General features: G+C 72.1%; 175 protein-coding genes, 1 tRNA gene and 2 pseudogenes (1 of these 178 cut by a window edge). 91 read left to right on the forward strand and 87 right to left on the reverse strand.

Going from position 1 to position 230,686, the window contains the following annotated elements:
- Positions 1-79: 79 nt before the first annotated feature.
- On the reverse strand, positions 80-511 hold the full coding sequence (locus ABZZ20_RS06050) for a hypothetical protein (protein WP_356867250.1): 432 nt from the start codon (positions 509-511) through the stop codon (positions 80-82).
- A gap of 259 nt (positions 512-770) precedes the next feature.
- Entirely contained in the window at positions 771-2,114 is a 1,344-nt protein-coding gene (locus ABZZ20_RS06055) for an endonuclease domain-containing protein (RefSeq protein ID WP_356867252.1), read from the reverse strand.
- 376 nt (positions 2,115-2,490) lie between these two features.
- Between ABZZ20_RS06055 and ABZZ20_RS06060 the strand changes: the two genes are divergently transcribed.
- The 3 genes from ABZZ20_RS06060 to ABZZ20_RS06070 all read left to right on the forward strand — a co-directional run bounded on the left by ABZZ20_RS06060 (position 2,491) and on the right by ABZZ20_RS06070 (position 7,210).
- Positions 2,491-2,928: a hypothetical protein gene (locus ABZZ20_RS06060; RefSeq protein WP_356867254.1), complete on the forward strand. Its 438-nt coding sequence runs from the start codon at positions 2,491-2,493 to the stop codon at positions 2,926-2,928.
- On the forward strand, positions 2,925-3,674 hold the full coding sequence (locus ABZZ20_RS06065) for a hypothetical protein (RefSeq protein WP_356867256.1): 750 nt from the start codon (positions 2,925-2,927) through the stop codon (positions 3,672-3,674). The genes ABZZ20_RS06060 and ABZZ20_RS06065 overlap by 4 nt, the downstream gene beginning before the upstream one ends.
- A gap of 134 nt (positions 3,675-3,808) precedes the next feature.
- Positions 3,809-7,210 carry a hypothetical protein gene (locus tag ABZZ20_RS06070; protein WP_356867258.1) on the forward strand — a complete coding sequence of 1,134 codons (3,402 nt, stop codon included), beginning with the start codon at positions 3,809-3,811 and terminating at the stop codon, positions 7,208-7,210.
- 31 nt (positions 7,211-7,241) lie between these two features.
- Here the strand turns inward: ABZZ20_RS06070 and ABZZ20_RS06075 are convergent, their stop codons facing one another.
- From ABZZ20_RS06075 to ABZZ20_RS06090, 4 genes are all read right to left on the reverse strand, one after another.
- Positions 7,242-7,514, reverse strand: a complete 273-nt coding sequence (locus ABZZ20_RS06075) for a winged helix-turn-helix domain-containing protein (protein ID WP_356867260.1) — start codon at positions 7,512-7,514, stop codon at positions 7,242-7,244.
- A 561-nt stretch (positions 7,515-8,075) separates the two neighbouring features.
- Positions 8,076-13,544 carry an Ig-like domain-containing protein gene (locus tag ABZZ20_RS06080; protein ID WP_356867262.1) on the reverse strand — a complete coding sequence of 1,823 codons (5,469 nt, stop codon included), beginning with the start codon at positions 13,542-13,544 and terminating at the stop codon, positions 8,076-8,078.
- Between the two features lie 714 nt (positions 13,545-14,258).
- Entirely contained in the window at positions 14,259-14,414 is a 156-nt protein-coding gene (locus ABZZ20_RS06085) for a hypothetical protein (protein WP_356867264.1), read from the reverse strand.
- Positions 14,415-14,603: 189 nt separating this feature from the next.
- Entirely contained in the window at positions 14,604-14,891 is a 288-nt protein-coding gene (locus ABZZ20_RS06090) for a hypothetical protein (RefSeq protein ID WP_356867266.1), read from the reverse strand.
- Between the two features lie 210 nt (positions 14,892-15,101).
- Here ABZZ20_RS06090 and ABZZ20_RS06095 point away from each other — a divergent pair, with 210 nt between their 5' ends.
- The 4 genes from ABZZ20_RS06095 to ABZZ20_RS06110 are packed head-to-tail and all read left to right on the forward strand — an operon-like array spanning position 15,102 to position 23,255.
- Positions 15,102-16,664: a TIGR02677 family protein gene (locus ABZZ20_RS06095; protein ID WP_356867268.1), complete on the forward strand. Its 1,563-nt coding sequence runs from the start codon at positions 15,102-15,104 to the stop codon at positions 16,662-16,664.
- The gene (locus ABZZ20_RS06100) at positions 16,661-17,899 is read left to right on the forward strand and encodes a TIGR02678 family protein (RefSeq protein ID WP_356867270.1); all 1,239 of its coding nucleotides are present in this window, start codon (positions 16,661-16,663) and stop codon (positions 17,897-17,899) included. The genes ABZZ20_RS06095 and ABZZ20_RS06100 overlap by 4 nt, the downstream gene beginning before the upstream one ends.
- Positions 17,896-22,023 (forward strand): TIGR02680 family protein, encoded by a 4,128-nt coding sequence (locus ABZZ20_RS06105; protein ID WP_356867272.1) that lies wholly within the window; start codon positions 17,896-17,898, stop codon positions 22,021-22,023. Before ABZZ20_RS06100 ends, ABZZ20_RS06105 begins: the two co-directional genes overlap by 4 nt.
- Positions 22,014-23,255: a TIGR02679 family protein gene (locus ABZZ20_RS06110; protein WP_356867274.1), complete on the forward strand. Its 1,242-nt coding sequence runs from the start codon at positions 22,014-22,016 to the stop codon at positions 23,253-23,255. The genes ABZZ20_RS06105 and ABZZ20_RS06110 overlap by 10 nt, the downstream gene beginning before the upstream one ends.
- A 36-nt stretch (positions 23,256-23,291) precedes the next feature.
- Here the strand turns inward: ABZZ20_RS06110 and ABZZ20_RS06115 are convergent, their stop codons facing one another.
- A complete protein-coding gene (locus ABZZ20_RS06115) occupies positions 23,292-24,974 on the reverse strand; it encodes an SWIM zinc finger family protein (protein WP_356867276.1) in 1,683 nt (560 codons plus the stop codon).
- A gap of 145 nt (positions 24,975-25,119) precedes the next feature.
- On the opposite strand from ABZZ20_RS06115, the gene ABZZ20_RS06120 reads away from it, so the two are divergent.
- Entirely contained in the window at positions 25,120-25,950 is an 831-nt protein-coding gene (locus ABZZ20_RS06120) for a ZIP family metal transporter (RefSeq protein ID WP_356867278.1), read from the forward strand.
- 20 nt (positions 25,951-25,970) lie between these two features.
- On the opposite strand, the gene ABZZ20_RS06125 is transcribed toward ABZZ20_RS06120, so the two are convergent.
- Both ABZZ20_RS06125 and ABZZ20_RS06130 read right to left on the reverse strand, forming a co-directional pair.
- Positions 25,971-26,909, reverse strand: coding sequence for a M56 family metallopeptidase (locus tag ABZZ20_RS06125; RefSeq protein ID WP_356867280.1), 939 nt, complete (start codon positions 26,907-26,909; stop codon positions 25,971-25,973).
- Complete coding sequence (locus tag ABZZ20_RS06130; protein ID WP_356867282.1) at positions 26,906-27,277, reverse strand: BlaI/MecI/CopY family transcriptional regulator; 372 nt, start codon at positions 27,275-27,277, stop codon at positions 26,906-26,908. Before ABZZ20_RS06130 ends, ABZZ20_RS06125 begins: the two co-directional genes overlap by 4 nt.
- A 127-nt stretch (positions 27,278-27,404) precedes the next feature.
- On the opposite strand from ABZZ20_RS06130, the gene ABZZ20_RS06135 reads away from it, so the two are divergent.
- From ABZZ20_RS06135 to ABZZ20_RS06145, 3 genes are read left to right on the forward strand one after another with little or no spacing between them, the layout of a single operon-like run.
- Positions 27,405-28,082, forward strand: a complete 678-nt coding sequence (locus tag ABZZ20_RS06135) for a DedA family protein (protein WP_356867284.1) — start codon at positions 27,405-27,407, stop codon at positions 28,080-28,082.
- Positions 28,079-28,684 carry a phosphatase PAP2 family protein gene (locus ABZZ20_RS06140; RefSeq protein WP_356867286.1) on the forward strand — a complete coding sequence of 202 codons (606 nt, stop codon included), beginning with the start codon at positions 28,079-28,081 and terminating at the stop codon, positions 28,682-28,684. The genes ABZZ20_RS06135 and ABZZ20_RS06140 overlap by 4 nt, the downstream gene beginning before the upstream one ends.
- Positions 28,681-29,355 carry a phosphatase PAP2 family protein gene (locus tag ABZZ20_RS06145; RefSeq protein WP_356867288.1) on the forward strand — a complete coding sequence of 225 codons (675 nt, stop codon included), beginning with the start codon at positions 28,681-28,683 and terminating at the stop codon, positions 29,353-29,355. The genes ABZZ20_RS06140 and ABZZ20_RS06145 overlap by 4 nt, the downstream gene beginning before the upstream one ends.
- Before the next feature lie 196 nt (positions 29,356-29,551).
- On the opposite strand, the gene ABZZ20_RS06150 is transcribed toward ABZZ20_RS06145, so the two are convergent.
- Positions 29,552-30,001, reverse strand: coding sequence for an Lrp/AsnC family transcriptional regulator (locus tag ABZZ20_RS06150; RefSeq protein WP_356867290.1), 450 nt, complete (start codon positions 29,999-30,001; stop codon positions 29,552-29,554).
- Between the two features lie 138 nt (positions 30,002-30,139).
- Here ABZZ20_RS06150 and ABZZ20_RS06155 point away from each other — a divergent pair, with 138 nt between their 5' ends.
- Complete coding sequence (locus ABZZ20_RS06155; RefSeq protein WP_356867292.1) at positions 30,140-31,141, forward strand: asparaginase; 1,002 nt, start codon at positions 30,140-30,142, stop codon at positions 31,139-31,141.
- Positions 31,142-31,250: 109 nt separating this feature from the next.
- Here ABZZ20_RS06155 and meaB read toward each other — a convergent pair whose 3' ends face one another.
- The 3 genes from meaB to ABZZ20_RS06170 are packed head-to-tail and all read right to left on the reverse strand — an operon-like array spanning position 31,251 to position 36,306.
- The gene (meaB, locus tag ABZZ20_RS06160) at positions 31,251-32,234 is read right to left on the reverse strand and encodes a methylmalonyl Co-A mutase-associated GTPase MeaB (RefSeq protein ID WP_356867294.1); all 984 of its coding nucleotides are present in this window, start codon (positions 32,232-32,234) and stop codon (positions 31,251-31,253) included.
- Between the two features lie 14 nt (positions 32,235-32,248).
- Positions 32,249-34,447 (reverse strand): methylmalonyl-CoA mutase, encoded by a 2,199-nt coding sequence (gene scpA / locus ABZZ20_RS06165; RefSeq protein WP_356867296.1) that lies wholly within the window; start codon positions 34,445-34,447, stop codon positions 32,249-32,251.
- Positions 34,444-36,306: a methylmalonyl-CoA mutase family protein gene (locus ABZZ20_RS06170; RefSeq protein ID WP_356867298.1), complete on the reverse strand. Its 1,863-nt coding sequence runs from the start codon at positions 36,304-36,306 to the stop codon at positions 34,444-34,446. The genes scpA and ABZZ20_RS06170 overlap by 4 nt, the downstream gene beginning before the upstream one ends.
- 856 nt (positions 36,307-37,162) lie before the next feature.
- On the opposite strand from ABZZ20_RS06170, the gene ssuE reads away from it, so the two are divergent.
- Positions 37,163-37,741 (forward strand): NADPH-dependent FMN reductase, encoded by a 579-nt coding sequence (gene ssuE, locus ABZZ20_RS06175; RefSeq protein ID WP_356867300.1) that lies wholly within the window; start codon positions 37,163-37,165, stop codon positions 37,739-37,741.
- A gap of 93 nt (positions 37,742-37,834) precedes the next feature.
- Here ssuE and ABZZ20_RS06180 read toward each other — a convergent pair whose 3' ends face one another.
- Positions 37,835-38,575, reverse strand: coding sequence for a DUF2470 domain-containing protein (locus ABZZ20_RS06180; protein ID WP_356867302.1), 741 nt, complete (start codon positions 38,573-38,575; stop codon positions 37,835-37,837).
- Between the two features lie 163 nt (positions 38,576-38,738).
- Here ABZZ20_RS06180 and ABZZ20_RS06185 point away from each other — a divergent pair, with 163 nt between their 5' ends.
- From ABZZ20_RS06185 to ABZZ20_RS06200, 4 genes are all read left to right on the forward strand, one after another.
- On the forward strand, positions 38,739-39,134 hold the full coding sequence (locus tag ABZZ20_RS06185) for a cell division protein SepF (RefSeq protein WP_356867304.1): 396 nt from the start codon (positions 38,739-38,741) through the stop codon (positions 39,132-39,134).
- 67 nt (positions 39,135-39,201) lie between these two features.
- Entirely contained in the window at positions 39,202-40,488 is a 1,287-nt protein-coding gene (locus tag ABZZ20_RS06190) for an ATP-binding protein (RefSeq protein ID WP_356867306.1), read from the forward strand.
- Entirely contained in the window at positions 40,481-40,903 is a 423-nt protein-coding gene (locus tag ABZZ20_RS06195) for a nucleotide pyrophosphohydrolase (RefSeq protein WP_356867308.1), read from the forward strand. The genes ABZZ20_RS06190 and ABZZ20_RS06195 overlap by 8 nt, the downstream gene beginning before the upstream one ends.
- Before the next feature lie 124 nt (positions 40,904-41,027).
- Positions 41,028-41,513, forward strand: a complete 486-nt coding sequence (locus tag ABZZ20_RS06200) for a DUF6099 family protein (RefSeq protein ID WP_356867310.1) — start codon at positions 41,028-41,030, stop codon at positions 41,511-41,513.
- Between the two features lie 74 nt (positions 41,514-41,587).
- Here ABZZ20_RS06200 and ABZZ20_RS06205 read toward each other — a convergent pair whose 3' ends face one another.
- Positions 41,588-41,836, reverse strand: coding sequence for a hypothetical protein (locus ABZZ20_RS06205; RefSeq protein ID WP_356868005.1), 249 nt, complete (start codon positions 41,834-41,836; stop codon positions 41,588-41,590).
- A 256-nt stretch (positions 41,837-42,092) separates the two neighbouring features.
- Between ABZZ20_RS06205 and ABZZ20_RS06210 the strand changes: the two genes are divergently transcribed.
- The 9 genes from ABZZ20_RS06210 (at position 42,093) to ABZZ20_RS06250 (ending at position 54,414) form a co-directional block, all read left to right on the forward strand.
- Entirely contained in the window at positions 42,093-43,016 is a 924-nt protein-coding gene (locus ABZZ20_RS06210; RefSeq protein WP_356867312.1) for an LLM class F420-dependent oxidoreductase, read from the forward strand.
- A gap of 14 nt (positions 43,017-43,030) precedes the next feature.
- Positions 43,031-43,930 (forward strand): homocysteine S-methyltransferase, encoded by a 900-nt coding sequence (gene mmuM / locus ABZZ20_RS06215; protein WP_356867314.1) that lies wholly within the window; start codon positions 43,031-43,033, stop codon positions 43,928-43,930.
- A gap of 38 nt (positions 43,931-43,968) precedes the next feature.
- Entirely contained in the window at positions 43,969-45,453 is a 1,485-nt protein-coding gene (locus ABZZ20_RS06220) for a 3' terminal RNA ribose 2'-O-methyltransferase Hen1 (RefSeq protein ID WP_356867316.1), read from the forward strand.
- Positions 45,450-48,047, forward strand: a complete 2,598-nt coding sequence (locus ABZZ20_RS06225; RefSeq protein WP_356867318.1) for a polynucleotide kinase-phosphatase — start codon at positions 45,450-45,452, stop codon at positions 48,045-48,047. Before ABZZ20_RS06220 ends, ABZZ20_RS06225 begins: the two co-directional genes overlap by 4 nt.
- Before the next feature lie 194 nt (positions 48,048-48,241).
- On the forward strand, positions 48,242-48,709 hold the full coding sequence (locus ABZZ20_RS06230) for a hypothetical protein (RefSeq protein WP_356867320.1): 468 nt from the start codon (positions 48,242-48,244) through the stop codon (positions 48,707-48,709).
- 72 nt (positions 48,710-48,781) lie between these two features.
- Positions 48,782-50,008 carry an arginine deiminase gene (locus ABZZ20_RS06235; RefSeq protein WP_356867322.1) on the forward strand — a complete coding sequence of 409 codons (1,227 nt, stop codon included), beginning with the start codon at positions 48,782-48,784 and terminating at the stop codon, positions 50,006-50,008.
- Positions 50,009-50,111: 103 nt separating this feature from the next.
- The gene (gene argF / locus ABZZ20_RS06240) at positions 50,112-51,131 is read left to right on the forward strand and encodes an ornithine carbamoyltransferase (RefSeq protein WP_356867324.1); all 1,020 of its coding nucleotides are present in this window, start codon (positions 50,112-50,114) and stop codon (positions 51,129-51,131) included.
- Positions 51,132-51,299: 168 nt separating this feature from the next.
- Positions 51,300-52,127 carry an enoyl-CoA hydratase family protein gene (locus tag ABZZ20_RS06245; protein WP_356867326.1) on the forward strand — a complete coding sequence of 276 codons (828 nt, stop codon included), beginning with the start codon at positions 51,300-51,302 and terminating at the stop codon, positions 52,125-52,127.
- A 4-nt stretch (positions 52,128-52,131) separates the two neighbouring features.
- The gene (locus ABZZ20_RS06250) at positions 52,132-54,414 is read left to right on the forward strand and encodes a bifunctional salicylyl-CoA 5-hydroxylase/oxidoreductase (RefSeq protein ID WP_356867328.1); all 2,283 of its coding nucleotides are present in this window, start codon (positions 52,132-52,134) and stop codon (positions 54,412-54,414) included.
- A 115-nt stretch (positions 54,415-54,529) separates the two neighbouring features.
- On the opposite strand, the gene ABZZ20_RS06255 is transcribed toward ABZZ20_RS06250, so the two are convergent.
- The 3 genes from ABZZ20_RS06255 to ABZZ20_RS06265 all read right to left on the reverse strand — a co-directional run bounded on the left by ABZZ20_RS06255 (position 54,530) and on the right by ABZZ20_RS06265 (position 57,961).
- Positions 54,530-55,369 (reverse strand): GNAT family N-acetyltransferase, encoded by an 840-nt coding sequence (locus ABZZ20_RS06255; protein ID WP_356867330.1) that lies wholly within the window; start codon positions 55,367-55,369, stop codon positions 54,530-54,532.
- A gap of 161 nt (positions 55,370-55,530) precedes the next feature.
- A complete protein-coding gene (locus ABZZ20_RS06260) occupies positions 55,531-56,337 on the reverse strand; it encodes a PaaX family transcriptional regulator C-terminal domain-containing protein (protein WP_356867332.1) in 807 nt (268 codons plus the stop codon).
- Between the two features lie 4 nt (positions 56,338-56,341).
- On the reverse strand, positions 56,342-57,961 hold the full coding sequence (locus ABZZ20_RS06265; RefSeq protein WP_356867334.1) for an AMP-binding protein: 1,620 nt from the start codon (positions 57,959-57,961) through the stop codon (positions 56,342-56,344).
- A 163-nt stretch (positions 57,962-58,124) separates the two neighbouring features.
- Here ABZZ20_RS06265 and ABZZ20_RS06270 point away from each other — a divergent pair, with 163 nt between their 5' ends.
- The 3 genes from ABZZ20_RS06270 to ABZZ20_RS06280 all read left to right on the forward strand — a co-directional run bounded on the left by ABZZ20_RS06270 (position 58,125) and on the right by ABZZ20_RS06280 (position 60,383).
- A complete protein-coding gene (locus tag ABZZ20_RS06270; RefSeq protein WP_356867336.1) occupies positions 58,125-59,234 on the forward strand; it encodes an acyl-CoA dehydrogenase family protein in 1,110 nt (369 codons plus the stop codon).
- On the forward strand, positions 59,231-59,641 hold the full coding sequence (locus ABZZ20_RS06275) for a RidA family protein (protein ID WP_356867338.1): 411 nt from the start codon (positions 59,231-59,233) through the stop codon (positions 59,639-59,641). Before ABZZ20_RS06270 ends, ABZZ20_RS06275 begins: the two co-directional genes overlap by 4 nt.
- Before the next feature lie 214 nt (positions 59,642-59,855).
- Complete coding sequence (locus tag ABZZ20_RS06280; protein ID WP_356867340.1) at positions 59,856-60,383, forward strand: hypothetical protein; 528 nt, start codon at positions 59,856-59,858, stop codon at positions 60,381-60,383.
- Between the two features lie 77 nt (positions 60,384-60,460).
- Here the strand turns inward: ABZZ20_RS06280 and ABZZ20_RS06285 are convergent, their stop codons facing one another.
- The gene (locus tag ABZZ20_RS06285; RefSeq protein WP_356867342.1) at positions 60,461-61,831 is read right to left on the reverse strand and encodes an aminopeptidase P family protein; all 1,371 of its coding nucleotides are present in this window, start codon (positions 61,829-61,831) and stop codon (positions 60,461-60,463) included.
- 186 nt (positions 61,832-62,017) lie between these two features.
- Between ABZZ20_RS06285 and ABZZ20_RS06290 the strand changes: the two genes are divergently transcribed.
- From ABZZ20_RS06290 to ABZZ20_RS06365, 16 genes are all read left to right on the forward strand, one after another.
- On the forward strand, positions 62,018-64,411 hold the full coding sequence (locus tag ABZZ20_RS06290; RefSeq protein ID WP_356867344.1) for a collagenase: 2,394 nt from the start codon (positions 62,018-62,020) through the stop codon (positions 64,409-64,411).
- A 93-nt stretch (positions 64,412-64,504) separates the two neighbouring features.
- Positions 64,505-65,794: an FAD-binding oxidoreductase gene (locus ABZZ20_RS06295; RefSeq protein ID WP_356867346.1), complete on the forward strand. Its 1,290-nt coding sequence runs from the start codon at positions 64,505-64,507 to the stop codon at positions 65,792-65,794.
- Entirely contained in the window at positions 65,791-66,138 is a 348-nt protein-coding gene (locus ABZZ20_RS06300; protein WP_356867348.1) for a (2Fe-2S)-binding protein, read from the forward strand. The genes ABZZ20_RS06295 and ABZZ20_RS06300 overlap by 4 nt, the downstream gene beginning before the upstream one ends.
- Positions 66,119-67,549 carry an NAD(P)/FAD-dependent oxidoreductase gene (locus ABZZ20_RS06305; RefSeq protein ID WP_356867350.1) on the forward strand — a complete coding sequence of 477 codons (1,431 nt, stop codon included), beginning with the start codon at positions 66,119-66,121 and terminating at the stop codon, positions 67,547-67,549. The genes ABZZ20_RS06300 and ABZZ20_RS06305 overlap by 20 nt, the downstream gene beginning before the upstream one ends.
- Positions 67,550-67,624: 75 nt before the next feature.
- Positions 67,625-68,551, forward strand: coding sequence for a dihydrodipicolinate synthase family protein (locus tag ABZZ20_RS06310; protein WP_356867352.1), 927 nt, complete (start codon positions 67,625-67,627; stop codon positions 68,549-68,551).
- 16 nt (positions 68,552-68,567) lie between these two features.
- Positions 68,568-69,572: a proline racemase family protein gene (locus tag ABZZ20_RS06315; protein ID WP_356867354.1), complete on the forward strand. Its 1,005-nt coding sequence runs from the start codon at positions 68,568-68,570 to the stop codon at positions 69,570-69,572.
- A 32-nt stretch (positions 69,573-69,604) separates the two neighbouring features.
- Positions 69,605-70,675 carry a proline racemase family protein gene (locus ABZZ20_RS06320; protein WP_356867356.1) on the forward strand — a complete coding sequence of 357 codons (1,071 nt, stop codon included), beginning with the start codon at positions 69,605-69,607 and terminating at the stop codon, positions 70,673-70,675.
- Positions 70,675-71,616: an ornithine cyclodeaminase family protein gene (locus ABZZ20_RS06325; protein WP_356867956.1), complete on the forward strand. Its 942-nt coding sequence runs from the start codon at positions 70,675-70,677 to the stop codon at positions 71,614-71,616. The genes ABZZ20_RS06320 and ABZZ20_RS06325 overlap by 1 nt, the downstream gene beginning before the upstream one ends.
- A gap of 55 nt (positions 71,617-71,671) precedes the next feature.
- Entirely contained in the window at positions 71,672-72,385 is a 714-nt protein-coding gene (locus ABZZ20_RS06330) for a GntR family transcriptional regulator (RefSeq protein ID WP_356867358.1), read from the forward strand.
- Positions 72,386-72,464: 79 nt separating this feature from the next.
- Positions 72,465-73,109 (forward strand): dihydrofolate reductase family protein, encoded by a 645-nt coding sequence (locus ABZZ20_RS06335; protein ID WP_356867360.1) that lies wholly within the window; start codon positions 72,465-72,467, stop codon positions 73,107-73,109.
- Between the two features lie 213 nt (positions 73,110-73,322).
- Complete coding sequence (locus ABZZ20_RS06340; protein WP_356867362.1) at positions 73,323-74,039, forward strand: hypothetical protein; 717 nt, start codon at positions 73,323-73,325, stop codon at positions 74,037-74,039.
- Positions 74,040-74,216: 177 nt separating this feature from the next.
- Positions 74,217-75,959, forward strand: coding sequence for an ABC transporter substrate-binding protein (locus ABZZ20_RS06345; RefSeq protein WP_356867364.1), 1,743 nt, complete (start codon positions 74,217-74,219; stop codon positions 75,957-75,959).
- 22 nt (positions 75,960-75,981) lie between these two features.
- On the forward strand, positions 75,982-76,932 hold the full coding sequence (locus ABZZ20_RS06350; RefSeq protein ID WP_356867366.1) for an ABC transporter permease: 951 nt from the start codon (positions 75,982-75,984) through the stop codon (positions 76,930-76,932).
- Positions 76,929-77,915: an ABC transporter permease gene (locus ABZZ20_RS06355; protein WP_356867368.1), complete on the forward strand. Its 987-nt coding sequence runs from the start codon at positions 76,929-76,931 to the stop codon at positions 77,913-77,915. The genes ABZZ20_RS06350 and ABZZ20_RS06355 overlap by 4 nt, the downstream gene beginning before the upstream one ends.
- A complete protein-coding gene (locus ABZZ20_RS06360; protein WP_356867370.1) occupies positions 77,915-78,973 on the forward strand; it encodes an ABC transporter ATP-binding protein in 1,059 nt (352 codons plus the stop codon). Before ABZZ20_RS06355 ends, ABZZ20_RS06360 begins: the two co-directional genes overlap by 1 nt.
- A gap of 98 nt (positions 78,974-79,071) precedes the next feature.
- Positions 79,072-80,007, forward strand: coding sequence for an oligopeptide/dipeptide ABC transporter ATP-binding protein (locus ABZZ20_RS06365; protein WP_356867958.1), 936 nt, complete (start codon positions 79,072-79,074; stop codon positions 80,005-80,007).
- 74 nt (positions 80,008-80,081) lie between these two features.
- On the opposite strand, the gene ABZZ20_RS06370 is transcribed toward ABZZ20_RS06365, so the two are convergent.
- Positions 80,082-82,214 carry a prolyl oligopeptidase family serine peptidase gene (locus tag ABZZ20_RS06370; RefSeq protein WP_356867372.1) on the reverse strand — a complete coding sequence of 711 codons (2,133 nt, stop codon included), beginning with the start codon at positions 82,212-82,214 and terminating at the stop codon, positions 80,082-80,084.
- A gap of 96 nt (positions 82,215-82,310) precedes the next feature.
- Here ABZZ20_RS06370 and ABZZ20_RS06375 point away from each other — a divergent pair, with 96 nt between their 5' ends.
- Positions 82,311-83,858 (forward strand): MFS transporter, encoded by a 1,548-nt coding sequence (locus ABZZ20_RS06375; protein WP_356867374.1) that lies wholly within the window; start codon positions 82,311-82,313, stop codon positions 83,856-83,858.
- An 80-nt stretch (positions 83,859-83,938) separates the two neighbouring features.
- Here ABZZ20_RS06375 and ABZZ20_RS06380 read toward each other — a convergent pair whose 3' ends face one another.
- The 5 genes from ABZZ20_RS06380 to ABZZ20_RS06400 form a co-directional block, all read right to left on the reverse strand.
- The gene (locus ABZZ20_RS06380; RefSeq protein ID WP_356867376.1) at positions 83,939-85,318 is read right to left on the reverse strand and encodes a cytochrome P450; all 1,380 of its coding nucleotides are present in this window, start codon (positions 85,316-85,318) and stop codon (positions 83,939-83,941) included.
- Positions 85,319-85,436: 118 nt separating this feature from the next.
- Complete coding sequence (locus ABZZ20_RS06385; protein WP_356867378.1) at positions 85,437-86,048, reverse strand: excalibur calcium-binding domain-containing protein; 612 nt, start codon at positions 86,046-86,048, stop codon at positions 85,437-85,439.
- 162 nt (positions 86,049-86,210) lie between these two features.
- Positions 86,211-86,345 carry a hypothetical protein gene (locus ABZZ20_RS06390; RefSeq protein WP_356867380.1) on the reverse strand — a complete coding sequence of 45 codons (135 nt, stop codon included), beginning with the start codon at positions 86,343-86,345 and terminating at the stop codon, positions 86,211-86,213.
- 150 nt (positions 86,346-86,495) lie between these two features.
- Positions 86,496-88,025 (reverse strand): UDP-N-acetylglucosamine 1-carboxyvinyltransferase, encoded by a 1,530-nt coding sequence (locus ABZZ20_RS06395; protein ID WP_356867382.1) that lies wholly within the window; start codon positions 88,023-88,025, stop codon positions 86,496-86,498.
- Between the two features lie 57 nt (positions 88,026-88,082).
- Positions 88,083-88,586 (reverse strand): MarR family winged helix-turn-helix transcriptional regulator, encoded by a 504-nt coding sequence (locus tag ABZZ20_RS06400; protein WP_356867384.1) that lies wholly within the window; start codon positions 88,584-88,586, stop codon positions 88,083-88,085.
- 79 nt (positions 88,587-88,665) lie between these two features.
- Here ABZZ20_RS06400 and ABZZ20_RS06405 point away from each other — a divergent pair, with 79 nt between their 5' ends.
- The 3 genes from ABZZ20_RS06405 to ABZZ20_RS06415 all read left to right on the forward strand — a co-directional run bounded on the left by ABZZ20_RS06405 (position 88,666) and on the right by ABZZ20_RS06415 (position 90,439).
- Positions 88,666-89,676: a haloalkane dehalogenase gene (locus tag ABZZ20_RS06405; protein ID WP_356867959.1), complete on the forward strand. Its 1,011-nt coding sequence runs from the start codon at positions 88,666-88,668 to the stop codon at positions 89,674-89,676.
- A gap of 107 nt (positions 89,677-89,783) precedes the next feature.
- Positions 89,784-90,023, forward strand: a complete 240-nt coding sequence (locus ABZZ20_RS06410; RefSeq protein WP_356867386.1) for a hypothetical protein — start codon at positions 89,784-89,786, stop codon at positions 90,021-90,023.
- Positions 90,020-90,439, forward strand: a complete 420-nt coding sequence (locus ABZZ20_RS06415) for a substrate-binding domain-containing protein (RefSeq protein WP_356867388.1) — start codon at positions 90,020-90,022, stop codon at positions 90,437-90,439. The genes ABZZ20_RS06410 and ABZZ20_RS06415 overlap by 4 nt, the downstream gene beginning before the upstream one ends.
- Before the next feature lie 199 nt (positions 90,440-90,638).
- Here the strand turns inward: ABZZ20_RS06415 and ABZZ20_RS06420 are convergent, their stop codons facing one another.
- On the reverse strand, positions 90,639-91,919 hold the full coding sequence (locus tag ABZZ20_RS06420; RefSeq protein ID WP_356867390.1) for an MFS transporter: 1,281 nt from the start codon (positions 91,917-91,919) through the stop codon (positions 90,639-90,641).
- 599 nt (positions 91,920-92,518) lie between these two features.
- On the opposite strand from ABZZ20_RS06420, the gene ABZZ20_RS06425 reads away from it, so the two are divergent.
- Positions 92,519-93,097 (forward strand): dienelactone hydrolase family protein, encoded by a 579-nt coding sequence (locus ABZZ20_RS06425; protein ID WP_356867392.1) that lies wholly within the window; start codon positions 92,519-92,521, stop codon positions 93,095-93,097.
- 119 nt (positions 93,098-93,216) lie between these two features.
- Here the strand turns inward: ABZZ20_RS06425 and ABZZ20_RS06430 are convergent.
- The 4 genes and pseudogenes from ABZZ20_RS06430 to ABZZ20_RS06445 all read right to left on the reverse strand — a co-directional run.
- Positions 93,217-93,501 (reverse strand): annotated as a pseudogene (locus ABZZ20_RS06430) (hypothetical protein); the annotation flags it as partial.
- A gap of 270 nt (positions 93,502-93,771) precedes the next feature.
- On the reverse strand, positions 93,772-94,803 hold the full coding sequence (locus ABZZ20_RS06435) for a hypothetical protein (protein WP_356867394.1): 1,032 nt from the start codon (positions 94,801-94,803) through the stop codon (positions 93,772-93,774).
- Positions 94,804-95,425: 622 nt separating this feature from the next.
- Positions 95,426-96,175, reverse strand: coding sequence for a TnsA-like heteromeric transposase endonuclease subunit (locus ABZZ20_RS06440; RefSeq protein ID WP_356867396.1), 750 nt, complete (start codon positions 96,173-96,175; stop codon positions 95,426-95,428).
- A 192-nt stretch (positions 96,176-96,367) separates the two neighbouring features.
- Entirely contained in the window at positions 96,368-96,856 is a 489-nt protein-coding gene (locus tag ABZZ20_RS06445; protein WP_356867398.1) for a DUF4265 domain-containing protein, read from the reverse strand.
- Positions 96,857-96,983: 127 nt separating this feature from the next.
- On the opposite strand from ABZZ20_RS06445, the gene ABZZ20_RS06450 reads away from it, so the two are divergent.
- The 11 genes from ABZZ20_RS06450 (at position 96,984) to ABZZ20_RS06500 (ending at position 113,377) form a co-directional block, all read left to right on the forward strand.
- Positions 96,984-97,733, forward strand: coding sequence for a hypothetical protein (locus ABZZ20_RS06450; RefSeq protein ID WP_356867400.1), 750 nt, complete (start codon positions 96,984-96,986; stop codon positions 97,731-97,733).
- A gap of 330 nt (positions 97,734-98,063) precedes the next feature.
- Positions 98,064-100,778: an aconitate hydratase AcnA gene (gene acnA, locus ABZZ20_RS06455; RefSeq protein WP_356867402.1), complete on the forward strand. Its 2,715-nt coding sequence runs from the start codon at positions 98,064-98,066 to the stop codon at positions 100,776-100,778.
- Between the two features lie 322 nt (positions 100,779-101,100).
- Positions 101,101-102,549: an N-acetylglucosamine/diacetylchitobiose ABC transporter substrate-binding protein gene (ngcE, locus tag ABZZ20_RS06460; RefSeq protein ID WP_356867404.1), complete on the forward strand. Its 1,449-nt coding sequence runs from the start codon at positions 101,101-101,103 to the stop codon at positions 102,547-102,549.
- A 23-nt stretch (positions 102,550-102,572) separates the two neighbouring features.
- Positions 102,573-103,517, forward strand: a complete 945-nt coding sequence (locus tag ABZZ20_RS06465; RefSeq protein WP_356867406.1) for a sugar ABC transporter permease — start codon at positions 102,573-102,575, stop codon at positions 103,515-103,517.
- 13 nt (positions 103,518-103,530) lie between these two features.
- Entirely contained in the window at positions 103,531-104,457 is a 927-nt protein-coding gene (locus ABZZ20_RS06470) for a carbohydrate ABC transporter permease (protein WP_356867407.1), read from the forward strand.
- Positions 104,458-104,784: 327 nt separating this feature from the next.
- Positions 104,785-105,987 (forward strand): ROK family transcriptional regulator, encoded by a 1,203-nt coding sequence (locus ABZZ20_RS06475; protein WP_356867409.1) that lies wholly within the window; start codon positions 104,785-104,787, stop codon positions 105,985-105,987.
- A gap of 117 nt (positions 105,988-106,104) precedes the next feature.
- Positions 106,105-107,223, forward strand: coding sequence for a substrate-binding domain-containing protein (locus tag ABZZ20_RS06480; RefSeq protein ID WP_356867411.1), 1,119 nt, complete (start codon positions 106,105-106,107; stop codon positions 107,221-107,223).
- A gap of 280 nt (positions 107,224-107,503) precedes the next feature.
- The gene (locus tag ABZZ20_RS06485) at positions 107,504-108,292 is read left to right on the forward strand and encodes an ATP-binding cassette domain-containing protein (protein ID WP_356867413.1); all 789 of its coding nucleotides are present in this window, start codon (positions 107,504-107,506) and stop codon (positions 108,290-108,292) included.
- Between the two features lie 29 nt (positions 108,293-108,321).
- Positions 108,322-109,581 (forward strand): sugar ABC transporter permease, encoded by a 1,260-nt coding sequence (locus ABZZ20_RS06490; protein WP_356867961.1) that lies wholly within the window; start codon positions 108,322-108,324, stop codon positions 109,579-109,581.
- A 241-nt stretch (positions 109,582-109,822) separates the two neighbouring features.
- Positions 109,823-111,766 carry a 1-deoxy-D-xylulose-5-phosphate synthase gene (gene dxs / locus ABZZ20_RS06495; RefSeq protein ID WP_356867415.1) on the forward strand — a complete coding sequence of 648 codons (1,944 nt, stop codon included), beginning with the start codon at positions 109,823-109,825 and terminating at the stop codon, positions 111,764-111,766.
- Between the two features lie 87 nt (positions 111,767-111,853).
- Positions 111,854-113,377 (forward strand): amino acid permease, encoded by a 1,524-nt coding sequence (locus ABZZ20_RS06500; RefSeq protein ID WP_356867417.1) that lies wholly within the window; start codon positions 111,854-111,856, stop codon positions 113,375-113,377.
- Between the two features lie 86 nt (positions 113,378-113,463).
- Here ABZZ20_RS06500 and ABZZ20_RS06505 read toward each other — a convergent pair whose 3' ends face one another.
- Positions 113,464-114,561: an LCP family protein gene (locus ABZZ20_RS06505; RefSeq protein ID WP_356867419.1), complete on the reverse strand. Its 1,098-nt coding sequence runs from the start codon at positions 114,559-114,561 to the stop codon at positions 113,464-113,466.
- A gap of 226 nt (positions 114,562-114,787) precedes the next feature.
- Here ABZZ20_RS06505 and ABZZ20_RS06510 point away from each other — a divergent pair, with 226 nt between their 5' ends.
- The 5 genes from ABZZ20_RS06510 (at position 114,788) to ABZZ20_RS06530 (ending at position 123,118) form a co-directional block, all read left to right on the forward strand.
- Entirely contained in the window at positions 114,788-115,834 is a 1,047-nt protein-coding gene (locus ABZZ20_RS06510; RefSeq protein ID WP_356867421.1) for a hypothetical protein, read from the forward strand.
- Positions 115,835-116,152: 318 nt separating this feature from the next.
- Complete coding sequence (locus tag ABZZ20_RS06515) at positions 116,153-117,826, forward strand: stealth family protein (protein ID WP_356867423.1); 1,674 nt, start codon at positions 116,153-116,155, stop codon at positions 117,824-117,826.
- Between the two features lie 86 nt (positions 117,827-117,912).
- The gene (locus ABZZ20_RS06520; protein ID WP_356867963.1) at positions 117,913-118,788 is read left to right on the forward strand and encodes a hypothetical protein; all 876 of its coding nucleotides are present in this window, start codon (positions 117,913-117,915) and stop codon (positions 118,786-118,788) included.
- Positions 118,788-121,661, forward strand: a complete 2,874-nt coding sequence (locus ABZZ20_RS06525; RefSeq protein ID WP_356867425.1) for a stealth conserved region 3 domain-containing protein — start codon at positions 118,788-118,790, stop codon at positions 121,659-121,661. The genes ABZZ20_RS06520 and ABZZ20_RS06525 overlap by 1 nt, the downstream gene beginning before the upstream one ends.
- Before the next feature lie 56 nt (positions 121,662-121,717).
- Positions 121,718-123,118 carry a GDSL-type esterase/lipase family protein gene (locus ABZZ20_RS06530; RefSeq protein WP_356867427.1) on the forward strand — a complete coding sequence of 467 codons (1,401 nt, stop codon included), beginning with the start codon at positions 121,718-121,720 and terminating at the stop codon, positions 123,116-123,118.
- Between the two features lie 138 nt (positions 123,119-123,256).
- Here the strand turns inward: ABZZ20_RS06530 and ABZZ20_RS06535 are convergent, their stop codons facing one another.
- The 6 genes from ABZZ20_RS06535 to ABZZ20_RS06560 all read right to left on the reverse strand — a co-directional run bounded on the left by ABZZ20_RS06535 (position 123,257) and on the right by ABZZ20_RS06560 (position 131,200).
- Positions 123,257-124,255, reverse strand: a complete 999-nt coding sequence (locus ABZZ20_RS06535) for an endonuclease/exonuclease/phosphatase family protein (protein WP_356867429.1) — start codon at positions 124,253-124,255, stop codon at positions 123,257-123,259.
- Between the two features lie 125 nt (positions 124,256-124,380).
- On the reverse strand, positions 124,381-126,510 hold the full coding sequence (locus ABZZ20_RS06540; RefSeq protein WP_356867431.1) for a 3-hydroxyacyl-CoA dehydrogenase NAD-binding domain-containing protein: 2,130 nt from the start codon (positions 126,508-126,510) through the stop codon (positions 124,381-124,383).
- A complete protein-coding gene (locus ABZZ20_RS06545; RefSeq protein WP_356867433.1) occupies positions 126,507-127,733 on the reverse strand; it encodes an acetyl-CoA C-acyltransferase in 1,227 nt (408 codons plus the stop codon). The genes ABZZ20_RS06540 and ABZZ20_RS06545 overlap by 4 nt, the downstream gene beginning before the upstream one ends.
- 421 nt (positions 127,734-128,154) lie before the next feature.
- The gene (locus tag ABZZ20_RS06550; RefSeq protein WP_356867435.1) at positions 128,155-129,426 is read right to left on the reverse strand and encodes a ribonuclease D; all 1,272 of its coding nucleotides are present in this window, start codon (positions 129,424-129,426) and stop codon (positions 128,155-128,157) included.
- Positions 129,427-129,584: 158 nt separating this feature from the next.
- Positions 129,585-130,247, reverse strand: a complete 663-nt coding sequence (locus ABZZ20_RS06555) for a response regulator transcription factor (protein ID WP_069922445.1) — start codon at positions 130,245-130,247, stop codon at positions 129,585-129,587.
- 296 nt (positions 130,248-130,543) lie between these two features.
- Positions 130,544-131,200: a DUF3000 domain-containing protein gene (locus ABZZ20_RS06560; RefSeq protein WP_356867437.1), complete on the reverse strand. Its 657-nt coding sequence runs from the start codon at positions 131,198-131,200 to the stop codon at positions 130,544-130,546.
- Positions 131,201-131,291: 91 nt separating this feature from the next.
- Here ABZZ20_RS06560 and hemE point away from each other — a divergent pair, with 91 nt between their 5' ends.
- On the forward strand, positions 131,292-132,356 hold the full coding sequence (hemE, locus tag ABZZ20_RS06565; protein ID WP_356867439.1) for a uroporphyrinogen decarboxylase: 1,065 nt from the start codon (positions 131,292-131,294) through the stop codon (positions 132,354-132,356).
- Between the two features lie 187 nt (positions 132,357-132,543).
- Here hemE and ABZZ20_RS06570 read toward each other — a convergent pair whose 3' ends face one another.
- Positions 132,544-133,926, reverse strand: a complete 1,383-nt coding sequence (locus ABZZ20_RS06570; protein WP_356867441.1) for an FAD-dependent oxidoreductase — start codon at positions 133,924-133,926, stop codon at positions 132,544-132,546.
- A gap of 61 nt (positions 133,927-133,987) precedes the next feature.
- Positions 133,988-134,983 (reverse strand): DUF4349 domain-containing protein, encoded by a 996-nt coding sequence (locus ABZZ20_RS06575; protein WP_356867443.1) that lies wholly within the window; start codon positions 134,981-134,983, stop codon positions 133,988-133,990.
- A gap of 165 nt (positions 134,984-135,148) precedes the next feature.
- Between ABZZ20_RS06575 and hemG the strand changes: the two genes are divergently transcribed.
- Positions 135,149-136,612, forward strand: coding sequence for a protoporphyrinogen oxidase (gene hemG / locus ABZZ20_RS06580; RefSeq protein WP_356867965.1), 1,464 nt, complete (start codon positions 135,149-135,151; stop codon positions 136,610-136,612).
- Between the two features lie 23 nt (positions 136,613-136,635).
- Positions 136,636-137,349 carry a hydrogen peroxide-dependent heme synthase gene (gene hemQ / locus ABZZ20_RS06585; RefSeq protein ID WP_356867445.1) on the forward strand — a complete coding sequence of 238 codons (714 nt, stop codon included), beginning with the start codon at positions 136,636-136,638 and terminating at the stop codon, positions 137,347-137,349.
- A gap of 99 nt (positions 137,350-137,448) precedes the next feature.
- Here hemQ and ABZZ20_RS06590 read toward each other — a convergent pair whose 3' ends face one another.
- The 5 genes from ABZZ20_RS06590 to ABZZ20_RS06610 form a co-directional block, all read right to left on the reverse strand.
- A complete protein-coding gene (locus tag ABZZ20_RS06590) occupies positions 137,449-139,242 on the reverse strand; it encodes an alpha/beta hydrolase (RefSeq protein WP_356867447.1) in 1,794 nt (597 codons plus the stop codon).
- A gap of 96 nt (positions 139,243-139,338) precedes the next feature.
- Positions 139,339-140,115: a TIGR04222 domain-containing membrane protein gene (locus ABZZ20_RS06595; RefSeq protein ID WP_356867449.1), complete on the reverse strand. Its 777-nt coding sequence runs from the start codon at positions 140,113-140,115 to the stop codon at positions 139,339-139,341.
- Between the two features lie 19 nt (positions 140,116-140,134).
- Positions 140,135-141,175 carry a TIGR04222 domain-containing membrane protein gene (locus tag ABZZ20_RS06600; RefSeq protein WP_356867451.1) on the reverse strand — a complete coding sequence of 347 codons (1,041 nt, stop codon included), beginning with the start codon at positions 141,173-141,175 and terminating at the stop codon, positions 140,135-140,137.
- Positions 141,172-142,527: a DUF692 domain-containing protein gene (locus tag ABZZ20_RS06605; RefSeq protein ID WP_356867453.1), complete on the reverse strand. Its 1,356-nt coding sequence runs from the start codon at positions 142,525-142,527 to the stop codon at positions 141,172-141,174. The genes ABZZ20_RS06600 and ABZZ20_RS06605 overlap by 4 nt, the downstream gene beginning before the upstream one ends.
- A gap of 104 nt (positions 142,528-142,631) precedes the next feature.
- Positions 142,632-143,399, reverse strand: a complete 768-nt coding sequence (locus tag ABZZ20_RS06610) for an aminoacyl-tRNA hydrolase (protein ID WP_356867455.1) — start codon at positions 143,397-143,399, stop codon at positions 142,632-142,634.
- A gap of 71 nt (positions 143,400-143,470) precedes the next feature.
- On the opposite strand from ABZZ20_RS06610, the gene ABZZ20_RS06615 reads away from it, so the two are divergent.
- The 4 genes from ABZZ20_RS06615 to ABZZ20_RS06630 are packed head-to-tail and all read left to right on the forward strand — an operon-like array spanning position 143,471 to position 145,810.
- Entirely contained in the window at positions 143,471-144,145 is a 675-nt protein-coding gene (locus tag ABZZ20_RS06615; RefSeq protein ID WP_356867457.1) for an AIM24 family protein, read from the forward strand.
- On the forward strand, positions 144,142-144,957 hold the full coding sequence (locus tag ABZZ20_RS06620) for an ATP-binding cassette domain-containing protein (protein ID WP_356867966.1): 816 nt from the start codon (positions 144,142-144,144) through the stop codon (positions 144,955-144,957). Before ABZZ20_RS06615 ends, ABZZ20_RS06620 begins: the two co-directional genes overlap by 4 nt.
- Positions 144,954-145,589, forward strand: coding sequence for an ABC transporter (locus tag ABZZ20_RS06625; RefSeq protein ID WP_356867459.1), 636 nt, complete (start codon positions 144,954-144,956; stop codon positions 145,587-145,589). Before ABZZ20_RS06620 ends, ABZZ20_RS06625 begins: the two co-directional genes overlap by 4 nt.
- Positions 145,590-145,618: 29 nt before the next feature.
- On the forward strand, positions 145,619-145,810 hold the full coding sequence (locus tag ABZZ20_RS06630; protein WP_356867461.1) for a hypothetical protein: 192 nt from the start codon (positions 145,619-145,621) through the stop codon (positions 145,808-145,810).
- 13 nt (positions 145,811-145,823) lie between these two features.
- Here ABZZ20_RS06630 and ABZZ20_RS06635 read toward each other — a convergent pair whose 3' ends face one another.
- The 5 genes from ABZZ20_RS06635 to zapE all read right to left on the reverse strand — a co-directional run bounded on the left by ABZZ20_RS06635 (position 145,824) and on the right by zapE (position 151,005).
- Entirely contained in the window at positions 145,824-146,615 is a 792-nt protein-coding gene (locus ABZZ20_RS06635; protein WP_356867968.1) for a polysaccharide deacetylase family protein, read from the reverse strand.
- Between the two features lie 257 nt (positions 146,616-146,872).
- Complete coding sequence (locus ABZZ20_RS06640; protein ID WP_356867970.1) at positions 146,873-147,703, reverse strand: PPK2 family polyphosphate kinase; 831 nt, start codon at positions 147,701-147,703, stop codon at positions 146,873-146,875.
- Positions 147,704-147,914: 211 nt separating this feature from the next.
- Complete coding sequence (locus tag ABZZ20_RS06645; RefSeq protein ID WP_356867463.1) at positions 147,915-149,261, reverse strand: alkaline phosphatase PhoX; 1,347 nt, start codon at positions 149,259-149,261, stop codon at positions 147,915-147,917.
- A 184-nt stretch (positions 149,262-149,445) separates the two neighbouring features.
- Positions 149,446-149,871 (reverse strand): OsmC family protein, encoded by a 426-nt coding sequence (locus ABZZ20_RS06650; protein WP_356867465.1) that lies wholly within the window; start codon positions 149,869-149,871, stop codon positions 149,446-149,448.
- 69 nt (positions 149,872-149,940) lie between these two features.
- Positions 149,941-151,005, reverse strand: a complete 1,065-nt coding sequence (gene zapE / locus ABZZ20_RS06655; RefSeq protein WP_356867972.1) for a cell division protein ZapE — start codon at positions 151,003-151,005, stop codon at positions 149,941-149,943.
- Between the two features lie 84 nt (positions 151,006-151,089).
- Here zapE and ABZZ20_RS06660 point away from each other — a divergent pair, with 84 nt between their 5' ends.
- From ABZZ20_RS06660 to msrB, 4 genes are all read left to right on the forward strand, one after another.
- On the forward strand, positions 151,090-151,869 hold the full coding sequence (locus tag ABZZ20_RS06660) for a pyrimidine reductase family protein (protein WP_356867467.1): 780 nt from the start codon (positions 151,090-151,092) through the stop codon (positions 151,867-151,869).
- 134 nt (positions 151,870-152,003) lie between these two features.
- Positions 152,004-152,471, forward strand: a complete 468-nt coding sequence (locus ABZZ20_RS06665; RefSeq protein WP_356867469.1) for an indole-3-glycerol phosphate synthase — start codon at positions 152,004-152,006, stop codon at positions 152,469-152,471.
- A gap of 82 nt (positions 152,472-152,553) precedes the next feature.
- A complete protein-coding gene (gene murC / locus ABZZ20_RS06670; RefSeq protein ID WP_356867471.1) occupies positions 152,554-153,981 on the forward strand; it encodes a UDP-N-acetylmuramate--L-alanine ligase in 1,428 nt (475 codons plus the stop codon).
- A 22-nt stretch (positions 153,982-154,003) separates the two neighbouring features.
- Positions 154,004-154,411, forward strand: a complete 408-nt coding sequence (msrB, locus tag ABZZ20_RS06675; protein ID WP_356867473.1) for a peptide-methionine (R)-S-oxide reductase MsrB — start codon at positions 154,004-154,006, stop codon at positions 154,409-154,411.
- Between the two features lie 35 nt (positions 154,412-154,446).
- Here the strand turns inward: msrB and ABZZ20_RS06680 are convergent, their stop codons facing one another.
- From ABZZ20_RS06680 to ABZZ20_RS06695, 4 genes are all read right to left on the reverse strand, one after another.
- On the reverse strand, positions 154,447-155,181 hold the full coding sequence (locus ABZZ20_RS06680; protein WP_356867475.1) for a hypothetical protein: 735 nt from the start codon (positions 155,179-155,181) through the stop codon (positions 154,447-154,449).
- Between the two features lie 19 nt (positions 155,182-155,200).
- Positions 155,201-156,076 (reverse strand): hypothetical protein, encoded by an 876-nt coding sequence (locus ABZZ20_RS06685; protein ID WP_356867477.1) that lies wholly within the window; start codon positions 156,074-156,076, stop codon positions 155,201-155,203.
- Positions 156,077-156,164: 88 nt separating this feature from the next.
- Positions 156,165-156,599, reverse strand: a complete 435-nt coding sequence (locus ABZZ20_RS06690) for a LuxR C-terminal-related transcriptional regulator (protein WP_356867479.1) — start codon at positions 156,597-156,599, stop codon at positions 156,165-156,167.
- Entirely contained in the window at positions 156,596-157,222 is a 627-nt protein-coding gene (locus tag ABZZ20_RS06695; RefSeq protein WP_356867481.1) for a response regulator transcription factor, read from the reverse strand. The genes ABZZ20_RS06690 and ABZZ20_RS06695 overlap by 4 nt, the downstream gene beginning before the upstream one ends.
- A gap of 323 nt (positions 157,223-157,545) precedes the next feature.
- Here ABZZ20_RS06695 and ABZZ20_RS06700 point away from each other — a divergent pair, with 323 nt between their 5' ends.
- The 3 genes from ABZZ20_RS06700 to ABZZ20_RS06710 all read left to right on the forward strand — a co-directional run bounded on the left by ABZZ20_RS06700 (position 157,546) and on the right by ABZZ20_RS06710 (position 164,115).
- Positions 157,546-160,827 carry a type 2 lanthipeptide synthetase LanM family protein gene (locus ABZZ20_RS06700; RefSeq protein ID WP_356867483.1) on the forward strand — a complete coding sequence of 1,094 codons (3,282 nt, stop codon included), beginning with the start codon at positions 157,546-157,548 and terminating at the stop codon, positions 160,825-160,827.
- A 68-nt stretch (positions 160,828-160,895) separates the two neighbouring features.
- Positions 160,896-161,126, forward strand: coding sequence for a hypothetical protein (locus ABZZ20_RS06705; protein ID WP_356867485.1), 231 nt, complete (start codon positions 160,896-160,898; stop codon positions 161,124-161,126).
- A 70-nt stretch (positions 161,127-161,196) separates the two neighbouring features.
- Positions 161,197-164,115, forward strand: coding sequence for an AAA family ATPase (locus ABZZ20_RS06710; protein WP_356867487.1), 2,919 nt, complete (start codon positions 161,197-161,199; stop codon positions 164,113-164,115).
- Positions 164,116-164,228: 113 nt separating this feature from the next.
- Here ABZZ20_RS06710 and ABZZ20_RS06715 read toward each other — a convergent pair whose 3' ends face one another.
- From ABZZ20_RS06715 to ABZZ20_RS06755, 9 genes are all read right to left on the reverse strand, one after another.
- Positions 164,229-165,515 (reverse strand): MFS transporter, encoded by a 1,287-nt coding sequence (locus ABZZ20_RS06715; protein ID WP_356867489.1) that lies wholly within the window; start codon positions 165,513-165,515, stop codon positions 164,229-164,231.
- 52 nt (positions 165,516-165,567) lie between these two features.
- Positions 165,568-166,926 carry a cytochrome P450 gene (locus ABZZ20_RS06720; protein WP_356867491.1) on the reverse strand — a complete coding sequence of 453 codons (1,359 nt, stop codon included), beginning with the start codon at positions 166,924-166,926 and terminating at the stop codon, positions 165,568-165,570.
- Positions 166,923-174,278, reverse strand: coding sequence for an amino acid adenylation domain-containing protein (locus ABZZ20_RS06725; protein WP_356867493.1), 7,356 nt, complete (start codon positions 174,276-174,278; stop codon positions 166,923-166,925). Before ABZZ20_RS06725 ends, ABZZ20_RS06720 begins: the two co-directional genes overlap by 4 nt.
- Positions 174,279-174,318: 40 nt before the next feature.
- Complete coding sequence (locus tag ABZZ20_RS06730; RefSeq protein ID WP_356867495.1) at positions 174,319-180,717, reverse strand: amino acid adenylation domain-containing protein; 6,399 nt, start codon at positions 180,715-180,717, stop codon at positions 174,319-174,321.
- Positions 180,718-180,901: 184 nt separating this feature from the next.
- Positions 180,902-183,184, reverse strand: a complete 2,283-nt coding sequence (locus ABZZ20_RS06735) for a lantibiotic dehydratase (protein WP_356867497.1) — start codon at positions 183,182-183,184, stop codon at positions 180,902-180,904.
- A 10-nt stretch (positions 183,185-183,194) separates the two neighbouring features.
- Positions 183,195-183,488 carry an acyl carrier protein gene (locus ABZZ20_RS06740; protein ID WP_356867499.1) on the reverse strand — a complete coding sequence of 98 codons (294 nt, stop codon included), beginning with the start codon at positions 183,486-183,488 and terminating at the stop codon, positions 183,195-183,197.
- Positions 183,485-184,522: a pyridoxal-phosphate dependent enzyme gene (locus tag ABZZ20_RS06745; RefSeq protein WP_356867501.1), complete on the reverse strand. Its 1,038-nt coding sequence runs from the start codon at positions 184,520-184,522 to the stop codon at positions 183,485-183,487. Before ABZZ20_RS06745 ends, ABZZ20_RS06740 begins: the two co-directional genes overlap by 4 nt.
- Positions 184,519-186,030: an amino acid adenylation domain-containing protein gene (locus ABZZ20_RS06750; RefSeq protein ID WP_356867503.1), complete on the reverse strand. Its 1,512-nt coding sequence runs from the start codon at positions 186,028-186,030 to the stop codon at positions 184,519-184,521. The genes ABZZ20_RS06745 and ABZZ20_RS06750 overlap by 4 nt, the downstream gene beginning before the upstream one ends.
- On the reverse strand, positions 186,030-188,387 hold the full coding sequence (locus tag ABZZ20_RS06755; RefSeq protein ID WP_356867505.1) for a lantibiotic dehydratase: 2,358 nt from the start codon (positions 188,385-188,387) through the stop codon (positions 186,030-186,032). Before ABZZ20_RS06755 ends, ABZZ20_RS06750 begins: the two co-directional genes overlap by 1 nt.
- Positions 188,388-188,627: 240 nt before the next feature.
- Here ABZZ20_RS06755 and ABZZ20_RS06760 point away from each other — a divergent pair, with 240 nt between their 5' ends.
- Entirely contained in the window at positions 188,628-188,837 is a 210-nt protein-coding gene (locus ABZZ20_RS06760; protein ID WP_356867507.1) for an MbtH family NRPS accessory protein, read from the forward strand.
- Positions 188,838-188,956: 119 nt separating this feature from the next.
- Here the strand turns inward: ABZZ20_RS06760 and ABZZ20_RS06765 are convergent, their stop codons facing one another.
- Genes ABZZ20_RS06765 through ABZZ20_RS06785 form a run of 5 tightly spaced genes read right to left on the reverse strand, consistent with a single transcriptional unit; the run spans position 188,957 to position 194,529 of the window.
- Positions 188,957-190,048, reverse strand: coding sequence for an NAD(P)-dependent oxidoreductase (locus ABZZ20_RS06765; RefSeq protein ID WP_356867509.1), 1,092 nt, complete (start codon positions 190,046-190,048; stop codon positions 188,957-188,959).
- Positions 190,045-191,265, reverse strand: a complete 1,221-nt coding sequence (locus tag ABZZ20_RS06770; RefSeq protein ID WP_356867511.1) for a cytochrome P450 — start codon at positions 191,263-191,265, stop codon at positions 190,045-190,047. Before ABZZ20_RS06770 ends, ABZZ20_RS06765 begins: the two co-directional genes overlap by 4 nt.
- Positions 191,262-192,764: a class I adenylate-forming enzyme family protein gene (locus ABZZ20_RS06775; RefSeq protein WP_356867513.1), complete on the reverse strand. Its 1,503-nt coding sequence runs from the start codon at positions 192,762-192,764 to the stop codon at positions 191,262-191,264. The genes ABZZ20_RS06770 and ABZZ20_RS06775 overlap by 4 nt, the downstream gene beginning before the upstream one ends.
- On the reverse strand, positions 192,764-193,510 hold the full coding sequence (locus tag ABZZ20_RS06780; RefSeq protein WP_356867515.1) for a glycosyltransferase family A protein: 747 nt from the start codon (positions 193,508-193,510) through the stop codon (positions 192,764-192,766). Before ABZZ20_RS06780 ends, ABZZ20_RS06775 begins: the two co-directional genes overlap by 1 nt.
- The gene (locus ABZZ20_RS06785) at positions 193,507-194,529 is read right to left on the reverse strand and encodes a 3-oxoacyl-[acyl-carrier-protein] synthase III C-terminal domain-containing protein (RefSeq protein ID WP_356867517.1); all 1,023 of its coding nucleotides are present in this window, start codon (positions 194,527-194,529) and stop codon (positions 193,507-193,509) included. Before ABZZ20_RS06785 ends, ABZZ20_RS06780 begins: the two co-directional genes overlap by 4 nt.
- Before the next feature lie 222 nt (positions 194,530-194,751).
- On the opposite strand from ABZZ20_RS06785, the gene ABZZ20_RS06790 reads away from it, so the two are divergent.
- The gene (locus ABZZ20_RS06790) at positions 194,752-196,245 is read left to right on the forward strand and encodes a hypothetical protein (RefSeq protein ID WP_356867519.1); all 1,494 of its coding nucleotides are present in this window, start codon (positions 194,752-194,754) and stop codon (positions 196,243-196,245) included.
- Between the two features lie 36 nt (positions 196,246-196,281).
- Positions 196,282-196,608: a hypothetical protein gene (locus tag ABZZ20_RS06795; protein ID WP_356867521.1), complete on the forward strand. Its 327-nt coding sequence runs from the start codon at positions 196,282-196,284 to the stop codon at positions 196,606-196,608.
- Between the two features lie 29 nt (positions 196,609-196,637).
- Here ABZZ20_RS06795 and ABZZ20_RS06800 read toward each other — a convergent pair whose 3' ends face one another.
- The 8 genes from ABZZ20_RS06800 to ABZZ20_RS06835 form a co-directional block, all read right to left on the reverse strand.
- Positions 196,638-197,969, reverse strand: coding sequence for a protein kinase (locus ABZZ20_RS06800; RefSeq protein ID WP_356867523.1), 1,332 nt, complete (start codon positions 197,967-197,969; stop codon positions 196,638-196,640).
- Positions 197,966-198,979, reverse strand: coding sequence for a PP2C family serine/threonine-protein phosphatase (locus ABZZ20_RS06805; RefSeq protein WP_356867525.1), 1,014 nt, complete (start codon positions 198,977-198,979; stop codon positions 197,966-197,968). Before ABZZ20_RS06805 ends, ABZZ20_RS06800 begins: the two co-directional genes overlap by 4 nt.
- 119 nt (positions 198,980-199,098) lie before the next feature.
- Positions 199,099-199,761, reverse strand: coding sequence for a tellurium resistance protein (locus ABZZ20_RS06810; RefSeq protein WP_356867974.1), 663 nt, complete (start codon positions 199,759-199,761; stop codon positions 199,099-199,101).
- 36 nt (positions 199,762-199,797) lie between these two features.
- Positions 199,798-199,926: a hypothetical protein gene (locus ABZZ20_RS06815; RefSeq protein WP_356867527.1), complete on the reverse strand. Its 129-nt coding sequence runs from the start codon at positions 199,924-199,926 to the stop codon at positions 199,798-199,800.
- Between the two features lie 46 nt (positions 199,927-199,972).
- On the reverse strand, positions 199,973-201,685 hold the full coding sequence (locus tag ABZZ20_RS06820) for a hypothetical protein (protein ID WP_356867529.1): 1,713 nt from the start codon (positions 201,683-201,685) through the stop codon (positions 199,973-199,975).
- Positions 201,682-204,174, reverse strand: a complete 2,493-nt coding sequence (locus ABZZ20_RS06825) for a GTPase-associated protein 1-related protein (protein ID WP_356867531.1) — start codon at positions 204,172-204,174, stop codon at positions 201,682-201,684. The genes ABZZ20_RS06820 and ABZZ20_RS06825 overlap by 4 nt, the downstream gene beginning before the upstream one ends.
- On the reverse strand, positions 204,171-205,493 hold the full coding sequence (locus ABZZ20_RS06830) for a hypothetical protein (RefSeq protein ID WP_356867533.1): 1,323 nt from the start codon (positions 205,491-205,493) through the stop codon (positions 204,171-204,173). The genes ABZZ20_RS06825 and ABZZ20_RS06830 overlap by 4 nt, the downstream gene beginning before the upstream one ends.
- A 1-nt stretch (position 205,494) precedes the next feature.
- Positions 205,495-207,741 (reverse strand): hypothetical protein, encoded by a 2,247-nt coding sequence (locus tag ABZZ20_RS06835; RefSeq protein WP_356867535.1) that lies wholly within the window; start codon positions 207,739-207,741, stop codon positions 205,495-205,497.
- Positions 207,742-207,927: 186 nt separating this feature from the next.
- Between ABZZ20_RS06835 and ABZZ20_RS06840 the strand changes: the two genes are divergently transcribed.
- Complete coding sequence (locus tag ABZZ20_RS06840; protein ID WP_356867537.1) at positions 207,928-209,988, forward strand: phosphocholine-specific phospholipase C; 2,061 nt, start codon at positions 207,928-207,930, stop codon at positions 209,986-209,988.
- On the opposite strand, the gene ABZZ20_RS06845 is transcribed toward ABZZ20_RS06840, so the two are convergent.
- Complete coding sequence (locus tag ABZZ20_RS06845) at positions 209,975-210,142, reverse strand: hypothetical protein (RefSeq protein WP_356867539.1); 168 nt, start codon at positions 210,140-210,142, stop codon at positions 209,975-209,977. The genes ABZZ20_RS06840 and ABZZ20_RS06845 overlap by 14 nt on opposite strands.
- Between ABZZ20_RS06845 and ABZZ20_RS06850 the strand changes: the two genes are divergently transcribed.
- Complete coding sequence (locus tag ABZZ20_RS06850) at positions 210,128-210,883, forward strand: alpha/beta hydrolase (RefSeq protein ID WP_356867541.1); 756 nt, start codon at positions 210,128-210,130, stop codon at positions 210,881-210,883. The genes ABZZ20_RS06845 and ABZZ20_RS06850 overlap by 15 nt on opposite strands.
- 73 nt (positions 210,884-210,956) lie before the next feature.
- Here the strand turns inward: ABZZ20_RS06850 and ABZZ20_RS06855 are convergent.
- From ABZZ20_RS06855 to ABZZ20_RS06865, 3 genes are all read right to left on the reverse strand, one after another.
- A tRNA-His gene (locus tag ABZZ20_RS06855) sits at positions 210,957-211,029 on the reverse strand.
- 74 nt (positions 211,030-211,103) lie between these two features.
- Entirely contained in the window at positions 211,104-211,838 is a 735-nt protein-coding gene (locus ABZZ20_RS06860) for a hypothetical protein (protein ID WP_356867543.1), read from the reverse strand.
- A gap of 96 nt (positions 211,839-211,934) precedes the next feature.
- Complete coding sequence (locus ABZZ20_RS06865) at positions 211,935-212,453, reverse strand: hypothetical protein (protein ID WP_356867545.1); 519 nt, start codon at positions 212,451-212,453, stop codon at positions 211,935-211,937.
- A 192-nt stretch (positions 212,454-212,645) separates the two neighbouring features.
- Between ABZZ20_RS06865 and ABZZ20_RS06870 the strand changes: the two genes are divergently transcribed.
- Complete coding sequence (locus ABZZ20_RS06870) at positions 212,646-213,491, forward strand: LysR family transcriptional regulator (RefSeq protein ID WP_356867547.1); 846 nt, start codon at positions 212,646-212,648, stop codon at positions 213,489-213,491.
- A gap of 39 nt (positions 213,492-213,530) precedes the next feature.
- Entirely contained in the window at positions 213,531-214,652 is a 1,122-nt protein-coding gene (locus ABZZ20_RS06875; protein ID WP_356867549.1) for a M24 family metallopeptidase, read from the forward strand.
- A 19-nt stretch (positions 214,653-214,671) separates the two neighbouring features.
- On the opposite strand, the gene ABZZ20_RS06880 is transcribed toward ABZZ20_RS06875, so the two are convergent.
- Both ABZZ20_RS06880 and treZ read right to left on the reverse strand, forming a co-directional pair.
- Positions 214,672-215,433 (reverse strand): methyltransferase domain-containing protein, encoded by a 762-nt coding sequence (locus ABZZ20_RS06880; RefSeq protein ID WP_356867551.1) that lies wholly within the window; start codon positions 215,431-215,433, stop codon positions 214,672-214,674.
- Positions 215,434-215,494: 61 nt separating this feature from the next.
- A complete protein-coding gene (gene treZ / locus ABZZ20_RS06885; RefSeq protein WP_356867976.1) occupies positions 215,495-217,237 on the reverse strand; it encodes a malto-oligosyltrehalose trehalohydrolase in 1,743 nt (580 codons plus the stop codon).
- 123 nt (positions 217,238-217,360) lie between these two features.
- On the opposite strand from treZ, the gene ABZZ20_RS06890 reads away from it, so the two are divergent.
- Positions 217,361-217,924, forward strand: a complete 564-nt coding sequence (locus ABZZ20_RS06890) for a DUF1707 and FHA domain-containing protein (protein WP_356867553.1) — start codon at positions 217,361-217,363, stop codon at positions 217,922-217,924.
- A 118-nt stretch (positions 217,925-218,042) separates the two neighbouring features.
- Here ABZZ20_RS06890 and ABZZ20_RS06895 read toward each other — a convergent pair whose 3' ends face one another.
- The 3 genes from ABZZ20_RS06895 to glgX all read right to left on the reverse strand — a co-directional run bounded on the left by ABZZ20_RS06895 (position 218,043) and on the right by glgX (position 224,192).
- Complete coding sequence (locus tag ABZZ20_RS06895) at positions 218,043-219,353, reverse strand: M14 family zinc carboxypeptidase (protein ID WP_356867555.1); 1,311 nt, start codon at positions 219,351-219,353, stop codon at positions 218,043-218,045.
- 156 nt (positions 219,354-219,509) lie between these two features.
- Positions 219,510-221,828 carry a malto-oligosyltrehalose synthase gene (gene treY / locus ABZZ20_RS06900; protein WP_356867557.1) on the reverse strand — a complete coding sequence of 773 codons (2,319 nt, stop codon included), beginning with the start codon at positions 221,826-221,828 and terminating at the stop codon, positions 219,510-219,512.
- Positions 221,829-222,077: 249 nt separating this feature from the next.
- Positions 222,078-224,192 carry a glycogen debranching protein GlgX gene (glgX, locus tag ABZZ20_RS06905; protein ID WP_356867559.1) on the reverse strand — a complete coding sequence of 705 codons (2,115 nt, stop codon included), beginning with the start codon at positions 224,190-224,192 and terminating at the stop codon, positions 222,078-222,080.
- Positions 224,193-224,479: 287 nt separating this feature from the next.
- Between glgX and ABZZ20_RS06910 the strand changes: the two genes are divergently transcribed.
- From ABZZ20_RS06910 to ABZZ20_RS06920, 3 genes and pseudogenes are all read left to right on the forward strand, one after another.
- Positions 224,480-225,766, forward strand: coding sequence for an SAV2148 family HEPN domain-containing protein (locus tag ABZZ20_RS06910; protein WP_356867561.1), 1,287 nt, complete (start codon positions 224,480-224,482; stop codon positions 225,764-225,766).
- 81 nt (positions 225,767-225,847) lie between these two features.
- A pseudogene (locus ABZZ20_RS06915) lies at positions 225,848-226,156 on the forward strand (exonuclease domain-containing protein); the annotation flags it as partial.
- Positions 226,157-226,242: 86 nt separating this feature from the next.
- On the forward strand, positions 226,243-226,956 hold the full coding sequence (locus ABZZ20_RS06920; protein WP_356867563.1) for a 3'-5' exonuclease: 714 nt from the start codon (positions 226,243-226,245) through the stop codon (positions 226,954-226,956).
- A 9-nt stretch (positions 226,957-226,965) separates the two neighbouring features.
- Here the strand turns inward: ABZZ20_RS06920 and ABZZ20_RS06925 are convergent, their stop codons facing one another.
- The 3 genes from ABZZ20_RS06925 to ABZZ20_RS06935 all read right to left on the reverse strand — a co-directional run.
- Entirely contained in the window at positions 226,966-228,465 is a 1,500-nt protein-coding gene (locus ABZZ20_RS06925; protein WP_356867565.1) for a S1 RNA-binding domain-containing protein, read from the reverse strand.
- A gap of 150 nt (positions 228,466-228,615) precedes the next feature.
- Positions 228,616-228,930 (reverse strand): hypothetical protein, encoded by a 315-nt coding sequence (locus ABZZ20_RS06930; protein WP_356867567.1) that lies wholly within the window; start codon positions 228,928-228,930, stop codon positions 228,616-228,618.
- Positions 228,931-229,009: 79 nt separating this feature from the next.
- Positions 229,010-230,686, reverse strand: partial view of a hypothetical protein gene (locus tag ABZZ20_RS06935; RefSeq protein WP_356867569.1) — the 3' portion only. The gene runs 258 nt beyond the window's last position; only the last 1,677 of its 1,935 coding nucleotides appear in the window; its start codon lies off the right edge, out of view; the stop codon is at positions 229,010-229,012.

Genomic DNA, 230,686 nt, shown 5'->3' on the forward strand with positions numbered 1-230,686 from the left:
AACAAGGACCTCGACAATCCTCATTCTTGCTGGTCAGAGGCACTTTTCGCTTACCTGATCACCTGTCGGACACCGTGCTTCATGAAAGCACGAGGTTAGCGATCACCGTGAAGTCCCAGGTTGCTGCGCCGGGGACGTCCGAGCCGGCATCCAGGCGCCGCAGGACGAACGTCGGCTGTCGCAGCAGTACTCCGCACTGCGCCCGGATCGCCATCGTCTTCTGTCCCACGATCCGCCATGGTGGCTCCGGGCGCGTGTGGTGAACGTCGGAAAAGAGTTGGTCCCGCAGCTCCGAGTACTCAGCGGCCGTCTGAGCCAAGGCTCTTGTGTCCTCGGCCAGCTGACGTCTGGTGTCGCAACTGTCGAGCAGACCGGCCAGTGAGTGCAGTCTGCCCCGGATCCATGGCTTGAGGAAGCGGTCAAGGGCACCCAGCTGGTAGGCGTCCTCGGCAGTCTCGGCAACCAACAGCGCACCACGCGCCAAAGCCTGATGTCTGTCCGCGAGATCCATCAGCTCCCCTACCCGAGACGACAATCACCTCTCACCGTATCGATCAACAAATCGACAGCGAAGGCTGATCGGACAGAACGCGACGGTCCGTTGCAGTGACCCGTGCCCGGCACCCTTGGTGACGAGCAGCGCGCCGATCTTGTGACGCACACTGCGCCGCGGGACTCTGCTCTGCATTTCGCCGGGCGTGCGGGGGTGACCGTGTCGGGGGCTAGCAGCCGCGAGGTGACGGTGGGGTGTCAGGTCTGTCGGTGCCCGCTCAAAACAGTTCCAGGTCCTCGCCGCTGGTGTCCGCGATGACTGGCCGGAACTGGGCAGGGAGGCCGTCCAGGCGGTCAGGACCGGCCGCGGCGGCCACGGCAGGGGCCGTCTCGGCCAGCCAGGCACGAAACCGCTCGGCGGCTTCGCGGTAGGGGACTCGCGCAAGGACACGGTGCTCGCCGGAGGGGCAGAATTCGACGGCGACAGTGAGCAGGCAGGAACGGGGCGCGTTCTGACTGCCCGTCCAGGACACGCGCAGGACACCGCAGGGCTTGCGTCCACGGGGGGCGCGGTGGGTCGGGCGCAGCGATCGGCAGGCTATGTGGGCGGTCCATGCGGCGAGGTGCGGCAGAGGCAGAGTGGTGCGTGCGCGGCAGCCGGGGCAGCGGTGCCAGTGGCGGAGCCAGTCGTCGGTGTCGGTGTGGAAGAGGCGGGTGTAGCGGTTCGCCACGCGGATGTCGTTGCTGTACAGGTGGTCGGGGCGTTCCTGTGTGTTGCAGGACTGGCAGACTGGCGCGCGGACGTAGCCGTGTTCGTGGCAGTGATCGAGCACGGTGGCGGGCGCAGTGCGGCAGACGGCGCACGCCCACCCAGCCACCCTGCGGGAGGTACCGGGCTTCCTGCTGAGCACCGAATACAGCTGGCCTTCCAGCTCTTTGTCATACGGACGCAGTGAGGCGGTGGGGCCCTCGGGGCTCGGCGTCTGCCGACCGCCGACGTGCCGGGCCTGCCGGGGGTGGGAGGGCGGCTCGGTGACGGCTGCGCTTGCCTGGCGGGCCCGCGCGGCTCGCACCCACTGCGTTTCGGCGTGCTCGGCCGCGTCCAGCAGCCTGACCACGGCGCGCGGCAGCCACCACGTCCGCTGCGTCCCGTCGCGGGTCTGCTCCACGAGCATCTGTCGCCACTCGATCCCCGCCAGATGGTACGGCCGGCCGACTTCACCTCGTGCTGCCCGCTCAGGTCCGCCCAGCTCCTGAAGTTCCCCCGTGATGCGCTGGCGCCAACGCAGCGGCGTTTCGTCGTTGCGCTCCTGCCTCGGCGCCCCACGAAACGGACCGATGCGGACCAGGTCCTGCCGATCCATCCCCACCGCGTTCAGTTCCGCGGCCGCCCGGCGCACCTCAACCTCCGGAACACTCCACTGACCGCCGCTCGCCCTCACCGTCGCCACCACATGGCCGCCGAGCAGGACGTACCCCACCTGGGCACGGGCAGGAGAGCAGGTGAACGCCTCAGAAGCCGTCGGCACAGCACTGTCGGCCGTCAAGTCGACCCACAGAGCGTCCGCGGCAACCAGGCTGATCAGGCCGTCCGTGCGACCGGGCATGACACGCTCTGACATACCGACAGGCTACTGAGGTTTTCAGGGTGGCGTCGGTGGGGTGATAGCCAGGCCTGTGGACCCGGCGACGCCGTATCGAGCTGACCGACGCACGCACCGACCGCCGCCCGCCCGTACCCGGCACCCTTCCGCCGGCTTCCCCCAAGACGAGCCCGGGCGCGCGGTCTGCTCCTCGTCGAAGCGCTGGCCAGTCACTGGGGGACGACGTGCGCGGGCCCCTAAATCAAGACGGTCTGGTACGAGGTCGTCCCTCCGGTGACTGTCAGCGCCATCTGGCACGCTGCCGTGCATGACGTGGACGGCATTCAAGGAGCCTTTGCGCCCTCGGAGCGGGGAGGTCGAAGGCGTACGCTAACTCCCCGTCAGGAACTGCGACATGAGGTCGACTAGGGGCGGATTGATGCTGACGTGGATCGAGGCCGTGGCATCCGGGGCGGGCGGTGGACTGATCGCCGAAGCGGTCGTCACCTACGGACGTTTACGCGGCTGGCAAGAGGCGCGACATGCGGCGCGAGCTTCGGACACACCGCTCCCACCGCTCGGCAGGTTCATTGACCCGCTTGCCGACTCGCTCGCCGCACTCGTGCGCGTGGCGCTGGGAGGCGCGGCCGGGTGGCTGCTCCACACCGAGGTCACCGGAATCTACGCAGCGGTGACCGTGGGCGCCTCCGCCCCGGCCCTGCTGGCCCAGATCGGCCGTGCGACCACACCGGCCGAGGCGCTCCGCGCCCCCGGCGAAGCACCGCCGCAGACACCTTCGACCTCGGCGGATCACGGGGGAACGCCTCCCGTCCCGATGGAGGCGTCGTCATGACGTTCGGCTCGGTCGCCCGGCGCTCCTGGCGCTCGTTCACCGGCACCACGTACGCCCACCGCCCCCCGACAGGGGTTCGCGCCCGCGCGGGGTACACACTGTGGCAGCGGCTGTGGGCCTCGTTCATCGGCGCGGACCTGCCCTCCGCACCGCTCGCCACCGCGCCCGTCCTCCCGGGCGGCTACGCCGAGAAGCCCACCGGGAACCGGCATCCGGTTTCCGGGGCCGCACGCGATCGGTCACGCCCGCAGCCGCTTGCTGCGGGTTGGTTTCGTCTCCCACAGCTTCCGAAGACGGGCGGCTTGGCCGCCGCAGGAGGCGACACCGTGCTGCTGGAGGCGTCGTCCCCGGACGGCAGCGCCCGGTTTCTCGTGCGCAGGCACGGGGGCTCCGTCCCCGGGTACAGCCTGGAACTCGTCGTGCACGGCGTCGAGGGCGCCGCGCCACTGATGACGGCGGTCAGGTACGCGGACGGGACCGGTTCCGAGCGCGTGCTGCTCGTGCCTGTGGTGCGGGCGCGTTATGGCCCTGCTGCCTCGTACGTCCGGCTCCCGGGCTACGTCGGGCAGGGGTGGACGGCCTCCGTGACGGTACCCGTGGGTCCGGACAGTACGTGGGACGTCGCGGCGGTCACGTTGTCGGTCGGCGCTTCGCTCAATGACGCGACCCGTGATGCCTGGCGCGAGGTGCGGGCGCTGATTTCGGAGCCCGGTCTTCGTCGCGCCATTGACCAGGAGCTGCGGTGACGGGGGCAGCGGGACCCGGGCACCGCGCGGGTTCTCAGGAAGCAGCCCCCTCACAGGCTGTGGCGACGCGCCGGACGGGCCTGCGCCGGCGGACAACCCGTGGCGGCCCCGCGGCTCGGGCAACGGTCGAGAACGTGCTGGAGCGGGCATCGGGCCCGCAGGCCGCAGTCCGGGAGCTGTTGGGCGAGTCGGCGCTGTGGTGGAGCTGCTGCAGCGAGGCGGTTCGCGACGATCCGGCGTGGCTCGCCGGCCGCAGCTGCGAGGAACTGCGCGCCTGGCTCGGGGCGACCGCGCCGGACCAGGAGCGCGCGGCTGTGTTGCGAGCCGATCACGCCCTCCTGCTGGCCAGAGCGCTCGTCGCACCGAAGTGCGATGCCGAGGAACACGACGGCGCACTCCTACGACTGCTCGAAGCGTGGGAGAGCAGCGGACTGCTGTGCTCCGAGGCCGCTTCCGGGCCCGCGGAGCCCTCCGGCAAGGGACTCGCCGAACTCTCGCCCCGTCTCGCCGGCGGAATCGACACGCTCCTCCAACGGAGCCGGCAGCTGGGTCATGCCGCTGCTCCCGACGGGCCGTCGCCGGCTGCCAAGGGACTGCTGGTGGTCGCCGCGCTCATGATGGCGGGCGTCGCACCGCGCAGACGCCCTGTCGTGCGGGTCCCCGTGGTCTTCGGCCGCTCACCCGGACAGAGCGGGGAGGCCCCGGCCGCCAAGGGCGCCACCGGCATTCTGGAACTGCGCGAGTTCACCCCGGGACCGGCAGGGCTGTATCCCGACCCGCGGACGATGGACGGGGTGCGCAGCCCGAACGCCCAGTTCTCCTCCGCGCTGGCCACGGCCTGGCACCTGGCCGGTGCGCCGGCCGCGGGCCGCTGCGTGGTGTGGCGGATCATCCTGTCCGACGAACCCTCGGCCCCGGAACGGATCGAGGGGCCCTCCCTCGGCGTTGCCTTCGCGCTCGGGCTTCGCACCCTGCTGCGGAGCCGGTCCGGTGCGGGCCGGCTCCGCGACGTCTTCCGCGGACAGCGCCCGCGCACCGTGGTGACCGGCGCCCTCGACACGGACGGTCGCCTGCTCAGGGTCGCGGGCTTGGACGCGAAGCTGCTTGCCGCGCGTCGCAAAGGCTTCCGACTGGTGGCACCCGAGCCGAACCGGCTCGAAGTCTCCGCAACTGCTCCCCGTCCCGGTGACGTGAGGTTCGCCGCCACCCTGCGCGAGGCCGATCGGTACGCCCGACAGTTCCGCAGGGGCCGCATCGCCGTCACAGCGCTCGTCCTCGCCGCCGTGACGACGGGGGCGTTCGCCCTCCACCAGCGCGACCTCGCGCGGACCCAACAGCAGACCGCACTGATCAGCCAGGTCACCGCACGAGCGGACCAGCTACACGCCACCGACCCCTCACTCGCAGCCAGGGTCGACATCGAGGCGTATCGACTGCATCCCACCGGAGACCGCTACACACGCCTGGTCGAAGACGCGAACAAGCCGCTGTCCACCGTCCTGGGCGGTTTCTCCTCCAGCGTCCACAAGGTGGCATTCAGCCCTGACGGCCGTACGCTCGCCGCCGCCGGCCACGACGACGCCAAAGACACGGGCGTAGTGCGGTTCTGGGACATGACGAACCCGGCACAGCCCGTCCCGCTCGGCGAGCCCCTCCGGGTTTCCGGCATCGCCTGGATGGTGTTCAGCCCCGATGGGGGCACACTCGCCACATCCTCCGGCCCGCTCCCCGGCAACGCCGGAGTACGGCTGTGGAACGTCACGGACCCGGCCCGTCCCCGCCCGCTCGGCACCGCCCTCGCGCACACCGCCGGCGGCAGACCACTGGCGTTCAGCCCTGACGGGCACACACTGGCCACCGGCACCGACAGCTACACCGAGGAACAGCTGTGGGACGTGAGGGACTCCGCCCACCCGGTCCCGCTGAGTCAGCCCCTCAAGCACGCCTCCGCAGTCAACGTTGTCACCTTCAGCCCTGACGGTCGGTCCCTCGTCACCTCCTCCGTGGAAGGCGGAGCACGGATGTGGAACGTCACGGACCCCGCCCACCCTGTCCCGCTCGGCACGATCTGGACCGCTCTCGGCGCCGCGATGTTCACTCCGGACGGCCGCACCCTCGCCATCGGCCACGGCGGCGCCGTACAGCTGCTGAACGTGACGGACCCGACGCACGTGGTCGCGTGGGGCGGCCCGGTGACGAGTTACCTCGGCAACATCAGCGCGATGGCGTTGAGCGCGGACGGCCGCACACTCGCCACCCCCGGCGGAGAGCAGACGTTCCGGCTGTGGAACATCGCCGACCCCGCCCATCCGACGTCGATCGCCCCGCCTCTGGCCGGCCGCAACATGGCCGCCATGTCGTTCGCCCGCGACGGCCGCACGGTCGCCACCACCAGCGGTGACCGCACGGTGCAGCTGTGGCACCTGCCCACCGCCCTGCTCACCGGCCACACCAAAGTCGTCACCTCGACCGTGCCCGCTCCCAGCGGCCGCGTCCTCGCCTCTGCCTCCGGCGACAACACCGTGCGACTTTGGAACACCTCGGATCCAGCGCACCCCACCCCCCTCAGCATGATCAAGGACTTCAGCGACACCGTCATATCCCTGGCTTTCAGCCCCGACAGCCGCACCCTCGCCACCCTCGCCAACGGCGAGAGGCGCGTGATCCTCTGGAACCTCGAAGAGCCGACCAAGCCTGCCGTCCTCTCACAGATCAACTTCTCCGTGGGCTCTGGAACCGGCGTCTCGTCAGTGGGGTTCAGCCCCGACGGACGGACCCTCGCCACCGCCACCGGCACCGTCGTCGTCGGCGTCGGCGGCGAACACAGCGTGAGCCTCTGGGACGTGTCCGACCCGGTCCATCCCCGGCTACGCGGCAAACCGATCACCACTGACGGTGACGGCACCAGCAGCTGGATGCAGACCAGCTTCGTCTTCAGCTCCGACGGGCGCACCCTCGCCGTAGCCGGTCGCTATACGTCCGACACGGTGCAGTTGTGGGACGTGACCGATCCGGACCGTCCGACCCGCTCCGGGCCGCCCATCACCGGCGGCGCACGGTGGATGGCACTCAGCCCGGACGGGGACACCCTGGCCACGGTCAGCTCAACCCTGGTCAGTGGCGGCCCAGGAGACGGCGACGTCAAGTTGTGGAACATCTCCGACCACAACCACCCCACGCTCCTCGGGCCGCCGTTGAGCGGCTACACCAGCCGTGTCACCGCCCTGACCTTCAGCCCCGACGGGCACACTCTGGCCACCAGCGGAGACGGTGTGCGCCTGTGGAACGTCACGGACCCGGCCCACCCTGCGGCGATCGGCCAACGCCTCGCGATCAGCACTGCCGAACTCACCTCACTGGCATACGTCCCCCACAGCGCGACCCTGGCCACCGGCGGATGGGACAACACGGTTCGACTGTGGCCGCTGGCCTCGGACGAGAGCGTCCGACAGATCTGCGCCAACACCGATACCCCGACCCGCCCGCAGTGGCAGCAGTACCTGCCCATGCTCCCTTACCACTCCACATGCGGCTGAGTGGCTGCTGCCCCACTGCTTGGGCACAAGGTCACGTGGTCATGGTGGTGTTGAGGAGGGCGAGACCTGCTGAGCTGATGCTGTGCCGAACGTGCTTGTGATCGCGGGTGACGGCGGTGAGGCCGGCATGGCGGAGGATCGTTGCGTGCTCGCTCGCACTGGCGAGAGAGATCTTCGTATGCGCGGCGAGCTGGGTGGTCGTACAGAGTGCGTTGTCGGCGATCACGGTCAGGACGGTGGCTCTGGTACGGCCCAGCAGGGCGATCAGTCCATTGATCAGGCCACAACTGGGCGCCCAGTTCATGCTGTTGCAGGGTAGCGGCGAGGAGCTGCTGTGCGACGAGATGCCGCGGCTCGGGTGGAGTGAGGACCGGTTCGACCCAGCCGCGGCCCCGGAGCAGGAGCAGCCGCGCGGTCAGCAGGAGGGCTTCCTTCCGCGTGTACAGGACCGGCGTCCCCGTCCAGCCGTGGTACTCCGACCCTCGCCGGCACTACCGGCTCACGGTGACGCGCCTCATCTACCAGCTGACGCGGGAGGGAGAGGCCGCTGAGAGGCCCTGACCGCGTACGACGAGGCGCTGGGGCGGGTCCCGGTATCGCGGTCCACGCCGGGCAGCTCAGTTCCCGGAGCCCTCGACGAGTGCCTGGAGTTGGGCCGGGTCGGCACCATGACTTCCCCGTCGGTGCGGAGTCCGGCGACCACCGCAGCCGACCGGGGCGGCACCGAGTTCCTCGTCGGCGCCGCCCCGGCCATCTCTGGTACCACGCGTGTTCACGGTGGCCGCTGACCGGGGTGGCGGCTGCCGCCCCGGTCAGCCGGCCCCGCTCCGGCCCGTGGCTTCCCGGAGCGGTGACCGGCGTGCGGTCAGGGAAGGAGAGGGAAGAGGACGAGTGACAGCGGCGCCGACACGGAGGACGAGGCGTAGCAGCCCGTCCCTGCGAAGGACGCGGTGTAGTTCGACGCTGTGATCACCGTGCTGGGAACCGGCAGCGTCGGCGGGGCCAGTGTCGCCACCCCGCTAGCGTTGGTGAGCGCGGTCCCGAGGACGATGGGGCCGAGCACCGTGTTCGCCTTGAAGGTGACCAGTTGTCCCGCGAGTGGGGCGGCGCTGGAGGTGACCTTGAGCGTGGCGCTCATCGACGGGATGACGAACGTGCCGTTCACCCGCAGACGGATCTGCGCTGGGGCCGCAGTCAGCGTCGTGGGAACGGGGTTCACGGTCAGGTTCGCCGTCGCGGCGGAGGGGCTGTGGCAGGTGCCTCCGTTGTATACGGCGGTCACCGTGCCGCTGGCGCCCGCGGTGGTGGTGACGCAGGCCGTGCCGCTCCCGCCGAGCGTGACGGTCTGACTGAAGCCACCGGGACCGCTGAAGGTCACCGTCCCGGTGGGAGTGCCGCTGCCCGGCGCGATGGTCGTGACGGTGGCACAGAACGTCACCAGCTGGCCGCAGACCGCGGGGCTGGGGGTGACGGTGAGCGCGGTCGTGGTCTGGGCGTTGTTCACGGTCACCGGCGCGGTGCCGGTCGACGGGGTGAAGCATCCGTCGCCGTTGTAGACGGCGGTGATCGTGCCGCTGGTGAGGCTGCTGGTGGTGACGCAGGCGGTGCCGTCGGCGTCGAGGGCCACTGTCACGTTCAGTCCGCCGGGGCCGGTGAAGGTGATCGTTCCGGTGGGGGTGCCGCTGCCTGGTGCCACTGCTGTGACCGTGGCGCACACCGTCACGGACTGGCCACATACCGAGGGGCTCGGGTTCACCGACACGGTGGTGGAGCTGGCTGCTTGGTTGACGGTCACCGCCGCGGTGCCGGTCGACGGGGTGAAGCATCCGTCGCCGTTGTAGACGGCCGTGACCGTGCCGGTTCCCAGCGTGGTGGTGGTGACGCAGGCGGTGCCGTCGGTGTCGAGGGCCACTGTCACGTTCAGTGCGCCGGGGCCGGTGAAGGTGACCGTTCCGGTGGGGGTCCCGCTGCCGGGTGCCACTCCTGTGACCGTGGCACACACCGTCACGGACTGGCCGCAAACCGAGGGGTTCGGGTCGACCGACACCGATACCGCGCTCGACGCCGGGTTCACGGTCACCGACGCGGTGCCCGTCGACGGGGTGAAGCATCCGTCGCCGTTGTAGACGGCCGTGACCGTGCCGGTTCCCAGCGTGGTGGTGGTGACGCAGGCCGTGCCGTCGATGTCGAGGGCCACTGTCGTGTTCAGCCCGGGGCCGGTGAAGGTGACCGTTCCAGTGGGGGTGCCGCTGGCCGCCGCCGTCACCGTGGCGCACACCGTCACGCTCTCGCCGCATACCGACGGGTTGGGGTCCACCGACACGGTGGTGGAGCTGACCGCCTGGTTGACCGTCACGTCGAAGGTCCCGGCCGACCCCGCGAAGCAGGAGTCGCCGTTGTAGGTGGCCGAGTACGTGCCGCTGGTGAGGATGGTGGTGGTGGCGCAGGCGGTGCCGTCGGCGTCGAGGGTCACCGTTTCGTTCAGTCCGGGGCCGGTGAAGCTGAGGGTTCCGGTGGGGGTGCCGCTGCCGGGTGCCACTGCTGTGACCGTGGCGCACACCGTCACGGTCTCACCGCATACCGAGGGGTTCGGGGTCACCGACACGGCGGTGGTGCTGGCTGCTTGGTTGACGATCACCGGCACGGTGCCGGTCGACGGAGTGAAGCATCCGTCGCCGTTGTAGACGGCGGTGATCGTGCCGCTGGTGAGGCTGCTGGTGGTGACGCAGGCCGTGCCGTCGGCGTCGAGGGCCACTGTCGTGTTCAGTCCACCGGGGCCGGTGAAGGTGATCGTTCCAGTGGGGGTGCCGCTGCCTGGTGCCACTGCTGTGACCGTGGCGCACACCGTCACGGTCTCACCGCATACCGAGGGGCTCGGGTCCACCGACACGGTGGTGGAGCTGGCTGCTTGGTTGACGATCACCGGCACGGTGCCGGTCGACGGCAAGAAGCACCCGTCGCCGTTGTAGACGGCGGTGACCGTGCCGCTGGTGAGGCTGGTGGTGGTGACGCAGGCGGTGCCGTCGGCGTCGAGGGTCACCGTCTCGTTCAGCCCGGCCCCGGTGAAGGTGATCGTTCCAGTGGGGGTGCCGCTGCCGGGTGCCACTGCTGTGACCGTGGCGCACACCGTCACCGGCTCACCGCATACCGAGGGATTGGGGTTCACCGACACGGCGGTGGAGCTGGCCGCCTGGTTGACCGTCACGTCGAAGGTCCCGACCGAACCCGTGAAACAGGTGTCCCCGCTGTAGACGGCCGTGACCGTGCCGCTGGTGAGGCTGCTGGTGGTGACGCAGGCGGTGCCGTCGGTGTCGAGGGTCACCGTCTCGTTCAGTCCGGGGCCGGTGAAGGTGATCGTTCCGGTGGGGATGCCGCTGCCGGGTGCCACTGCCGTGACCGCGGCGCACACCGTGACGGTCTCACCGCATACCGACGGGTTGGGGACGACCAGCACCGACACCGTGCTCGACGCCTGGTTGACCGTCACGTCGAAGAGGCCGTCCGAGCCCGCGAAGCAGGAGTCGCCGTCGTAGGTGGCCGTGACCGTGCCGCTGGTGAGGCTGCTGGTGGTGACGCAGGCGGTGCCGTCGGTGTCGAGGGTCACCGTTTCGTTCAGTCCGGGGCCGGTGAAGGTGATCGTTCCGGTGGGGGTGCCGCTGCCGGGTGCCACTGCTGTGACCGTGGCGCAGATCGTGACGGTCTCGCCGCATACCGACGGGTTGGGGACGACCAGCACCGACACCGTGCTCGACGCCGGGTTGACCGTCACGTCCAGCGAGCCCGTCGACGGCAAGAAGCATCCGTCGCCGCTGTAGACCGCAGTGACCGTGCCGCTGGTGAGAGTACTGGTGGTCAGGCACGCCGTGCCGCCGGCGTCCAGCCCGACGACCTGAGTGCTGCCGTCGGGCAGCAGGAAGCTGAGGGTTCCGGTGGGGGTGCCGCTGCCGGGTGCCACTGCTGTGACCGTGGCGCAGATCGTGACGGTCTCGCCGCATACCGACGGGTTGGGGTCGACCGACACCGATACCGCGCTCAACGCCGGGATGACCGCCACGTCCAGCGAGCCCGTCGACGGAGTGAAGCATCCGTCGCCGTTGTAGACGGCGGTGATCGTGCCGCTGGTGAGGCTGGTGGTGGTGATGCAGGCGGTGCCGTCGGCGTCGAGGGCCACTGTCACGTTCAGTCCGCCGGGGCCGGTGAAGGTGATCGTTCCGGTGGGGGTGCCGCTGCCGGGTGCCACTGCCGTGACCGTGGCGCAGACCGTGACGGTCTCGCCGCATACCGAGGGGTTCGGGTCGACCGACACCGATACCGCGCTCAACGCCGGATTGACCGCCACATCCGCGGTGGCGGTCGACGGCAAGAAGCATCCGTCGCCGTTGTAGACGGCGGTGATCGTGCCGCTGGTGAGGCTGGTGGTGGTGATGCAGGCGGTGCCGTCGGCGTCGAGGGCCACTGTCACGTTCAGTCCGCCGGGGCCGGTGAAGGTGATCGTTCCGGTGGGGGTGCCGCTGCCGGGTGCCACTGCCGTGACCGTGGCGCAGACCATCACGGACTCGCCGCATACCGAGGGGTTGGGGGTCACCGACACGGTGGTGGTGCTGGCTGCTTGGTTGACGATCACCGGCACGGTGCCGGTCGACGGCAAGAAGCATCCGTCACCGTAGTAGACGGCGGTGATCGTGCCGCTGGTGAGGCTGGTGGTGGTGATGCAGGCGGTGCCGTCGGCGTCGAGGGTCACCGTCTCGTTCAGCCCGGGGCCGGTGAAGGTGATCGTTCCGGTGGGGGTGCCGCTGCCGGGTGCCACTGCTGTGACCGTGGCGCACACCGTCACGGTCTCACCGCATACCGAGGGGTTCGGGTCGACCGACACCGATACCGCGCTCGACGCCTGGTTGACCGTCACCTCGGAGGTGCCGGTCGACGGCAAGAAGCAGGTGTCGCCCGTGTAGAGGGCGGTGACCGTGCCGGCTTCCAGTGTGTTGGTGGTGACGCATGCCGTGCCGTCGGTGTCGAGGGTCACCGTTTCGTTCAGCCCGGGCCCGGTGAAGGTGATCGTTCCGGTGGGGATGCCGCTGCCGGGTGCCACTGCTGTGACCGTGGCGCAGACCGTGACGGTCTCGCCGCATACCGACGGGCTCGGGTCGACCGACACCGATACCGCGCTCAACGCCGGGATGACCGCCACGTCCAGCGAGCCCGTCGTCGGCAAGAAGCATCCGTCGCCGTTGTAGACGGCGGTGATCGTGCCGCTGGTGAGGCTGCTGGTGGTGACGCAGGCGGTGCCGTCGGCGTCGAGGGCCACTGTCACGTTCAGTCCGCCGGGGCCGGTGAAGGTGACCGTTCCAGTGGGGGTGCCGCTGCCGGGTGCCACTGCTGTGACCGTGGCGCAGACCGTGACGGTCTCGCCGCATACCGAGGGGCTGGGGTCCACCGACACCGATACCGCGCTCGACGCCTGGTTGACCGCCACATCCGTGGTGCCGGTCGCGCTGGCGTAACACTCGTCGCCGCCGTACGAGACGGTGACCGTGCCGGTCTCCAGCACGGTCGTGGTGACGCACGCCTCGCCGCCCGCGTCCAGGGTCACCGTCTCGTTGAGCCCGCCGGGACCGGTGAAGGTCACCGAGCCCGACGGGTTGCCGACGCCCGAGGAGACCGGCGCCACGGTGGTACAGAGCGTCACCGTCTCGCCGCACACCGACGGGTTGGGGACGGCTGAGACGGCGACCGAGACGGGCGCCTGGTTGACGACGTGGACTATCAGGGCGGAGTTCGACCCGTTGAAGTGCGTGTCGCCGGCGTAGAAGACGGCTACCTGGTGGAAGCCGACGCCCAGGTCGCTGACGCTGACCTGTGCCTGCCCGTTCACGTCTACCGGGGCGGTCAGCACCGGACCGTCGTCGCTGATGATGAAGGACACCAGCCCGGTGGGGGTTCCCGCGCCCGGCGGTACGGGGGTCACCTGTGCGGTGAAGGTCACCGTCTCGCCGCAGACCGAGGGTTCGGGGTCGATGGCCAGCGTGGTGGTGGTCTGCGCGAGGGTGACCTCCTGGGTGTCCGCACCCGTGGACGGGGTGTACTCGGCGTCGCCCGAGTAGTTGGCCAGCACCCCGTGGAGACCGACCTCCAGATCGCTGGTCGTGTACTGTGCCTGGCCGCTCAGGTCGAGCGGCACCGTCGTGACGGACACGCCGTCGACGACGAATTCGACGCTGCCGGTCAGGGTGGGGCCGCCAGCGACTTCCGGTTGGACGGTCGCGGTGAAGACGACCGACTCGCCGAAGACGGATGGATCCGGTGCTGAGGTCACGGTGGTGTTCGAACTGGCCATGGTATGGCTCCCTTTCGGATGGCCCACGAAAGCAGGGTGATTTCCTTCTCCCGTATGGCGTGGGGACCGAGCGCGGAACGTACGCGAACACGCTCGTGCGGCGTTCCGGTAAGAGCCCTTATCCAGGCGGAGTCGGGAACATCACCTGCTGATATCAGCAGTAGGCATTCCGAATGGGGCCTTGGGCTAGATGGGCGAACGGAATGCCACCCGTTCAGCTCAGCGCACTCAGGCGCGTGAGAGGCGGTAAACCCGGATCGCCCGGCGCCCTGGCGCACCCTTCTCGCCGTGCTGCTCCGTGGTAGATGAAAAGGCTTCCCTTTCCGCCGTCTTTGCCGGGCGCACAACCGGGCAAGTTCGGGGCGTACTTGCGCGCCCGCGACAGTCCGGCGGACTCGTGGACGGAAAGTGGAGGACTTCACGCTGAGACGAACCGCGGTATTGCTGCGCGGTATCCGGAATTCCGGGGTTGCCACGGCACGCCGCAGCCCCTCGGTACACCGGCTGTCCGGTGTGCCGAGGGGCTGCTGATGAGGGTGTCGCCCTTCCGGCGGTCCGCCGAGGTGGGAGCGGGGTGCATACCGGGTCCGCGCCGCGTCATCGGCGCGGTGGTGCGGTGGTGCGGTGCGGCCTACGGTCCTTTGTACGTCCGTCGCGCCCCTGCGGGGGGCGCGTCCACGTGGGCCGGGCCGCTGCCCGGGGCTGACGGCGGTACTACTGGCGGACCGCCGTGATGGAGCCGCGCCCGCCCGCCCTCCTGTTGGCGGCGTCCGCCTCCTGTCGCGTGGGGTACTGGCGTGTGACCCCGTTGGGGAGGACCAGCCGGTAGACGATCGTGGACCGGCCGGCGCGTCCGCAGTTGCATGCCATGGTCTTCCTCCTTCTGTTCGGCCGCTCCGGCGGCCGGTCAAAGGGGCGGGCCGGGGGAGTTCCGGGGCAGGGTCGAGCCCCCGGCTCGTTCCCTATACCCTTTATCCCCGGGCATCGCAAGCCGACACTCGCCGCCACATAGTCATATATATGCGCGGCGGCGATGGTGAGGATTTCCCGACGCAGCCGTCAGTCAAGCCAGTTGGCTGCCAGGCCGGTGAGGTAGGAAAGGGTAAGCGTCATGGCGCCCGCCTGGAACCACGTTTCCTCACCGGCCCAGTGGGCGAGCGTGGTGACGGCGCCCGCGACCCAGATGCTGACGCACCATCCGCAGGTGACCAGATACGCCGGGTGGGAGTCTTCGCCGAAACGGTCGGCGACCCGGGAGCGGAACCCCGCAGCGAGGGCGTCCTTGGTGAGGAATCGTGTGACGCGACAGACCGTTCCGAGCGACAGGAGGAAGACCAGTGCACTCATGGAATTCATCGTAGGGTTTCCGCTCCCCGCTCCTCTCGCGTTTCCTCGAATCAGGCCGGAAGGCCGGAGCGGCGGTGAATGCCGGGAAGCGCCGGCGTGCCGCACGAGCCGGGAATGCGCGCCCCGCGGGGGTCGGCGGCGCGGGTGTGAATCAGCCAAGTGGCTTCGTCTTCGTCTGCGGCTTCGGTGGCTGAGGGACAATGGCCGGCGATGACCGTTACCACCAGCGCCCCGGGACCACGACCGGACGGCTACAGCCCCTTCGCCCATCTCACCGTGCAGAACACAGCGTTCTACCGTCAGGTGATGCGGGTGTTCGTCATCGCCAAGGAGCGGTTCGCCGTGCACCTGCGGCCGGAGGACGTGCACGCCGCGCTGCCGGCCGAAGCGCGAGCCGTTGAGTTGGACGTCGTGGTCAAAGCGCTGGACAGTCTCGTCGGCTGGGGGAACCTGCGCGCGGATCCCGATACCGCGCGCGTGACCGCCGTCGAGGACTTTTACCGCAAGCGGTTCATCTACCAGCTCACCTGGGCCGGAGAAGCAGCCGAGGAGGCGCTGGGCGTCTACGACGAGGCGCTCGGGCGGCGCGGCGCGCTGCAGGCCGTCGCCCTGCACGACATCGTCACCCAGCTGAGGGCCCTGCTCGTGCTGGCGGCCGAGGAACAGCCGGATCAGGCCAAAACTCACCTTGCGCTTGACACGCTGGCGAGTCGGTTCGCCGCTCTCGCCGACAACGCCCGTGCCTTCATGGGGTCCTTGCAGCGGACCATCGACCTCCACGACGTCGAAGAAGAGGTCTTCCTCGCCTACAAGGACCGGCTCATCCAGTACCTGGAGCGGTTCATCCAGGACCTGATCACCCTCGGCGGGCGCATCGTTCGGCTGATCCTGGAGCTGGAGGACGCCGGGAGCATCGAGCCGCTGCTGCGGGCCGCCGCCGCCCGTGAGGCGGCCGACGCCTCGCCGGAGGAGACCGAGCACGCCGAGCGGGAGGCGTACGAGCGGTGGGCCGGGCGCTGGGCCGGGCTCGCAGCGTGGTTCATCAGCCGGGAGGGGCGCGAGTCACAGGCCAGGCTGCTGCGCGGCCGGGCCCTCGGCGCGATCCCCCAACTGCTGTCCGTCGTACGGTCGCTGAACGAGCGCAGGGCCGGGCGATCGGACCGGTCCGCCGACTTCCGTACCCTAGCCCGCTGGTTCGCCGAGGCCCCCGACGACGACGCGCGGCACCGACTGTGGCGCACCGCCTTCGGGCTGTACCCCGCCCGACACCTCACGGTCGACGCCGACACCCTCGCCGCCCGTGCGGCGCTGCCGGTCCCCGCCGCCACGCCGTGGGCCGACGCCGAGCCGCTGCAGATCAGCCCCCAGCTGCGCCGTACCGGCAGCTACGAGAGGCGCGGCAAGCCCCGCAAGGTCGAGGACCGGCAGGAGTCGCGCCGCCTGCTCGCCGAGGTGGCAGCCAAGCAGACCGCCGAGATCGCGGCGGCACGCGCCAGGCTCGTCACCGACGGCATCACCCGGCTCTCCGGACTCGGCGAACTCGACCCCGTGTCCTTCGGGCTCTTCCTCCAGCTGCTCGGTGACGCGCTGGCCACCTGGCGGCCCGGAATGCGGCACACCGTGGCCACCAGCAACGACGGTTCGATGGAGATCCGGCTCAGCGCCCTCGCCGACGGCGGCACCGCAGAGATCCGGACCCCCGGTGGGGCGTTCCGCGGTCCCGACCACCTCATCGAGATCATCGATCTCACGGACGGAGACGGCGCCCGATGAGCAGTACCCCCCTCGCCGAGGTACTCGACGGGCAGCACGCCGCCGACCTGCGCAAGGCGGCCCGCGCGCTGCTCAAGCAGCCCCTCCTCCTCGCCCGGGGCCGCTACGCGGACGAGTTCCGTCTTGTCCGCCGACACGCCTCCGAGCTCCGCGAATGGTTCGACCGGAACACCGGCTGGTCCCTCCAGACGGATGCCGAGGCCGCCCGCCTGCGCAAGATCCCCGGCGTCCTCACCGATCCCACCCACCCCGCGCGCGAGGTGACCCGTGCAGCCGCCCCCTTCACCCGCCGCCGCTACGTCCTGCTCTGCCTCGCCCTCGCCGCCCTCGAACGCGGCGAGGCCCAGATCGCCCTCGGCCGCCTCGCGCATCAGGTCGTCCTCGACGCCGCCGACCCGCAGCTCGCCCGGGCGGGCATCCAGTTCACCCTGGACCGCCGCGACGAACGCCTCGACCTCGCCGCCGTCGTAAGGCTCCTGCTCGACCTCGGGGTGCTGCGGCGCGTCGCCGGCGACGAGGAGGCGTACGTCAGCGGTGCCGGCGACGTCCTGTACGACGTGGAACGGCGGGTGCTGGCCGGCCTGCTCGCCGCACGCCGCGGCCCCTCCACCGTGCACGCCGACACCCTCCCGGACCGCCTGACCGAACTCGTCGCCGAGACCGCCCTGGACAGCGACGAACTGCGCTTCCGTGCGATACGGCGCTCGCTGACCCGCAGGCTCCTGGACGACCCGGTCCTCTACTACGACGAGCTGAGCGATGCCGAGCTCGGCTACCTCACCCGGCAGCGGGGCTTTCTCACCGCGCGCATCACCGAGCTGACCGGACTGGTCCCCGAAGTGCGCGCCGAAGGCATCGCGATGGTCGACCCCGACGACGACCTCACCGATCTCCGGATGCCCGAGCAGGGCACCCACGGTCACATCACGCTGCTGCTCGCCGAGCACCTGGCCGCGGCGGGCGGCCCCGTCAGCGCCGACCAGTTGGCGCTCCGGGTCCGGGAACTCGCCGCCGAGCACGGCGGATTCTGGGCCAAGTCCGCAAGGGAGCCGGGCATGGAAGCCGAACTCGTGGCACAGGCGGTCGCCCGGCTCGCCGCCCTCGGGCTGGTCTCCCGTACGGCCCACGGCGTGGCGCCGCGCCCGGCCCTCGCCCGGTACGCGATCGGCGAGACCCTCGTCATCGGACCGGGCACCGCACGTATGCCCGCGCAGCGAAAGGCCAGCAAGCCGTGACCCGCCTCCCCGAACCCCTGCGATCCCGCTGGCAGCCCCTGCGCATCGGACTCGTCGACCTCTTCCACTACGACGTGGAGGAATTCCACTTCCGGGACGGGCGCCTGCTCCTGCGCGGCAACAACGGCACCGGCAAGTCCAAGGTGCTCGCCCTGACCCTGCCCTTCCTGCTCGACGGGGACCTCGGCTCGCGCCGCGTCGAACCCGACGGCGACCCGGGCAAGCGGATGGAGTGGAACCTGCTCCTCGGCGGCGAGCACCCGCACCCCGAACGGCTCGGTTACACCTGGATCGAGTTCGGCAGACTCGACGACAACAGCGGCGAGCGGCACTTCCGTACGCTGCTCTGCGGACTCAAGGCCGTCAGCGGCCGGGGCATCGCACGCCACTGGTACGCGCTCACCAGCCAGCGCGTCGACCACGGCCCGGGAACACCCGCGGCGGAGTCCATCAGCCTGCTCGACGGCACCGGCACGGCCCTCTCCCGGGACCGGCTCGCCGAGGCCGTCGCCGGCCACGGCATGGTGTACGACCAGGCCAAGGCCTACCGCAGGGCCGTCGACGAGGCACTCTTCGGACTCGGCGAACAGCGGTACGGCGCCCTGGTCGACCTGCTCATCCAACTGCGCCAACCGCAGCTGTCCAAGCGCCCCAACGAGGCGGCCCTGTCCCGGGCCCTCACCGAAGCCCTGCCGCCCATGGACCAAGCGGTGATCGCCGACGTGGCCGAGGCCTTCCGCTCCCTGGACGAGGAGAAGGAGGAACTGGCTGCGGCCTCCGCCGCCGAGCGGGCCGCCACGGCCTTCCTGGACCACTACCGGCGTTACGCCCGGATCGCCACCCGCCGGCGCGCCCGCCTCCCGCGCGGGGAACACTCCCGCTACGAGCACCTTCAACGCGACCTCACCGAGGCGCAGTCCCAGCAGACCCGCGCCCAGGAGGCGAGGGCGGCGGCCGAGGAGCGGATCGCCGCCCTGGAAGAGACACTGGCGCGCCTACGGGCCCAGGACGCGGCCCTGCGCGAGGGCCCCGAGATGCGCAGCGCCCGGGAGCTGGAGCAGGCAGCCCGGACGGTGGAGCGGACCACCCGCGCCCTGGAGCGGGCCCGCGACGACAGGGACCAGGCCGCAGGTCTGCACACCCGAGTCCTCGGGCGGCTCGGCGCAGCCGAGAACCGGCTGCGCACCGCGGGTCGGATGGCCGAGGACACCTTCCGCCAGGCACACGAGGCGGCTGCCGCCGCACGGATCGAGCTGCCCGGGGACGACGGACTGCCCGAGTCCGAACTGCGGCGCTCGGCCGAGGAATCGACGGACCGCGGGCATCGTGCGCTCGCCCACGTGGAGGACCTCGCGGAGACGGCCGAGCGCGCGGCCGACGGGCAGCGCCGGGCATCCGTCCGCCTCGACGAGGCCGATACCGACCTCGACCAGGCCACCACGGCGCAGGTCCAGGCGGAGGAAGGCGCCGCACGGGCGGGGCAGGCCCTCCTGGACGACGTACGGGAACACGCCCGCGCCTGGACCGAGCTGGACCGCGCCGACCTGGCCGGCCTGCTCGACGAACTCCAGGAGTGGACACGGCACCTCGACGGCCCCTATCCGGCTCGTGCGCACGCAACCCGGGCCCACGGCGCCGCCTCGGCACGACTGGCCGACCAGGCGGCCGAAGCAGCACGCCGGGCCGCGGAGCTCATGGCACGCACCGGCCGGGTCCGCGAGGAGATCACCGCGCTGGAGGCCGGCGGCCAGCGGGGCCCTCAGCCCCCGCCCACCCGCACGCCCGGCCTGCGGGAGCGGCTTTCCGGTGCACCGCTGTGGCGGCTGGTGGACTTCCGCGACGGCCTCCCGGAACAGGAGCGCGCCGGACTGGAGGCGGCGTTGGAAGCCTCCGGACTGCTGGACGCCTGGGTGCTCCCCGACGGCTCCGCCCTCGCCGCGGACGGGCACGACGTACTCCTCTCCCCGACGACCGGACCGGTCACCGGACCCTCGCTCGCCGCCCTGCTGTGCCCGGCCGTGGACGGCGGCGACGCGCAGGCCGCAGCGGTCGGCGAGAACACGGTGGCACGGCTGCTCGCCGCCATCGGCGCGGGAAGGGACGGCGGAGCAGGCACCTGGGCGGGGACGGACGGGCGCTTCCGCATCGGCACGCTGACCGGCCGCTGGACCAAGCCCGCCGCCGAGTACGTCGGCGAGGGCGCCCGGGAGGCGGCGCGACGGGCCCGCATCACCACCCTGCGTAGTGAACTCGACCTGCTCCAGCTGGAGTCGGAGTCGGTCGTGGCGCAGATCGAGGAGCTGGCCGTGCGCCGCCGCACCCTCGATGCCGAGCTCGCCGGCGTACCCGACGAGAGCCCCCTCACCCGGGCGCACGCCCAGGTGACCGCCACCGCCGAGTCGGTGCGCCGGGCCCGCCTGCGGCGCGAGGAGCGTGCCGCCGACCTCCTAGAGGCCGCCGGGCGGGCCGAACGGGCCGCCACCGAACTCGCCGAGACCGCCGGCGCACTGGGCCTGCCCGCCGACCGGGCCGGTCTTGCCGAGGTACGCCGGGCCCACGGCTCCCTCGCCGTGGCCTTGGCCGCACTGTGGCCGACCCTGCGCGAACGCGGCGAGGCGGCCCGCCGGGCGGAGGAGGAGCGCGCCGAGGCCGCGCGGGCGGGGGAGCGGACCGCCGAACTCACGCTGCGCGCCGAGGAGGCCGGGCGCGAGGCGGCGGCAGCGGACGAGCGCCAGACCACGCTGCGCTCCACCGTCGGCGCGGCCGTCGCCGAACTCGAACGCCGGCTCACCGAGACCGCCGAAGCCCTGCGCGCCTGCGACGTGGACCAGCGGCTCACCCGCAAGCTCCATGCCGAGGCGGACCGGGAGGCGAGCAGGGCCGAAGGCCGCATCGAGCAGTTGGAAAAGGGTCTCGCGGAAGCCGCCGAGGCGCGCGCGGAAGCCATCGCGGGACTCCAACGGTTCACCGCCACCGGCCTGATCGCGGTCGCCCTGCCGGACCTCGCGGTGCCGCCCGCGGGCGACGGCCCCTGGGCGGCCTCCCCGGCGATCGCGCTCGCCCGCGCCATCGAGTCCGGGCTGGCATCGGCCGACGACTCGGACGGCGCGTGGGAACGCGTACAGCGCCGGCTGAGCGAGGAACTCAAGACCTTGCAGGACACCCTCTCCCGGCACGGGCACACCGCCTCCGCCCGGATGGTGGAGGATGGCATGGTCGTCGACATCGTCTACCAGGGCCGCGAGCGTGCCGTACCCGAACTCGCCGAGGCACTCACCGCCGAGGTCGGCGAACTCACCCGCATCCTGTCCGCCCACGAACGGGAGATCCTCGAAACCCACCTGATCACCGAGGTGGCGGGCACCCTCCAGGAACTCATCGGAGCCGCTGAACGACAGGTGCGCGACATGAACGCCGAGCTGGAGAACCGCCCCACGTCCACCGGAATGAAACTGCGCCTGGTCTGGCGGGCCTCCCGCAAGGCCCCGTCCGGCCTCGCCCCGGCCCGTGAACGGCTGCGCCAGTCCGCCGACGCCTGGACGCCGGAGGACCGGACGGCGGTGGGCGAGTTCCTCCAGGCACAGATCGCCCGGCAGCAGAGCGACGACACCTCCGGCAGCTGGCTCGAACACCTCACCGCCGCGCTCGACTACCGTGCCTGGCACGAATTCGGGGTCGAGCGGCACCAGCACGGCCGCTGGGTCCCCGCCACCGGCCCGGCCTCGGGCGGCGAGCGGGTCCTCGCCGTGTCCGTACCGCTGTTCGCCGCCGCCTCCTCGCACTACGCGAGTGCGGGTAGCCCGTACGCTCCGCGCCTGGTCACCCTCGACGAGGCGTTCGCGGGCGTGGACGACGACTCGCGCGCCAAGTGCCTGGGCCTGCTGCACGCGTTCGACCTGGACGTGGTGATGACGAGCGAACGGGAGTGGGCCTGCTATCCGCAGGTACCCGGCGTCGCCATCGCCCAACTCTCGCGGATCGACGAGGTGGCTGCGGTACTCGTGACCCGCTGGGAATGGGACGGCACCCGGCGGCTGCGCCGCGAGGACCCGGTGCGGTCGCAGCGTACGCGTCCGGAAGCGCCCGCCGAGGCGACGGCCGCAACGGAACCGCTGTGGACCTGACTTCCGCCACCGCCCCGGTCGACGATGCCCGACTGCGCCGCCTGCTGGGCGACCCCGGCCTCGACTGGCTGGTCGAGCGGGCGCGCCGGCGCTTGGAGCGCGGACAGCCCCTCACCGGTCCGGTTTCACTCGGCGCGCCCACTGCGGCCCAGCGGGCATCGGCGGAGCGGCTGCTGGGCCGCTCCCCCGGGAGCGGACGCTCCCTGACCGTCCGGCTCGACGAGGTGGACGCCGTCCTGCGCCGCTCCGGGATCAGCCCCGACGGCCTGTCCGCCGCCGTGGCCGCGCTCACCGGGCCGATCGTCCTGCTCGGCCCGGCCCGTGCGGCCGAGGCACGGGCCTGGCAGGAGGCGTACGCCGTGCTCGACGCCCTCGCGGAGGAGGTTCCGGCCCTTGCCGGCTGGGCCGACCGGATACGGGGCGACGGCCTGGTACGACGCCTCGCCGGTACGCCTGCCGCGGCCCGGGACCTCCTCGGCGGAGTCGCCACTGCCCTCCGCGCCCTCCCCGTGGACCCGCCGGTATCGCTTCCCGCCTTCTCGGCCCGGCTGTTCGGCCATGCCCACGCCCTGGACGACGGCACGCCCCTGGCCACCCTCACGCTGGCCGGAATCCGCGCGCTGACCGGCTTCCCCGACGGCACGGGCGCCGAACGGCGCCGGGAGGCATGGGCATCGGCGGGCCTGCTCCGCGACGAGCTGTCCTCGACGGTCCTGACCCTGAACCTGCGGGGCACGCCCGCCCTGGACTGGATGGCCGACGCGGGCGAGCCGTCCGTCCTGACCCTGCGCCAGCTCGTCCGCTGCTCCCCGCGCGTGCCCGCAGCGGCGCTCCGCATCTGCGAGAACCCGGCGGTGCTCGCGGCGGCAGCCGATGTGCACGGCCCGCACTCCGCGCCGCTGGTCTGCCTCCAGGGCCAGCCGTCGGCCGCCGCCCTCGCCCTCCTGCGCCACCTGCACGAGGGCGGAGCGGCACTCCTCTACCACGGGGACTTCGACTGGGGCGGCCTGCGCATCGCCTCCGCGCTCCTGCGCCGCGTCCCTTGGCGGCCATGGCGCTACACGGCCGCCGACTACCGGGCGGCGGCGCTCGCCCGACCGGGGGGCCCGCCCCTCACCGGTCGGTCGGTCGAGGCTCCCTGGGACCCCGAGCTGCCCCGAGCACTGGAGGAACGGGGCGTCCGCGTCGAGGAGGAGACGCTCCTCGACGTCCTCCTGTCCGACCTGGCGTGATGTCGGGGCCGGGAGGCGGCCACCCCCACCGTCGGGCTACAGGCCGTGCTGGTCGAGCAGGGCCGTCAGTTTGCGCTTGCGTTTCTGGCCGGCGCGCAGAGTGGTCATGTAGGCGGTGAACGCGTCCTGCGTGTCCAGTGCGCGGTGGCAGGCCCGGGTGGAGAGCAGCAGCTCGGTCAGGTGCTCGTACGTGGCATCGCCGGTTCGGGTGAGGAGGGGGTCGATCAGGCGCAGGTACACGCGCAGGGCGTCGGCCGGGCGGCGGTCCCGGACGTGGTCGGCGAGCGCGAGCCACTGACGGTCGTCGGCGAAGCCTTCGGCGGCTGCCGCCCAGGCGGCGTCGTGGTCGCCGTCGTCCATCAGGGCGTCGACCAGGACCGATCCGGGGTGGCCGAGGCTCTTGCGGGGCCGGGTGTCGGCGCGGAGCGCGTCCAGGGCCCGGGCCCGTTCGGTCTCGTCCCAGCAGCCGGCCGTGCGGGCTGCCGTACGCAGGCCCTGGTACGCGGCGAGGGTGCGGCGGCGCAGCAGCACGTCGCGGTGGACGGCCACCACGTCGGCCGGTCGGCCGGCCCGGGTGTAGCGCTCGCAGACGAACTCCACCAGACGGCTGTCCGGGCCGCGGTCGGGCTCGGCTTCCCGCAGGCCGCGTTCGGCCCAGTCCAGGGCTTCGGCCGCCCGGTTCGCCCGTTCCAACTCCTGGGCGATCACCAGGTGCGTGGCGCCCGTCGGAGACAGGTCCGCCGCGTGGACGGCGATCAGCGCGTCCACACCGCCCTGCGTCTTCAGTAGCTGCTCCATGAGGTACTTCTCCGACCAGCCCTTGGGGTTGTTCCGCCAGGCCGCGGTCGCCAGCTCGTGCGCCCTGGCCAGGCCCGCCTCGCCCAGGACGTCCGCATAGTCGGACACGACGATGTCGGTGGCGTGGTTCAGGTCCCCCAGGAGGTGGTCCACCAGCCAGTCGGCGGTTCGTACCGGGTCGGGGCGGGCTGCCGCACAGGCGTTCAGGTGCACCTCGGCCAGCCCGCTCGCCACGTCGCCGAGCACGCCGTCCGAGTCGTCGATCTCCCCGTAGGTCCGGCCGAGGGCGACGATGGCCTCCCGGGCCACCTCCACCGCGTCCGCCGCCCTGCCGGTCTCCGTCAGGGTGCGCAGCGCGGAAACCGCCTCGGCGGCCTGGAGTCCGTAGGCGCGGGTGTCCGCGTACTCGACGTAGCCGTAACGGGCAAAGGGCCGGGTGTCGAGGAGGCCCCTGATGCGCTCGCGCACCGAGTCGAGGTCGTCCCCGCTGGTGGCCGCCCGTAGTTCCAGCCGGCGGCGCAGGGTGCGGTCGCCCGCGAGGTGTTCCCGTACCAGGGAGAGGAGTTCTTCCCGGCTCCTCGACTCCAGCCAGGTGTCCAGCTGTTGGGTCCTGGATGCGGCGGCGGCCCGTTGCCGGGGCACCGACTCCGCCTGCGCCAGTACGGTCAGGCCCACCGCCACGCAGTGCTTGCAGAAGTTGCCTTCCTGTCCGTACGGGCAGTCGCACCAGCCGGTGAGCCCGTCCTCGTGGTTCGTCAGCTCGACCTCGTAGGCGTCGGTGCCGTCGACGGTCGCCGCGATCGTCCCGTCCCCGATCTCCAGCGCGGACACGGCGGACAGGTAGCCGAGGCCACGGTCGAACGAGCGTGATCCGGCGAGCCGGCGCAGGTCGTCCTCGCCGAAGCCCGGTGCGTTTCCCATGGCGGCCATTCAACCGGATCGGGCCGAAGGCCCGCAGGCGCTGCCGAACATGTACCGGCTCGCGAGCACGCGACGGGACAGGGGTTTACGATTAGGTAAGGCTTACCTAAGTCATTGGTTCGTCGACCTCTGCTGTGGAGCTGACATGTCCGCTTCCCAGATCGCGCTCCTCGGGGCCATCGCGGGTCTGACCATCTTCCTCGGGCTGCCGCTCGGGCGGCTGCGTACTGCGTCGCCCCGGCTGAAGGCCGGGCTCAATGCCGTGGCGATCGGCATTCTGGTCTTCCTCCTGTGGGACATCCTCGCCCACGCCTGGGAGCCGGTCGACGAGGCGCTCGCCGACGGGGACCCGGGTGCCTCGGTCCGGGGAGGGCTGGTGTTGTCCGTAGGGCTCGCGGTGGGACTCCTCGGGCTCGTGTACTACGCCCGGTGGGCCGGGCGGCGGCGGGCCGGGGCGGGTCCGCACGCAGGGCCCGGCGCCGCGACGGCCTCGGAGCTCGCTCCCGGCGTGCGCTCCCAGGCCGGCCGGCTCGCGCTGATGATCGCCACCGGGATCGGCCTGCACAACTTCGCCGAGGGTCTGGCCATCGGGAACTCCGCCGCGCAGGGCGAGATCTCGCTCGCCGTCCTGCTCGTGATCGGCTTCGGCCTGCACAACGCCACCGAGGGCTTCGGTATCGTCGCCCCGTTCAACGCCGCGGGGGAGCGGCCACCCTGGGGCACCCTCCTGTTGCTGGGCCTCATCGGCGGCGGACCCACCTTCCTCGGGACCCTGCTCGGGCAGCGCGTGGTCAACGACCTGCTGTCGATCGCCTTCCTCGGTCTCGCCGCCGGATCGATCCTGTACGTCGTCATCGAGCTGCTCGCCGTGGCCCGGCGCAGCGCGGCGACCAAGGAGCTGACGTCCTGGTGCATCCTGCTCGGCCTGCTGCTCGGCTTCGCGACCGACGCGGTGATCACCGCCGCGGGGGTGTGATCGCCGCCGCCGGCAGGAGTTCAGGGTTCGGGGCGCTCGCCCTGGGCGACTTCGATGCTCGTGTGCAGGTCGCCGGCGGCCTCCAGGGCCGACGCGGTCGACAGGGCGAGGCAGGCCAGCAGGGCCGAGGCGATCACGGCGCCGGCCGTCCGCCCGCTCCCTGCCACCTCGGCCCGCTCTTCGAGGAGGGCCGCGACCCGTCGCGGGACGGGGCCCGCAGTCGCGGCCAGGGCCGGGCCGGGCCGCCGCCCGGCGTGGCGGGCCGCCAGTGCCGCCTTGCCGATCGCCCGGGCCGTCAGCCGCCGGTCGCCGACGGCGCGGGCGGCGTCCTCGTCGGCGCAGCGCTCCAGGGCGTACGCGAGCGGCTCGCGCAGCGTGCCCAGCGCGGGATGGCACAGGGCGGACAGCTCCATCACCGCCGTGAACCGGTGGTGGCGACCCCGCAGATGGGCGCGTTCGTGGGCGAGCAACGCCTCGCGTTCCGCGGCCGACAGCGCACGGAGCATTCCGGCGGTCACCACGATCCGGCCCGGGCGCCCGGGCAGCGCGTAGGCGTCGGCGGTCTCGTCCGGCAGTACGAGGAGCTCCCCGGCAGTGCGGCCGGCCAGCCGCTTCGCCCGCGCCGACTGGGCCCAGCGCCGGTGCAGCCCTCGTACGAGCAGCGCGGTGCACAGCAGGAGGAGGGTCAGGGCCATGACGGCGGCGACCGTCACCACCGTGTCGGGCGACCCCGTCGCGAGCGGGGTGAGCAGTCGGCCCAAGGCGGCGACGGCGTGCAGATGGGTGGCCCCGGGCACGACGAGCAGCGCGAGGGCGGTGGTACTGGCGGCGGCGAGGCCCGCCGCCGTGACGGTCAGCAGCCATGCGGCCTGCCGCGGGGGCAGGCGGGAGACGAGTCGGGGGCCCACCGGCCCGGCCAGGAAGGGGAGGAGTAGCGGCAGCCACACCGCGGCGATCACTCGGGTCCGCCTTCGAGGAGGGAGCGCAGGATCCGCTCGTCCTCGTCGCTCAGCTGGGAGACGAAGCGGGAGAGCACGGCGCCCCGGTCCTCGTTCCGCACCAGTTCCGAGTGCATGCGCCGGGCAGTCAGACCGGACGCGTCCTCGGTCGGGAGGTAGGCGTACCCGCGGCCGGCTCGCGTCCGGGTGACGGTGCCCTTCTCGTACAGGCGGGACAGGATCGTGGTGACGGTCGTCCGGGCGTGGGAGGTGTTCAGCGCCTCCTGCACCTGCCCGGGGGTCAGCGGACCGTCGGCGGCCCACAGCGCCGCCAGCACGCTCGCTTCCAGCTCGCCGGAAGCGAGCCGCTCGGCGTTCGCGTCACCCATGAGGACGTTCCTCCGCATGTCGTCGATCATCGTCTACAGTGAGTAGACCGTCTACACGACTGTAGTCGATCGTGCGTTTGACCTGCCCACCACTCCATCCTGCCCACCCACCTGATGGGAGCAGTACATGACGGCCACTTCCGCCTTCGCGGCCGCGCCGCAGGCCGTGAACCTCCTGGACGCGGGCTCGCTCCTGTCCACCTTCGGCGCCCTCGGCATCGCCGTCGTCCTGTTCGCCGAGACCGGGCTCCTCGTCGGCTTCTTCCTGCCCGGAGATTCCCTGCTCTTCACAGCGGGGCTGCTGTCCGTACCCGGCGCGCACGGGCCGGTGCACCTCTCCCTCCCGCAGGTGCTGGCCGCCGCCGTCGGCGGCGCCCTGCTGGGGGCGCAGGTCGGTTACCTGCTGGGCCGGCGCGGAGGCCGGGCGCTCCTGTCCCGCAGCCGCAGCCGCAAACTCCACGAGGGCGCCGGGCGCGCGGAGGACATGCTGGGTCGGTACGGCCACGCCAAGGCCATCGTGCTGGCCCGGTTCGTGCCCATCGTGCGGACCGTTCTCAACCCGCTCGCCGGGGCCCTGAACGTACCTGCCCGCGTCTTCACCCTCTGGCAGGTCCTGGGCGGGCTGGTCTGGACCGTCGGCCTCGTGCTCGCCGGATACGGGCTCGGCTCCTCGGTGCCGAACGTCGACCGCTACCTGCTGCCGATCGTCGCCCTGCTCCTGGTCGTTTCCCTCGCCCCCCTGGCCGTGGAGCTGGTCCGCTCGCGCTCCCGCCAGCCGCGCACCCCGAACGGGAGCTCTCGTTGAGCCTGCTCGCCCTGGACGGCCCGTCCGTCGACGGACCCGTCTACACCCGGATCACCGATCTCGCCGGGCGGGCTCCGCACTGGCTGGACGGGCTGGTGTCGCTCTGGACGACCTACGGTCTGGGGCTCTTCGCGGTGCTGATGCTGGTGGCCTGGTGGCGGGCCCGGCCGGCCGGCCCGCAGCGGACGGCCACGGCGCTGGCCGCGCCCGCCGTCGTGGTGGCGGCCTTCCTCACGGACACCCTGCTCAAATCGCTGATCCGGGAGCAGCGGCCCTGCCGGACCCTGCACACCCTCACGCTGGAGGTCTGCCCGCCCCCGGGCGACTGGTCCTTCCCCAGCAACCACGCCGCCATCGCCGCCGCGGCGGCGACGGCCCTGTGGCTCACCGACCGGCGCATCGGCGCGCTCGCGGTTCCGGCAGCCCTGCTGATGGCCTTCTCGCGGGTGTGGGTGGGCGTCCACTACCCCCACGACGTCGTCTTCGGCGTGCTGGTCGGTGCGACGGTCGCCTGGCCCCTGACCCTGCTGGCCCGACGCTGCGCCCCGGTCGTCGAGAGGCTACGCGCCACGCCGCTGCGCCCGCTGGTGGCGCAGCGGTGAGCCAGAGCCCGGCGCCGGCGAGCCGGCCCGGAGCGCTCCCGCTCGCCGCGGGCGCGTGCGCCGTCCTGTTCGCCGTGCTGTTGGCCGTGCTGACCGTCCTCGTGTGCGCCCGGCACGGCCGGCCCTTCGCCGTGGACCGCAGCCTGCACCTGTGGTCCGTACACCACCGCCCCGCCGGCGCGCTCGTGGTCGCGCGCGCCGTCACCGCCACCGGCTCGGGTGCCTTCCCGTACGTGTGCGCAGTGGCGGCCGGTCTCATCGCGGGACGCGATGCGCGTGGACGCTGGTGGCTGGCGGCGAGCACGCTGGGGCTCCTGCTGCTCGCACAGGCCACCCGCTACGGGCTGATCCGCCTCGTCGGACGCGCGCGGCCCGACGAAGCGGACTGGGCCGCTCCGGCCTCGAACTTCGCCTTCCCGTCCGGCCACACCGTCACCTCCGCGCTGGTGGCCGGCATGCTGGTCTGGGCCCTCGCCCGCCGGTACGGCCCCGCCGTAGCGGGCATCGGCGGCGTGCTCGTGGTGTGCTGGGCGCTCGCCGTCGGGCTGAGCCGGATCTACCTCGGAATGCACTGGCCGAGCGACGTCCTGGGGGGCTGGCTGTACGCCGCCACCTGGCTCGGCATCGGCGCCGTACTGGCGCGGACGCGCCCTCTCAGCCGTTGGAGTTGAGGAAGCCGATCACGACCGCGCCCCACCAACACACCTGCGACACGAGCGCGGTGGCCCGCCCCAGGCCAGCATCCCGCGACCGATCGGCCCGGCGGCGGTCGCGAGGCTGCGGCCGAGGAACCCGGCCTGGAGGCCGTTGAACGTCAGCACGAGCACGAGCCCGACCTTGATCAGCGTCAGCGGACGGGCCGGTCGGTCAGACGGGCAGGCCGGTCGGTTCCTTGATCCGCTTCATGATGATCTGCGAGTTGACCTCGGTGACCCCGGAGAGCGCGGTCAGTTTTTCGATCCAGAGGCGCTCGTACGCGCGCAGGTCCGCGACGGCGATCCGCAGCAGGCAGCCGGGGCTTCCGAAGAGCCGGTACGCCTCGATGACGTCGGGAATGTCCTGCAAGGCCGCCTCGAAGGCCTCGACGGCCGCGCGGTCGCGGCGCACCTCGACCGAGACCAGCACCTCGAAGCCGCGGCCGACCGCCTCCGGGGCGATCACGGCGCGATAGCCCTGGATCACCCCGTCCTGTTCCAGCTGGCGCACCCGGCGCATGCAGGGGGAAGGGGTCAGGCCGACGCGCTGGGCCAGCTCCTGGTTGCTGAGACGGCCGTCGGCCTGGAGCTGACGCAAGATTTCACGGTCGATGGCATCCACTGGGCAATTGTCACCCGCTGTGCTTCGCGAAGCAGCTGAAACTGGCAATCGCATTGCGCGTAGACCTCACTATCATTGCGGTCTTCAGTCATTTGCACATCTGTACGAGGTATCACCCGTACGTGGGAAAGGGTGGCCATGGGACGGATCGTCGTCATCAGCACCGGCGGCACGATAGCCAGCCGCTGGCAGGGCTCCGGCTTCGCGGCCGACGCCGACGGACGCGAGGTCATGGCCACCGCGCCGCTGCCCGAGGACATCACCGTCGAGGTGGTGGACCTGTTCAGCGTCAACAGCCCCCGGCTCACCACCGCCCACCAGCTCACCCTGCTGCGCACCGTGCACGAGGTGCTCGCCGACCCCGACGTGGACGGCATCGTCATCACGCACGGCACCGACACCCTGGAGGAGTCGGCCTTCCTGGTCGACCTTCACCACCACGACCCGCGGACCGTGGTGTTCACCGGCTCGCAGCGCCCCATGGGCACCGCGGACGGAGACGGCCCGGGCAACCTGTACGACGCACTGCTCACCGCGGCGAGCACCCGGGGCCTCGGTGTGCTGATCGCCTTCGCGGGCCGGGTGCATGCGGCGCGCGGCACGGTCAAGACCCAGGCGGTGGAGCTCGACGCGTTCGCCGACCCCTCGAAGGAACTGCTCGGGAAGATCGGCTTCGGCAAGGTCACGATGCTGCGCACCCCGCAGCGCCCGCAGCCGCTGCGGCTGCCGGCGCTGCCGCAGCTCGCGCCGCGGGTGGACATGGTGATGCACCACGCGGACGGCGACCCGGTGCTGCTGAACGCCGCCGTCGCAGCAGGGGCGCGGGGCATCGTGCTGATCGGCACCGGGGCCGGCAACGCCACCCCGGAGATCGTGGACGCGGTGAAGGCGGCCGTCGCCCGCGGCGTCCTGGTCGCGCTGACCACTCGTGTCGCCGCAGGCCCGGTCACCGAGATCTACACGCACGGCGGCGCCGTGGACCTGGTGGCGGCGGGGGCCGTCGCGACGGGCACCCTGCGCGCCCCGCAGGCCCGCATCGCCGTCCTCTCGGCGCTCCTGGCCTCGGACGACCCCGAGATCCAGCTCCGCACCCTCCGTCAGGCCCTGACCCCGACCGTCTCCGCCCTGGTCGAGGCCTGACCCCGACCGACTCCGCCCTGGTGGTCTGACTCCGACCGTCTACGCCCTGGTCGAGGCCTGACCTCGACCGCGCCTGCGTCCCGGTCGAGGTCCGGCCTCGGTGCAGCCGCTACGGGCGGCCGAAGGCCGCGAGGATGCGGTCCGCCGCCAGCGTCGGGGTCAGGGAGCCCTCCCTGACCGCGGCTTCGAGGGCCGGGGCCAGGTCGCGCACCGCCGGGTCGGCCCTGAGCTGCTCCAGCAGTTCGTCGCGGACCATCGACCAGGTCCACTCCACCTGCTGAGCGGCCCGCTTCGCGGCCAGCCGGCCACCCGCCTCCAGGAGCTTGCGGTGCTGCTCCAGGCGGTTCCACACCTCGTCCAGCCCCGCGGACTCCCGCGCACTACACGTCAGGACCGGCGGGGTCCAGGCCGCGTCGGCGGGATGCATCAGCCGTAGCGCGCCGGACAGTTCGCGCGCCGCCGCCTTCGCGTCCCGCTCGTGCGGGCCGTCCGCCTTGTTCACGGCCAGGACGTCCGCAAGCTCCAGGACGCCCTTCTTGATGCCCTGCAGCTGGTCGCCCGTACGGGCCAGGGAGAGCAGCAGGAAGGAGTCCACCATTCCCGCGACCGTGGTCTCCGACTGGCCCACGCCGACCGTTTCGACGAGGACCACGTCGTAGCCCGCCGCCTCCATCACGATCATCGACTCGCGGGTCGCCTTCGCGACCCCGCCCAGGGTCCCGGCCGAGGGCGACGGGCGGACGAACGCCGCCGGATCGACCGCCAGCCGCTCCATCCGCGTCTTGTCGCCGAGGATGGAGCCGCCCGTACGGGTGGACGAGGGATCGACGGCCAGGACCGCCACCCGGTGCCCCAGCGACGTCAGCATCGTCCCGAACGCGTCGATGAACGTGGACTTGCCCACGCCCGGCACACCGCTGATCCCGATCCGCCGGGCCCGCCCCGCATGCGGCAGCAGCTCCGTCAACAAACCCTGCGCCAGGGCCCGGTGCGCAGGCAGGGTGGACTCGACGAGAGTGATCGCGCGCGCGATGAACGCACGCTTCCCATCGAGCACCCCCTTCGCGTACGCCTCGATGTCGATCTTCGGCATCGTCCCGCGCCCGCCTACAGCTCGTGGCCCAGATCCGCGGCCAGCCGCGTCACCAGGTCGTGCGCCGCGTCCGGAATGACCGTGCCGGGCGGGAACACCGCCGTCGCACCCATCTCCAGCAGCGTCGGCACGTCGGCCGGCGGAATCACCCCGCCCACCACGATCATGATGTCTTCGCGCCCCTCCTCCGCCAACTGCTCGCGCAGCGCCGGTACGAGGGTCAGGTGGCCGGCCGCCAGCGACGAGACGCCCACCACGTGGACGTCCGCCTCGACGGCCTGGCGGGCCACCTCCGCGGGGGTCTGGAACAGCGGGCCGACGTCCACGTCGAAGCCCAGGTCGGCGAAGGCCGTCGCGATCACCTTCTGGCCGCGGTCGTGCCCGTCCTGGCCCATCTTGGCGACCAGGATGCGCGGACGGCGTCCCTCCGCCTCCTCGAACCGGTCGACGAGCCCACGGGTGCGCTCCACGGACGGGGACTCGCCTGCTTCGGTGCGGTACACACCCGAGATCGTACGGATCTGGCTCGCGTGCCGCCCGTACACCTTCTCCAGTGCGTCGGAGATCTCACCCACGGTGGCCTTCGCGCGGGCCGCGTCCACCGCCAGCGCGAGGAGGTTCCCCTCCAGCCCCTGGCCGGCGCCCCGCTCCGCCGCGTTCGTCAGCGCCCGCAGCGCGTCCTGCGTGACCGCCTCGTCGCGCTCCTCGCGCAGCCGCCGCAGCTTCTCGATCTGCTGCGAGCGCACCGAGGAGTTGTCGACCTTGAGCACGTCGATCTGTTCGTCGTTCTCCACCCGGTACTTGTTCACGCCGATCACCGGCTGCCGCCCGGAGTCGATGCGCGCCTGGGTGCGGGCCGCAGCCTCCTCCACGCGCAGCTTCGGGATGCCCGCGTCGATGGCCTGCGCCATGCCGCCGGCCGCCTCGACCTCCTGGATGTGCTGCCAGGCCCGGCGCGCCAGGTCGTACGTCAGCTTCTCCACGTACGCACTGCCGCCCCACGGGTCGATCGACCGGCAGGTCCCCGACTCCTGTTGGAGCAGCAGCTGGGTGTTGCGGGCGATGCGCGCCGAGAAGTCGGTCGGCAGCGCGAGCGCCTCGTCGAGGGCGTTGGTGTGCAGCGACTGGGTGTGGCCCTGGGTGGCCGCCATCGCCTCGATGCACGTGCGCGTCACGTTGTTGAACACGTCCTGCGCGGTCAGCGACCAACCGGAGGTCTGCGAGTGGGTGCGCAGCGACAGCGACTTGGCGTTCTGCGGGTCGAACTGCTTGACCAGCCGCGCCCACAACAGCCGGGCGGCGCGCAGCTTCGCGACCTCCATGAAGAAGTTCATGCCTATCGCCCAGAAGAACGACAGCCGCGGCGCGAAGGCGTCCACGTTCAGCCCGACGGCCTGCCCGGCGCGCAGGTACTCCACGCCGTCCGCGAGCGTGTACGCGAGCTCCAGGTCGGCGGTGGCCCCAGCCTCCTGGATGTGGTACCCGGAGATCGAGATGGAGTTGTACCGCGGCATCTTCTGCGAGGTGAACGAGAAGATGTCGGAGATGATCCGCATCGAGGGCTTGGGCGGATAGATGTAGGTGTTGCGGACCATGAACTCTTTGAGGATGTCGTTCTGGATGGTCCCGGCGAGCTTGTCGGGGGAGACGCCCTGCTCCTCCGCCGCCACGATGTAGAGCGCGAGGACCGGCAGCACCGCGCCGTTCATCGTCATCGACACCGTCATCTTGTCCAGCGGGATGCCGTCGAAGAGCTGCCGCATGTCGTAGATCGAGTCGATCGCCACGCCCGCCATGCCGACGTCGCCCGTGACGCGCGGGTGGTCGCTGTCGTAGCCGCGGTGCGTCGGCAGGTCAAAGGCGATGGACAGGCCCTTCTGGCCGGCCGCGAGGTTGCGCCGGTAGAAGGCGTTCGACTCCTCGGCCGTGGAGAAGCCCGCGTACTGGCGGATCGTCCAGGGCTGGTTGACGTACATGGTCGGGTACGGGCCGCGCAGGTACGGGGCCACGCCCGGGTAGGTCTGCAGGAAGTCCAGGCCCTCCAGGTCCCGCCCCGTGTACAGCGGCTTCACCCCGATGCCCTCGGGGGTTTCCCACAGCAGGTCGCCGGCGGCGGTCCCAGTGGACTCCTTCACTGCCGCACGCCACTGGTCCTCGGACCCCGCGGCGGCGGAGCCGCCCAGCGCGAGCCCGGAGAAATCGGGGATGCTCAAGACGCGACTCCCATCCGGTCGAGAACGGAGGACAGCACGGCGACGGCGTCACAGCCGGCGAAGACGTACTCGTCCACGGCTGCGGCCGACGTGCCGGGCTTGCCCGCGAGGAACACGGTCGTCGCGCCGGCCGCGCGCAGGGCCTCGGCCACCGCCTCGGCCTGCTCTTCGTACAGCGTGTCGCTGGAGCACAGCACGGCCATGCCGTCCGCACCGCTCGCGGTGTAGGCCCCGGCAGCCGTCGCCGGGTCCACCGACACCGGGTTGTGCACCGCCTCGACGCCGCCCGCCTGGAACAGGTTCGCGGCGAAGGTGGCGCGCGCGGTGTGCGCCGCTGCCGGACCCAGGGCGGCCAGGAAGATCCTCGGCCGGGACCCGGTCGCGGCCAGATGCGCGTCGCTGCGGGCGCGCAGCGCCTCGTACGCCTCGTCGCGCCGTACCCGGGGCAGGCCGCCGGTGGGACCCGCCGGGGCGGGTTCGCGGTCGAGGGGCTTCTCCGAGAGCAGCGGGAACTCGCTGACGCCGGTGATGGGTTCGCGGCGCTTGGCGAGCTTCTTGGAACGCTCGGCCCAGGTACCGGCGAGCCGGTCGGCCACCAGCCCGGAGCGCAGGGCCGCGGCCAGACCGCCGGCCTTCTCGACCGTCTGGAAGAACTCCCACGCAGCGTGCGCGAGTTCGTCGGTGAGCTGCTCCACGTAGTACGAGCCGCCGGCCGGGTCGATGACGCGCGCCAGGTGCGACTCCTCCAACAGGATGGTGGAGGTGTTGCGGGCGATACGGCGCGCGAAGGCGTCCGGCAGGCCCAGTTCGTGGTCGAAGGGGAGCACGGTGACCGAGTCCGCCCCGCCCACGCCCGCAGCCATGCAGGCGACGGTCGTGCGCAGCATGTTCACCCAGGGGTCGCGACGGGTCATCATCACCGGCGAGGTGACGGCGTGCTGGCGCTGCGCGCCCGCCTCTGGGGTCCCACAGGCCTCGGCGACCCTGGCCCACAGGCGGCGTGCGGCCCGGAACTTCGCGATCGTCAGGAACTGGTCGGCCGTCGCGGCGTAGCGGAACTCCAGCTGGCCGAGAGCGGCCTCGATGCCGAGCCCGCCGTCCGTGAGGGCACGCAGGTACGCGACTCCGGTGGCCAGTGACAGGCCCAGTTCCTCGGCGGCCGAGCCGCCCGCCTCGTGGTAGGGCAGGGCATCGACGGCGAGGGTGCGGATTCCGGGCCAGTGGGCGGCGGCCTCCCGGGCGAGCTCGACGGCGCCGGCGAGGTCCAGGACGTCACCCGTACGGGCCTCGTGACCCAGCGGGTCGGCGCCGAGGCAGGCACGGGCGACCTCGGGAGCGATCTCGCGTTCGGCGTACAGGCCCAGCAACGCGCGTGCGGCGTCGGCGTATTCGGCGCCGGCGTCGAGGGAGACGGGTGCGAGGTCGAGGTAGACCCCGTCAAGGGCGCGGGGGAGCGCGTCGACCGGGAGTCCGCCCCGACCGCCCACGGACAACCAGAGGGAGCTGACCCCGTTCTCCAGATCGGCGAGGACGGCCTCGTTCACCCGTACGGGGTCGTGGCCGAGGTGCCGCTGCCGTACGTCCCAACCACCGGCGGCACCGCCCGCAGGGCTGCCTCCGCGGACGAAGGGGGCGAACCCGGGGAATCCGGTGTCTGCCGCCACTTCGGGCGCCGTGTACAGCGGGCGAGTGGTGAGCCCGTCTTCGAGTTTCGTGGACAACGCGTCTTCAGCAGCTGCGCCGGATACGTCCTTGCCGGACTTGCGTAGAACGCCCTCTACCAGGCGCTGCCACTGCTCATGCGTCGCGTCAGGGAACTCGGCGGCCAAGGAGAGCCCGTCATCAGGCAGGACCGTCATGGCTCGAATGCTAGGGGGGTCACCTTGCGAACGACTATAACCACCAGATGTGATCTCGCCCTCTCATGTGAGACGGCATGGGGCGCGGACGAGCGGGCAAGCCGGGGTGGCGGGTCCGCTGTACGGTGCGCCGGTCCCGGTCCTGGTTGCGGTCCTGGTTGCGGTGCTGGTCCCGGTTCCGGTTTCCGGTCCCGGTCCTGGTCGCGGTGTGTTGCTTCTCCGGCTGCCGGTTTCGCGGCCCCGGGGACCGCACGGTGCAGCCGTACGGGGAGGGGCCCGGTACGGCGGACGCGTGCCGTCGCATTGCAGGAGTGTGAAATCCGGCCACGAGTTTCGGCCGTTCCAGGGTGTGGGGTGGCGCCCATGAGGCCGGGGAAAGGCCAGGTCACGGCGGTGTGATGGGGTGTGCGGTGGGTTCGGGCATGGCCCGATCCGCGCGTTGGACATGGCTTGACCCCGTACCGGGGGCGCTGACAGGCTCCGAGCCATGACCGCGTTCGAGCTCCTCGTCCCGCGGCTCCACACCTCCGGCCCCTGTACCGCGCCGCGTTCGTGTCCGGGCCGCTGTCCGGCCCCGCACCGCCCCTGAGCCGCACCCCGGCCAGCCGCCTCCAGGCCACCTGATACCCAGCCAGCCGGCCCGCGGCCTGCCCGCCGCTCGGCCACCCGGCGTCGATCCACCGGCTTGTGGTCCCGATCGTCCGGCTTCGGGTCACCAGCTCCCAGCTCTCCGGCTTCGGGGCACTTGGCCTGGACCCGGTGGTCCGCGTCCCGCCTGATCAGCCCCGAGACCGTCCCGGACCCGGCTTCGGTATCCCGCCCGCACCTTCCCCCGTACGACGCCCGAGGAGCCCCCGTGCCCACCTTGCTCGCCCTCTCCGGCAGCCCCTCCCCCCACTCCCGCACCGCCGTTGTGGCCGATCACGTGCTCCGCCGCCTCTCCCATGCCGGCTTCGACACCGCGCACCTCGCCGTCCGTGGGCTCCCCGCCGCCGACCTCCTCGCCGCCCGCCGCGGTGAGCCGGAGATCCGCCGGGCCCTCGAAGCCGTTGCGGAGGCCGACGGGATCATCGTTGCGACCCCGGTCTACAAGGCGTCGTACACCGGCCTGCTCAAGGCCTTCCTCGATCTGCTCCCGCAGGACGGGCTGGCCGGCAAAACGGTTCTGCCGCTCGCCACCGGCGGCAGCCTCGCCCACGTCCTGACCCTCGACTACGCCCTGCGCCCGGTGCTCGCTGCCCTGGGCGCCCGGCACGTCACTGCCGGCCGCTTCGTCCTGGACTCCTCCGTGGAGCGCGGGGCCGGCCCCGACCGGCTGCGGCCCGAGGCGGAGCTGGACCTCTTCCAGGCCGTTGACGAGTTCGCCGAGGCCTTGCGCGCCGCCGCCCCCGCCGTCCCCACCGCACACCGCGCCGCCCTCGCGACCGCCCCGTAACGAGACCGGCACCGACACCTGCGCCAGTTCGCGCATCGGACACGGAATCGGCATGCCCGCAGGCTTTCCATAGGAGTGCCCGGGGCCTATTCCTCACGCGGGCAGGCTGTTGCGGTGCGAGCGCCGCCGGGCCGCGCTGAACAGGGCCTGGATCTGCACCCCGGACTGTTCGACGTCGTCGAGCGGCGAGGGGAAGGGCAGCCGCGCGTCTCGGTGGCCGTCCCGCTCCTCCAGGCGCAGGGTGATCCCGTAGCGGTCCATGGCGAGCGGCAGCACGCGCACGATCGGGGTCGCGGGCAGCGGCTGGACCAGGCGCAGCAGCAGGGTGACGAGTTCGGCGTGCTCGTCGAGGAGGTGCGTGAGCATGCCGGCCTCGTACGGGGCGAGGGGGTCGGGGCGGGCCGCTTCGAGCTCTTCGAGGCCGACGTACGAGCGGCCGTCCGTGGTTTCCAGAACGGCGTGGACGAACTCGACGCAGGTGGAACCGCCCCCTTCCGCCCCTTTCGTTCCACCCGTCGCGTCCGGGACGTACGGCGTGAGCAGGCGGCCCAGGATCGTGACGCGGGATCGCACCCGCTCCCGTACGGGGGTGGGTGCGACGTCGGTGAACTCCATCCGGATCGCGGGCCGGTGCTCCGATCCGCTACCGGGCTCGGCGGGATGCAGGTGTAGGCGGCCCATGGGGTCCGTTCCGTCGAGGTGGCGGACCTCGCTGCACAGCCCGTCGGTGACGACGGTCATCGAGTGGGCGGCGACCAGGACCGACCGGACCCGCTCGGCGTCGGTGGGCCGGCCGGCGGCCGGGGAGGCGGGGGCAGCACCGGACATGCGCATGCGGATCTCTCCATCGTCCTGAGCGAGTGACTTAGGTATGCCTAACCTAACTTATTTGCTTCTGGGGGTGTACCCCGCGTCCCTTCGTGTCGTTGTTGGGCTGAACGGGTGAAACACGAGAGGATGGGGGGATGCACATGAAGCGCACGGCCGAGGCGGCCCGGTGAGCAGGTACGACGTCACGGACGAACAGTGGGAGGGGCTCGCGCAGGTGGTCCCCCTGCGCAGTCGCAACGAGTGGCCCTCCCGGGTCGACCACCGCACGATTCCCGCGACGCCGGGAGCGTCTGCAGCGGAACAGCGGCGCTTCGTCGTGATCCGGGTCCAGATCTTCGCCGATGCCCGGGAGGTGGCCGAGTACCTGATCGCACAGATCCCGGTGCTGCTCGACCTCACCGGCGCGGACAGCGAAGTGGCCAAGCGGATCCTTGACTTCAGCAGTGGTGTGGTCTTCGGGCTGGGGAGCGGAATGCACCGGGTCGACCGGAACGTCTTCCTGCTGGCGCCCGTCGGGACCGAGGTCGAGGGGATCGCGGCCGCCGCCGTCCCCCGATCGTAGGAAGGTGGCCGCGACGGAACGGTTCGCCGCGTCCACCGGGGGGCCGGCGGCCCGTACCGTCCGGCGCATGGACGCCACCCTGGACGCGGCGGGGGTCTCGGACCCCGGCGCGTTAGCCGATGTCGCTGTAGCTGCGGATGCGGATGCCGATGCCGTTGCCGGGTCGCCCGATGCCTCTGCCGCGCCAGCTGGTGCGCCCGCGGCGTCGACCGGCGCCCGGCCCCTCGTGCACCACCGGCCCGCCGTCACCGAGTTGCGGCTGTCCGCCTTCGGCGCGCACCGTGCGGCCGCCTTCCCGCTCGGGCCCGTCAGCTTCCTCACCGGACCGAGCGGTAGCGGCAAGTCGCAGGTCCTGGCCGCTTACGAGGCCCTCGCCGGCCTCGGGTCCGGCGCCACCCTGGAGGAGGCCTTCCCCGACCCGCACGCCCGCATCCCAGAGCGGGCCCTGCCCGACGAGCAGCGGCGGCGCGGATTCCGCATCGGCTGCACAGTGGACGGCCCCGCCGGGCCGGTCCGCCTCGACCTCGCCGTGCAGGTCGAGCCGGCGCTGCGGATCGTCGGTGAACGGCTCTCGGCGGACGGGCAGGTGCTGCTCAGCACCGCGCTGCGCGACCCCGGCCGGCCTTCCGTGCAGGCCTCCTGGCTGACCGGCGGGGCCGTCGGCGTCACTCGGGCCCCACTGCCCGACGACCGGCTCGGCACCGCGCTGCTCCCGTTGCGCGTGGCCGGATCCACGGCCGGCCAGCGACAGGTCCTCGCCGCCGCCGAACAGGTGGTCGTGGCACTGCGCTCGGTGTTCCCCTGTGACCCACGCCCCGACCGGATGCGCGCTCCCGTCCTACCGGGCGAGGGCAGGCTGGCGGGGGACTGTGCCAACCTGGCCGACGTCCTGCGCAGGACCCGCCACGAATGCGGCACCCGGCACGCCCTGTTGGCCGCTGCGGCGGGGGCCGGCTGTGCGGGCCCGGTACGCGGCCTGGACGTACGGGCTCCCGGAGGCGGCCCGGTCACCGCGCTGCTGGACCGCGGCGCGGCCCGGCCCGCCACGGAACTGGGCCGGCTCGGCTCGGGCGAGCTGCGCTTCCTCGCGCTGGCGCTGGTCCTGCTGACCGGCCCGGGGGTGCTGGCCATGGACCCGGCGGCCGAACTACTCTCCGCCCGGCAGGCGCTGACCGTCCTCGCCGACGGCTTCGACCGCGGTCTGGACCGGCGGCAGAACGCCGAGCTGCTGCGCCTGGCCCTGCTGTCCTGCGGTCGTGGCCACGTCCGCCTGTTCGCGGCGGTGGGGGAGGAAGCGGCCACGGCCGCCCGCGGGACCCCGGGAGTCGCGGTGGTAGACCTGACCCATGAGTGACACGCGCGACACGCACGAAGCGGACGAGCCCCGGCGGGATGGGCCGCAGTCGGACGAGCCCACGGGTGAGCGGCTGCACCGACTCCAGAGGAGGTTGGCCGAGTTCGCCGCGGCGCGGGGCTGGGGGCCTTACCACACGCCCAAGAACCTGGCCGTGGCGCTGAGCGTGGAGGCGGCCGAACTGGTCGAAATCTTCCAATGGTTGACTCCGGAGCAGTCGGCGAAGGTCATGGAGAAGCCGGAAACCGCGCACCGCGTGGCCGATGAAGTGGCCGACGTGCTCGCGTATCTGCTGCAGTTCTGTGAGGTTCTCGGGGTGGATGTGTTGGATGCGCTCGCCGCGAAGATCGAGAGGAACGAACTCCGCTTCCCGGTGACGGGTCCTCCGACATCAAATTGTCACTCTTCGGAGTGATGGCGTCGTCCACAACCATGTTTGTGTCCACAGATTTCCGAATACCCCTGGCTTTACTGGCCCCTTGCCTTCACTCTGGGTAGTGGCGAGAACGGCGGGATGTCGTGCGGACGGGGGACGGCATATGGATGCGGTACGGCTCATCGCGGCTGGCCGGCACGCGCTGGCACAGAGCGGGGCGGCGATGGACATCGTGGGCGAGGCCTGGCAGGCCCAGGCGCTCACGCAGGGGATAGGGAGCTGGCTGGCGGTCACCGGGCCGCCGGAGCTGAGATCGGAGGCACGGGGGCTGGGTGAAGCAGGGGGCAGGGGCTGCGGGGTGCTCGATAGAGCCGCCCTACACGGAGAGGGCAGCGCGCCCGACTATCCGCCGAGAGCGGCACAACTGACCCAGGTGGCGGACGTCCGCCAAGCCCTGCTCGGGTTGCAGGCGCTGCTCGGCGAAGTGGGGATAGCCCTGGTCGGGGTGGCCTGCGCGACGGACGACGAAGGCCTCTACTGGCAGTGCATAGAGTCCATCGACGCGGCCGACGAATCGAGCGACCGGGTCCGGGCCGTCCTGCGCCGGCTGACGGTTCGCGAGCGGGGGTCCGCCTCTGGCGTGGCCTGACGGGGAGATCGAGGTCGTGGGTCCCGCGTGCACGACGGGACCCGCACGGTCAGAACGACCGGTAGGACGGGCGCTCACCGTCGAGGGTGTGGCTGCCCGGGGTCCAGCGGGGTGCCGGAGGTGCGGTCCGTGGAGGGCTGGAGGTCCGCGTCGAGCTGCGACAGGTCAGCGTTCAGGGCCCCCATCAACTCTTCCAGCTGCTGCAGCAGACCCTTCGGCGCGCCTGCCGCGGGCTCCTGACGCGCATGGTCGTGTGCTGCCTGTCCGGTCTGTCCGGTCTGTTCGCTGTGTCGGGGAGTCTCCGGCGCGGCCTCGTGGGACATGGCGGCCTCCTCGGGCCCTGGCCCTTCCAAGCCGGAAGGGGGCGGTGGGCGCACTGGCGGAAGGCCGCCTGCGCGCGGGCCGGGCGGTCCGGCTCCGTCCGAGCCAACGATCCCCATCCTGGCCGGTCACTGACCGGCCAGGGGTGGAGCATCCGGTTGACGCAGATTCACCCTGCCGGGGTGGGGGCGGGGCACCTCCGTGGGCGTCCTCCCGGACGGAGCCCGGGAGAGGTGGCGGCGAGGCAGGATGGGAGTCATGGATCTGCGTATTTTCACCGAGCCTCAGCAGGGCGCGAGCTACGACACCCTCCTGGCCGTCGCCAAGGCCACCGAGGACCTGGGATTCGATGCGTTCTTCCGGTCCGACCACTACCTGCGGATGGGCGCGGCGGACGGTCTGCCCGGGCCCACCGACGCCTGGATCACCCTCGCGGGACTGGCCCGCGAGACGCGGCGGATCCGGCTGGGCACGCTGATGACGGCCGGTACCTTCCGGCTGCCCGGCGTACTCGCCATCCAGGTGGCCCAGGTCGACCAGATGTCCGGAGGTCGCGTCGAACTGGGCCTGGGCGCAGGCTGGTTCGAGGAGGAGCACAAGGCGTACGGGATCCCCTTCCCGGGGGAGCGGATGGCCCGGCTGGAGGAGCAGCTGGCCATCGTCACCGGGCTGTGGGCGACCCCACCGGGCGGCACCTTCGACTACGCGGGCACCCACTACCAGCTGGAGAACTCCCCGGCGCTGCCCAAGCCGGCCCAGGCCAAGGTGCCGGTGCTCATCGGCGGCCACGGCGCGAAGCGCACCCCGCGCCTCGCCGCCCGGTACGCCGACGAGTTCAACATGCCGTTCGCGTCGATCGAGGACAGCGAGCGGCAGTTCGGCCGGGTGCGCCGGGCCGTCGAGGAGGCCGGCCGCAAGGCCGACGAGCTCGTCTACTCCAACGCCCTCGTGGTGTGCGTCGGCAAGGACGACGCGGAAGTCGCCCGCCGTGCCGCCGCGATCGGCCGCGACGTGGACGAGCTCAAGGCCAACGGGCTGGCCGGCTCACCGGCCGAGGTCGTCGAGAAGATCGGCGCCTACGGGGCCATCGGATGCTCCCGCGTCTACCTCCAGCTCCTCGACCTCGACGACCTGGACCACCTGGAGCTGATCTCCGGCCAGGTGCTGTCCCAGCTCGGCTGAGAAGGGCGGACCCGATGCCCCGCGCGACCAGCCCGCTCGCCGAAGCCCTGGCCCGCAGGACCGTGATCCTGGACGGCGGGCTGAGCAACCAGCTCGCCGACCAGGGTTGCGACCTGTCCGGCGGGCTCTGGTCGGGCCGGGTGCTCGCCGAGCGGCCGGACCAGGTGGAGGCTGCCCACCGGGCGTACGCGCGGGCCGGCGCCGAGGTGCTGATCACCGCGAGCTACCAGGTGGGGTACGAGGCGTTCGCCGGCCACGGGTACGACCGCGCCGAGACCACCGCGCTGCTGCACCGCAGCGTCTCGCTCGCCGCCCGGGCGGCCGAGGCGGCGGACCACGAGGTCTGGGTCGCCGCCTCGGTCGGGCCGTACGGGGCGGTGCTCGCGGACGGCTCCGAGTACCGGGGGCGGTACGGCCTGAGCGTGCGCGAGCTCGCCGCCTTCCACCGCCCCCGCATCGAAGCCCTGCTCGCCGCGGGCCCCGACGTCCTGGCCCTGGAGACCGTCCCGGACCCCGACGAGGCCGAGGCCCTCCTCACCGTCCTCGCCGAGACCGGAGCAGCCGCCTGGCTGAGCTACACCGTTGCCGACGCCCGCACGCGCGCCGGCCGGCCCCTCCCCGAGGCCTTCGCCCTCGCGGCCGGGGCTGCGGAGGTCATCGCCCTCGGCGTCAACTGCTGCGACCCGGTCGAGGTGCAGCCCGCCCTGGAAGCGGCGGCCTCCGTCACCGACAAGCCGCTCCTGGCCTACCCCAACGACGGCTCGGTCTGGGACGCGGCCACCCGCAGCTGGCACGCCCCCGAGACCCCCACCCCCTGGCCCACCGAGAGCTGGCAGCGCACAGGAGCCCGTCTCATCGGCGGCTGCTGCCGCATCGGCCCGGACCGCATCGCGCGGCTGGCCGCCGGAAAATAGGGGGCAGAACAGAAGGGTGACCAGCAAGAATCGGTCGTGTGTTCCTGACGATCTCCACCACCGGTTCCCCCGAGCGACCCGCCACGGACCTGGGCTTCCTGCTGCACAAGCATCCCGGCAAGGCGCAGGCGTTCTCCACCTCCCACGGCACCGCCCACGTGTTCTACCCCGAGGCCACGGCCGAGCGGTGCACGGCGGCCCTGCTGCTGGAGGTGGATCCCGTCGCACTCGTGCGGCGCGGTCAGGGCAAGGGTCGGGGTGGTGCTCCCGATGCCGCGCTCGCGCAGTACGTCAACGACCGTCCGTACGCCGCCTCCTCGCTGCTCGCCGTCGCGCTCAGCGGGGTCTTCCGCAGCGCCCTGAAGGGCCAGTGCGCCGCCCGCCCGGAGCTGCCGGAGCAGGCCCGCCCGCTGCGGATCGAGATCCCGGCGCTGCCGGCGCGCGGTGGTGCGGCCCTGGTACACCGGTTGTTCGATCCGCTCGGCTGGGACCTGGTCCAGGCCGAACCCGTGCCGCTCGACGAGCAGTTCCCCGAGTGGGGGGACTCCCGGTACGTGCGGCTCGTCCTGGAAGGCGAGCTGCGCCTCGCGGACGCGCTGAGGCAGGTCTACGTCCTACTGCCCGTGCTCGACGACGCCAAGCACTACTGGATCGCCCCCGACGAGGTGGACAAACTGCTGCGCGCCGGGGACGGCTGGCTCGCCGCGCACCCCGAGAACGCCCTGATCACCTCCCGCTACCTGGCCCGCCACAAGCGGCTGACCCAGGACGCCCTGGAGCGTCTGGAGCTGGTCCGGCTGGCCGAGGTCGACGGCAGCGAGATCGAGGAACTCGACAACGCCGTCGACGAGAACAGCGACACCGAGGACAGGCCCGTACCGCTCGCGGTGCAGCGGCGTGAGGCGATCCTCGCCGCGCTGCGCGCCGCGGGCGCTGCCCGGGTCCTCGACCTCGGTTGCGGACAGGGCCAGCTGGTGCAGGCCCTCCTCAAGGACGTGTCCTTCACCGAGATCGTCGGCGTCGACGTGTCGATGCGGGCCCTTGGGACGGCTGCCAAGCGACTGCGGCTGGAACGGATGGGGGAGCGGCAGAGCAGCCGCGTGCAGGTGCTCCAGGGCTCGCTGGCGTACACCGACAAACGGCTGGCCGGCTACGACGCGGCCGTGCTCAGCGAGGTCATCGAACACGTGGATCTCCCGAGGCTGCCGGCCCTGGAGTACGCGGTGTTCGGCGCGGCCCGGCCCCGCACGGTCCTCATCACCACCCCCAACGTGGAGTACAACGTCCGCTGGGAGACCCTGCCCGCCGGGCACGTGCGGCACGGCGACCACCGCTTCGAATGGACCCGTGCGCAGTTCCGCACCTGGGCCGCCGGGGTCGCCGACCGGCACGGGTACTCCGTGGAGTTCACGCCCGTCGGGGACGACGATCCCGAGGTGGGCCCGCCGACCCAGATGGCCGTCTTCACCCAGTCCGTTCCGCGGACCCCCGCCGAGACCCCGAAGGAGGGCGAGGCAGCATGACCAACGAGACCGAGACCGAGACCGAGACCGAGACCGAGACCCGGACGCACCGCGTGCTTCCTGTCACCGACCTGTCCCTCGTCGTCCTGATCGGGGCCACCGGATCGGGGAAGTCCACCTTCGCGCGCCGGCACTTCAAGCCCACCGAGGTCATCTCCTCCGACTACTGCCGGGGCCTCGTCGCCGACGACGAGAACGACCAGAGCGCGAGCAAGGACGCCTTCGACGTCCTGCACTACATCGCGGGCAAGCGCTTGGCCGCCGGCCGCCTCACGGTCGTGGACGCCACCAGCGTCCAGCAGGAGGCGCGCCGCCAGCTGGTCCAGCTCGCCCGTGCCCACGACGTGCTGCCCATCGCGATCGTCCTCGACATGCCGGAGGCGGTCTGCGCCGAGCGCAACGCCGCCCGCCCCGACCGGGCCGGTCTGCCCCGCGCCGTCATCCAGCGGCACCGTCGCGACCTGCGCCGTTCGCTGCGCGGTCTGGAGCGCGAAGGCTTCCGCAAGGTGCACGTGCTGCGCTCCGTCGAGGAGGTCGAGACCGCAGAAGTCGTCCTGGAGAAGCGCTTCAACGACCTCACTCACCTCACCGGCCCGTTCGACATCATCGGTGACGTCCACGGCTGTTCCTCCGAGCTGGAGAGCCTGCTCGCCAAACTCGGGTACGAGGACGGCGTCCACCCCGAGGGCCGCACCGCCGTCTTCGTGGGCGACCTCGTCGACCGGGGCCCGGACAGCCCCGGCGTGCTGCGCCGGGTCATGGGCATGGTCGGCTCGGGCAACGCCCTGTGCGTGCCCGGGAACCACGAGAACAAGCTCGGCCGCTACCTCAAGGGCTCCAAGGTCCAGCAGACGCACGGCCTCGCCGAGACGATCGAACAGCTGGGCCGGGAACCGGAGGAGTTCGTCCAGGAAGTCCGGACGTTCATCGCCGGCCTCGTCAGCCACTACGTCCTCGACGGTGGCAAGCTGGTCGTCTGCCACGCCGGCCTGCCCGAGAAGTACCACGGCCGCACCTCCGGCCGGGTCCGCTCGCACGCCCTGTACGGGGAGACCACCGGTGAGACCGACGAGTTCGGCCTGCCCGTGCGCTACCCGTGGGCCGAGGACTACCGCGGCAAGGCGGTCGTGGTCTACGGCCACACCCCGGTCCCGAACACCACCTGGATCAACAACACCATCTGCCTCGACACGGGCGCCGTGTTCGGCGGGAGGATGACCGCCCTGCGCTGGCCCGAGCGCGAGCTGGTCGACGTACCGGCCGAGAAGGTCTGGTACGAACCGGTCAAGCCGCTCGCCGCCGACCTGCCCGCGGAGGCCGCGGGGGAGTCCGGGGCGGGCCGCCCGCTCGATCTGGGCGACGTGTACGGGCGCCGGATCGTCGAGACCCGGCACCTGGGCAACGTCACCGTCCGCGAGGAGAACGCGGCGGCGGCCCTGGAGGTCATGAGCCGCTTCGCGGTGGACCCGCGGCTGGTCCCGTACCTGCCGCCCACCATGGCGCCCACGGCCACCTCGGACATGGACGGCTATCTGGAGCACCCGGCCGAGGCCTTCGCCCAGTACCGCAAGGACGGGGTCGCCCAGGTCGTGTGCGAGGAGAAGCACATGGGCTCCCGCGCCACCGTCCTGGTGTGCAAGGACGCCGAGCGGGCCCGCGAGCACTTCGGCGTGGAGGGCCCGACCGGTTCCGTCTACACCCGCACCGGCCGACCGTTCTTCCATGATCCGCAGGTCACCGAGGAGGTCCTCACGCGGCTGCGCGGCGCCGTCACCGACGCGGGCCTGTGGGAGGAGCTGGGCACGGACTGGCTGCTGCTCGACGGAGAGCTGCTGCCCTGGTCGCTGAAGTCCGCCGGCCTGCTGCGCAATCAGTACGCCGCCGTGGGCGCGGCCTCCCGGGCCGTCTTCCCCGACGCCCTCGCCGCCCTGGCCGCGGCTGCCGAACGGGGCGTCGACACCGGCGATCTGGCGGCCCGCCAGCGGGAACGGGCGGCCGACGCAGAGAAGTTCACGGACGCCTACCGCCGCTACTGCTGGACCACCGACGGGCTGGACGGCGTACGGTTCGCGCCCTTCCAGCTCCTGGCGGCAGCCGGGCGCTCCCTGGCGGCCGTTCCGCACGACGAGCAGCTGTTCTGGCTCGACCGCCTGGTCGCCGCCGACGAGGCGGCCGGCACCGGCCTGTTGCGCCGCACCGGCCGGATCCTCGTCGACACCGCCGACGAGGAATCCGTACGGGCGGGCACCGACTGGTGGCTGCGGCTCACGGCCGCGGGCGGCGAGGGCATGGTCGTCAAGCCGCTCCAGGCGTACGTCCGGGACGGCAAGGGCCGCTTGGTCCAGCCCGGGGTCAAGGTGCGCGGACGCGAGTACCTGCGGATCATCTACGGTCCGGAGTACACGCGTCCGGAGCAGCTGGAGAAGCTGCGCCAGCGCTTCCTGGGGCACAAGCGCTCGCTGGCGCTGCGCGAGTACGCGCTGGGGCTGGAGGCGCTGGACCGGCTGGTGGGAGGGGAGCCGCTGTGGCGGGTGCACGAGGCGGTCTTCGCCGTCCTCGCCCTGGAGTCCGAGCCGGTCGACCCCCGGTTGTGACGCCGCGCGGCGGGGTCTCGTAAATCTGGCGCCCCCGTACGGCCTCGAATTCGGTCGTACGGGGGAACTTTCCCCGAGAACTCCGGGAAAGCCACCAGCGGGATCGTTCATCCAGGGCAGCGGAATGTCCGCGAACCCGGAAGGACGGAACGTCACCTATGAAGATGACCGCGCGCGGAAGTACTGCGGCACTCATGACCTGTATGGCCGCGGTCGGCGCGGCCACCCCGGCCGTGGCCGCCGCGGTGCCGGTGGATGTCCCCCTGGGCGCCGCGAGGACCACGCTGGGCGTGGACGCTCCGCGTGTGGCCACCGCGGTGCCGGTGCCGGTCGTCGGCGCGCCGGAGGCCCCCCGCCACCACACGGGCGACCTGCTCCCGGCGTCGCTCCTTCCGGTGCTGCCGGTCGGCGCCGAATCGGGCAGCACCCTGGTGAGCTCTCCGGTACCGAACCTGCTCGGCGACCCGAAGACAGACGGCGAGGGCTCGCTGGAGGCCCCGGCCACCGATCTGTTCGCCCGTACCCCCGGTGTGGTGGTCGGCGCCCCCCTGACGGGGCCGAACGGCAGCAACTACGGGATCCCGAACCTGACCGCCCCCACGTTGGGCCTGACCGCCCCGGAACTGATCGGCGCTCCGACGGCGCTCATCGGGCTGCGCTGACGCGACAGGTCTGCGCGATCTTCTCGGTCAACGCCACGTCAAAGAGCCGTCCGGTCTGCCACCGTGTACGGCATGGGATTCCATGTCGATTCCGAGACCGGGCGGCTTCGCCGCGTCATCCTCCACCGGCCCGACCTGGAGCTGAAGCGGCTCACACCGAGCAACAAGGACGCGTTGCTCTTCGACGACGTGCTGTGGGTGCGCCGGGCCCGCCAGGAGCACGACGGCTTCGCCGACGTACTGCGCGACCGGGGCGTGGAGGTGTACCTCTTCGGTGACCTGCTGTGCGAGGCCCTGGACATCCCGGAGGCGAGACACCTCGTACTGGACCGGGTGTTCGACGAGAAGGAGTACGGGCCGCTCGCCGCCGACCACCTGCGCGCCGTCTTCGACGGACTGCCGTCGGCGGTCCTGGCCGAGGCACTGATCGGCGGGATGACCAAGCGGGAGTTCCTGGAGCGGCACGTCGAGCCGGTGTCGGTCCGCTTCCACGCCATGGAGCTGGACGACTTCCTGCTGGGGCCGCTGCCCAACCACCTGTTCACCCGGGACACCTCCGCCTGGATCTACGACGGGGTGTCCATCAACGCCATGCGCTGGCCGGCCCGGCAGCGCGAGACCGTGCACTTCGAGGCGATCTACAAGCACCACCCGCTCTTCACCGCCTCCGAGCCCTTCCACTACTGGTCGCAGGGGCAGGCGGACTACCCCTCGACCATCGAGGGCGGGGACGTGCTCGTCATCGGCAACGGTGCGGTGCTGATCGGGATGAGCGAGCGGACCACCCCGCAGGCGGTGGAGATGTTGGCGCGGGGCCTGTTCGCGGCCGGGTCGGCGACCAGCATCGTCGCGCTCGACATGCCGAAGCGGCGGGCGTTCATGCACCTGGACACGGTGATGACCATGGTCGATGGAGATACGTTCACTCAGTACGCGGGCCTGGGCATGCTGCGGTCCTACACGATCGAGCCGGGCGCGGGACTCCAGGAGCTGAAGGTGACCGACCACCCACCGGAGCACATGCACCGGGCGATCGCCGCGTCCCTCGGGCTGGACTCGATCCGGGTGCTGACCCCCACGCAGGACGTGCGCGCGGCGGAGCGCGAGCAGTGGGACGACGGCTGCAACGTGCTCGCGGTCGAACCGGGCGTGGTGGTGGCGTACGAGCGGAACGTGACGACCAACACGCACCTGCGGAAGATGGGCATCGAGGTGATCGAGATCCCGGGCAGTGAGCTCGGCCGGGGCCGGGGCGGGCCGCGCTGCATGAGCTGCCCGGTGCAGCGGGACGCCGTCTGACCGGGGAGGATCCGCGGGAGGGGAAACGAAGGGGCTGTATAGCAATGCAGTCCATCGTATAGAGTTCCATCATCCCCTGTCAGCGTCCCCCTGGAGCGTCCCCATGGCCACCGACCTCGTCGGCCGCAGTTTCCTCAAGGAGCTCGACTTCACTGCCGCCGAGTTCCGCGGCCTGATCGAGCTCGCCGCCGACCTCAAGGCGGCCAAGAAGGCCGGGGCCGAGCAGCGGCGCCTCCAGGGCAGGAACATCGCGCTGATCTTCGAGAAGACCTCGACCCGCACCCGCTGCGCGTTCGAGGTCGCCGCCGCGGACCAGGGCGCCCGCACCACCTACCTCGACCCGGCCGGCTCCCAGATGGGCCACAAGGAGTCCGTCAAGGACACCGCGCGGGTGCTCGGCAGGATGTTCGACGGGATCGAGTACCGCGGCGACAGTCAAGAGGCGGTCGAGGAGCTCGCCGCCCACTCCGGCGTGCCCGTCTTCAACGGACTCACCGACGACTGGCACCCCACCCAGATGCTGGCCGACGTGCTCACCATGACCGAGCACTGCGCCAAGCCGCTGGACCGCATCGCCTTCGCCTACCTCGGCGACGCCCGCTTCAACATGGGCAACTCCTACCTGGTGACCGGCGCCCTGCTCGGCATGGACGTACGCATCGTCGCGCCGAAGGCCTACTGGCCGGCCGAAGCCGTGGTGGCCCAGGCGCGCGAGCTCGCGGATGCCAGCGGGGCCCGGATCACGCTGACGGAGCAGGTGGCCGAGGGCGTGGCCGGGGCGGACTTCGTCGCCACCGACGTATGGGTCTCCATGGGCGAGCCCAAGGAGGTCTGGGACGAGCGGATCGCCGCCCTGGCGCCGTACGCCGTGACCATGGAGGTGCTGCGCGCGACCGGAAACCCGGACGTGAAGTTCCTGCACTGCCTGCCGGCCTTCCATGACCTGGGCACCGCGGTCGGCCGGGAGATCCACGAGCGGCACGGGCTGGACTCGCTGGAGGTGACGGACGAGGTGTTCGAATCCGCACACTCCGTCGTCTTCGACGAGGCCGAGAACCGGCTGCACACGATCAAGGCCGTACTCGTCGCGACGCTCGCCCGCCCGACCGTCCAACCCGCATAGTCATGCGGATCGCGCCGCCCCGGTGAACCACGCGGCCTCGCCGCGCCCGGTGCGGCGGGTCAGGGGCGGGGGCGGGGCCCTTCGGTGGAGCGGGCGCACCCGCGCCCTCTTCACTCGACTGTCGCGTCTTCGTGACGGTGGTCACGATGCGGTGATACCGTCGATCGGGTGAGCCCCTTCATCGGTTCCACAGCAGCGACCGAACGGTGGCGCCACCTGCGGGTGGCCCGGCAGGACGGCGTGGCCACCGTCACCCTCGACCGCCCCGAAAAACTCAACGCCCTCACCTTCGGCGCCTACGCCGACCTGCGCGACCTGCTCGCCGAGCTCTCCCGGGAGCGGTCCGTACGCGCCCTCGTGCTCGGCGGCGAGGGGCGCGGCTTCTGTTCCGGCGGAGACGTGGACGAGATCATCGGCGCCACCCTCGCCATGGACACCGCCCAGCTCCTCGACTTCAACCGGATGACCGGCCAGGTGGTGCGGGCGCTGCGCGAATGCCCCTTCCCGGTGATCGCCGCGGTCCACGGCGTCGCCGCCGGCGCCGGCGCCGTCCTCGCCCTCGCCGCCGACTTCCGGATCGCCGACCCCACCGCCCGCTTCGCCTTCCTGTTCACCCGCGTCGGCCTCTCCGGAGGCGACATGGGCGCCGCGTACCTGCTGCCCCGCGTCGTCGGCCTCGGCCACGCCACCCGGCTACTGATGCTCGGAGAACCCGTCCGTGCTCCGGAGGCCGAGCGCATCGGCCTGCTCAGCGAACTCACCGAGGAGGGCCAGGCCGACGCACGGGCCGCCGAACTCGCCGCCCACCTGGCCGCCGGGCCCGCCCTCGCCTTCGCCCAGACCAAGGCGCTGCTGACGGCAGAGCTCGACATGCCGCTGGCCGCTTCGGTCGAGCTGGACGCCAACACCCAGGCCCTGCTGATGAACGGCCGGGACTACGCCGAGTTCCACGCCGCCTTCACCGCGAAGCGGCCCCCGGAGTGGAAGGGCAGGTAGCCGCATGTCCGCTCGCGCCATGCCGGTCGAGGCCCCCCGGCGCGTCCTGCGGGTCGCCGTCGTGGGCGGCGGGCCGGGAGGACTGTACGCCGCCGCACTCCTGGCCCGGCAGGGCCACACGGTCGAGGTGTGGGAGCGGGGCACCCCCGAGGACACCTTCGGCTTCGGCGTGGTGCTCTCCGACGAGACCCTCGGTGGCATCGAGCAGGCCGACACCGCGGTCTACGCCGCCCTCAGCGCGGAGTTCGTGCGCTGGGACGACATCCAGATCGTGCACCGGGGACGGTTGCTCACCTCCGGCGGCCACGGCTTCGCGGCCCTGGGCCGGCGCAGACTGCTGGAGATCCTGTACGAGCGCTGCGCCGGACTCGGGGTGAAGCTCCACTTCCGCGCCGCGGCGCCCGCCGCCGAACTACTGGCGGCCTGCTACGACCTGGTCGTCGCGGCCGACGGAGTGCACAGCGCGACCCGGCAGAGCGGGGCCGCTCACTTCCGGCCGACGCTGACGAGCGGGCGCTGCCGCTACATCTGGCTGGCCGCCGACTTCGCCTTCGACGCCTTCCGCTTCGAGATCGCGGAGACCGAGCACGGCGTGGTGCAACTGCACGCGTACCCGTACTCCGCGGACGCCTCCACCGTGATCGTGGAGATGCGGGAGGAGGTGTGGCGGGCCGCCGCCTTCGACCGGTGCGACGAGAACGAGTCGGCCGCCCGCTGCGCCAAGCTCTTCGGCGAGGCCCTGCGCGGCCGACCGCTGCACGGCAACCGCTCGGCGTGGACGCAGTTCCGCACCGTCGTCAACGAGCGCTGGTCACACGGCAACGTGGTGCTGCTCGGCGACGCCGCACACACCGCGCACTTCTCCATCGGCTCCGGCACCAAGCTGGCCGTGGAGGACGCGCTCGCGCTCGCCGAAGCCGTGGGCGCGCGGTCGGACGTGCCCGCCGCCCTGGCCGCGTACGAGGCCGCCCGGCGACCGGCGGTGGCCTCGACCCAGCGCGCCGCCGCCGCCAGCATGCGGTGGTTCGAGGAGCTCTCCGGATACGTCGAGCAGCCGGCCCGGCAGTTCGCCTTCAACCTGCTCACCCGCAGCCGCCGGGTGACCCACGACAACCTGCGGCTGCGCGACGAACGCTTCACCCGGGCCGTGGAACGGGACTTCGGCTGCCCGGACGAGGCGACCCCGCCGATGTTCACCCCGATGCGGCTACGCGGGCTGACCCTGCGCAACCGGGTCGTGGTCTCCCCGATGGACATGTACTCGGCGCAGCACGAGGACGGGGTGCCCGGAGACTTCCACCTGGTGCACCTGGGCGCGCGGGCCCTCGGCGGAGCCGCCCTGGTGATGACCGAGATGGTGTGCGTGTCCGCGGAGGGCCGGATCACCCCCGGCTGCACCGGGCTGTACACGGCGGAGCAGGCGGCAGCCTGGACCCGGATCACGGACTTCGTCCACACCTCGGCGCCCGGTACCGCGCTCGGGGTCCAACTCGGGCACTCCGGCCGCAAGGGCTCCACGCGGCTGATGTGGGAAGGGATGGACGATCCCCTCCCGGAGGGAAACTGGCCCGTGGCCGCCGCTTCGGAACTGCCCTACCGGCCGGGCGTCTCGGCGATCCCCCGCGCGCTCACGGCGGCCGACCTCGCGTCGATCCGCTCCCAGTTCGCGGCAGCCGCCGTACGGGCCGCGGGCTGCGGATTCGACCTGCTGGAACTGCACTGCGCCCACGGCTACCTGCTGTCCGGCTTTCTGTCCCCGTTGACCAACCACCGCGGCGACGCCTACGGGGGGACGCTGGAGAACCGGCTCCGCTTCCCGCTGGAGGTCTTCGACGCGGTCCGTGCCGTCTGGCCCGACGACCGTCCGATGACCGTCCGCATCTCGGCGACCGACTGGGCGCCGGGCGGCACCCGTGCCGAGGACGCGGTCCACATCGCCGACGCCTTCGCCGCCCACGGCGCCGACGCCATCGACGTGTCGACCGGCCAGGTGGTGGCGGACGAGGCCCCCGAATACGGGCGCTCGTACCAGACCCCCTACGCGGACCGGATCCGCAACGCACTCGGCGTTCCGGTCATCGCCGTGGGCGCCATCTCCTCCTGGGACGACGTGAACTCCCTGCTGCTGGCCGGCCGCGCCGACCTCTGCGCGATCGGCCGCCCCCACCTGTACGACCCGCACTGGACCCTGCACGCCGCCGCCGACCAGTCCTACGAAGGCCCGGCCGCCCCCTGGCCGGCCCCGTACCGGGCCGGCAGCCGCAAACCGCCGACCGGCCGCGGCTGAGGCGGGATCGCCCGCCGCCGAGCGCCAGGCACTCGTGGCACAGCGCCGCCATTGCACGACGTTCGCGGCCGTACCCGCAGGAGTTCTGGGGGTGCGCCGGATTCCGGCGGGGCGCTCACACGGCGGCCACCACGACGCGGTCCTCGACCGGGGTGTAGCCCAGGCGCTGGTAGATGGCGTTGCTGGTCGGGTTGGCCAGGTCCGTGAAGAGCAGCACCTCCGAGGCGCCGGCCGCGTACGCCGCTTCGCTCACCGCGTGCGTGACCCCGGCGGCGTACCCGCGACCGCGCAGCTCCGGCGGGGTGTACACCGGGCCGACGCGGGAGACCGCGCCGATCGCGCGGAAGAACCCGGCCATCGACACCGGAGTCCCGGCGTCCTCCCAGAGCAGCATGCCCCCGTACGAGAGCCGGTCGCGCAGGAAGGCTTCGGAGGGGCCTCCCGGCTCCCCGGTCTCCCGCTTGAAGGCGCCGGCCCAGTCCATCAGCAGCGGCAGGTCGGCCGGGGTGGCGGCCCGGGCCTGCCCGGCCGGCGCGGGATCCGGGGCGAGGAGTCCGGCGAGCCGGTACAGCCGGTTCTCCTCGGTGACCTCGCTCCGCTTCCCCCAGGCCGCGGCCAGCGCCTGCACATCGTGGCGGCGGGCGTTCAGCGCGTCGACCCCGGCGAGCAGCGGCTCGGCGGCGAGCGCGGTCCCCAGCGCGCGGACGGCCTTCTGCGGCAGCGCCCCGATCAGCAGCGGATGCGGCGGGGTGCACAGCAGGGCGCCGCTGACGTTCCCGTCGGCGGCGGTCCACCAGCCGAAGAACGGCTCGACGGACCCGTAGGCGTTCGGGCCGCGCCGCTCCAGCGCGTCCGTCACGGTCAGCAGGGTGGTGTTGGCGACGGGCTCGCCGGCCACGGCCGGGCCCGCCGCGGCCAGATAGGCCGCCAGGTCATGGGTGAAGGTCCACGTCATGGCTCATGATGGCGCCGGATCGGCTCCCCCGCACATGAGTATGACGCAGGCGGCCAGGCCGGCCACCACGGGAACGCAGGCCGCCGCGGGGACGGGAGCGGCGGTGGGGGCGGAGGACGATCAGGAGGCGTCACACCCCCTCGTGGCGCCGCCCCCGGCGGCTAGGGTTCCACGAACTCCGCGCCGACGTCCCGCAGCCGGGAGTGCAGTTCGGCGAAGACGGCCGCCGCCCGGTCGCCCGGCCAGTCCGCGGGCAGCAGCTCGCTCGGCAGGCCCGGGTCGGCGTACGGGAGGCGGCGCCAGCTGTCCAGGGCGAGGAGGTAGCTGCGGTAGGCCTCCTCGGGGGTGGGGGCCGGACCCGTCTGGAGGGCGCGCAGCACCGGTTCGTGCAGGTCGAGGAACTCCTCGTGCTGCTTGGCCAGGGAGGCCAGGTCCCACCAGCGGGCCACCGCCTCGACGGTCGGGGCGAAGCCGAGGTGGCCGCCGCGGAAGAGCTCCACGTACGCCGTCAGGTGCAGCCGGTCCAGGGTGTGCCCGGTCTCCTCGTACAGGTGGGCGGGGGCGATCCACACCCCCGGCGCCACCGCGCCGAAGCCGAGCCGGGCGAGCCGCGAGCGCAGCAGGTGCCGCTTGTGCCGCTCCTGCTCCGGTACGGAGAACACCGCCAGCAGCCATTCCCCCGACGGGTGCGCGTCGCGCTGCCCGTAGATCCGCCGGTCGCCGTCGTCCAGCAGCTGCCGGGCCTCCGGGGACAGCTCGTAGCCCGCCGAGCCGTCCCCGGCGCGCGCGGGCAGCAGGAAGCCGCGCCGCTTCAGTCGGGACACCGACGAGCGGACCGACGGAGCGTCCACGCCGGCCACGCCCAGCAGGCGGATCAGCGCGGACACCGGGACCGGGCCTTCGAAGGCCCGCCCGTAGGCTCCGTAGAACGTGACGATCAGGGATCGCGGGGTGTGCTGCTCGACCACGGGTTCACTCTAGATCGCGCAGCCGGAACCGTTGCAGTTTCCCCGTCGCGGTCCTGGGCAGCGATTGCAGGAAGACGAAGGCGCGGGGGCACTTGTGCGGTGCCAGTTCGGCCCGCATGAACGCGCGCAGGGCCTCCTCCGTCAGTGCCGAACCGACCCGCGTGACGGTGTAGGCCACCACGATCTGCCCGCGTCGCTCGTCCGGGCGGCCCACCACCGCGGCCTCCACCACGTCCGGGTGGCGCATCAGGGCTTCCTCCACCTCCGGGCCTGCGATGTTGTAGCCCGCCGAGACGATCATGTCGTCGGCGCGGGCGACGTAGCGGAAATAGCCCTCCGGGTCGCGGACGTAGGTGTCCCCGGTGAGGTTCCAGCCGTTGCGCACGTACTCCGCCTGCCGCGGATCCGCCAGATATCGGCAGCCCACCGGGCCGCGGACGGCCAGCAGCCCCGGCACGTTGTCCGCGACCGGGCGTCCGGAGCCGTCGACCACCTGCGCCTGCCAGCCCGGGACCACCCGGCCGGTCGCACCCGGACGGATGTCCGCGTCGGCCGCGGAGATGAAGATGTGCAGGAGCTCGGTGGCCCCGATGCCGTTGATGATCCGCAGGCCGGTGCGTTCGAACCAGGCCCGCCAGGTGGCGGCCGGGAGGTTCTCGCCCGCCGAGACGCAGCGGCGCAGGGCGGACAGGTCGTACGCACCCACGTCGTACGGGCCCAGGTCGTCCAGCATCGCCCGGTACGCGGTGGGTGCGGTGAACAGCACCGTGACCCGGTGCTCGGCGAGGGCGGGCAGCAACCTGCGCGGGACCGCCTGGTCCAGCAGCAGTGCACAGGCCCCGGCGCGCAGCGGGAAGACGAGCAGGCCGCCGAGGCCGAAGGTGAAGCCGAGCGGGGGACTGCCCGCGAAGACGTCGTCGGGGCGGGGGCGCAGGACGTTGCGGGAGAAGGTGTCGGCGATGGAGAGCAGGTCGCGGTGGAAGTGCATGCAGCCCTTGGGGCGGCCGGTGGTGCCCGAGGTGAACGCGATCAGGGCCACGTCGTCGGCGGAGGTCTCGACGGCGGCGAAGGCCCCTTCGTGCCGCTCGGCCAGGTGGACCAGGTCGTCGGGGGTCGCACCGCCGTACGGGGTGATCCGCAGGCCCGGCACCTCGGCCTTGGCCAGATCGTCCAGCACGCTCACGTGGCACAGGGCGTACTGCACCCGGGCCATTGCGCAGACCGTGGCCAGCTCGTGCGCCCGCTGCTGCGGCAGGACGGTCACGGCCACCGCACCCGCCTTCACCACCGCCAGCCAGCAGGCTGCGAGCCAGGGGCCGGTGGGGCCGCGCAGGAGCACCCGGTTGCCGGGGACCACGCCGAGATCGACCGTGAGGACACGGGCGAGGCGGTCCACGCGCTCGCGCAGCTCCCCGTACGTCCACACCTCGCCGGCGCCGCTGCGGAAGGCCGGGCGGTCGGGCCCGAACCGGGCGATGGTGGCGTCGAGCAGTTCGGCGCCGCAGTTGAGCCGGTCCGGATAGGCCAGCTCGGGGAGCTCGAAGAGGAGTTCCGGCCAGGCGTGGGCCGGCGGAAGGTGGTCGCGCGCGAAGGTGTCGGCGTGGGCGGATGGCTTGAGCTCCAAGGCGGGTTCGCCCCCCTTGCAACGGCAGCGGCCCCGGGCGGGGGACCGAAGTGGTGGAGCAGGCCGTGCGGTTGGTCTCCCGGCCACGGCTGGGAGGCGCCCCATGAGCGTATCGTGATGGTGACGGCAGTCAATGGGACGCGATAGAAGCGGGGATATTCGGATGACCGGATTCGCGCTCGGGGCGGAACAAGAAGAGTGGTGCGGGCAACTGCGCGCGCTGGCGGTCGATCGGCTGCGGCCGCTCGCCGAGAAGGGCGAGCCGGGACGGGTCAACCGCCCGTTGCTCGCGGCACTGGGCGAGCTGGGCCTGCTGGAGCGGGTCTTCACCTCGGGGGCGTTGGAACTGTGCCTGCTGCGCGAATCCCTCGCGTACGGGTGCACGGAGGCGGAGACGGCCCTCGCCCTCCAAGGATTGGGGGCGTACCCGGTGCTCCGCTCGGGGACGTCGGAGCAGCGGACGCGCTGGCTGGCACGGGTGCGCACGGGCCGCGCGGTGGCGGCCTTCGCGCTGAGCGAGCCGGGGGCGGGCTCGGACGCGGCGGCGCTGGCCCTGGTGGCCGCCCCCGCGGGGGAGGGGTGGCGGCTCAGCGGCGAGAAGTGCTGGATCTCCAATGCCCCGGAGGCGGATTTCTACACCGTGTTCGCCCGAACGGGTGAAGGGCCGGGTGCAAAGGGCGTCACCGCCTTCCTGGTCCCGGCCGATCGTCCCGGAGTGTCGGGGGAGTCCCTGGACATGCTCTCCCCCCACCCGATCGGCCGGCTCTCGTTCGACGGGGTCCCGGTCGGTGCGCAGGACCTGCTGGGCGAGCCCGGCCGGGGTTTCCGGGTGGCGATGGACACCCTGAACCTCTTCCGGCCGAGCGTGGGCGCCTTCGCGGTCGGTATGGCCCGGGCCGCACTGGACGCGACGCTGGCGTACACGGCGGCGCGGCCCGCCTTCGGGGGTGTGCTGGGCGACCTCCAGGCGGTGGGCCACCGGGTCGCCGAGATGGCCACCCGTACCGAGGCCGCCCGGCTCCTGGTCTATGCGGCGGCGGGCGCGTACGACGCCGGCTCTGCGGACGTTCCGCGCCGGGCCGCGATGGCGAAGCTCCTCGCGACGGAGACCGCACAGTACGTGGTGGACCACGCCGTGCAGTTGCACGGGGCCGTCGCCCTGCAGCGCGGCCACCTGTTGGAGCACCTGTACCGGGAGGTGCGGGCTCCGCGGATCTACGAGGGTGCGAGCGAGGTCCAACGCACGATCATCGCGAAGGAGCTCTACCGGTGAGTATCGAGAGGATCAATCCGGCGGAGCTCTCCCCGCCGGCGGGCTTCTCCCACGCAGTGGCCGCGAGCGGCTCCCGGCTGGTCTTCCTGGCCGGCCAGACCGCGCTCGACGCTTCGGGCAAAGTGGTGGGGGACACCCTGCCCGAGCAGTTCGAACGCGCCCTGGGCAACCTCCTCGCGGCGCTCGTCGCCGCCGGCGGCACCCCGGCGGACCTGGCCCGGGTGACGGTCTATGCGGTGGACGTGGACGCGTACCGCACCCACGCGCCCGAACTCGGCCGCATCTGGCGGCGGATGGCCGGCCGCCAGTATCCGGCCATGGCCGTCATCGGTGTGGTCCGGCTCTGGGACGACACTGCCCTGGTCGAACTGGATGGTATCGCCGTGCTCGACGCACCGCCGCCCTGACTGCCGCACCGTCGCCCCGTTCAGGTCCAGGTGCTGTTGCCGGCATCACGGTGCGGGGCGGCGGCTCCGGCTTTTGACACGGGTGGGGATCAGAGGGAGGGTGGAAATGACCCTTTTTGTAAGGAACGTCATCAATGCTCGGAGGTGCATCACCATGCGCCGTGGGATCATCACAGCAGCTGTTGCCGGGGCAGCCGGCATCACGCTGGGTTTGATGCCCGTTAGCGGGGCCTTCGCGGCAGGCCCTTCGCAGGCCCCGCAGACCTCGCAGACCTCGCAGAACAACCAGTGGTGCCGCGACCACTGGCGCGACAACGACAGCTGGCGTTACCGCTACTGCTGCGACCCCCACCGCTGGAACAACCGGCACGACAGGCCGTACTGGTGCTGGGACCTGGACTCGTGGTACGACGGCCGCCACCACAACTATTGGAATGACAACGGCCGGTACAACAACCATTGGAATGACGACGGCCGATACAACAACAATTGGAATGACGGCCGGCACGACTCCAACGGCGGCCGCGACAACGGTGGCCGGGGCGGCGACGGCGGCTACGACAACGGCGGCGGCGGTGGCGGTAACGGCGGCCACGACAGCGGTGGCAACGGCGGTGGCAACGGCGGCGGTGACGGCGGCGGTGGCGGCGGTAACGGCGGCGGCGGTGACGGCGGCGGCGGTGGCGGCGGTAACGGCGGTAACGGCGGCGGCGGTGGCGGTAACGGCGGTAACGGCCGCTAGTACAACCCCTCCGTGAGCGGGCCCGGGGCCTCCGTGAGGCGGTAGCACCGGTGCCCGCCGGTCGGTGGGGCGGACGCTCAGCCGGCCATGAGAGTCCCCATCCACTCTTCGATGCCCGCCACCGTGCGCGGCAAGGCGCCCGACATCAGTCGGGCGCCCTTTGCTGTGATGACCAGGTCGTCCTCGATGCGCACGCCGATGCCGCGCAGCTCCGCGGGCAGGGTTTCGTCGTCCGGCTGGAGGTACAGGCCGGGCTCGACCGTCAACACCTGACCCTCTTCCAGGACCCCGTCCAGGTAAGTCCGTGCCCGCGCCTTCGCGCAGTCGTGGACGTCCAGTCCCAGCATGTGACCGCTGCTGCACAGCGTGTACCGCCGGTGCAGATCGCCCTCCGCGTGCTTCAGGACCCCCCATTCCGCCAGGCCCTCCGCGATCACCCGCATTCCGGCCCGGTGGAAGTCCCTGAAGCTCGCCCCGGGGCGCAGCGCTGCCATGCCCGCCTCCTGGGCGGCCAGCACCAGTTCGTACACCTGCCGCTGCACCGGGGAGAAGCGCCCCGACAGCGGGACGGTGCGCGTGATGTCCGCCGTGTAGAGCGTGTCGGTCTCCACGCCCGCGTCCAGTAGGAGGAGCTCGTCCCGGTCGAGCCGGCCGTCGTTGCGGATCCAGTGCAGGACGCACGCGTGCGCGCCCGACGCCGCGATCGTGTCGTACCCGGTGCCGTTGCCCTCCGCCCGGGCGCGCAGGCCGAAGACCCCCTCGATCCACCGCTCGCCGCGCGGGTGCGCCAGGGCGCGCGGCAGCGCCCGTACGACGTCCTCGAAGCCGGCCGCCGTGTGGTCGACGGCGAGTTGGAGCTGTTCGACTTCCCAGGCGTCCTTCACCAGGCGCAGTTCGGAGAGCGCTGCGGCCAGTTCCGGGTCCGTCGCGGCGTTGCGGCCCACCGGGGAGCCGAGGGAATCCAGGTGGGCGCAGCGCAGGCCCGTCAGGCGCTCCGCCTCCGCCAGGTCGGGGCGGCGGCCGACCCAGAACTCCCCGTACCGGCGGTCGCGGTAGAACTCTTCGTTCCCGTCCGCGCGCGGGGAGCGGGGGCGCAGGTACAGGACGGCTTCGTGGCCGTGCGGCCCCGAGGGTTCCAGTACGAGGACGTGGCCCACCTGGTCCTCACCCGTCAGTCCGGTCAGCCAGGCGTACGCGCTGTGCGGGCGGAAGCGGTGGTCGCAGTCGTTGGAGCGGACCTTGAGCTCGCCGGCCGGGACGATCAGTCGCTCGCCCGGGAAGCGCGCCGAGAGCCGGGTGCGGCGGGCCGGGGTGACGGCGTACGCGGGCACGCGTGCGGCGTCGGGGAGGGGTGTCGCGGCCCAGTCGGCAGCCATGAAGCGGGACAACTCTGCTGATACCGGCAGGTCGTGGCTGCCGATGTTGAGGCGGGAGGGGGTGTCGGCCATGAGGGCTCCCTCAAGAAGATGTGAACTGGTGGGCGCACAGGTCTTGTCAGTGCAATTTCACATTACTATGTTACAGCTCACACCGCGGCACGTTAATACCCGTCAAACGCCGTGTGACACAAGGCGGTTCACGCATCACGCCTAGCGCGCCATGTCCCCCACCTCCCTTCCCCACAGGAGTCCTTGGTGTCCCAGCACAGAGCTGTGCGTACGTCCCTCCTCTCCGCCGCCGTGGCGGTCACCCTCCTCGCCACTGCAGGCCAGGCCGTGACCCAGGCCGCCGAGCGGGCTCCCGCGGTCGCCCCCGCCCCGGCCGCCGCGCCCGGAACCTTCACCTCCGGCGCCCCCGGAGCGAACCCGTTCGACGAGGTCGACCACCTCGCGTCGCCCAAGGAGGCCGTCGCGGCGCCCTCCCAGGCTCCCGGCGGGATCGCCCTCGACGGCCGCACCCCCGGGGCCCACCCTGCCGCCGCTGCGACCGCCGCCCGCACCGAGAAGGGCGGCAAACCCGCGGCCTCCCAGGCCGCGCCCACCGGGAAGACCCTCGCCGCCGGCGTCCCCTGCACCCTCGACGGGATCACGAACCTCACCCCGGAGCAGCTCGCCGACTTCCTCGGAGACCAGGCCGTCACCGCCGAAGGTTGTCTGCGCGGCCTGATCTGGACCTGGGACGCCCGCCTGGCCCCGGTCATGTCCGACGCGCACGTGCAGGCCGTCTCCCGGCGGATATCCGCCCTGTCCGCCGCCCACGACGGCCGCAACTCCTCCCGCCTGGAGGAGATGTTCACGTACCTGCACGCCGTCGTCTACCACGACTACTCGCGTTCCGAGATCGACGTCACCGATGCCCCGACGGTGGACGCCATGCGACAGGCCGTCGCCGACTTCGGGAACGCGGCCCACACCTTCGACGTCACCGCCTCGAACGCCCGGACCCTGCGCGAGGCCCTCTACGCCGCCAGCGCACCCGGCCTGCGCCAGCACCAACTGGGGCTCATCAAGAAGGTCCTGGCCACCATGGACCCGGCCCACACCGCCACCAACCAGGACGGTTCCTGGGCGGGCGCGGCCCTCGCCGCCCTGTCCGTCAACTACCTGGGCGTCTACCCGGGCAACCGCGACTCCGCGTTCCACGCGGCGGTGGCCGCCGACGCCTCGTACCGCGCAGCCTTCAAGGCCTTCGCCACGTACACCCACCTCAAGGGGACGAACAACGCCTGGGTGGCCCGCGACGCCCTCGGCGAGTACGGCCGCTTCGGCCAGGTGGAGGGCCTCAGGGACCCGATCGTCGCGGACCTCGGCGTCCTGCTGTCGCAGGTCAAGTCCACCTTCGGTGACGGCAGCGAGCCGTGGGCCAAGATCGTCTCGTGGCTCAACACCTACGACGCCTGCAAGCAGTACGGGGTGTGCAAGGAGGACATCGAGAAGCAGCTCTTCCCGAACACCTTCACCTACGACAACGGCGCCATCAAGGTCCGCACCGCGCTCGACCGGGCGGCAGTCGACCAGCTGTACTACGCGAGCAAGCAGGTCAAGACGCAGTTCCACCGCGTCCTGGGCACCGACCAGCCGCTGGCCGGCGACCCCAACGCCACGCTGAACATCGTGCTGTACGCCTCCCGTGCCGACTACGTGAACTACCAGCCGATCCTGACCGGTTACGGCACCAACAACGGCGGCATGTACATCGAGAACGGCGCCACCTTCTACACGTACCAGCGGCGCGTCCCGCAGGACTCCAGCCTCACCCTCGAAGAGCTCTTCCGCCACGAGTACACGCACTACCTCAACGGCCGCTTCGCCGTCCCCGGCTTCTTCGGGGAGGGTCCCTGGTACGAGGGCGACCGGACCACCGCCATGGACGAGGGCACGGCCGAGTTCTTCGACGGCGCCACCCGCGACAACGGCATCGCCGTCCGCAAGTCCCTGGTCAAGAGCATCATCAGCGACACGTCCGGCGGTGGGCCCCGGATGACCGTCGAGCAACTGCTCAACGCGACGTACGACGGCGACGGCTTCCGCTTCTACAGCTACGCGGGCACCTTCTTCGAGTTCCTGTGGACCGAGAAGCCCTCGCTGCTGCGGGAGATGTACACCCACCTGCGCAACAACGACGTCGCGGCGTACGACGCCTGGCGCCACCGGATGGGCTCGGACACCTACCTCCAGCGCGACTACGACCGCTTCCTGGACGCGCAGATCGCCAAGGTGGACCAGCTCTACGTGCCGAACACCTCGTTCACGCCCAACGGCCAGCTGCGCGACTCCGCGCTGGCGGACGTGAAGTCCACCTTCGCGACGGCCACGTACAACACCCCCGACTGCGTGGAGAACGGGGACCCGGGCAAGCGCCGGTTCACCTGCACCGGCCGGATCAGCGCCAACCTGAAGAACTGGCGCAGCGACGACCAGAACTTCAAGGACATGTCGGAGACGGTGGACTACTTCATCCTCGACCGGGCGGGCGCGGCCTCCAACAACCTGGCCGACATGAACTGCTCCTTCGGGCCGGTGGAGATCTGGTCCAACCACGTTGCGGGAACGTCGAGCTACAGCTGTGAAGGTCCGCTGCGCAGCTGATCCCGCGGCCGGGTCGGTCCCTCACCTGAACGGGGGGAGGGACCGACCCGGCCGACCCTAGGCACCCAATAAAGAATGTGACATATTACTGCCGTGCCCAAGAGACATCCCCTGGACGTCGTGATCATCGGCGCCGGCGTCGTCGGAGCCGCGTGCGCCTACTACGCGGCCCGCTCCGGACTCTCCGTGGCCGTCGTCGACCGCGGCCCCGTCGCAGGCGGCACGACCGGTGCCGGGGAGGGCAACCTCCTCGTCTCCGACAAGGAGGCCGGCCCGGAACTCGACCTGGCCCTGCTGTCGGCCGGGCTGTGGCGCGAACTCGCGGCGCTCCTCCCGCCGGAGATCGAGTACGAGGCCAAGGGCGGGCTCGTCGTCGCCCCGGACGGGGCCACCCTGAAGGCGTTGCGCGGCTTCGCCGACGGCCAGCGCGCCGCCGGGGTCGATGCGATCGAGGCGGGCCCCGCCGACCTGCGCGAGCTGGAGCCGCACCTCGCCCCGGGCCGGGCGGGCGGCTTCCTCTACCCGCAGGACGCCCAGGTCCAGCCGGCCCAGGCGGCGGCCAGGCTGCTCGCCGCCTCGGGGGCACAGGTCCACCTCGGTGAGGAGGTCACCGGGATCGTGCTGGCGCACGGCGTCGTACGGGGGGTCCGCACCTCGCGCCGTCAGCTTTCGGCCCCCGCGGTGGTGAACGCGGCCGGCACCTGGGGCGGTCGCATCGCAGAACTGGCCGGGGTGTCCCTCCCTGTGCTCCCGCGCCGCGGGTTCGTCCTGGTGACGGAGCCCCTGCCGAGGGTGGTCCGGCACAAGGTCTACGCAGCCGACTACATCGCGGACGTGGCCAGCGGATCGGCGGCCCTGCAGTCCTCGGCCGTGGTCGAGGGCACCCCCTCGGGCCCGGTGCTGATCGGCGCGACCCGGGAGCGGGTCGGCTTCGACCGGTCCCTGTCGACGGAGGCCTTGCGGCGCCTCGCCGCCCAAGCGGCCGAGCTGTTCCCGGTCCTGGCCGACGTCCGGGTGCTGCGGACCTACCACGGCTTCCGCCCGTACCTCCCCGACCACCTCCCGGCCATCGGCCCGGACCCCCGGGTCCCGGGCCTGCTGCACGCCTGCGGCCACGAGGGCGCGGGCATCGGCCTCGCCCCCGCAACGGGCCTGCTGATCGCTTCCGCCCTGACCGGTTCCGAACCCCCACTGGATCCCGGGCCGTTCCGCCCCGACCGCTTCCCGACGGAGGCGGAGGCGGGCACGGAAGAGACAGGAGCGCAGACGGCCCCGAAGCCGGCGGCCGGACCCCGCTGCGCCCCGGCCCCGGAGCGCCACCGCCCCGACGGCCCCGACGCTCCCGCCGCCCGTGCCCGCACACCGAAGGAGAACGGACGATGACCCACCCCGCCGGAGCCGGCGTGCCGCAGCGGCGCCGCTCGCCCCGCGACCTCGTCGGGGGCGCCGCGCAGGCCACGTACGTCCTCCGCTTCGACGGCCGTGAGCTGACCGCGCAGGCCGGTCAGAGCATCGCCGCCGTGCTCTGGGGCGCGGGGATCCTCGCCTGGCGGACCACGCGCGAGGGCGGCGCCCCGCGGGGGGCGTTCTGCGGGATCGGCAGCTGCTACGACTGCCTCGTCACCGTCAACGGCCGCCCGAACCAGCGCGCCTGCCTCGTCCCCGCGTGTCCCGGGGACACCGTCACCACCCAGGAGGGAACCGGCCGTGCCGACCTCGCAGTCTGACCCCGACGCGACCGGCCGCGCGACGACCGACCTCGCGATCGTCGGCGCCGGCCCCGCCGGGCTCGCCGCCGCCGTCACGGCCGCCGACCTCGGCCTGCGGGTCACCGTCCTGGACGCGGGGGAGCGCCCCGGCGGCCAGTTCTACCGCCACCCGGCCCCCGGACTCGGCGCCGCCCACCCCGAGGCCCTGCACCACGGCTGGGCCGCCTTCGCCTCCCGCGAAGCCGCCCTGCGCGCCCACGCGTCGGCCGGCCGGATCACGTACCTGCCCGGACACCACGTCTGGACCGTCGTCCCGGACGCCACCGCCTGGCAGCTGCACGCCGTCGCCGACCGCGAGGAGAGGGCGGCGACCGTCCGCGCCCGGGCCGTACTCCTGGCCACCGGAGCCTACGAACGACAACTCCCCTTCCCCGGCTGGACCCTGCCGGGGGTCGTCGGGGCCGGCGGAGCGCAGGCCATGCTCAAGAGCGGACTCGTGCTCCCCGGCCGGCGGGTGGTCGTCGCGGGGAGCGGGCCGCTGCTGCTCGCCGTCGCCGGCTCGCTCGCCGCCGCCGGGGCCCGGGTGCCGGCCGTCGTCGAGGCCGCGGCCTACACCGGCTACGTCGGCCACGTGCCCGCGCTGCTGCGCAACCCCGGCAAGTTCGTCGAGGCCGCCACGTACGGCAGCGCCCTGCTCCGGCGGCACGTCCGTCTGCTCACCCGGCACGCGGTGACCGAGGCCCACGGCACCGACCGGGTCGAGGCCGTGACCGTGGCCCGGCTGGACGACACCTGGCGGCCCCTGCCCGGTACTGCCCGCCGGATCCCCTGCGACGCCCTCGCCGTCGGCCACGGGCTCGTGCCCCAGCTGGAGCTGGCCACCGGGCTCGGCTGCGCCACCCGCCGCAGTAGCGACGGCACCTTCGCCCTGGAGTTGGACGAAGGGCAGCGCACCTCGGTGCCCGGCATTTGGTCGGCCGGGGAGACCGGTGGCATCGGCGGCGCCCAACTGGCCCTGACGGAAGGGGAGATCGCTGCCCACGCGGTCGCCGGGCGACCCGCTCCCGCTGCACTCGCCCGCCGCCGTGCGCGGCTCCGCGCCTTCGCCGACGCGATGGGCTGCGCCCACCGTCCGGGCGCGGGTTGGACCGGATGGTTGCGGGACGACACCGACGTGTGCCGCTGCGAGGAGGTCCCGGCCGGCCGGATCCGCGAGGCGGTCGCCGACCTCGGCGCACGGGACGCCCGTACGGTCAAACTCCTCACCCGCTCCGGCATGGGGTGGTGCCAGGGCCGCATGTGCGGACCGGCCGTCGCCGCTCTGGCCGGGGAGGGGTCCTCCTCCGACGGCGACGCGCCCGACCGCAGGCCCCTGTCCTGCCCGGTTCCGCTGCGCCACCTTGCCGAACTGCCCCCGGCGGACGACTGATCCGGCGGTCCGGGCCCTTGTGGCCGACTCGTACCCACTAGTAAAATGTCACACATCACTCTAGGGAGCTCTCTCATGACCCACGCGCACACCCACGTGCCCACCCCGCCCCGCACCCGCCCCTGGCACGGCATCATGGTCGCCACCGCACTGCCCCTGCGCGAGGACCTGACCGTCGACTACGACGCCTACGCCGAGCACGTGGCCTGGCTGATCGCCAACGGCTGCGACGGCGTGGTCCCCAACGGCTCCCTCGGGGAGTACCAGACCCTCACCGACGAGGAGCGGGCGCGCGTCGTGCGGACCGCCGTCGAAGCGGCCGGCGGAGACGGGGACCGCGTCATGCCCGGCGTCGCCGCCTACGGCAGCGCCGAGGCCCGCCGCTGGGCCGAGCAGGCCGCCGAAGCCGGGGCCGGCTCCGTCCTGCTGTTGCCGCCCAACGCCTTCAGGGCCGACGAGGAGGTCGTACGCGCCCACTACGCCGAGGTCGCCCGCGTCGGGCTGCCCGTCGTCGCGTACAACAACCCCATCGACACCAAGGTGGACCTGACCCCCGCCCTGCTCGCCCGCCTGCACGGCGACGGCAGCATCGTCGCGGTCAAGGAGTTCAGCGGGGACGTCCGGCGCGCCTACGAGATCGCCGAACTCGCACCGGGACTCGACCTCCTCGTCGGCGCCGACGACGTCCTGCTCGAACTCGCCCTCGCCGGCGCGGTCGGCTGGATCGCCGGCTACCCCAACGCGCTGCCCCGGGCCTGCGCCGACCTCTACCGGGCCGCCGTCCGCGCCGACCTCGCCACCGCGCTGCCGCTGTACAAGTCCCTGCACCCCCTGCTCCGCTGGGACTCCAAGACCGAGTTCGTCCAGGCCATCAAGCTCTCCATGGATCTCGCGGGACGCCCGGGCGGCGCCACCCGTCCGCCGCGCTTCCCGCTGACCGGGGAGACCGAGGCGGCCGTCCGCGCCGCCACCGAGAAGGCCCTCGCCGAGGGCCTCGTCTAACTACCCGGGAGACCCCATGCGCACGCGCCACATCTACCACGCGGTGGACTCGCACACCGAGGGCATGCCGACCCGGGTGATCACCGGGGGCGTCGGGGTGATCCCCGGCGCCACCATGGCCGAGAAGCGGCTCCACTTCATCGAGCACACGGACCACGTCCGGACCCTGCTCATGTACGAGCCGCGCGGCCACTCCGCGATGAGCGGCGCGATCCTTCAGCCTCCCACGCGGCCCGACGCCGACTTCGGCGTGCTCTACATCGAGGTGTCGGGCCTGCTCCCCATGTGCGGGCACGGGACCATCGGGGTCGCCACCGTCCTGGTCGAGACGGGCATGGTGGAGGTCGTCGAGCCGGTCACCACCGTCCGGCTCGACACCCCGGCCGGACTGGTGAGCGTCGACGTCCGCGTCGAGGACGGGGCGGCCACCGCCGTCACCCTCACCAACGTCCCCTCCTACTGCGTCGGGCTCGACCTGAAGGCCGAGGTCCCCGGATACGGCACGGTCACCTACGACCTCGCCTACGGCGGGAACTTCTACGCCTTCGTCGAACTCGACTCCCTCGGGCTCCCCTTCGACCGGGACCGCAAGGACGACCTGCTGGCCGCCGGACTCGCCGTCATGGACGCGATCAACGCCTCCGACGACCGGCCCGTCCACCCCGAGAACCCCTCCATCGCCGGGGTCAAGCACGTCTACCTCGCCGCCCCCGGCTCCGACGCCCACCGCTCCCGGCACGCCATGGCCATCCACCCGGGCTGGTTCGACCGCTCGCCCTGCGGTACGGGAACCAGCGCGCGCATGGCCCAGCTGCATGCCCGCGGCCTCCTCGGGATCGGCGCCGACTTCGTCAACGAGTCGTTCATCGGCACCGAGTTCACCGGGCGACTGGTCGGCCAGACCACGGTCGGCGGGTTGCCGGCCGTCGTGCCCACCGTGACCGGGCGGGCCTGGATCACCGGTACCGCCCAGTACTTCCTCGACCCGTCCGACCCCTTCCCCGGAGGATTCCTCCTGTGACCGGTGAGACTCATGCAACCGGTGTGACCCGCGTGGCCAGCGTTCGGACCGCCGACTACCACACGGCCGGCGAGCCGTTCCGCATCGTCGACGTCGCCTCCACGGGCCTGGCGCCACTGCCGGGGGACACCGTCGCCGAGCGCTGCGCCACCGCCATCGGCCCCGGCGGCTCCGGGACGGCCCCCCGCCGGGGCCTGCTGGACGACGTGCGCCGGCTCCTCGTCCAGGAGCCGCGCGGGCACGCCGGAATGTACGGCGGCTTCATCGTGCCCCCCGACGACGACGGGGCCCACTTCGGAGTGCTGTTCTGGCACAAGGACGGCTACTCCACCGCCTGCGGCCACGGCACCATGGCGCTCGGCGCCTGGGCCGTGGACACCGGCAGGGTCGCCGCACCGGACGACGGGGACGCGCAGGTGAGGATCGACGTGCCGTCCGGGCGGGTCGCCGCCACCGTGCACCGCACCGGCGGCCGCACCACCGGCGTCACCTTCCGCAACGTCCCCGCCCGGGTCAGCGCCCGCAAGGTGCCGGTGGCGACCACCCTCGGCATGGCCGAGGTGGACATCGCGCACGCCGGCGCCTGCTACGCGTCGGTCCGCGCCCGGGACCTCGGCCTGGAGGTGTCCCGGGCCGCGCTGCCCGAGCTCGTACGGGCGGGGCAGGAGGTACGGGCCGCACTGGCCACCCACCCCGGGACCTGGCACCCCGGCGGACCGCTGCTCTCCGGGGTGTACGGGGTGATCCTCTACGAGGAACTGCCCGACACTCCCCGAGCTTCCGCCGGGGGGACCCCCACCCTTGGGCTGCACCAGCGCAACGTCACCGTCTTCGCCGACGGCCAGATCGACCGCTCGCCCTGCGGGTCCGGGACCTCGGCGCGGCTCGCGCTGCTGGCGGAGGACGGGCGGCTCGGGGCGGGCGAGGACCTGCTCCACGAGTCGGTGGTGGGCACGGTGTTCACCGGCCGGGTGGTCCCCGGCGGCTCCGGCGGACCGGGCGACGGCCTGGTCACGGAGGTCACCGGCACGGCCTACCGCACCGGCGAGCACACCTTCGTACTGGATCCGCAGGACGCCCTCGGCGCGGGGTTCCTGCTGTGATCCCCCAGTTCGGGGCGGACGAGACGGCCGGACTGCTGACCCCGGCCGCAGCCGCCGACGCGCTGGCCGACGCACTGCGCAACGGGCTCGACCCGGAGACCTGCCCGCAGCGCACCGCCCTGCCCGTACCCGGCGGTGAACTGTTGCTCATGCCGGCCGCGTCGGGGGCGTACGCCGGAGTGAAGATCGCCGGTGTGGCGCCCGGCAACCCGGCCCTCGGACTGCCCCGCATCACCGGCTCCTACCTGCTGCTGGACGGGCCGACGCTGCGCCCGCTGGCCCTGTTCGACGGGGCGGCGCTGACCACCGTGCGCACCCCAGCGGTCTCGGCGCTCGCGCTGCGGTACCTGGCGCCGGCCGGGCGGGCCCTGCGGCTGGTGCTCTTCGGTGCCGGTCCCCAGGCGTACGGACATCTCGAAGCGGTGCGGGGCGTACGGGAGGTGGCGGGGGTGACGGTCGTCGCCCGCAACCCGGCCGCCGCGGAGAAACTCGTGGTGCACGCCCGCACCCTCGGGGTCCCGGCCCGCGCGGGCACCCCGACGGATGTGGCGGAGGCGGACCTGGTGGTCTGCTGCACCACGGCCCGCGAACCCCTCTTCGACGGGCGGTTGGTGGCGCCGGGGGCAACGGTGGTGGCCGTCGGCTCCCACGAGCCGAACGCCCGGGAGACGGACACCTCCCTGGTGCGGCGGGCCGCCGTGTACGTGGAGTCGCGCGCGGCGGCCCTGCGGGAGGCGGGGGACCTGCTGGTGCCGGAGGCCGAGGGCGCCATCGGAGCCGGTCATATCAGCGGCACCCTGGCTGACCTGGTGTCGGGTCGGATGCCGGCGGGTGCACCGTCGAGTTGTCCACAGCTCTTCAAGAGCGTGGGCATGGCCTGGGAAGATCTTGCGGTGGCGGTGGCGATGTACCGCGCCACAGGAGAGTACAGCGAAACGTGACATTGTACGCTGTCCTCTGCGTGTCGACGGTGTGCGGTGTCTCGGAGGAAAAGCAATGGGTGACCTGAAGCAGCACAGTCTCATCAAGGCCCAGGAACGGCTCCGCGACCAGGTCGGCCACGCCCTTCGAGCAGCTCTGATAGCGGGTGAACTGCGCCCGGGCAGCGTCTACTCGGCGCCGGGACTGGCCGCCGAACTCGGCGTCTCGGCCACACCGGTCCGCGAGGCGATGCTCGACCTCGCCCGGGAAGGCCTCGTGGAGCCGGTCCGCAACAAGGGCTTCCGGATCACCGAGGTCAGCGAACGGGACCTGGACCAGTACACCGAACTGCGCACGATGATCGAGGTCCCGACCATCGGCCGGATCACGAAGATCGCCACGGCGGAGCAGCTGGAGGCCCTGCGCCCCATCGCCGAGGAGATCGTCACCAGCGCGCGCGAGCACAACCTCATCGGCTACCTGGAGGCGGACCGCCGCTTCCACCTCACCCTGCTCGGCCTCGCGGGCAACGATCGCCTGGTCGAGACGGTCGGTGACCTGCGCAAGCGGTCCCGGCTGTACGGGCTGACGGGCCTGGACGAGGCCGGAAAGCTGGTCTCCTCCGCCCAGGAGCACGTCGAGCTGCTGGACCTGATGCTCAGCGGGGACGCGGAGGCGGCTCAGGCCTGCATGGTCCGCCACCTCGGCCACGTCCGCTCCCTGTGGGCTCAGGGCCGCGACGAACCGGTCGGCCGTACCCCGGGAGGCCTCGGCTCCGGCGTCTCGTGATCAGACCGGGAAGGTTCGGGCCGATGAGTTCGGCCTTCCCGGGCAGTCTCCACGTCATCGACGACGCAGGAGGCAACACGTGCAGCAGCTGCTGAGGGTCCAGAACTTCAACGTCTCATGTGACGGATTCGGTGCCGGTGAGCACCAGAGCTTGGAGAGGCCGTTCGGTCACGCCGACCCCGGGGACCTGTTCTCCTGGGCCGGAGCCACGGCGAGCTGGCCCATGCGGACCGACCCCGGGGGCAGCCGCGGCCTCGACGACTACTTCACGCGGGACTTCGCACGCAACATCGGTGCCGAGATCATGGGACGCAACAAGTTCGGACCCCAGCGCGGGCCCTGGCGCGACCACGACTGGCGCGGATGGTGGGGTGCCGAGCCCCCGTTCCACACTCCGGTGTTCGTCATGACCCACCACGAGCGTCCTTCGTTCACGCTCTCCGACACCACGTTCCACTTCGTCGCCGGCGACCCAACGACGGTTCTCGAACAAGCGCGCGAGGCGGCCCGGGGCAAGGACGTCCGACTCGGCGGCGGGGCCACCACCATCCGGCAGTTCCTCGACGCCGACCTCGTCGACACCCTGCACGTGGCGGTCTCGCCGGTGCGGCTCGGCTCCGGGGTGCGACTTTGGGAGTCCCCCGACGAGCTGCTCGACCGGTTCCACCTGGAGGTCGTGCCCAGCCCGAGCGGTGTGACGCACCATCTGTTCTGGCGCAGGTGATGCGCGTCCTGATCCGCCGGCCCGCCGACCCGACCGGCTCTGCCCGCACCGACCCGAGGGTGCGCCGGCAGGGCGGGCGGGGGCGGTGGGTCCTGCGCCGGGCGGGTGGACCTCGTGGCGCCCGAGGGTGACTGTTGCGGACAACGGTGGGTTCCACCCGGATTCCGTCTACGAACACTGGGTCATGTGCGTCGAGTGATGGGTTGTCCGACCATGTTGAAGAATGCGTTTCGGATCGCTTCCGCCACGGCCCTGGTCACCGTTTCGTTGGCGTTCGGCTCACCCGCCGGTGCCGCGACGGACCCGTACCCGGGCACCCCGGAGCAGATCCGTGATACCGGCCCCTGCGGCCCGACCGGCGCCTACCGCGCGTCGGAGTGGGCGCAGACCACGACGGACCGCGGGCTGCGACCGCAGGTGGACCTCGCCGCACTGCGCGAGGACTGGTACTGGCGGCACGACGGGAACACATTGTGGCGGGGGGACACCCGGCCGGACCCGGAGGTCATCTTCCGCAGCGGCTTCACCCCGCTGGGTACGGATCTCACCCCGCTGGCGAAGTGGATCACCGGCGGCGGTGGGCAGAACACTGCGCACGTGAGCACCAGTTGTGAGCGGTGGGTGGCGCAGGGGTTCGCCACGTCGGGCGGGAACGACGGCTGGGTCTACGCGATCCAGGCGCCCGGCGGGATCGACGTGAACGCCACCGCGCGGCAGACCGGCATCGAGTCGCCCTACCTGTGGAACAAGGAGATCGACTTCCCCGGCGGCGTCCAGGGGAGGTACATCCAGGGGGCCTGCCGGTACCACTGGGCCGGCCAGGACCCGCAGACGAACGCCAACATCTACCAGAACCTCGGCTGTGTGACGAACAGTCACTTCCGCCCGGTCCGGAACACGCAGGAGGACATGGTCGGTTCGCCGCACTGACCTGATCTCCCGCCGGGCAGTCGCCGCACCGCGACTGCCCGGCAGCCTCGACTCGCCTTCGTGGGAACGGATTTGGGCACGGCTGGATAACGACGCCACCAACCTCTTGTCAGTGCAATTTCACATTACTATGTTACCGGTCACATCATAGAGCGCGGCCCTTCACTGGAGTGACCCATGACCAAGCGCACCCAACTCGCCCTCGCCACCGCCCTGGTGGCGGCACTCGCACTCGGTGCCTCGGGCTGCTCCGACCCCAAGAAGGGCTCCACCGGCGGCGGCGCGGCCAACCCCGCCGCCGCCAACGACGGAAAGGTCCTCGGCGGCACCCCGGTCAAGGGCGGCACCCTCACGGTCCTTTCCAACCAGGACTTCGCCCACCTCGACCCCGCCCGCAACTGGGTCATGCCGACCATGGACTTCGGCACCCGGCTCCTCTACCGCACGCTCGTCACCTTCAAGGCCGAGCCCGGCAAGGCCGGCAGCGAGCTCGTCCCCGACCTCGCCACCGATCTCGGCACCCCCTCCAACGGCGGGAAGACCTGGACCTTCACCCTCAAAGAGGGCGTGAAGTACGAGGACGGATCGCCGATCAAGGCCCAGGACATCAAGTACAACGTCGAGCGCTCCTTCGCCCCCGACCTCACCGGCGGCCCCGACTACGCCGCCCAGTACCTGGCCGGCACCGAGGGCTACAAGGGCCCCCTCCAGGGCCAGCACCTCGACTCCGTCAAGACCCCGGACGACCGCACCATCGTCTTCGAACTCAAGCGGCCCGTCGCCGAGTTCTCCGCGACGGCCACCCTCCCCACCTTCGCGCCCGTCCCGCAGTCCCAGGAGAAGGGCACCCAGTACGACGCCCGCCCGTTCTCCTCCGGCCCGTACAAGATCGAGTCGTACGACCGGGACAAGAAGCTGGTGCTCGTCCGCAACGAGCACTGGGACCCGAAGACGGACACCGTGCGCAAGGCCTATCCGGACAAGTTCGTCGTAGTCATGGGCCTCAAGGGCGGCCAGATCGACGACCGGATCATCGCCGGGGAGGGCGCCGACGCCTCCGCCGTCGAATACGCCGACATGCGCCCCGAGAGCGCCCCCAAGGTGCTGCCGAAGCCGGAGATCAAGGCACGGCTCCTCGCCGAGTCCCAGGGGTGCACCGAGATGCTCCACCTGAACAACTCCCGCGCCCCCTTCAACGACCCCAAGGTCCGCGAGGCCCTCCAGTACGCCGTCGACAAGGAAGCCGTGGTCACCGCGGGCGGCGGCCCCGCCCTCAACGAGGTCGCCACCGCCTACCTGCCCCCGGCCCTCTCCGGCGGCAAGCAGGCCGACACCCTGAAGATCGCCCCGGCCGGTGACCCCGCCAAGGCCAAGGAACTCCTCAAGGCGGCGGGCAAGGAGACCCTGAAGGTCTCCCTCGCCGTCTCCACCGGAGACAAGGGCAAGGCCGAAGCCATCCAGCAGGGGCTGTCCCGTGTCGGCATCGAGGTCGTCATCGACACCATCGACCCCGGCGCGTACTACGACGTCATCGGTGACCTGTCCACCACCCCCGACATGACGCTCGCCGGTTGGTGCCCGGACTACCCCTCCGGTTCCACCTGGATCCCCTTCGTCTTCGACGGGCGCACCATCAAGGACAAGGGCAACCAGGGCAACTACGCCCAGTTCCGCGACGAGGCCACCACGAAGCGGATCGACGAGATCAACGCCATGGCCGACGCGAAGCAGGCCAACCAGGCCTGGATCGACCTGGACGCCGACATCATGAAGAAGTCCCCCTCCGTCCCGATCCTGCTGGAGCGCAAGCCGCTGCTCGTCGGCCCCAACATCGCCGGCGCCTTCGGCCACCCCGTGTGGACCGGCACCATCGACTACGGGACCGTGGGACTCAAGGACCCGTCGAAGAGCCAGGGCTGAGGAACCCCGAGGCCCCGCACCCATGACCACCACCACCGCACCCGCAGCAGGCGCACCGGTCAAGGAAGGCCCCCCGGGCAGCAGCCCCTGGCAGCTCGCCCGGCGGGAGCTCCGCCGCCGCCCCGCCGTCCGCATCAGCCTCTGCGTCGTCCTCCTCTTCGTCCTGATGGCCGTCTGCGCCCCCTGGCTGGGCGCACTCGGCGGATGGTCCCCCGAGGATTTCGACAAGGCAGCCATCGACCCCTACCTCGGCGGCCAGCCGCTCGGCTCCCTGGGCGGGATCAGCCCCGAGCACTGGCTCGGAGTCGAACCCGTCACCGGCCGCGACCTGTTCGCCCGCGTCATCCACGGCGCCCAGGTCTCCCTGCTCATCGCCTTCGCCGCCACCGCCATCGTGGTGGTCACCGGCACCACCGCCGGGATCGTGGCCGGCTACTTCGGTGGCCGCATCGACGCGGTCCTGTCCCGCGTGATGGACCTGACGATGTCCTTCCCCTCCCTCATCTTCATGATCGCGATGCTGTCGGTGGCCAAGGACGTCAACCGGATCGTGCTCATGACCGCCGTCATCGGCGTGTTCGGCTGGCCCGGCGTCGCCCGCGTGGTCCGCGGCCAGACGCTCTCCCTCAAGCACCGCGAGTACGTCGACGCCGCACGCGTCGCCGGATCGAGCTCCTGGCGGATCCTGACCCGCGACATCCTCCCGGGCGTCTCGGGGCCGGTCATCGCCTACACCACCCTCCTCATACCCGGCATGATCAGCACCGAGGCCGCCCTCAGCTACCTCGGTGTCGGCGTGCGCCCGCCCACCCCGTCCTGGGGCCAGATGATCGCCGAGTCCGTGGCCTTCTACGAGACCGACCCCATGTACTTCGTCATCCCGAGCACCTTCCTCTTCCTCGCGGTACTCGCCTTCACCCTGCTCGGCGACGCCCTGCGCGACATCCTCGACCCGAGGGGCGGCCGCACGTGATCCTCTACCTCGCGCGCCGACTGCTCGCCCTGGTCGGTGTCCTGCTCGCCATCGCCGCCGTCACCTTCCTCATCTTCTACGTCCTGCCCTCCGACCCGGCCGCAGCCGCCTGCGGCAAGACCTGCAGCGCCGAACGCGTGGCCGACGTACGGGAGTACCTGGGCCTGGACCAGCCGCTGTGGCGGCAGTTCGCCGACTTCCTCACCGGCATCTTCACCGGCCGCACCCTGGGCACCGGCCAGTACGCCGTCCAGTGCGACTTCCCCTGCCTGGGCTACTCGTACGAGAACTCCCTGCCCGTGTGGGACCTCTTGATGGACCGGCTCCCGGTCTCCGCCTCCCTCGCCGTCGGTGCCGCCGCGCTCTGGCTCGTCCTCGGCCTCGGCGCCGGGGTCACCGCCGCCCTGCGCAAGGACACCGTCACCGACAAGGCCCTGATGGTCGGCGCGGTCGCCGCAGCCTCGCTGCCGGTGTACTTCACCTCCGTCATGCTCATCTACGGGGTCATCCGCATCGCCGGCATCCTGCCCTACCCCAGCTACCAGGCCTTCGGCGACGACCCGCTCGGCTGGGCCACGAACCTGCTGCTGCCCTGGACCGCGCTCGCCCTGCTGTACGCGGCCATGTACGCACGCCAGAGCCGGGGCTCGATGATCGAAGCCATGGCCGAGCCGTACATCCGCACCGCCCGAGCCAAGGGAATGCCCGAGCGTACGGTCGTCGTCAAACACGGCCTGCGCTCCGGGATGACCCCGATCCTCACCATCTTCGGCATGGACCTCGGCGGGCTGCTCGCCGGCGCCGTCATCACCGAGTCCATCTTCGGACTCCCGGGCATCGGAAGACTGTTCTACGGGGCCCTGGTCAGCTCGGACCAGCCGGTCGTCCTCGGGGTCACGCTGCTCGCCGCCTTCTTCATCGTCGTCGCCAATCTCGCGGTCGACCTCCTGTACGCCGTCATCGACCCGAGGGTGAGGTACTGATGGCCGCCGCACCACCGCCACTGCTCGACGTGCGCGATCTGTCCGTCACGTTCACCACCCCGCGCGGCTCCGTACGCGCCGTCGACCAACTCGGGTTCACCGTGGAAGCCGGACGGACCCTCGGCATCGTCGGGGAGTCCGGGTCCGGCAAGTCGGTCACCTCGCTCGCCGTCATGGGCCTGCACCGGGGCGCCGAGGTCGGCGGCTCCATCGCCCTCGCCGGGCAGGAGCTCACCGCGATGTCCGAGCGCGAGCTGTCCCGGTTGCGCGGCCGGAAGATGGCCATGATCTTCCAGGACCCGCTCTCCAGCCTGCACCCGTACTACACGGTCGGGGAGCAGATCGCCGAGCACGTCCGCGTGCACTTCAAGGCGGGCCGGGCGACCGCGCGCAGACGTGCGGTCGAGATGCTCGGCGAGGTCGGCATCCCGGAACCGGCCCGCCGGGCGGGGGAGTACCCGCACCAGTTCTCCGGCGGCATGCGCCAGCGCGCGATGATCGCCATGGCGCTGGCCTGCGAGCCGGACCTGCTGATCGCCGACGAGCCCACCACCGCCCTCGACGTGACCGTGCAGGCCCAGATCCTGGAACTCCTCGCGCGCCTCCAGCAGGAGCGCGGCCTGGGCATCGTGATGATCACCCATGACCTGGGCGTGGTCGCCCGCGTCGCCCATGAGGTGCTGGTCATGTACGGGGGGCGGGCGGTGGAACGGGCCCTCGTCGACGAGCTGTTCGCCGACCCCGCCCACCCGTACACCCGGGGACTGCTCGACTCGCTGCCGCGGCTCGACGACAACGACGACGAGCCCCTGCGGGCCATTCCCGGCTCCCCACCCTCCCTGCTCGCGCCCGCTCCGGGCTGTGCGTTCGCCCCGCGCTGCCACCTCGCCGCCGCGGGCACTCCGGAGCAGCGGAGCCGCTGTGTCACCGAGCGCCCCCAGCTCCGGCCCCAAGGGAGCGCCCGGCGCACCGCCGCATGCCACCTCGCGGGGGCCGGCGCCGTGCCGGGCGCTGCGTCCGCCCCGTCCGCTGCGTCCGCCCCGGAGGCGTCCCGATGACCGTAGAGGCCCGCCCCCCGGACACCACCGCAGAGCCGGCCGGGGCCGGTACGCAGCCGGCCCCGCCCGCGCCGCTGCTGTCCGTACGCGATCTCTCGATGGCCTTCCCGGGCAGGCGCTCCGCGTCCGGGCGCCGGGGGGCGCCCGTGCGCGCCGTCGACGGGATCTCCTTCGAACTCGCGGCGGGCGAAACCCTCGGCCTGGTGGGCGAGTCGGGCTGTGGGAAGTCCACCACCGGCCGGATGCTGGTGAGGCTGCTGGAGCCCACCTCCGGCAGCGTCTCCTTCGACGGACGGGACATCACCAGGCTGTCCCAAGGCGCACTCCGCCCGCTCCGGCGGCACCTCCAGATGGTCTTCCAGGACCCGCACTCCTCCCTCAACCCCCGCCAGACGGTGGCCCGGATTATCTCCGACCCCTTGCTGGTGCAGGGTTGGTCGGCTTCCGACGCGCGCCGTCGGGCGGCCGAGCTGATGGAGCTGGTCGGGCTGATCCCCGAGCACATCGACCGTTACCCGCACGAGTTCTCCGGCGGCCAGGCCCAGCGCATCGGGATCGCCCGCTCGCTGGCCACCAGTCCCCGGCTGATCGTCGCCGACGAACCCGTTTCCGCCCTCGACGTCTCCGTACAGGCCCAGATCGTCAACCTGATGGAACGGCTGCGCGCCGAACTGGGCCTGGCCTACGTGTTCATCGCGCACGACCTGTCCGTGGTCAAACGGGTCAGTGACCGGGTCGCGGTGATGTACCTCGGCCGGATCGTCGAGATCGGTGACCGGCAGGCCCTCTACGGGAACCCGCAACACCCGTACACCCGGGCGCTGCTGTCCGCCGTGCCGTTGCCGGACCCGGCGGCCGAGCGGCGGCGCGAGCGGATCGTGCTGCTCGGTGACCCGCCGAGCCCGGCTGCCCCGCCCCCGGGCTGCACCTTCCATCCGCGCTGCCCCAAGGCGCAGGAGGTGTGCCGTACGGAAAGGCCGCTGTTGAGGACCGCCGCCTCGCGCGAGGTGGCCTGTCACTTCCCGGGGGACTGACGGGAACCCCGGGAAAGAAGGGACCCCGGAGCCGACACGATCGGCTCCGGGGTCCTTCCCTTGCGGGGCGTCCGTCAGGCGAGCTCCTTGCGGAAGAACTCCAGTTCCAGCGCCATGAGCTTCTCCCTCGTCCCGTTCGGGGTCATGTGGGTGACCCCGGGCAGGGCCAGGAGTTGGTGCGGGCGGCCCGCGTCGGTCAGGGCCTGGGACAGGCGCAGGGTGTGCGAGGGGTGGACGTTGTCGTCGGCCAGGCCAGTGATCAGCAGCAGCGGTCGGATCAGTTGCGGGGCGTCCGGGATCAGCGAGTCCTGCTCGTACACCTCGGGGTGTTCCTGGGGCAGCCCGAGATAGCGCTCGGTGTACGCCGTGTCGTAGTACCGGAAGTCGGTCGGGGCGGCCCCGGCGGCGGCTGCGTGGAAGACGTCGGGGCGGCGCAGCACCGCCATGGCGGACAGGTAGCCGCCGTACGACCAGCCGCGTACGCCGACTCGGTCCAGGTCGAGGTCCGGGTGGCGTTCGCCGAGCGCGTGCAGGGCCGCGACCTGGTCTTCGAGGGTGACCTCGGAGAACCCGCGGTACACGGCGTGGGTGAAGGCGGGCGAGACGTACGGGGTCCCGCGGTTGTCGACGGTCACCACCGCGAAGCCCCGGTCGGCCCACCACTGCCGGTGTTGCCAGCGGCGCGGTTCGGCGGACACGTCCTGGAAGCCGGGCCCGCCGTAACTGTCCATGAGGACGGGCAGCCGCCGGCCGGGGACGTGGCCGCGGGGGAAGACCACCGAGGTGGGGACGGCGTGCTCGGTGACCCGTTCGAGCACCGGCACCACCCGGTACGGCAGCGGCTCGGAGAGGTCGAGCGGGACGAACTCCCTTCCGTCGGCGGTGCGCACGATCCTACGCACCCCGTCGGCATCGGCGGAGGTCAGCAGCAGAGCCCCGGCGGAGGCCTGGACGCTGTGTACCCCGGGGCCGTCCGCCAGCGGGGTCAACTCCCCGGTGGTGGGGTCGAGGAGCAGGACCTGCTGCTCGGAGGGGTCGCGCTGCCCGGCCTCGATGAGCAGCTGGGCCCCGTGGGTACCGGCCACCCGGCGGACCTGGATCGAGTCCCCGGTGATCAGGCGCCCGTCGACGGCTAGGGCGCGCGCGGCGCCGCAGGTGAGGGCGCCCCCGACGGTGGCGGGGGGAGTCTCGGCGGCGGTCAGCATCCGCCCGTCGGGCAGCCGGGCCGGGGTGCCGGGCAGCATCGGGTCGACCCACTGGGGGTGCGTGGTGCGGGACAGTTCACGGGTCCGGCCGGTGGTCGGGTCGGCGGAGAGCAGCAGGACGCGTTGCTGGAGCCGGTCCTGCACGGTCAGCAGGATCTCTTCGGTCGACTCCCAGTCGGCGTCGCTGACGTAGGGGTACGTTTCGGCATCCCAGTCGAGGCGCGTCCGGGCGCCGTTCGGGCCGAGCACCCACAGCTGCACCTCGGCGTTGGGCCCGCCGGCCTCGGGATAGGCGAAGTCCTCGGCCGGCAGTTCGGGGTGTGCGGGGTCGGCGAAGTGGCGACGCTGGAGGGCGGATTCGCAGACGCGGGCGGCCAGCAGGGTTTCCCCGTCGGGGGACCACCAGTGGCCCCGGGCCCGCCCGAGTTCCTCGGCGGCGACGAACTCCGCCACGCCCCAACGGGCCCCGTCGGCGGGGCTGACCCGGCCGCCCGGGGCGGTGTGGAGGGCGTCGTCGGCCACGTACGCGGTACGGGTGCCGTCGGCGTTGAGGCGGGGGTCCAGGACGGGCCCGGCGGTGGGGGTCTCCTCGGGCCGTCCGCCCGGCTGTCCGCCCGGCTGTCCGGTCGGCTGCCCGGTCGCGTCGGGTGCGCCCTCGTACGTGACCCGGTACAGCCGCCCGAACAGCGGGAAGACCGCGCTCCGGCCGTCGCCGGAGAGTGCGTACGAGCCGATCCCCGCGGCGACGAGCCGGATCCGCTCGCGCAGCCGGCGCTCGCCGGTCGGCAGGACGCCCGGCTCGGGGGACAGTTCGCGGGGATCGGCGAGGCGGGTCTCGGTGCCGGTGGCGGTGTCCAGGACCCAGAGGCTGTCGAAGGGGTCGGTGGGGCCGGTGGAGCGGAGGAACCAGAGCAGCCGGCCGTCGTCCCCGAAGGAGAACGCGCGCGGGGCGCCGTGCGTGAAGCGGGCCGTGCTCGCGGAGAGCCTGAGGAAGTCATCCATGATCGGAGTGTGTCATGTGAAATGGCACACTGTATATGTCATGCAGCCTAGGCCATTCGAGTGGTGTGCCCCCGGGTGCAGGTTTAGCGTCGAAAGGTGGACCGGAACGCATCGCCGACCAGCACCGGGACCGACGGCAAGGTCCGAGGAAGCGGAAACGGGCTCGCCCTGTTCGTCATCGCCTCTTGCCAGCTCATGGTCGTTCTCGACATCACCATCGTGAACATCGCGCTGCCGCACATCCAGACCGCCCTCGGCTTCTCCACCGAGAGCCTGTCCTGGGTCGTCAACGCCTACACCCTCACCTTCGGTGGACTGCTGCTCCTCGGTGGACGCGCCGGTGACATCCTCGGCCGCAAGCGCGTCTTCATCTCCGGCGTCCTGCTCTTCGGCCTGGCCTCGCTCCTGGGCGGGTTCGCGCAGAGCGAGGGCCAGTTGATGGGCGCTCGGGCCCTACAGGGTGTCGGCGGTGCCATCGCCTCCCCGACTGCACTGGCACTGATCACCACCACCTTCCGCGAAGGCCCGGCGCGCAACCGGGCGTTCGGCGTGTTCGCCGCGGTCTCGGCCGGCGGCGGCGCGATCGGGCTGCTGGCCGGCGGCATCCTGGTCGAATGGCTCGACTGGCGCTGGGTGTTCTTCGTCAACGTCCCGATCGCCCTGGCCATCGCACTGACGGCCACACGGGTCATCCGCGAGTCCGCACGCCATCCCGGACACTTCGACCTCGCGGGCGCACTGCTGTCCACCCTGGGCATGGTTTCGCTCGTCTACGGCTTCATCCGCGCGTCCCAGGAGGGTTGGCGCGACCCCTTCACGCTCGCCTCCTTCGGCGTCGCCGTGGTCCTGCTGCTGCTCTTCTTCCTCAACGAACGGCGCTCGCCGCAGCCGATCACCCCGCTGCACATGTTCGCCGACCGCAACCGGGCCGGCACGTACGGGATCATGCTCTTCCTCGCCTGCGCGATGTTCGGCATGTTCTTCTTCCTGACCCTGTTCGTGCAGAACGTACTGGGCTTCAGTCCGCTCCAGGCGGGCTTCGCCTTCCTGCCGGTGAGCGCCGTCATCGGCGTCGGCGCGGGCGTCACCTCCCAGCTCCTGCCCAAGTTCGGACCGAAGCCCTTCATGGTGACGGGCGCCCTGCTCTCGGCTGCCGGGCTGGCCTGGCTGACGCAGACCGACGTCGACTCGACGTACCTGGGCAGCATCCTGGGCCCCATGCTCGTCTTCAGCCTCGGCATGGGCATGCAGTTCGTGTCGCTGACCCTCATGGCCCTGTCCAACGTCCCCGACCGCGAATCCGGTGCGGCGTCCGGGCTGCTCAACACGACCCAGCAGGTGGGCGGTTCGCTGGGCCTGTCCATCCTGGTCACGGTCTTCGGCACGGCCAGCCGCAACGAGGCCCACCAGCAGGTCCCGGCCTTCTTGAGTTCGGCCAACCCCGAACAGAAGGCCGTCTTCCTGCGCACCGGCCAGCTTCCGGACCCCTGGGGCGACCAGGTGCTGACCTCGGGCGTGAGCGCTGCGTTCATCGTCGCGGCGCTCTTCGCCCTGGTCGCGGCGACCATCGCGCTGTTCGCGATCCAGGTCCGCCCGTCGGACCTCCAGCGACTCCAGGGCAACCACACGCCGACGGCCGTCTGACCATCCCGTCCGCAGCGGAGCCGTCCGTCCCGGAGCGGGTCCGTCGCGGGTGGGCGCCCGCCCCAACGGACCTGGACCCGTCAGTCGGCCAGGGCGCGGATCCGGCAGCGCATCGGGCCGTCCACCCGCAACGTGATCCCGGCGCTGACCGGTACCTCGGTGTCCACGGCCTCGAACGCGTACGAGCGCAGGATCATCGCCAACGCGACCACCGACTCCAGCATCGAGAAGTGCTGCCCTATGCAGGCGCGGGGGCCGCCGCCGAAGGGGAACCAGGCGTAGCGGGGGCGGCCGGCCTCCGCCTCCGGCGTGAAACGGTCCGGATCGAAGCGGTCCGGGTCGGGCCAGTACCGGGGATGGCGGTGCGTCACCCACGGGGCCAGGATCACGTTCGCGCCCGCCGGGACGGTGTGGCCCCCGACCTCGGTGGCGGCGACGGCGCTGCGGCCGATGACCGGGGCCGCCGGGTAGAGCCGCATCGCCTCCTTGAGGACCTGCATGAGGTAGGGAAGCCGGTCCAGATCGGCGGCCTCGGGCGGACGGCCGCCCAGGACCCGGGAGACCTCCTCGCGGGCCCGCGCCTGCTGCTCGGGGTGGCGGGCCAGCAGGTGCAAGGAGAAGGCGAGCGAGGTGGCGGTCGTCTCGTGCCCGGCGAGCAGGAAGATCAGCACCTGGTCGCGCAGCTCTGCCGCGTCGAACTCGAGGTCGTCTGCGCTCGTGGCGGCGGCGAGCAGGCTCAACAGGTCATCGCCCCGGGCCGCGGCCCCGCCCCGCCGCTCGCTGATGATCCCGTCGCACACCGCGTACAGCTCGTCCATGGCGGTGGCGGCCCGCTTGTTGCCCGGTGTGGGCCAGGTCCGAGGAATGTTGGCGGGGGAGTAGCCGCGGCGCAGCACGTAATCCGTGATGACCGGAAAACACCGGTCGACGACGTCGACGGTAGCGTCCACGTCGATGCCGAACAGGATGCGGGTGACCGCGCGCAGGGCGAGCTGCATCATCTCCTCCCCGACGTCGATCACGCTGCCCGGGGCCTGCTCCCAGGCCGCGACGACGGCCCGGGTCTCGGTGGCGACGGCGCTGGCGTAGCCGTCCACCCGGCGTTTGGTGAACAGCGGCTGCACCAGCCGTCGCTGGCGCAGGTAGTCCTCGTCCTGGCTGGTCAGCAGGCCGTTGCCGAAGGAGTCCCGGACCTCCTGGTAGAAGGCGTTGTCCTTGCGGAAGTTGGCCGACTCCGAGGCCAGGACCTGCTGCGCGCCCTCCGCGGAGAAGATGCAGTGGAGCACGGTCCGCAGCCCCGGCGGGCCGGCGGTGATCCGTACGACGTCGCCGTGGCGCTGCTGGGCGCGCAGATAGGTGCCGAGCGAGTCCGCTTTCAGGTCGAACAGCGAACCGAGCAGCGGCATCCCCTCCAGTGCCGGGGCCTGCGTACCGGTTCCCGTTCGTGTTTCCACAGCCATGGCCGCCCCCTCGACACCGTACCGACGGGCCGATTCTGCACGGCGCGGGCCGGTACCGCCGAGGACCGCTGCGCCAACAGGCCGAAAATCGCCGTTCGGCCCGTGCCTGCCCCGTCTGTTACTTGTCGCAGGCGACGCCGTCCTTGTCGCGGTCGAGGGCGTCCCGGTAGCCGGGCTGGCCTCGGCGCATGGGCGCCGCCCCGGCTGCCCTGGCCTGGGCGCAGTTCTTGTAGTAGACGCTGCCGGCACCACTGCCGCCGCCGTCTCCGCCGGTGGAGCCGCCGTCGGTCGGGGGCGAGGTCTTCGGCTTCGGCGGCGCGGCGGTCGGGCTGGCCTCCGGGGTCCTGGACGGTGCCGAGGTGGCGCCCGCCGTGTCCGGGCAGGCCCGGCCGGGGGGTACGAGCGAGAGCTCGACGGCGGTGGCCGGCGCCACCGGACTCCCGGCAGCCGGGGTCTGGAAGCAGACCGGCCACTGGCCGTGGTCCGCGGCCAACGGGATGTCGCCGAAGCTGCTGCGGGCCTCGACGGGTCTGCTGACCAGCGGCTTGACGGCGGCCTCGGCCTCGCCGAACTTCTGCCCGATCAGCGAGGGCATCGCCGGCGTACTGGGTGAGGGCGAGGGCGCGGCGGCGCCGGCCGTGGTGGCGGCCGGCTTGTCCGCGCCCCGGCCGGACGCGGAATCCTCACAGCTGCTGCCCAGCAGGACGACCGCCCCGACGACCGCAGCCACGGCAAATCCCCGACGGTGGAACATGGATGACCCCCCAAGATCAACGTTATGCAGAACCGCCGCAGCGTACGCGGGTCGATCCACCGCATGTGACGTCGTTTCACGCCACTCTCACCCGACACGAACCGTACGGCCGCACCCGGCCGACCGGTCCCGTAGGACCTACGGCTGCGCCTCCGCCGTGGAGACGACGGACCCCGCCGTGCGGCCCGCGTCGATCGCCTCCGGGCACTCCCGTACGGCGTCGCACTGCCGCGGGGTGCCCCGGGATCCGTGCTCCCGCCGGGGCAGTGCCACGCCTCGCTGGCGTAGGTGGCCCATGCACCGGCCGCCCGAGGGGATCGCCGAAGCCCCGCCGCTCCGGGGAAGGAGGGACGGGGCTGCGGGGCGCGCGGCCGGGCCGCGACCGCTTAGTGCTGTGGCCGGAAGGGTTCACCGGCCACAGCACTAGATGTCGCGGAAGATCTCGATCTGGGCACCCACCGAGTTGAGGCGTTCCGCCAGTTCCTCGTAGCCGCGGTTGATGACGTAGACGTTGCGCAGCACCGAGGTGCCCTCCGCCGCCATCATCGCCAGGAGGACGACCACCGCCGGGCGCAGGGCCGGCGGGCACATCATTTCCGCGGCGCGCCAGCGGGTGGGGCCTTCGACCAGGACGCGGTGCGGGTCGAGGAGTTGGAGGCGGCCACCGAGGCGGTTCAGGTCCGTCAGGTAGATGGCCCGGTTGTCGTACACCCAGTCGTGGATCAGGGTCTGGCCCTGGGCGACGGCGGCGATGGCCGCGAAGAAGGGGACGTTGTCGATGTTCAGCCCGGGGAAGGGCATCGGGTGGATCTTGTCGATCGGGGCTTCGAGCTTCGAGGGGCGGACCGTGAGGTCGACCAGGCGGGTGCGGCCGTTGTCCGCCGTGTACTCCGCCGAGCGGTCGTGGTCGAGGCCCATCTCCTCCAGGACCGCGAGCTCGATCTCCATGAACTCGATCGGGACCCGGCGGATCGTCAGCTCCGACTCCGTGACCACCGCGGCGGCGAGCAGGCTCATCGCCTCGACCGGGTCTTCGGAGGGGGAGTAGTCCACGTCCACGTCGATGTTCGGGACGCCGTGGACGGTCAGGGTGGTCGTGCCGATGCCCTCGACCTTGACGCCGAGCGCTTCGAGGAAGAAGCACAGGTCCTGGACCATGTAGTTGGAGGAGGCGTTGCGGATGACGGTGACGCCGGCATGCCGGGCGGCGGCCAGCAGTGCGTTCTCGGTGACGGTGTCCCCGCGCTCGGTCAGCACGATCGGGCGGCTCGGGGAGACCCCCGGCTCGACCTTCGCGTGGTAGATGCCCTCGGTCGCGGTGATGTCCAGGCCGAAGCGGCGCAGGGCGATCATGTGGGGCTCGATGGTGCGGGTGCCGAGGTCGCAGCCGCCCGCGTACGGCAGGCGGAACTGGTCCATCCGGTGTAGCAGGGGGCCCAGGAACATGATGATGCTCCGGGTCCGGCGGGCCGCGTCCGCGTCCATGGCGTCCATGTCGAGGGCGACCGGCGGGACGATTTCCAGGTCCACGCCGTCGTTGATCCAGCGGGTGCGGACACCGATGGAGTTCAGGACCTCCAGGAGCCGGTAGACCTCCTCGATGCGGGCGACCCGGCGCAGTACCGTACGGCCCCTGTTCAGCAGGGAGGCGCACAGCAGGGCCACGCACGCGTTCTTGCTCGTCTTGACGTCGATGGCGCCGGACAGTCGGCGGCCCCCGACGACGCGCAGGTGCATCGGACCGGCGTAGCCCAGAGAGACGATCTCGCTGTCGAGAGCTTCACCGATTCGGGCGATCATCTCAAGGCTGATGTTCTGGTTGCCGCGCTCGATCCGGTTCACTGCGCTCTGGCTGGTGCCGAGCGCATCCGCGAGCTGACTCTGTGTCCAGCCCCGGTGCTGACGGGCGTCACGGATGAGCTTGCCGATGCGTACGAGGTAGTCGTCTGCCATGGGTGCACCGTATCTCAGATATGAGATGACCCCTGCGTCGGGTGTGGCAGACGGGTGTTATCGACCGTCAGTTCCGGCGTGTCCCGTCCGTGGACCGACGGGTGTGTGGTGCGCGACGACCCGGCCGAGGAGGTGGGTGAGCTGCTCCCGCTCCTGTGTGGACAAAGGGGACAGAAGCTCTTCCTGGGCCGCGTCGAGGAGTTGTTCCAGCTTGCGCAGCCAGCGCCGGCCGGGTGGGGTGATGGTGACGACGTTGCGCCTGCGGTCGGCGGGATCGGGGGCCCGTTCGACCAGGTCGCGCTCGGCGAGTTCGTTGATGACGGCGACCAGGTCGCTGCGGTGGATGCCGGTGCGGTCGCTCAGGGCCGCCTGGCTCGCGGGTCCGTACTCCTCCAGTGCGACCAGGACGGCGTAATGCCATTTGTGGGCATCCGCCCCGTTCAGCCCCTCGGTCACCAGTCGCTGGGCGTGCGTGGAGGCCTGCGCCAGTAGTCGGCTGGGCAGTTTCCGCAGTCGCTCCGGGACCATTGCGTCCCCGCCCGACCCCTCGTCCGTGTTCATGGTGGCGATCCTACCCGTTGCGTTAGTGGCACCAACGATATAGCTTCGTTAGTGTCACGAACGTTAGTGACGCCAATGAATAGGTCAATGCGCGGCGAAGGGGACTGCCATGCCCACGATCGACGTACTCGACTCGACCGTGCACTACGAGGAGCGGGGCCGGGAGGGCGAGGGCATCCCCTTCGTCTTCCTGCACGGCAACCCCACCTCCTCCCACCTCTGGCGGGGCGTGCTGCCCCGCATCGAGGGCGTGGAGGCGGGCCGGGTCCGGGTGCTCGCCCCCGACCTCATCGGCATGGGCCGCTCCGGCAAGCCCGGCGGTGCGTACCGCTTCGCCGACCACGCCCGTTACCTGGACGCCTGGTTCGACGCGCTCGGACTCTCCGAGGTGGTCCTCGTCGGCCAGGATTGGGGCGGGGCGCTCGCCTTCGACTGGGCGGCCCGGCATCCGGGGCGGGTCCGCGGGATGGTCTTCATGGAGACGATCCTGCGGCCGATGGGTTGGGACGAGTTCCCGCCCGCGGCCCGCTCCCGGTTCGAGGAACTGCGCACCCCGGGCACGGGGGAGGAGATGGTCCTGGACCGGAACCTCTTCATCGAGGACGGCATCGGCAAGACCGTGCTCCGGCCGATGGCTGAGGCCGACCGCGCCGTCTACGCCGCGCCGTACCCCACCCCGGCGAGTCGGCTCCCCATGCTCCAGTGGGCCCGGTCCATGCCGCTGGACGGCGAACCGGCCGACGTCGTCGCCCGCGTCGAGGAGTACGACGCCTGGCTGGCCGCCGCGCAGGTGCCCAAACTGCTGCTGACCTTCGATGGTTCGCCCACCCTGATGGTCGGTCCGGCCCTCATCGCCTGGTGCGAGGAGAACATCGCGGGGCTGGAGACCGCGTACTGCGGCCCCGCCGCCCATCTCTGTCCGGAGGACCGGCCCGAGGAGATCGCCGCTGCCGTGAACGCCTGGGCCGCCCGCCACGACCTCGGGTGCTCGGGCCGGAGCCCCCTCGCGCACTCGCGCCGGAGCCCTGGCGCCCGCCCCCTCGCGCGCCCTGCCCCGCGCTCCTCCGCGCGCCCCCCGGCGGGCAGCTGAGGTCGTCGCCGCGTCAGTGCCCGTTGCCGCACCCGCAGTCTGGGCCTGGCCGTCACCACCTTCGCCGGGTCCGCCTGGAACTTCCTCGCGGTCTCCTACTTCTCGCAGTGGACAGCATGTTGTTGCTCGACAGCCCGAAGGGCGATCCGGTGCTGCGGGCATTGCGCGCCCGCGGCATCCCCGTGGTCTTCGACGGCCGGCCCGTCGATCCGCACCCCGGGGACATCTGGGTGGACAACGACCACGCGGCGACCACCCGCGAGGTGCTCGACCACCTCGCCGCGGCCGGGGCCGGCGCATCGCACTGCACTGCGGCTTCGGGTCCGAGCACTACACGTACGCAGTGACCGAGGCGTACGAACAGTGGTGCGCGGAACGCGGCGTGCCACCGCTGCCGGCCGGTCCCCTTCCTGCCGGACGACGCCCCCGGCACGCGTTCGACCGGTTCTCCCCGGGGCGAACCGTCGATGCCGTCTACTCCCTCTACGATCCGGGCGGCCGTCCGGTGTTGGCCGCTGCTGCGCGGCACGGCCTGCGGGTGCCGGACGACCTGCTCCTCGTCTGTGCGAGCGAGGATCCGGCGTACGGTCGGGGCGATCCGCCAGTCAGTACGGTGACCCTGCGGCCCGGTGTCATCGGCGAGGCCGCCGTCGCCGCGCTGGTCGGGTTGCTGGAGTTCCCGCAGTGCGCGCTGCCGGGCCAGCTCACGGTGCCCGCCGCCCTGACCGTACGCAGGTCCTCGGGCGCCTCCCCGCGGGGGTGAGGAGTCGGGGCAGGCAGCGACCAGCAACGTGTCCGGCCCGTCCACGCCGCTCGCGGCGACGCGGCCCATTGCCTCGTCTCCCGGCACCGCACTTCCCGGCTTCCGTTGAGGCCCTTGCCGAGACACCGCCCGCCGACACCGACACCGAGCACGACGCGCACCTGCCCGCGAACCGATTCTCCACGTCACTCCCTTGCGGCTACGTTTCCACACCGGCTCCGTTCGAGGGGCCATTTTCGACCTCGGTGGTCACCCGTGCCCCTCGGAAGAGCACCGGGAGCCACACGAGACATGCCAGCAGGGGGACCGCGGCATAGGTGGCCATGCCCACACTGGAGCCCAACCCGTCCATGAGCGCGCCGAGGACGAGATAGCCGATGCCGATGAGCGCCGACTCCACGAACGCGATCATCGACAGCAGGCTCGCCCGGTGGCGCGACGGCACCGCCTCGTTGAAAACGTTGTCCACGATCACGGCGGTGATCTCGGGAATTCCGACCAGGACCAGGAACGCGGCGATGGTGACCCGGACAAGGCCGAGGCCGCTCAGGCCGAGCGCCACGGCGAGCGTCAGGAGAGACACCGGGACGATGACCCGATACCCGATGCGCCGGTCCGCGCGGTCCGACAGCAAGGGAGTGAGCCCGCCGGCGAAGAATCCCGCCGATATGACCACGCTGACCAATGCGGTTCCCGCTCCCTGATCGGAGAGGGTCTTCTGCGTAAAAATGATGTACGGCGTCAAAGTCGCATGCATCAATCCGGACACCACGACAAGCGTCACGAGCGCCGGCGTGGCGACCCGAAGCATCGCCCGCCACGCTGTGGCGTCGCCGTGCCCCTCCTCGGTTCCGTCCTGCTCGTCCACCGCGTCCGCGCCGCGGATCTCGGGCACCCGTGACATCAGCACCACCACGGCCAGGACGAGGCACGCCGCCGAACCGACGTAGACGACTCCCCAGGAAATCTGCTGCAGTTGGCCGCCGAAGACGATGGCGGCTCCCGAGGTGACCGTCCCGAGCATGGTGAACCGGGACTTGATCTTGACGTAGCTGGCCGTTGCACCACGACGCACGAGCAGGTCGTACAGCAGGGCGGTGTCCGAACCGGACACACATGCCATGCCCACGCCCTGCCCGATGAACAGCGCCAGGAACACCCAGTAGTCGGAGAACGCCACCTGACCGAGCAGACATCCAGCTACCAGCACCTGGCCGATCACGATGCTGGCACGCCTGCCGATTCGGTCGGCGATGATTCCCGTCGGCAACTCCGCAAGTCCGCCGACCAGGTAGAGCAGTGTCTGCAGTAGAGCCACTTGCCCGGCGGAGAAGCCTCGCTGATAGAGGAAGAGGACGAATACGCCGCGCTGGAACAGCGTGTTGGCGAGTACGGCGTATACGTAGAACGGGCGCGTGACGCTTCGTGCTGCATCGTCGACTGCAGCCGACCCGTCAAGGGCCTCCGTGGTGCCGGTCATGCTGCGGGCTCCCCCTGGTGACTCTGGTGATCATTAGTGTTGGACCTCCGCCGCCGAGATGACGATGCGTCGGCGGGAACCAAGACGCGTGTCGTCGACGGAGTTGAACGCCGGACCGCGCCGTGCGAGGAGCTGCGCATCAGCTCGCTCGAACGCCTCGCCCGCCCGAGGAGCCGTGACCAGCGCTGATCGCCGTGACGACGCGCGCGCCCCCCGAAGGCGACCCCATCACTCTCGTGCACAGCCGACGGCGACACCCCCGAACAGGAAGTTGCATGAACACCGCCACCGTTCCCGAGCCCCGCACCGCGGCGTCCCCTGTAGCGGGTCCACCAGGCCATCGCCCGACTCCGACGCGAGAACCCTCAAGGCCGCCCAGGCCGAGATCCTCTCCCAGCGCATCCGAATCGGCGAACTCCGCGGCCAGATCCGCGACTTGTAGGCCCAGTGGACCGAGGAAGCCATCCAGCGGATCACCACCGAGAACATCACCCTCGAACAAAATCTGATCCTGTCGACAGGGGACCCGCGGGTGTCAGTGCCACGGGTCATACTCGTGCTGCGGTGCCGCGCGGGCACTGCAGCACGAGGGGAGCGACATGGCTGAGGTGCTGGTTTTCCACCACGGGCACGGGCTGACCGCCGGCGTGCGCGAGTTCGCCGAGCAGCTGCGACGGGCCGGACACACCGTCCACGTCCCGGACCTCTTCGAGGGACAGGCATTCGACAGCCTCGAGGAGGGCATCGGCTACGCCGAGAACATCGGGTTCGGCACGGTCATCGCACGCGGAACCGCCGCCGCCGGAAAGCTGCCTGCGGAGCTCGTCTACCTCGGGTTCTCGCTCGGCGTCCTGCCGGCGCAGAAACTGGCCCAGACCCGCCCCGGCGCAAAGGGCGCGCTGCTGCTCGAGGCATGCCTCCCGGTCTCGGAGTTCGGCGGCGCCTGGCCCCAGGACGTCCCAGTCCAGGTCCACGGCATGGACGCAGATCCGTTCTTCGCCGGGGAAGGCGATGTGGACGCGGCCCGCGCTCTCGTCGAGACGGCGGAGGACGCCGAGTTGTTCCTCTATCCCGGCGACAGGCACCTGTTCACCGACAGCAGCCTGCCGTCGCACGACGAGCACGCTGCAACGCAGACCACCCATCGGGTGCTCGGCTTCCTCGACCGCATCAAATAGCCCGGCACCCTCGCAGCTCAGGGGGGACACTTCGTCGCGACTCCAGCGAAGACAGCCCAGGCCATAGGCTGCCAACCTTCGCTCCAGGACCGACATGTCACCGCCGGCAAAAGCCCGCCCTGCGAGGCGATCCCCGCCACCTGCGGGTCGAAGTCCATGAGCAGAAGGCGGTCCCGCTCCAGCCAGGACTCGAAACCGACGCGCTGCCCGGTCGTCGCCGCCCAGTACCAGCCGGCAAAGTGACGTTCACCACGAGACCACCGGAAGGGCCGTACCGGTGCCGCGTCCTCGAACCGGGCGGTCACACAGTCCAGCAGCGGACGCCGCTGCCGCTGACATACGGCGTCCACGTACGACAGCTCGACGTAGGGCTCCGTGAGATCCACCTCAGCCGGTACGGCCACCAGCACCCCCAGCGCGTTTGGCCCGTACGGCTAGTTTCACCGAGAGCTGAGTAAACGCCTCGATTGGATGAGAGCGGTCACTGTCCCGTCTCACTGAACCTTGACCGATCTCACCGAACCTTGACCGGTCCCGCTAGCAGGCTGCTGGCGCCCTGAGGTGGTCAAGGTTCGTTGAGATGCCGGTCAAAGCTCAGTGGACGGGACAGTCCCCGATCGCGAGTGCCTGAGTCCGTACCGCGCAACACCACAGATCCCATCAGGCGGCAGCCCCTACAGCAGCTCTTCCCAGTCCGCCGAACGGTCTGAACACGCCACGCACAGCGATTGCTTCTCCGGGCCCCGATACGGCAGCTCGCAGCGGGCACAGCTGAAGAGGTCCGGTACAACCGCACCACAGGCGAAGCAGAAGTTCACTGGCTGCTCTGGATCGGCGGCGGTGAACACCCCCATGATCAGCGCGGGGGATTCGCAGTCCGGGCACCACTTGACGGGACGCCGACCAAGTTCCAGGTCCTGCAGGCCCACCCGCAAGACCGCCAGGGCGTACTCAGTGGCAGCCGTTTGCGGGTCCGCGATGAAGGCACAGAAGGCGCAGCGCATGCCGTCGAATCCCGGTTCGTCGTGGATGGGCTGGAAGGCCCATTGCTCACACTGTGGACACCGCAGGGTCTTGTACTCCTGGCCGGTCAGGACGCTGCTCAGCCGCTGCATCCTCTTTTTCACGAACCCCTGGATCCGGTGGCAGCCGAATCTGATTCGGTTGAACTCCTCCTCAAACGTCTCGTACTCGTCCTCGGACAGGGCAGACAACACCTCGCGGGCGAGGAACGGGACCATGAACTCAAGGACCTCACCCGCCAAGCTCTCCAGTGCGCGGGCGTTCGCAGCCGGCCCGATCAGTCCATAGTGCTGGAGGGCGTTGCGGTGCCGAGCCAGACGCTCCAGGGCCTTCGCGTCCTTATCGCTGACCGCAACGCCGGCGATGTCCCTCAACCGCTGGACCGCCTCGCTCGGCGAGCAGCTGTTGAGCGTGCCGTCTTCCAGCTCGGACCGTTTCGCGCGTGCGGGGTCCTTGAAGACGAGAGCCCAGTGCTCCATCTGCAGGCGAGCCTTGAGCAGCACTTCCACCCCGGCTGCGAGATGAAGCACGGCGTACTTCAAGTCACGGGCACTAACCCGCTCGGTGCCAGCCTCCAGCAGTTCAACGACGCTGAGGACGTAGTCCAAGCCGTTGGCCAGAGGAGGGAAATGGACTTCGCTGCCCGGATGCTCGACAGTCCGCCCTGGATCGTACGTCCGCATCCGCTCACCAGGGAGTCGCAGACTCCCCGGAGCCGGCACGTGTGCGCCCCAGTCGTCGACCCATACGGACGGGTTGTCCGGCGAGGGGGTGCCTTCCTGGAAGGTGCACGGCCCGCCGTGAACATCGTCTGAAGCTGACGTCACCGGGCCCTCCGTACTACCGAAGCGACACCCCGCCGTGCCGACGGTGGCAGTACTACCGGCACCAAGCGGAACAGCAGGACTGGCCACAAGATCAGCAGGACCACCATGCTATGGAGGCGAGTCTCCAACTCCCACAGGTCCACCTGCACCCGCCTGTTACTCGCTGACCGGGACTTCGCCACGGATACGGCAACGACCGACATGACCAGCCAGTTGGCCAGCCACAGCGTGATCAGGGGGGTAGGTGGCATGAGGTGAACCTACCCCCAGCCGCCAGCAGCCCGCTGACCAGTAGCGGGACCGGTCAAAGATGGGACACCCATGTCCTGTCTCATTGAACCTTGAGTGCGTCTCATCGAAGTTTGAGTGATCCGGATCAGGCTGCCTCCGGGCTGTCGAGCGAGAGCCGCGGTGGATGCCTCTGGGCCGTGCGGCGTTGCTTGGTGGCCATGATCTGCAGGTTCGCGAAAATGACCCATCACTGCCCGCTCGCGGTGTGCACCATGCTGTCCGATGCCAGCAGCTGCGAGGCCACATCCGTCACCAGCACGCGGGACCACAGCAGATGCAACAGCACCGGCAGCACCAGGAGCGGATCACCGGCCTCCGCTGCCCCAGCCAGCAGCGGAGCCGGCTCGGCGAAGACGCTGACCAGCAGGTCGGCAACGTCATGACGGCGACGACACCGGCTCCTGCGATAGCGCGAAAGCCACCGCATGTTCGCCATGAGTACCGGATCCGGGACACCGACATGTAGGAACCCCCAGCCCACGGCCCGGCAGGCCCGCTCCGTCGCCTCGAAGGCACCCACGGCCGCCTCGTCGATCTGGTCATCGGCACGGACGCCGACGACCTGGCCACGGCCGTCCGCGAGCCGCACGAAGAAATCCGGGGCGTGACGACGCTTGCGTGAGCCGTCATGCCAGTGCAGCCAGAAGGGCTGCGAGGCGATCCCCGTCACACCCGGATCGGCGTCGAGAAGGATCAGCCGGTCTCGCTCTAGCCACGACTCATACCCGACGTGGCCACCAGTCGTCGCCGACCAGTGCCAACCCGCGAAGCCCGCCCCACCCTTCACCCAGCGAAACGAACGCACCGGGTCCACCTGCTCGAAGCGCGTGTTCCAGCTCACCCCCAGCGGACTGCGAACCCGCGTGCCACCCTCGTAGAAGTCCAGGTCAAACGACCCCAGTGCCGGATCCGCGTACGCACCCGCCAGTTCTCCCATCGTTCACCCCTGCCGGCCCCATACCCACCCGCCCCACCAAGACAACTGTCCGGGTCCGGCGAGGCTCCATCAGGCCCAAATAGGGTGAAACCCCTCGCGTGGGTGAAGTCTTCGTCCTCGTGTTCCCGTGACAGCGAACATTGGGCGCGTGCCATCGAAGGTTGGCCGCGAAGGCCCGAGGTCCCGTTGAGGTCAGGCGTTCCACCACTCGTCGGCGCCGCAGCCGACTTCGTAGTGCCACCACCCTTCCTCCTGCCCCTGAGTCAGGAGTGCCTTGATCCCGGCGAAGTCCGCGTCAGCCGATGCGGTGAAGGCCACCATCGGGAAGTCCTCACTGAAGACCTCGCCTCCGAGCCCGAACGCTGCAAGGCGCTGATGCACTGCCATGGGGCTCCGTCCCAGGGGGCCGGTAGGGACGGGCACAACGCGAATCGTGCAGTTGCCGGAAGAACTGACACGCCCGACAGCCCAGTGGAGCCCGTCGGAGTCGGTCTGGAACCGCACAACGTCACCCTCAACCACCCCGTTCTGAAGAAAGGCGGCGTTCTGCACTCTGGCTGTGTCGTCGCTGAGCTTCGTCGCCCAAAGGCCTTCGGTGTCCTGCGGGAACCAGCCCTCGCGGGGGACGAACCGGAACCAGACCTTGATCTTCTCGACCGCGTTCTCCATGACGGCCATCATGCGCCGACCGTCAACAGCACCTTGCACCGGGTCTGAGCTGGGCGATCAATCAGTTCAGCCGCCCAGCTCGCGCGGTAACCACGGGTGCGCTTGGCGTGTCGATTCACTGACCTGGTTGGATCCCGGCATGACGGATTGGTCGCAACTCAGCCATGCTTATGGCTCCGCGGAAGACATACCGGCGCTGCTGGACCAGATCGCATCGGAGCCGAACGCCGAGCGTTGGAACGATCTGTGGTCGGCGCTGTGTCATCAAGGCAGTGTCTACTCGGCCAGCTTCGCGGCCCTGCCATGGCTCGCCGACGTAGCCGGCAGCGATGACCGAGAGCAGGCGGTCAGTGCCCTGAATCTGGCGGGCGCGATCATGGCGGGATCCGACCAGCCGCACGGGGCCGGCGACGTCCGCGCGCAGCACGTGGCGGAGGTCGAGACCCTGCTGGCGGTGGTGAACCAACACCTCCGGACGGCGTCCGATCGCACCGAGTACGCCTACCTCCTGGAAGCCATGCTGAGCTTCGAAGGTGTCGTGAGCTGGAGCGAAGACCTGGCCTCGGGCCTTGTGAACGAGGAGTACGAGGTCTCCTGCCCCAGCTGCCAAGCCAACCTGTTCGTCGTCATCGGGGAGCGCGGATTCTTCTCCACGAGCGGCGACTACGCGCTGTCGGAGGATGACGTCGAGACGACGCCCCTGCGTCCCGCGAACCCCGCAGACATGGACGGCATCGGACGACGGCTCCACGACATCGCGCTCACCGACGGTCACCAAGGAGTCGCTAACGCGATGACCTACGTCTTCGGCGATGCGACGTGCCCGGACTGCGAAACAGGCTTCTCCGTAGCGGACCAGGTCAGCGCCGATTGGTCCGCCACACACTGAGCGCAGGTCCAGCGAAACGCAGGCGCCTTCGCCGGAACGGGCGCTGGCACCCCACGCCACTCAAACTTCGGTGAGACGAAACTGCCAGTCATCAATCTTCGGTGACATCGATCAGCCTTCGATGAGACAGCACACACCCATGCCGTGCATGACCGCGGGGCGGCAATGCACTAGAGTTATCTCGACATCGAGATATCTGCCGAAGGCGCACCGCAGCCGCCCCTGCTGGTAAGGGTTACCTAACTTAGCCTTACCTTAGCGGATTGGCCATAGGGCGTGGCGGCAGGATTGCGGTAAAACGCGCGAATTTCATGCATGAAGGAGACTGTCGTGTCGGCGAACAGCTTCGACGCCCGCAGCACGCTGCAGGTGGGCGACGAGTCGTACGAGATCTTCCGGCTGGACAAGGTTGAGGGCTCCGCCCGCCTTCCCTACAGCCTGAAGGTGCTGCTGGAGAACCTGCTCCGCACCGAGGACGGCGCGAACATCACCGCCGACCACATCCGGTCGCTCGGCAACTGGGACTCCCAGGCCCAGCCCAGCGAGGAGATCCAGTTCACGCCGGCCCGCGTGATCATGCAGGACTTCACCGGCGTTCCCTGCGTCGTGGACCTCGCCACCATGCGCGAGGCCGTGAAGGCCCTCGGCGGCGACCCGTCCAAGATCAACCCGCTGGCCCCGGCCGAGCTGGTCATCGACCACTCGGTCATCGCCGACAAGTTCGGCACCGCCGACGCGTTCGCCCAGAACGTGGAGCTGGAGTACGGCCGCAACAAGGAGCGTTACCAGTTCCTGCGCTGGGGCCAGACCGCCTTCGACGAGTTCAAGGTCGTCCCCCCGGGCACCGGCATCGTCCACCAGGTCAACATCGAGCACCTGGCCCGCACGGTCATGGTCCGAAACGGCCAGGCGTACCCCGACACCCTCGTCGGCACCGACTCGCACACCACCATGGTCAACGGCCTGGGCGTGCTGGGCTGGGGCGTCGGCGGCATCGAGGCCGAGGCCGCGATGCTCGGCCAGCCGGTCTCCATGCTGATCCCGCGCGTCGTCGGCTTCAAGCTGACCGGCGAGCTGCCCGCCGGCACCACCGCCACCGACCTGGTGCTGACCATCACCGAGATGCTGCGCAAGCACGGTGTCGTCGGCAAGTTCGTCGAGTTCTACGGTGAGGGCGTCTCCGCCACCTCCCTCGCGAACCGCGCCACCATCGGCAACATGTCGCCGGAGTTCGGCTCCACCGCCGCGATCTTCCCGATCGACGACGAGACCCTGAAGTACCTGCGCCTGACCGGCCGCGACGCCCAGCAGGTCGCGCTCGTCGAGGCGTACGCCAAGGAGCAGGGTCTGTGGCTGGACCCGGCCGCCGAGCCGGACTTCTCCGAGAAGCTGGAGCTCGACCTCTCCACGGTCGTCCCCTCCATCGCCGGCCCGAAGCGCCCGCAGGACCGCATCGTCCTGGCCAACGCCGCCGAGCAGTTCGCGCAGGACGTGCGCAACTACGTCGTCGAGGACGAGGAGGCCGGCAAGGAGTCCTTCCCGGCGTCCGACGCCCCGGCCACGTCCAACGGCGTGCCGACCCGTCCGACGCCGGTCACCCTGGCCGACGGTTCCTCCTTCGAGATCGACCACGGCGCCGTCACCGTCGCCGCGATCACCTCCTGCACCAACACCTCGAACCCGTACGTCATGGTCGCCGCGGCGCTCGTGGCGAAGAAGGCGGTCGAGAAGGGCCTGACCCGCAAGCCGTGGGTCAAGACCACCCTGGCCCCGGGCTCGAAGGTCGTCACCGACTACTTCGACAAGGCCGGCCTGACCCCGTACCTCGACAAGATGGGCTTCAACCTGGTCGGGTACGGCTGCACCACCTGCATCGGCAACTCCGGTCCGCTGGACGAGGAGATCTCGAAGGCGATCAACGAGCACGACCTCGCGGTCACCTCGGTGCTCTCCGGCAACCGCAACTTCGAGGGCCGGATCAACCCCGACGTCAAGATGAACTACCTGGCCTCCCCGCCGCTGGTCGTCGCGTACGCCATCGCGGGCTCCATGAAGGTGGACATCACCAAGGACGCCATCGGCGTCGACACCGAGGGCAAGCCGGTCTTCCTCCAGGACATCTGGCCGTCCGAGGCCGAGGTCAACGACGTCGTGGCGAACGCCATCGGCGAGGACATGTTCAACAAGTCCTACCAGGACGTCTTCGCGGGCGACGCCCAGTGGCAGGCGCTGTCGATCCCGACCGGCAACACCTTCGAGTGGGACCCGCAGTCCACCTACGTCCGCAAGCCCCCCTACTTCGAGGGCATGACGATGGAGACCACCCCGGTCTCCGACATCGCCGGTGCGCGCGTGCTGGCGAAGCTGGGCGACTCGGTCACCACCGACCACATCTCCCCGGCCGGTGCGATCAAGGCCGACACCCCGGCCGGCAAGTACCTCACCGAGCACGGCGTCGAGCGCCGCGACTTCAACTCGTACGGTTCCCGCCGCGGCAACCACGAGGTCATGATCCGCGGTACGTTCGCCAACATCCGCCTGCGCAACCAGATCGCGCCGGGCACCGAGGGCGGCTTCACCCGCGACTTCACCGTCGAGGGCGGCCCGGTCTCCTTCATCTACGACGCCTCCCAGAACTACCAGGCCGCCGGCATCCCGCTGGTCATCCTGGCGGGCAAGGAGTACGGCTCGGGCTCGTCCCGCGACTGGGCCGCCAAGGGCACCGCGCTGCTCGGCGTCAAGGCGGTCATCGCCGAGTCCTACGAGCGCATCCACCGCTCGAACCTGATCGGCATGGGCGTGCTGCCCCTGCAGTTCCCGGAGGGCGCCTCGGCGGCCGCGCTGGGCCTCACCGGCGAGGAGACCTTCTCGTTCACCGGTGTGGAGGAGCTGAACAACGGCACCACCCCGCGCACGGTCAAGGTCACCACCGACACCGGTGTGGAGTTCGACGCGGTCGTCCGCATCGACACGCCGGGCGAGGCGGACTACTACCGCAACGGCGGCATCATGCAGTACGTGCTGCGCAACCTCATCCGCGGCTAAGCGTCTGAGGTAGATCGGCACCAAAGGGCCGTATCCCCGTTAGGGGGGTACGGCCCTTCCGTTCGTTCGTGGTCCCTCCGGCGGCGCGGTCCAGGTGACGGTGAGGTCTCAACTCGGAAAAGCCGGGGCTGATCCTTGTGCATGATCTTGCTCACACGAGCGGAAGTGGACTATACCTGTGCCCGTCCGGATCACCCGCGAGACGAGCGGCCCGGGCCGGGGGACGGCGGGGACCTGCGGTGATGTCTGCAAGCACGGCAAATACGGGCATGCGCCGAGTCCCTTCCTCCTTCACACTCCTGACGAAGGCGAGGACTTGAGCATGGGATCCACCTCCGCCCACGGCGAGAACACCACCGGTGACGGCCTCGGCCGCCGGGATCTGATCAAGCGCTCCGTGGCACTCGGCCTGATCGCCGTGCCGACGATGGGCTTCCTGTCCGCCTGCGCCTCGGGCGGCGAGGAGCCCACGAACGGCCCCGTCAAGGGAGCCGTGTCGAAGGAGAACCCCTTCGGCGTCGCCAAGGGCGGCAAGCTGGACGTCGTCGTCTTCAAGGGCGGGTTCGGCGACGACTACGCGAAGGCCTGGGAGGCTGCCTTCGACAAGAAGTGGGGCACCACCAGCTCCCACCTGGGCACCCAGGAGATCGCCGCCAAACTCCAGCCCCGTTTCAACGGCGGCAACCCGCCGGACGTCATCGACGACTCCGGCGCCCAGCAGATCAAGGTCGACGTCCTCGCCAAGGGCGGCCAGCTCGCCGAGCTCACCCAGGTGCTGGACGCGCCCTCGCTCGACGACCCGAACAAGAAGGTCCGGGACATGCTCATCCCGGGAACCGTCGAGCAGGGCACCCAGGGCGGCAAGTTCGTCGCCCTCTACTACGTGTACACGGTGTTCGGGTTCTGGTACTCGGGCAAGCTCTTCAAGGAGAAGGGCTGGGCCGAGCCGAAGACCTGGGACCAGTTCCTCGACATCTGCACCAAGGCCAAGGCGGCCGGCATCGGCGGACTCGCCCACCAGGGCAAGTACCCGTACTACATCAATGTCGTCATCATGGACCTGATCGCCAAGAAGGGCGGTCTGGAGGCCATGAAGGCGATCGACAACCTCGAACCGAACGCCTTCGAGGGCAACCCCGCCGCCCTCGCCGCGGTCGAGGCGGTCTACGAGATCGTCGAGAAGGACCTGCTGATGGCCGGCACCAACGGCCTCACCCACACGGAGTCCCAGACCGCCTGGAACCAGTACAAGGCCGCCTTCATCCCCTCCGGCTCCTGGCTGGAGAACGAGCAGCTCAAGCAGACCCCGGACGACTTCGACATGAAGTTCCTGCCGGTTCCGACGCTGGCCGACAGCAAACTGCCCTTCGAGGCCATCCGGGCCGGCGCGGGCGAGCCCTTCATCGTCCCGGAGAAGGCCGCCAACAAGGCCGGCGGCCTGGAGTTCCTCCGCTCGATGCTGTCCCGCGAATGGTCCACCCTCTTCGCCCAGCAGGCCAACTCCCTCACCGTGGTCAAGGACGGCGTCGACCCGAACGTCAAGCTGCGCCCGGGCACGGCCTCGGCGGTCGCGGCCGTCAAGACGGCCGGCTCGAACACCTTCAACTACCTCTACCCCGACTGGTACAGCGAAATGGACACCGAGATCCAGAACGCGTCCAATGAGTTGATGGCCAAGCGGATCCAGCCAAAGGAATGGATCAAGCGGGCCCAGGCTGCGGTAGACAAGGCTGCCAAGGACCCGAACGCCAAGAACAACCACCGCAGCTGACATACGTCCAAGGGGCGGACACCATGAGCCAAGTAGCCCAGGGCAAGAGCCGGATCGGCTTCATCGCCGGCTTCCTCGTCCTGCCGCTCGCGCTGTACCTGACTTTCGTCATCTGGCCGTACGTTCAGACGTTCGGCTACTCCTTCACCAACTGGTCGGGACAGTCGCCCACGTTCGACTTCGTCGGCCTGGACAACTACGCCGCCCTGATGAAGGACGAGGTCTTCCGCGGAGCCCTGTGGCACAACCTGCTGCTCCTGGTGTTCGTCCCGACCGTCACCATCCTGCTGGCCCTCTTCTTCGCGTTCATGGTGAACGCGGGAGGGCGCAGCGGAGCCGGCGGAGTGCGGGGCGTGCGCGGGTCCTCCGTCTACAAGATCGTCTACTTCTTCCCGCAGGTCCTCTCCCTCGCCATCCTCGCGGTGCTCTTCGGCGCCGTGTACCGCAGTGACGAGGGTGGCCTGCTCAACGGCTTCCTCACCAAGCTGGGCCTGGTCGACCCCGCCCACCCCATCGAATGGCTCAACCAGCCGGACCTCGTCCTGTGGTGCCTGCTCCTGGTGGTGGTCTGGCACGGAGTCGGCTTCTACCTGGTCCTCTTCTCGGCCGCCATGCAGTCCGTGCCCAAGGACATCTACGAGGCCGCCCTGCTCGACGGAGCGGGCCGCGCCCAGACCTTCCTCAAGGTCACGCTGCCCCTGCTGTGGGACTCCGTGCAGACGTCAGCGGTCTACCTCGGCATCGCCGCCATGGACATGTTCGTCCTCGTGTCCACGATGACTTCGGGCCAGTTCGGCGGCGGACCGGACCACCACAGCGAGGTCATGGCCACGGTGCTCATGCGCAACTTCCTGTACTTCGGCAAGAGCGGCTACGCCTGCGCCATGGGCGTGGTGATGCTCATCCTGACCATGATCCTCTCCGTCGTCACGCTGCGCGCCACCCGCCGCGAGCGCATCGAGTTCTGAGCGGGAGACCACGATGACCACAGTGATCAAAGCGCCGGGCGAAGCCTCGGCCGAGCGGGCCGGCGGCAGCGGCCGTTCCAAGGAGGGTGAGAAGCGCGGCTCCGACGGCATGGTGCTGAACGTCTTCTCGCACGGCTTCCTCGCCGTCTGGGCGATACTGATCGTCCTGCCCCTGATCTGGCTGGCGCTCGGTTCGTTCAAGACCGACTCCCAGATCGGCGGATCGGCCCTGAGCTGGCCCTCCAACTGGCATTTCGACGCCTTCTCCCGGGCCTGGGACAAGGGCATCGGCGACTACTTCGCCCACACGCTGATCGTGATGGCGTTCTCGGTCCCGCTGACCATGCTGCTCGGCTCGATGGCGGCGTACGTACTGGCCCGCTACCCCTTCCCGGGGAACCGGCTCTTCTACTACTTCTTCGTCAGCGGGGCGATGTTCCCCGTCTTCCTGGCGCTCGTCCCGCTGTTCTTCATGGTCAAGCGCCTGGACATGCTCAACACGTACCAGGGCCTGATCCTGGTGTACGTGGCCTACTCGATGCCCTTCACCGTCTTCTTCATGCACTCCTTCTTCCGGACGCTGCCGACGGCCGTGCACGAGGCGGCGGTGATCGACGGGGCCTCCGACACCCGGATCTTCTTCCAGGTGATGCTGCCGATGGCCAAGCCAGGCCTGATCAGCGTCGGGATATTCAACGTCCTCGGCCAGTGGAACCAGTACATCCTGCCCTCCGTGCTGATGCAGCCGCAGACCGGATCGGACCCCGAGCGGTACATGCTCACCCAGGGCCTGATCCAGCTCCAGTACCAGATGGGGTACGAGACGGACCTGCCGGTGCTGTTCGCCGGAGTGACCATCGCGATGATCCCCATGCTGGTGGTCTACCTGTCCTTCCAGCGCCAGATCCAGGCCGGTCTGACCTCCGCCACCCTCAAGTAGTGCCAACGTCGGGCGGCGCGATCCGGCACGGACGACCGGCTGACCGCCGGGACCGACGGACCGAGCGAGTGGTTGGGCGTCGTCCGGCCGCAAAGGCCGCAGAAGAACGACGCCTCGGCGGCCGTAGCACGATCTAGGAGCCTTTCTCTCACGCTTATGACCAATAGTGTCCGTTTCGTTCTGTGTCAGCCTCTTGACGTGTGGAGGGCCAAAGGCTCGACTTAAGGTTCACAAGTTGGAGACGCCGGAGTCTCGGAGCAACCAAGCCGCGACTGTCGGCCGGGGGGCGACGGTCGGCCGTCGCTTATGGGCAGGAGTGGATGAGTCGTGCAGACTCCCGGATCGCAGTCTTCGCTGCACCGCGCGAATCTCGAACGGGTCGTGCGGGCGGTGCGGCTCGCGGGTTCGTTGACCCAGGCGGAGATCGCCCGGTCCACCGGATTGTCGGCGGCCACGGTCTCCAACATCGTCCGCGAGCTCAAGGACGGCGGGACCGTCGAGGTCACCGACACCTCGGCCGGCGGCCGGCGGGCGCGCAGCGTCTCGCTCAGCGGCGACGCGGGCATCGTGATCGGCGTGGACTTCGGTCACACCCACCTGCGGGTGGCGGTCGGCAACCTCGCCCACCAGGTCCTGGCCGAGGAAGCCGCCCCGCTGGACGTGGACGCGTCCTGGACGGACGGTTTCGACCGGGCGGAAGCCCTGGTCGGGCAGTTGATCGCGGGCATCGGCGTGGGCCTGGAGAAGGTCATCGGCGTGGGGCTCGGAGTCCCCGGCCCCATCGACGTGGAGTCCGGGACCCTGGGCTCCACCGCGATCCTGCCTGGCTGGGCCGGGATCAACCCGCGCCAGGAGCTCTCGCGGCGCCTGGGCGTGCCCGTGTACGTGGACAACGACGCCAACCTCGGAGCGCTCGGGGAACTGGTCTGGGGGAGCGGGCGCGGGGTCAAAGACCTCGCGTACATCAAGGTCGCGAGCGGCGTCGGCGCCGGCCTGGTGATCAACGGCCAGATCTACCGGGGGCCCGGCGGCACCGCCGGCGAGATCGGGCACATCACCCTGGACGAGTCGGGCCCGGTCTGCCGCTGCGGCAACCGCGGCTGCCTGGAGACCTTCGCGGCGGCCCGGTACGTCCTCCCGCTGCTCCAGAGCACCCACGGGCCCGAGTTGACGATGGAGCGCGTGGTGGAGCTGGCCCGGGAGGGTGACCCCGGGTGTCGCCGGGTGATCGCGGACGTCGGCCGCCATGTGGGCAGTGGTGTCGCGAACCTGTGCAACGTTTTGAACCCGAGCCGCGTGGTGCTCGGCGGTTCGCTGGCGGAAGCCGGTGAACTGGTCCTGGCCCCCATACGCGAGTCCGTGGGGCGGTACGCGATCCCCAGCGCGGCACGGCAACTGTCCGTGCTCACCGGGTCGTTGGGCGGTCGGGCGGAGGTGCTGGGTGCGCTGGCCCTGGTGCTGAGCGAGATGGGTGATTCGACCCTTTTGGCCGGTTCACCGACCCTGAAGCTCTTGCCTTCAGTTAGATAACGGATGGCACCGTTGTCATCTCGTTAAGGATTCACTCCTTGACGGCAAACTGCGGCCGAGGTTGACTCACGTCCACCTCGGCCGCAATGTTGCGGCCTCGTCAGGGAGGTTCAAGAAATGAACACGCGTATGCGTAGAGCCGCCGTAGCCGTCGCCGCCACCGCCATGGCCGCTTCCCTTGCCGCCTGTGGCAGCGCTAAGGAGGCCGGCGAGAAGCCGAAGGAGTCCGGCTCGGCTGCCGCCGCGGGTGGGGCCATCAAGGTCGGTCTGCTCCTGCCGGAGAACCAGACCGCGCGCTACGAGAAGTTCGACAAGCCGCTCATCGAGAAGAAGGTCGCCGAACTCACCGGCGGCAAGGGCGAAGTGGTCTACGCCAACGCCAAGCAGGACGCGACCACGCAGAACTCGCAGGTCGACACGATGATCACCAACAAGGTGAACGTCCTGATCGTCGACGCGGTCGACTCCAAGGCCATCGCCGGCTCGATCAAGAAGGCCAAGGACGCGGGCATCCCGGTCGTCTCCTACGACCGTCTGGCCGAGGGCCCGATCGACGCCTACACCTCCTTCGACAACGAAGAGGTCGGCAAGGTCCAGGGCAAGGCGCTGCTGGAGGCGCTGGGCGACAAGGCCAAGGACGGCCAGATCGTCATGATGAACGGGTCCGTCACCGACCCGAACGCCGCCCTCTTCAAGAAGGGTGCGCACTCCGTTCTCGACGGCAAGGTGACCGTCGGCAAGGAGTACGACACCAAGGAGTGGAAGCCGGAGAACGCCAACACCAACATGGCGGGCGCGATCTCCGCACTCGGCAAGGACAAGATCGTCGGCGTCTACTCCGCCAATGACGGCATGGCCGGCGGCATCATCACCGCCCTCAAGGCGGCCGGCATGACCCCGCTGCCCCCGGTCACCGGCCAGGACGCGGAACTCGCCGGTGTGCAGCGGATCGTCCTGGGCGAGCAGTTCATGAGCGTCTACAAGCCGTACGCCCCCGAGGCCGAGGCCGCCGCGAAGATGGCCGTCGCCCTCGCCAAGGGCGAGAAGCTGGACGGCGTCACCACCTCCAAGGTCGACAGCCCCACCACCAAGGGCATCGCCTCGGTCCTGGTCCCCGTCGTCTCGCTCACCAAGAACAACATCAAGGACACTGTCATCAAGGACGGTGTCTACACGGCCGACGAGATCTGCACCGAGAAGTACGCGGCCGCCTGCGCCACCCTCGGCCTGAAGTAGGTCGAACCGGCCTCACGTAGCTCCTACGGAGGCCGTGTCGGCCCACCACGGTCGGTGTCCGGCCTCATCCAGGTCCTCCCGGGCCTGCCGAGGCCCCAGCGTCCTGCTTCACCGGAAGGCCCGTCCCCGTGGTCTCCGGTCCCCCAGGACCCCCGTTCCTGCCCGGCGCCCCGCCCCTTCTTCCCCGCCAACGCGGGGCGCCGAGCAGAATCGATTCCCCCACCCCACCCCGCTCCTGCACTTATTGCACGACATCCCCGCCGGTCAGGCGGCGAAGGAGATGGTTCATGTGTCCGCTGCGCCCGTGCTGGCGTTGCGAGGGGTCTCGAAGCGATTCGGTGCCGTTCAGGCGCTCACCGATGTAGAGCTCGAGATCCATTCCGGCGAGGTGGTCGCCCTGGTCGGCGACAACGGCGCCGGCAAGTCCACACTCGTCAAGACGATCGCCGGCGTCCACCCCATCGATGACGGAGTCATCGAATGGCAGGGCAAGCCGGTCTCGATCAGCAGGCCCCACGACGCCCAGAACCTGGGCATCGCGACGGTTTACCAGGACCTCGCGCTGTGCGACAACATCGACGTCGTCGGCAACCTCTTCCTGGGCCGCGAGCTCAAGCGACACGGTGTCCTGGACGAGGTGGAGATGGAGCGCCGCGCCCGCGAGCTCCTGACCACGCTGTCCATCCGCATCCCCAGTGTCCGCATTCCCATCGCCTCGCTCTCCGGCGGTCAGCGCCAGACCGTGGCGATCGCCCGTTCGATGCTGGGCGAGCCCCAGCTCGTCATCCTCGACGAGCCCACGGCCGCCCTCGGCGTCGAGCAGACCGCCCAGGTCCTCGACCTGGTGGAGCGGCTGCGCGAGCGGGGCCACGCCGTCATCCTCATCAGCCACAACATGGCCGATGTGAAGGCCGTCGCCGACAAGGTGGCGGTCCTGCGGCTGGGCCGCAACAACGGCGTCTTCTCGGTGAAGGACACGTCGCAGGAAGAGATCATCTCCGCTATCACGGGTGCCACGGACAATGCCGTGACCCGCCGGGCGGCCCGTACCGGGGAGGCTCGCAAGTGAGCACCGAACACCACACCGCGGCGGAAGAGGTGGCCCAGTTGGCCAACCCCGCCGCCCCGGCGGACGCCATTCCCGCGGTGGACCCGCGCCTGCTCGTGCGCGAGCAGGGTCTGACCGGCTACCTGAGCGAGTTCGGCCGCAAGATGAAGGCCGGCGACCTGGGCTCCCTCCCGGTCGTCATCGGCCTGATCGTCATCTGGGGCATCTTCCAGGGGCTGAACGAGAACTTCCTGTCCCCGGAGAACCTCACCAACATCGCGATCACGATGGTCGCCACCGGCATGATGGCCGTGGGCATCATCTTCGTGCTGCTGCTGGGTGAGATCGACCTTTCGGTCGGCTCGGTCAGCGGTGTCTCGGGCGCGATCGTCGCTGTCCTCGCCGTCACCCACGGGGTCAACGAATGGGTGGCGATCCTGGTCGCCATCGCCGGCGGCGCCCTGATCGGCGCGATCCACGGCTTCTTCTTCGCCAAGATCGGCGCACCGGCCTTCGCGGTCACCCTGTCGGGCCTGCTCTTCTGGTCCGGCGCGATGCTGCAGATCCTCGGCAGCAACGGCACGATCAACCTCGACTCCGATGGCGTGGTGGGCCAGCTCACCACGTACTTCTTCTCGGACGTGGCCGCCGGCTACGGCCTTGCGGCGGTCGCCACGGTCGGGTACTTCCTGGCCTCCTTCTTCGACAACCGCCGCCGCCAGGCCGCGGGCGTGCCCTCCCGCCCCTTGAGCGAGATCGCGCTGCGCACCGGGCTGCTGGCGCTGTTCACCTTCGGCCCCGCCGCGGTGTTCAACCAGTACAAGGGCCTCCCGCTCGCGGTGGTGCTCTTCGTGCTGGTCCTGGTCGGCACGGACTTCCTGCTGCGCCGTACCTCGTTCGGCCGCAACATCTTCGCCCTCGGTGGCAGCGTCGAGGCCTCGCGGCGTGCGGGCATCAACGTCACCGGGATCCGCATCGCGGTCTTCGCCATCTCGGGCACCTTCGCCGCCGTCGGCGGGCTCTTCTGGGCCTCCAAGATCGCGGCGGCCAACCAGAGCGCCGGCGCCGGCGACCTGCTGATGAACGTGATCGCGGCGGCCGTGATCGGCGGCACCAGCCTCTTCGGCGGCCGGGGCCGGACCTGGAACGCCCTCCTCGGCGTCATGGTCATCACCTCGATCCAGTACGGTCTGGCTCTCGAGGGCATCGCCACCCCGATCCAGTACATGATCACTGGTGCGGTGCTGCTGGCCACCGTGGTGATCGACTCGGTCACCCGCAAGACCCAGAAGACAGCCGGACGCGCCTGACACCGCGCCCTGCGCGGTAAGACCGGTCACAGTGCCCGGTGCCACTTCGTGTGGCACCGGGCATCTGTGCGTACATATGTGCGTACGGCTGTGTGGGTATACGCCCTTATGTGATGTGTGGCATAAGGGCTCTGTGTGCAGGTATGACAAAGCTGTAACCCGCCTGCGGCAGCCCGATGACCGCCGTCGCCGACGGAACATTAGACTCGACAGACCAGCAAGCAACTGCAAGGAGGCACGGGTGCTGCTGCCCCGCATCAAGGGACCGCGCGATCTGGACCGGCTCAGCCAGGAGGAGCTCAATCAGCTCGCCGCCGAGATCAGGTCCTTCCTCGTCGACGCCGTCTCCAAGACCGGCGGGCACCTCGGCCCCAACCTCGGGGTGGTCGAACTGACGATCGCCCTGCACCGGGTCTTCGACTCGCCCAAGGACAAGGTCCTCTTCGACACCGGTCACCAGGCCTACGTCCACAAACTGCTCACGGGCCGCCAGGACTTCGTCGGCCTGCGCACCAAGGGCGGCCTGTCCGGCTACCCCTCGCGCGCCGAGTCCGACCACGACGTCATCGAGAACTCCCACGCCTCCACCGTGCTGGGCTGGGCCGACGGCCTGGCCAAGGCCAACGAGGTGCTCGGCCGGGAGGACCACCACGTCGCCGCCGTCATCGGTGACGGCGCGCTGACCGGCGGCATGGCCTGGGAGGCGCTGAACAACATCGCCGCCGCCAAGGACCGCCCGCTGGTCATCGTCGTCAACGACAACGAGCGCTCGTACGGCCCCACCATCGGCGGCCTCGCGAACCACCTGGCCACCCTGCGCACCACGGACGGCTACGAGCGCTTCCTGGCCCGCGGCAAGGAGATCCTGGAGCGCACCCCGGTCGTCGGGAAGCCGCTCTTCGAGACCTTGCACGGGGCCAAGAAGGGCCTCAAGGACTTCATCGCCCCGCAGGGCATGTTCGAGGACCTCGGCCTGAAGTACATCGGGCCCATCGACGGCCACGACATCGAGGCCCTGGAGTCCGCCCTCCAGCGCGCCAAGCGCTTCAGCGGCCCCGTCATCGTGCACTGCCTCACCCAGAAGGGCCGCGGCTACACCCCGGCCCTTGAGCACGAGGCGGACCGCTTCCACGCGGTCGGCGTCATCCACCCGGACACCGGTCTGCCGGTGAAGACCGCGGCCGCCAGCTGGACCTCCGTCTTCGCCGACGAGATGGTCAAGCTCGGCCACGAGCGCGAGGACATCGTCGGCATCACCGCGGCAATGCTCCACCCGGTCGGCCTCAACAAGTTCGCCGAGGCCTTCCCGAACCGCATCTACGACGTCGGCATCGCCGAGCAGCACGGCGCGACATCGGCGGCGGGCCTCGCCACCGGCGGGGTCCACCCGGTCTTCGCGGTCTACGCGACCTTCCTCAACCGCGCCTTCGACCAGGTCCTGATGGACGTGGCCCTGCACAAGTGCGGCGTCACCTTCGTCCTGGACCGCGCCGGTGTCACCGGTGACGACGGCGCCTCCCACAACGGCATGTGGGACATGTCCATCCTCCAGGTCGTCCCCGGCCTGCGCCTCGCCGCCCCGCGCGACGCCGAACAGCTGCGCGCCCAGCTGCGCGAGGCCGTCGAGGTCAAGGACGCCCCGACCGTGGTGCGCTACTCCAAGGGCGTCGTCGGCCCGGCCGTCCCGGCCGTCGGTCGGATCGGCGGCATGGACGTGCTGCGCACCCCGAACCCCGAGGTCACCCGCGACCTTTCGGGCCTGGGAGGTGCCCTCACGGACGTGCTGCTCGTCTCGGTCGGCGCGCTCGCTCCGATGTGCCTGGAGATCGCGGACCTGCTCGACAAGCAGGGGATCTCCACGACCGTCGTCGACCCCCGCTGGGTCAAGCCGGTGGACGAGGCCCTGGCCCCGCTGGCCGACCGGCACCGCGTCGTCGTCACCGTCGAGGACAACGGCCGCACCGGCGGCGTGGGCGCCGCCGTCTCGCAGGCGCTGCGCGACGCCGGTGTGGACGTGCCGCTGCGCGACTTCGGCATTCCGCAGCGCTTCCTCGACCACGCCCTCCGCAAGGAGATCATGGCCGAGATCGGCCTGACCGCGCCGGATATCGCCCGACAGGTCACGGGCCTGGTGGCCAAGCTGGACGGGCGCTTCGACAGCGAGCCGGCCGCCGCCGTCGACTAGCCCGAACGCCTCACCTGGGGCGCTGCGCGGTTGCACGTCACGGGCCGGGAGATCACCCTTGGGGGGTGGGCCTCCCGGCCCGTTCGCATGCGTTCCCCGCTCGGAGGTGCGTTGGTGAGTACGGATCAGAAAAGCCCCTTCCGTACCAAGACGGTGGAACAGTCCATCCGGGACACGGAGGAGCCGGAGCACGCGCTCCGCAAATCGCTCTCGGCCTGGGACCTGACCGTCTTCGGTGTGGGCGTCATCATCGGCACCGGCATCTTCGTCCTCACAGGCATCGCGGCCCGGAACAACGCCGGACCCGCAACCTCCCTCGCCTTCGTTGTAGCGGGCATCGTCTGTGCCCTCGCGGCGCTCTGCTACGCCGAGTTCGCGTCGACCGTGCCGGTGGCCGGCTCGGCGTACACCTTCTCGTACGCTTCGATCGGTGAGCTTCCCGCCTGGATCATCGGCTGGGACCTGGTGCTGGAGTTCGCGCTCGGCACCGCCGTCGTGGCGGTCGGCTGGTCGGGGTACGTGCGCCACCTCATGCACACGAACCTCGGCTGGGACATGCCCGCCGCGTTGTCCGGGCCCGACGGCGGCGGAACCTTCGACCTGTTGGCCTTCCTGCTGGTCCTGGTGCTCACCGCGATCCTGGTCGCCGGGACGAAGCTCTCGGCGCGGATCACCGCGATCGTCGTCGCCATCAAGGTCTTCGTGGTGCTGCTGGTCATCGTCGCGGGCCTGTTCTTCATCAAGGCGGACAACTACTCCCCGTTCATCCCGCCGGCCGAGCCGCAGCCCGCGGGCAGCGGCCTGAAGGCACCGCTGATCCAGGTGCTGTTCGGCTACGCACCCACCAACTTCGGCGTCATGGGCATCTTCACCGCGGCCTCCCTCGTCTTCTTCGCCTTCATCGGCTTCGACGTCGTGGCCACCGCGGCCGAGGAGACCAAGAACCCCCAGCGGGACATGCCGCGCGGCATCCTCGGCTCGCTGATCATCTGCACCGTGCTCTACGTCGCCGTGACGCTGGTGGTCACCGGCATGCAGGACTACCGGCAGATGTCGGCGAGCGCCCCGCTCGCGGAAGCCTTCAAATCCGTGGACCAACCCTTCTTCGCCGGTGCTATCAGCCTCGGGGCGGCGGTCGGTCTGATCACCGTGTGCATGATCCTGCTCCTCGGCCAGACCCGGGTGTTCTTCGCGATGAGCCGCGACGGACTGCTGCCGCGCGTCTTCTCCGTCACCCACCCGAAGTACCGCACGCCCTACCGGGCGACCGTGCTCCTCGGCGGGGTCATCGCCGTCGTCGCGGGCTTCACCAGCCTGGAGAAGCTAGCGGAACTGGTGAACATCGGCACCCTGTTCGCCTTCGTCGTGGTCGCCCTCGGCGTGATGGTCCTGCGCAAGACCCGCCCCGACCTCCACCGCTCCTTCCGCACCCCGTGGGTGCCGCTGATCCCCATCCTGTCGATCGCGGCCTCGTTCTGGCTGATGCTCAACCTGCCGACCGAGACCTGGATCCGGTTCGGCATCTGGATGGTCATCGGCTTCGTCGTCTACTTCCTGTACGGACGCCGGCACAGCCGCCTCGGCAAGGCCGGGGCGGACGCCGACTACTAGCCGACTCCTCAGCGGAGCCCGGCCACGACGAACGGGCTGTACGGGAGCGCCTCCCGTACAGCCCGTTCGCGCATCGACGCCGGGTGTCAGCCCTTGGCGGGAGACTTCTTCGCCTCGGCGGGGATCTTCTGGTCGGTCCGCAGGGCCTCCCACAGCTGGCCCGCCTGCGGCTCCGCCACGACCACGCGGTTGGGGTCCACCTTGTCGTAGGCGACCGGCAGCATGATCGTCTCCATGGTGTCCGGGTCCACGCCCTTCATGCTCTGGGCGAAGTCGGACAGGGCGGTGAGGGAGGCGAGGTCGGAGTCGGTGGTCAGCGACTTCGTTCCGGCGTCGGCGAGCTTGTAGAGCCGGGCCGGGTTGCCGAGGGCGTCCTGCTTCTTGATCTCCGACAGCATCGCCATCATGAACTGCTGCTGCAGGCCTATGCGCCCCAGGTCACTGCCGTCACCGTAGCCGTAGCGGGTACGGACGAACTTGAGCGAGTCGGCGCCGTCGAGCCGGTGCGTCCCGGCATCGAGCTTGAGGCCGCCCTTCGCGCCGCTCATCGGCTTGTCCAGGGTGACGGTGACTCCGCCGAGGGCGTCCACCAGGCCCTTGAACCCGGCGAAGTCGACCTCGACGAAGTGGTCCACCCGGATGCCGGACATCTGCTCGACGGTCTTGACCACGCAGGCCGGCCCGGCCAGCGAGTAGACGGAGTTGAACATGACCCGGTTCGCGGGCTTGACGGTCTTGCCGTCGGCGTCCTTGCATTCGGGCCGGCTGATCAGGGTGTCGCGCGGGATGCTCACCGCGGTGGCCTTGGACCGGCCCTCGGGTATGTGTACGAGCATCGCGGTGTCCGACCGGGCGCCGCTGACGTCACCGTGATCGAGGTCCGCGTTGGCCCCGGCGCGCGAGTCGGAGCCGAGTACGAGGACGTTCTGCGCGCCCGCGACGACCTTCTTGGGCCGGTTGTCGCCGATGGCCTGGTCGAGATCGACGCTGTCGATGTTGCCGTTGAGGTGGCTGTACGCCCACCAGCCCGCACCGCCGGCCGCGAGAATGAGGGCCGCCAGGGTCAGTAGGACGACGCGGCGGATCCGCTGCCCGCGCGTACGGGTCCGGACGCGCTTGCGTCCCCGGCCGTCGGAGTGGCCGGGGGCCTCGCGGTGATCCGGTGTCTTGACGTCCTGGCTCATCCTGCTGTCCTCAATTGTGGTTGCCGGGCGCGCGCTGGCGGGCGTGGGGTCCAGGCGTGTGGGGGCTCGCCCGTTCGTGCCACGCTGACCGTGCACTATAGACAGAAAATCTCATGGACGTACGGGCCGGTGCCCAGCCTCTCGTAAGCGCGAGCGTCAAACTACTATTCGACGCGACCGCGGCCCTCAGGCCGAACAGGGATACCTCCGGAAGGGCCGCAACACGGTGAGCGAACACGTCGTCGACGGGCGCTGGCTCTCCCTGGGCAGGGACGGACGCCTCACCGCCTTCGTCCGGACCACCGGTGGGCTGCTGCGGTGGACCGAGCAGGAGCCGGGCGGACCGAAGTGGACCGGACCCGACTTCATCGAGACCCCCGAGCTCACCCACGTCACCGTGGTGCAGGGCGCCGACGGCTACCTGCACTTCCTCGGCCGCCGCACCGCCCGGGGCGCGGGCGGTGCGCCGGTGGTGGACTACGTACGCGCCACCCAGTTCCAGACCGGACGCCCGATGACGGACTGGATGCCGCTGGGCAATCCGTCCAAGGACCCCGAGCGGGCCGCCCGGGCGGGCGCGCCGGTGGGCGCCGTCAGCGCTTCCGGTGCGGTGCACCTCTTCGTCCGGCACGCGGGAGGCGGTGTCTCGATGCGCCGCGAGGGCAGGCGCGGCGGCTGGGGGGCCTGGCAGAACCTGAAGGGCCAGCACGCCGTGGACGGTGCAGCCGCGGTGGTCGGGAGCTCCGGGCTGGTCGAGTTGCTGGTCCCGGCGAGCAATGGCCGGGCGATGCACTGGGGTCAGAGTGTGGCCGATGGTGAGGTCGAGCGCCGACCGAACCTCCGCATCGCCCCCGTGGCAGGCAGTCTGGCCGCTCTGGAGACGGTGTCGGGCCGGGTGACGTACTACTGGACCGATGCGGCGAGCGGCCAGATCCTCGCCCACCGGGTCGGCGATTGGGTCATCGCGCTCGGAGGTGCCCCGGCCGAGGGCCGCCTCGCGGCCCTGCGTGCCGCGCTCGACGGCTACGACTGCACGGTGCTCGCGCACTGGGGCTTCGACGGCCAGGTGATGCTCGCTGCCTGCGCCACCGAGAACGAGGGCGCCGGTGTGTGGTGGTCGCCCACAGGTGAGCAGACCGCCTGCCCGCCGGCTCTCGCGCTCGACGGCTACGGCCGTGTGGTGATCGGTACGGTGGACGCGGGCGGCGCGCTGCGGATCGCGCGCCAGCGCCCCGAGCCGGGCTTGAGCATGGATCCTGCGATCCAGGTGTAAAAGCGGATAGCCCCCTATCAAAACGCCCATAAATGTTGTGTGAGCTTCTTCACGAGCTCTTTACGTTTTCCTGCACAGGCCCTGTGACCAGGCACGTTCTGGGCATCATGGGTGGACTGCGGATGGACACAGCGTGGCTAAGGGTGTGAAGATCCGATAATCGTGAAGGTTGAGGGCGTGGACGGATAGGGAAAAGTGGCGAACAACCCGGAAGCCAGTGCCCTCGTGGCGGGCTATCGTTCGCTGGTCCCAATCCATGCGCGCCGACGTGTGGTCCGGCGCGTCCCCAAGCCCATGCGGGCCGGCGTCATCAAGAGCATGACCCTGGTCGACTCGGCGAAGTCCGCGGTCGTCTCCAGCGCGATGGGCGGCAGCATAGCGAAGGACGGCACCGACGCCAGCCTGCGCGTGGTCCGCGTCAAGGGCAAGCACCTGCGCGCGATGGTCGTCTCCGGTGCCACGGAGTGGGCCGCGCAGGCCCGCAACCTGCACCTGCTGGTAGCCGTGCTCGAAGACGCCGGCATCGACTACTTCTGCGTCCGCGGCACGGGCAAGACCAACCCCTGCGTCGCCGTCCGGTCGGGAAGTCGTGGGGAGGTCGAGCGAGTCCTCCAGCTGACCTTCGGCGCCAACCCCGGCTACGTCAGCCACGCGGCCAGCGGCGGCCGGCTCCGCCCGGGTTCCGCGCCCAGGACCTGGGCCAGATACCGCCACGACGACGTCCTGCGACTGTGCTGGGTGGTCTGCGACCCGACGGGGAACCTGGTGTTCGGACAGGAATCCGGCGTCGACCTGGAATTCTGGGCCGAGGACTCCGGGCAGCTCATCGCGCCCCGGCCGAACAGTGTCGTGATGGAGGTCCCGGCCGACGGCCGCCGCACCTGGGCGCCGCAGCAGCTGTTCAGCCCCGTCCCCGCCCCGTATTGGACCGGTGAGGCGCGCACCCTCGCGGAATTCACCGCTCCGCTGCCCTCTGACCACCTCTTCCCGATCGACGTCGTCTACACCTGGGTCGACGACGCGGATCCCGAGTGGCGGGCGAGCAAGGACGCCGTGCGCCGCGGTATCACGGCGGGCACCGAAACGGCCCCGCTGCACGAGCAGGCCGCCAACGATGCCCGGTTCACCAGCCGCGACGAGCTGCGCTACTCCCTGCGATCGATCCACCAGTACGCACCGTGGGTCCACCAGATCTTCCTCGTCACCGCCGGCCAGGTACCGGGCTGGCTCAACACCGAGTACCCCGGCCTGACCGTCGTCGACCACCGCGAGATCTTCTCCGACCCGGGCGCGCTGCCCACGTTCAACTCCCACGCCATCGAAAGCCAGTTGCATCACATACCCGGCCTTTCGGAATGCTTCCTCTATCTCAACGACGACGTGTTCTTCGGGCGTCCCGTGCGCCCCGGGCATTTCTTCCACCCCAACGGGCTGTCGAAGTTCTTCATGTCCAAGGCCCTGATCCCGCCGGGCCGGGTCACCCCCGAGGACCTACCCGTCAACGCGGCGGGGAAGAACAGCCGCGGCCTGATCACCCAGCAGTTCGGCACCTTCATCTCCCAGAAGATGAAGCACACCCCCCATGCCCTGCGGCGCAGCATCCTCGGAGAGATCGAGCAGGTCTACGCGACCTCCCACTGGGGAACCCAGCACTCGCGCTTCCGCTCCCCGCACGACGTGCCGATCGCCTCCTCCCTGCACCACTACTACGCGTACCACTCGGCCCGCGCCACCGTCGGCGACCTGCGGTACGTGTACATCGACATCGGTGACACCCCCGCGCAGCAGCGCCTCGACCGACTCGTGGCCCGGCGCGACTTCGACACCTTCTGCATCAACGACACCGTCACCCCCAAGGACAAGGACGCGCAGGCGCGCATGGTCGAGCACTTCCTCGACTCCTACTTTCCTGTCCCGAGCCCCTACGAGATTCCGGACGCCGTCGGCACCCCCACCCGGCGCATCACCGAGCTGGGAAGCCGCTACCGATGAAGACCCTGCTCAAGCGCCTGGTCAAGCGCCTGATCCAGTCCCAGAGCGCGTGGGCCGGGCGGATCCTCGCCGTCCGTGCCTGGCTGATGGCCCATGTCTTCCTGCCCCGGCGCAAGGGACGCGCCGCCGTGTTGCACTACGCGGCGGTTCTCGACGGCCACACCATGAACCTGCACGCCGTCCTTCCCGACTCGGCGCCGCTCGGCGAGTCCGCCGAGATCGAGCTGAGGAACGGCCGCAGCCGCGTGTACGCCCCGGCGCACCTCTACGAGGACCGCGAGGACCGGCTCCTGATGGACGCCGCCGTGCTGCTGGGCACCGGTCCCGGCGGACTCGCCCTGCCCAGTGGGCGGTGGAAGACCACGCTGCTGATCCAGGACGGCCGCAAGACGCGCAAGCTCCCACTGCTGTTGGTCGAGCCGCCCGTCCCGTACGCCGGACCGACCAAGCCGATGGGCGCCTCACCCGTCGACGGAGTGCGCCATCGCCTCGGCCGCACCGTCACCGGGAGCCTGCGCGTGGTCACCTCGAACCCGAAGCCGTCCGCCGAGGTCGTCCGCATCGATCTCTCGCACTCCGCCCTCGTCGTGGACTTCCGGCTGCTCGGTACCCGGATCCAGGACCCTTGGGCCGAGTTCGTCGCGTCCCGACGCCGCATCGAGCGCCCGGTGGAGGCGCTGCCCGGGGGCATCTGGCGGGTCGTCGTGCCCCTGGAGGAGATGCCGCCGGAGCGCCGGGCCACCGAGCACTGGGACATTTCCGTGGCCTCGGAGTCGACCCGGGCCCTGCGGATCGGCCGCAGGCTGCACGACGTACGCAACCCGATGCGCGTGTTCGCCATCAACAAGGCGGTGGTCGCCCCGGCCGGCCGGCCGCCCATGATCGTCCATCCCCGTTACACCGCCGCGGGGAACCTCCGGGTCACCTGCAGTCGTATGCCCGAAGCCGGGCGGAGAGCCTGATGAAGATCACTTTTCTGCTGACCACTGCCGACGCCGTGGGAGGCACCGAACGAGCGGTCTTCAACCAGGCCTCCGAACTCGCCGCCCGGCACGAGGTAAGGGTGCTCAGCATCTTCCGCACCCAGCCCGAGCTGTTCTTCCCCCTCGACCAACGGGTACGGGTCGACTACCTCGTCGACTCGACGGGCCCCGTGCCCCGGCCGACCCGCCGCGTCGAGCTCGGGGACGAGGCGTACGCTGTCCTCGCCGCCCAGCCCAGCAGCCTGGTCGACCGGGCGTGGGAGGCCGCGTTCAACCGGCTGTCGGACATCGAGCTCGAACTCGCGCTCCAGCACACCGACACCGACATCCTCATCACCACCACCCCGGCCCTGATGGCACTGGCCGTCCAGCTCGCCCCCGGCCGGGTCATCACCGTGCACCAGGAGCACCGCGTCTCCGAGCTGCGCGGCACCAGCGGCGAGCCCCTCCTGAAGTACGCCCCCCGCCTCGACGCCCTCGCCGTGCTCAGCAGCCGCACCGGCGAATGGTTCGCCGAGACCCTCGGCGCCGCGGCCCCGCGCATCGAGGTCGTCCCCAACGCACTGCCCACCGGCTTCCGGCCGCGCTCCACCCTGGAGACCCGGACCGTGGTCACCGCCGGCCGCCTCGTCGGCGAGAAGCAGCTCGACCACGCCGTCAACGCCTGGGCGCAGGTGGCCCCGTACCACCCCGACTGGATCCTGCGCATTTTCGGCGACGGCCCGCTCGCCGGCCCGCTGCGCCGCCAGATCAACCAGCTCGGCCTGCACGACAGCATCCAACTCAACGGGAACACCCCGCATCTGGCGGAGGAGTGGGCCAAGGCCAGCATCGCGCTGATGACCTCCCGCAACGAGGCCTTCCCGCTCGTCCTGATGGAGGCCCAGGCCGCCGGTGTGCCCGTGCTGTCGTACGACTGCCCCAACGGCCCGCGCGAGATCATCCTCGACGGACGCTCGGGCATCCTCGTACCGCACGGCGACGTCGCCGCCTTGGCCCTCCAGCTGCGGCGCCTCATCGAGGACCAGGGGCTGCGCCACCACATGGGCGCCCAGGCCGCCCAGACGATCCACCGCTTCGACCCGCCGCAGATCACCGCTCACTGGGAGAAGCTCTTCAAGGAGCTGGCCGGCCACCGGGAGAGTGGCCGCCGCGACGCCGTCAAGGCCGACCGGCTGGCCCTGCACGCCGTCCGCAGTGGCATCGACGGCGCGGCCATCCCGGCCGCCCCCGCCCCGCCGAGCCAGTCCCGCGCCGGCAACCAGGTCCAGCTGGAGCAGCAGATCGCCAAGCGGTACCGCGAACTGGTCCGCGACGGCGGCCAGCTGTGCCGCGTCACCGACACCGAGTCCCCGTTCGACATCGTTCAGGCCAACATGGCGTTCGCGGCCGACGCCCTCGAAGCGGCCGGAATCCCCTACCTGGTCGCCCGCGACACCATGGTGCGCAAGACCATCGGCGTCCACGCCTCCTATCGCGAGGGCGTGCTGAAGGCGCTGGCCGAAACCTACCGGCAGGAACCCGTCTACGCGGCCTTCCTCAACGAGCGCCAGGACGCCATCACCACCGTGCTCGCCGGACTCTCGGACGAACACCTCCAGCTCCAGTGCACGGGCGTCCGCGTCTACCAGAGCGTGGTGACCGCCTCGCGCACCCTCCGCCTGGGCGCCGTCTACGGCTGCACCATCTCCTTCTGGGAGACCGACCCCGAGGACGAGGAGTACGTGGTCACCCCGGCCCGCACCCTCATCGGCGACCGGATCTCGCAGCAGTCCATGCAGCGCGTCCCCATCGTGCTCGGCGGGCGTACCTACCCCACCATCGCGCCCTTCGCGCAGCCCCTGCACGGCGACGTCAACTTCCCCATCGACGCCGTCTACACCTGGGTGGACGGCTCGGACCTCGCCTGGCTGGAGCGCAAGAACCAGGTGCTGGCCGCGCTCGGCCTGGAGCCGGTGGACGCCGCAGCGAGCGCCGCCCGCTTCCGCAGCCGCGACGAACTCCGTTTCTCGCTGCGCTCGATCGACATGTACGCGCCGTGGATCCGGAACATCTACGTCGTCACCGACCGGCAGACCCCGCCGTGGCTCGACCTCAACCACCACCGCGTACGCGTCGTCGACCACACGGAGATCTTCGGCAACCGCGGTGCGCTGCCCACGTACAACTCGCACGCCATCGAGAGCCAGCTCCACCACATCGAGGGGCTCTCCGAGCACTTCCTCTACTTCAACGACGACTTCTTCATGGGCCGTACCGTCCTGCCCAACCTGTTCTTCGAGGGCAACGGACAGGCCAAGCACTTCATGTCGCCGACCGCCATCGCGATGGTCCCCACCCGGCACGATGACGACTTCAACATCAGCGCGGCCAAGAACAACCGCGCGCTGATCGCCGGATCCTTCGGCCAGAGTCTGACCCACGGCTTCCTGCACGCGCCCTACCCGCTGCGCCGCAGCGTGCTGGCCGACCTTGACCGGGCGTACCCCGACGTCGTGGCGGCCACCGCCGCGAGCCGTCTGCGCAGCCACTCGGACGTCTCCATCGCGTCCTCGCTGCACCACTACTTCGCCTACCAGACCGGCCGGAGCATCCCGGGCCGCATCGCCTGCGGCTTCGTCAACGTCGGCCTGAGCGAACACCGCACCCGGCTCACCCGCCTGATGACGGCCCGCCCGCACGACGTCTTCTGTCTGAACGACTACCACGACGGAGACGTCCCCGAGGACGAGCAGGACGCGATCCTGACCGCGTTCCTGCCGAGCTACTTCCCGGTGGCGAGCCAGTTCGAGTACGGCGCCTCGCGCAACCAGCGATACCACGCCGGTCTGCTCCCCGAGTGGCCCCTATAGGTCCGCGACGGCCGAGCGGCGAGCCCTGGTGACCTGAGCGTGGAAGAGGAGAAGCAGTGACCAAGATTTGCATCATCGGAAACTCCGTGGCCGCGTCGCGGACGCCCAAGGAGGCCCCGTTCGCTGGCTGGGGTCAGTTCCTGGGTGAGTTCCTGACGCCGTACTTCGAAGTGCGCAACTACGCGCGCGACGCGATGACCGCACGCGGCTACTACACCGAGCGCCTCCTCACCCTGCTGAACCTGCTGGAACCCGGTGACGTGGTCGCGGTCGACTTCGGAGGCGTCGAACAGCGCATCGACAAGCCGGACCTCTACCACAGCCACCGCGAGCTAAGGGAGTTCCTCCACGTCTACCTGGAGGCCCTCCGCGGCGCCGGGGCCTTTCCGGTCCTGCTGACCCCCGCCATGCGCTGCGTGTTCGAGCCGGACGGAAGCGTCGCCGACACCCGGGACGGCTATCCACAGGTGGTGCGGGAGGTCGCCGCCGAGACCGGCACACCGCTGGTCGACGTGACCGCGATGACCACCGCCATGCTCCAGGAACTGGGACCGCAGCGGGCCCGCCAGTACTACCGCTGGGTCGACGCAGGAGAGCATCCGAACCACCCCGACGGTCTGATCGACGCCTCCCACTTCAATGAGACGGGAGCCCGGGAGGTGGCCCGGCTGATCGCGATCGGCCTGCACAACGCCGGCGCCGCGGGTGGTCTGCCCTACGGGATGGTGAACCCGGACGCGGTCTCCGTGGCCCCGTCCTACCCGCCCGTGCTGACCGAGTTCACGGTGGAATCGCCCGAACGCGCGCTCCACGGCGACGCGCCCGTCGTGCCCGCTCCGGAGTTCACCGGCCCCAAGCCGGGCCAGGCCGTGAGCGCGATGCAGAAGTTCTGGGGGACGGCCGCGCCCGGGACGACGTACCTGCTCTTCTTCGAGCAGGGGGTCTACGTCGGCGGCACGCAGGTCAACTCCGAAGGCAAGTGGACCTGGCGCCGCGCCCTGAAGTGGACGGCCGGAGACCATCTGATCCAGGCCGTCGGCATCACCGGCCACGGTCTGTCCGCGATGGGTGCGCTCCCCTTCACCGTGTGGGACAGCGTCCCGCCGCCCGTGGTCGTCGGCCCCCGCGAAGGCACCCTCAGCGGCCCCCGCCCCCGCTTCTCGGGCACCGCCGTCCCCGGAGTCTCCCAGGTGATGGTCATGGAGGGGGACCGGCTGATCGCTACCGCCCCGGTGCAGAAGGACGGCACCTGGAAGGTGACCCATCCGCACGACTGGAGACCCGGCACCTACACCCTGGAGTTCGTGGCGATCTTCAGCGCCATCCACTCCCTGCCCGCCCGGCACACCCTGCGCGTCCACGGACTCCCGCCCGGCCACTGGATCAGCGAATCGACGATGTCCCGGGTGCCCTGCTCCGGCAAGTGCGACCACAAGCCCTTCGACGGCCGCTGGTGACGCGGACCCCGGGCCGCCCGGGGCTTCCGTCCTGGCGCGTTTCTCTCCGGCCGGTCGGTCAGCTGCCCGGATGCGTCTGTCCGGTCAGAAGGGGGCGGCCCGTTCCGGCGGGCCCGCCCGACCACGCGCCGACGGAATTCAGCGCCGGAGGCTGATCGTCGCGTACACCGGAGCGTGATCGGACTTCCCGTTGGGGACCGTGCCCTCCGTGTTCGGGGTCGTGTCCATACGGGTCCTGTCCACACCGCAGTTGGCGAACTTCGGCGGCGCCCCGTCCTCGCCCGCGGAGGCGAAGACGTGGTCGAGGGTGCGGTACACGTGGTCGCTGATCTTGGGGTCCCAAGCGTGGTGCGTGAACTGGCCCGAACGCGTGAGCTGCTTGCACTCCGTCAGGGCCGTCGTGAACGGGGCGAGTTCGGGGGACTTCGAGTCCCGGTTGAAATCGCCCGTCAGGATGTACGGCTTCCCGTCGGGGGCGGCCCGCCTGACGATGCGCTCCGCCTGCGCGGAGCCGCGCTTGTCGCTCGAAGGCAGCAGGTGCGTCGTACACACCCGGTACGACCAGCCCTCCACGTCGACGCACAGCACCGGCGATACCTGCTCACCGCTCTGCGGCTCCTCGTCCGAGAGCGTGTTGCTCGACGCCTCCGCCGTGACCTTGCCGCGTACGGCGATGGCGATGCCCAGCTCACCCGTGAGTGAGCCACGGCAGTCGGCCGCGCCGTCCGGGCGGGTACCGCGCGCCCTACGCACCGTCCAAGAGTCGTCCAGTGCCTCTTCCAGCAGGGCCAGGTGACTGCCAGGGGCGCCGCCGCACACTTCCTGGAGCGTGATGACGTCGGCCTTCCGCTCGTCGACCATCGCGCGGATCTCGGACACCGTCAGGTCGGGCCGGTTGCGGTTGGGGCAGTAGCCGCGTGCTCCGCGCTGGCCGCCCGCCTCGCCGCAGATGTTCCAGTCGATGACGGTGATGCGGCTCGGGGCGGCCGATGCCTGGAGGTGGCTCGGAGAGGCCTTCGGCGCCGGGTCGTTGGTCAGGACGTACCCCGTGACGCCCAGGAGGGCGCCGACCGCCGCGCAGACCGCCGTGATCACGGCAGCCGACCGCTTGCGGGGAGTCCGTGTCCAGCTGTCCATTCGCGGGTGCATCCGTCGATTATCCGATGTCAGGATCGGCACCCGGACGCGGGGCACCGCGAAACGGCGGCGGCGCCCGCCCTCGCTCAGGAGGACGGGCGCCGCCGTTTCGTGCTGCGCAGGCGTCAGGCCGGGATGCTCGCCAGGCCTGGGGCGAGGAACTTCTTGCCGTTCACCCGCTCCGAGACGCCCTCGCGGTCCAGGTACGGCGTGATGCCGCCCAGGTGGAAGGGCCAGCCGGCGCCCGTGATGAGGCAGAGGTCGATGTCCTGGGCCTCGGCCACGACACCCTCCTCCAGCATCAGGCCGATCTCCTGCGCCACCGCGTCCAGGACGCGGTCGCGGACCTGCTCCTCGGTCAGGACGACATCGCCCTGGACCAGGAGGGCGGCGACCTCGGGGTCGAGCTCCGGCTTGCCGGAATCGTAGACGTAGAAGCCGCGCTTGCCCGCCTTGACGACGGCCGCGAGGTTCGGGGAGACCTTGAAGCGCTCCGGGAAGGAGCGGTTCAGGGTCTCGGAGACGTGCAGACCGATCGCCGGGCCGACGAGCTCCAGCAGCACCAGCGGGGACATCGGCAGGCCGAGCGGCTCGATGGCCTTCTCGGCGGTGGCCACCGGGGTGCCCTCGTCGATGACGTTCTGGATCTCGCCCATGAAGCGGGTCAGGATGCGGTTCACGACGAACGCCGGGGCGTCCTTGGTGAGGACCGCGGTCTTCTTCAGCTTCTTGGCGACACCGAAGGCCGTGGCCAGCGAGGCGTCGTCGGTCTGCTCACCGCGGACGATCTCCAGCAGCGGGAGGATCGCGACCGGGTTGAAGAAGTGGAAGCCGACCACGCGCTCCGGGTGCTGGAGATTGGAGGCCATCTCCGACACCGACAGCGAGGAGGTGTTGGTGGCGAGGATCGCGTGCGCCGGAGCGACCGCCTCGACCTCCGCGAACACCTTCTGCTTGACGGACATCTCCTCGAACACGGCCTCGATGATGAAGTCCGCGTCCGCGAAGCCCTCGGCCTTGTCCAGGACACCGGTCACCAGGGCGGTCAGGCGGTTGGCCTTGTCCTGGTTGATGCGGCCCTTGCCGAGCAGCTTCTGGATCTCGGCGTGGACGTAGCCCACACCCTTGTCCACGCGCTCCTGGTCGATGTCGGTGAGGACCACCGGCACCTCCAGGCGGCGCAGGAAGAGCAGCGCCAGCTGCGAGGCCATCAGGCCCGCGCCGACGACGCCGACCTTGGTGACGGGACGGGCCAGGGACTTGTCCGGGGCGCCGGCCGGGCGCTTGCCGCGCTTCTGCACCAGGTTGAAGGCGTAGATGCCGGAGCGCAGTTCGCCGCCCATGATGAGGTCGGCCAGGGCCGTGTCCTCGGCGTCGAAGCCGGCCTGGAGGTCGCCGTCCTTGGCCGCGGCGATGATGTCCAGGGCGCGGTAGGCGGCCGGGGCGGCGCCGTGCACCTTGGAGTCCGCGATGAAGCGGCCCTTGGCGACGGCCGCGTCCCAGGCCTCGCCGCGGTCGACCTCGGCGCGTACGACCTCGGTCTCGCCCTTGAGGACGCGAGCGGTCCACAGGAGCGACTGCTCCAGGAAGTCCGCGCCCTCGAACAGCGCGTCGGCGATGCCGAGCTCGAAGACCTGCTTGCCTCGCAGCTGGCGGTTCTGGTTCAGCGAGTTCTCGATGATCACCGAGACCGCGCGCTCGGCGCCGATCAGGTTCGGCAGGATGGCGCAGCCGCCCCAGCCGGGAACCAGACCGAGGAAGACCTCGGGCAGCGAGAAGGCCGGAATGGCCTTCGAGACGGTGCGGTAGGTGCAGTGCAGACCGACCTCGACACCGCCGCCCATCGCCGCACCGTTGTAGTACGCGAAGGTGGGGACGGCCAGCGCCGACAGCCGCTTGAAGACGTCGTGGCCGCCCTTGCCGATGGCGAGCGCCTCGTCGTGCTTCTTCAGCAGCTCGACGCCCTTGAGGTCGGCGCCGACCGCGAAGATGAACGGCTTGCCGGTGATGCCCGCGCCGACGATGGAGCCGGCAAGGGCCTCCTGCTCGACCTGGTCGATCGCCGCGTTCAGGTTGGCGAGGGACTGCGGGCCGAAGGTGGTCGGCTTGGTGTGGTCGAAACCGTTGTCCAGCGTGATGAGCGCGAAGCGCCCGGCACCGAACGGCAGGTCCAGGTGACGCACGTGCGCGGACGTGACGACCTCGTCCGGGAACAGCTCGGCCGCACCCTTCAGGAGCTCAGCGGTGGTGCTCACTTGGCGTCTCCCTCGGAGGTGAAGTGCGGGTTCTCCCAGATGACCGTGGCGCCCATGCCGAAGCCGACGCACATGGTGGTCAGGCCGTAGCGGACGTGCGGCTGCTCCTCGAACTGGCGGGCCAGCTGCGTCATCAGACGGACGCCGGAGGAGGCGAGCGGGTGGCCGAACGCGATGGCGCCGCCGTACTGGTTCACCCGGGCGTCGTCGTCGGCGATGCCGTAGTGCTCCAGGAAGGCGAGCACCTGGACCGCGAAGGCCTCGTTGATCTCGAAGAGACCGATGTCATCGATCGTCAGACCGGCCTGGGCGAGGGCCTTCTCGGTGGCCGGGATCGGGCCGTAGCCCATGACCTCCGGCTCGACACCCGCGAAGGAGTACGAGACCAGGCGCATCTTGACCGGGAGGTTGTTCTCCCGGGCGAAGTCCTCGGACGCGATGATCGCGGCGGTCGCACCGTCGTTGAGACCGGCGGCGTTGCCCGCGGTCACCCGGCCGTGCGTACGGAACGGGGTCTTCAGGCCGGCCAGGTTCTCCAGCGTGGTGCCCGGGCGCATCGGCTCGTCGGAGGTGACCAGGCCCCAGCCCGTCTCACCGGCCGCCTCGTTGGTGTTGCGCACCGAGATCGGGACCAGGTCCTGCTGGATCTTGCCGTCGGCGTACGCCTTGGCGGCCTTCTCCTGCGAGCGCACGGCGTACTCGTCGGCGCGGAGCTTGGTGATCGTGGGGTACCGGTCGTGCAGGTTCTCGGCGGTCATGCCCATGAAGAGGGCGGACTCGTCGACCAGCTTCTCGGAGACGAAGCGCGGGTTCGGGTCGACGCCCTCGCCCATGGGGTGGCGGCCCATGTGCTCGACACCGCCGGCGAGGGCGACGTCGTACGCACCGAAGGCCACGCCGCCCGCGACGGCGGTCACGGCGGTCAGCGCGCCGGCGCACATGCGGTCGATGGAGTAGCCCGGAACGGACTGCGGGAGGCCCGCGAGGATGCCGGCGGTACGACCCAGCGTCAGGCCCTGGTCGCCGATCTGCGTGGTCGCGGCGATGGCGACCTCGTCGATCTTCTTGGGGTCCAGGTCCGGGTTGCGGCGCAGCAGCTCCCGGATCGCCTTCACGACGAGGTCGTCGGCGCGGGTCTCGTGGTAGATGCCCTTCGGGCCCGCCTTGCCGAACGGGGTGCGGACGCCGTCGACGAAGACGACGTCCCTGACGGTACGAGGCACGTTGGCTCTCCTCCAGGTGCGGGATGGCACTGCTGCGCGGGGGCGGCTCGGCATGCTTTCCTGAGCGCCCGCTCACCCGGCCATGCTACTTGCGGGTAACCCTTGTGCACACCCCCTCCCCGAACAGCGGCGAACGTCACACTCCGGACCATGCCGCCCACCGTGCGCCCCGGCCGCACGCCAGGCCGTTCGGAGCGCCCGGAGCTACCCGAACGGGTCGGGCATCCGGCGCGTACGGTCGCGTCGACGACGCCGCGCGGACACCGGGCCTCGCAGACGGCCTCGCAGACGGCCCGGCCGACCGCCCCGCTGACCTACGCCGCGCGGCTGAACAATGAGCAGGGCGACGGGGACGAACGACGACGGGGTCCTCACTCCCTTGGAGTGAGGACCCCGTGCCCGCTTCCGGCGGTGTGGCGGGTCAGGCGTTCGCGGCCAGGGCCGTGACCAGGACCGCGGTCACCTGCTCGATCTGCCACGGACGGGCGCCGTAGTCCGCGAGGGCCTGCGCCACAGCGTCCTGCTCCCGCCGCTGCGGCGGCTCCCAGCACAGCCGGCGGACCGTGTCCGGGGTGATCAGGTTCTCCTGGGGCAGGTTCAGCTGCTCCGCGAGCGCCGAGACGGCAGCCCGGGCCGCCGACAGCCGCGCCGCAGCCGCCGGGTCCTTGTCCGCCCAGGAACGCGGTGGCGGCGGGCCCGCAGGGGTCGCCCCCGGCTGCGGCAGCTCGCTCTCGGGCAGGGCCTTCGCCCGGTCCACCGCGGCCATCCACTGGTCCAGCTGGCGCCGGCCCATCCGCTGGCCGTACCCGGGCAGGGCCGACAGGGCGTGCACGTTCGTCGGCAGGGCGAGCGCGGCCTCGACGATCGCGGCGTCCCCCAGCACCTTGCCCGGCGACACGTCGCGCCGCTGCGCGATACGGTCCCGGGACTCCCATAGCTCCCGTACGACGGCCATCTGCCGGCGGCGGCGCACCTTGTGCATGCCGGACGTCCGGCGCCACGGGTCCTTGCGGGGCGGGGCGGGCGGGGCGGCGGCGATGGCGTCGAACTCCTGCCGGGCCCATTCCAGCTTGCCCTGCCGGTCCAGTTCCTTCTCCAGCGCGTCGCGCAGGTCCACCAGGAGCTCCACGTCGAGCGCGGCGTAGCGCAGCCACGGTTCGGGGAGCGGGCGGGTGGACCAGTCGACGGCGGAGTGCCCCTTCTCCAGCGCGTAGCCGAGAACGCTCTCGACCATCGCGCCCAGTCCGACCCGCGGGAAGCCGGCGAGGCGGCCGGCTAGCTCGGTGTCGAAAAGGGAGGTGGGGACCATGCCTATTTCGCGCAGGCACGGCAGGTCCTGGGTCGCGGCGTGCAGGATCCACTCGGCGGAGGTCAGGGCCTCGCCCAATGCGGAAAGGTCGGGGCAACCGACCGGGTCGATCAGCGCGGATCCTGCGCCCTCGCGGCGCAGCTGCACCAGGTAGGCGCGCTGCCCGTAGCGGTATCCGGAGGCGCGCTCGGCGTCGACCGCCACAGGTCCGGTGCCCGCGGCGAAGGCCGCGACCACCCGGGCGAGTGCGTCCTCGTCGGCGACCACCGGAGGGATCCCCTCGCGGGGCTCGAGCAACGGAATCGGCGCCTTTTCGACGTCGTCCGGGGGGCCGCCCCCGGTGGTGGTGCGCAGGTCTGCTGCGGTCTCTTGGGCGTCGGTCACCGCTCAAGGGTATCCGTGGATGCGGCGCGCCCGTCGCCGGAACGTTCCGTCGACGGGCGCGGGATGGACGTGCGGACGTTTCCCGGGGTTCCCCGGGAATCCCCGGGGCCTCTCCAGGGGTTGGCCGGGGGAATCCGTCGGGGTGCCTCCGGGAGGGTTCAGTGGATGATCCCGGTCCGCAGTGCGACGGCGACCATCCCGGCCCGGTCGCCGGTGCCCAGCTTGCGGGCGATCCGGGCGAGGTGGGACTTGACGGTCAGGGCGGACAGGCCCATCGAGACGCCGATGGCCTTGTTGGACTGGCCCTCCGCGACGAGGCGCAGGACCTCGACCTCGCGGCCGGAGAGCTCGCGGTAGCCGCCCGGGTGGCTCGGGGCACCCGGGGGGCGGCGGTGCATACGGGCGGCGGCAGCGCCGATGGGGGCGGCGCCGGGCCGGGAGGGGAGCCCGATGTTGGTGCGCGTGCCGGTGACGACGTAGCCCTTCACTCCGCCCGCGAGGGCGTTGCGCACGGCGCCGATGTCGTCGGCGGCGGACAGGGCCAGGCCGTTCGGCCACCCGGCGGCCCGGGTCTCGGAGAGCAGGGTGAGACCGGAACCGTCGGGCAGGTGTACGTCGGCCACGCAGATGTCGCGCGGGCTGCCGACGCGGGGGCGGGCCTCCGCGATGGACGACGCCTCGATCACATCACGAACTCCGAGGGCCCACAGATGGCGGGTCACGGTGGAACGGACGCGCGGGTCGGCCACGACGACCATGGCCGTCGGCTTGTTCGGGCGGTAGGCGACCAGGCTTGCGGGCTGCTCGAGAAGAACGGACACCTAGGCCTCCTGGGGGAGTGGCGGGACGGCCGGCTCGGGGAAGGAAGCCGGTTTCGAACCGTGCGGATGGTCACTGACTCCTTCGGCACGTCACCCGCCCGGCTTTAGGGAATGATCACGATTTGGTGAGTAACAATTCGGGCAATTCGGACGCACGATCGATCATCTGGTGATCAGAAGCCCACAACGGGCGCCCGGTTCCGACAGTCGGCCGTGCGCGCTCGATCGGCCGTTCTACGGGGTGTGGTGCGTTCGGACGGCGCGGCCCGCCCGCGTGCCGCCGTACGGACCCACGACTACGGGTGGTGCGGACCGCGCCGTTGTGGCAGGGAGACCACGCCCGTCCCCGAGTCCGTCGCTCCCACCGGCGGAAGCCCCGCGATCTGGCACAACAGCTCGCACCACGCCAACAGGTGCGCGGACGTGTCCGGCACCCCGCCCACGCCCTCGCGCGGCGTCCACGAGGCCCGGATCTCGATCTGCGTCGCCGGCCGCCGCTCCGCAAGCCCGCCGAAGTAGTGCGAGCTCGCCATGGTCACGGTCCCGCTCGCCTCCCCGTACGCCAGGCCGCGGGCGTCCAGGGCACCCGTCAGCCAGGACCAGCACACCTCGGGGAGGAGCGGGTCCGCCGCCATCTCGGGTTCGAGTTCGGCGCGGACGAGCGTCACCAGCCGAAAGGTCCCGTGCCAGGCGTCGTGCCCGGCCGGATCGTGGAGCAGGATCAGCCGGCCGTCAGCCAGATCGTCCTCCCCGTCCACGACGGCGGCTTCGAGCGCATAGGCGTGCGGGGCCAGGCGCTGGGGCGGTCTGGCCGGGTCGATCTCGATCCCCGGACGCAGGCGCGCCAGCTTCAAGCCGTCGACCGCCCGCCGGAACGGGAGCGGGACGGAGCTCTCCTTCCCGCTGTCCACACCGTCGGCGCCATCTGAAGATCGTCCCTGAGCCGCAGCCATGCGGGGAAGACTAGGCGGAACGAGCGCCCCTGCGGCGCAGGGACACCCGCGCCGGGCCGCGCACTTCGTCATACGTGCGAAGATTTGCCGCGTGAGCGCCAACAGCCGCCCCACGGGCCAGCCGAGTCAGACGTACGATTCCGCCTTCCTGAAGGCGTGCCGGCGGGAGCCGGTGCCGCACACCCCGGTGTGGTTCATGCGGCAGGCGGGGCGCTCCCTCCCCGAGTACCGGAAGCTGCGCGAGGGCACGCAGATGCTGGAGTCCTGCATGCGGCCCGACCTGGTCACGGAGATCACGCTCCAGCCGGTCCGACGCCACAACGTGGACGCGGCGATCTTCTTCTCCGACATCGTGGTTCCGCTCAAGGCCATCGGCATCGACCTGGACATCAAGCCGGGCATCGGCCCGGTCGTCGCCCAGCCGATCCGCCGCCGCGAGGACCTTGCACAGCTGCGCGACCTCACCCCTGAGGACGTCTCGTACGTCACCGAGGCGATCGGCATGCTCACGGGTGAACTGGGTGCCACGCCGTTGATCGGTTTCGCAGGGGCGCCCTTCACCCTCGCGAGCTACCTGGTCGAGGGCGGCCCGTCCCGCAACCACGAGCACACCAAGGCCCTGATGTACGGGGACCCGCAGCTGTGGGCAGACCTGCTCGACCGCCTCGCGGAGATCACCTCGGCCTTCCTGAAGGTGCAGATTGAGGCGGGCGTCTCCGCCGTGCAGCTCTTCGACTCCTGGGTCGGCGCGCTCGCCCCGGCCGACTACCGCCGCTCGGTGATGCCGGCCTCGACGAAGGTCTTCGAGGCCGTCGCCCCGTACGGCGTGCCGCGCATCCACTTCGGCGTGGGCACGGGCGAGCTGCTCGGCCTGATGGGCGAGGCCGGCGCGGACGTCGTCGGCGTCGACTGGCGCATCCCGCTGGACGAGGCGGCCCGCCGGGTCGGCCCCGGCAAGGCGCTCCAGGGCAACCTGGACCCGGCGGTGCTCTTCTCCACCCCCGAGGCCATCGAGACCAAGACCCGCGAGGTCCTGGACGCGGCGGCTTCGCTGGAGGGCCACGTCTTCAACCTGGGCCACGGCGTCCTCCCGACGACCGACCCGGACGCCCTGACCCGCCTGGTGGACTACGTCCACACCCAGACCCAGCGCTAGGCCCCGTCGCCAGGGTCTCGCCTGGCCCGCAGCCCGCAGCCCGCGGTGTCGTTGTGAGGACGGGGCCCGGGCCCCGTGCTCGGTACCTCAACGGAGCGGGGGCGGGTCCGACGCCGTCGTCGGACCCGCCCGGACCCGCCTCGTGCTGTGACCGGAGAGGTTCACCGGCCCCCTTCAGGTCACCGCACTAGCCGCCCGCGGTGCGGACCGCCGAGACCGCCTTGCGGGCCGCCACTAGGATCGGGTCCCACACCGGGGAGAACGGCGGGGCGTAGCCCAGGTCCAGCGACACCAACTGGTCCACCGTCATGCCCGCCGTCAGCGCGACCGCCGCGATGTCCACCCGCTTCGCGGACCCGGCGCCCCCGATGATCTGGACGCCCAGCAGCCGGCCCGTGCGGCGCTCCGCCAGGATCTTGACCGTCATCTGCGCCGCCGTCGGGTAGTAGCCCGCCGTCGTCGTCGAGCTGATCGTCGCCGTCACGAAGCGCAGACCCGCCGCGAGCGCGTCCTTCTCGCGCAGCCCCGTACGGGCGATCTCCAGGTCGCACACCTTGCTCACGGCCGTCCCGACCACCCCCGGGAACGTGGCGTAGCCGCCGCCCGCACCGGAGCCGATCACCTGGCCGTGCTTGTTGGCGTGCGTGCCCAGCGGAATGTGCCGCATGCGGCCGGAGACCAGGTCCAGGACCTCCACGCAGTCGCCGCCCGACCAGATGTTCTCGTGGCCCCGGACCCGCATCGACAGGTCGGTCAGCAGGCCGCCCGACTCGCCGAGCGGTAGGCCCGCCGCCCGGGCCAGGCCGGTGCGGGGCTCCACGCCGATCCCGAGGACCACCACGTCCGCCGGGTACTCCTCGCCCGCCGCGGTGGCCACCGCGCGGACCCCGCCCCGATCGTCCGTGAGGATCTTCGTCACCTCGGCGCGGGACACCGTACGGATCCCCATGCCGTTCATCGCACGGTGCACCAGAGCGCCCATGTCCGGGTCCAAGGTGGCCATCGGCTGCTCGCCGCGGTGCAGGACCGTGACCTCGTACCCCCTGCCGACCAGCGCCTCCGCCATCTCCACGCCGATGTAGCCCGCGCCCACGACGACCGCCCTGCGGCCCTCCGTACGGTCCAGGGTGTCCATCAGGCGCTGGCCGTCGTCCAGGGTCTGGACGCCGTGCACCCCGTGCGCGCCGATTCCGGGCAGGTGGGGGCGGATCGGCCGGGCGCCGGTGGCCAGGACCAGCTTGTCGTAGCCCGTCCAGGACTCGGACCCGGATTCCAGGTCGCGGGAGCGGACCCGCCCCCCGGCGAGGTCGAGCTCGACCACCTCCGTGCGCGTCCGCAGGTCGATGCCCCGGGCCCGGTGTTCCTCGGGGGTGCGGGCGATCAGATCGTCCCGATCGACGACCTGGCCACCGATCCAGTACGGGATGCCGCACGCGGAGTACGAGGTGAAGTGCCCCCGCTCGAACGCCACGATCTCCAGTTCTGCCGGGCCCTTGAGCCGGCGGGCCTGTGACGCGGCGGACATCCCCGCCGCGTCACCGCCGACCACCACCAGTCGTTCCGTCGCCATCGTCCGTCCCCGTCCCGCGCACCGTCCCTTACCGGGGAACACGCTACGGGCGAATGGGCGTTCAGTCCGTAACGCGAGCCGATTCGGTCGGGTCCGCGGCCCGTGCCTCCGGGACCCGCTGCGGGTCCGGCGTCGACTTCGGCTCCGCCGGACGCAGCCGCCGGTACGCCCGGAAGCACAGCAGCACCAGGGCGGCCGTCATCGCGAACGGCAGCAGCACGGCGACCACCAGGGTCAGGTAGCGCAGGATCGTCGTGAAGACGTCCCAACCGCCGCTCAAGGCGTCCGTGAAGGACGGCTCCTCGTCCTCGTGCACCGCCGCCTTCGGGGCCGGCTCGGAGACCTCCATCGTGATCGTGCCCATCGAGGTCCGGTCCTTCAACGCCGTCTGCTGCGCGATCAGCGACTCCAGGTCCGACTGACGCTTGCTCAGTTCGGCCTCCAGCATGACCAGATCGCCGAGCGCGGAGGCCTTCTCCATCATCTCGCGCACCCGGGCCACGCTCGCCCGCTGCGACGTGACCCGGCTTTCGATGTCGGCGACCTTCTCGGTCACGTCCTGCGCCTCGACCGTGCGGTTCAACAGCTTCCCGCTGCCCTCCAGGGCGCCGAGCACCGCGTCGAAGCGGTCGCCGGGCACCCGCAGGGTCAGCGTCGACGTCATCCGGCCGTCCTTGCCGCGCTGGGTGGACTCGTTGCCCACGTACCCGCCCGCGCCCTCCGCCGCCGTGCGGGCCGCGGCCAGTGCCTTCTGCGCGTCCGCCGTCTCGACGGCGAGCTTGCCCGTACGGATGACGTGCGGGCGCACGGCAGCCGGCTGCTGCGGGTTCTTGGCCGCATCGGCCCCGGAAGCCGCCGGTGGAGCCGCCGCAGCCGCCCCCGGCTTGCCCTGGGGCGCGCCCTCCGGAGCCTGGACCGCCGCCTTGTCGGCCGAGGCCGAGCGGGCGCCGTCGGCGGAACCGCAGCCGGTGAGCGCGAGCGCCCCGGCCAGGGAAAGGGCGGCCAGGGCGGCCGCGCCCCGGTGTCCGGCAGTAACGCCTTCGCGGATGGTGCGCATCGGTGGTACCCCCCAAGGTTCGGCTGGTGTCGGCGTTGTGACGCACGGGGTCCCGCCGCGGGTTTCGCTCCCGCGGTCCCGAGCCGATCCCGATGCGGTCACGGTCCGGCCTCGGTGATCGGCCGGTGAGCGGTCTGAGACGATGTGTCCATGCACGAAGCGGACATGCGTACGGACGGTACGGGCGGTACGGGCGGCGCGAAGGACCGGCCGGCCCCGACCGGTCACGTCGTCGTCATCGGCGGCGGCATCGCCGGCCTCGCGGCGGCCCACCGGCTGCTCGCCGACGGGCTGCGCGTCACGCTCCTGGAAGCCGGGCCGCGCCTCGGCGGCAAGCTGTTCGCCGGTGAGCTCGCCGGGGCCCCCGTCGACCTCGGCGCCGAATCGGTGCTCGCCCGCCGCCCAGAAGCCCTGGACCTGGCCCGTGCCGTGGGCCTCGCCGAGGCCCTCCAGCCGCCGGCCACCACCACCGCCCACCTGTGGACCCGCGGTGCGCTGCGACCCATGCCGCGCGGCCACGTCATGGGCGTACCCGGCGATCTGGCACCGCTCGCCGCCTCCGGGGTGCTCTCCGCAGAGGGCCTGGCCCGGATCGAGGCCGAGGGCGAGCTGCCGCCCACCGAGATCGGCGAGGACGTGGCCGTCGGGGAGTACGTCGCCGCCCGCCTCGGCCACGAGGTCGTCGACCGGCTGGTGGAGCCACTCCTCGGCGGGGTCTACGCGGGCAACGCCTACCGCATCTCCATGCGCGCCGCCGTCCCCCAGCTCTTCGAGGTCGCCCGTACGCACCCATCGCTGGGCGAGGGCGTGCGGGAGCTCCAGCGCCGGGCCGCGCAGCAGCCCCAGCAGGCCGGCCCGGTCTTCTCCGGCATCGACGGCGGCATCGGACGGCTCCCGCAGGCCGTGGCCGAGGCGTGCCGGGCGGCCGGGGCGCGGATCAGCACCGGTACCGCCGTGCGCGAGGTCCTCCGTACGGCCGGCGGCTGGCGGGTGGTCGCCGACACGGAGGTCATCGAGGCCGACGCCGTGGTCCTGGCCGTCCCGGCGGGGCCCGCCGCACGGCTGCTGGACGGGCTCGCGCCGGCCGCGGCCGAGGAACTGCGGGCGGTCGACTACGCCTCGATGGCCCTGGTCACGATGGCCTTCCGACGGTCCGAGCTGCCGGCCGCGATCACCGGGGGCGGGGCCAGCGGGTTCCTGGTACCGCCGGTGGACGGACGGACCATCAAGGCCTCCACCTTCTCCAGCAACAAGTGGGCGTGGGCCGGCGCCGACCCCGAGCTGTTCCTGCTGCGCACCTCGGTCGGCCGGTACGGCGACGAGGGCGACCTCCAGCGCGAGGACTCCGAGCTGGTCGAGGTCTCGCTCCGCGACCTCGGCGAGGCCACGGGCCTGGCGGCCCGGCCGATCGCCTCCACCGTCACCCGCTGGGACGGGGGCCTGCCCCAGTACCCGGTCGGTCACCTCGACCGGGTGGCCCGCATCCGCAGCGCCGTCGCGGCCCTGCCGGGCCTCGCGGTGTGCGGCGCGCTGTACGACGGCGTGGGCATCCCGGCCTGCATCGCAAGCGCCGGGAAGGCCGCCGACGTGGTCATGGCCACGTTGGGCACCCCTGGCACCGACCACTGATCAGCACACGGGACAATGGACACATGACTGCACCAGAGAAGATTCCCAACGCGGGGAAGAAGGCGAAGGACCTCAACGAGGTCATCCGCTACACCCTGTGGTCCGTCTTCAAGCTGAAGGACGTACTCCCCGAAGACCGCGCCGGCTACGCCGACGAGGTCCAGGAGCTCTTCGACCAGCTGGCCGCCAAGGACATCACCGTCCGTGGCACCTATGACGTCTCCGGCCTGCGCGCCGACGCGGACATCATGATCTGGTGGCACGCCGAGACCTCGGACGAGCTGCAGACCGCCTACAACCTGTTCCGCCGCACCAAGCTGGGCCGCGCGCTGGAGCCGGTGTGGTCGAACATGGCCCTGCACCGCCCCGCCGAGTTCAACAAGTCGCACATCCCGGCCTTCCTGGCCGACGAGGTGGCCCGCGACTACATCAGCGTGTACCCCTTCGTGCGCTCGTATGACTGGTACCTGCTGCCCGACGAGGACCGTCGCCGCATGCTCGCCGACCACGGCAAGATGGCCCGCGGCTACCCTGACGTGCGCGCCAACACGGTCGCCTCGTTCTCGCTGGGCGACTACGAGTGGATGCTGGCCTTCGAGGCCGACGAGCTCTACCGCATCGTCGACCTCATGCGTCACCTGCGTGCCTCCGAGGCCCGTATGCACGTCCGTGAAGAGGTGCCCTTCTACACCGGACGCCGCAAGTCCGTCGCCGATCTGGTGGCCGGGCTCGCCTGATACCTCCCCTGGGGGGAAGGAACCGGAGGACTGACCTCCTTCGGTGGATCGGGAGGCGCTGCCCCCGAAACGACGCAGCCGGAGACCCCGCCCGGAAGTTCAGACGACAGGCGGCAGCACCACCCCGGGTACCTTCCCGGGGGTCCTTGCTGCCCGGTCGTCCAGCGACACCGGTGCGGGCTCCGGATGCGGCGCACACGTGACGCGCCACCCCGAGGTGTCACCTGTCAGGATGTACCGCTCCACGTGACGGTCCACGCAGTCATTGCGTCCACCGGCCACTCCGTGGGTGCCGGCCCCCTTCTCCGTGACCAGTGCGGCACCGCTGCCGAGCCGCCGCTGAAGTTCCAGCGCGCCCGCGTAGGGGGTCGCCCCGTCCCGCTCCGCCGCGACGATCAGCGTGCGGGGCAGCCCCGCCGGCCGTGCGCCCACTGCCACCGGCTGCTGCCGCTCACGGACCGGCCAGTACGCGCACGGCAGGTTCAGGAACGCGTTGGCCCAGGTCTCGAAGGGCGCCCGGCGCGCCAGTTCGGTGTTGTCGCGGTCCCAGGTCTCCCAGTCCGCGGGCCAGGCGGCGTCGTTGCACAGCACCGCCGTGTAGACGGCGCGCGCGTTCTCCTGCGCTGCCGCCGACTCCGGTTCGGGCCGGGCCTGTTCGACCAGCGGGCCCGGATCGCCGGCCAGGAAGGCGCTGAGCGCGGCCGCCCGTTGCGGCCAGACGTCGTCGTAGTACGCGGCCTGGAGGAAGGCGGCCCGGAGCTCGCCGGTCCCGACGACCCCGCCGGCCGGAGCACGGGCCACCGCGTCGCGGACGCGCACGTAACTCGCCTGGACGGCGGCCGGGGTGGCGCCGAGCCGGTACGCGGCGTGGTGCCGGGCCACCCAGGCGCGGAAGTCGTACCAACGGCGCTCGAACCCTGCTGCCTGGTCGAGGTTGTTGAGGTACCAGATGCGGCGCGGGTCGGGGTTGACGGCGGAGTCAAGGACCATCCGCCCGACGTGGCCCGGGTAGAGCGTGGCGTAGACGGCTCCCAGGTAGGTGCCGTACGAGGCGCCCATGAAGGTCAGCTTCGGCTCGCCGAGCGCGGCGCGGAGCACGTACAGGTCGCGGACGTTGTCGAGGGTCGTGACGTACGGCAGGGCCGCGCCGGACCGCCGCGCGCAGCCTCGGGCGTAGGCCCGTGCGGCGGCGACACGTTCCCGCTTGTACGCGGGGGAGGGCGTCCTCGGGTCCTGGGTGGGGCCCCGGCCGCGGGCGGCGGGGTCCTCGCAGGACAGCGGGGCGGAGCGGCCCACCCCGCGCGGGGCGTAGCCGACGAGGTCGTAGGCCGCCCCGATGCGCTTCCACTCCGGCAGGCCCGCGACGAGCGGGAAGGACATGCCGGAGGCGCCGGGGCCGCCGGGGTTGTACACGAGCGCGCCCTGCCGGGCGGCGCCACCGTGGCCGCTCGCGGGGATCCGGCTGACACCGAGGGAGATCTGCGGACCGTCGGGGCGGGCGTAGTCGAGCGGGACCCGGAGGGTCGCGCAGAGCACGGGCGGGGGCAGCTCCTCGACGGCGGGACAGGACCGGAAGACGAGGTCGCTGCCTCCGGCGGCGGTATGTGCGTCTGCGGTGGTACGGGGACGGGGGCCGACGGCCCCGGGGGCGCCGGTCCCTTCCGGGGGTGCGGGGGTGCTGGCCTCGGGGGTGCCGGTGCCTGCGGCCGTGGCGCGGTCGTCGCGTGCGCGGGCGGCGGCCACGGCTGCGCGGCGGGCGACGAGTTCGGCGCCCGTGGCCTCGGCCGTGCCCGGCACGGGGGCCGTGGCCGCGCGGACCGGGGCCGGGGCGCACAGGACCAGGGAGAGCGCCGCCGCGGCGACGCCGCAGCGTGCGAGAGGAGTCCGCATCATCGCCCCCTTCATCTCTTCGGATGAGCCGATGAGATGGGTTGTGCGGGGCCCTTGTAAAGGATCACCACGGGGTGTCGGCCGCAATCCCCCCGTTGCCTACGACAGTGCCGCCCGGAGGGAGGGATCGGCGAGCACGCGGGAGCCGCGCAGCGCCACGGCCGCGAGGCCGTCCCCGCGACCGCGCTCCCGGTCCAGCGAGACGAGCAGCCGCTGCCCGGCCGGGGAGGCCCACGCGGAGTACGGGTACGTCTCGAACCCGGCGATGGCCAGGCAGCCCAGGGTGAGCAGCAGCGGGAGCGCGAACCAGCACAGGACCACCGTGGTAGCGGTCCCGTCCGTCGGAACGCCCAGTGCGGCCGCGGCCAGCGCGAGCACCAGCACGGTGGCCCGGCGCACGGCCCGGACCCCGCCGGCCACGCCGTCGCGGGCCGCGTCCGACAGCGCGAGACCCGCGGCGCCGAGCCGGACCGCGAGGACCCGAACGGCCTCGTCCCGGGCCGCGGCGCTGCGTACCACGGGCACCGGCGACTGGCCGTCCGGCCCGAACGCGCCGAGCACGGACCGCTCGTGCGGATCGCGGCCCACCGGGTCGACGACGGTCGCCCAGCCGGTGTGGGCCAGCATCAGCCGCCGCTGGCGCTGCATGGAGAGCAGGGTCAGCTCGACGACCCGGCGCGGGCCGCCGGCGAGATAGGCGGCCTCGTACAGCGTCAGCTCGTCGTGGCGGGGCCCGGTGCCCGTACCGGAGCCCGTACCGGTGTCAGGGGCGGGTGCCGCGGCCCTGGCGGCAGCCCTCAGCAGACGGGTGCACGACGCCAGCGCCCGGCCCAGGCCATCAGGAGGAGCAGGATCCAGAACATGGCCGATTCCCACGAGAGGTCGACGTGCCCGGTCAGGAACTGCTGCTACAGCTCGAACCGGACGAGCTGCCGCAACTCGAACTGCTGGAACAGCTGGAGCTGCTGCTCCCACAACTGCTGGAGGAGGAGCCGCAGCTGGAGCCCGACGAGCAACTCGACCCCGAGGAGGCGCAGCTCGATCCGGTGGAGCCGCAGCCCGTTCCGGAGCTCCCCCCGCCATCGCTGCTCGCGCACCATACGACGGGCAGGATCGCGGCGGAAGACCCGCAGGAGTCGACCGAGGACGAGCCGTGGTGGCCGGAGCCCCGTTGGGCGGCTGCCAGCCGGGTGCTGCGGGCTGCCGGTACCAGTTGTTCCCGCAGGTATGGGTCCCGCAGGCCATGCAGCCCGTACAGGGCGGTCTGCACGTGCGGGGTCTGGTCGTTCAGGCACTGCGAGCGCATCTCGCGCAGCGCCGCCACCCCGGCCGGCGTGAGCCGCTGCTTGGCGCGGGCGACGACCACGCAGCCCATCACGATGCCGCCGATCAGGACGGGGAACACCATGAGGGCGAACGGCACCCCGGGCTCGTGTTCGATCGCGAGCGCGACGAACGTGAGCGGCAGGGACGCCACCAGCCACACTCCGCACACCACGGCCTGGACCACGCCCCAGCGCCGCCACCGGCGCCCGGAGCCGGGCGCGACGAGCAGCCCGCGGGAGGCGAGTGCGTCGCCGGTCTCCTGGACGGCGGGGTCGAGCATGGCTGCGTACCGCACCTGGTAGAGCCAGCCGGAAGGGGCCTGTCGATGGGCTTCGAGTACGGCCCGCTCGGCGTGGTCGCCCGCCCGGGCCCCGGGGCGTACGTGGACGATCCCCGGGCCGCCGACCACCAGCCGGCCGTCCCCGAGCAGTGAGACGAGCGCGGCGTCCACGACCGCGCCCGGGCCGCCGGCCATGAACGCGGCCTCGGACAGGTCGTGCAGGCGGGGGGCCGGGCCGGCCAGGGGCGGCCGGGAGCGCCGTAGGCCACGGAGCAGCAGCACGGTGGAGACGACGACGGCGATCCAGGTCGCGAGGGCGAGGAGGTTCATGCCGCACGCCCTGCGAGTGCCCGGGCCCAGCGCACGATCCTCCGGGGCGGTCGCGCCCCGACCCGGTCCTGCCACCAGGTGGTGAGCCGGCGCCGGGCGACGGGGTCGGCGGGTAGGTCCTGGATCAGCAAGTGCTCGGCGAAGTCGAGTGCGTCCCGCCGGTATCCGGCGGCCATGGGGCGGTTGCGGGCGTACGCGAGGAAGGCCTCGCGGTACGGCTCGAAGCCGCCGAGGACGCCGGGCAGCTCGGGCGCGAGCTTCGCGACGACCCCGGCCCGCTTGGCGGCCAGCGCCCGCGCCTGCACCCGTACGCGCTGCCGGTCGAACCCCTCGGGCACGGGCGTGCCCGCCACCAGGGCCGACAACAGTGCGGCCTGCTCCACGCCGACCCGCACCCGTGCCCGCTCCGGCGCCGCCGCGAGGCTGGGCGCGCGGGGCACCTCCGCTCGGGGCACCTCCGCTCGGGGTGCCTCCAGAGGCGGCGGGGGGAGGTACGGGGCACTCGGTCGGGCGGGCGGGCGGCCGGGGGAGCGCCCCACAGGGCCCACCACGGCCCGGATCGCGGCCAGTTCCCCGGCCAGCTCCGCTTCGGGTGGGAAGTCGTCGTCCCGCTCCAGCAGTACCCCCGCGGGCTCCACGCGCCGGCGCAGCTCCGCCAGGACGTCGAGCACCACGGCCGGCACCGGATGAGCATGCGTGTCGTGCCACACCCCGCCCCGCTCGACGCCCCCGGCGACGTGCACGTACGCGAGCGCCTCCAGGGGAATCGCGTCGAGCACGTCGAACGGGTCCTCCCCCCGGTTGACCCGGTTCGTGTGCAGGTTGGCCACGTCGATCAGCAGGCGGACCCCCGTCCGCTCCACCAGTTCCGTCAGGAACTGCGCCTCCGTCAGCTCCTCACCGGGCCAGGAGATCAGCGCGGCGATGTTCTCCAGCGCCAGCGGTACCGGCAGGGCGTCCTGCGCGATCCGCACGTTCTCGCACAGGACGTCCAGTGCGTCGCGCGTCCGCTGCACCGGCAGCAGGTGTCCCGCCTCCAAGGCCGGCGAGGACGTCCGTACGAACGCGATGTGCTCGGTGACGAGCGGTGCCCCCAGTGCCACCGCCCGATCCCCGAGTGCGGCCAGCTTGCCCGCGTCGGGGCGGTCGGCGCCGCCGAGGCCCAGCGAGACCCCGTGCGGCACGACGCGGACGCCGCGTTCGCGCAGCCGGAGCAGCGGGGCGGGCAGGTGTCCGGGGCAGATGTTCTCGGCCACCACCTCGACCCAGTCCAGGCCCGGCAGTCGCTCCACCGCGTCCGCGATCTCCGGCCGCCAGCCGATGCCCACCCCCAGGTGTGCCATGGCCTTCATGTCCCCTCGCCCCCTCCCACCGGTCCGTGTGCCGATGTCATGGCCCCGACGCAGTCGGGCCAACCACGGACGGGGACGTTCAGAGCAACATTTGAGGTTCCCGGTCAGCCCGCACCGTGGCCGCAGAGCCGCGCCCGCAACGCCGGATGATCGGCGACCACCGTCGCCGAGCCGGGGGCGATCTCCGTGAAACCGGCGTCCCGGACCACCGGCAGCCCGCTTCCGCTCAGCTCCGCCCACCGCTCGCGCGGGGCCGTCCGTACGGCCAGCCGGAAACCGGAGTCCTGCCATGCGGTGCGCTCCGGGCCGGTCAGCTCCCACCACGCCAGCTGGGCCGCGTGCCCGGCCTGGGCCATCGCCTTGCCGGCGGACATCTCCAGGGCAGGGTTGAGCCACAGCACCGGAACCCCCGGTGCGGCCGGCACGACCGGCTCCGGGTCGTCCAGGTCGGTCCCCGAGACCTGGAGCTTCGCGAGCTCCTTGGGCCAACCGTCCAGCGGCACGGGCGGGAAGACCCGTACCTGCGACGTGGCGCCGTGCACTGTGACACCGGGCAGGGTCTCGGCCTTGCGCCACTCCGCGCCGCGCGCCCGGCGCACCACCTTCCGGATGCGTGCGTCCTGCCAGTCACGGACCGCCTCGGCCCATTCGCCCCCGTCGCGGGCGCGTTCGTCGGTCAGCAGGACCAGTACGGCGCGGGCCGCCGTCTCCAACGCGTCCGTCCGGGCGGGCGGTTCGGTCTTCTCGATCCGTACCACCAGGGGCAGGACGAACTGCGGTGCCTCGTCGCGGGCGATGCGCTCCCGGCGGAACGGGCTGTCCGCCCCGACGGCGGGTACGTCGGAAGTGTGGTGCGGGTGCTGGCTGCTCATCCCGCCAAGTCTGCCAGCCTCCGCCTTCAGGATGATGCCGCAGGGGTCCGGGCCAGGTGAGGATCGAGCCCATGAAGAGCGATCTCTTTGCGTCCGAGCACCTGGCCCAGCCGTCCGCCACCCCTGGCATGACCCTGCAGAACGCCAAATCCGTGAAGTACGCCGTCAACGGCGAAATGCTGGCCCGGCAGGGCTCGATGGTTGCCTTCCGCGGCAACCTCCAGTTCGAGCGCAAGGGTCAGGGCATAGGCGGCATGCTCAAGCGCGCCGTCACCGGCGAGGGCCTGGCGCTGATGTCCGTACGCGGTCAGGGCGAGGCCTGGTTCGCCCACCAGGCCGGGCACTGCTTCATCATCGACTTCGAGTCTGGCGACGCCCTGACCGTCAACGGGCGCAACGTGCTCTGCTTCGACGCCACGCTGTCGTACGAGATCAAGATGGTGAAGGGCGCCGGCATGACCGGCGGCGGACTCTTCAACAGCCTCTTCACCGGCACCGGCCAGCTCGCCGTGGTCTGCGACGGCAACCCGATCATCATCCCGGTCACGGCCCAGAACCCCGTGTACGTGGACACGGACGCCGTGGTCGGCTGGAGCGCCCAGCTGGAAACCGGCCTGCACCGCTCCCAGTCGATCGGCTCGATGATCCGCGGCGGCTCCGGCGAGGCCGTCCAGCTGAAGCTGAGCGGCGAGGGCTTCGTCATCGTCCGGCCCAGCGAGGTGACCGAAACGGTGGCGGGACACTGAAGCTGTCCGGAGTGGGCCGCCGCTACGGACTGCGGCGGCCCTGGATCCTGCGCGGGGTCGCGCTGGAGCTGCCGCCCGGGGCCCTCGTACGGATCGAGGGCCGCAACGGCGGCGGCAAGTCCACCCTGCTGCGGCTCGTCGCCGGGATCGACACCCCGACCGAGGGGCGGATCACCGGGCGCCCGCACCGCACGGGGTACGTCCCTGAGCGCTTCCCCGCGACGCTCCCGCTCACCGCTGCCGCCTACCTGACGCACATGGGCCGGGTCCACGGCCTCACGCGTGCCGAGGCCGTGCACCGGGCCGCCGGATGGCTGGAGCGCTTCGGCGCCGCCGGGCTCGCGGGCACCCCGCTCGCCGAACTCTCCAAGGGGAGCAGCCAGAAGGTGGCCGTAGCTCAGGCCCTGCTCGCCGAACCCGGGCTGCTCGTCCTCGACGAGGCGTGGACCGGGCTCGACGCGCCCGCCCGCGCCGAGCTGGACCGGGCCGTCGCCGAGCGGACCACCGCCGGAGGCACGGTGGTCTTCGTCGACCATGACCCCGCGCGGCTCGCCGGGGCGGCCGACGCGCACCACCGGGTCGAGGGGGTCGCACTGGTCCCCGTACGGGCGCCGGCCGGCGCGGGGCGGTACGTACGGATCGAGGCCGTGGGACCGCCCGGCGCGGAACCGCCCCCCGGCCTGGCCGCCGAGCCCGCGCCGGGCGGCGGCCTGCGGCTGACCGTGCCCGCCGCCCGGTCCGACGCGGTGCTGTGCGAACTGCTCACCACCCGCCCCTCCTGGCACATCCGCGACGTCCGGGACCTGTCATGACCGGCCTGTTGCGCTACCAGGGCGCCCTGCTGCTGCGCTCGCAGCGCTGGCTCGCGCCCGTGCTGCTGTACGCCGCCTTCCTGGCTGTCGGGGTCCGCCCGGGCGACCCGGTGCTCGACTCGCTGGGCTACGCGGCCGCGGCGCTGGTCCCGGTGGCCGCCTGGCTCGTGCGGGTATGCGTGACCAGCGAACCCGACGCCGCCCGGGACTGCGCCGCCGCCGCTGCCGGTCCGCTCCGGGTGCACGCGGCGGCCCTGCTCACCGCGCTGGGCGGTGCACTGGCCGCCGGGACGGCTGCCGCCGCCGTGGTGCTGCTGCTCGGCAGGCCGGAGCCCGGAGCGGGCCCGGCCGCCCCGGCCGGGGCCGTCGGCGTACTGGTGTGCTCCCTGACCGGGGTGGCCGTGGGCGCACTGTGCAACCGGCCGCTGCTGAAGGCCCCCGGATACGCGGCAGCGGCGGCGGGCCTCGGCTGCCTGCTGGCCGTGGTCACCGCGGGCTCCCCGGCCCGGGTGGCGGTGACCGGACTGGTCACGGGCTCGGCGCAGCCGGCGGTGGGCGCCCTGGCCGGCGCGCTGGCGCTGGCCTGCGCCGCGGGAGCGGTGGCGTGCCGGGCTGCCGCCCGGCGGGGCTGAGTACGTACGGGCTGAGTACGCTCGTACGCATGGACCAGCCTGGACAGGACGTGCCGTACTGCCCCGCCCCGGAGGCCCGCGCCGCGGCCGGGGTGGGGCCGCCGTACGCCGATTGCCTGGAGTGCGGCAAACCCACCGAGTACGGGGTCGCGACCCCGGGCGTGGTGCTGTGCCCGGTCTGCGAGTGGCAGGACGCGCAGCGCACGGCCTGCTCCGGCTGAGCCCTCGGCCGGCCTACTTGCCGATGAGCTCGGACACCTTCACGAAGCGGTAGCCGCGCTTGCGCAGCTCCGGGACGATCTTCCGGATCGCCTCTTCGGTGACCGGGGCCGCGCTGCGCGTGCAGTGCATGACCACCACCGAGCCGGGCTTCACTCCCGAGAGGACCTGCTCGGCCACCGCGTCGGGGTCCTTGGCGAAGGCGTCCCCGCTGACCACGTCCCATTGGACGGCCGTGACCTTGGCCGTGGAAATGGCCCGCAGCGCCTGGTCGTCGTAGCAGCCGCCGGGGAAGCGGAAGTACGGGACGGTGTTGACGGCGCCGGCCGCACGGAAGGCGGCGAAGGCCCGGTCCACATCGGCCCGGGCGGCTGCGCCGTCGAGCGCGGGGAGCCCGTAGCAGGGCGAGGTGAAGGCGTGGTGGCTGTACGAGTGGTTCGCGATCTCGAAGGTGGGGTCGGTGCCGATGGACTTGGCCTGGTCCGGGTACTCCTCGGCCCACCGGCCGGTCATGAAGATCGTCGAGGGCACCTGGAGCTTGCGCAGGGTGGCGATCAGCTGGGGGTTGTCGAAGTGCTCCCCGGCGGCGGCGCGCGGCCCCTGGTCGGAGGTCATGTCGGCGTCGAAGGTCAGCGCGACGGTCTTGTCGCCGTGCTGCTTCGCCCGCTCGAAGACCGGGGTCAGGCCGTTCGGTCCGGGGGCCAGGGTCGGGGCCTTGGCCGGCGGCGGGGCGGCTGCCGGAGAGGAGGCGCCCGCGCGGGGCGGGGCGGGTGAGGACGACGTTGTCGAGGCCGCGGGGGTGCCCATGCGGGCCTGGCCGCCGGAACCGGAGCCGGAGGCGCTGTTGCCGCCCCCGCATCCTGCGAGGGCGGTGCAGAGAGCGGCACTGAGGGCGGCCGCGACCGCCACATTGCGCACAGAAGGGGTCACGGATGCAAAATATATGACGATCTGCCAATCGGACCGTCGCGGCACGAGGGTGGCCCGGCACGTCGCCCGCTCGTACGGACCTCAGCCCTCTCAGCCCCCTTAACCCTCTCAGCTCCGTCAGGTCTTCGGCCCCGTCAGGTCTTCAGCAGCCGGGCGCGGCACGCCGCGACGTCGAAAGCGGCGGGGGGATAGTGCGGATCGATCTCCTCCAGGTGTTCGAGCAGCAGCTGGCTGATCGCCCAGTTGCGGTACCACTTGTGGTCCGAGGGGACGACGTACCAGGGCGCGGCGTCGGTGGAGCACTGCTCCAGGGCAAGCTCGTACGCGGTCTGGTAGGCGGGCCACCTGCTGCGCTCGTCGATGTCGGCAGGGTCGAACTTCCAGTGCTTCTCGGGGTTGTCGAGCCGTTCCAGGAGCCGGTTGCGCTGCTCCTCGTAGCTGATGTGGAGGAAGGCCTTCACCACGGTCACGCCGTCGTCCGCGAGGGACTGCTCGAACTGGTTGATCTGGGCGTATCGGCGGTTCAGGTGGCTGCGCGGCACCAGTTCGTGGACGCGGGCGATGAGCACGTCCTCGTAGTGCGAACGGTCGAAGACGCCGATCTCGCCCGGATGGGGCAGGGCCCTCATGATGCGCCAGAGGAAGGGGTGGTCCCGTTCCTCGGGGGTGGGGGCCCGGAAGGCCTTGATGCGGCAGCCGTACGGTGTGAACAGCCCGATCACGTGTTTCACGGTGCCCCCCTTGCCGCTGGTGTCCATGCCCTGTAGGACGAGCAGGAGGCGCCGGCGGTCACCGGCGGTACTGGCCGCGTACAGCCGTTCCTGGAGGGAGGCGAGCGGCCCGGCGAGCTCGGCGGTGGCGGCCAGGGCGGCGGCCTTGTCCGTCGGGCCGGCCGGCGTGGCGGCGGCGTGGAAGGAGTCGAGGTCCACGCGTCCACCGGTGGGCACGCGGAGCACCGGGCGCAACCGGTCGGGGCCGTCCCCGGCGGGGCGGGAGCCCGGCGGGGCGGACTCCTCTCCCCGGCCGTGGTTCCCGGCCCTCTCGTCGTTCTCCTTGGTCTTCTTGGCCACCGCCGCCTACCCCCGTCCGCTCGATTCCCTCCGATCCTCCATCACATCGAACGGCGTCGCGAGGTGTCCGAAGGTCCCGGGGCGGGGGCCACAGGGCCCGTGCGGTTCAGTGCCAGGGGCCCGTCACGGCGAAGGTGGTGCCCGGGGCGTAGGCGTTGACGTACATCGTCCGCCGGTCCGGGGAGAAGGTGACCCCGGCGAACTCTCCCCACTCCGGAGCCCCGGGGCGGCCGATGTCGTCGGCGTTGCGGGCCATCGGGTAGACCTCGCCGCCCGAGGTCACGCCGAAGACGTACTGCGTGCCGGCGCCGTCCTCGCACACCATCAGGCCGCCGTCCGGGGCCAGACAGATGTTGTCGGGGGAGTCCCCGGGCAGTCGTACGTCGGAGTCCGGGCCGAAGACCACGTCCAGGCGGATCGTGGCGCGCCGTGGGTCGTGGAACCACACCTGTCCGTGGTGGTCGGCGGCGGCGCCCTCGCGGCGGCGGGCGTAGCTGGAGACGAAGTGGACGCCGCCGTCGCCCCAGTAGCAGCCCTCCAGCTTCTGCGCGTGGGTGATCCCGCCCCGCCCGAAGTCCTGGAACCGGATCGGGGTGCCGCCCGCCGAGGGGTCCGGTACGGGCACCCACTCCACGGGGAACTCGGCGCCGGGCTCGTCCACCACCGAGAGGTCCGGCAGCCCGGGCACGCGCAGGGCCTGGAGGGCCCCGCCGGCGCGCAGGGACCCGAGGCCGCCGAGGGGCCGTACCGGCAGGAAGCGGTAGAAGAGCCCGAAGGGCTCGACGAAGGCGTCCTCGGTCTCGTAGACGGTCCCGCGGTACGGGTCCACGGCGACGGCCTCGTGCGCGAAGCGGCCCATCGCGGTGAGCGGGACGGCGCCGCTGCGGTGCGGGTCGGCGGGGTCGACCTCGAAGACGAAGCCGTGGTCCTCGGTGTACCCGGCGGTTCCGGCCCGGTCCTCGGTCTCCTCGCAGCTGAGCCAGGTGTTCCAGGGGGTTCGGCCGCCCGCGCAGTTGACGGCGGTGCCGGCCAGGGCGACGCGCTCGGCGGTGACGCCGCCGTCGGGACCGAGGTCGAGGAGGGTGCAGCCGCCGTGGGCCCGGGGGTCGTAGGTGAGGCCCTCGACGGCCGGGACGCGGAGCGCGGCGGTGGTGCGGTTCTCGTGGTTGCGCACGAGGTGGACCCGGCCGGCTCCGGCGTCGAAGGCCGCCATGCCGTCGCAGTTGGCCGGTACCACGCCCTCGCCGGAGCGCAGGGGGTCGCCCGCGCGGGAGAGGACCCGGTAGCCGAACCCGGCGGGGAGGTCGAGGAGCCGGTAGGGGTCGGGGAGCAGCGGGCCGTATCCGTGCCGTGTCGGGGCGGCCAGCGGGTTCCCGGCGAAGAGGGCGCCGAGGCTGCCGGTGAAGGCGATGCCGGCGCCGGCGGCGAGCAGGCTGCGTCGGGTCAGGGACATCGGCGGCTCCCGGGGCGAGGGTGAGGGGGCCCGTGGTACCACGCCACCGCGCCGGCCGGGGCCCGACGCGTACGGCGACCACCCCCGACTCACCCCGCCGGACCCGACGCAGCCGGTTCTGCGCGGGCCCGGTTACGGGCCGTGGCGGGGCACCGGTGGGCGCCCCGCCGGTGGCGGCGAGCCGTCAGGCGAGCTTCGCGGAGAGGGTGATCGTCGTCCCCGTCAGGGCCTGGCTGACCGGGCAGTTCTTCTTCGCGTCCTCGGCCGCGGCGACGAAGGCGTCGTTGTCCAGCCCCGGAACCTCGCCCTCCACCGTGAGGTGGATGCCCGTGATGCCCTCGCCGGGCTGGAACGTGACGTCCGCCTTGGTCTCCAGGCGGCTGGGCGGGGTGCCCTTGCCCGCGAGGCCGTGGGACAGGGCCATGGAGAAGCAGCTGGAGTGCGCGGCGGCGATCAGCTCTTCCGGGCTGGTCTTGCCGTTGGGCGCCTCCGCGCGGGCGGGCCAGGAGACGTCGTACGAACCGAGGCCGGATGAGTCGAGGGTGACGACCCCCTTGCCCTCCAGCAGGTTGCCTTCCCAGACGGTGTGTGCGTGACGCGTGGTCGCCATGTTCTCTGGTATCCCTTCGCGGAAGTGGGAACTGCCGGCCCGCGCGAGACGGGCCGGCAGTTCCCAAACCTACTGGGACACCAGGGGTTTCGCGTCGCGGGCCAGCGCGGTGAGCCGCGAGATGGCCCGGAAGTACTTCTTGCGGTAGCCGCCGTTGAGCATCTCTTGACTGAAGAGGCGGTCGAAGGGCACGCCCGAGGCCACGACCGGTATCTCGCGGTCGTACAGGCGGTCCGCCAGGACCACCAGTCGCAGCGCCGTCGACTGGTCCGGGACCGGGCCGACGTCGGTGAGGCAGACCGCCGATATGCCGTCGGTCAGCGCGCCGTACCGGCTGGGGTGGACCCGGGCCAGGTGTTCCAGCAGGCCCGGGAAGTCGTCCAGGCTCGCGCCCTCGGTCGCGTACGCGGCCTTCGCCACCTGCTCGTCCGAGAACGGCGCCGGGGCCTCCGGGAGCCCGCGGTGGCGGTAGTCCTGGCCGTCGATGCGCAGCGGGCGGAAGTGCGCCGACAGGCCCTGGATCTCCCGCAGGAAGTCCGCGGCGGCGAAACGGCCCTCGCCGAGCTTGCCGGGCAGGGTGTTGGAGGTGGCGGCCAGCGCCACGCCCTGCTCGACGAGGCGGCTGAGCAGGGAGGAGACGAGGACGGTGTCGCCCGGGTCGTCCAGTTCGAACTCGTCGATGCACAGCAACCGGTGTCCGCCCAGGGTCTGCACGGTCTGCTGGAAACCGAGCGCGCCGACCAGGTTGGTCAGCTCGACGAAGGTGCCGAAGGCCTTGAGTGCGGGCTCGGCCGGGGTGGCGTGCCACAGGGAGGCCAGCAGGTGGGTCTTGCCGACGCCGTAGCCGCCGTCGAGGTAGACCCCGCGCGGGCCGGGGGCCTCCGTGGGCTTCTTGGCGAACCAGCGCCGCTTGCCGGCACCGGTCGCGTGCGCCCCGCCGAGGCCGGCCGAGAAGCCGCTCAGGACGGTGACGGCCTCGGCCTGGCTCGGCTGGGTCGGGTCCGGGTCGTACGTGTCGAAGCGCACCGAGTCGAAACGCGGGGGCGGCACCATCTCGGCCACCAGCCGCTCGGCAGGCACCCGCGGCTCGCGTGCGCACAGGGCCTGCGGGCCGACGTCGCCCCGGTCGGCTATCGGGGGTCGCCCGTAGGGGGAGTCGGAGGTGGAGAGTGATGTTGACACAGCTCATAACTCTACGGGGCGTGGCACACTGCACCGATGCGACGCCTGTTCCCTGTGACCGATCAAACACCGGACCCCGCTGACCTCGGCGACCGCGAGTGGTCGCTGGACGAGCTGGCGGAGGCCTACGCGTACCCCGAGCTCGGGCCGGAGGGCCACTGGCTGCGGGCCAACATGGTCTCCACCCTGGACGGCGCGGCCCAGCACGACGGGCGCTCGCAGCCGATCTCCAGCGAGACCGACATGAGGATCTTCGGCACCCTGCGGGCGCTGGCCGATGTGGTGGTGGTCGGCGCTGAAACGGTTCGCCAGGAGGGGTACCGCCCGGCCCGGGCCCGGGAGGCCTTCGCGGCCCGGCGCGCGGCCGCCGGGCAGGGCCCGGCGCCCGCCGTTGCGGTGGTGACCGCCTCGCTGGACCTGGACTTCTCGCTGCCCCTGTACACCTCCCCCCTGGTGCCCACCCTCGTGGTCACCGGGGCAGCTGCCCCCGCCGATCGGGTGGCCGCGGCCACCGAGGCCGGCGTCGAGGTGGTGGTGGCCGGCGAGGGGGCCGGGGCCGATCCGGCCCGGATGGTGCGGGAGCTCGCGGACCGGGGGCTGCGCCGTCAGCTCACCGAGGGCGGGCCCCGGCTGCTGGGCCAGTTCGTGGCCGCCGACGTGCTGGACGAGCTGTGCCTGACGATCGCGCCGATGCTCACCGCGGGTGACGCCCAGCGCATCTCGGGAGGCCCCTCGGTCGCCGTCCCGCACCGGCTGGTGCCCGCCTGTGTACTGGAAGAGGCCGGGTTCCTCTTCACGAGCTACCGTCGGATCTGACAAGGGGCGGAATTTCCCGTTCCGCTTAGCTTTAGCTGGGCACATATACCTGCGCACGTCCCGTGCGAGAGCGGGCAGGATGGTTTCCGCAGGGGCCGGCCGACCGGCCGTGGCCCATGAAGGAGAGGGCGTCCGTGTTCACGAGCGTTTTGATGATCGAGCAGCCGCTGACCAGCGTCGACGTGGACTTCGTCACCAGCCTCCACGGGGACGACCCGGTCTCCTTCCTCGTCCTCATGCAGCCCCGGGGCGACCAGGACCGGCTGCTGCGCGCCATCGATGACGTCGCGCTCGGCGAGCTCCCCGGGGCGCTCCACGAGGCCGACGTGCCCGAGGGCCGCGACGCCCGCGGCCCCGCCGAGCAGGCCCTCGCGTACTCCCTGGAGGTCCTGCGCAAGAAGGGCGCCAGGGCCACGGGACAGATCGTCGAGGACCATCCGCTCGACAAGCTGAAGAGCGTCGTCGAGGAGTCGAACGCCGACGAGGTGATCGTCTTGACCGCCCCGCACTTCGTGGAGGAGTTCTTCCACCGGGACTGGGCTTCCCGCGCGCGCCACAAGGTCGGGGTTCCGGTGCTCAAGCTCTTCGCCCACAACGAATAGGCTGGCGTCCGACAGACTCGTCGAGGCGGTCCGCTCCGCCCCGACTTCCGACGTACCGACCCGCACCTTGGGGAGAACCCGTATGACGCCGCCCGGCCTGCCGAACGCCATGGAACGCCCGCACTTCATCGGCATCGGCGGCGCCGGGATGTCCGGCATCGCGAAGATCCTCGCCCAGCGCGGCGGGCAGGTCGCCGGCAGCGACGCCAAGGACTCCGAGACCGCCCGGGCGCTGCGCGCCCAGGGCGCCACGGTCCACATCGGGCACGCGGCCGGCCACCTCGCCGACGACGCCACCTGCGTGGTCGTCTCCAGCGCCATCCGCCACGACAACCCGGAGCTGGCCCGCGCCGCCGAGCTCGGCATTCCCGTCGTGCACCGCTCCGACGCCCTGGCCGGGCTGATGGACGGCCTGCGCCCGATCGCGGTCGCGGGCACGCACGGCAAGACCACGACCACCTCGATGCTGGCGGTGTCCCTGTCGGCCCTGGGCCTGGACCCCTCGTACGCCATCGGCGGGGACCTGGACGCCCCCGGCTCCAACGCCCACCACGGCGAGGGCGACATCTTCGTGGCCGAAGCGGACGAAAGCGACCGCAGCTTCCACAAGTACACCCCGCAGGTCGCGATCATCCTCAACGCCGAGCTCGACCACCACGCGAACTACGCGTCGATGGACGAGATCTACGAGTCCTTCGAGACCTTCGTCGGCAAGATCGTGCCCGGCGGCACCCTGGTCGTCGCCCACGGGCAGGCGGGCGCGGCCGAGATCGCGGCCCGCGTCCGCGGCAACGACGGCCTGAACGTCGTCACGTACGGCGAGGAGGACGGGGCGGACGTACGGATCACGAAGATCACCCCGCGCGGCCTGACCAGCGAGGTCACCGTCGTCCTGGACGGCCGGATGCTCACCTTCACCGTCTCCGTGCCCGGCCGCCACTACGCGCACAACGCCGTCGCGGCCCTCGCCGCCGGCGTCGCCCTCGGCATCCCGGCGCACAACCTGGCCTCCGCCCTCGGCAAGTACACCGGCGTCAAGCGCCGCCTCCAGCTCAAGGGCGAGGCCGCCGGCGTACAGGTCATCGACTCCTACGCGCACCACCCCACCGAGATGACCGCCGACCTGGAGGCCATCCGGGGCGCCGCTGCGGGTGCCTCCCACGCCGAAGGCGTAGGGGGAGACTCGCGGATCCTGGTCGTCTTCCAGCCGCACCTCTTCTCCCGCACCCAGGAGCTGGGCAAGGAGATGGGCCAGGCCCTCTCCCTCGCGGACTCCGCCGTGGTCCTGGACATCTACCCGGCCCGCGAGGACCCGATCCCCGGGGTCACCAGCGAGATCATCATCGACTCGGCGCGCGCCGCGGGCGCCGATGTGACGGCCGAGCACGACAAGGGCGCCGTCGCCGACGTCATCGCGGGAATGGCGAAGCCGGGCGATCTCGTTCTCACCATGGGCGCGGGCGACGTCACGGACCTCGGTCCGGCGATCCTCGCCCGGCTGGCGGACTGAGCGACGAGGGAGCGGGAGAGTCATGTCGTACGAGGTCGAGAAGACGGACGAGCAGTGGCAGGCGGAGCTGACGCCGTCCGAGTACCAGGTGCTGCGCCTCGCGGGCACCGAGCCGGCGTTCCGCGGTGAGTACACCGACACCGAGACGGCGGGCGTCTACTCCTGCCGCGGTTGCGGCGCCGAACTGTTCCGCTCCACGGAGAAGTTCGCGTCGCACTGCGGCTGGCCGTCCTTCTACGACCCGAAGGACTCCGACGCCGTCGAGCTGAAGGCGGACGTCTCGCACGGGATGGTCCGCACCGAAGTGCTCTGCGCGAAGTGCGGCTCCCACCTGGGCCACGTGTTCGAGGGCGAGGGCTACCCCACGCCCACCGACCAGCGCTACTGCATCAACTCGATCTCGCTCCGGCTCACCCCCGACGAGGGCTGAGCCGCTCGGCGAGGGCTGAGCCGCCCGGCGCGGGATCAGACCGCGACACGGTCCAGGGCGGGGCGGAACTGGTCGTAGAAATCGGTCTTGAGCCGGAGCGACCGCTCCTCCAACTCCTTGAAGCAGTCGGTCGATTCCTCGCGGGCGAGGAGCTCGGTCACCCGGGTGGCCAGGCGGTCGGAGTGGGAGCCGGAGAGCAGGGACACCGTCCCGAGGGAGTGCGTCTTCGCGTCGTGGACGTGGTGCGGATGGTAGAAGCGGGAGCGGTTCTCGCCCTCGCGCGTGAGCAGCGGGCCCATCCGCTCCCACAGCCGTCCGTACTCGACGGAGACCAGGACCTCGCCCCAGAACCGGAGGATCGTCAGCAGCCGCAGGTCGGCGTTGTCGTGGGCGCCCGCTTCGGCGATCAGCTCGAAGGCGCCCTCGACGGCCCGCTTCGTCGCAGCCGTCGGCCGCGACCCCACCAGGGCCGCCCTGGAAATCCCGAGCCGGTGCAGGTCGTCCGTCATGTCCTCACGGTGCGAGGGCGTGTGCCCGTTCCCGTCGGGGTACTCCTCGCGCAGGATGACCCTGGCGATCCGGCGCCCGGCCTCGTCGCGCAGCAGGTCGATCGCCAGATCGTAGGACGGGGTGAAGGCGAGCGACACGAAGCGCCGCTGGAGCAGGAGCGCGGCGAAGTCCGCGTCCGGCAGCAGCGAGACGTTCGCCAGGACCGGATGCTGCGCGAACCGTTCGATCAAAGAGTCCTCGAACGCGTCCAGATCGTGCATGGCCGTACCTTTCCCTGGATCAGAGGTTGATGTTCCTGATCGAGTCGCGCCAGGCGCGCAGATCCACGTCGCTGCCGATGCGCCACAGCGTGTCCAACTCCTTGCGGACCTCCGCGCCCATGACGGTGTCATCACCGTCGATCTCGGTCTGGGTGGAGTCGATGGCGAGCTGGCCGTGCAGGAACGAGCTGACGAGGAAATGCCCGTCCACCTTGAACACGGCAATGGACGGCAGGGAGTTGTACACCCGCACCTGGAGCCGCGGCCGGCTCTCCTCTCGAATCGCCAGGTACAGCTCGGCGAGGCCGGCCAGGCACCGTTCCACGCTCGCCCTCACGTCCACCGCGAGCGCGCGGTCGCGCACCGCCGTCAACGCCTCGTCGCGCAGTCCCGCCACGGGCGACGCCGGGTGCAGCAGCATGATGCGCACCGGGACCTGCCGGTCGACGATCGCCTTCTTCAACGCCGATTCGAGGTGTTCGAGGTTGGGGATCCAGGTCTGAAGGATCACCACCTCCTCTCCGGCGCCGTGCACGAACTCCGTGAACTCGTCCTCGGGAAAGCGCCGGTGCACCTTGACCACACCGCTGTAGTGCTCCTGTTTGAGCTGCTGGGCGACGGAGTCGATGTCCAGTTTGGACAGGTGCGCCTCGATGTTGGCGTCCAGTGCCGTGACCTGTGCCTGGACGTCGTCGAGCTTGCGCAGGCGGTCGATCTCCAGCAGGAGGAACACGGTGACCGTGCTCAGGATGAGCAACGTGACCTTCGGGAGCGCACCCCCGGGAGCCAACGCGTCGAGCCACCCGAAGAGGTCGGCGAGCAGCACCACGACACCCGAGGTGGCCATCAAGGCCAGCGCGACCCGCTCCGCCCGATAGCGAAATTCGCTGTTCATGCCACCCCAGCCCCCCGGCGTGCCGTCATCGGCGATGACCGTACACCGCGCCGCCGTCCTTCGGACGTCTTCCTGGACAAGTGCGGCCTCAAATCAGGCTGTGGCGGACCGCACGCGCCACCGCGTGGGCGCGGTTGCGGGCCTGGAGACGGGACATCAGCTCGTAGATCACGTTCTTGATCGTATGCTCCGAACAGGACAGGGTGCGGGCGATCACCGCATTGCCGTGGCCCTCCGCCATCAGCGTGAGCACCGCGGTCTGACGGGCCGTGAGCCGGGGGGCGTCCGGCGGGGTCGCGGACCGCAGGGTCGGCGCCGTGGAGCCGGCGGCCGTGCAGGACGCGGCAGCGGCAGCGGTGGCGGCGGAGGTGGCGGCGGCGCCGAGCAGCCGGACCAGGGCCGGGTACGGCATCCGGCCGTCGCCCGCCTCGCGCAGCAGTCTCAGCCGGTCCGCCGGCGCCGCGGCCTGACCGCGTACGGATGCGGGCGCGCTCCCGCGGGTGAGTTCGGCGACGGCGGTCACAACAGACCCACCCGGAGGGCATAGGCGACCGCGTGCGCGCGGTTGCGCAGCCGGAACCGCTGGGTGATGTCGTGGACGACGGTCGTCACGGTGCGCGGCGAGTAGCACAGCCGCTTGGCTATCTCGTTCGTCTCGTGACCGTCGGCGACCAGGCGCAGCACGCTGCGCTCCCGGTCGCTCAGTCCCGCCGCGGCCCAGGGGTCCGCGGACCCCTCGGACCCCGCGCCGCCGGAACCGGAGCGCTCCAGCAGCCGGTCCAGGAGGTCCGGCGGCAGCGTGCAGTCGCCGCGGGAGGCGGCCAGTACGGCGCGCGCCAGTCGGACGGCGTCCGCCTCGCGGCGGCGCAGCAGTCCGCGGGCGCCGGCCGCTATGGCGTGCAGGGCGCCGTCCGGAGCCAACTCGCCGGCCACCAGGACCACATCGGGACGGGCCGGGGTGTCACGGATGGTGCGCAGGACGTCGAGCTCCGGCCTACCGACCTGGTCCACGGTCATGACCACGACCCGCGGTGCGCCGTCGGGGGCCGTCAGACGGACCTCCGGGCAGACGGACAGGGTGCTCTTGGTTCCGGCTTCCAGCACGGGGTCGAATGCGACGACGTCGACAGGGACGGGTTCTCCCACCAGGTCCTCCGATGATCATCCGCCGGCCGGGGTGCCGGTCGGGCGGAAGGGGCACTGGACACAGGCTGCGGGCGGCCGGGCACACGGGGCATCGGGCCGCGGCCCCCACATTTGTGGAGGTGCGCCGCCGTACGCGCGGATCCTGTGAAGGCGGGCCCGCGGGCGACCCGGGACCCGGGCGCAACCGGGTGCGCCACGGCCGCGGCCACGGGGCGCCGCACCACCCCCTACGGCCGGTCCGCGGGGGCCCGTGGGGGAGGCTCCGCGGAATATGGGGGAACGGCCCCCATGTGCGCGGCCCCGCGCTCTGCGAGTTTTCTCCTGTGACTGACACCGCCACCACCGCCGAAGAAACCCAGGTCGGCGGCCTGGCCCCCCACTGGTGGGCCCGGGCCCTGAACCTGCGGGAGCGACTCGCCGCCCCGGGTACCCCGGTACCCGCACCGGTCGACGCCCCCCACAGCCGACCGGCGCCGTGGTCCCTGGGGGACGCGGAGGGCTTCGCGGCCCGGCTGGCGAGCCTGGGGGCGGGACAGGACCTGGCGCACGCCCTCGCGGCGGAGGCCCCCGGCCGGCTGGCCGCCCGCAGCGCCAAGCCGCACTGGGTCCGGTACGTCGAGCGGGCGGTGGCGGCGGCCCCCGCACGGGCCGGGCAGCCGGTCCCTGCGGCGGCCGGGACGGACGGCGCCGCGGTGTTCCTGCCCGCGCTGCGCCCCCTGATCGGGCCGGCCTGGGCCGAGGTGGCCGCGCGCATCGAACTCGCCGGGGACGAACGCGCCGCGGTACGGGCCGCGTTCGAGGAGCGGCTCGGCGACCGGCTGATCCGGCAGTCCGCCCGGACGCTGGTCAGGGAACTCCACCGGGCCCGTACGCAGGGGCTGCTGGCGGGGAGTACCCCGCAGGAGCGGTTCGCGGCCTTCGTCGCCCGGCTCGGCACCCGGCAGGGCCTGGCACAGCTGTTCACCGGCTACCCGGTGCTGGCGCGGATGCTGGGCCAGACCTGCGCGTACGCCGTCGAGGCCACGGTGGAACTGCTGGACCGTCTCGCCGCCGACCGCCCGGAGATCGTCGCGGGGCTGCTCGGCGGGTCCGACCCGGGCGCCCTCGTACGGATGGACCTTGGCCGGGGCGACGTCCACCAGGGCAACCGGTCCGTGGCCCTGCTGTACTTCGCCGACGGGGCGACCGTCGTGTACAAACCCCGGCCGCTGGACCAGCACGTCCTGCTCGACCGGGCGGTGGGCTGGGCCAATGCGAAGGTGCCGGGCCTCGGACTGCGGACCCCGAAGTCGGTGCGCGGCAACGGGTACGGCTGGCTGGAGTTCATCGAGCACGGCTGGTGCGCCTCGCCCACCGAACTGGACCGGTTCTACCGGCGCCAAGGTGCGCTGCTCGCCCTGCTCTACGCGATCGACGGCGTGGACATGCACTACGAGAACGTCATCGCCTGCGGTGACCAGCCGGTGCTGGTGGACGCGGAGACCCTGCTGCACTCCGGTCTGCCGGCGGCCGTGACCTGCGGGTCCGATCCCGCGGCGGACGCCCTGGCCTCCTCGGTGTACCGCACCTGCCTGCTGCCGAGCCTGCTGATCGGCGAGAACGGCGCGATGGACATCTCGGCGCTGGGCGGCGGGGACGGCGGCTCGTACCCCAGCGACGGACTGCGCTGGGAGGCCGCCGGCACGGACGAGATGCGGATGCTGCGCGGGCCGGTGGCCAGCCAGGCCGGGCAGAACCGGCCGGCGCCGCAGGGCAGGGCGGCCGGCCACGCCGACCACCGTGCGGCCCTCCTGGAGGGCTTCCGGGCCGGGTACGACGCGATCACCGAGCACCGGGCCGAACTCCTGGGCGAAGCCGAAGCCGAAGCCGAAGCCGAAGCCGAAGCCCACGCCGACACCGACGGTGCCGGGGACGGCGAAGGCTGCGGTGACCGTGGTCTGTTGGCCCGCTGGGCCACCAGCCCGGGGCGCCTGATCGCCCGCTCGACCCGCCTCTACACGACCCTGCTGGACGAATCCACCCACCCCGACGTGCTGGGCGACGCGCTGGCCCGGGACGCCGTGCTCGCCGTGCTGTGGGCGGAGTCCGAGCGCGACCCGGCCCGCCAGCGGCTGATCGAGTACGAGATCGCCGACCTGTGGTCCGGGGACGTGCCGCTCTTCTTCCACCACCCCTCGGACACCGCGCTGAGGACCTCCCGCGGCACCCGCCTCGACGGGATGCTGCCGGCCCCGAGTCTGCGCGCCGCCCGGGCGAAGATCGCGGCCATGGGGGAGGTGGACCGCCACGACCAGGAGTGGATCATCTCGGCGACGCTCGCCGTCACGGGCGCCAACCTCAGTGTCGGCGGCCCGCGTTCGACCCTGGCCGGGCCCGCCGCCCCGGCCGTCGTGCCCGAGCCGTCCCGGCTGCTGACCGCCGCCTGTGGCATCGCCGACGAGATCGCCGCCCGCGCGGTGCACGGCGCCGGGCGCGTCAACTGGCTCGGCCTGGAGCAGGTGGCCGGTGAACACTGGGCCGTCCTGCCGATGGGCGGCGGCCTCGCCCAGGGGTACGGCGGGGTGGCACTCTTCCTCGCCCAGCTCGGCGCCCTGACCGGCGCCGAACGGTACACCGCCCTGGCGCGGCAGGCCGTACGGCCACTGCCCGCACTGCTCGCCGCACTGGCCCAGAACCCCGGGCTGAGCGCAGCGGTGGGGCCGGGAGCCCTGCACGGACTCGGCGGCATCGTCTACACGGTGGCCCGGCTGGCCCCCCTGCTCGGCGACGGCCTCGGCGACTGCCTGCCCGACGCCCTCGCCGCCCTGGAACGCGCCGCCGAGGCCGATGCCGAGGACGGCTCCGAAGGGCCGGCCGATCTGGCCGACGGCCTCGCCGGAGCCCTGGCCGCCACGGTCGCGGCGCAGCGTACGTACGGGGCGATCGGCCCGGCGGGCTCGGCCCGGCGGCTCGCCGACCGACTGCTCGCCCGGGCCGAGAAGACGTCCCTCCAGCGCTCCGGGCAGCACCCCGCGGACCCCGGCTTCGCCCACGGCGACGCCGGAATCGGCTGGGCCCTGCTGCGCTACGCCGCCGTCCAGGAGGAGCAGCGGCAGCCGGGAGCCGCGTATGCCCGCGCCGGTGCCGCACTGCTGCGGCCGGCGCTGGGACGGGCGCTGCGCCGCCCCGACGACCTCGACTGGTACACGGGCCTCGCGGGCACCGCGCTGGCCGCCGCCGACGGGTTGGGGATCGCCGGACAGCCGGTCCCCGATGCCGAACTCGACCGGTGCGCAGCCCTGCTGGGCGCACCGTCCGAATCCCCCGAACTGAGCCTGTGCCGCGGCGCCCTCGGATCCCTGGAACTGCTGGGCGTCCTCGCCGGGCGGGGCCACACAGGGGCCCGGGCCGCACTCGGCCACCGGGCGGGGGAGGTTCTCGGCCGACTGGAGGACCACGGCCACCGCTGCGGCACCCCCGACCACGTACCGTCTCCCGGGTTCCTCACCGGGCTCTCCGGCATCGGGTACGCCCTGCTCCGGCTCGGCTTCCCGGAGGCGGTCCCGTCCGCCTTGCTGCTCGAACCCGCCGCTCCGGCGTCGAGCGGCCCGACCACCACCTGCTGACCAGCGTCACCGAGCACTTCCGCACTGAGCGCCACTCCCCTCAGGTATCGAGAAAGGTACTCACCACCATGCAGAAGACCCAGGTCAACGCGCAGTCCGCGGCCGTCGCCAACGAGGTCGCCGCCGAGGTCGCGGCCGACGCGCGGATCGAGGACCCGGCCGGCGGGATCACCCTGTCGGGACGGAACAAGGCGTGTGCCCGGGCCCGTGCTCTGGCCGGTGTGGTGCTCACCAGCGGCATCGTGATCACCCTCAGCTCGATCGACACCAGCGTCTCCGCCCCGAACGTCACCTGGTAGCCCCGACCCTTGTTCGAAACGGCCAACTTTCGCCGCCCAGCGAGCCGTTCGCATGAACTAGATTGCACTCATGCGTTCCCGTTCGCGGTACATCGTCGGTCGTGACTCGCAACTGCGCGAGATCGAACAGGCACTGACCGACGCGGGCGAAGGGCGCGGCGGGGTCGTCTTCCTGGTGGGCGAGGCCGGAATCGGAAAGTCCCGGCTCGCCGCCGAGGCCGTCGGCATGGCCTTCGGCAGGGGCGTGCGCGCCTTACGGGGTCGGAGCAGCACCACCGGCCCCACCGTCCCTTTCCGGCCACTCACCGAAGCGCTGATGTCGCTGTTCCGCAGCGGCGAGCCGATGGACGACCTGCCGCTGGGTCCCTACCGGCCGGCTCTCGGTCGGATCATCCCGGACTGGAGCAGCGACGCCCAGAACAACAGCTCCATGGTGATCCTCGGCGAGGCCGTGCTGCGGCTGCTCATCGCCACCGGCAAGGAACACGGCCAACTCCTCCTGCTGGAGGACCTGCACGACGCCGACCCCGAGACGCTCGCGGTCGTCGAATACCTGGTGGACAACCTGGAGTACACGAACATCGTGCTCCTGGCCACGATCCGTACGGAGCCCTGCGACGCGCTCGACATGGCCGACTCGGCCCGCCGGCGCGGCGTGGGGACCGTACTGGAACTCGCCCCGCTGACCCGCCCCGAGGTCCGCTCGATGATCGCCGCCCAGCTCGACACCGAGCCCGATCGGGTTCCGGCGGCGGCCCTTGACCGGCTCTGGGACGACAGCGCCGGCAGTCCCTTCCTCGTCGAGGAACTGCTCCAGGGCATGATCGGCAGCGGCGCCCTCGTCCGCTTCGAGGACGGTTGGCGGGTGGTGGGCGACCTGCGCAGCGACGTGTCGACCGCCCTCGCCCGGGGAATCCTGCGCCGTATCGACCGGCTGGGCCCGCAGGGGTTGACCCTCCTGTCCGCGGCGGCCGTGATCGGCCGCCGCTTCCCGCTGACCGTGCTCCAGCGGATGACCGGCATCGACGACCGCGGGCTGCTCAGCCACCTGCACGCCGGGGTCGCGGCCCAGCTCGTCGTCCCCGACGAACCCGCCCCCGACTGGTACGCGTTCCGCCACTCGCTCACCGCCGAGGCCCTGCTCACCCAGCTCACGCCGGGCAACCGGGCGGCGATGTCCGGCCGCGCCGCGGACGCGGTCCAGGCCCTCTACCCGGACCTGGAGGGCGACTGGTGCCCCCTGGTCGCGGAACTGCGCTCCCAGGCGGGCGACGAGGCCAAAGCCGGCCGCCTGTTCACGGACGCCGGCCTGCGGGCCCTCGCGGCGGGCGCGATCGGCTCCGCGATCACCCTGCTCAGCCGCGCCGAACGGCTGCTCGCCGGCAGCCAGGACGTCGCCGGTCGGACCGACGCCCTGGAGGCCCTGCTGCCCGCGCTCGCAGAGGCCGGCGACTTCACCCGGGCCTTCGGCTTCGCGGAGAACCTGCATACCCTCGGCGGCAGCGGCCTGAGCACCACCCGGCTCGCCGCGCTGCACACCCGGCTCGCCAAGGTGGCCCACACCGCCGGCCGCTGGGAGGACGGCAATAGACAGATAGCCCAGGCCAGAACCCTCCTGGGCGGCACCCCCGACGAACGCTGCACCGCCTCGATCGACGTGACCGCCGCCTACCTGGCGCTCGACACCCCCGGCCCGGACCGCACCCAACTGGCCGAGAAGCTCGCCCACTCCGCGCTCCAAGCGGCCCAGCGCCACGGCCTGGCGACCGTCGCCTGCCAGGCCCTGGAACTCCTCGCCACCCTCGCCCGCGAACGGGACTTCGACGAGGCCACCGCCCTGCTGGAATCGGCCCTGCACACCGCCGAACAGCATCAGCTCCCGCTCCAGCGCATGTACGCGCTCACCCGGATCGGCGGGAACAACTGGCTCACCGAGGGCGCCACCGCCCCGCTGCTGGCGGCCCGCGCCGAGGCCCAGCGGCTCGGCTCGGCCACCATCGTCTACACCATCGACGGCATCATGATCCTGGACGCCGTCCTGCGGGCCGGGTTCACCGCCGCGCAGCAGTCCGCCGAAGAGTGCCTGGCCGTCGTCCAGCGGCTCCGGCTGGCCCCCGCCACCCGCTACGTCCTGATGGCCCGGGCGGCGCTCGCCGCGCACCGCGGGGACCGGCCGGCGATGGAGGAGTCCCTCGCCGGCTTCGCCGACTGGGACGGGGCCGGCTCCCAGGAGGAACCGCTGACCCGCGGGCTCGCCCGGGCCTTCTGCGCGCTGATGGAGGAGGACCGGGCCGGCGCCGTCCACGAGATGCGCGCCGTGGCCGATCTGGAGGACACCAACCCCAGTACGTACTACCTCAGCGGGCGGTACGGCATCGGCCTCCTCCTGGACGTGCTGTCGGGAGGGGCCGACCGCGCCGCGTACGAGGAGATAGCGGCCACCGCACCCGGACGGATGCGCTGGAACCGGCAGTTCGTCCACTTCGCGGGGGCCGTCCTGCTCGGCCGCGAAGGCCGCCCCGAGGAGGCCGCGGCGGCCGTGGCCGAGGCCCTGCGCACCGCGGACCCGTACACCACCGCCCTCCACCTGGGCCTGCGCCTGATCGCCGAGGCGGCGTACGAGGACGGCTGGGGCGAGCCGGTCGCCTGGCTGCGGCGTGCCGAAGAGCATTTCCACCAGGGTGGTGTGGCCGCGGTCGCGGGCGCCTGCCGCGCCGCCCTGCGGCGCATGGGCGCCCCGGTCCACCAACGACGGACGGGTTCGAGCGCGATCCCGGACGTCCTGCGCTCCCAGGGCGTCACCGTGCGCGAGTACGAGGTCTTCCAACTCCTCGCGGAACGACTGGGCAACAAGGACATCGCGGACCGCCTGTACATCTCTCCCCGTACGGTCGAGAAGCACATCGCGGCCCTCGGCACGAAGACGGGCCGCCCCAATCGGGCGTCCCTGTGCGAACTCTCCGCATCCTTGGCCGCGTCGGCTTCCTGATCCGGGCCCCCGCCCGGACCCCCGGACCCCCCGGCCCCGTCGCCGGAGGGGCGCGGGCCCGGGGCGCGTCCCGGCGGCGCCCGCGGGGAGGGAGCGCGACGGCAGGGTCCCGGTCAGCGCATCTCGCGGACCACCTTCGAGCTCAGGATGCCGATCGCCGTCACCGTCAGGATCACGGCGGAGAGGGCGAACATCGGGGCCGTACCCGACCGGGCCAGGGCCCCGCAGGCGATCAGGGAGAGCGGGGCCACGCCGTAGCCGATGACCATGTCCACGGAGATCACTCGGCTCAGCACCGCGCCGTCGATGTTGCGCTGGATCCAGCTGAGGCCGAAGACCCCCTGGAAGCCCATGCCGAAGCCCATCGCCAGGACCGTCACCAGTGCCCCCACGGTGCTGTCGACGATGCCGAGCAGGCCCGTGCCGATGGCCAGCCAGCCCGCAAGGGCGGCGATCAGCAGACCCACGCGGGGGCGGCTGCTCAGGGCCCCGCCGACGAGGGTGCCCAGCATCGCCCCGCCGGCCAGGGCGCCGTTGAGCAGGCCCAGGGTCGTCGAGCCGCCGTGCAGGTCGACCTTGGCCAGGGTGGCGAAGCCGACGGTGAAGGGACCCGCCTGGCAGAAGGTCACGGCCGCGTCGACTGCCAGGATCGTGCGGATGCGGGGGTCTTCGAAGGCGTACCGCAGCCCTGCGCGGATGCGCGAGCCCAGGGAGTTCCCGGCCGCCACCGGCGCCGCGGGCGCCGACGCCTCTGCCTTGGCCCCGGCCTTCGCCTCGGGGTCCGCCCCGGGGCGCGGCAGCGGGCGGATGCCCGCGACGCACAGGCCGCAGAGCGCGAAGCACGCCCCGTCGACGAGGAAGGCGATCGAGGCGTCGGAGAAGGCGACGACCATGCCGCCGACGGCCGGGCCGAGCACGGCCGAGACCTTCGTACCGACCGCGAGCAGCGCGTTGGCCGGCGCGAGTAGTTCCTTGTCCACCACCGAGGGCAGGATCGACGCCCGGGCGGGCTGGAAGAACGCGTCGACCGCGCCGAACGCCGCGGCGGCACAGCACAACATCCACACCGTCAACGATCCGGTCGTGCCGGCCAGGCCCACCGCCGCCATCAGGCCGGCCCGGGCCCAGCTGGAGAACTTCATCAGCGTCCGCGAGGACCACTTGTCGCTGAGGGAGCCCCCGACCAGCGTCAGGAGGGCCCGGGGGACCGCCTGGAAGGCGAGGACGTAGCCGAGGGCCAGGGTGGACTGGGTGAGGCTCAGCGTGATCCAGGAGAAGGCGATGTAGCTGAACCCGTCGCCGAGCAGGGACAGGGACTGCCCCAGCCACAGCAGGCGGAACGAGGGCAGCCGGGCGGGAGCGCGCAGCCGTGATCCCGCGTCCACCAGAGTCGAAGCCATGAGGGAACCCTTCGAGGGGCCGGGGCCGCCGGCCGGCGGCCGGCGGCCTTGGTCAGTAGCGGACGGGCAGGGCGGTCAGGGCGCGGTTGAGCAGCGAGAGCTGCCAGGTGTGCTGCTCTTCGAGCAGGTGCAGGCCCGGGTACTCGCGGACGAGGACGTCGACCACTGCGACCGCGATCAGCCGGGCCAGCGCCGCGCCGATGCAGAAGTGGGCGCCGAAACCGAAGCCCAGATGGGAGGCGGAGCCGCGCCGGACGCTGAACCGGTCGGGTTCGGCGAAGCGCTGCGGGTCCCGGTTGGCGGCTGCGGTGACCAGGAACATCCGGTCCCCGGAGCGGACCGGATGACCGTCGAGGTCGAAGTCCCGGGCCGCGGTGCGGATCGACATCTTCGAGGGGCCGTCGTAGCGCAGCGCCTCCTCCACGGCCATGGACACCCGTTGCGGGTCCTCGCGTACGGCCGCCAGCTCGTCGGGGTGCTCCAGCAGGGCGAGCACGGCGTTGACGATGAGGTTGCTGGTGGTCTCGCCGCCCGCGAAGGCCATCTGGGTCAGCATGCCGACGAACTCCTCCTCGCTGACCGACTTCCCGATCTGGCCGCCCGCCAGCACGGAGCTGATCAGGTCGTCCTTCGGGTCGGTGCGGCGCTGGCGCACCAGGCCGGCGAGGTAGTCCTCCAGGTTGACCAGGGACTGGAGGGACGTGCGGTACTCGCGTTCCTCCTGGGCCGCCCCGAGCACCAGGTCGCCCACCCGGGCGTTCCAGTACCAGAAGGACGGGCCGTGCGCCTGGGGCACGCCCAGCCAGCGGGCGAAGACCAGCGCGGGCAACGGCCGGGCGATGTCGGCGACCAGGTCGCCCACCTGCCCGGGTACGGCGCGCCGGGTGAGCATGGCGCGGGTGGCGCGTTCCACGAAGGCGCGGTACCGGCCGATCGAGCGGGCCGCGAACTGCTCCTGGAAGACCTGGCGCAGCCGCCGGTGCTGCGGCGCGTCGTTGAACACCATCCAGCGGGCCAGGATCGCGAACGCCCGCTCGGTGTCCTCGCGGGCCCCTTCCGGTACGGCGTCCATCAGCGGGCCGACCCGCTCGGCGGAGACCGCCGGGTCGCGCAGGCAGTGCATCAGCTGGGCGTGGCCGGTGACCAGCCAGGCCCGGTGCATGGCGGACCAGTACACGGGGTCGTGGTCGCGCACGGAGTTGAGGTAGCCGTACGGGTCCGCGTTCACGGCGGGGTCGAGGAGGTACCGCTCGGTGAAGGCGGACGACGGGGGAGCCACGGACCGCTGGGCCGCCGGAGCGGGGGGCGCCGGAGCGGCGGGGGCCTGGGCCGGCGCCGGGGCCGCCTGGGCGGCCGTCGGGTTCTTCGGGGACACCGGGCACACCGGGGTCGTCGTGGTCAGGATGGTCATCGGCGGGCCTCCGACTGGATCCGGCTGAGCACCGCTGCCGTCTGGGGCATCAGCCGTTCGGACATCATGGACATGTGGTCGCCTTCGGTGACGTGGACGGTGAGCCCGCCGAGGGCCAGCTCCCGCCAGCGGTCGACGTACGTGCGGTAGTCCACGTCGAGACCGGGCATCGGTTCGCCCTCGGGCAGACCGGCAGCGGCCGTCCCCACCACGAGGTGGATGTGGCCGGGGTAGGGGCGGAGTTCGTACGCGGACAGCGCGGTCAGCAGCGAGTGCCACACCTCGATGGGCGCGTTCTCCACCAGGGCCGCTTCGCTGGGGCTCATACCGGCGCCCAGCAGCAGGGCGGTGAGCTCGGCCACGGCCGACTCCCGCTCCACGGACGGAGCCAGGGCGCGCACGCGCTCGCGCCTGCGCAGTCCCTCCTCCATGTCCCGGCCGACTCCCGCAAGGCGTTCGCGGGCCACCGGATTGGGAAGGTACGGCTCGATCAGCACCAGCGGTTCGACGGTGTGCCCGGCCCCGTGCAGCTGGGTGGCCATCTCCAGGGCGATGTTGGCGCCCATGGACCAGCCCAGCAGGTCGTGCGGGCCGTGCCCGCCGTGGGCGGCCATCTCGGCCACGTAGTTGGCCGCGATGCCGGCCACGGTGGTCGGATCGACGCCGCCGAGCAGGCCACGGGCCTGGAAGGCCCGCACCGGCCGCCCCGGCGGGAGGGTCCTGGCGAGCGGGACGTACCAGGCCGCGCTGCCGCCGGTGGGGTGGACGCACCACAGGGGCGCGCCCTCGCCCTCGCGCAGCCGGACCTCCGAGGTGACGGCTCCGACCGCGCCGGCCTCCCCGGCCCCGCGGCCTTCCGCGCCCTCCGTGGCCCGGGCGGCGAGCTGCGCGATGGTGGGCAGCTCGATCAGGTCGCGCACCGACACCTCCAACCCGCGCGCGGCAGCCTGGGCGGCCACCCGGACCGTGGACAGGGAGCTCCCGCCGAGGCGGAAGAAATCGTCGTGGATGCCGACCTCGGGGAGACCGAGCACGTTCCGCCACACCTCGGCGAGCAACAGTTCGGCCGGCGTGCCGGGTGCGACGTACGCGGTGTCGCCGTCGAGGCGCTCGGCCGCGGGCAGGGGCAGGGACCGCTTGTCGATCTTTCCGCTGCTGTTGACCGGCATCGCGTCGAGGAAGACGAAACGCGCCGGCACCATGTAGCCGGGCATCCGCGAGCGGAGGGCCTGCCGGATGCCCTCGACGGCCGGCCGCTCGCCCCCGTGGGCGACCACGTAGGCGACCAGGGCCGGTTCACCGCCCGGCAGATCGCTCCGCAGCAGCACCACCGCCTGGCGGACCCCGGGCAGTTCCCGCAGCGCGTGCTCGATCTCACCGAGCTCGATGCGGAAGCCGCGCAGCTTGATCTGGCTGTCGCGCCGGCCGAGCCACTCCACGGTTCCGTCGGGGCGCTGCGCCCCGATGTCGCCGGTGCGGCAGAGCCGGTCGCCCGGCGCGCCGTACGGGTCGGGGACGAAGGTGGCCGCGGTCAGCCCGGGCCGGTTGAGGTAGCCGGGGCCGACGGCCCGTCCGCCCAGGTAGATCTCGCCGGGCACGCCGACCGGGACCGGCTGCATGTCCTCGCCGAGGACGTACATCTGGGTGTTGCGGATCGGCCGGCCGACCGGCGGTCGCGTGCAGTCCGGAGTCAGTACCGCGGCCACGGACCACACGGTGGTTTCGGTGAGCCCGTAGATGTTGATGAAGCGGCGGCCCCGCGACCAGGTCCTGGCCAGCTCGGCCGGGCAGGCCTCACCGGCCACCTGGAGCACCTCCAGCGCAGGGAACGTGTCCTCGCCCAGTACGGCCAGCGCGCTCGGCGGCAGCATGCATCCGGTGATCCCGTACGCGTGCAGGGTGTGTGCCAGATCGGGTCCGGGGCGCAGCGCCTCCCGGGGCGCGGTGCACAGCCTGCCGCCGTTGGCCAGGGACCAGGTCAGCTCCAGGACGGAGGCGTCGAAGCTGAAGGAGGCGAACTGGAGCACCCGGTCGGCGGGGGTCGGGGAGAACAGGTCGCGCTGACCCTCCAGCATGTTGGTCAGGCCGCGGTGCGCGATCGCGACCCCCTTGGGCGTTCCAGTCGAGCCCGAGGTGTAGATGATGTACGCGGTGTTCTCGGGGCCCGTGCCGGCGACGGGTGGGGTGGGCTCGGGAGCACCGGCCGCCGGTGCGTCCGGCTCGTCGAGGAACAGCGTCTCGCCGTCGAAGGGAACCACCCCCGCCAGCGCGGACTGGGTGAGCAACACCCGCATTCCGCTGTCCTGTGCCGTGAACGCGAGTCGCTCGGTGGGGTGTTGCGGGTCCAGCGGCAGGAACGCGCCGCCGGCCTTGAGGACGCCGAGCAGCGCCCGCACCATGTCCGGGCCCCGGTCGACGCAGATGCCGACCACGACCTCGGGACCGACCCCGAGCGTGCGCAGCCGGGTGGCCAGCCGCACCGCCGCCGCATCGAGCCCGGCGTACGTGACCTCGCCGGTGGCGTGCGCGACGGCCACCGCGTCCGGGGTGCGCGCCGCGTGTTCGGCGAAGCACTCGTGGAACATCAGCGGGGTGTTGGGCAGGACCGGTCCGCGCGCCCACTCCTCCAGCGCGCGGCTGCGGGCGGGGCCGGTCGGCGCCGGCTGAACCACCGGTCCCTCCGGTTCGGCGACCATCGACTCCAGCACCGAGCACAGCAGGTCGGCGAGCTCCTCCGCGGTGGCGGCGGATACGTAGTCGGGGTCCGCGTCGAGGGCGAAGCCGTCCACGCTCGCGTTGACCAGCAGCGGGAACATGGTCCGGGAGATCTCCAACGACTCGTCCCAGGTGTCCCCCGACAGCCGGTGGAAGTTGACGTAGTTGAAGATGGCCTCGACCAGGCCCGGCTCGCCGGGACGCAGTTGCTGCAGCCGGACCAGGGGCACCCGGCGGTGCGGCAGCATCTCCTGTTCGGCGGCGAAGACGGACTGCACGTACTCCAGCCAGCTCCCCCGGGGGCGCGGCACGCCGAACGGAACGGTGTTGAGGAAGAGCCCCCGCATCCGGTCGGCGCCCGGCAGCTCGGGCCGGCCGTTGGTGACCAGTCCGATCGCGTGCCCCGCCGCGGCTTCGTCCCGTTCGGCGAACAGGCTCATGGCGTGGTGGAACGCCGTGATCAGGACGGTGCGCCGGGGCACCCCGGCCAGTCGGGCCAACCGCCCGATCGGTTCCGCGAGCCTGCGGTAGGAGCGCGTGGTCTCGTGGACGGGCTTCCCGTCGGTCTCCTGGGCGCCTCCCGCGCCGCGCCGGGTGAAGCGGACCGGCCGCAGGTCGCTCAGCGTCCTGCGCCAGTACTCCAACGCCCCTTCGTCCGCGGACGCGGCGCGTTCCAGCGCGACGTACTCGGCGAACCGGGGCGAGGCGGGCAGTTCCGGATCGCCGCCGTGCGCCACCGCCCGGCGGTGCAGGTCGAGCAGGTCCGCGATCAGCGAGGTCAGGCTCCAGCCGTCCAGGACGACGTGGCAGTCGGTGAGGGTGAGCCGCAGCTCCTGGTCGGTGATCCGGTGCAGGTGGATGCGGATCAGCGGCGGGGCGGCCAGGTCGAAGCGGCGACCGAACTCCTCGTCGACGAACTCCCTTAGCGCACAGCGCTGTTCATCCTCGGACAGGCCGCGCAGATCGGTGTGGCCGACCGGGACCTCGGCGCTGCGGTGCACCAGCTGGAGCGGCTCGCTGAAGGACACCAGGTCGATGGAGGAACGCAGGATGCTCTGGCCCCGTACGACGGTGTCCACGGCCGCCTGGAAGGCCGCCGGGTCGAAGCCCTCGGGAATCGTGATCTTGAGCGCGGTGACGTTGTGGTAGGCGCCGCGCCGCGGGTCGGCCAGCATCTCGTGCAGCATTCCGGCCTGGAGCATGGTGAGGGGGTACGCGTCTTCGAGCCCCTCCGGCAGCCGGGCGGCATCGGCGGGGTCGAGCTGGGAGAACGGCCGCACGGGCGCGGCCTCCTCGCCGTGCGCCTCGGTGGCCAGCCGGGCCAGGTCGCCCAGGGTGCGGGCCCGGAACAGGTCCGCCACGCTCAACCCGAGACCGGCGCTGCGGGCCAGCCCGATCACCCGCAGGGCCAGGATGGAATCGCCGCCGAGGTCGAAGAAGTTCGCCGTGCTGCTGATCCGCTCGGTGCTCAGGACCTCCGACCAGATGGCGGCCAGCGCCTCCTCGGCCTTCCCCGCCGGCGCGACGAACGAGGCGGGGGCCGCGGTCCCCTCGACCGCCACCGCCACCAGCGCGGCACGGTCCACCTTGCCGTTGGAGGTGATCGGCAGCTTCGCGTGCCGCACGAACAGGGCGGGGACCATGTACTCGGGCAGTGTGAGCCGCAGCCGGTCCCGCAGGTCCGGGGCGTCCAGCGGGCGCCCCTCCGTCAGCACCAGGTGCGCGACGAGTCGGGCCCCGCCGTGCGCGTCGGGGCGGGCCACCACCGCGGCGTCCCGCACCCCGGGCAGGGCGCGCAGGGCCGTCTCGATCTCCCCGGGCTCGATCCGGAAGCCGCGGATCTTGACCTGGTGGTCGGCGCGGCCGACGTACGCCAACTGTCCGTCGGGCAGCACCCGTACGAGGTCGCCGGTGCGGTACATCCGGGTCCCGCCGGGACCGAAGGGGTCGGCGGGGAACCGCTCCGCGGACAGCTCGGGCCGGTTGCGGTAGCCCCGGGCGACACCGCCGCCGCTCACGTACAGCTCGCCCACGGTGCCCCGCGGGACCAGCCGGCGCGACGGGTCGAGGACGTAGCCGTGCTGGCCGGCCAGCGGGCGGCCGATCGGCGAGTACACGGCCGAGACCGTGTCCTCCTCGGTGATCAGCCGGTACGTGACGTGCACGGTGGTCTCGGTGATCCCGTACATGTTGACCAGCGCGGGCCGTTCGCCCTCCGGGACGGCGAACCAGTCGCGGTAGTCGCGGGCGTCGAAGGCGTCACCGCCGAAGACCACGGTGTGCAGGTCGAGTTCGGCGAAGCTCGCACCCTGCTGGGCCATGTGGGCCCGCAGCCCCTTGAACGCGGCGGGCGTCTGATTGAGCACGGTGACCCGCTGGGCGCGCAGCACGGAGTGCACCGCGGCGGGGTCGCGGACCTCGTCCTCCGTCAGCACGATCACCCGACCGCCGCTGGTCAGGGGACCCCACAGTTCCCACACGGAGAAGTCGAAGGCGGGGGAGTGCACGAGCGTCCACACGTCGTCGGGACCGAAGGCGAAGTGCCGGTCCGCGGCGTCGAACAGCCAGGCGGCATTGGCGTGGGTGATCTCGACGCCCTTGGGCCGTCCGGTCGATCCGGAGGTGTAGATGACGTACGCGAGGCTCTCCGGGCGGGGGAGCACCCCGTCGAGGTCCGCCGCGTCCGCCGCGGGGGCGGCGTGCTCGGCCTGCTCGGTGCCCTCCGCGCCCTCGGTGCCACCGGGCCCGTCGAGGGCGATCACCCCCACCGGCAGCCCCTCCACCGCCGCGCGCCCGACGGCGTCGGCGACCACCCACTCCACCCCCGCGTCGGTGACCGTGAACTCCCGCCGGGCCCGTGGGTGGGCAGGGTCCAGCGGAAGGTACGCCGCGCCGGCCCGCCACACCCCGAGCAGGGCCACGGCCAGGTCCACCGACCGACCCAGGCACACCCCCACCAAGGACTCCGGCCCGATGCCCGCGGCGCGCAGCCGCCCGGCCAGGGCCCGGGACGCGGCGTCGAGTTCGGCGTACGTCAGGCTGCGTCCGCCGCCGGCGACGGCCACGGCGTCGGGCGTGCGCCGGATCTGCTCGGCCACCCGCTCCGGAGCCAGGCGCGGCGCGGGCTCGGAACCCGCGCCCACCGCGGCGGGGTTCGCGGGGCCGTCGGGGCCGAGGAGCTCCGCGATCTCCTCGTCCGTGAGCAGGGCCATCTCGCTCAACGGAACGCTCGGGAGCCTGGTGAAGGCCCGCAGTACGGCGACGGTGTGCGCGGCCAGCCGGGCCACCGACTCCGCGGTGAACAGGTCCGGGCGGTACACGAACTGCAACCGCAGCCGGTCCGCGTCCTCGCAGAGGTCCAGCGTCAGGTCGAACTTCGCGGTGGTGAGGTCGATGGGGACGGCCGTGCCCCGAGCGCCGCCGAGGTCGTACGAGCGGCCCTGCCCGGCCTGGGACTGGGAGAACAGCACCTGGAACAGCGGATTGCGGGACAGGTCACGCTCCGGGCTGAGCTCGTCGACGACCCGCTCGAAGGGCAGCGCCTGGTGCGAGAGCGCGCCCAGGACGCTCTCCCGGGTCCGGGCGAGCAGTTCGGCCGAGGTGGGGTCGCCGGCCAGGTCGGTACGGATGACCAGGGTGTTCACGAAGAACCCGACGAGCTGTTCGGTCTCGGCCCTGTCCCGGTTGGCCACGACGGTGCCGAGCGTGATGTCGTCCTGGCCGCTGTGGAAGGCCAACGCCGCCTGGAACGCCGACATCACGGTCATGTACGCCGTGGTGTCGGCCCGCCGGCCCAGCTCGGCCAGGGCCGCCGTCAGCGGCTCGGGCAGTTCGACGCTGTGCACGGCGGCGGCATAGGAACGGGCGGCCGGGCGCGGGTGGTCGGTGGGCAGGTCCAGCGGGGTCAGGCCGGCCAGGGTGGTGCGCCAGTAGGCGAGGTCGGCGCTCTCGTCGGTCCCGCGCTGCCAGACCGCGTAGTCGACGTAGCTGATGGGCGCGGCACCGGCGGGCGCCGCGCCGCCCTGGGTCCGGGCGAGGTAGCAGGCCCGCAGGTCACGCATCAGGATGTCCAGGGACCAGCCGTCCGAGACGATGTGGTGCATGGCGAGCACCAGGACGTGGTCGTCCTCGGCCACCCGCAGCAGCGTGGCCCGGAAGGCGGGCTCGGCGGCCAGGTCGAAGGGCCGAAGGGCCACCTCCCGGACGGCGGCGGCAACGGCCCCGTCACCGCCTTCCCGTACGGACGCGGGCAGCTCCACCAGGTCCAGGCCGGCTCCGTCGGCGCCGAGCACCTGCTGGGCCGGGACCCCTTCCACATCGGGGAAGACCACCCGCAACTGCTCGTGGCGGGTGACCAGGTCACCGATCGCCGCGTCGAGCGCGCTCACGTCCAGCGGGCCGGCGAACCGCCAAGCCACGGGCATCAGGTACTCGATGCTGCCGGGGTCGAGCTGGTCGAGGAAGTACAGGCGCTGCTGGGCGGCCGACAGGGGAGCCCGCTCGGGGCGCGGGTCCAGGCGCGGGATGCCGACCGGCGCGGTGGAAGCCTTGCCGCGCAGGCGCCGCTCCAGCAGCTGACGCGCTGCCGGGGAGAGCCCGCCGGGGGTGGTGGAGGATTCGACCTGTGAAGTGGTCATGGGAGGTTCCGTCCAATCTCGGGCTGGGTCGTGGCAACGATCAGTAGTCGGAGGTGAGGGACAGGTCGATCTCGTCGTCGCTCATCGTGGAGATCTGCTCGATGAGCTGCCGCTCCACCTCGGCGGCGAGCAGTTCGACCGTCGGGTGGTCGAACAGGTCACGCACCTGGACCGGGCAGTCGAAGGCACTGCGCAGGCGGGACGCTGCGGCCACGGCCCGCAGCGAGTGCCCGCCGAGGGCGAAGAAGTCCTCCCGTACGCCGACCTCGGTCAGGCCGAGCACTTCGGCCCAGATCTGCGCCGTCACCACCTCGGTCGGGGTGCGCGGCGCCACGAACTCGGCGGGCGCCGGCAGTTCGGGCTCGGGCAGGGCGGCCGTGTCGAGCTTGCCCTGCACGGTGCGCGGCAGGGCGTCGAGGACCACGAAGGAGGCCGGGACCATGTAGCCGGGCAGCTGGGTCCGGCAGTGCACGGCCAGCTCCTCCGCGTCCAGGGCCCGCCCCGCCGCGTAGCCGACCAGGACGCGGTCCCCGCGCAGGTGCCGGACCAGTACGGCGGCGGCGTGCACGCCCGGGTGCTGTTCGAGGACGGCCTCGATCTCGCCGAGCTCGATGCGGAAGCCCCGGATCTTGACCTGGTGGTCGGTGCGGCCGAGGAAGTCCAGTTCCCCGGAGGGCAGCCGCCGCACGATGTCGCCGGTGCGGTAGAGCCGCCCGCCGCTCGCGCCGTACGGGTCCGGGACGAACCGCTGCGCGGTGAGGGCGGCCTGCCCGAGGTAGCCGCGGGCCAGTTCCGGTCCTCCGACGAGCAGTTCACCGGGTACACCGGGCGGGACGAGCTCGTCGTGCGCGTCGACCACGTACAGCCGGCGCTCGCCCCAGGCCGTGCCGATCGGTACGCGACCCTCGACCGGGCCCGTGACCAGGTACGAGGTGGCCGAGATGACCGACTCGGTCGGGCCGTAGGTGTTCTGGACGGGGACCTCGGGCAGGTAGTGGAACCAGCGGGCCAGCGGGGCCGAGGGCAGCGTCTCCCCGCCGGTGACCGCGAGGCGCAGGCTCTTGAGGTCCCCGGCGACCGTGTCGAGCCGCGCGGCGATCTCCTCCCAGTAGGAGGGGGTGACCTCCATGACGGTCACGCCCTCGGCGCGCACCTGCGCCGCGAGTTCCTCCACCGACCACACCTCGTCCGGCCGGATCACCACCGCGGCGCCCGCGGTGAGGGCGGGCAGCACCTGCTCCAGGGAGGCGTCGAAGGAGAAGGAGGCGAAGTTCATCACGCGGTCTTCGGCGGTGATGGCGAACCGTTCGCGGGCGGCGCGGGCATGGGCGCCCAGCGCATGGTGCTCGACCCCGACCGCTTTGGGCCGGCCGGTGGAGCCCGAGGTGAAGATGGTGCAGGCGAGCTCCTGCGGGTCGGGCGTGTGACGGGGCGCGTCCGGGGCCGGCCGTACGCTCTCGACGCGGAGCACCGTCGGCCGTCCGGCGGCGTCCGTGGCATCCGTGGCGTCTCCGGAGGGGCCCAGCGAGGCGGCCAGGTCGGCCGTCGCCGCGTCGGCGACCACGCAGCGGACCCCGGCCCGTTCCACCATGTACCGCAGCCGGTCCTCGGGGAGTCCGGGGTCCAGCGGTACGTAGACCCCGCCCGCCCGCCAGATCCCAGCCATGGCGGCGACCGACCAGGTCCCGCGCCGTAGGCACACGCCGACGGGGGTCTCCGGGCGGACGCCCCGTGCGGTGAGGGCCAGCGCCAGACCGCCGGTCAGGCCGTCCAGTTCCGCGTAGCTCAGCGCATCGTCCCCGCACACCAGCGCCGTCGCGCCGGGCTCGCCCGCCACGGCGAACGGGGGCACTGCCGACACCGTGGCCGTGTCGGCCGCCGCCGCGGTGAGTTCCGCGTACTCCGCGACGGACAGCAGCTCCAGCCGTCCCACCGGCCGGCCCGGATCGGCGAGCACCGATTCCAGGACCCGACCCACGTGCCCGGCGAACCGGGTGACCGTGGCGGCGTCGAAGAGGTCGCTGGCGTACTCCACGTTCAGCGCGAACCGGTCGGGATAGAGCAGGAAGGTGGCCGTCATGTCGAACTTGGCCGAGCCCCAGGGAAGTTCGAAGAACTCCACGTCCAAGCCCGCGATGCGCGGCCCGCCGGCCGCACTCTCCTGGACGTCGAACATCACCTGGAACAAGGGGTTGCGGGCCGGGTCCCGCTCCGGCCGCAACTGCTCCACCAGACGCTCGAAGGGCACCTCCTGGTGGTCGAAGGCCCCGAGCACCGACTCCTTGACCCGGCCCAGGAACTCCTCGAAGGAGGGTTCCCCGGACAGGTCGCCGCGCAGCACCACCGTGTTGACCAACAGCCCGACCAGCCGCTCCAGCTCCACCTGCCCGCGGCCGGCCACCGGGGTGCCCACCGCCACGTCGTGCTGCCCCGACCAGCGACCCAGCACGATCTGCACCACGGCCAGCAACACCATGAACCGGGTAACCCCGTACCGGCGCGCCAGCGCGCCGAGCCCGGTCTCCCACTCCTTCGGCAGGTCGATCTCCACCGCGGCGCCCCGACCCGACCAGCCCGCGGGGCGCGGCCGGTCCGTCGGCAGCTCCAGCACGGGCACCCCGGCCAGCGCCGCCTCCCAGTAGGCCAGTTGTCGTTCCAGCGCCTCGCCGGCCATGCGGTCGCGCTGCCAGACCGCGTAGTCCCCGTACTGGACCGGTACGGGCGCCAATGCGGCCGGGCGCCCGGCCAGCCGGGCCGCGTAGGACGCCGACAGCTCGCCGATGAGAACGTCCTTGGACCAGCCGTCGGTGGCCACGTGGTGGAACGCGATGACCGCGACGTGGTCCTGCGGCCCCAGCTCCCACACCCCGGCCCGCAGCATCGGCGGGCGGGTCAGGTCGAAGCGGCGGGTGGCGTACGCGACCGCCTGCTCCCGGACCCGGTCCAGCCGCGCGGCCCCGTCCTCCCCGGGCGGGGCCGCCTGCCACTGCAGCGGTACGCCGGTGCCCGCCAGCACCCGCTGGACCGGACGGCCGTCCACTTCGACCAGCGCCGTGCGCAGTGCCTCGTGCCGGGCCACCACGTCGTCGAGGGCGCCCTGCCAGGCGGCCCGGTCCAGGCCGCCGCGGATCCGCCAGGAGAACCAGAGCACGTACTCGTCGCCGACGTCGGACATGCGGTCGAGGAACCACATCCGCTCCTGGGCGAAGGACAGCGGCAGCGGCCCCGAGCGGTCCACGGGGACGACGGTGGCGGCGCCCGCCTGCCGGGCCGCGGCGACCAGCGGGCCGAAGTCGCGGATGCGGGGGTTCTCGAACAGTGTGCGCAGTTCGACCTCGCGACCGAGCCGCTCCGCGATCCGGGACACGGCCATGGTGGCGAGCAGGGAGTGCCCGCCCAGGTCGAAGAACCCGTCGTCGATGCCGATGCGGTCGACACCCAGGACCTCCCCCCAGATCTCGGCGACGGCCTGCTCGGTCGCATCGCGCGGCGCGACGAACTCGGTGCCGCCGGCCGCCCGGTCCCGGTCGGCGGGTGAGCCGTCCGGCCGGGGGGCGGGCAGGGCGGCCCGGTCGAGCTTGCCCGAGGCGTTCACCGGCAGCGCGTCGAGCGCCACGTAGTCCGCGGGCACCGCGTAGTGCGGCAGCCGGGCCGCGCAGAACGACCGCAGCGCGGCGGGCTCGACCGGACCACCGGGGCCGGGCACGGTGTAGCCGGTCAGGCTCTTGCCGCCCTGGGCGTCCGAGCCGACGGCCACGGCGGCGGCGACCACGCCGGGGCACCCGGCCAGGACGGCCTCGACCTCGCCGAGTTCGATGCGGAACCCGCGGATCTTGACCTGGTCGTCGGTGCGGCCGAGGAACTCCAGCTCCCCGGAAGGCAATCGGCGCACCAGGTCGCCGGTGCGGTAGAGCCGCCCGCCGTCGCCGCCGTACGGATCGGGGACGAACTTCTGCGCGGTGAGGGCCGGTTGCCCGAGGTAGCCGCGGGCCAGTTCCGGTCCGCCGATCAGCAGCTCGCCGGGCTCGCCGACCGGCACCAGTTCGTCCTGCGCGTCCACGACGTACACACGGCGGGAGCCGAGCGGCCGCCCGATCGGCACCCGGCCGACGTCCCCGCCGGCCCCGGCCCCGGCGCCGACGTCGTACGTGGTGGCGGTGACGGTGGTCTCGGTCGGGCCGTAGGCGTTGAGCACCCGCACCTGCGGGGCCCGGGCCAGCCAGGCGGCCAGCGCGCCGGCCGGAACGGACTCCCCGCCGAGGACCAGCAGGCGCAGCGAGGCCAGCGAGGCGGCGGTCCGGTCGGTCAGCGAGAAGGCCAGCTCGGCCCAGTAGGTGGGCGGCAGGTTCAGCACCGTGATCCCGTGCCGCTCGACCACCGAGACGATCTGTGCGGGCAGCCACTGCTCGTCGGGTCGGACCACCAGGGTGGCCCCGCAACCGAGCGCGGTCAGCAGCTGGTCCAGCGAGGCGTCGAAGGAGAACGACGAGAAGGCGAGCACCCGGTCCCGGGCCGTGACGCCGAACTCCTCGCGTGCGGCGGCCACATGAGCCGCCATCGCGCCGTGCTCAATGCCCACCGCCTTGGGGCGCCCGGTGGAGCCCGACGTGAAGATGACGTACGCGAGGTCCCGCGGGTCGGGGGTGTGGTGCGGGGCGCCCGGATCGGGCCGCACCCCCTCCACCCGCAGGACCCCAGGGCCGAGGGCGGCGGCGAGCTCACCGGTCGCGGTCTCCGCGAGGACGCAGTGCAGCCCGGCCTCGGCCGCCATGAACCGCAGCCGCTCCTCGGGGAGTCCCGGATCCAGCGGTACGTAGACCCCGCCCGCCCGCCAGATCGCGGTCATGGCGGCCACGGACCGGACGCCGCGGCGCAGGCACACTCCCACGGGGGTCCCCGGGCGGACGCCCGCCGTCCGCAGGGCCGTGGCCAGGCCGCCTTCGAGGGCCCCCAGTTCGCCGTAGCTCAGGCTCTCCTCGCCGCAGACCAGGGCCACCGCTCCGGGCTCGCCCGCCACCGTGAACGGCGCCGCGGCCGGGGTGGCGCGGCCCGAACCCGCCAGGTCGAGCAGGCGCCGGCGCTCCTTGCCGGGCAGCGGTTCCAGCCGCCCGACCAGTTCGGCCAGCGGGGTGTGCGGCGAGGCGGTCACCGCGCGCAGCAGCTCGACGTACCCCTCGGTGAACCGGACCATCGTGCTCTCGTCGAACAGGGCCGTGGAGTACTGGAGCCGCGCGGCGACGTCGCCGTTCGCCCGCAGGCTCAGGTCGAGGAACACGTCCAGCGGGGTGCCCGTCAGCGGGGTCCGTACCAATGCCACGTCCAGGTCGTCCAGGCGGGCCGCCGAGGGGACCGTGTTGAGCAGGGTGAAGGAGGCCTGCGCGAGGGGGTGTCGGGACAGGTCGCGCTCGGTGACCACCTCGCCCACCACCCGGTCGAACGGCGCGTCGGCGTGCGAGAAGTCGCGCAGGGCGCCCGACCGGACCCGGCTCAGCAGGGCGGCGAACGTGAGATCGCCGGACAGGTCGGTGCGCAGCACGATGGTGTTGACGAACGGGCCGATCAGGTCCGCGACTTCGGCGCGGCCACGGTCGGCCAGGGTGGTGCAGACGGCGATGTCGGAGCGGCCGGAGTAGCGCCCCAGCAGGGCCTGGTACACGGCGAGGAGCAGCATGTAGCGGGTCGCGCGGTGCTCCCGGGCCACCCGGTCGACCTCGGCGACCAGCGCGGCGGGCAGCTCGAACCGGACCACGTCCCCGGAGCCGTCCCAGAACGCGGGCCGGGGGCGGTCCGCGGGCAGCGCGAGGGGCGTGACCCCGGTCAGCCGCTCGCGCCAGTACCCCAGGAGCCGCTCCATGCGCGGGCCGCTCAGCCGCTCGCCCTCGGCGCGGGCGACGTCGGTGTACTGGAGCGCGGGCGCCGCGACGGCCTCGCCCCGGTAGCCGGCGTCCAGTTCGCGCAGCAGCACGTCCCACGACCAGCCGTCCACGGCGATGTGGTGGACCACGAGGAGCAGCAGGTGTTCGTCGGGGCCGACGCGGGCGAGGGTGGCGCGCAGCGGGTGTTCCTTCGCCAGGTCGAGGGGGCGGGCCAGTTCCCGGCCGAACAGCTCGGCCGTGCTGCCCGCCTCCACCCGCTCCAGTACGGTGTGGCCCGCCGGATCGACCTGCGGTACGGGCTCGCCGTCGACGGCGACGAACCGGGTGCGCAGCACCTCGTGCCGGTCCACGACGCCCGCCAGCGACCGTTCGAGGGCCGCCACGTCGAGGGCTCCGCGGATGCGCAGGGCCAGCGGGAGCAGGGATTCGGCGGAGCCGCCGGTGAGCTGGTCAAGGAACCACAGCCTCCGCTGCGCGAACGACACCCCGTGACCATCACGGGCGACGTCGCCGGCATCGCTGCCCTGCCTCGCCACCCCGCCGTGCGCTGCGACAACCTTCACTGTGGGCCTCCAAGCGGTGTTTTCCTCAACACTGCTGTCTGCGGAGATCCGTCAGTAGGGAAGAAGACGCAGCCGCGTGCGCAGCCGCCGGGGGGAAGAACGCGCAACGGCGGCACCGCACGGCCTGCTCAGGTGCCGTGCGCGCCGCCGTCGTACCCGTCGCGTGGTGCGTACGCCGCTGCGGTCAGCCCTCGTCCACCGCCACGAAGCGCAGCTCGGAGGTGTACACCTCGCCCCGGTCGTCGGTCAGCCAGGCCTGTTCGGGGCTGGGCAGCATCTCGGTGACCACGGCCCGTCCCTGAGGGTCCTTGCGGGCCATCCTGCGGACCGCCTTGGCGAGGATGTTGACGTACACCGGGCTGTCGAAGTCCACGTAGAACGGCCGGCTCTCGGTCGGCAGGACCACGAAGACGAACCGCGGCAGCTCGTGCCCCTCCCGCCACTGCCGGGCGCGCACGAACCGGCGGGCCTCGTCCTTCTCCTCGGCGAAGTCCATGTCCGACGGCGGCAGCCGCCACGTCTCGCGGGCCACCACCAGCCGGTCGACCGTCACCCGGGGCGAGTGTGCCGCCCCGGCCGGCAGGATCTGGAACAGGTCCATCGCCAGGGTGGTCAGGACGTGGGAGAACACGTCCACCGCGGGGAACTCGGCCCCGTCGGGCAGGATCACCGCCAGCTCGCCGTCCGCCCGCTCGACCACCGCGACGTCGGCGCTGAGCACGGTGCGCGGCCGGCCGGGATCGGCGGTGAAGTCGACGAGGGCGACGTAGTAGTCCTCGGGACGGACCAGGGAGTGCCGGATGCGTGCCGAGAGCCGGGAACGGTGTTCCTTGGGCAGCAGCGGCATCAGCCGGGGACCGGGATGGTCCCGGTCGGTGAGCCGGACGAGCTCCTCGGCGGCCGGGTGCTGGTGGACGAAGAGCGAGGCACCCAGGGTGTTGGCGGCCACGTGCAGCTCGCCCAGGACCAGTTCGAAGTCACCGCGGGCCACGGCCCGTTCGTCGGCCGCCGCGATCATGATGTCCGGGCTGAGGTAGCGGGCGGCGGTCCAACCGCCGCCCGGCCCGCCGAACAGCTCCGCGACGGGCCCCGCCACGGCCTCCAACGGCAGCCGGACCCGTCGGGTGCCCGGCGGCGGCGCCAGGATCGCGTCCCAGCGCCTGCGGAACTCCTGCTGGAGCTCGGCGGCCTCGGAACGGGCGGCGCCGTGCAGGATCGGCATGCACGCGAACCAGAACGCGGCCAGGTCGACCGGGCCCTGCCCGGCCAGCCGGTGGTACACCTCCCGGGCCCGGGCCATCACCGCGTCGGCGAGCCGCGCCGTGAGCCACCCCGCGCTGGTCAGCAGCGGATCGAGCGGGGCGAGGGCCTCGTGCACCGCACGCCCGAGCGTGGCGGTCGCCGCCCGCCGGCAGTCGGAGTACACCAGGGCCCGGCACGGCGCCGTACCGGCCGACTTCTCGCGCACCGCGGCGGTTTCGGTCAGCGCGACGAACTCCTCCTCCAGGTCCGTCAGCGCGGCCACCAGCGCCTCCGGCCCCTCGGCGGCCCGCACCCGATCCCGACCCCGCTCCAGCACGTCGAGGGCGGCCAGCCCGGGAGCGCGCAGCTCCGCGTCCCCGACCCGGTCCAGCCAGGCCCGCAGGTGGCGTTCCGGGTGGGCGTCGGCCGGCACCTCCAACTTCCACACCACCCACCGGCGGGCGACCAGGTCGGCCAGTACGGCGGGCACGTCGACGCCCGGCAGGGCGGCGCGGATCTCCCGTGCGGACCGTACGCCGTCGCACAGGGCGAGCACGGCACGCGCCTCCGCGGAGAGGGCCTGGAGCGGGCGGCCCGGCACCGTCACCTCCATGCCCGACTGCCGTACGAACGGCACGCGCCGGGGCGCCACCCACTCGCGCAGCGCCGGTTCGGTGTCGATCCGAGCGGCCAGGGCGTCGACGGCCCAGCTGGCGAAGTACACCTGCGACCCGGCGATCAGGCCGCTGCCGGGGTCGATGCGCACCCCGTGCGTGGTCAGGTCCCAGCGGCCCCAGCCGACGGGTCCGAAGAAGCCGATGGTGTCGTTCTTGACGCAGAACCGTTGCCAGTAGTGGGCGACCAGCTCCTCGCGCTGGCGGGGCATGCTGGTGCGGCCCGCCGCGGTGGGGGTCCAGTTCAGGAACGGCGCGATCCCGGAGCCGAGCACCGGCCGGTTCTGCCAGGCCACCGCCTCCCGGAAGGAGGGCATCCGGGCGATGTCCTGGAGCGTGTGCGCGGTCTCCACCTGGGCGTCGGCGAACAGCGCGGTGAACTCCCCCCACCGCTCGCCGCAAAGGCCTTCGTCGGGCTCGAACTTGTCGGCGGCTGCGGCCAGCCCCTCGGGGGCCAGCCGCAGCACTCCCCGGGCCGGGAAGCCCGGCCCGCGCAGGGCGAACTGGTCCCAGAGCCGCCAGCGGCCCCCGGGCACGTAGGTGTCGGTCATGACCGGCCCCTCATGCCCGGACGAAGTCGGCGTGGACGACGTCCGCGAGGTCCGCGGGCGAGGGGTAGGCGAAGACCAGGGCCACCGGGACTTCCACGCCCAGTGCCTCCTCCAGCCGTGCGGTGATGCGGAAGGCGGTCAGCGAATCGCCGCCCCACTCGTAGAAGTCGCTCTGCTCGTCGAGGTCGGCCGCCCCCAGGGTCTCCCGGTAGAGGGAGACGACCAGTTCGGTCAGGGCGGGGCCGGTCAGCTGCGCGGTCGGGGTCTGGGTCAGGTTCACGGTCAGGTTCTCGGTCACGGTCATGAGATCTCCTCAAGGAGCGGTCGGGTGGTGGTACGGGAGGGGGCGACGGCCGCGGCAGCTGCCGTCAGGGCCGCCGTGGTGTTGCCGCCCGAGACGATCGCGACCGAGCGGCCGTTGCCGCGGCCCACGCGCATTGCCCCGGCCAGCGCGACCGCGCCGGTGGGCTCGGCCTCGAACCCCCGGCGCCGCAGCAGCGCGGCGGCGGCGAGGATCTCGACGTCGGACACCGTGATCAGGTCATCGACCCGGTCGCGGATGATCGGATAGGGCACCGCCCCCGGCTGCTGTCCGCGCAGCCCGTCGGCGACGGTGTCACCGGGCGCCAGCCGCAGGGGGCGCCCGGCGGCTAGGGACCGGGCGTAGCGGGGGGTGCAGGCGGGCTCGACGCCCACCACCCGCACCGGGTGCCCGTGCGCGGCGAGGCACACCCCCGCGAGCAGCCCGCCCCCGCCGGTCGGAACGTAGACGGTCTCGGCGTCGGGTGCCTCGGACAGGATCTCCAGGCCGACCGTGCCCTGCCCGGCCACCACCAGATCGTGGTCGGAGGACGGTACGAGGACCGCGCCGCGCTCCTCCGCCAGGGCCCGCGCCCTGACGTCCCGCTCGGCGACGCCGCCCGGGACGATCACCGTCCGGCCGCCGAGGGCCCGGATCAGTGCGATCTTGGCCGGGTGCGCCCCGCGGGCCAGTACGACGGTCACCTCCGCGCCGAGCGACGCGGCCAGCCGGGCCAGCGCGATGCCGTGGTTGCCCGAGGAACCGGCGACGATCCGGGTCGCGCCCAGCGCCAGGACGGCGTTCGCGGCCCCGCGCAGCTTGAACGAGCCGCCGTACTGGAGGTGTTCGGCTTTGAGGAGCAGCCCCCAGCCGACCCGACGCCGCCCGGGATTGGGCAGCCCCGGCAGCAGCGGGGTGCGCCGGACGTGCTCGGCGATCCGCGCGGCGGCGGCGTCCACGTCGGCCGGGCCGAGCGGGCTACGGACGGGGACGGTGGGTGCGGTGGGTGTGGTGGGTACGGTCGGTGTGGTGGTCATGGCCGGCCTCCGGTCTGCGAAAGGGCGCGGCGGTCGGCCTTCCCGCCGCGGGTGGTGGGCAGCTGTGCCAGCCGCGCGAACCGGCGCGGCATCAGGTGCGGGGGGAGCGTGGTGCCCAGGTGGGCGCGCAGTGCGGCGTCCTTGACGTCCGCCAGGTCGCCGGTGACGTGGGCGACCAGGAACACCCGCCCCTGGCTGTCGGTCTCGGAGGTCACCACCGCCCCCGTGACCCCGGGATGGGCCAGCAGGGCGCCCTCGACCTCGGCCGGGTCCACCCGGTAGCCGCGGATCTTGACCTGGCGGTCGGCGCGCCCGAGGTACTCCAGCCCCGCGGGCCCCCGGCTCGCCAGGTCGCCCGTCCGGTACAAGCGCGCGCCCGGTGGCCCGAGCGGGTCGGGTACGAAGCGATCGGCCGTACGGGCCGGCAGCCCGCGGTAGCCCCGGGCCACGCCCACCCCGCCGATGTGGACCTCCCCGACGGCCCCGTCGGGCACCGGCGACAGCCCGGAGTCCAACAGGCGGACCACCACCCCGTCGATCGGCGTGCCCACGTGGTCGGTCAGCGTGTCCGGTTCGGCGGGCACGGCGTAGCGGGTCGAGGTCATCGTGCACTCGGTGGGCCCGTACTGGTTGACCAGGGCGCCCGGTACCAGGGCCCGCCCGCCGGCGGACAGGAAGGGCCGCAGCGATTCACCGCTGGAGACCACCAGCCGTACCCCGGCGAGCAGTTCGCAGGCGTCCGGCTGACCGGCCAGGAAGGCCAGGAAGGACGGGGTCACGCTCAACAGCGCGTTCACCCCGTGCCCGCGCACGACGGCACCGAACTCCTCGGGCCGCAGCAGCGCCGAGCGTGCCACGATGACCAGCCGCCCGCCGGCCAGCAAGGGGGCGAACGTGTCCCGCAGGGAGGCGTCGTAGCCCAGCGGAGCCACCTGGAGCGCCACCGTGTCCGGCCCCAGACCGTATTCGCGTGCGACGAACCGCAGGTAGGAGTCCAGCCCGCCGTGCTCGACGAGGACGGCGCTGGGCTCTCCGGTGCTCCCGGAGGTGTGGCTGACGTACGCGAGCGAGCGGGCGTCGAACGGCCCGCCCCACGCGGCGCCCGCAGCCTCCTCGGCCACGCTCCCGGGCCGGTCCACAAGCACCGGCTTCCCCGGGACGGGCAGGGCGAGCCGGTCGGCGAGGGCCGAGGAAGTCAGCAGCATGTCGGCGCCGCCGCTGCGGACGAGCGCCGTCAGTCGGGCCGGCGGCTGCTCGGGGTCCAGGCTCAGGAACGCCGCCCCGGAGCGCACCACCGCGGCCGGCGCGACCACGGCGTCCACACCGCGCTCCACGGCCACCGCGCACACCGTTTCGGGTCGGGCGCCCCGTGCACGCAGCACCGCCGCCAGCGCGTCGATGCGGGCGACGAGTTCCCCGTACGTCACCTCGCCGGCCGGGGTGGTCAGCGCGGTCCGTTCGGGGTCGAGGGCGGCGTGCGCGGCGATGTCGTCGACGAAGGTGCGCATCACGCGTCCCCCTCGGCGGCGCGCCCGACGGCAATCCGGTCAGCGTCGGCCCGGTCGACCACGGTCTGGTCGACCGCGACGAAGCGCAGTTCCGAGGTGAAGGCCCGACCCCGGTCGTCGGTCAGCCAGGCCTGCTCCGGCGTCGGCAGCATCTCGCTGACCTTCAGCTTGGCCCCGGGGTCCTTGCGGGCCAGCCGGCGCGCGGCCTTCGCGAGGATGTTCAGGTACACCGGGCTCTCGAAGTCCACGTAGAACGGCCGGGGCTCGGTGGGCGAGACCACGAACACGAACCGCGGCAGCTCGTGCTCCTGCTGCCAGTGCCGGGCCCGCACGTACCGCCCCGCCTCGGACTTCTCCTCGGCGAAGGCGAGTTCGCAGGCCGGGAAGGCCCAGGTCTCGCGCGCCACCACCATCTTGTCGATGCTGATGCGCGGGGTGTGATCACCCTCGGGACGCAGCGTGAAGCGGTCCATCACGCGCTGGGTCAGGGTGTTGGCGTACACGTCGAGCAGGTCGAACGCGGCCCCGTCGGGCAGCACCGCCGTCAGCCGGCCGTCCCGGTCCTCCACCGCGACGTCGGCGCACAGGACGGTGCGCGGCCGGTGCGGGTCACCGGTGTCGTCGACCAGGGAGACGTAGTAGTCCTGCGGCCGGTCCAGCGACGGCCTGCTGCGCGTCGACCACTTCAGCGGCAACTCCTTCGGCAGCATCGGCAGCAGCCGCGGACCGGGGAAGTCCCGGGTGGTCTCCGCGACGAGCTCGTCGCGGTCGGGGTGCTGGTGGACGAAGAGCGAGGCGCCCATCGTGTTGAGGGCGCTGTGCATCTCGCCGAGCACCATCTCGAAGTCCCCGCGCGCCACCGCGCCCGCGTCCTCGGCGAGCAGGAGCACGTCCGGGCTGAAGTAGCGGGCCAGCGACCAACCCGCGCCGGGCTCCTCGAACTCCGCCCGCACCTGCTCGGCGATGTCGGCCGAGGACACCCGGACCCGGCGCGCGCCCTCGGGCACGGCGAGGATCCGCGCCCATTTGGCGCGCAGCTCCGCCTGGATGGCGTCGAGGTCCGAACCGGCCTGCGGGTACGGGGACGGGAGGCAACCCAGCCACATCGACCCCAGGTCCACCGGGCCGGCCGCCCGCAGCCGCTCGTACACCTCGCGGATCCGCTCGACGACCCGCTCCGCGAACCGGTTGGTCAGCCAACGCGCCGCGGTCAGGCACTGCGCCAGCGGGGTCAGCTCGTCCAGGAGGGCGGTGCCGAGCGTGGCCGTCGCCGCACGCCGGGAGTCGGAGTAGACGAGCCCGCGGCACGGGGCGGTCCGCTCGCCCTTGGACCGCTGGGCGTCGGTGGCGGTCAGCGCGGCGAAGTCCGCCTCAAGGGCGCCGATGGCCCCGGTCAGCGCCTCTGCGTCCATGCCGGCCGCCTGTACGGCGTCCCTGCCGCGTTCGAGGACCGCCAGCTTCGCCAGGGCCGGCTCCCGCAGGGCAGGATCGCCCACCCGCTCCAGGACGGCCCGCAGCTCCCGCTCCGGATGGGTGCCGGTCGGCACGTCGAGGCGCCAGTGCACCCAGCGCTTGCCCAGCAGCCACTGGACGGTTTCGGTCGCCTCCGCCACGGGAATCCCCAACGCCCCGGCGATCGCGGCCACCGGCCGGGTCCCGTCACACAGCTCCAGTACGGCGCGGGCCGTCTCGGAGAGGGGCTGCGGGGGCCGGCCCGGCATGCGGACGACGAGGCCTTCGGTCCGTACGAAGGACACCCGGCGCGGCGGTATCCACGCCCGCAGCGCCGGGTCGGCGTTCAGCGATTTCGCCAGGGCGTCGATGGCCCAGCTGGCGAAGTAGACCCGGGAGTCGGCGAGGAAACCACTGCCGGGATCGACCCGCACCCCGTGCGTGGTCAGGTCCCAGCGGCCCCAGCCGACGGGTCCGAAGAAGCCGATGGTGTCGTTCTTGACGCAGAACCGTTGCCAGTAGTGGGCGACCAGCTCCTCGCGCTGGCGGGGCATGCTGGTGCGGCCCGCCGCGGTGGGGGTCCAGTTCAGGAACGGCGCGATACCCGTGCGCAGGACGGCCGGGTTCTGCCAGGCCACGGCGGCCCGGAAGCGCGGCGAGGCCGCGATCTCCTGGAGCAGCCCGGCGGTACGGACGGCGTCCGTGTCGAAGACCCCGGTGAACTCTTCCCACTCCGGGCCCGCGAGGGTGTCGTCCGGCCCGAACTTGTCGGCGGCCAGGGCCAGTCCGGGCGGGGCCATGCGCAGGACCCCCTCGGCGGGGAAACCCGGTCCGCGGAGTGCGAAGTGCTCCCACAACCGCCACCCGCCGGTGGGCAGGTGCACGTTCTCTGGGGTGTCCGACATGGCGGAGCTCCTTCCAGCCTGAGGGGGTGGCCGGCGGCGCCTCCCGCCCGGCACCCCTGTCGGTGCCGCTCGGACGCCACCCCGGCTGCCTGGAACACTGCCGCCGCGCACGCCGACGCCACCAGGGAAGGAGCGGCAGCACCGACCGCCGGTCCTTCTGCGCGTTTGTCCCTATGGCGGGCCGGTGCCGGGGAGGCAGCCTTGGACCCGCTGACCGAATGAGCGCGGGAGGACCGAGCGATGAGTGACACCGACGAGAGCGGCTACCGGGTCGTGCGCAACGAAGAGGAGCAGTACTCCATCTGGCGTACGGACCGCGAGCTGCCGGCGGGCTGGCACGCCGAGGGCACCACGGGCACCCGACAGGAGTGCTTGGACCACATCGCCGAGGTGTGGACGGACATGCGACCGCTGAGCCTGCGCCGCCGGATGGCCGAGGCGGGTGCCTGAGCGGGCGGCTTACGACGGGGGCGTGAACGGGGGGTGCGAACGGGGGGCGTGAACGCCGGTCGGCGTGGCTAGGGCGCGGGGGGACCGAGCCCCGCCGACCGGTTCCGGGGGCCTCGCGGTCAGGCCGGGTCCGCGGCGTCCGCTGCGCCCACCCGGCCGACGGCCGGGCGGCCGGCCCGATCGATCGGACCCCGCTGCGGGGCGCCGGCGGCGAGCGTCACCAGGAAGTCGTCCAGCGTGCGGCGCGGGGTCCAGCCCTGGGCCGTGGCCCGGGTCAGGTCCAGGACCACAGGGTGGGCGAGCTGGTCCACCGCGTACCGGCTGAGTGCCGGTTCGGCGCCCCGCGCGACTGCCTCGGCTGCGCGGGCCGCCGCACGCGCAAGGCCCGGGGGGAGGTGGCGGACGCGGGCCGACACGCCGTGCGCGCGCAGCACTCGGCGTACTGCCGCGTCGCGCGCGTAGGGCGCCGCGTCGGCCACGTTGTACGCGCCCGGGGTCCAGCCGGCCGCCGCCGCGAGCGCGGCGTCGGCGAGGTTCTCCACGGCCGTGAGGCTGAGCGGGACGTCGGGTCCCGGCAGCAGCAGGGTTCCGGCCCTGACCCGGGAGAGTAGCCGCGGCAACAGCGTGCTGTCACCGGGGCCGTAGACGGCCCGTGGCCGCAGGACGACCGCCCCGGCGGCCAGCGCGAGGGCGTCGCCCGCCGCCTTGGTGCGGCCGTAGGCGTTCAACTGCCCGGAGCGCGGATGGTCCTCGCGGACCAGGGAGCGGTCGCGGCGCGGGTCGTACACGCTGGCGCTGCTCACCCAGACCACGGGCCGCTCCCCGGCGGCCAGCAGCAGCCGCCGGGTGCCCTCGACGTTGACCGCGTACATCTGTGCTTCGGCGGGCGAGCCGGGAACCGGGTCGCCGACCGCTGCCGCGCAGTGCACGACCGCGTCGACCCCGGCCAGGTCCGGCAGTTCGCCGGCCGCGTCCCAGAACCGGTGCTCCCCGACGGGTCCCGGCCGGCGCCCGAGGCACACCACCTCGGCCCCGCGGGCGGCGGCCGTCAGGGCCACGTGCCCACCACAGAATCCGCTGGCCCCGGTGACGGCGATCCGCGCCGGCACCGCACGGTCGGTACGGGCCGCCCCGTCGTCCCCGACCGTACGCGGTCCGGGTCCACCGCGGGCTCCGGCCGCAGGTGCCGCGGCGGTCCCGTCCGCGTTCACGCGGCGGCCCGCACGGTCAGCAGCCGCCAGCCGGGCAGTGCGGCCCGGCGGTCGACGCGGGCCCGGGTCACCACGGGCCGGTACGGGGCCAGCGCCGACAGCACGTCGGTCAGCTGGACGCGGGCCAGCCGTGCTCCGGGACAGGCGTGCGGACCGGCGCCGAACACCAGGTGCGCGAGACCCGGGCCGGCCGGGTCGAGGGCGTCCGGGTCGCGGCGGTGCGCCTCGGCGGCGTGCCGGGCGACCAGCAGCAGCCGGTCGCCGGCGCGGACCGGGCAGCCGTCGACCGTCCCGGCGTCTGCGGCCACGCGCGGCAGCAGCGGCGAAGCCGCCGTGACCCGCAACAGCTCGTCGGCGAGCTTGGGCAGCAGTACCGGGTCCGCGGCCTGCTCCCACAAACCGGCGTCGGCACACCAGGCCACCGCCCGGGGCAGCGCGGCCACAGTGGTGTTGACGGCGGCGACCGCCACCATGGCGGCGAGGGCGCCGTCCGGGCCGTCCGGGCCGTGCCGGCCGTCCGGCTCGTGCGGGCCGTGCGGGCGGTGCCCGGTGGCCGCCGACCGCGATACGGGGGCAGCGGGGCAGCCCGCCCCGGGGCGGAGCCCGTCCGCGATCAGCTCCTGGAGGGTACGGGCCGTGCGTGCGGAGGCCGCCCGCGCACCGGGGCGGCGCGGCCCGGGCAGGTGGGTGCGCACCGACGCGGCGGCGGCCTCGGCGGCGGCCTCTGCGACCGCTACCGGATCGGCGGCGGAGCCGAGCAGCGCACAGACCACCGCCCCGCCCAACTCCCGGGCGAGCGCGACCACGTCCACCGCGTCGCCCTGTGCGAGCGGCGCGAGCCGGCGCACGAGCAACGGCTGCCAGACCGCCCGCAGGCGGTCCACTCCGGCCGCACCGAGCTCTTCGGCGAGCCCGCGCCGGTCCGCCCGGTGTCCGCTGCCGTCCTGGTCGAACAGCACACCGCCGGCCGCCGACCCGGCGAGCGCGTCGCGCGCCGCACCACCGGTGGTGCCGGCCGCCGTACGGTCGAGCGGCAGCCGGGTCAGCGCCTCCCGGTAGGCGCCCGTCCCGTGCACCAACACGGTCCCACCGAGCCGGCGTACGGCCCGCCCGCGGGTGGCGGCGAGCAGTGCGAACAGCACCGGGTGGCTGCGAAGGAGGACCCGGCGGTCGCGCCGCCGGGCGAAGGCCCGGGCCCGGGCCGGGGAGCGCTTCACCGGTCCCCCCTCAGCCGGGCCGCCGCGAGCGCGGAGGCCGCTGCCCGGTTGGGCTTGCGCGAGCGCCCCGACAGCGGGATGTCCGCGAACAGCACGGCGTCCGGACGGGCGGAGCCCATCCGGCCCAGTGGCTTCGCCAGGGCGGCGCGCAGCTCGGACGCGGTGGCCCCGCGCTGCGGTTGCACGAGGGCCACGAGCCGCTCGTCTCCCGCGGACTCGGCGTCCCGGCCGGCCGGGACGCCGACCAGCACGGCCAGTTCCACCCCCGGCACGTGCAACGCGGGCTCGTACAGACCCGGGTAGATGTTCTCGGCCCGGCGCAGCACCATGTCCTTGCTCCGGCCCTCCAGGACGATCCGGCCCGCGCCGTCCAGCCGCGCCCGGTCTCCCGTCGCCACCCACGGGTCGGGCTCCTCGCCCAGGTAGCGGTGCCGGGCGGCGGGCCCTGCCAGCAGCAGCTGGCCGTCCTCGTCCGTTCGGGCGGCGACGCCCGGCAGCGGGGCTCCGACGAGGTCGCCGGGGCCCTCGTACGCGGCCTTCTCCCGCGCCTCGACCGCGGCAGCCGGGAACAGCTCGGTGAGCGCGTACACGCCCCACGCCTGCTCCGCGCCCGCGCTGCACACCCGGGACAGCAGCTCGGCGCTCGCCGGCGCCGAGCCCGTCCACACGCGCCCGCCGAAGCGGGCCCCCGAACGCAGGGCTTCCCGCAGCTGGGGCGGGGTCAGGTAGGTGTCCCGCGGCCTCAGCCGGTGCAGTTGGCGGACCAGGGTGGCCGGGGAGCGGGCCGGGAGGGCGACCGGGGCGCCGTGGGTCAGCGAGGGGACGAGCACGAAGAAGGTGCCGCCGAGCACCGGATCGCCGGCCCGGGCGGGGTCCGCGCCGAACAGCGCGCAGACGCTCTCCATCCCCGCGGCCAGGCTGGCCCGGGTGTGCACCACGGCCCGGGGCCGGGAGGTGGTGCCGGAGGTGAAGACGATCACCGCGTCGGCGTCGCAGTCCCCGTGGGTCGGGACCCCGGTGCGCGGTGCGCCCCGGTCCAGCGCGGGTGCGCAGCCGGGCAAGCGGGGGCCAACGGTGGCGACGGGAGCGCCCAGCGAGGCCAGGTCGGGCAGGGCGAGCCGGGCCCGCCGGGCCAGGGGGCGGGCCCAGCCGGCGGCGGCCTGCGCGGTCGCGTCGGCGAGGACCAGTGCGGGCCCGGCCAGCGCGAGCCGTGCGCGCAGTACGTCGGGCCCCGCGCCGGGGTCGAGCACGGCCCCGCGCAGCCCGAGCCGCCACAGCGCGAGCAGTACGGCGAGGGCCCGGGGGCCGGGCCGGACGGCGACGCCGACGGTGTCCCCGGCACGCAGCCCGCGCGCGTGCAGGCCTGCGGCGAACGCATCGGCCAGTTCGGCGAGTTCGCCCCGGGTGGCGCGGACCCGGGTGGCCCCGGTGCGGGTGGCGGTGAGCACGGCGGGCCGCTCGGGGCGGGCGCGCAGGGCGTGGTCGAGTCGGTCGAGCATCAGCGGGGGTCCGTTCCGTGGGTGCCGCTGCCCTGGTCGAGGTACCAGCGGGCCGTGCCGGCGATCCCGTACGCCCGCAACCGCCGGGTGGAGTTCTCCACGACCATCCGCCGGCAGTGGGTGATCCGGTCGGTGTGGCGGCGTACGGCGTTGAGGAAGAGGCGGTCGGTGGGCGAGGGACGGCGCGGCATGCCGCCGACGGCGAGGTACAGCTCGGCGGTGATGGCCATGTTGTTCCCGGCGTGCATACGGTACGGGGCCCGGAAACCGTGGCGCCGGGCGTGCTCCGGTCGCAGCCTCCCGAACAGGGCGGCGAGCCGGACCAGCACGGTGAAACCGGCGCGGCCGAGCGGCCCGTGCTCGTCGCGTCGGGCGGCGATCCGCCCGCACACCAGCCCCGGCCGGTCGGTGAGCGCGGCCCGTGCCGCGCCGGTCCAGCCGGGTCGCGGCAGGCAGTCGGCGTCCGTGCGCGCGAGCAGGGTCGCACCCCGGTCGATCGCGTACCGGAACCCGGTGTCCACAGCGGAGCCGACCCCCTTCTCCGGTTCCTCGATCACCTCCACCGCGAAGGGCGCGGTGGCGGCGAACTCCCGTGCGATGGCCGCGGTACCGTCCGCGGAGGCGTTGTCGACGACCAGCAGGGTGAAGTCCCGGTCGTGCTGGGCCGCGAGCGCCCGCAGGGTGTCGCCCAGTCGGGCCTCCTCCTGGTGGGCGGGCACGACCACCCACAGCTGCCGGCCGTTCAAGACTTCTCCCAGACCATCGTCATGATGCTGATCCCGCCGCCCAGGCCCACGCACAACACCCTTTCCCCCGGCGCCAGGTGCCCGTACACCCGCTCCAGCTGTACGCCGATGCTCGCGCTCGCCACGTTCCCCAGTTCGGGCACGGTGACCACCAGCTTCCCGGCCGGCACCCCGGTGAGCTCCGCGAACCGCTCCAGGTAGGGCACCGTCACCTGGTGCACCAGCACCTTCGCGAAGTCGTCCCAGTCCATTCCCGTGCGGTGCAGCGTCCGGTCGATGACCGCGGTGCCCACCTTCTCGAAGACGCCGCGCAGTTCGTGCCCGTCGCCGCGGAAGTAGGTGTACGCGTCCCCGCGCGGGTGCCGCGACCCGCCACCCGGGATGCCCCCGACCTCCCAGTGCTCGGAATGCGCTTCGCTGTCCACGTCGAGGATCCCGCCGCGCTCCACCGCCTCCACCACGACGGCCGCGCCCGCATCGCCGAACGTGTACCCGGCGAAGCCCTCGCGGAACTCGGCGAAGTCGGCCGGTGCGTGGCGGACCGCCCGGCTCGGGGTCTCCCCGGTCACCACCAGCGCCCGCCGGGCCCGCCCGGCCAGGATCATGGCCCGGGCGAGGTCGATGCCGTTCACGAAGCTGTTGCAGGCGTTGGTGACGTCCAGGGCGTGGGCCCGTGAGCCGAGTTGCGCCTGCACGATGTGCGCGGTGGCGGGCTCGACCATGTCGCGGGACGCCGAGGCGAAGAGCAGCAGGTCGATGTCCATCGGGGCGAGTTCGGCGGCGGCCAGCGCCCGGCGGGCGGCCCCCACGGCGAGCGTCGAGGCGTACACGCCCTCGCCCGCGACGCGACGCGAGACGATCCCGGTGGCCTGCGTCAGCAACCTCGGCGGCAGCGTGAGCCCGCTGCGGCGGGCCACCTCCTGCTGGAGGTCCTCCGAGGAACGGACCTCCTCGGGCAACAGGCTGCCGACGGCGGTTATCCCTGCGCGCGTCGGCGGGTCACACGGCTGAATGAACATGCCCTCACGATGCAACCCGGTGATCGCCCGGACCTGAGTACGGATGCTCAGATCGGCGCCGCACGCGCCGCGCACCGGCCTGAGTACGAGCGCCCCCCCGCCGTACCCCCGCACCCCCGTACCCCCGCACCCCCGCACCTCCCGACGCGCTGATCGGGCCCAACGGGGGGACATGCGGGGCCCGTTTCCGTAGGGTGAGCCGAAGACCACGGGGAGGGGCACATGGCAACACGCCAGTTACCGGCGCTGGCGCAGTACCGCACGGATGCGGTGACCCGCCGTCTGTGCGCGGGCGCACACCTGGACGAGGGCTTCGCCCGCGAGGTGGAAGCGGAGCTCACCGAGGACCGGCTGCGTGCCACCGGACTGTCGCTCGGCATCGACCTGGTGGCGCTGGCCCGCCACGCACGCGCCGCGGTCCGGCGCACCGACGTACGGGACCGGCGACTGGCCTGGATCTGTGCGATCGGCGTGTGGGCGGCCGTGCCGACCCTGTTGTACGCGCTGGCCGGCTCCCTACCGGGGCTCGCCTACACGGCCGCCGGACTGATCGTCTCCGCGTACGCGAGCGCCTGGTGGCTGGTCCACCAGGCCGAGAGCGAGGCCCGCAGGGTGGCGCTCACCGTGGAGCACGGTGCGGAGCGGCCCGCCGATCTCGTCCCGGCCGTCGAGGCGGAGGTCGAACAGCGGCTGTTGGAGCAGAAGCGGGCCAACGTGGTCCCGTACACCGCGAGCGCGGAGCGCACCAACCCCTTCGTGGGCAGCGGTACGAAGCTCAAGGAGATGGTCTGGCAGCCGATCGACGTCAGCCGGCCCGCCGAGGACCCGGCGGGCGGCGGCAAGCTGGTCATCAAGCCCTTCGACGCGGTCGACCTGCACACCTACGTGGCCCGCGAGATGGAGAAGATCGCCGGCCTCAAGGGCCTCCAGGTGCGCAACCGCCTCTACGTGATCGGCAACCACGTTCCCTACGTGGGCGCGGAACTGCTGCCCGACCGACTGCGCCGGCCGCGCGCCCAGATCCCCAAGCAGCTGGTGCAGGCCGGCCTGATGCAGTCCGGGGCGGGCATGCGCACCTACCTCAGCCTGGTGCGGGCCGGCGAGGGCGGCCGGGCCATCGTCTCCATGCACCTGCGGGCCCGCCTCCAGCACCCCAGCCTCACCTGGGAGGTGTCGGCGTACGGCATCCCCCCGCTCCAGAGGCGCTTCGACCGGGTCAACCGGCTTCCGGTGGACGGGTTCGAGCGCTGGTGGAGCCTGGTCAGTCACGCGACCGGGACGGCCGGGCGCGCACTGCTCGGCGCCGCCTCGCGACGCTCGCGCCGCTCCGCCGAACGGCGTCGGCGCGCCCGTGCCCTGGAGAAGGTGCGCCGCGAGATCGACAAGCGGCACCTGTTGTACGACTACGGCGCCGTCGACAGCATCCGCGAACGGGTGTCGGACTGGAAGCAGTTGGGCTACACCGAGCGCACGGACTCCCAGGACTTCCTCCAGCGCCTCCAGCAGGGCGTGCTGATAGCGACCGAGCGGTTCCTGAAGGACCACAACGTCGACACCAGTTCCTACGACCAGGCGCAGCAGGTCATCAACACCCACACCTACACGTTCCAGGGGGACGTGCAGGCGGGCGTCATCGGCGACAACGCCACCATGCACCAGCACCACGGGCCGGGTGCGCCGGCCGGGCAGTCGGGGCAGGGCCGCGGAACGCCCTGACCGACGCCCCGATCATCACGACCACCAGGAGAGCAGATGGGCACCTTCAACTTCAACGGGAACGTCACCGCCGGCGCCATCGGTGACAACGCGACCGTCAACGTCGGCCGGCAGGACACGGCCGCCGAGACCCTGCGACTGGCCGCCGACCTCGCCCGGTGGCTCCGCGACGAGGGCGCGAGCCGCGAACAGATCGCTGCGGCCGAGACCCTGCGCGGCGAACTCGACCGGGCGGCGCAGGAGCGGCGCGCCGCCGAGCCGGGGGTGGTCCAGCGTTCGTTGGAGATCATCACCCTCGGTCTCGGCGCGGGCAGCGGCGGACTCGCCCTCGCCCAGGAGATCAGCCGTCTGCTGACGGGCTGACCGCCCGGACTTGCCTTGCCCGGGCCCGCTCAGTTCGCCCGGACGACGGCCCGCGCGCCGCCGAAGTCCAGCTCCAGGCCCGAGCGCAGCGGGACGGTCTGTCCCGGGTCGATCCGCTGGGTCGAGCCGTCCGTACGGGTGCCCGTCCACGCCGCGGCCGACCGGTTCGCCAGCCCGAACCGGCCCGGCTTCTGCGGGTGTTCGGTCAGTACGGCCACCAGGGTCCCGTCGCCGTAGTCGTGCCGGGCCGGCTCCGGTGCCAGGTGGTGCGCCTGCACCCGCGAGGACCGGTGCAACAGGATGTGGTGTTCGGTGCGCGGCGGGGGAGTGGTCAGCACCAGTCGCGGCGGCAGCACCAGGGCGCTCCCGCAGCCCCAGCACGTGCCCGGATCGGCGGCGCGGGGCTCGGTCATGTTCTGCCGCCCGCAGTGGGCGCACTCCACGACCGCGTCGAGCACGGCCCGCAGGGTGTCCCGCCACTGCGACTCGCGGACCCGGGCCGCGGGATCGTGCAGGCCCGTCGTGAAGTTCTTGGTGAACAGGTCGCGCAGGGAGTCCGGCGCCGCCGCCCAGGTGGCCAGCACCGTCGCCTGCTCGGTCCGGTCGGGGGCGTTGGACCGGTCCTGCGGGTCGAAGACGAACAGCGGCTGCTTGCCGTACAGCTTGCGCTCCGCCGCCTCGTCCAGACAGTGGATGGCCAGCTCGCGCCGCCCCTTGAGCGGGTGGTGGTTCATCAGCAGCATGAACAACAGCACGGACAGCGAGTGCAGATCGCTCTGGGTACCGGGAGAGACCCCCGGGTCGCCGCGCACCAGCTCGGGCGCCATGAACTCCATGGTCCCCGAGATGCCGGTGCTGTCGCCTTCCACCACCGCGTTGTCGTTGTCGCAGACGAGGACGTCGCCGGTGGCCGGATCGAAGAAGATGTTCCCCCAGGAGATGTCCCGGTACGCGATCCCGCGCGAGTGCAGCGCCTGGTACGCCTCGACCGTGTAGAGGCAGGCCTTCAGCAGGGCCCGGGTCGAGGTGCGCAGCTGTCGCCGGAAGAGCAGGGGCAGGCCCTTGAACCGGTCCGGCCGGATGTCCATCAGGTAGCCGAACCCGCCCCGAGCGTCGGCCACGAAGTCCAGCGGCCACAGGAACCGGTCGTCGTTGAAGCCGCGGCCCACCAGTTGGCGGACGATGTCCTCCTGGGCGGGGGTCGCGCAGGCCGGGTAGTACCACTTGAGCGCCTGGTCCCCGGCGGGGGTCCGCACCCGGTAGACCTCGCCCTGGCCGCCGGCGCCGAGGAGGTCGAAGACCTCGATGCCGATGCCGCTGTCGGTGGTCAGCAGGGTTCCGCTGTCGAGCATGCCGCTCATTCGTCTCTCCCGTGCGGGTCTGTCGGTGGTGCCGCGTCCGTGAAGGTCGTGCCGGTGGGTGCGCCGGGTCCGGTGGGGTCGCCGGGTGTGTCGGGTGCGCCGGGTCTGGTGGGATCTCCGGGTCCGCCGGGTCCGCCGGGTCCGCAGGTTCCGGTGGGGGCCCCGGGGCGGTCCGGCCCGGTGGCTTCGGTTCCCTCCGCGTGCCAGGCGGCCACCAGTGTGGTGTCGTCCCCGGAGTGCTGCGAGGCCTTGGTCAGCCATTCCGGCAGGACGGCCCGGACCGTGGCCGCCCCCTCCGCCGAGAGCCGGTCGTCCAGGCCGGCCATGAACTGGAGGAAACCCCGGTCCGAGGCGAAGCTCTTGGACAGCCCGTCCGTGGAGACCGCCACCAGACGGGGCGATCGCCAGGGGGCGGTCACCGGCGCCCAGTACGTCCGTATGCGCAGCCAGGCCTCGGGGCTGCACAGCGACTCCGTCTCGTCGCCGAGGTCCGCCTCGGCCGGCGCGAGCGGTACGGTCACCCGCCCGTCGTCGCCCACCACCGTCAGCTCGCCGTCGCCGAGCTGCCAGGCCGCGAACACGCGGGGCGTGAGCACGGCTCCGACGAGCGTGCTCCCGTACAGCAGCAGCTTGGCCTGCTCGGACGGTGCGGGTTCCGCTTGGCAGTTGGTGCGCTCCCAGTTGCCGAGGACCGTCTTCCGCCAGCCGCTCACCAGCTGGCGGGGGAAGGCGTGTTCGGCGTAGTGCATCAGCCAGGCCAGGCTCGGCGACCGTTCCTCACCCCGGGGCTGGGCGAGCGCCCCGAACCGCCGGGCCTCCTCTACGAAGAGGTCCACTGCGAAGCGGGAGCCCAGGTGGCTGCGGGCGTGCACCGCCGATCCGTGGCCGTCGGCCACCACCATGATCAGCGGATCTTCGGCCGTGCCGAGCCCCACGACCTCGCAGTAGTCCTGGTTGCGGGCCTTGTTCACGCCCTGGACGCTCTCCCGGAAGGTGACCCAGAGCGGCACCGGCGGCGGACCGTACGGTGCCGGAGCGTTCGGTGGCATCGGCGGGACGGGTGGACCGTACGGGTCGCAACCGCCGGCCGGTACGGGTGGTACGGGCGGTTCCGAGGACACGGGCCCGCTCACCACACGTCGTCATCGTCGTCGTCCAGCACCGGCGGCGCGTACGGCGGCGGTTTGACCGTGCCGTCCGAGGAACCCGCCACCGGCTGGGAAGCCGCCTTGACCGCGGCCGTAGACGCCCAGCGGATCGCCGCCGCGAGCTGCTTGGGGCTGTTCGCGTCCAGCGGTTGCAGCTCCGGATTCCCGAGGAACTCCTGCAGGACGGTGCGGTCGGCGTCCGCACCGATCGCGATGGCCACCCGTACGGCCTTGCGTCCCCACGGGGTCGCGTCGACCGCGCGCAGCCCCGCCTTCCAGTCGTCCGTCGGCACCCCGTCCGAGACCAGTGCCAGCACCGGCTTCAACGCCCGCTGCGGCATCGGAGGGGTGTCCAGCTCCCGGGCCACCAGCTGCAGGGCCTCGCCCAGATTGGTCATGCCGTCCACCTGGATGTCCTGCCAGGTGAAGTCCTCCACCGGCACCGGATCCTGGTGGTGCCAGCGGGCCGTCGTGGAGAACGTCACCGTGCGCAGTAGCAGTTGGGCCGCCGGATTGTCGTGCGCCACCGAGCGCATCTCCGGGATGGTCTCCCGGATCGCGTAGTTGAGCATGCCGATCTTCTCGCCCTGCATCGAGTACGAGCAGTCGAGCAGCCAGATGAAGTGGACGGGCCGGTTCGCCATCGGCCCGCCGGGGATGTCACTCACCGCTAATCTCCTTCAACTCCCGAGCCATTGCGGTACGTACCGCACGAACGCCGCCGCCCCGGCGGCTGCGGTCATCACGACCGCCATCACGAACATGACCAGCATCAGTAGCCGGCCCCGCGCAATCTGCGGTGTCACCATGGGGTGTTGTTCCCTTCCAGGACCCTAGCCTTCGTCCCGTTCCACGTCACAGGCTTGATCGATCCCGTGCCGTCCGGTCGGACCGCCGCCGCGGCCGGGGCAGCCGCGGCAGCCGGGGCAGCCGCGGCAGCCGGGGCAGCCGCGGCAGCCGGGGCAGCCGCGGCAGCCGGGGCTCCTGCACGCCGGCCGCCGGACCGCCGATCCGCAGCCCGGTCCGGGACAGCAGCCACAGCACCGGCTCCGCCGCCCGCCGTTGCTCGGACAGGAGCGCACCCGCACCGGTCGCGGCGTGCGCGCTGACCGCCCAGTAGCGGGCTGCCGCGAAGTCGTGGCCCAGGGCGCGGACCAGCTCGCCCAGCCCGATCTCGGCCAGCCAGGCCTCGACCGGACCCTCGGGCCCCGGCAGTGAGCCCAGCCGGTCCAGGACGTCCCGCTTGGTCACCACCGCCGCCACCCCCAGGCGCCGCCGCCGGCCGCCCAGGCCCTGGAGTTCTCCGGTGAACCTCGCGTACGTCTCCACCGGTCCGAGGTCGGCGGGCCGGGCGGCCGTCGCCAGCCCCCCGTCCCCCTCGCGCAGCGAGCGCCGTACGACGGGCGAGGCCAGGACGTCGGCGACCAGCAGGACCCCGTCGGCGTGCGCGAGGTACTCCTGGCGGCGGACGGTCTCCGCGTCGCGCAGGGACTCGCCCATCGGGTCGTACAGGTACAGCAGCCGCTGCCGCCGGAGCGGGCCGTGCCCGCGCCCCACGAGCAGCATCAGTGCCCGGGGCTGACCCCCTTGGGTCTTCAGGGCCCATCCCGTCGCCTCCACCTGCCGGCTCAACGTGTTGGCCTCGCGCCGGTCGGCGGGGGAGGCGAACTCGACGGTGAGTCGGGAATCGTGCGACCAGGACCGCAGCCCGTCGAGAACGGCCGCCATCAGCATGGTCTTCCCGGCGGAGGTGCCCCCGATCAGCGGCAGGTGCACCACCCGGGTGGTGCCCACGGCCGGCGGCAGCACCTGGTCGCAGTGTGGGCAGCGGGCGGCGAGCCCACGCCGCCCGGTCAGGGCGGTGGTGGGCAGCGCCCGCCCGCAGCGGCAGACGTGCCGCAGCGCCCCGTACCGGCCGGGCCGCAGCTCGCGGTGGACGGCCCCGCAGCCCGGACAGACGTGCACAGCCAGGGGGAACGGCCGGTAGCAGCCGGGGTACGGGCACTTCATGCGGATGCCGCGGGCCAGCTTCCACGAGCGCTCCGCGCCCCGCGCGGCCAGCACCCCGGCCACCGCGACGGCGCCGACCAGCAGTAGCTGGGCGGAGAACGCCAGCGCGACGCCGATCAGCAGGGCGCAGGACAGCAGCGCGGACAACAGCGCGGCCAGGGCCGTCGCCGGTGCGAGCAGCCGCAGCAGGAACCGCCCGACCACGTGCTCGGCGCGGTCCCCGGTCGAGCCGTTCCGGCCCCGCAACAGCCGGTGGCGGACGATCTCGTCGAGCCAGTGGTGCACCAGCAGGTACCACACGGTCCACGCCGCGGCCCGGCCCCCGGCCGCCGCGTCGATCCACATCTGGCGTGCCCAGTAGGCGGGTTGGGCCGGTTCGGTGCCCGCGTACGGGGTGATCCGCGGATCGGGGGTTCCGGGGGTGCGCGGCCGGAAGGCGGTTGCGGCGGACCGCAGCGCCAACGCCAGGAACCGCCACAGCCCGTAGCCGAGGCAGACGGCCACCCCGACCACGACGGTGGCCCATCCGAGGACCTGCGCGATGAATGGGAGGTTCACGGCCGCCACCCGTCCTCTGCCGCGCCGCCGGGGGCGACGGGCCCGCCGGGCCCGCCCCGCAGCGGCGGGGTGCCGGGCGCGGCCTTGGAGCCGCGGCGGCCGGTCCCGCCGAAGCGGTCCCGCAACCGTCCGAAGGCGCCGGGCCGCTGCCAGCCGCGGAAGTCCTGGGCCCAACGGCCGCCGAGATGGGCCAGGGCTTCTTCGAGCGCCGTGAGCTCCGCCGCCGGCAGGCCCCGTACGACCGGGCGCAGCACGCCGTCGAGCAGGTCGGTGCGGGCCTCCTGCCAGGCCGGGCCCGCCTGCGGCTGGGAGGACCAGGTGGCGAAGCACATCGCCGCGTAGCGGGGGTCGAGCCTGAGCCGGTCCGTCACCCGGGGTTCGCGGGCGGCCCGGCGGTACGCGGCGAGCAGCTCGGCGTCGTTGCTCTCGATCAGGGCCCGCAGTTCGCTCTCGGGCCGGTCCTCGGCGAGCAGCCGCGCCGCCACCGCCGCGTAGGCATGCTCCCGCGCCGTCGGCGTCGGGTCCAGGCTCCGCAGGTCCAGGGTCTGGCGGACCCAGCCGGGGCCCGTCTCCCGGGCCCCGAGGTTCCGCGCCAGCTCCAGCAGGAGCAGCGAGGGCCGTAGCCCGGCGGGGATCTCCTCGGCGAACCGGCGCAGCAGTTCGGGTGCCAGCTCCTGCGCGTACCGCTCCTCGACCGGGGCGCGGACCGCCGCCTGCACGAGCAGTTCCCAGGTACCCGCCTCACGGTGGGCCCGGTCGCCCAGCGCGGACAGGGCCAGCCAGGCTTCGCCCGCCGTCGGCGGGCTCTCGTCCCACACGAGCCGCATCGCCGTGCGCAGCACCAGCGGTTCCGCTTCCAGCGGGGCACCGGAGCGCTCCACGAGGTCGGTCAGCGCCCGCACCCGGTCCGCGGACGCCGTGGGCGGCTGCGCGCACATCCGCAGGTGCGGCAGCGCCTCGGTCCCGGTCAACCGCAGCGAGGTGCGGGCGAACAGCCGGGCCCCCGCGGCCGGATCGCCCGCCGCGAGCGAGTCCAGCCGTTCGAGCACCGGGACCCGCAGCTCCGGCAGGCCCGCCAACGCGTCCCGTACCGCCTCCCCGTAAGCCCGCTCCGGGTCGGTGATCAGGGCGAGGGCCAACTGCCGTGCCACGTCCGGCAGGAGGTCGCGGGCGTCCACCCCGAGGTCCGCGGCGACCCGCAACAGGGCGACCCGGTCGCCCGGTTCGCGGGCCGGGTCGCACAACGCCGCCCGCAGTTCCGGCTCCAGCTCCGTCGCGAGCCGGTACCGAGAGGCCTCGCCCAGCATTCCGGCGGGTGGGGCGGTGCCACCCGCGCGGACGGTCCGGGTCAGGGCCAGCGCCACCAGCGGTTCGGTCACGGCCGGGGGCGCCCAGCCGGCCAGGGCCGTGAGCAGCCGCCCACACGCGGCGGCTTCCTCGGGCCCCCGGTCCACGGCCGGCCGGCCCAGCGCCGCGGCCAGCGCGTGCAGCCGTCCGTCGTCCAGCGCCTTGCGGTGCCCGGCGACCCAGTCGGCGGCGGCGGTCCGGCCCGCCGAGTCCAGGCCGACGCCGGCGGCGAGGGCGAGTGCGGCCAGCGGGCCCGCCTCGTACGGCCCGTACGGCTCGCCGGGTAGTTGGCGGACGTCCGCGAACAGCTCCTGGCGCTGTGCCTGCCAGATCAGCGCGGCGGTCTGCGCCCACACGTCGCGGGCCGCTTCGGGAGCCGCCGCGCGGGTGGCGTCGTACACCCGGTAGCGGTGCTCTTGCCCGGCCAGGCCCAGGCCGTCCTCCGGGACCACGCCGATGATCTGCTGCCGGGCGAGCTGTGGCCGGCGGGTGTACGTGGTGAAGGTGAGCCACTGCCCGCGCCGGTGCGGTAGCACGCTGCACGCCAGCATGATCCACCAGGCCACGGCCTCGCTGTCCTGCTCCACCAGCACGAGCTGCGGGGCGGCCGGGTCCTCGGCGAGCCGGCGCACATCGGCGAAGAACCCGGCGAGCCAGCGCCCCCGGGCGGTCACGAAGGCGGCCAGCGCCCCGAGGTCGAGGGGGCCGGGGGCGGGCACCGACGCCAGCGGCGGCACGGGCGCCCCGGCCGGCGGGGAATCGGCGGCCCACTGCGGGGAGCCCCAGGAGGTGATGGGCAGCGGCCACTCGACGGGCCGGTCCGCGCCGGCGGGCTGCGGCAGATGGACGGCGTGGGCGTGGAAATTGCCCCAGCGTCCGCTGTAGTCGGCGCCCGTGTACACGGAACGGGCCAGCAGCCGACTGCCGTCGGCGAGCACGTTCAGGCTCAGGGCCTGCGGGAAGGCTCCCAGTTGTTCCCGGCTGGGGCGGGGCGGTGCGTCCCGCGGCGGCTCGTACCCGATCAGCTGCTCGGCCTCGCGCAGCAGCGAGGCGGGCACCCCGGGGCTGACGGCGGTGAACCGGAAGCCCGAGCCGTCGGGACCGGGCGGCGCAGACGTGTAGTGCAGTTGGGCGAGGTTCACGCCGCTCCTCCCGAGGCGTCCGGCCGGCCCGCAGTCCCAGCCGTCGCAGCCGTCGGGCCCGCCGCGGCCGGCGACCCCGTGCGCCGGCCCGCGCCACCGGTCCCGGTGCGCGGCAGCAGCCCGTCCAGTCCCAGCAGCCACAGGAGCGGGTCCTCGACCCGCAGCGGCTGCGGCCCCGACTTCGGGGCGTCGGCGGGAGCGTGCGCGGGCGGCGGGGACCCGAGGGCCGACAGCCCGAACAGCGACAGCTGCGCGAAGTCCCGCTCCAGCTGGCGCAGCAGCGCCCCCGAGTCCCAGCCGTCGAGCAACCCCCGCATCTCCTCGTGCACCGCGAGCCGGTCCTCGTCGTCCACCGCGCCCCCCGCGTGGTCGGCGTTGCGACGCAGCGGGGAGTGCGGCCCCACCAGTGAGAACAGTGAGTCCGTCTTGGTCACCGCTACCGCCACGGGCGTGGTGACCCGGCCGCGCGAGGTGCCCCGGCCGTGGGCCCGCAGCTGCGCCGCCAGGTCCGCCGCGATCTGCTGCGGCGGGGTCTCGACGGTGGGCAGCGGCAGGCCCGCGTCCACCGGCAGCTGGTCCCGTACGGCCCGCATCTGGAGCGGGTCCACCAGCAGGATGATCCCGTCAGCCGCGGCCAGGTAGTGCGTGTAGCGGTCCATGGCCTCGGCGCTGCCCAGGTCCTCGCCCGCAGCGTCGAAGAACACCAGCGCGGTGTGTCGGCTGCCGTCCCCGCGCAGCCTGCGGCGCAGCGGCAGGCTCAGCCGGTACAGCAGCGGGTCGTTGAAGCCGAGCGCCGCGGGCCTCGTGGCCTCCGGTAGCCGCAGCCGGTCGTACAGGTCCTCGGCCATCTCGCGGTCCCGGCGCTGGGTCTCGCCGCCCATCGCGGTGAGGGACGCCCCGTAGGCCCGGCCCACCCGGTTGCGCAGCTCGTTGACCAGCACCGAGACGTACGTGCTCTTGCCGGACGCCTTGGGGCCCAGCAGGGCGATGATCCGGGTGTCCTGGTCGGTGTAGTCGCTCGGGAAGTCGCTGTGGCAGCGCAGACAGACCCGGATCGGCGTGGACACGCCACAGTGCGGGCAGTCCGCCCGCGTGCCCCCGCCCAGTCTGCTGCCGAGTCCGCGCGGGGCGGTGAAGACCGGGCCGCGCATCCGCAGCGCGGGCGGCACGCTCGGTCCCACGAACTCCGCCCATATTTCGTCGAGTTCCGCCGTACAGGGGGCGCCGCCGCGCACTCCGGTGGCGGACATCTGGCAGCGGAACGGCAGCCGGGCGGCGGACGAACGGTCGAAGCAGTAGGGGCAGACGACGGAGGTCATGTCAGCGGACCACCAGGGAGGTGAGGGAGGGCTCGTCGAGCCTGACGGAGGCGGCACGGCCGCCGAGGAGGAAACCGCGCACGGCGTACGGGCCGCCGGGCGCGCGGGGGACGATCTCGCGCTCGACGGTCCCCGAGGCCGCGAGCTCGGCGCCGGTCACCCGGCACAACTCGGTCCCGTCGGCGGGCCGGTGGGGCCGGGCGGTACCGCCCGCTCCCGCGACGAGGACGAAATCGGGCAGCCCGGCGCCGGGGTCGCCGCCCGGCGCGAGCAGGGTCACCCGCAGTACGGAGGGGCCGCGCCGCAGCATCCGCCGGGGACCGGGCAGGACCCGGTAGGCGATGGCGACGTCGGCCGGGAGCGCGACCCGCTGCGCCTCGCGTGGGACGGCCACGGTCGCGAAGGCGCTGCGCGGGGCCGCGTGGGCCGTGACCGAGGCGGCGCCGGGGCCGACCGGCAGCTCCAGCCCCTCGCGCAGGAAAACCGCCCGGACGGCGAGGTGTTCGGTGCGTTCGCCGCCGTCCTGCGGGGTGACCGCGACCGTGACCCGGCCGGTGTCGGCCGGCCAGTCGAAGCTGACCCGGGCCCGGCCGTCGGTGGTCCGCCGGACCGTGAGCCCGGTGACCGGCTCCGGTGCCTCGACCGTTGCGCCCGGTCCGGCCAGTGCCCGCTCGCCCAGGACGGCCACGGCGCTGATGGTGGCCAGCGTGCCCGGCGGCGGCTGCGCGATCCCGGTCGCGTCCACCCACGGCAGCGCCGGCGGCAGCTCTGCGGCCGACAGCTCGGCGCCCTCCTCGGGGGCCGGGCCCGGCCATTGGACGAGCCGTACCTCGGCCCCTGCGGCCCCCGTCCAGTGCAGCTCCAGCCCGCCCGCGTCCCGGGTGGCCGCGGCGAGGGTGAGCACCGGGGCGGGCCAGGGGTGCACGGTGACCGGTAACGCGGCGCCGGCGGAGAGGACGGGGTCCCCGCCGCCCTCGGGCCGGTAGCGGCACCGCACCCGCAGCACGTACCCGCCCGGCTCCAGCCCTTCGGCCCGTACGGAGTCCCGGGCGCCGGGCAGCGGCGGCGCGAGGGGCACCGGGCGGCTCCCGGGTCCGGTCAGCGTCACATCGACCCCGACCGCGCCGGCGGGCCGCACCCAGGAGGCCTCGATCCGGGCCCGGCCGTCGGCCACCGACAACTCCGTCACCTCGGGGGCCACCAGCAGCGGGGCGCTGATCAGCGGCGGCCCGGCCGGGCCTGCCCCCGCGTGCGGGAAGGCCACGTAGCGGACCTCGCGTCCCAGCGGTGCCCGGAGGTCCGTCAAGGTGCCCCCGCCCAGCCCGCCGCCCAGCTCCCCGTGCACGTGCGGGAGCGGTGTGGTGAGCGGCTCGCGCCGGGTCAGCCGGACCACCCACCAGGTCCCGTCCGGGTCGGCGCCGCGCGGGCGGCGCAGCGCGACCCCGCCCGGTACGGGGGCCGCCTCCAGCGGGCCGGGGTCCTCCTCGCCCGGTCGGTGGGTGCGGACCAGACCCCGTACCGCGCGCGGGCAGTCCCGGGCCAGTCGGGCCGCCTGCCCGTACCTGGCGGCAGCCGCCTCCAGATCCTCCCGGTCCTCGTGCTCCCGCGCCTCGTCGAGCAGGGCGTCGGCGGCCCGTACCCGCTCGGCCAGCCCGGCGAGCCGCCCCGCCAGCAGCGGGTCCCCGCCGGCCGCCGGCAGTGCGGCGGCGCACCGGGCAGCCGCGCGCACCCGGCCGCCCAGCCATGCGTCCTCCAGGCCCTCGGCGGCGGAGCGCTGGGCCGGATCCAGCCGGACCCGCCCGGCGGCGGCATGCACCAGGGCCGCCGCCTCGTCGGGGTCGACGCCGAGTCCGGCGGCCGTGTCCGGCAGCTCTCCCCGGGGGTGGTCGTGGAGCAGGTGCACCAGTTGGTAGAGCAGGATCCGGCGCAGCGCGGCCTGATCGTGCGTCTGGACTTCGACCAGCCGATCGAGCAGGGCGGTGGCCTCGACCTCGGTCCGGGAGGCCCGCAACGCCCGGAGCGCCTCGACGCCCACGTGGCGGCGCCGGCCGGGCCCCTCGACGGCGAAGACCCCGTCGAGTACCCGCAGGCGCCGGCCGGCCGGAACCAGTAGCTCGCCCAAGTGTCGTAAACCCAGGGCCTGTTGCGCGCACACGAGTTCCCCGTACCGTTCCACCAGCGGAGCGACGGGCAGGCCGGACAGCGCACGGGTCCGCCCGAGGGCATGCCCGAACTCGGTCCCCGCCATCAGCTCTGTGTCCCCCGTGCAGTGTGTTCGGAGGTCATTTCAGCAGATGCGCGGCCCGTTCGGGAGGTCTTTCCGTTCTCCAGCTGTACGGCACAGTGTCACGAATTGATCTCCAGCCGGTACCCGGGGACCGCTGTCCTTGGGTCGCCCCTCGACACCCCCCTCACCCGCAGAGGTCGTCTCCCCATGGCTGAACTCAACCGTCGCAGGTTCCTACAGATCGCCGGCGCCAGTGCCGCTGCCACGATGCTGAACGAGAGCATCGCGAGGGCAGCCGCGATTCCGGCGCAGGGCACCACCGGCACCATCCAGGACATCGAGCACATCGTGGTCCTCATGCAGGAGAACCGTTCCTTCGACCAGTACTTCGGCGCGATGAAGGGCGTCCGCGGTTTCGGTGACCCGCGGCCGGTCCTCCAGGACAACGGGAAGTCCGTCTTCTACCAGTCCAACGGGTTGAAGGACATCCTCCCCTTCAACCCCCAGGTCAACGACCTGGGCATGCAGTTCGTCGAGGGCCTGAACCACGACTGGGCCGGCGGCCACCAGGCGTACAACAACGGCAAGTACGACAAGTGGGTACCGGCCAAGACGGCCACCACCATGGCGTACATGACCCGGAACGACATCCCGTTCCACTACGCGCTCGCCGACGCCTTCACGGTCTGCGACGCCTACCACTGCTCCTTCATCGGCGCGACCGACCCGAACCGCTACTACATGTGGTCGGGCTACACCGGCAACGACGGCGTCGGCGGCGGTCCGGTCCTCGGCAACCAGGAGGCGGGCTACGGCTGGAAGACCTACCCGGAGCGCCTGGAAGCGGCGGGAGTCTCCTGGAAGGTCTACCAGGACATCGGCGACGGGCTGAACGCGGCCGGCTCCTGGGGCTGGATCAGCGACGCCTTCCGCGGCAACTACGGCGACAATTCCCTCCTGTACTTCAATTCCTACCGCAACGCCCAGCCGGGCAGCGCGCTGTACGAGAAGGCCCGTACGGGCACCAACGTCAAGGCGGGCGACGGGTACTTCGACGGGCTGCGCGCGGACGTGGTGAACGGCACGCTGCCCCAGGTCTCCTGGATAACCGCCCCCGAGGCCTTCAGCGAACACCCGAACTGGCCGGTCAACTTCGGCGCCTGGTACATCTCGCAGGTCCTGGACGCGCTGACCGCGAACCCCGCGGTATGGGCGAAGACGGCGCTCTTCCTCACCTACGACGAGAACGACGGCTTCTTCGACCACGTCGTTCCGCCGTACCCGCCGGCCTCTTCGGCGTGGGGCCTGTCCACCGCCGACGTCTCCAAGGACCTGTACGCCGGGGGCGCCGGCTACGCAGCCGGCCCGTACGGACTCGGCCCGCGCGTGCCGATGATCGTGGTCTCCCCTTGGAGCAAGGGCGGCTACGTCTGCTCCGAGACCTTCGACCACACCTCGGTGATCCGCTTCATGGAGAAGCGCTTCGGCGTGCAGGAGCCCAACATCTCGCCGTGGCGCCGTGCGGTCTGCGGTGACCTGACCTCCGCCTTCGACTTCACCCGTGCCGATGCGACGCCGGCGTCCCTGCCCTCCACCGCGGGCTACGTCCCGCCGGACCACAACGCGCACCCGTCCTACCACCCGGTCCCGCCGGCGACGGGCAGCCTGCCCAAGCAGGAGGCGGGCGCGAAGCCGACACGCGCGCTGGGCTACGTCCCGTACGTGGACGGCAAGGCCACCGTCTCCACCGGCAAGTTCACCCTGACGTTCGCCTCCGGCCCCTCCCTCGGCGCCCACTTCCACAGCACCTCGGGCAACCGTACGGACGGCCCCTGGCCCTACACGGTCGAAGCGGGCAAGACCCTCTCGGACACGTGGAGCACCAGCAGCTCGACGGGCAACCAGATCAACCTCACGGTCTGGGGTCCGAACGGTTTCCTGCGCACGTGGAAGGGCCCGGCGAAGAAGGCCGGCCCGGAGGTCACGGCCCGCCACGACACCGCCACCGGCAACCTCAAGCTGACGCTGGTCAACTCCGGCGCGTCCGCGGTCAACCTGACGGTGACCAACGCCTACGGGGGTGCGGCCCAGACCCTGCGGGTCGCGGCGGGTGGTACGGCCTCGTACACGGCGGACCTGTGCGCGACGGGCCGCTGGTACGACGTCAAGGTGGTCTCCGACGCGGACGCGACCTTCCTGCGCCGTTTCGCGGGGCACGTGGAAACGGGCGCCCCCGGCGTCTCCGACCCGGCGATCAAGACGGTCTGACGCGGTCGTCCGGCGCGCGCAGCCGCCGCTCCAGGACCGTGAGGACGGTGGGGCGGTGGCTGCGCGCGGTGTGACGGTGGGTGCGCTGGGCAGAACGTACGGCGTCCGTCTCCGCCACCACGTCACCGAGGGAGAACGCATGGCCATCGCCCACCGCAGGATCGGCACCGGTCCCGTCCGCGTCATCGTGCTGCACGACTGGTTCGGCACGTCCGCCAACTGGGGCTCCGTACTGGACTACTTCGACCCCGAGGGGTTCTCGTACGTCTTCCTCGACTACCGCGGCTACGGCGACCGCCGGGACGTCGCCGGCCGCTACTGCCTTCCCGAGATCGCCGACGACGTCCTCGCCCTCGCCGACGAGATCGGCTGGGACACCTTCTCCCTCATGGGCCATTCCATGGGTGGCAAGGCGATGCAGCAGGTCCTGGTCCGGGCCCCCGAGCGGATCGAGAAGCTGATCGGGATCAACCCGGTGCCGGCCGCCCCGTACGAGATGGACGATGCGACCCGCACCCTCTTCTACGGCGCCGCCGACAGCGCGGAGAAGCGGCGCACGATCCTCGACCTCGTCACCGGCCACCGTGCGAGCCGCCACTGGCTCGACCGGATGGTCGCGCACTCCCTGGAGGCCTCCCGCCCGGAGGCCTTCGCCGCGTACCTCGCGAGCTGGCAGCCGCTGGACCTGTCCGCCGCGGTGAAGGGGAGTACCGTCCCGGTGCTGGTCCTCGTCGGGGACTACGACCTCGCCCTCACCCCCGAGGTCATGCGGGCCATCTGGCAGGTCGCGTACCCCGACTGCCGCGTCCACACCGTCCCCGGCGCCGGCCACTACCCGCCGCACGAGAGCCCGGTCGCCCTGGCCGCCGCGGTGGAGGGCTTCCTGCGCAGCTGAGCTGAGCTGAGCGGGGCGGGGGAAACGCCTGTGGGGGTACGAGGAAACCTCGTACCCCCACAGGGACCAACAGGGTGAGTGACGGGACTTGAACCCGCGGCCACCTGGACCACAACCAGGTGCTCTACCAACTGAGCTACACCCACCACGAAGGGCGGCGGACCACCCGTTCGTTGTGCATGCACAGCATAGCCGATCAGAGGGGTGGTCCTGCGACGGGTTATCGGGTGGCGGACCTCGTGGCGTGGGTCACGGCCGCCGTCGCGAGTGCCTTCACGACGGGGTGCGGGCGCGTGCCGTCCCCGGCGAGCTCCGGCTGGAAGAGGGTCGCCAGGAAGAAGGGGTGCCCCGGCAGCTCCGCGATCCGGACCTGCCCGTCCTCGTCGTGCCCGGACAGCCGCAGCCCGTGCGCGACGAGTGTCGGCAGGTGCCGGGGTGAGGGCCCGTAGTTGCAGTGGTAGCGCTCCGTCGACCGCTCGGCGCCGAGCACGGACTCGGCGAGCGAGCCGGGCTGGGCCCGGACGAGACCCTCGTGCCCGACGAGGGAACAGGCGAGCGGGGAGATCAGCAGGTCCTCGGCCCCGGGGTCGTTCTCGGCGTGTGCGACACCGGTCAGTCCGCAGACCGAGCGGGCGTACTCCAACAGCGCGTGCTGGAAGCCGCCGCAGGTCCCGAGGAACGGAATGCCCTCCTCCCGCGCCACCCGGACAGCGGCCAGTGCCCCGGCCTCGCTGGCGTACGGGCTGCCGGGTAGCACCCAGATCGCGTCGAAGCGGGCCAGGGCCCCGGAGGTGGCCTCGGCCTCGGCGTCGCCGGTGGGGATCCAGTACGCGTCCAGGACGAGCCCTTCGCGGGAGGCGAGGGCGTCGAAGAGGAGGGGGATCCGGGTGTGGGACTTCACGTGGGGGGAGCGGTCGCCGACGAGGGCGATCCGAGCGATCTGTGTGGTGGTCATGTGGATCATCCTGCGATCCGATCCCACTTCAGCGCCAACGATTGTTCCTGAATGATCGATCAGTAAATCTGATGACATGCTGCGGAGTGTGACCCGTCAGTGCTTCAGAGCGGCCTTCGTGGCCACGATGACCAGGCCGAGGACGAGGTTGACGGCGCCCTCGGTGACCATCAGGCCCCGGGAAGCACCGGCCTTCGCCGCGCCGACGCACGCCCAGGTGACCTGCTGGACCACGGCGACGGCCATGGCCAGCCAGGCCGTCCCCACCATGTCCACTCCGAGGAGACCGCCGAGGATCACAGCGGCGGCGGGCAGGGCGGCGGCCTCGACGATCGACCACTCGTGCAGGGCGACCGCGCGCACCTCGTGGCGGCGCAAGGGCTCGCCGACCAGCCGTTCCCCCGCGAGCCGGGCGTACACGTGGGTGGCCCAGAACACCAGCCCGGTGACGAGCAGGAGGAGCACGAGGTTCAGCCGCGGGTACGGGTCGGAGACGCCGGCCGTGGCCACCACCGAAGCGGCGAGGAGAGAGCCGTACACGGCACCGGCGTAGTCGGTCCGGGACGCCCGGCGGGGGCCGGCGTCGCCCTCGGACGGCACAGTGGGGGAGGTCACCTTGTGCACGATAGGGCGCCAGGACCCGGCCGGACCCGGGCACGCCGAGCGCTGCCTCCAACATCCGACCGGCGGACATCCGACCGGCGGACATCCGGGCAGCCGACATGCGCGCGGCGGGCACCCGGGCAGCCGGCGACACGGTGGCCCCGCCCGGCATCGGCCCCCGGGGGCCGGTGCCACCCTGGTGCCATGGATCCGCACCTGCTCCGCACCTTCGTCGCCGTCGCCCGGCTCGCGTCCTTCTCCGCCGCCGCCCGCGAGCTCGGCTACACCCAGTCCGCCGTGTCCCAGCACATCGCCGCGCTGGAGGGCGACCTGCACACCGAGCTCCTGACCCGGCGGCCCGTGGAGCCGACCCGGGCCGGGGAGAGGCTGCTGGAGCATGCGGGCCCGCTGCTGCTGCGCCTCGACGCGGCCCGGGCCGACGTGCTGCGGCTGGCCGCCGCGCCGCCCGGGCGGGTCGCCCTCGCCGTGTCCCCGCTCTCCGTCGGGCCCCGGCTGCTCGCCGCGCTGCCCGCCACCGGGGTCGCGCTGCGGGTGCTCGCGCCCGCCGACGTGCCGGCCGCCGTGGCCACCGGGGGCTGCGACCTCGGGCTGGTCGACGGCCTCGCCGCGCCCAGCGACCCACTGCGGCTGCCCGACGTGGCCCCGCTCACCGTCACCGGCGTCGGGGAGGAGCAACTGGCCGTACTGCTCCCGGCCGGGCACCCCTTCGCGGGCCGGCCCTCGCTGCGGTTGGACGACCTCGCCGACGCCCGTTGGATCGACGCCCCCAGCACGGTGCCGGCACCCGCCGACGTCCGCACCGGCCCTTCCCTGCGCTACGACGGCACCGACATGCACGCCTTGTGCGCCCTCGCCGCCGCCGGGCACGGCCTGGTCCTGCTGCCGCGGCGCGCGGCCGAAGCCGCCGGGGCGGGGGTCGCCGTACCGGTGTCCGGTACCCGCCTGGTCCACCGTACGGAGCTCCTCGCTCCCAGCTCCCCGTCGCCCGCGGCCGCCGCCCTCGCGGCCCGGCTCACGACAGCCGGGTAACCACTCGCGCCCGGCCCGACGCGGCGGCAGGATCGCCCCATGGACCTCGAACCCGATCCGTTCACCCCCGCCGACTACGCCGCACGGATGGCCGCCGCCGCACAGGCTGCCGCCGATGCCGGGCTGGCCGGACTGCTCATCGCCCCCGGGCCCGACCTCGCCCATCTCACCGGCTACCGGCCCGTCGACACGGAGCGGCTGACCCTGCTCGTGCTCGCGGCCGGGCAGGACCCCGTCCTGGTCGTGCCCGCCCTGGAGGCCCCCGATGCGGCCGGGGCCTCCGGGGCACCCGCGCTGACCCTGCACGACTGGGCCGACGGCAAGAACCCGTACGGCGTCACCGCACCGCTCCTCGACGCCCGGGGCCGCTACGGGGTCAGCGACAACACCTGGGCGCTGCACCTGCTCGGCCTGCAGCGGGAGTTGCCCGCCACCTCGTACGCCCCGCTCACGGACGTGCTGCCGACCCTCCGGGCCGTCAAGGACCAACGGGAGCTGGAACGCCTCGCGGCGGCCGGCGCGGCTGCCGACGCCGCGTACGCGCAGATCCTGGGGGTCCGCTTCGCCGGGCGGCGGGAGGCCGACATCGCCGCCGACCTTGCCGCCCTGCTGCGCGAACACGGGCACTCCCAGGTGGACTTCACGGTCGTCGGCTCCGGCCCCAACGGGGCCAACCCGCACCACGAGGCGGGAGAGCGGATCATCGAGCACGGCGACATGGTGGTCCTCGACTTCGGCGGCCTCAAGTACGGCTACGGCTCCGACATCTCCCGCACCGTGCACGTCGGCGAACCGACCGCCGAGGAGCAGCGCGTCCACGACATCGTCCGCGAGGCCCAGCGGGCCGCCTCCGCCGCCGTCCGCCCGGGCATCGCCTGCCAGGAGGTGGACCGGGTGGCCCGCGCGGTGATCACCGAGTTCGGCTACGGCGACCGGTTCATCCACCGCACGGGCCACGGCATCGGCGTGACCACCCACGAGCCCCCGTACATGGTCGAGGGCGAGGAACAGCCGCTGGTGCCCGGCATGTGCTTCTCCGTGGAGCCCGGCATCTACCTGGCCGGCCGCTTCGGGGTCCGCATCGAGGACATCGTGACGGTCACCGTGGACGGCGGACGCAGCCTCAACAACGCCCCGCGCGAGCTGGCCGTCGTGGAGTAGGACCCGGAACGCGCCCGCTTCACTCCCCGGCGATGACCAGGCGGTAGCCGTAGTCCACGCTCTCCTGCCCCAGCAGGTGGGCGTGGCGCCGAGCCCAGGCCCCGGAACGCAGGTCGGCGCGCAACCGCTCCATCGCCGGCTCCACGACGGAGGCCGGCAGTTGCGCGAACGTCGAGCTGGCCTGCCGTACCACGGGGTCGAGGTAGATCTCGGGGCGGCGCCAGTAGGCGATCTGGAAGCCGTCCGTGAAGTCGTGCGGAATGGGGAACGGCCGCACGGTGTGCGCGTCCAGCGCCTCGGCGACCTCCGCCACCGGCGTGAACCGGGAGGCGTCCAACTCCCGTATCTCCGGCAGGTACTCGTCCACCAGCCACAGTTCGGGGCGGTGCGTGGGATCCCACGTGAACACGGCCTGCCGGCGTGAGACCCGGCGCAGCTCGCCGAGCCCGCGGTGCAGATCCGGCCAGTGGTGCACGGTCAGGACGGCCATGGCGGCGTCGAAGGTGCCGTCCGCGAACGGCAGTTCCTCGGCTCCGGCCTTCACCTTCCGGGTGCCCGGATGCTGGTCGAGCATGACCTGGGACGGGTCGACGGCGGTGACCTCGGCATCCTGCGGCTCGTACGAACCGGCTCCGGCGCCGACGTTGACGACGGTGCGCGCGCCGACCAGCGCCTGCCGGATCAGCGCGCCCAGCCGGGGATCGGGCCGCCGTACCTGACTGTAGCCGATCCCGATTCGGTCGTACGCGGCCGTCGGTTCCTGTGCCTGTGCCTGTTCCATGGGTCGACTCCACCACTGCGGCCCGCCGTGATCCAGGGGTTACGCGGCGGGCCGAAAGCCGTCACGGCCCGAGCAGCACCGACGACTCGGCGGGGACGTGGAGGCGGCCGTCCGGGCCCGGGTGCTCGACGGGGTCCCAGGAGGCCAGGACCCTGACGCCGTTGCGGCCCAGGGCGATGGTCACCGGGGCGGGGGAGAGGTTCACGGCCACCCGTACGTCGCCCCGTCGGAAGGTCACCCACCGGCGCTCCTCGTCGTACGCCACCCGGACCGCGGCCAGGTCCGGGTCGCGCAGGTCCGGGTGGCTGCGCCGGAGCGCGATCAGGGTCCGGTACCAGGCGAGCAGCCGGTCGTGCGGGGCGCGCTCCGGCTCGACCCAGTCCAGGCAGGACCGGTCCCGGGTGGCAGGGTCCTGCGGGTCGGGGATCTCTTCGGCCTTCCAGCCGTGCGCGGCGAACTCCTTTCGCCGGCCGCTGCGTACCGCCTCGGCGAGCGTCGGATCGGGATGGTCGGTGAAGTACTGCCACGGGGTCCCCGCACCCCACTCCTCGCCCATGAACAGCATCGGTACGAACGGCCCGGTCAGGGCGAGGGTCGCCGCGCACGCCAGCAGCCCGGGGGAGAGCGAGGCGGCGAGCCGGTCGCCGAGGGCCCGGTTGCCGATCTGGTCGTGGGTCTGGGTGTAGCCGAGGAAGCGGTGCGCGGGCGTCCTGCGGCGGTCCACGGGGCGGCCGTGGCTGCGCCCGCGGAAGGAGGACCAGGTCCCGTCGTGGTAGAAGGCCCGGGTCAGGGTCTTGGCGAGGGCGGCCAGCGGCGCCCCGGCGAAGTCGGCGTAGTACGCCTGGGACTCGCCGGTCAGCGCGCAGTGCAGGGCGTGATGGAAGTCGTCGTTCCACTGGGCGTGCAGGCCCAGGCCCCCGGCGCGGCGCGGGGTCGTGGTGCGCGGGTCGCAGCGGTCGGACTCGGCGATCAGGAACAGCGGGCGCCCGCTCTCGGCGGCGAGCTCGTCCACGGCCGCGGACAGCTCCTCCAGGAAGGTGAGCGCCCGTCCGTCGGCGAGCGCGTGCACGGCGTCCAGACGCAGCCCGTCGATCCGGTAGTCGCGCAGCCAGGCGAGGGCGCTGCCGAGGAGGTACGCGCGCACCTCGTCGGAACCGGGCGCGTCCAGGTTGACCGCTGCGCCCCAGGGGGTGTGGTGGGTGTCCGTGAAGTACGGGCCGAAGGCCGGGAGGTGGTTGCCGGAGGGGCCCAGGTGGTTGTGGACCACGTCCAGCACGACCCCGAGGCCGGCCGCGTGGGCCGCGTCCACGAACCGGGCGAGCCCGGCCGGCCCGCCGTACGGCTCGTGCACCGCCCAGGGCGCGACCCCGTCGTACCCCCACCCGTGCCGACCGGGGAAGGGACAGACCGGCATCAGCTCCACGTGGGTGACGCCGAGCGCGGTGAGGTGCCCGAGGCGGGCGACGGCCGCGTCGAAGGTGCCTTCGGGCGTGAAGGTGCCGATGTGCAGTTCGTAGAGGACGGCGTCCTGGAGCGGGGTGCCGGGCGACGGCGCCTGCGGGGCGAGGACTTCTAGGTCCACCACCGCCGAGAGGCCGTCGGGACCGTCGGGCAGCCGCCGCCCGCGCGGGTCGGGCCGTACGTGCCCCGAACCGGGATCGGCGCCCAACAGGAAGCCGTACCGGTCCCCGTCGGAGGCCGGGGCCTGGACGACCCACCAACCGTCCCGGTCCGGATCGCGGGCCATCTCGTACGTCGCGTCGCGGAGTCGCAGCGCGACCCGGCCTGTCAGCGGTGCCCACACCTCGAACTGCACGGGACGGTCCCCTCGTCTGCGGCGGTACCCGGAACGTGTCTCGGCCCCATCATCGCCAGATGCCCGGGGCAGTTCTGGACACTCCGGCCCTGACGGGCCGACAATCACCCTGTGACGTCGAGTTTCGAGTTCCCCGCCTTCCCGGTACCGCGCCTTTCCGACGCGGAGCGCGACCGGGCGCTGTCGCAGCTCCGCGAGGGTGCGGCCCTCGGAAGGCTGTCCCACGACACCTTCCTGCGGCGCATGGAACTCGCCCTCGTCGCCCGCAGTGCCGAGGACCTGGTGGTGCTCACGGCCGACCTGGATAACCGCGGCGGCGGTGAAGGGGCGTGGACCCGTCGGGTGTTCGCCTGGGTGGGCCGCGCCTCGGCCGTGACCGTCGGCGTTCGGCGGGCCTGGGCCGCCGAGCGACTGCCCAAACTGCTGCTGCCGCACCCGAGCGCGCGGGCCCTGCGGATCGGCCGCGACCCCGGCAACGGGCTGCGCCTCACGGACGAGACCGTCTCCCGGGTCCACGCCGAGCTGGGCCTGCGCAACGGGGTGTGGGTGCTCACGGACCTCGGCTCCTCCAACGGCACCACGGTCAACGGGCGCCGGGTGACCAGCTCAGTGGCGGTCCGGGACGGGGACCAGATCGGCTTCGGCCGCACGCTCTTCCGGCTGTCGGCGAGCTAGTGCTGCAAGGTCCCGCCGGTCCCGCCGGTCCGTGGCCTTCGCGCCTTCGGTACGCCCGGCACCACCCGTGCGCGGGCCGCCTCCACCCCGCGGAGACGGCACGCGGTCACCGCCTCCGCTACGCGCTGACCGTCCCGACCGCCATGAGCCGCTCGTAGACGACCAGGACGGTACGGGACTGGTGTTCCACCTGGGCGGCCACCGGGATGCGGCGGGCCTGGAACCGGGCCGCGAACTCCTCGCACCAGCCCGTGACCAGGCGGTCCAGATCCGGGGCCGCAGGGTGGTCCTGGGCGCGCAGAACCCGTAGCAGCATCGCGGCGGCGCGCAGCGACAGCCGCCGCCCGAAGGCGTCGATACTGCCGACGAAGGCCGCTGACGCCTCGGCGGGAGCCCCCGGGCCCGTCCACTCGGCGGTGATCCGGGGTATGAGGCCGAGCGTCCAGTCGACGGCGCGCAGCAACGCAGCCAGCTCCGGGTCCGGGCGGAGGCCCGGGCCGGGCCGGGCGGCGCTGCCGGGCCCGGCCGGTAGCGCGTCCCGCACCCGGGCCACGAGCGCGGCGTCCGCGGAGAGCCGCCCGGCCAGGAGCCGCAGGGCGCCGCGCGGGTCCGGGTGCGGGGCGGGGTCGTCCACCAGGTCCGAGGCCCACATGGGTACTTCGACGATGGCCGTGGTGCCGGCGTACCGGTGGGCGTGGTACCAGGTGCTGAGCCGGGTGTCCTCCGGGTGGAACGCCCCGGCGGTGCCGGACCCGGGCTGCGGCATCACGAAGATCCCGGGCCCGGGGGAGGGCCAGCCGGCCGCGTCCGAGGCTCCGGTCTCCACCGGGATGCGCAGCGCGGCGGCCGACGCGGCGAACGGGCCGGCCAGGCCCGGTACGTCCCGGGTGAGCTGCACCCAGGACCCGCCGAGATCAGTGCCGTGCAGGGAGACCTGGAGGACGGGTCGCAGTTCGTCGATGAGGGCGGTCAGGGTCAGCGTCTCGGGCGGCAGCCGGTCCGCAGGCAGTAAAGACGGCGCCCACTCGGGCTGCTCCGGACCGGGAGGTCGGAAGAAGCTCCGGTGGTAATCGAGGAGGGAGTGCGGGCGCGGTGTGCGGTGCAGGGCCGCCCCGTCCGGGTCGGCGCACAGCAGGAAGTGCCAGCCGCGGCCGGCCAGGGTCGAGGGGTCGTGGATGACGCGCCGGGCGAGGGCCAGTGCGGTGGCCCCGCCCACGGGTTCGTTGGCGTGGGCCCCGGCGACGACGAGCACGCCCGCTCCCCGCGGGCCGCCGCTGGGCTCGACGGAGAGCAGCCACAGGGGCCGCCCGCCCCGGGAGGTACCGGCCTGGCGGAGCCGGGCCGGGCCGGGGTGCTCGTCCACCAGCGCGCGGGCCGCCAGCGCGAGTTCGGACGGTGTGGGGTAGCACATGTCACGAAGGAGGGTCACGTCTGATGCAATGCCCGCGGTGCGCTCCCCCTACTGCTCCGCACGCCCCACACTTCCCGGAGACCCCTGGCCAACGCATTACCCCGACCGCCGTCCGACCGCCCCCGACGGCCCCCGACCGCCGTCCGGCACGGCACGGCGGTGGCCTTCGCCGCGCTATGCGTCCCCGGGCTCCCCGTCGCGCAGCAGGACGGCGACTGGCCGGGCGGAGAGCAGGTCGACCAGCCGTACGTCGCCCTCGTACCCGACGCCCCGGTCCAGGAGCGCGGTCCACCGCCCCGGGGGGAGGGTCAGGGTGGTGTCCCGCCAGCCGCCCGCCCCGGCCAGCCGGTGCGAGAGCCGGGTGACCGCCGCCACCAGGTCGGCCGAACGGGCGAAGGCCAAGCAGTGCTCCGCCGCCGGGCCCCGAGCGGTCAGGGGGACGTAGTCGGTGAAGAGTCCGGGCCGCTTCCGGCGCAACCGCAGGACGGCGGCGGTCAGGGCGAGCTTCTCCTGCGCGGGGTCCTGCGGCGCCGCACCCGCGTCCAGCCGGGCCAGGGTCCGCCGGGGGAACCGGGCCGGACGCCGGTTGTCCGGGTCGACCAGGGCCCGGTATTCCGTCTCGGCGCCCTGGTAGATCTCCGGGACCCCGGGCATCGCCAGGTGCAGTAGTGCCATGCCCAGCAGGTTCGCCCGGGCCGCCTCCGCGAGCTCCACCGGCTCGGGCAACTCGTGCGGGCCCGGCACGTACCCCGCGACCGAGGCCTCGTACACCGGGTCCTGGTCGGTCCAGGTGGTATGCAGGGCCGCCTCGCGGACGGCCTTGAGGAGCGCCTGTTCGAGGCGGTCGGCACGTTCGGGGGCCTCCCCGAGGCCCAGTGCCGTCTGCCACGAGACCCAGGCCAGTTGGGGATCGGCGCCCGCGGGCCGGCCCATCAGCTCCGGGGCCTGGGAGAGCGTCGCGATCCGGGCCCGCACGTCCGCACTGCGCTTGGTGTCGTGCGTGGACAGCACCGTCCCGGTGCCGGGCCAGTCCCGTTGCAGCGCGGTGCAGTACGCGTGGAACTCCTCGGGCGCCACCGCCGGCCGCCCCGGGTCCCCGCCGACCTCGGTCGCCGAGAGCAGCGGGGCGTACCGGTAGAAGGCCCGGTCCTCCAACGATTTGGCCCGCAGGGCCGCCGAGGTCTGGGCGAAGCGCGCCGCGAAGGCGGGATCGCGCAGTACGAGGTCCCGTACGCCGGCCACCGCGCCCGCCCCGGCCGGCGCGGCGGCGTCCGCCACGGCCTGCGGGTCGAGTTCGGGCGCCCCGGGATACGGCCGGTAGACCGGATAGGCGATCAGCAACTCCCTCACTCCGGGCGCGAGGTCCGGCCCGGCGGCCCGCTCCAGGGCCGCGAGTTCGGCGGCGAGGTCGCCGGTCAACACCTCCCGGGCGCAGGCCCGAGCCGTCTCCTGCCAGTTCGGGAACCCGGTGAACTCCTGGTAGGCGCGGGCCAGTTCGGTCGCGCCCGCGGGGTCGGTGAACACCCCGTCCACCCGGTGCAGCGCGTCGTACCCGGTGGTTCCCGCCACCGGCCAGCCGGCCGGCAACGGCTCCTCGCGGGCCAGGATCTTCTCCACCACCACCCAACAACCGTCGCCGACGGCCGCCCGCAGTCGCCGCAGGTACGCCTCCGGGTCCGCCAGGCCGTCCACGTGGTCGATCCGCAGGCCATCGACCACCCCGTCCCGCACCAGCTCCAGCACCTTCGCGTGCGTCGCCGCGAAGACTTCGGGCTCCTCCACCCGTACCCCGATGAGATCCGAAATGGTGAAGAAACGGCGGTAGTTGAGGTCCGTGCGGGCCAGGCGCCAGCCGGTCGGCCGGTACCACTGCGCGGCCAGTAGCTCGGGCAGTGGCAGCCCGGCCGTTCCCTCCCGCAGCGGGAACTCCTGTGGTCCGTGGCGCAGCACGCCAGAGTCCCCGTTCCCGTTCCCGTCGGTGTCGACCGTGAACGCCCCCGGGTCGAGGGGCTCGGGGAGGACGGGCAGCAGGACCTGGCCACCGCCCGCCTCCCAGTCGATGTCGAACCAGCGTGCGTAGGGCGATCCGGGACCCTCGCGCAGCACCTCCCACAGGGGGCGGTTCAGCCGCAGCGGGCAGGGCACCGCCATGTGGTTCGGCACGATGTCCAGGACCAGGCCGAGGCCGTGTCCGCGGGCCACCTCGGCCAGTGCGCGCAGCCCCGGCTCGCCGCCGAGCTCGGCCCGTACGCGGGAGTGGTCGGTGACGTCGTAGCCGTGCGTCGAACCGGGGACCGCCTCCAGTACCGGTGAGAGGTGCAGGTGCGACACGCCGAGCGAGGCGAGGTGGGGCACCGCCGCCCCGGCCGCTGCGAAGGGGAAGTCCGGGCCCAGTTGAAGGCGGTACGTGGACGACGGAACCGCGGTGGACGCCGGAGCGGCGGCCGTCGGACCATCGGATTCCGCTTGGATGCACGCGTGCGGCAGGCTCATGAGAACGTACGTACCCACCTTGCCGGATTCCGTGCCATTACCCCATGCATCCGGGTGACGGCGGCGCGCTGGTGCGGCTCCTTCCCCGCCGGACGGACGGACGGGCCTCGGACCCGTCCCGTCCCGGGCCGGATCGCCGGTTGCCGGGGGCGCCCGGGTCGCGGACCCTTCGGGAGGGCCGGCGACCGCCCCGGTCGCCGCGACCGCCGTCCCGCCGGCGCCGCCCGGGCCCGGCCCCCGGCCCGCCCGCTATGCCGGCCGCTGGAGCACCACCAGCGACCGCCCCGTCAGCGCCACCCGGTCCCCGGCCGCGTGCTGCGGCCCGGTGCCGGGAGGCAGCACGTCCGGACGCGCCGTGTCCACGACGAGCCGCCACTGCGCTCCGTGCCCGGCCGGGATCGTGAACTCCTGCGGATCGGGACCTGCGTTGAACATCAGGAGGAACGAATCGTCGGTGATCCGCTCCCCGCGCGCGCCCGGCTCCGAGATCGCTTCCCCGTTGAGGAACACGGTCAGCGAACGCGTCTGCTGGGCCTGCCAGTCGCGGGCCCGCATCGGCTCCCCGTGCGGGGTGAACCAGGCGATGTCGGAGAGCTCGTCGTGGGTGCCCTCCACCGGCCGCCCGTGGAAGAACCGGCGCCGCCGGAACACCGGGTGGTCGCGCCGCAGCCACACCATCCGCCGGGTGAACTCCAGCAGGGAGGGCGGCGGTTTGCCCGGCTCCGGCCACTGCACCCACGACAGCTCGTTGTCCTGGCAGTAGGCGTTGTTGTTGCCGCCCTGGGAACGCGCGAACTCGTCGCCGTGGCTGAGCATCGGCACGCCCTGCGACAGCATCAGCGTGGCCGTGAAGTTGCGCATCTGCCGCTCGCGCAGCTCCAGGACCTCCGGCTCCTCGGTCGGCCCCTCGACGCCGCAGTTCCAGGACCGGTTGTGGGTCTCCCCGTCCCGGTTCCCCTCCCGGTTGGCCTCGTTGTGCTTCTCGTTGTACGAAACGAGGTCGTGCAGGGTGAAACCATCGTGGCAGGTGGTGAAGTTGATGGAGGCCAGCGGGCGGCGTCCGTCGTCCTGGTAGAGGTCCGAGGACCCGGTCAGGCGTCCGGCGAACTCCGCGAGCGTACGCGGCTGCCCGCGCCACAAGTCCCGTACGGTGTCGCGGTACTTGCCGTTCCATTCGGTCCACAGGGGCGGGAAGTTGCCCACCTGGTAGCCGCCTTCGCCCAGGTCCCAGGGCTCCGCGATCAGTTTGACCTGGCTGACCACCGGGTCCTGCTGGACCAGGTCGAAGAACGAGGACAACCGGTCCACCTCGTGGAACTGCCGGGCCAGCGTGGCCGCGAGGTCGAAGCGGAAGCCGTCCACGTGCATCTCGGTGACCCAGTAGCGCAGTGAGTCCATGATCAGCTGCAGTACGTGCGGGGAACGCATGAGCAGCGAGTTCCCGGTGCCGGTGGTGTCCATGTAGTGCCGGGGGTCGTCCGCGAGGCGGTAGTACGAGGCATTGTCGAGACCCCGGAAGGAGAGCGTCGGACCCAAGTGGTTGCCCTCGGCGGTGTGGTTGTAGACCACGTCGAGGATCACCTCGATCCCGGCCTCGTGCAGCGCCCGCACCGCCGATTTGAACTCCAGCACCTGCTGCCCGCGGTCGCCGGAGGCGTAGCCGTTGTGCGGGGCGAAGAAGCCGATCGTGTTGTAGCCCCAGTAGTTGCTCAGTCCGTCGTCCACCAGCCGGTGGTCGTTGACGTACTGGTGCACCGGCATCAGCTCCAGCGCCGTCACCCCGAGCTTGGTCAGGTGCGAGATCACCGCCGGGTGCGCGAGGGCCCCGTACGTGCCGCGCAATTCCTCGGGCAGGTCGGGATGACGCATGGTCAGGCCCTTGACATGGGCCTCGTACAGCACGGTGTGGTGGTACTCGTGGCGCGGCGAGCGGTCGTTCGCCCAGTCGAAGTACGGGTTGACCACGACCGAACTCATCGTGTGCGGCGCCGAGTCCAGGTCGTTGCGCGAATCGGGCCGGCCGAAGTGGTAGCCGTACACCTCCTCGCCCCAGTCCACGTTCCCGGCGATGGCCCGTGCGTACGGGTCCAGCAGCAGCTTGGTCGGGTTGCAGCGGTGCCCTCGTTCGGGCTCGTACGGCCCGTGCACGCGGAAGCCGTAGCGCTGGCCGGGCATCACGCCGGGCAGGTAGGCGTGGCGTACGAAGGCGTCGGTTTCGCGCAGTTCGACGGCAGTCTCCGAGCCGTCGTCGTGGAGCAGGCACAACTCGATGCGTCGGGCGGCCTCGGAGTAGACCGCGAAGTTGGTGCCGGCGCCGTCGTACGTGGCGCCGAGCGGATACGCCTGTCCCGGCCAGACCTGCATAGGTAACGACTCTTCCCTTCGGTGTCGTGCTGAAGTTCGTGCTGATCCGGCGTGGACCACGTCATGGCCAGATCTTCCCCGAAAGTGGGCCCCTACGCGGGGACTTGGGATGCTCCTACCGGGTGACCCGGAGAGCTGATATGCGGGTCAGCGGACTATGCGGGCATCCGATAATGGGTCAACGCGCAACCGGTGTAAGGCCCATCGGGCTGCACCGGGTGTCGAGCTCGGAGTACCCTTCCGTGATCACTGGAGACGGGCGTCCAGACGCAGAAGGCGGTGTACGGGTGAGCTCGGGAGGTCTGGAGCTGCCCCCTGGTGACAGCGGTCACGAGGGCGGCCCGGCGGACGCCCCAGGAGGTGCACCCGGTGGTGCACCCGGCGGGGTACCCACAGGGGTTCCGGCCGGGGCGGTGTCGCTGGCCCCGACGGAGGTCGGGAGCGTACGGGCCGGCGCCGAGCTGGACTGGGGCGCGGACGCGTGGAGCGAGGTCCGGACACGGGCCCAGCGGGCCGGGCGTGCCTACATCTGGCTGAACCTGATCGAGCAGCGGTTGCGCGCCGTCGTCGGCGCGGTGCTGCGGCCGATCTACGAGCCCGTGCACGGCGGGGACGACTGGGTGGTCGCAGCCGCCGGGCCGGCCGGCCAGGAATGGGTCCAGCGGGCCGTGGCGGTCCGCGAGGTCAGCCGGCGCAAGGGCTACCTGCTGGACCCCGCCGACGACAACGTGCTGAGCTTCCTGACGCTCCCGCAGCTGCGCGAGCTCATGGTCCAGCACTGGCCGTGCTTCGAGCCGTACTTCGACGACCGGCGCGAGATCGAGCTGGCCCTCGACGAGCTGGAGGTCACGCGGAACGTGGTGTCCCGCAACCGAGCCCTGTCGCGGGCGGTGCTGGAACAGGCGGAGCGGGCCTCGGCCCGGCTGCTGGAGGTACTGGGCGGCGGCGCGGGCTCCCCGTCGGCGGACCGGCTGCCCATCGACGCGGTCGAGGACCTCGTGGGCGACCGGTACGCGGACGTCATCTCGGTCCACCCGGACCGGGTCCGGCTCCAGCGTCAGCTCCCGGCGGAGGATCTGTTCGGCGGCGCACGGCGGCTCGACGCCATCGGCATAGGCCTCAACCTGCTGGTGCAGAACTTCTCGGGCCGAAGACTCGTCCGCCTCACCGAGGCCGGCTGCCGGGTCCGGCTGCTGTTCCTGAACCCGGCCAGCAGCGCGGTCAAACGCCGCGAGCGGGAGCTCGGCCTGCGCAAGGGCGAGCTCAGCCGGTCGGTCGAGATGAACATCCTGCACGTGCGCCGGGTGCGGGCGGGGCTGCGGGACCCCTCGCGGTTCGAGATCCACGTCTTCGACGAGACCCCGCGCTTCACCGCGTACCTGGTGGAGGGCGAGTCCTCGGGCATCGCGGTGGTGCAGTCGTACCTGCGTCGGGCGCGCGGCATGGAGGCGCCGGTCCTGGTCCTGCGCGGCGACGGTGCCCGCGGCCCCTCCCGGGACACGGAGCACGGCCTGTTCCCGACGTACCGGGAGGAATTCGAGTCGATCTGGGAGGACTCCCGCCCGGTGTCATGACTGTCAGTGCCCCGTGGCAGGCTGAAAGTCGTTGACCGAAGGTGTACGGGGGAGGGACACGGGGTGGAGGACCGGCGCGACATGGAGGCCTGGCCCGGCGGTGTGCTGATCGGATTCGACCTGGAGACGACCGGCACGGAGCCGGGGGAGTCGCGGATCGTGACGGCGGCGCTGGTCGAGGTACGGGGCGGCGAGGTGCGCGAGCGGCGCGGCTGGCTCGCGGATCCGGGGATACCGATCCCGGAGGGCGCTTCGGCGATCCACGGGATCAGTACGGAGCGGGCCGTGGCGGAGGGCCGCCCGGCGCGCGAGGTGGCGGACGAGGTCGCGCAGGCGCTGGTGGAGCACTGGCGGCGGGGCGCGGTGGTCGTGGCCTACAACGCGGCGTTTTATCCCCGCACGCCAGGCACGTCTCACGTGTCTCATGGCGAGGCGCGGCGCCGACCGGAAGCCCACGCCGGAATGAGGGCCGCGTGATGAGCTGGATCAGTGGGCCGTTGGTGGCCTTCGACCTGGAGACCACGGGCACCGACGTCGAGACCGACCGCATTGTGACGGCGGCGGTCGTGCAGCTGGATCCGGACGGATCCGTCTCGGCTGAACGGACCTGGCTGCTGAATCCCGGCGTGGCCATACCCGAGCAGGCATCGGCGATCCATGGCATCTCGACGGAACACGCTCGCGAGCACGGGGTACCGGCTGCTTCAGCCATCGAGGAGATCGCGCAGGTCGTCGCCGAGGGGCTGCGCTCGGGGACGCCTTTGGTGGTGATGAACGCACGCTACGACCTGTCGCTGCTGGACCGCGAGTGTCGGCGCTACGAGATCGAGTCGATCAGCGAGCGGCTGGGCAGCGTGCCTTCGCCCGTCATCGATCCGCTGGTGATCGACAAGCACATCGACAAGTACCGGAAGGGCAAGAGGGCTCTCCACGCATTGTGTACTCACTACGGCGTGTCGCTCGATGACGCGCACAATGCGAGTGCCGACGCCTTGGCCGCCGCCCGCGTGGTGCGACGCATAGGTGAGAAGCATCAGCCCGTCAGCCTGATGCCATTGGCGGATCTGCACGGCCTTCAGGTGCGCGCGGCGGCTGAACAGTCGGCCTCTTTGCAGGCCTACCTGCGGCGTACCGCGGATCCGACGGCAGTCGTCGAGCCGGCCTGGCCTCTCATTCCCCGGAGGCGATGACCGCGCTGGTCAGCACTCTCCGGGCGCGAGAGCCTGCAGGTGGGAGAGGGTGATCCGACGTCGTGGAAGGTCGACGTCCAGAATCTTCACGGTGAGGGTGTCTCCGACCTGTACTACGTCCTCGGGCCGGCTCACACGTCCTTCTGCCAGCTCGGAAAGGTGCACCAGGCCTTCGAGGCCGTCCTCTCTGTCTTCGATACGGACGAAGGCTCCGAACGGGACAAGTTTGGTCACGACGCCGTTCGTGATCTGGCCGACCTGCTGAGTGAACTGCGGCATTGGGTCCTCTTGCAATGCCTTCAGGGACAGTGACACGCGCTCCCTCACGAGGTCGACGTCGAGGATCTCGGCCGAGATCTCCTGGCCGACACTGACGACGTCGGAGGGGTGATCGAAACGGCGCCAGGACAGCTCGGGAATGTTGATCACCGCGGTGAAGCCGCCGATGTCCACAAAGGTCACACCGAAGCTGGCGATCTCCGTGACCGTGCCGGTGCAGATCTGCCCGCGGTGGAGAGTCTTCAGAAAGGCCCAGTTCCGGTCACTCGGCGTCGGCTCGGTCCTCCACCGGGCTCGCAAGACGCCGTCGCTGTCGGGCAGGACCGCTGTGAACAGCGGGTGGCGTTCGTCGAGGGTCAAAGACAGAGCCGTGGCAGCACGGGCGCCTGCCACGCGGGCGGCCAGCTCCTTGTAGTCGGACTCGTCGGCCATCGTGCTGGAGAGAGCCCCGTTCTCGTCCTCCCATACGAACTCCACCGGACCTTCGTCGGGAAGCGAGGCGAGGACCGCGTCGACATCGGTGGACAGGTCAGGCCAGACGGTCAACTGGGCACGCGGGGTGAGTCGGGCGCGTACCGCATCGAGTGTGTCTTCGGTGAGGCGGTGCCAGCGGGAGGCATTGTGGAGGTACCCCTCCTCCAATATCGCTGCGTGCCGCACGGCTATGGACCAGCGCAGACGGGCCCAGAAGTCCTCGTCGGCGGGCCGCTGCACGCCGGGCTCGTCGGAGTCCGCGTCGTAGAGCGAGGCCTCCAGCCGCTCCGGGAAGAGACCGAGAGCCCGGGTGCGGGCAACGGCGCGTTCACAGCGCTTGTCGCTGCTGACGTAGACGTACTGGTCCCAACCGACCTGCACGTCGAACTTATCCTCCACCGCCAGACGGCACCAGGCACCGTTGCCGCGGAGCATGACCCTGACCAGCTCCAGACCGAGGGAGACGGGCACCTCTGCACCGTCGTGGAACCCGCTGAGGTCGGGCGGGAAGAGCCCGGCAAGGCCGTGGCCGTCGATCGTCGGCTCCAGGCCGAAGTGGGCGAGGCCGGAGATCCCCGGTTCACGAATGGCCAGATGGTCGATTCCGGTGTCCTCGGCGAAGGCGGCAATCGCTTGCAGATATGCAGCCTCGGCCGGCCCGTGGTCGCTGGTCGAGTCCTCAGCGCCGATATAGCTGCCGTGCTCGTCGCGGTCGGCAGGGTCGTACTTGGTGATCCGGTAGATGAAAGGCGGCACATTGCTCCCCGTGGTTGTTGACGATGCTCGCTCAGCAGTCGATCTCCTGATCGGGAGCGAGGGCGGGGGCCGGCGCATCGCCGCCTTCGAGGATGGCCATCGAGATCACCTTCTGCAAGCGGGATAACGTGCCGCATCAGGCCGAATCGATCAGCGGCGGTCGATGCTAGTAACACGATCGCTTCGGTCGGCTGCCTTGGAGAGACGCTGGTTTTCCAGCGTGAGGAGCTGAACCTGTTGTGCGAGGACGTTGATCGAGGAGCGCAGCTCCCGCACCTCGCGCGCATGCTCTTGGCGGAGCCGACGCTCGGCACCCTTCAGGGCCTGGACCTCCTGCCGGAGGGAGGCTGAGGGTGCGGCTGCTGCTTCTCGATCGGCTACGAGGTTTCGGAATTCTGCCAGAACATGGGGGTAGCGGTAGGCGCTGGCTCTGCTGACGCCGGCTTCAACGGCGAGTGAGGCCACGGTCAGGGAACCGTCGCTACGGGTGGGCTCTCCTCGGAGCAGGCGTTCGGAAGCCGCTTGGAGGGCTGATTCGGTTGCGTCAGTCGTTGGCACTGTCGATACCCTCGATCACTTTGGTGACGTCGTCGAGGTGCCCTCGCAGAGCCGTTCGCTGGAGATCGGACAGGCCGACAAAGGCCAGCGCGCGCTCGGTGTCTCCGCGTGCTGCTTTCCAACCGTTGCGATGCCGGGTCGTGATGGTCGAGTTCCCGCAGCGATCGGGACGGCAGCTGTTGAGTAGAGGTCGGTCCTCGCCGCTCGGTGTGCGGCAAAGGGCGGTCTCGGGCTGGTAGTAGCAGTCGTTGAGCGTGCCGACATGCAGGGTGCGAGCGGAAGCCTTGAGCATGGCGTGCAGGCGGCGCTCATCGACCAACCTGCCCGGGAAGTCCTGGAGCTCCTTCTGGACACGCGCGAACTCGTTGTCGGTCCGTGGTCCGCCTGGGGATGTCGAGCGTACGCCTGCCTTGAAATCCTCATAGCGCTCGACGACATCGGCCAAGCGAGCCAGCGCCTCCTCAGCAGCTACCTCCGCGCGAAATCCGGAGGAGGAAGTGCCCGCGTACCCCTCGAACATGGCCACGGAGAGATGCTTGTACTGAATCATCCCGGCCACGATGCCGAACGGGCGGTGTGCAATGTGCCAGGCCACGGTCCTGCGGAACTGGCGGGTCGTGAGATTCCACGGTTCCCCATCGACATCGGGTACCGGGTAGCCGACGTCTGCGCAGCGCGCCAGGAACTCGTTGAGGTTGTCATTCATGCGGTTGGCGGAGATCGTCGAATGCGGACGGCCAGCTACCGGCCGGCAGAACAGCAGGTCACGGTGGGGCAGGCGTTCCAGGACATTGATGGAGTGTGCGACGGGTTCGATGACGATCCAGCTCTCCGATGTGCCTCGCCCGCCCTTGACGAGCTGCGAGCGCACTTTGTGCCGGACGACGACGCCGTCAGCACTACGCTCGGTGTAGTGGCAGCCGTCACGGAGTTCTTTGACTTCGGAGTCGCGCATGCCTGACAGATAGGCGATGAGGATGGAGCAGGCGGCCCGCAGGAGCCGTTCCTCATGGGAAACGGCGGGAGGGCTGAATCTGTCTCGCCACGGACGCCTGGTCTGCGGATGTGGAGTGATGGGTGTGTCCATGCCGCCGGGCTCGGGCCCGAGCCGCTCCAGTGCGCTCACGATGTGGTTGGCGTAGGAGCCGCTGGCGACCCCTCGTCCTGCTCCCGACTTTCGCATGATGTACGTGTAGGCGGGTGAACCGGCCAGGTGAGGTTGGAGACCGGTGCCGTCCAGCACCGGGACACCTCGCCCGTCGGCTGCGAGGTCGTCGAGGTAGCGGTCCAGGCGGGCGAGTGACTGCCCGTGGATCTCATGGACGTTGGCTTGCAGTTCCATCAGCTCCGCACGTGCGTCGATGATGTCCGATGCCGCGGTGCGGACGTAGAACAGGGCCGCTTGCACCAGCGGGGCGATGACCTGGGGCGGGATTCGGGGCGTTTGGTTCTCGTGCTTGCTGACGACCGGGCCGCCGATGATGCGTGTGAGGGGGCGGCCGTTCCAGGGATTGGTCGCCAGTGCGTCCGTCGGCATGGCCTCTGCCGCGAGGTGGAGGCGTGGGATGACCTGGAGGCGGTGACGCATGCCGCTGTGCATCAGTTTCTCGGCCCGGCAGTGAACCAGGTAGGAATCGAGAACCGGCTGTGTCACGGCGTCCAG

The organism is Streptomyces sp. NPDC006430 (genome assembly GCF_040612395.1).
Lineage (GTDB): Bacteria > Actinomycetota > Actinomycetes > Streptomycetales > Streptomycetaceae > Streptomyces.

Coding starts and splice junctions, on each gene's coding strand:
- ABZZ20_RS06235 (WP_356867322.1), top strand. CDS start 48,782: ATGGGATTCCATGTCGATTCCGAGACCGGGCGGCTTCGCCGCGTCATC.
- ABZZ20_RS06360 (WP_356867370.1), top strand. CDS start 77,915: ATGGCCGCCGCACCACCGCCACTGCTCGACGTGCGCGATCTGTCCGTC.
- ABZZ20_RS06745 (WP_356867501.1), bottom strand. CDS start 184,522: ATGACCACCACACCGACCGTACCCACCACACCCACCGCACCCACCGTC.
- ABZZ20_RS06645 (WP_356867463.1), bottom strand. CDS start 149,261: ATGTCCCTGACCCGACGCAGCCTGCTCGCCGCCGGCGCCGGCATCGCC.
- ABZZ20_RS06250 (WP_356867328.1), top strand. CDS start 52,132: ATGTCCGCTCGCGCCATGCCGGTCGAGGCCCCCCGGCGCGTCCTGCGG.
- ABZZ20_RS06080 (WP_356867262.1), bottom strand. CDS start 13,544: ATGGCCAGTTCGAACACCACCGTGACCTCAGCACCGGATCCATCCGTC.
- ABZZ20_RS06075 (WP_356867260.1), bottom strand. CDS start 7,514: ATGAACTGGGCGCCCAGTTGTGGCCTGATCAATGGACTGATCGCCCTG.
- ABZZ20_RS06880 (WP_356867551.1), bottom strand. CDS start 215,433: ATGGAACAGGCACAGGCACAGGAACCGACGGCCGCGTACGACCGAATC.
- ABZZ20_RS06755 (WP_356867505.1), bottom strand. CDS start 188,387: ATGTCGGACACCCCAGAGAACGTGCACCTGCCCACCGGCGGGTGGCGG.
- ABZZ20_RS06395 (WP_356867382.1), bottom strand. CDS start 88,025: ATGGCAGACGACTACCTCGTACGCATCGGCAAGCTCATCCGTGACGCC.
- ABZZ20_RS06485 (WP_356867413.1), top strand. CDS start 107,504: ATGGTTCATGTGTCCGCTGCGCCCGTGCTGGCGTTGCGAGGGGTCTCG.
- ABZZ20_RS06850 (WP_356867541.1), top strand. CDS start 210,128: ATGGCCATCGCCCACCGCAGGATCGGCACCGGTCCCGTCCGCGTCATC.
- ABZZ20_RS06920 (WP_356867563.1), top strand. CDS start 226,243: ATGAGCTGGATCAGTGGGCCGTTGGTGGCCTTCGACCTGGAGACCACG.
- ABZZ20_RS06280 (WP_356867340.1), top strand. CDS start 59,856: ATGCCCGTTAGCGGGGCCTTCGCGGCAGGCCCTTCGCAGGCCCCGCAG.
- ABZZ20_RS06090 (WP_356867266.1), bottom strand. CDS start 14,891: ATGAGTGCACTGGTCTTCCTCCTGTCGCTCGGAACGGTCTGTCGCGTC.
- ABZZ20_RS06055 (WP_356867252.1), bottom strand. CDS start 2,114: ATGTCAGAGCGTGTCATGCCCGGTCGCACGGACGGCCTGATCAGCCTG.
- ABZZ20_RS06350 (WP_356867366.1), top strand. CDS start 75,982: ATGACCACCACCACCGCACCCGCAGCAGGCGCACCGGTCAAGGAAGGC.
- ABZZ20_RS06210 (WP_356867312.1), top strand. CDS start 42,093: ATGGATCTGCGTATTTTCACCGAGCCTCAGCAGGGCGCGAGCTACGAC.
- ABZZ20_RS06450 (WP_356867400.1), top strand. CDS start 96,984: ATGACGGATTGGTCGCAACTCAGCCATGCTTATGGCTCCGCGGAAGAC.
- ABZZ20_RS06365 (WP_356867958.1), top strand. CDS start 79,072: ATGGCCTTCCCGGGCAGGCGCTCCGCGTCCGGGCGCCGGGGGGCGCCC.
- ABZZ20_RS06435 (WP_356867394.1), bottom strand. CDS start 94,803: ATGCGGACGTACGATCCAGGGCGGACTGTCGAGCATCCGGGCAGCGAA.
- ABZZ20_RS06740 (WP_356867499.1), bottom strand. CDS start 183,488: ATGACCGTGACCGAGAACCTGACCGTGAACCTGACCCAGACCCCGACC.
- ABZZ20_RS06830 (WP_356867533.1), bottom strand. CDS start 205,493: ATGACCTCCGTCGTCTGCCCCTACTGCTTCGACCGTTCGTCCGCCGCC.
- ABZZ20_RS06810 (WP_356867974.1), bottom strand. CDS start 199,761: ATGGCGAACCGGCCCGTCCACTTCATCTGGCTGCTCGACTGCTCGTAC.
- ABZZ20_RS06465 (WP_356867406.1), top strand. CDS start 102,573: ATGAGCCAAGTAGCCCAGGGCAAGAGCCGGATCGGCTTCATCGCCGGC.
- ABZZ20_RS06800 (WP_356867523.1), bottom strand. CDS start 197,969: ATGAGCGGCATGCTCGACAGCGGAACCCTGCTGACCACCGACAGCGGC.
- glgX (WP_356867559.1), bottom strand. CDS start 224,192: ATGCAGGTCTGGCCGGGACAGGCGTATCCGCTCGGCGCCACGTACGAC.
- ABZZ20_RS06440 (WP_356867396.1), bottom strand. CDS start 96,175: ATGGGAGAACTGGCGGGTGCGTACGCGGATCCGGCACTGGGGTCGTTT.
- argF (WP_356867324.1), top strand. CDS start 50,112: ATGGCCACCGACCTCGTCGGCCGCAGTTTCCTCAAGGAGCTCGACTTC.
- ABZZ20_RS06445 (WP_356867398.1), bottom strand. CDS start 96,856: ATGATGGCCGTCATGGAGAACGCGGTCGAGAAGATCAAGGTCTGGTTC.
- ABZZ20_RS06560 (WP_356867437.1), bottom strand. CDS start 131,200: ATGGCTGCGGCTCAGGGACGATCTTCAGATGGCGCCGACGGTGTGGAC.
- ngcE (WP_356867404.1), top strand. CDS start 101,101: ATGGGATCCACCTCCGCCCACGGCGAGAACACCACCGGTGACGGCCTC.
- ABZZ20_RS06570 (WP_356867441.1), bottom strand. CDS start 133,926: ATGGCGACGGAACGACTGGTGGTGGTCGGCGGTGACGCGGCGGGGATG.
- ABZZ20_RS06725 (WP_356867493.1), bottom strand. CDS start 174,278: ATGACCACTTCACAGGTCGAATCCTCCACCACCCCCGGCGGGCTCTCC.
- ABZZ20_RS06650 (WP_356867465.1), bottom strand. CDS start 149,871: ATGGCGACCACGCGTCACGCACACACCGTCTGGGAAGGCAACCTGCTG.
- ABZZ20_RS06605 (WP_356867453.1), bottom strand. CDS start 142,527: ATGAAGGCCATGGCACACCTGGGGGTGGGCATCGGCTGGCGGCCGGAG.
- hemQ (WP_356867445.1), top strand. CDS start 136,636: ATGACTGCACCAGAGAAGATTCCCAACGCGGGGAAGAAGGCGAAGGAC.
- ABZZ20_RS06180 (WP_356867302.1), bottom strand. CDS start 38,575: ATGCGCATGTCCGGTGCTGCCCCCGCCTCCCCGGCCGCCGGCCGGCCC.
- ABZZ20_RS06775 (WP_356867513.1), bottom strand. CDS start 192,764: ATGCTCGACCGACTCGACCACGCCCTGCGCGCCCGCCCCGAGCGGCCC.
- ABZZ20_RS06715 (WP_356867489.1), bottom strand. CDS start 165,515: ATGGCTTCGACTCTGGTGGACGCGGGATCACGGCTGCGCGCTCCCGCC.
- ABZZ20_RS06535 (WP_356867429.1), bottom strand. CDS start 124,255: ATGGACAGCTGGACACGGACTCCCCGCAAGCGGTCGGCTGCCGTGATC.
- ABZZ20_RS06575 (WP_356867443.1), bottom strand. CDS start 134,983: ATGCGCACCATCCGCGAAGGCGTTACTGCCGGACACCGGGGCGCGGCC.
- ABZZ20_RS06525 (WP_356867425.1), top strand. CDS start 118,788: ATGAAGATCACTTTTCTGCTGACCACTGCCGACGCCGTGGGAGGCACC.
- ABZZ20_RS06480 (WP_356867411.1), top strand. CDS start 106,105: ATGAACACGCGTATGCGTAGAGCCGCCGTAGCCGTCGCCGCCACCGCC.
- ABZZ20_RS06270 (WP_356867336.1), top strand. CDS start 58,125: ATGACCGGATTCGCGCTCGGGGCGGAACAAGAAGAGTGGTGCGGGCAA.
- ABZZ20_RS06610 (WP_356867455.1), bottom strand. CDS start 143,399: ATGAGCAGCCAGCACCCGCACCACACTTCCGACGTACCCGCCGTCGGG.
- treY (WP_356867557.1), bottom strand. CDS start 221,828: ATGAGCCTGCCGCACGCGTGCATCCAAGCGGAATCCGATGGTCCGACG.
- ABZZ20_RS06345 (WP_356867364.1), top strand. CDS start 74,217: ATGACCAAGCGCACCCAACTCGCCCTCGCCACCGCCCTGGTGGCGGCA.
- ABZZ20_RS06515 (WP_356867423.1), top strand. CDS start 116,153: ATGACCCTGGTCGACTCGGCGAAGTCCGCGGTCGTCTCCAGCGCGATG.
- ABZZ20_RS06835 (WP_356867535.1), bottom strand. CDS start 207,741: ATGGCGGGGACCGAGTTCGGGCATGCCCTCGGGCGGACCCGTGCGCTG.
- ABZZ20_RS06115 (WP_356867276.1), bottom strand. CDS start 24,974: ATGGGAAACGCACCGGGCTTCGGCGAGGACGACCTGCGCCGGCTCGCC.
- ABZZ20_RS06685 (WP_356867477.1), bottom strand. CDS start 156,076: ATGAACAGCGAATTTCGCTATCGGGCGGAGCGGGTCGCGCTGGCCTTG.
- ABZZ20_RS06735 (WP_356867497.1), bottom strand. CDS start 183,184: ATGACCGACACCTACGTGCCCGGGGGCCGCTGGCGGCTCTGGGACCAG.
- ABZZ20_RS06470 (WP_356867407.1), top strand. CDS start 103,531: ATGACCACAGTGATCAAAGCGCCGGGCGAAGCCTCGGCCGAGCGGGCC.
- ABZZ20_RS06095 (WP_356867268.1), top strand. CDS start 15,102: ATGACCGTTACCACCAGCGCCCCGGGACCACGACCGGACGGCTACAGC.
- ABZZ20_RS06400 (WP_356867384.1), bottom strand. CDS start 88,586: ATGAACACGGACGAGGGGTCGGGCGGGGACGCAATGGTCCCGGAGCGA.
- ABZZ20_RS06705 (WP_356867485.1), top strand. CDS start 160,896: ATGCAGAAGACCCAGGTCAACGCGCAGTCCGCGGCCGTCGCCAACGAG.
- ABZZ20_RS06340 (WP_356867362.1), top strand. CDS start 73,323: ATGTTGAAGAATGCGTTTCGGATCGCTTCCGCCACGGCCCTGGTCACC.
- ABZZ20_RS06065 (WP_356867256.1), top strand. CDS start 2,925: ATGACGTTCGGCTCGGTCGCCCGGCGCTCCTGGCGCTCGTTCACCGGC.
- ABZZ20_RS06590 (WP_356867447.1), bottom strand. CDS start 139,242: ATGATGCGGACTCCTCTCGCACGCTGCGGCGTCGCCGCGGCGGCGCTC.
- ABZZ20_RS06130 (WP_356867282.1), bottom strand. CDS start 27,277: ATGGGTGACGCGAACGCCGAGCGGCTCGCTTCCGGCGAGCTGGAAGCG.
- msrB (WP_356867473.1), top strand. CDS start 154,004: ATGTCGTACGAGGTCGAGAAGACGGACGAGCAGTGGCAGGCGGAGCTG.
- ABZZ20_RS06680 (WP_356867475.1), bottom strand. CDS start 155,181: ATGCACGATCTGGACGCGTTCGAGGACTCTTTGATCGAACGGTTCGCG.
- ABZZ20_RS06660 (WP_356867467.1), top strand. CDS start 151,090: ATGCGACGCCTGTTCCCTGTGACCGATCAAACACCGGACCCCGCTGAC.
- ABZZ20_RS06630 (WP_356867461.1), top strand. CDS start 145,619: ATGGACCAGCCTGGACAGGACGTGCCGTACTGCCCCGCCCCGGAGGCC.
- ABZZ20_RS06135 (WP_356867284.1), top strand. CDS start 27,405: ATGACGGCCACTTCCGCCTTCGCGGCCGCGCCGCAGGCCGTGAACCTC.
- ABZZ20_RS06225 (WP_356867318.1), top strand. CDS start 45,450: ATGACCAACGAGACCGAGACCGAGACCGAGACCGAGACCGAGACCCGG.
- ABZZ20_RS06635 (WP_356867968.1), bottom strand. CDS start 146,615: ATGGGCACCCCCGCGGCCTCGACAACGTCGTCCTCACCCGCCCCGCCC.
- ABZZ20_RS06310 (WP_356867352.1), top strand. CDS start 67,625: ATGACCCACGCGCACACCCACGTGCCCACCCCGCCCCGCACCCGCCCC.
- ABZZ20_RS06120 (WP_356867278.1), top strand. CDS start 25,120: ATGTCCGCTTCCCAGATCGCGCTCCTCGGGGCCATCGCGGGTCTGACC.
- ABZZ20_RS06230 (WP_356867320.1), top strand. CDS start 48,242: ATGACCTGTATGGCCGCGGTCGGCGCGGCCACCCCGGCCGTGGCCGCC.
- ABZZ20_RS06330 (WP_356867358.1), top strand. CDS start 71,672: ATGGGTGACCTGAAGCAGCACAGTCTCATCAAGGCCCAGGAACGGCTC.
- ABZZ20_RS06505 (WP_356867419.1), bottom strand. CDS start 114,561: ATGAGCCAGGACGTCAAGACACCGGATCACCGCGAGGCCCCCGGCCAC.
- ABZZ20_RS06425 (WP_356867392.1), top strand. CDS start 92,519: ATGGCTGAGGTGCTGGTTTTCCACCACGGGCACGGGCTGACCGCCGGC.
- ABZZ20_RS06200 (WP_356867310.1), top strand. CDS start 41,028: ATGGATGCGGTACGGCTCATCGCGGCTGGCCGGCACGCGCTGGCACAG.
- ABZZ20_RS06205 (WP_356868005.1), bottom strand. CDS start 41,836: ATGTCCCACGAGGCCGCGCCGGAGACTCCCCGACACAGCGAACAGACC.
- ABZZ20_RS06155 (WP_356867292.1), top strand. CDS start 30,140: ATGGGACGGATCGTCGTCATCAGCACCGGCGGCACGATAGCCAGCCGC.
- murC (WP_356867471.1), top strand. CDS start 152,554: ATGACGCCGCCCGGCCTGCCGAACGCCATGGAACGCCCGCACTTCATC.
- ABZZ20_RS06190 (WP_356867306.1), top strand. CDS start 39,202: ATGGACGCCACCCTGGACGCGGCGGGGGTCTCGGACCCCGGCGCGTTA.
- ABZZ20_RS06875 (WP_356867549.1), top strand. CDS start 213,531: ATGGACCTCGAACCCGATCCGTTCACCCCCGCCGACTACGCCGCACGG.
- ABZZ20_RS06760 (WP_356867507.1), top strand. CDS start 188,628: ATGAGTGACACCGACGAGAGCGGCTACCGGGTCGTGCGCAACGAAGAG.
- ABZZ20_RS06060 (WP_356867254.1), top strand. CDS start 2,491: ATGAGGTCGACTAGGGGCGGATTGATGCTGACGTGGATCGAGGCCGTG.
- ABZZ20_RS06085 (WP_356867264.1), bottom strand. CDS start 14,414: ATGGCATGCAACTGCGGACGCGCCGGCCGGTCCACGATCGTCTACCGG.
- ABZZ20_RS06370 (WP_356867372.1), bottom strand. CDS start 82,214: ATGGATGACTTCCTCAGGCTCTCCGCGAGCACGGCCCGCTTCACGCAC.
- ABZZ20_RS06750 (WP_356867503.1), bottom strand. CDS start 186,030: ATGCGCACCTTCGTCGACGACATCGCCGCGCACGCCGCCCTCGACCCC.
- ABZZ20_RS06840 (WP_356867537.1), top strand. CDS start 207,928: ATGGCTGAACTCAACCGTCGCAGGTTCCTACAGATCGCCGGCGCCAGT.
- ABZZ20_RS06520 (WP_356867963.1), top strand. CDS start 117,913: ATGGCCCATGTCTTCCTGCCCCGGCGCAAGGGACGCGCCGCCGTGTTG.
- mmuM (WP_356867314.1), top strand. CDS start 43,031: ATGCCCCGCGCGACCAGCCCGCTCGCCGAAGCCCTGGCCCGCAGGACC.
- ABZZ20_RS06285 (WP_356867342.1), bottom strand. CDS start 61,831: ATGGCCGACACCCCCTCCCGCCTCAACATCGGCAGCCACGACCTGCCG.
- ABZZ20_RS06300 (WP_356867348.1), top strand. CDS start 65,791: ATGACCCACCCCGCCGGAGCCGGCGTGCCGCAGCGGCGCCGCTCGCCC.
- ABZZ20_RS06170 (WP_356867298.1), bottom strand. CDS start 36,306: ATGACGGTCCTGCCTGATGACGGGCTCTCCTTGGCCGCCGAGTTCCCT.
- ABZZ20_RS06380 (WP_356867376.1), bottom strand. CDS start 85,318: ATGGCTGTGGAAACACGAACGGGAACCGGTACGCAGGCCCCGGCACTG.
- ABZZ20_RS06870 (WP_356867547.1), top strand. CDS start 212,646: ATGGATCCGCACCTGCTCCGCACCTTCGTCGCCGTCGCCCGGCTCGCG.
- ABZZ20_RS06255 (WP_356867330.1), bottom strand. CDS start 55,369: ATGACGTGGACCTTCACCCATGACCTGGCGGCCTATCTGGCCGCGGCG.
- ABZZ20_RS06420 (WP_356867390.1), bottom strand. CDS start 91,919: ATGACCGGCACCACGGAGGCCCTTGACGGGTCGGCTGCAGTCGACGAT.
- ABZZ20_RS06315 (WP_356867354.1), top strand. CDS start 68,568: ATGCGCACGCGCCACATCTACCACGCGGTGGACTCGCACACCGAGGGC.
- ABZZ20_RS06790 (WP_356867519.1), top strand. CDS start 194,752: ATGGCAACACGCCAGTTACCGGCGCTGGCGCAGTACCGCACGGATGCG.
- ABZZ20_RS06195 (WP_356867308.1), top strand. CDS start 40,481: ATGAGTGACACGCGCGACACGCACGAAGCGGACGAGCCCCGGCGGGAT.
- ABZZ20_RS06785 (WP_356867517.1), bottom strand. CDS start 194,529: ATGTTCATTCAGCCGTGTGACCCGCCGACGCGCGCAGGGATAACCGCC.
- meaB (WP_356867294.1), bottom strand. CDS start 32,234: ATGCCGAAGATCGACATCGAGGCGTACGCGAAGGGGGTGCTCGATGGG.
- ABZZ20_RS06795 (WP_356867521.1), top strand. CDS start 196,282: ATGGGCACCTTCAACTTCAACGGGAACGTCACCGCCGGCGCCATCGGT.
- ABZZ20_RS06710 (WP_356867487.1), top strand. CDS start 161,197: ATGCGTTCCCGTTCGCGGTACATCGTCGGTCGTGACTCGCAACTGCGC.
- ABZZ20_RS06860 (WP_356867543.1), bottom strand. CDS start 211,838: ATGACCACCACACAGATCGCTCGGATCGCCCTCGTCGGCGACCGCTCC.
- ABZZ20_RS06615 (WP_356867457.1), top strand. CDS start 143,471: ATGAAGAGCGATCTCTTTGCGTCCGAGCACCTGGCCCAGCCGTCCGCC.
- ABZZ20_RS06600 (WP_356867451.1), bottom strand. CDS start 141,175: ATGAACCTCCTCGCCCTCGCGACCTGGATCGCCGTCGTCGTCTCCACC.
- ABZZ20_RS06500 (WP_356867417.1), top strand. CDS start 111,854: ATGCGTTCCCCGCTCGGAGGTGCGTTGGTGAGTACGGATCAGAAAAGC.
- ABZZ20_RS06050 (WP_356867250.1), bottom strand. CDS start 511: ATGGATCTCGCGGACAGACATCAGGCTTTGGCGCGTGGTGCGCTGTTG.
- ABZZ20_RS06720 (WP_356867491.1), bottom strand. CDS start 166,926: ATGACCATCCTGACCACGACGACCCCGGTGTGCCCGGTGTCCCCGAAG.
- ABZZ20_RS06100 (WP_356867270.1), top strand. CDS start 16,661: ATGAGCAGTACCCCCCTCGCCGAGGTACTCGACGGGCAGCACGCCGCC.
- ABZZ20_RS06625 (WP_356867459.1), top strand. CDS start 144,954: ATGACCGGCCTGTTGCGCTACCAGGGCGCCCTGCTGCTGCGCTCGCAG.
- hemG (WP_356867965.1), top strand. CDS start 135,149: ATGCGTACGGACGGTACGGGCGGTACGGGCGGCGCGAAGGACCGGCCG.
- ABZZ20_RS06815 (WP_356867527.1), bottom strand. CDS start 199,926: ATGGTGACACCGCAGATTGCGCGGGGCCGGCTACTGATGCTGGTCATG.